Below are 230686 nucleotides of genomic sequence, written 5' to 3'. Positions count from 1 at the left end.
AGCGCGCAAGAAAAAACTTGCCAGATTGCAAGAGTTGACTGAAGGTACAATGGATCAGGAGCATCTGGCTGAGACTATTAACAAGCCAACATGGGTAGATACTTGTTCATCTATTTTTCCTGTGTTAGCCGTGGTTCTGATTCTGCGCTCTTTTGTTTATGAGCCTTTTCAGATTCCATCGGGTTCCATGATGCCAACTTTATTGATTGGTGATTTCATTCTGGTGGAGAAATATTCATACGGATTGAAAGATCCCATCACTCAAACAACACTGATTAAGACCGGCGAACCAAAGCGTGGTGATGTTGCCGTATTTAAATACCCGTTGGACCCCAGTTTTGACTACATTAAACGGGTGGTTGGTTTACCGGGCGATAAAATTATTTATGATCCGGCAAAGAAAGAGCTGCGTATTTTTTCTAATTGCAGCAAAACAGGGAATTGTCAGGAAGAATTACCGGTTTCTTACGGTTCACTATTCCCAAGTGAGTGGACAATGCAGCAGTATGGTGTTGATTCCAAAGGTGAAAGTCTGAAGAAAGTAGGTGTTTTCCAAATCCCGGTTGAAGAAACGCTGCCGCCTTACAGTATGCGGCAGGGTGAACGGATTGAGAATCTGGGCGCGGTAACCCACCATATTTTGGAGATTCCAGGTGTACTATCGGTGCCTAATTTCCGTCAACCTGGCTTGCCAGAGGGAATGTGGATTGTGCCCGAAGGCCACTATTTTATGATGGGTGATAACCGTGATAATAGCGCTGATAGCCGTGTATGGGGTTTTGTCCCTGAGAAGAATCTAGTTGGTCGAGCTTCCGCCATCTGGATGAGTTTTGAAAAACAGGAAGGGGAATGGCCTACCGGAGTTCGCTTCAGCCGTATTGGTGGAATTAATTAATATTTTTATATTAGCGAAGAATTAATTTTACTCGCAGTGTAGAATGTCCTTTCAAACTTAATGACTGGCTCCTGTAAGGGGCCAGTGCAAACGCAACAGTTTTGTCAGGGGTTTCTGTAACAGGTCTGTTGCGTGTGCGTTTTTATTTGACGAATTCTGACCGATATTGGTAGCACATGAATCCCATCGTAATTAACAGATTGCAGCGTAAGCTGGGGTACACTTTTGATCAGCATGATCTGCTGATACAAGCGTTAACTCATCGTAGTGCCAGCAGCAAACATAATGAGCGGCTGGAATTTCTTGGAGACTCAATCCTGAGTTTTGTTATTGCCAATGCGTTATATCATCGTTTTCCTCGTGTTGATGAGGGGGATATGAGCCGCATGCGCGCCACATTGGTGCGTGGTAATACACTGGCTGAATTAGCAAGGGAATTTGAATTAGGTGAATGCCTTCGTTTAGGTCCGGGGGAATTGAAAAGCGGCGGCTACCGTCGTGAATCAATACTGGCTGATACCGTTGAAGCATTGATTGGTGCGATTTTCCTTGATAGCGATATTCAGACTATTGAAAGAATTATCCTGAGATGGTACGAAACCCGTTTGAATGAAATTAGCCCTGGCGACAAACAGAAAGATCCGAAAACCCGTTTACAGGAATATTTGCAGGGGCATCATCTGCCTCTGCCGTCATATCTGGTTGTTATGGTTCGTGGTGAAGCTCACGACCAAGAATTTACTATTCACTGTCAAGTGAGTGGTATCGAACTGCCAGTTAAAGGAACAGGCTCTAGCCGTCGCAAAGCGGAACAGGCAGCGGCTGAGCAAGCATTAAAACAACTGGAGCTTGAATGAGCGAACAAGAAACCTATTGCGGATTTGTTGCAATAGTTGGACGGCCTAATGTGGGGAAATCCACGTTGCTGAATCAGCTTTTAGGTCAAAAAGTATCTATTACTTCTCGTAAGCCGCAAACGACCCGTCACCGTATTATGGGTATCCATACGGAAGGGGCTTATCAGACTATTTATGTGGATACGCCGGGATTACATATTGAAGAAAAACGGGCGATTAACCGGTTGATGAACCGGGCGGCCAGCAGTTCTATCGGTGATGTGGAGTTGGTTATTTTTGTTGTCGAAGGGACTCATTGGACCCCGGATGACGAAATGGTACTGAACAAACTGCGTAATCTGCGTTGTCCGGTTTTACTGGCTATCAATAAAGTGGATAACGTAACGGATAAAACCAGTTTGTTGCCACATATTGGTTTTATCAGTAAACAGATGAGTTTTCTTGATGTTGTCCCGATGAGCGCTGAAAAAGGCATGAATGTTGATACGATTGCCAAAATTGTGCGCGGATATATACCGAAAGCGACTCACCATTTCCCGGAAGATTATATTACTGACCGTTCTCAGCGGTTTATGGCTTCTGAAATCATTCGAGAAAAGCTTATGCGTTTTCTTGGTGATGAATTGCCATATTCTGTCACGGTTGAAATTGAGCAGTTCGTGGCGAATGAGCGTGGTGGTTACAATATCCACGGCTTAATTCTGGTTGAGCGTGAAGGCCAGAAGAAAATGGTTATTGGTAATAAAGGTAGTAAAATCAAGACCATTGGTATTGAAGCCCGTCAGGATATGGAAAGGCTGTTTGATGTAAAAATCCACTTAGAACTGTGGGTTAAAGTTAAAGCGGGTTGGGCTGATGATGAGCGAGCGTTACGTAGCTTGGGTTACGTCGATGATTTGAAATAAGGCATCCCTGTGGACGGTTGGCAACGTGTTTTTGTTCTTCATGGGCGTCCTTACAGTGAAACGAGTCTGTTACTGGATCTATTCACTGAAAATGAAGGGCGAATTAGCGTGTTGGCAAAAGGTGCGCGTAGCCGTCGTTCCAATTTAAAAGGCTGCTTGCAGCCCTTTACCCCATTGCTGGTTCGTTGGAGTGGGCGGGGGGCAATTAAAACGCTGCGTGATGCAGATCCTATCTCTCTGGCCCTTCCTCTTACCGGCAGTGTGTTGTACAGCGGTTTATATATCAATGAATTGTTGTCAAGAGTGCTTGAACAGGGAACGGCTTATCCCGCCTTATTCTTTGATTATCTCCAATGCTTGCAAGTTCTTGCCGCCAGTGAATATACACCGGAATATGCATTACGTCGGTTTGAACTAGCGTTGCTGGCAAATCTTGGTTATGGCGTTGATTATCTTCATTGTGCGGGCAGTGGTGAACCTGTTGCCGACACGATGACCTACCGTTATAGAGAAGAAAAAGGATTTATCGCTAGCTTGGTTGTTGATCATTACAGTTTTACCGGGCGCGAATTAAAATCACTGGCGACTCGTGAATTCCCTGATTCTGCGACATTAAAGGCAGCAAAGCGTTTCACGCGTATTGCATTGAAACCTTATCTAGGTGGCAAACCTTTAAAAAGTCGTGAATTATTTCGGCAGTTTGTACGTCAGAAGCCTGAAAAGAAAGAAAATTAATGAATTTGTTTCTCTTCAAGATGGAAAGTGTAAACTTGTCATATTCTAATATGACTACAGGAGATAAATATGGCTGAAGTATTATTAGGCGTTAATATCGATCATATTGCGACGGTGCGCAATGCCCGCGGTACCAATTATCCTGATCCGGTTCAAGCGGCTTTTGTTGCGGAACAAGCGGGAGCCGATGGTATTACCATTCATTTGCGTGAAGATCGCCGTCATATTACCGATCGGGATGTAGAATTGTTGAAGAAAACCATCCAGACTCGGATGAACCTTGAAATGGCCGTGACAGATGAAATGGTGGATATTGCCTGTCGTATTAAACCTGAATTTTGCTGTTTGGTGCCTGAAAAGCGGCAGGAAGTGACAACAGAAGGGGGCTTAGATGTTATTGGTCAGAAAGATAAGGTTGCTGCGGCGGTTAAGCGTCTATCTGATGCGGGTATTCTTGTCTCGTTATTTATTGATGCGGAACATCGACAAATTGATGCGGCTAGTGAAGTTGGCGCACCTTTCATTGAAATTCATACAGGTGCTTATGCCGATGCGGAAAATGAAGTAGAACAGGAAAAAGAGTTTCATCGTATTAAAGAAGCTGTGACTTATGCAGCGAGCAAAGGTCTAATGGTGAATGCGGGTCATGGGCTGACATATCATAATGTACAACGTATTGCTGCACTGCCAGAAATTTATGAGTTGAATATTGGTCATGCCATTATTGGACGTGCGGTATTCAGTGGTTTGACCGCTGCTGTGGCAGATATGAAAACCCAAATGCGGAAAGCTCGCCGTTAATGGCTATTATTGGGTTAGGTACAGATATTGTTGAAATTGCCCGTATTGAAGGGGTTGTCGAGCGCTCAGGCGAGCGCTTGGCAAAACGCATTCTCAGTGAATTAGAATGGGAACAATATCAGCAACATGAAAAACCGGTTCGTTTTTTGGCTAAACGCTTTGCGGTAAAAGAAGCCGCGGCAAAGGCACTGGGAACGGGTATCCGTAATGGGCTGGCATTTAACCAGTTTGAAGTGGTCAATGATGCACTGGGAAAACCGATTTTGCGGTTCTATGGCGCGGCCGCAGCGTTGGCTCAGCAATTGGGGGCGACCTCTTTGCATGTGACATTGGCTGATGAGCGCCGCTATGCCTGTGCGACCGTTATTCTTGAGCGTTGATTTCAGATTTTATCTGCATGATGAAGTAATACAAATTTATCCCACAGTTGTTCTTCTGTTTCTTGTCGGTCTGGATCGGTAATAATAGTATTATTTATCGGACAGACTGATTGACAGGTTGGAGCATCGTAATGACCGATGCATTCGGTGCAACGGTCGGCATCAATCTCATAAATTTCATCTCCCATCGATATAGCCTGATTGGGACATTCGGGTTCACACATATCACAATTGATACAGCTTTTTTTGATTAATAACGACATTTCAATAAATTAACTTTTTCTTTACTTTATATTCAGTGTGTTATCGCCGGTTCTTATTCCGTTCTATTACACACTGGTTGCATTGCTACGCAGTATAAATTACATGGAAAAACGAAGTCTAGCACGATATAAGTTTAGCACTACATAATAGCATCTTTTATTTTTCACATCGGCGATGATAGCCACTCTGTTACATTCGATGCAATGAGTCACAGGTTGTTTTATTCATAAAATAATTGAGGCCGGGTTCTGTCTTAATGCCGGCCTTTTATTAATTACGATAATGGGTTAATCGGTCATGCTTTATAAAATTAATACCCTATTGCTCTAAAAAATGCTATAACATCAGCATCTAAACCGGTAGGACTTCTAAAACATCGAAACTGGCTCTGATTTTCTATCATTACTGAGAATATCCCGGCTGCTTCAGGAGTATGGCCAGAGTGAGTTAATGTGATATTTAAACATTTATTCGGGAATGGTATTGGAAAATAATTTAAATACCCGGCGTTAGTAGATAGACTACCGTTAACTAGTGCAATTCCCCACATTTCAATTAAACCTGAAGGTAATTTTTGCCAGCCAGCCTGAGCTAAGTTTGCGGTGAAGAACGACATATCTGGAATCTGATTAATTCTAGTTCCCACTTCCCGTTTTGCAGCTTCATTTAAACCTAAATTTTTCACAAACGCATTTTTATCATAAATATCTGCGCCATTTTGTACTTTTTCCAATGCAGAGTTGGAAATTTTAGTGATAATTTTTCTTTCTAATGCTCTATTTAATTGAATGATTAATTTAGCGATATCACCATCATCCAGAACATCACTGCCAGATTCTGTCGCGATAAAATCAGCTACGACAGAGGATATAGTTGACGACTGACGTAATGCTTTATTTAATACATGACGGGAAATTCTATCACTTTCTGGAAACCCAGTTTTTAAACTTTGCTCTCCTTCATATATTGTTTGGCTAACTACATTAGCGTTATTACCAATAGAAAACGCTTTAAAATCATTTTTTGGATTCATATATATTTTCCTGAGGTTCAATGGTGAGTTTTATAGATAATATCTTAAATTACTGTGGAGATAATTTCTCAACGCTCATAGTATAGAGATGATAAGAAATAATTAAATATCTTTATATCTTATGATGTTAATTATTTTTCGTATATTTTAAGTAATAAATAATTTAATATATTTCAATTGAAAACATATCGAAATGATTAATTTTATCTTATGGAAACCATTTTAAATAATTTCTATATTGAAAGGTTTGTTATGGAAATTAAATTTCTATGATGGATAATGTAACTAATGTTGCATGAGTTAACAAATATTGACGGAGAATGAATTGTATGATGATAGAATATTTATCATTGTAGCATCAGCAATAATAAAATAATTAAGACCGGGTTCTGTTTGAATTCCGGTCTTTTTGTTAATTACGATAATGGAGCAATTGGCCAGTTAATTTCTGGGGTTTTATCAAAATAATTATAAAATTTGAGATAGATAACAACTATTAGCGTTGAAAGTTAGTTATTAGATATCCCTACTACAAATATGCGTACAGGCGGAAAGGTTGTATCACGAGACTGCCAGTGTGATATTATTACTAGGTTTTCTTTATTGATTTTTAATATTTCAGCTCCTTCACCATAGTTACCTCCACTGATATATCCTCCCATGCTGGAAAGTATAGCATGAGGTTCATAAGAGTATGCAATTGGGTATGTGATAGTGAATGTTCCCTCGTTACCTAAACTGGGAGCCTTTGCATATACAGATTGGAATAAGATATATTTTCTCTCTGATCCGATGAAAAATGGAATTTTAAAAGTCATGAAATTACCCCCTTGTGTAAACAGAGGAGTACCTGCTAATAATAAGTCCAATAAACCGAGATTTTTTACAAACTCATTTTTATTAGGAATATCTGCCCCATTTTTTGCTTTTTCCAATGCGAAATCGGGAATTTTAGTTATAATTTTTTGTTCTAACGCTTTATTTAATTGTGCAGTTAGTTTGGCTATATTACCATCATCCAAAACATCACTGCCAGATTCTGTCGCGATAAAATCAGCTACGACAGAGGATATAGTTGACGACTGACGTAATGCTTTATTTAATACATGACGGGAAATTCTATCATTTTCTGTAAACCCAGTTTTTAAACTTTGCTCTCCTTCATATATTGCTTGGCTCACTACATTAGCGTTATTATCAATAGAAAACGCTTTAAAATCATTTTTGGGATTCATATATATTTTCCTGAAGTTCAATGGTGAGTTTTATAGATAATATCTTAAGTTATTGTAGAGGTAATTTATCAATATTTATAGTATAGAGATGATAAGAAATAATTAAATATCTTTATATCTTATGAGGTTAATTATTTTTCGTATATTTTAGGTAATAAATAATTCAATATGTTTTAATTGAAAATATATCGAAATGATTAATTTCCTCTTATGGAAGCCATTTTAAGTAATTTTCAGATTGAAAGGTTCATTCTGGAAATTAAATTTCGATGATGGGTAATGTAACTAATGTCGCATGAGTTAATAAATATTGACGGAGAATGGGTTGTATGATGACAGAATATTTATCATTGTAGCATCAGCAATAATAAAATAATTAAGACCGGGTTCTGTTTGAATCCCGGTCTTTTTGTTAATTACGATAATGGCTTAATTGGCCAGTCAATTTCTGGTGCGTTTGAAGTGTCAACCCGGTTAAGCATCACTCGGTATTTTTTCCATTCTTTGAGTAATAGCATTTCTTCGTCTGTTGCTATATCAAGTTCTACTGCGTCAGAAAGTGGAGTTATTTTTTCATTTGCAAGAGATATAAATTGTGTTTTTTGGCTTTCCGCTATAAATATCAATTCCTCTTTTGTTGGTGGTGGGATATCTTCCCAGCAAGGAAGACCATCTTCACCAGAGGAAAGTATTTTTCCTATGGGTGGGATTCCTGAAAACTCATTGAATATGTTATCAGTTACAGGTAAAGGGTCATTTGGCCATGAGCCAGCTTCAATATAATTCTGTTGTAATAATAGTGGATAAAATGCTCTATTTAATGCACTGAATACATAGTTTTTATCGTTCATAATTCTCTGCCAAATTTAATTAAATAATCATCATAATGAATTAATTGTTTTTAATTAATATCCTATTGCCCTAAAATAGGTATAAACATCAAGTGCATAAGGGGTAGAACTTCTATAACATTTGAACTGACTTTGATTTAATACGGATGCCCCGAATATTCCTGCTGATCCGGGGTCCCAATCATTGTGAGTTAACGTGATGCTAAAACATTTATTTGGGAATGGTATTGGAAAGTTATTAATATATCCGCCATTAGGATTTCCACCGAGAGAAACTATTGCTATTCCCCACATTTCAATTAAACCTGAGGGTAATTTTTGCCAACCATTCTGAACCAAGTTTGAGGTGAAAAATGACATATCTGGAATTTGATTAACTCCGGTTCCCACTTCCCGTTTTGCCGCTTCATTTAAACCTAAGTTTTTCACAAACGCATTTTTATTTGGAATATCCGCGCCGTTTTGCGTTTTTTCTAGTCTTTTATTGGCGTTATCATTTACATCGGAAACAAGCTTCTGAGTTGCAGCCAGTGTATTGCTATTGCCAGCCACATTTGTAAGCTGAACAATACCTTTCTGTGTTAATGAGGCATCGGGAATTTTTGTTGTAATTTTTTTTTCTAACGCTTTATTTAATTGTGTAGTGAGTTTGGTTATATTACCATCATCTAAGACATCACTGCCAGATTCTGTCGCAATAAAATCAGCGACAACAGAGGCTATTGTGGACGACTGGCGTAATGTTTTGTTTAATATATGAGAGGTAATATTTTCTGGAGGAAATCCAGTTTGTAAATTCGGACTTTTTTCGTATATTTCTTGACTGGCTACATTAGCATTATTGCTAGTAGAAAACGCTTTAAAATCATTCTTAGGACTCATACATATATTCCTTAAGTAAATAATATTCTTTTATAATTAACATATTGAGTTATAGTACAGGTAATTTATCGAGATTGATTTCAATTATAGTCTACGCCAAAAAGAGGATAATAAGATTACATTATTAATCAATCGATTGATTGTTTGTATGTGGCTGACGGTAATAAATCGTTTAACGTCTTGTAATAGAAAGCATATTCAAAGTTTTTTTATTTTACATTTGGAAATTATTTTATCTTGTCTATTTTGTCAATTTTCAAACGGTTTTAACAAGTTTTATTAAAATAGATGGTGTCAGAATAGTGGTTACGAAAATAGTATTGTTTTGTCTGTTGATTGAATTATTATATTTTTTTGTTTGTTCGATAAATATAGATAAATATTTCTATCAAATAGGAGAATGAATTATCGTCTAAAAAATAAAATGGGAAAAGGGCTGCTATGCAGCCCATAATTTTAATCAGCAATATAAATTTCTGTAATATCAGGACAATCCTCTTGGTTTACTATAGATAACCTCAGCCCTGCATCTGACGAATGCACAACGAGCCATCCTTTTGAACCATACCCTGTACCAACCAAAATATTATCGATCGGAGGCATTTGTAAAGGTAAAAATATACCTTGGCTAACAGTACGTAAATATATACATCGTCCTCGTATATCCTGACTCAGTGATATGCTACTTCCGTTGTCTCCGCCAGCTCCTATTTTCCGCCACCACTGATTAGGGCCTTTCTTTTGATATCGCTCGTCAACTTCCGCACGTGAAAACGCCCCCACATCTCCGGCTACCAGATTGATGTCTTCAGTTAGCGCTTTGCCGTTAATTCTCCGGCTATTAGGAACCGCGTTTCTTGCCAATGTTACGGTGTCTGATAAACCAAGTTCATTTACGGTAGGTTTGTTTTTGGTTGTATAAATATTAGTCCAATCTTCTTCAAATCCATAATTATCGCGCGCCGAGCGATAAGCAATCCCCCCGTTTTTGTAATGCACTTTCAACTGAAAAGCTGGACAACTCCCAACTCCATTATAGAAGTGAACAACATGATCACTAAATTTCGAATTCAGTAAGTCATATGACCCTGAATCTACGTTCCACGGGACTTGGTTATCAACAGAATATTTTCCTGTTAATCCGAGCCTAAATGCCCCCACATCGCCAGCCCCTAAATTGATATCTCCAGTCAGCGCCTTACCGTTAATTTTCCTACTATTCGGCACAGCATTTTTCGCCAGATTGACGGTTTCCAATAAATCGAGATTTTTCACAAACTCATTTTTATTGGGAATATCTGCCCCATTTTGGTTTTTGGCTAATCTATTGTTAGCATTATTATTTATATCAGAAACAAGCTTCTGAGTTGCAGCGAGTGAATTACTATTACCAACCACATCTGTAAGCTGAACAATACCTTTCTGTGTTAATGAGGCGTCGGGAACCTTTGGTGTTACTTTCTGTTCCAGCGCCTTATTTAATTGAGCGGTGAGTTTCTCTATATTTCCATCATCCAGAACATCATTGCCAGATTGTGTCGCGATAAAATTAGCGACTACAGAGGATATTGTGGATGATTGACGTAATGCCTTATTTAATATATGTGTGGTAATGCCATCGGGTGCAAACCCAGTCTTCAAATTCTGACTTTCTTCATATTTTTCTTGGCTCATTACATTAGCATTATGACTAATAGAAAAAGCCTTAAAATCATTTTTAGGACTCATATTATACTCCTTAAGTTAAGTGATGAACTTTATAAATAACATATTGAATTATTGTAAAGTTAATTCCTTATTTAATGCGCTGAATACATGGTTTTATCGGTCATGATTTTTTGCCATATTAATTAAATGATCATGGCAAGTTGATTTTTATTAAATTAATATCCTATCGCCCTAAAATACGCGCCAACAGGCGTAGGATGATTAGTAGGGCTTCTATAACATCGGAATTGACTCCGATCTACTATGTGTACTGAACATATTCCAGAATCTTGAGGATTATAACCACCGTTAGCTAACACAATATTTAAACATGCGTTCGGAAATGGTATTGGGAAATTATTTAAATACCCGGCCTCCATAGAACCATAGCCGTGAACTAGTACAAACCCCCACATTTCAATTAAACCCGAAGGTAATTTTTGCCAGCCGGTAGAACTTAGATTTGCGTTGAAAAACGACATATCTGGCACCTGATTAACGCCAGTTCCTATTTCCCGTTTTGCAGCTTCATGTAAACCTAAGTTTTTCATAAATGCATTTTTATTAGGAATATCTGCGCCATTTTTTACTTTCTCTAAGGCGGAGCTGGAAATTTTAGTGATAATTTTTTGTTCTAACGCTCTATTTAATTGTGTGATGAGTTTAACAATATCTCCATCATCCAGAACATCATCGCCAGATTGTGTCGCGATAAAATCAGCCACGGCTGAGGCTATTGTTGATGATTGACGTAATGCTTTATTTAACACATGAGTAGTAATATCTTCTGGTGGAAACCCGGTTTGTAAATTCTGACTTTTTTCATATTCTTGTTGACTCACTATGTTGGCATTATTATTAATAGAAAAAGCTTTAAAATCATTCTTGGGACTCATATACACTTTCCTTAAATAAAATAATGTTCTGTTATAATTAGCATGTTGAGTTATAGTATAGGTAATTTTTTGAGATTGATTTCAATTATAGTCTACTCCAAAAAGAGGATAATAAGATTATATTATAACTTAAGCGATTGATTATTTATGTATGACTGATGACAATAAATTGTTTAACATATTGTAATCGAAAGCATATTCAAGATGTTTATGTTTTATATCTGAAAATTATTTTATCTTATTTCTTCCGGTAATTTTAATAATGGTTTTCACAAGTTTTATTAAAATACAGGGTGTAAAAATAGCAGCTACGAAAGTATTATTATTTTATCTATTGGTTAGGTTATTATATTTTTTTATGTTTTTTCCATAGATATAGATGTTATCTCCTGAAAAATAAAATAAAAAAAGGGCTGCCATGCAGCCCATAATTCTAATTATAAATCATATTTGACCGGATTGAGACGCCAAAAGCATAGGAAATCAGCCGGTCAAAATAGTCATTATTATCACTGAAAAAAGATTGGGGATAGAATAATGCCCGGTCTTGATAATTGTATTATTCTGGTATTTGTGGCCACTCAATATCTGAAACCATTGAGGTATCAACACGGCTCAGTAATACCACATACTTCTTCCAGGCAAGTAATAATGCTTTCTCTGCGTCTGAGGCCATCTCAGTCTCAATAGCATATTGTAATAAAATGATGGCTTCATTAGCTTGTTGGCGAAGAATGACACGTTGTTGTTCTGCCTGTTTCATCTGATTGGCTTTTTGAGCTTCAATATCTATTGCCCATTTTTCGCCATCCCACTTATCAAAATCGGTGCTTGGTTGTTTGAATGTCAGCGTTTTTGGTAATTCACCCGGTTCAATGATTTCCTTCTGTTCCCCAGTTTGGGTGTTGTAAGCTATTTTCCCTCGATAATCTGGTACTATTTGCCAGCCGGTTAAATCAGGTGAACGACAGGCGATATATCCCTCTTGGGTTTCAGGTGGTGCATCTGTGCAAGAGTTGGCAGGAAGGCCGATACCAACGGGAAGGTACTCATCAGAACTGTTTAAATATTCCAGCGTAATTGCATCGTAATTAAATACAACGATACTTCCGGCACTGATGGCAATATTATTTTTATCCAATACAGCCTTATTCATCATGCAATCCTCACAATGTAATTAAATGCCACGTTTCGTGGACGTGTTTCTATTCCCGTTGAGGCGGCAATCGCATTATCCATATAACCGTAACCACCAGATCCCATTCCGATAGCGATGCCTATTCCACGAGGATCAATGCCGTAGTTAACGTTCTGGTAGATACTATTGAGAATACGGCCTGCTGCACCCACTCCGTCGGTTCCACCATTTGAGTTGGACCACATCCGGACAACCCTGTGACTATGTGGAGCAATGTCTGCCAGTTGCCCGGATAATAGATATCGACCAATATCCACTCCACGCCCATCATCCCAGCCCCGGATAAATTCACCCCGTAAATCAGGTAATCTACCAGTAGGATAAGCTTGCGCTAATTTTGGATATAAAGTTTGATCAAAGATTGCTCCATTGCATTTCACCCACCCACTTGGTGGTATGTCAGCCGGCCAGGGAAGTGGTATTCCTACCGGGATTTCGTCAAGTACCAACGTGCTCATTATGCTGCCCTCATCATATAGTTAAACGCTAGGTTATGTGGCTTTGATGCCCCTATATCGGTCATCCGCCACTAAGATAAACTTCCGCTAATTTTAGATATAAAGTTTTATCGAAGATCGTTCCATTATATTTCACCCACCATTTGGTGGTATGTCAGTCGGCCAAAGAGGTGATATACCTACCGGAATTAACTTTTCCAATAAGCTTCGGTTTTTCACAAGTACATTTTTATTAGGAATATCTGCAATATTTTTTGATTTTTCCAATGCGTACTTGGAAATTTTAGTTATGATTTTTTGTTCTAACTCTCTATTTAATTGAGTGTTGAGTTTAGTGATATCGCGATTATCGAGAACACGATCACCAGATTGTGTCGTGATGAAATTAGCCATAACAGAGACTATTGTTGACGATCGACGTAATACCTTATTTAATAAATAAGTGGGGACATTATCTGGTAGAAACCCGGAATACAAACTCAGGATTTTTTCGTATTTTTCTTGATTTACTACATTAGCATTATTGCTAGTAGAAAAATCCTTAAAATCATTTTTGAGACTCATATACTTTCCTCAAATTAGGTTATGTATTTATAGACCATACCTTGAGTTGTTGTAAAGATAGTGTCCGTTAATTTATAATTTAAGATGTTAATTATTTATATGTAATTGGTAGTAATAAATAGTCAATATTTTTAATCGAAAATATACCTAAGGTATTAATGTTTTGTTTCTACTAACTATCTTTGATGGTTTATATATGGAAAGATTTATATTGGAGGTTGAGATAAAAGGTGTGGCAGGAAAAATAAAAAATTTATATGTATAATTTTTATCTCTGATTCTTATGATTTCGCTTTAATTATATTTTTCATTGCTGTTATAGTTGCTTGAGGGTTTTTATGACAGATGGTGGTGGGTGGGCACTTCCAATGGCTGCATTACCCAACGGAACATTGAATAGTTTTAAGACTTGGGTAGCTGGTAAAGCTTTCGATTATCTTGGAAATGAAATCAAATTATCTGCTGATGCTTATGTAGTTGGACAATATCTTGCAATCGGATTTTAATTGATTTAAAGTAAATATAAAAATGTCATAAGATAGAATTGCATTATATATTTGGTTGTTAATTTTCTGGGTGTTTTATCAGCAATAAATATATAAAATAATCTCGGGTGTATATTCCCAATGGATTAATAAGAAAATATATCTGGAAAACAAGTAAAATAAATCGTTATAATTGTCCCTGATGTAATCAAATGGGATACCGTAGTGACTGAAATATATAGTGATGAATATTGGATGCAGCAGGCCATTGAACGGGCAATAAAGGCGTGGGAGCAGGGGGAAATACCTGTTGGTGCTATATTGGTTGCTGATAATAAAATCATCTCGGAAGGTTGGAATCAGTCTATTATCGCGCATGATCCTACCGCTCATGCTGAAATTATTGCGTTACGCAAAGGGGGAGAACAGTTACACAATTATCGTTTAATAAATACCACCTTATACGTCACGCTTGAGCCTTGCACTATGTGCGCCGGCGCTATGATACATAGCCGAATACAGCGGTTGGTTTATGGCGCCAGTGATATGAAAACTGGCGCCGTAGGTTCTTTGGTTGATATATTGCGCCATCCTGGCATGAATCATCAAATTGATATTACCAGCGGCGTGCTTGCTGAGGAATGTTCGACGATGTTGAGCGCTTTTTTCAAACAACGTCGGCAACAACATAAAGCATTAAAAGCCGCCAGGAAACAGCAGGAAGACAATCAATAGGCATTCTTGATTCACTCTTTTAGTACCCATATATGGTACTCGCCGTTTATCATCTCTGCGCCTTCCAGAATTTTTTCAAAGCCTGGGAACTTGTTATTCCATTCACCTATCTGGCGAATATATTGTAACCGGGGGGCATGTTCATCACCGAAACGTTCTCCCGGTAGGATGATTGGTATACCTGGTGGATAAGGAATGACACTAACAGCCGATATGCGCCCTGCCAGTTCATTAAGTGGTAAATGTTCAGTACGGCCTCCCATATGATCAAGGTGTGCTTGTCGGGGGAGTTTAACTATCTCAGGTAGTTGGCTAAATGATTTCTTTTGCTCAATATCCATTTCATATTTTTTTATATACCCAAATATTTTATCCGAAATATCTTTTAGCCCCATATTTTCATAATATTCAGGGTATTGCTTCGCGAGTTTTGGTAAACATTGTTTCAGTGAAGTATTTGCGTCATAGTGTTTCTTGAAATTCAATAATACATTGATCAATGTTCCCCATTTACCTTTGGTAACTCCGATAGAGAACAGGCAAAGAACAATAAAATCGGTGGTACGTGCTGGCACAATATCATGCTGACTGAGATAAGCGGAAAGAATTTCGGCTGGAATGCCATTTTCCAGCAATTCATCATTGTCATTCATTCCTGGGCATAAAATACCAACTTTCGTTGGATCTAGCAGGCACCATTCTTCTGATAGATTGGTAAACCCATGCCATTTGTCTCCCTCTTTTAATACCCAACAAGAAGGGTCCGTTGCCAATTGTTCTCTGTTTGCTTCATGGAAGGGAATTAATTTACCGCTGTCTGCGCTGATAATTTCTCTGGCATTCCAGGGTAAGAAGAACCAATCATCTTTTTGTTTAAATTGATGATGGATTTTTGCTAATGTCAGACGGAAGTCTACGGCTTCATTGATAGCGTTTTGTATCAATCTTTGCCCCTGCGGACCATCCATCATGGCCGCTGCAATTTCATTAGTGGCGATAAGCGAATATAGCGGTGAAGTTGTGGCGTGCATCATATAAGACTCGTTGAAACGGGAATGTTCAACGGGTTTTTTACCATTGCGGATATGGATATATGATGATTGTGATAGCGCCGCCAACATCTTATGCGTGGATTGAGTGGCAAATATTGTCGGGCTATTATTGTCAAAATCATTTGGGTCATCACGCATTGAGTAACGATGTTTATACATAGGATTAAAACGAGCATAAGCAAACCAAGCTTCATCAAAGTGAATTTGATCAACACTTTTTGCGAGTAAATCTTGTGCTTGTTCTGCGTGATAACATATTCCATCGTAAGTACAGTTGGTGATGACCGCATAAACAGGCTTATTGTCTACTGCGCACTCTTTTAGTGGGTGTTTATTAATGAGTTGTTGGATATATTCTGGTTGAAATTGATCTCTGGGAATGGGACCAATAATACCATAGCGGTTGCGTTGGGGAATAAGATATACGGGCAAAGCTCCGGTCATGATTAAACCTTGTCCAATAGATTTATGGCAATTGCGATCGCATATAACAATCTCTTTCTCACCAATAATGGCGCCCATGATAATACGGTTAGAACCCGAAGTACCGTTAAGAACGCAATAGCTTTGATGGGCGCCAAAAATCGTTGCGGCATATTCTTCTGACTCTTTAATAGCACCGGTATGATCTAGCAGTGAGCCAAGTATTTTTCTTTCTATTCCAATATCACTTCGGAATAGATTTTCCCCAAAGAAATTAATTAATTCTCTTCCTGCCGCCGTCTTAGTCAGTGCGACACCGCCTTGATGTCCGGGGGCAGTCCAGGAATATTCTGGTGATTCTTGGGTATATTGCAGTAATGCACGAGTGAAAGGAGGTAATAATTGAGCGTGATATTTCTTAATTAGCGAACCGGCGCGAGAAGCGATAAATCCAGCCGTATCTTCAAGCATCCAGACAAATTCATCTGCCAATCCCATGACTTCAAGTGTCAGCGTGTCGATGCTGGAATATTCCGCGGTCAACAATACCGGAATGGTTGTATTGTGTTTGCGTATTTCTTTCAGTAATTCTAAGACTTGCTTATGAGATTCGTAGTTATTATCTCCTGAAGTCCAATCAACAAAAATACAGCATAGTGAAGAATCAGAAGAAACTGTGGCTATGCCATCTTGGAATGTAGCAGCCAGGATAACAGCGAAATTGTTCTTTTTTAATGCTTCGATTAACTCTGTAAAAGCACGACCATTCGCAGTCGTCGGACTAAATACATGGCTGCTGACAACCATAATTTTGTTTTGTTCGTTAATATCTAAATTAATCATGATTTATCCTTTGGGAGAGATAGTGTCTTGACGAATTTAGTATGGTTAGTTGGATTAGTTGTCAAACATAATATAACTGAGGATATATAATGGCTGTAATTGACTCCTTAGAGCCTTATATTTGTTTACTTTTATTTTGGTTGGTTTTCTTGGGAAATTAGTTTTTTTCGATTTTCTTTGGCTTGTAAATATCCGACTAAACTAAGCTGATAACGGCGAATATTTTCAATATAGCGATATGCTTCATGTCCACGGGCATAACCATAGGCGGTATTTGTATAATATTTTTTCTGACTTAATAGCGGGAGCCGTTTTTTGACATCAAGCCAGCTATCAGGATTTCCTTTTTGTGATGCCGTCAGTTTACGGGCATCTAACATATGTCCATAACCCATATTGTAAGCAGCCAGTGCAAACCAGATACGCTCATCTTTAGGAATATTTTCAGGTAATCGTTTCATTAGATTTTGCAGATAGATTGCGCCGCCCTTAATACTCTCCTCTGGATCAAGGCGATCAACGACGCCTAACCCTTTAGCGGTCTGGCTGGTTAACATCATCAGGCCACGCACACCCGTGGGTGAGGTTGCCAGTGGGTCCCAATGTGACTCTTGCCAGGCAATGGCAGCGAGTAATTGCCAACTGATATCACCGGAATATTTTTCAAATAGTGGCCGATAGATGGGCAGGATATTATCAATGGCGCTGAGAAAAGAGAGTGTATCGAAATAGTCAAATGAGTGGACGTGACCAAAATATTTCTCCTCCAATCGGGGCATGACATTTTTTTCCGTTAGCTGGCTAAAAAAATCCAGCATGGCAGCGTAAAGGCTGTAGTCGTCAATGCGTTTTAAATACCATGTCAGCGGGTTATCTTCGCTCACATCAAAAGCGACGGCCAGATTAGGGTGAGTACGTTGTTGTAACGCGACATTAATCGAGTCACCTAATGTATAATCCAGTTTACCTTCTGATACCTGTTCCAGTAGTTCGCGAGTGTTATATTGCTGTGTCTCCTTCCATTCGAGTTCAGGAAATAAATCTGTTTTTAGCTTTTTCAATGTGCTGACATGAGCAGAACCAGAAGCGACCAGCAGTTTACCTTTTAACTCTTTAAAAGAGCGAGGGCGTGGAGTTCCTTTGCGATAAATCAGTTGTTGGGATACAGAATAGTAAGCCGGACCTGCGCGGGTTTGAGCCAGCCTTTCTTGATGATAGGTCAAGCCGGCGGCCAGAAAATCAGCGTCGCCATTTTCTAGGTCGTCGAATAACTGATTGATATTTTTTCTGAATTTGATTTCCAATTTGACGCCAAGATAATCAGCAAAGCGTTGTGCCAGTTCGTAATCGAATCCATTTGGTTCTTTCTTACTGGTAAGGTGGATCAGAGGTGAGCTAATGGTGCTGATCCGTAGCTCTCCTCTGGTCATGATCCTGTTAATCTGCTCCTGCTGTTTATTCGGCCAACTGATGTTCAGACTGATGATGGCGGCAGAAAAAAGAGCGATAACAATGATAACGAAATAATTTATTTTTATATTATTCAATATGTTATCTCGGTGTAACGCGGTGTGGTGCTATGCGGAAACGCGCTATTTTATTATGGTTAAATTTCCAGTGACTGAGCATTTTGCGGAACAAAAACCGGCTGTGCAACCTAATTGATACTATTTACATGACTTGGACAAAGGATAATTGGCGGTAATAATCGTCACGCAAACGGTTTCGTCATGGATGACAATCCTCTATAATGCACTCATTTCCCCTTAGGCATCTATTAAGCTTTGCTTCTAAGATGAGAGAATTGATTACTATGAAAATTCTACGTGGTTCACCTGCTTTATCTGCATTTCGTATCACTAAACTCCTTTCTGTGTGTCAAGAACAGCAACTTCCGGTCAATGATATTTATGCGGAATATGTTCATTTTGCAGAGATTAATGCACCTTTGAGTGATGTTGATTCAGCAAAGTTACAACAGTTACTGAAATATGGACCTTCGCTGGCTGAACATGAACCCCAAGGTACGTTACTGTTAGTGACGCCTCGTCCAGGAACGATTTCCCCGTGGTCTTCCAAAGCAACCGATATTGCTCACAATTGTGGTCTGTCCCAGGTTGTGCGTCTGGAGCGTGGCCTGGCTTATTACATCCAAAGTGGTGAAATGAGTGATGCACAGTGGCAAATATTGTCATCACTGTTGCATGATCGGATGATGGAAACGGTCTTTACTCAATTGGAACAGGCGGAAAAATTGTTTTCTCGTCAACAACCTGTTCCGTTAAAACGCATTGATATTCTGCAAGCAGGACGCGGCGCGTTGGAGCAAGCCAATACGGAGCTTGGATTGGCGTTGGCTTCGGATGAAATTGATTATCTGATGGAGGCTTTCCAGAAATTAGGGCGCAATCCAACAGATGTTGAACTTTATATGTTTGCTCAGGCTAACTCTGAACATTGCCGCCATAAAATCTTTAATGCTGACTGGATTATTGATGGTGAGGCACAGTCAAAATCATTGTTCAAAATGATTAAAAACACCTATGAGCAGACACCTGATTATGTTCTGTCAGCCTATAAAGATAACGCTGCTGTGATGGAGGGATCTTCTGTCGGCCGTTTCTTTGCCAGTGCGGAAAACGGTTCATATGATTACCATCAGGAGCAGGCCCATATTCTGATGAAAGTGGAAACGCATAATCACCCGACTGCGATTTCTCCTTGGCCGGGCGCATCGACAGGTTCTGGCGGCGAAATCCGCGATGAAGGGGCGACCGGGCGTGGCGCTAAGCCAAAAGCGGGTCTGGTGGGATTCTCGGTATCTAATCTGCGGATACCGGGTTTTGAACAGCCGTGGGAAGAGGATTTCGGTAAACCGGAACGCATTGTTAGCGCCTTGGATATTATGATGGAAGGCCCTTTAGGGGGCGCGGCATTTAATAATGAATTTGGTCGCCCGGCGTTGTTGGGTTATTTCCGTACCTATGAAGAAAAAGTCAACAGTCATAACGGCAGAGAATTACGTGGTTATCACAAACCCATCATGCTGGCCGGTGGGATCGGTAATATCCGAGATGAACATGTCAAAAAAGGTGAAATTTCTGTTGGCGCAAAACTAATTGTGCTCGGTGGCCCGTCCATGAACATTGGTTTAGGTGGGGGGGCTGCATCTTCTATGGCGTCGGGGCAATCCGATGCTGATCTGGATTTTGCTTCTGTTCAACGGGATAACCCGGAAATGGAGCGCCGTTGTCAGGAAGTGATCGATCGCTGTTGGCAGTTAGGTGAAAACAACCCGATTCTGTTCATTCATGATGTTGGTGCTGGTGGGCTTTCCAATGCCATGCCTGAGCTGGTCAGTGACGGTGGTCGCGGTGGACGGTTTGAGCTGCGCAAAATTCTTAATGATGAGCCGGGGATGAGTCCGCTGGAAGTCTGGTGTAACGAATCACAAGAGCGTTACGTACTGGCGGTCGCGCCGGAACAACTTCCGCTGTTTGAAGAGATTTGTCGGCGTGAGCGTGCGCCTTATGCCATTATCGGCGAGGCAACAGAAGAACGTCATTTACTGCTTAATGATGAACACTTTGATAACCAGCCAATCGATATGCCTCTGGATGTACTGCTAGGTAAAACGCCAAAAATGTTGCGTAATGTCAGTACATTAAAAGCCGGAGGCAAAAGCCTTGAACGCCGGGATATCGATCTGGCAGAAGCCGTTAAGCGCATTATGCATTTGCCGGCGGTGGCGGAAAAAACCTTCCTGATAACGATAGGCGATCGCTCTGTCACTGGCATGGTTTCCCGTGATCAAATGGTGGGTCCGTGGCAGATCCCGGTTGCGGACTGCGCTGTCACCACCGCCAGCCTTGATAGTTACTATGGCGAAGCGATGTCTATGGGGGAACGTGCGCCGGTCGCTTTGTTGGATTTTGCTGCTTCTGCCCGTATGGCTGTCGGTGAAGCTTTGACCAATATCGCTTCTGCTTATGTTCAGGATTTAAAGCGCATTAAACTTTCAGCGAACTGGATGTCCGCTGCGGGTCATCCTGGCGAGGATGCCGGTTTGTATGCGGCGGTTAAAGCAGTGGGTGAGGAGTTATGTCCTGTGCTAGGGCTGACTATTCCGGTGGGTAAAGATTCCATGTCGATGAAAACCCGCTGGCATGAACAAGGTGAAGAGCGTGAGATAACGGCGCCTTTGTCGCTGGTGATTACCGCTTTTGCCAGAGTGGAAGATGTACGTCGTACAGTAACGCCGGAGCTTTCCACCGATGAAGATAATGCATTGTTATTAATCGATCTGGGGCAAGGAAAAAACACACTGGGCGGTACCGCATTAGCACAAGTTTACCGTCAACTGGGTAATAAAACCGCGGATGTACGTAGTGCTGAGCAATTGGCTGGTTTCTTCAATGCGATTCAGCAACTGATTGCGGAACAAAAATTACTGGCTTATCACGATCGCTCTGATGGTGGTTTATTGGTCACGTTGGCTGAAATGGCTTTTGCCGGGCATTGTGGTATTGAAGCTGATATCAGTGTGTTTGATGAAGATATTCTGGCTGCGCTCTTTACAGAAGAGTTGGGCGCTGTAGTTCAGATTCGAGCATCGGATAGAGGATTTGTTGAAAGCGTTTTGGCAGAACAGGGTCTGGCCGATTGCGTACATTATCTGGGGAAAGCCAAAGCAGGTGATGATTTTGTTATTTTTAGTGGCAACACTGAAGTATATCGCCAGAATCGCAGTACTTTGCGTTTATGGTGGGCAGAAACCACATGGCAAATGCAGCGTCTGCGCGATAACCCGGAGTGTGCAGATCAGGAACATCAGGCTAAACAGGATAATCAAGACCCTGGACTGAATGTAAAACTGACCTTTGATATTTCAGAAGATATTGCAGCGCCTTACATTTTGCAGCAGGTAAGGCCGAAAGTGGCTGTACTGCGTGAACAGGGCGTTAACTCCCATGTTGAAATGGCCGCGGCGTTCCACCGAGCAGGCTTTGAGGCGATTGATGTTCATATGAGTGATTTGTTGTCTGGACGTATTGGATTGAGCCAATTCCAGACACTGGTTGCTTGTGGCGGCTTCTCATATGGTGACGTATTGGGGGCAGGTGAAGGCTGGGCGAAATCAATTCTGTTTAATGAGCTTGTTCGTGATGAATTTGCCGCTTTCTTTGCACGGCCTGATACGTTGTCGTTGGGTGTTTGCAATGGTTGCCAGATGATGTCTAACTTGCGGGAGTTAATCCCAGGCGCTGAACATTGGCCGCGTTTTGTACGTAATCGTTCAGAGCGCTTTGAAGCGCGATTCAGTTTAGTGGAAGTGGCTGACAGCCCGTCACTGTTTTTGCAAGATATGGCAGGTTCTCGTATGCCGATTGTGGTTTCTCATGGGGAAGGGCAAGTGGAATTCCGTGATAGACAGCATCTTGAGATGCTTGAAAGTAACCGGTTAGTGGCTTTACGTTATGTAAACAACTATGGTCAGGTTACGGAAAACTATCCGGCTAACCCAAATGGTTCAGTGAATGGCATTACCGCAGTTACCAGCATTGATGGTCGGGCAACTGTGATGATGCCGCATCCAGAAAGGGTATCTCGCACGGTAAATAACTCCTGGCATCCGAATGAGTGGAGCGAAGATGGCCCGTGGATGCGACTTTTCCGTAATGCTCGTAAGCAGTTAGGATAAGTACTGCGGTGTAAGTAAATTGTGTCAGCCGGTTTTTTCCGGCTGATAGCGTTCATTGGCTTCATTGTGATTCTTTGTTTCGTAACTGACGTGAGATCGCAATTGAAGCCATTTTTTTATTTGTTTTAGCATTCCATACATAGGGTATATATTGAGCGTATGGAAATGCGCTGGTTTTGTCGAATGCGAAGTTGATAGATAAACCGATTTCGATTTCAGTCGTGTTGTTTGAGGATAGACCTATTAATAAGAAGTTGGAGTCCAATAGAACGAATAGGAAGAATCACATCATCCTGACCTCAGAGAGTAAATCGGGGTGACGATCCAACACTTTAAGCAACTTCACCAAAGCTAGAGATGGCTTGGTCTTGCCGTTTTTATAGCGCGAGAAAGCATTGATACCACCGCCGAAAATTTCAGAAGCTTCCCGCTGATCAAGCGCGAGCTTCTTACGTACTCTGGCAATGAACTTAGGATCGACTATGGCCGCATTGACTTGCTTCGAGAATGTCTGCATTTCGCACATGACGCGTTCTGATTCCACTGCATCCAAAATAGATTCGGCGCAGGCAGGGCAGAGGTCGCCTGTTACCGCAGAAATGATTATGGTTTCGCTCTTGTAAGTATAGGGCAGATCGCGGGTGTCATGGATAAGTTCCGCTGCACCGCAAACAGGGCATTTCATGTTCATAGCTCCTATTCATAACTCTTTGAAGGACACGATCAGCACGTCATCAATATTTTAGGTTTATATATTTGTGTTATTTTCTCTGAATTAATAAACTTCGTAGTTTTGGCCGGTTTGAGCGCCATCGACACTTTTTCTAAAAGCAAGTGCTACACGGCTAGCAGGAACAGCGTTAAATCCTGGGAAAAATTCACCATATTTATCCAATGATTCCTGTAAGACATTAGGGCTAACACTGTTTATACGAATTCCCCTTGGCATTTCAATTGCCGCAGATTTTACAAATGCCTTAATACCGCCATTTGCCATCGCTGCTGATGCTCCTTGAATAATAGGGTCATCCATCATAATTCCAGTTGTTAAAGTAAAACTTCCGCCATCGTTAATATAGTCCATCCCTAACAGTACTAAGTTAATTTGGCCTTTGAGTTTACTGTTTATTCCTATCTCATTTAACTCTGGAGTTAATTCTGAGATTGGTCCAAAATGTGCGCTACCTGTTGCACAGACTACAGCATCAACCTTTCCAGTTTTTTCATACATACTCTTAATACTATCAACGGAAGTGATATCAACTACAACGTCTAAGCCATTCCTTCCGGCACGAATGACTTCGTGATTTTTTTCTAATTCTTCCGAGATTGCTTTTCCTATTGTACCGCTTGCTCCAATAACAATTACTTTCATTTCTATTACCTTTTTCTACATTAATGAAATTTTTGTGACTACATCGTTGCATGATGGATATTACTTTTAACTCGATTATGCTGAACTGATACAAAAAAGAGTGAGCAGAAATTGCATACCATTTTGTTAGTCATTGTTGATCGAATTCCAATAGGCTATTTTGTAGTTCATCAGGTGATATTAAAGGCCATTTGTTCTTGCTGCATCTCAAATTGAGTAGGATATTGAACCATATATAGCGATTCCCTGTTTTGGGTTTGGTGCATAATTTTCTCTCGAATAGAGACTTTTTACTTCTATCTACGATGGTACATTATTGGCTGATAAAGGCCAGATATTAGGCAAATAAATATACCCGTCATCTTTCAAGTTGCCTCTTTGTTGGCTGCACTCACTCACCCCGGTCACATAGTTACCTATGCTCCCGGGGATTCGCTCCCTTGCCGTCGCGATCCATCTTGAAATCCATAGGGTATATATAGGCCATTGACATGATAGCAATGCTGGTAATTCAAATGTGAAAGCCTTATATCGGTGAATTCCCAGGCGTTTAGATGCCCAATTGTTCTATTGTCTCAATTACCCGACAAACATGCGTTATGAATGTCTCAAAAAGGAGACATTTAATTATTTGATTTTAATCTATTTTTATTTGCATGATTTTGAGTGTCTTTAATTGGCGACAGAAAATAAATTTTGCTCATATCGGAAAAGAAGCTGTTTAGTTGCTGAAACGTAACATTTAATTTTTTCTAAAGTAAAAACAGTTGGTTATGATTATTTTTTTAATGTTGGCATGGAATCTGCATTAAGCTGGCACAGTTGCTCATTCAACTTCTTATGTCGGCCCACATTAGGTGGAGAGATGCCACATAAACCATCGAATGATGCCAAAGTAAGGTGCCTACCGTCCAACTCAGTGATATCGCTTTCGGGCCTTATCAAGCATCGGGCGACACGTGGAGTGAGGCACCAACCTATGTCTGACTGTTGTAGATAAACAGCGGGCATGCGTTATCCTCACTGGCGGGATAGTAGCGAAAACTATTATCCCGCCGTCATCGCTCAGGTGTTTACCTGCCCCTTTGTACTGTTTGCGCCTTACACTGATTTTCAGTCACAGCAGAATTTATCAGCCGATGGGTTTTTCTATCCGCCCTTTGTCGGTTAGCATTGGTGTACTGACAGGTTACGAGATGATTTCCTTGAAAAAATGGCGTTTATTTCCGCGCTCATTGCGCCAATTAGTTGTCATGGCCTTCTGGCTGGTGTTATTGCCGCTGTTGGTTCTGGCTTATCAGGCTTACCAGAGTCTTGATCAACTCAGTGAGCAAGCGGCTGATATAAATCGTACCACGCTAGCGGATGCACGCCGCAGTGAGGCTATGACAGGTATTGCGTTGGAGATGGAGCGCAGTTATCGCCAATATTGTGTGTTAGGGGATAAGACGCTGGAAAACCTCTACCAAAGGCAATATCAGCAATACTTTAAGATGCTGAAAGATCAGATGGCGATACTTGATGATCAACAGCATATTAAGACGCTTAACAGCTTATTATCGCAATTGACAAAAATCAGTTGCTTCAATAGCGAACCTACCCAACCTGCCGCTCAATTACTTGAGCAATTCTCCAATGCTAATAGTCAAATGGTACAGGCTACCCGTGATATTATTTTCAGCCGGGGAGAACAGCTACAGAGAGATATTGCTGAAAAAGGACAATTTTTTGGCTGGCAGAGTCTTATTTTATTTCTACTGAGTGCGTTATTGGTCGCGTTATTTACTCGCATGATTATCGGGCCGGTTAAAGGGATTGAACGCATGATTAACCGATTGGGAGAAGGGCAATCATTAGGCGTTCGCATAGATTCTTTTCAGGGGCCGCGAGAACTCCGTTCTCTGGCGCAACGGATTGTCTGGCTCAGTGAACGCCTGGCTTGGTTAGAATCACAACGCCATGAGTTTTTACGTCATATTTCTCATGAACTGAAAACACCGCTGGCAAGTATGCGGGAAGGGACAGAATTACTGGCTGATGAAGTGGCAGGGCCATTAACGGCTGATCAGCAAGAAGTGGTTGCTATTCTTGATAATAGTAGTAAACATTTACAACAATTGATCGAGCAATTACTGGATTATAACCGTAAGCTGGCAGATGGCCCGACGGAGCAACAGCAGGTTTCTCTGCGGGAAATTGTTAATGAAGTGGTTTTATCACACAGTTTACCTGCGAGATCGAAGAATATTCAGACGGAAATTCAGCTTGATGCTGATATTTTATGGGCAGAGCCTACGCTATTAATGCGGGTTATTGATAATCTCTACTCTAATGCGGTGCACTATGGCGCTGAATCCGGTAACATCTGGGTTTCAAGTCGTCAGATTGGCAAATATGTTCAAATTAATGTTGCTAATACCGGCACGCCCATTCCTGAATCAGAACGTAGTATGATTTTTGAACCGTTCTATCAGGGAACGCTCCAGCGCAAAGGTGCAGTGAAAGGCAGCGGTCTTGGGTTAAGTATTGCGCAGGATTGTATTAAGCGTATGGGGGGCGAACTGATATTGATTCAGAGCGAATTTGCTGACGTCTGTTTTCGTATTAAATTGCCATTAACTGCTGAGAATGAATAAATAATGCATAACAGGTCTACTTACCGTTTTGTACAAAAGACGGATCGGCAGAATATTGCAGTACAACCTGGGAAAAACATGTTGGTTGCCAGATTGTTATTACCACGAGTTTCAATTTGGGGTTTTAGCATGATTTTGCTGATCTTCATCGTTTTTTTATTGGCGGGTTGCGTCAAAAATCCGGTTAATAATAATTTAACGGCAGTGACGCAAATGGTAATACCAGAGCAACGGGTAACGGATTACCGTATTGTAGAATGTGAGTTAATGTGGGATTTAGAGACGCCGCCATCGATTGAGAATGCGCTTTACTGGCTGAGATTGATGGGCTGTTCAGATCGCCTGACATCAGCTAAAGCGCGTAATATGGCGAAATACACTCTTCCGGTCACTTGGGATATGGCTTTTAAACAAAGTATTTTACTTAATAGCGCCGGGCCTACGTTGTCTGAACGTCGGAAAATGGTTGAAAATTTCAACAAATACAGGTTGAAATTCCCAGACTCGTTGCGACCGTTATTACAGTTATGGCGCGAACAGCAGGTTCAGCAAATTGCAGTGGCTGAGGAGCGGGCAAGATTCCAAAAATTACAGGCCGATACGGATAATAAACTTGATCGTCTGCGAGAAAGTCGCGCACGGTTGGAATTTGAGCTACAAGAAACTTCTCGTAAACTGGAAAACCTGACAGATATTGAGCGTCAGCTCTCTTCCCGTAAGCAAAATCAAGGGAGTGTTGGATCAGGCAATTCGGATAAACATGCTGAAACGCCAGCGACGACATTACCTGGCAAAAACAGTACGCCAAATAATACCTCTGAATCAGATAAAGGAGCCGCACCATGACAGCGCGTAAGCCAGCCCATCTTCTTCTGGTTGATGACGATCCTGGTTTGTTGAAATTGTTGGGAATGCGTCTTACTAGTGAAGGTTTTCGTGTCACAACCGCGGAAAGTGGCGCTGAAGCGTTGAGACTGTTAACTAAAGAAAAAGTTGATTTGGTGATCAGTGACCTGCGTATGGATGAAATGGATGGTATGGCGCTGTTCGCTGAAATCCAGAAGCAACAACCGGGCATGCCGGTGATTATTCTGACAGCTCATGGCTCAATTCCAGAGGCAGTGGCGGCCACTCAACAGGGGGTCTTTAGTTTTCTGACTAAACCGGTTGATCGGGATGCGCTTTATAAAGCGATTGATGGCGCATTGGCGTTGTCTACGCCCGCTAGTGATGAGCAGTGGCGGGAGCAGATAGTTACCCGCAGTCCTGTGATGTTGCGCTTGTTGGAGCAGGCGCGAATGGTCGCTCAATCTGATGTCAGTGTACTGATAAACGGTCAGAGTGGCACCGGGAAGGAAGTGTTAGCCCTGGCAATTCACCGCGCCAGTCCGCGAGCGAAAAAACCATTTATCGCGATTAATTGTGGCGCTTTGCCAGAACAACTCCTTGAGTCAGAACTGTTTGGTCATGCTAAAGGCGCATTTACCGGTGCGGTCAGTAGCCGTGAAGGGCTATTCCTTACTGCGCAGGGAGGAACGCTGTTTCTTGATGAAATCGGTGATATGCCGCTGGCTTTGCAGGTTAAATTATTGCGGGTATTGCAGGAACGTAAGATACGCCCGCTCGGAAGTAATCGTGATCTGGATATTGATGTACGGATTATCTCCGCGACGCACCGTGATTTACCGAAGGCAATGGCAAAAAATGAATTTCGCGAAGATCTCTATTACCGTCTAAATGTTGTGAACTTGAAAATTCCAGCTTTGAATGGTCGGGTTGAAGATATTCCTTTATTGGCGAATCATCTGTTGCGTGAATCAGCGAAACGCCATAAACCTTTTGTTCGTAGTTTCTCCGTTGATGCAATGAAATGTCTGATGGCGGCGAGTTGGCCTGGCAATGTGCGTCAGCTTGTTAATGTGATCGAACAGTGTGTTGCGCTAACTACTGCGCCGGTTATTAGTGAAGCCTTAGTTATGCAGGCACTGGAAGGGGAAAATACAGCGTTGCCCACTTTTGTGGAAGCCAGAAATCAGTTTGAACTGAATTATCTGCGTAAATTGCTACAAATGACCAAAGGGAATGTGACTCATGCGGCGCGTATGGCGGGACGTAACCGGACTGAATTCTACAAATTACTGGCGCGCCATGAATTGGATGCGAATGATTTTAAAGAATAACTTTTCTGCTGCTCAGGAAGTTTTTACACTGATATAAATATTGGTGGCTTGGGAGAGCTAAATTATATGAGCCGTACTCTTAATATTGCCCTTGCACAGCTTAATTGGATGATTGGCGACATTGAAGGCAACTGTGAACGTATGTTGCAGACAGTACAGGAACAACAGCAACAAAGTGCTGATTTGGTCATGTTTTCTGAACTGGCGATATCCGGTTATTCTCCAGAAGATCTATTATTCCGGGCTGATTTTCATCAGCGTTGCCGTGAGCAATTGGCACGTTTACAAGCTGCCAGTTGCCAAACTGCTATTTTAGTTGGTCATCCTTGGGAACAGGACGGAGAGATTTACAACGCACTTTCCTTATTCTGGCAAGGGAAAGTTTTGGCCCGTTATTTCAAACAACGGTTACCAAATTATGGTGTTTTTGATGAAAAACGCTATTTTAAAGCGGGCGATCAAAGCTGTGTTGTACCATTTAAGGGCTACAATCTCGGCTTATTGATTTGTGAAGATTTATGGTTTGATGAACCGATTGATGCCTTGAAACAGGCCGGTGCAAACTTAATTCTTTCTATCAACGCTTCTCCATATAATCGTGAAAAACCTTATATTCGTTATGAACTGATTAGAGAACATTGCCAACGTACAGATCTACCCATGATTTATCTTAATCAAGTTGGTGGCCAGGATGAGCTGATTTTCGATGGCTGTTCTAAAGTTTTTAATGCAAATGGTGAAGTGACTCATCGGTTAGCCGCATTTAATGAACAGATCCAGCAATGCCGCTTTAATGAATTAACGATTGAACCTATGGTTAATCCGGCGCCTGAATTACCGCCATTGCAGCAGGTATATCAGGCATTAGTCCTTTCAGTGCATGATTACGTTCGCAAAAATGGCTTTCAAGGCGTGTTATTAGGCTTATCTGGGGGAATTGACTCTGGTTTAACGCTGGCAATCGCTGTTGATGCATTGGGTAAAGATCATGTTCAGGCTGTTATGATGCCATTCCGCTATACATCTGAAATGAGTATAGAAGATGCTAAAGAACAAGCTGATATGTTGGGTGTTGAGTTTAATGTGGTATCGATCGAACCGATGTTTGATGCATTTATGGCACAATTTGAACCTCTGTTTGCGGGTACGGCCAAAGATACCACCGAAGAGAATTTACAGGCGCGTTGCCGTGCCGTTATTCTGATGGCGATGTCTAATAAACGCCATCGTCTCGTGCTGACGACCAGCAATAAGAGTGAATCAGCGGTGGGATATTCCACATTATATGGCGATATGGCGGGTGGTTTTAATGCGCTGAAAGATGTACCGAAAACATTGGTATTTGAATTAGCAAAATATCGTAATACCGTTTCGCCGGCGATACCTCAAAGAGTGATTGATCGTCCGCCATCGGCGGAATTGGCGCCTGGGCAGCTTGATCAGGACAGTTTACCGCCTTATGACATTCTGGATAATATTCTGGAAGGTTATGTGGAACAGGATAAATCGGTTGATGAGCTGGTGGCGGCGGGGTTTGATGAACAGATTGTGCGTAAAGTTGTTCGTTTAATCGATATTAACGAATATAAACGTCGTCAGGCGCCAGTGGGGCCGCGTATTACGCCTCGCAATTTTGGTAAAGACAGACGCTACCCGATTACCTCTGGTTTCGGCCGTAAAAACTGGTAACAACAGGAAAACTTCATGAAAAAGATTGATGCGATTATCAAACCTTTCAAGCTGGATGATGTGCGTGAAGCGCTGGCGGAAGTGGGTATCACCGGAATGACGGTAACAGAGGTGAAAGGTTTTGGGCGCCAGAAAGGACACACTGAGCTATATCGTGGTGCGGAATATATGGTGGATTTTCTGCCAAAAGTGAAAATAGAAATTGTCGTGCCAGATGATATTGTCGATACCTGTGTTGAAACCATTATGCAGACCGCACAAACTGGGAAAATCGGTGATGGTAAAATATTTGTATTTGACGTGGCGCGTGTTGTACGTATTCGCACTGGTGAGCAGGACGAAGAGGCGATTTAACTTAATTTAGATTTTTAGGGGGTGGTGACAGGTAGATATAAGGCACCACTCTCAATAAAAGTAGCCGGAATTCTTCGGTGACCGTTTAGACGGTCACCGATAATAGGTACATGGGATCATTTATAATCTTATATACTCAATTAAGGCGATGAACTACCTTACAAGTAAAGGTTCTATCACATACCCATTTTCTGTAACTCGATTTTCTCCGACAATAATCTTAGTGTCAGGTAAAATGAAATATGAATATATGATTTTAAGTCTTCTGACTGACATGATATAACCACGCCAATCGTCGACAACCCAAGAATCTCTATAACCTCCAGAAACTATAGTAAAATAATCGTCGGATACTTGGTACTGTGCTTGATCGGTGCTCCAGTAGTTAATTGCAACTTCAATTGTGTCACATTTCGTATTGTTGGTAACGTGAATCATGCCCATATTACAACTCCCTTACTATTTCAATCTGATTTCATTAAGATTTGACTTTATTAGGATGCCGTTTCGGGCTAGCAACATTAAATATAAATGAGCTAGCTTACAAATAAAGGTTTTATCACATACTCATTTTCTGTAACTCGATTTTCTCCGACAATAATCTTGGTGTCAGGTAAAATGAAATATGAAAATGTAATTCCTAGCCTTTTGACTGACATGATATAACCGCGCCAATCGTCAACAAACCAGGAAGCCCTAAAATATCCAGGACTGATATTAAAATAATCGTCGGACACTGTGAATCTTGCGTAATCAGTGCTCCAGTAGTTAATTGCAACTTCAATCGTATCATTTTTCATATTGTTGGTAACGTGAATAATGCCCATATTACAACCCCTCACTATTTTAATCTGATTTTATTAAGATTAGACTTATTAGGATGTTGTTTTGGACTAACAACATTAAGTATAGATGAGGAATTCTTATCTAATTTAATATTCTTTATCGTTTTTATTTCATAAAATAACTGATCACTATAATTAATGTTTGGAATAAATTATCAAAACAGTTTTTAATTTAAACTATCGGATGATTTATTACGGCTTGAAACTAGTTAAATCTTCTCAAACCGTAAATAGTGGTAAATAAGAATTGCGGGAAAACCTCTTGCCTGCTGAAAATATGTTTGATCATTTTTGCCTTGGCTTTCTGGACAGGTCATCATAAATATCATTACTATAAATTAAATACTGTTTCTATTCACTTCACTTTATTGGTTATTATCACCGTAATATTAAGTTGAAAATTTAAATCACCTTATGTGGGCCAAACATTCATAGTGAATAAATTGTTTATCATTACTTCTGTCCTCTGTCCTCTGCCTTCTGCCTTCTGCCTTCTGCCTTCTGCCTTCTGCTATTTCATCATATTTTCTTATGAATTCATTGCATGATTGATTAAAAAACATCATAATTGCTTCTTTTGTGATCATTTCGTTTAGGGATATATTGTGAGCTGACGATTCAACAGAGGTAATCATCGTTATGGTTAATAATTTTGATGTAGAACGAACAGGACTGGTTTTTACTCTCGTGGTTGGTAATCTTCCTGTGAAAACTTTTGCTGTGGTTGATTTTATGCTGGATGAAGCGTTGTCAACGCTATTCAGTTTGCACGTCACACTGACTTGTATCAAGCCGGACATTGATTTTGCGGAAGTTCTGGATAAATACGCCACATTGACCGTTTATCGTGACGGACAACCTGAGCGTTATATCACCGGGATTGTGACTCATTTTGTGCAGGAAACCGCGAACCGTTATCGTAGTGGTTATTCCTTGACTCTCCATCCTTCCTTGTGGCGTGCCGGATTGCGGGTTAACTCCCGTATTTTTCAGCATCAATCCGTCACCGATATTATTGATAGGCTATTGAAAGAAAATGGCGTTCGTCAATTCTCTTGTTGCTTGCGTTATGAACATCCCGTACGGGAGTTCTGTGTTCAGTACGATGAGAGTGATTTGGCTTTTTTACAGCGTCTGTTAGCTGATGAAGGGATCTTTTATTACTATTACTTTAATCAGGATAAGGGTGAGTCGACAATGGTTTTTGTCGACTCTTACGCTGAGAATGGCTCTCTTACACTGCCCTACAACCCAGAACTTGACGCCACAGGCAGTCAGTGTTGCGTCAGCCGGTTTCGTTGGGAAGAAAAAGTGGGCATCGCTGAAGTTTCGGTGAGAGATTACACATTTAAACATCCCCGGTGGTTTGCTGATTTTCAATTCCACGAAAATTACAGGTACATCGGCAATCAGCGTTCGGATTTACCTAGTTACTATTACTATGACTTTCCCGGACGTTATAAAGATAAGAATGGGCAGCGGATAAGTCAGTACCGGCTGGAGGCGTTGCGTAATGATGTTTTGCTCGGTAATGGGCATAGTGATAGTTTTGCTCTCTTACCGGGCAGGTGGTTTAAGCTTACCGATCATCCGAAAGAAAAATTTAATACTTCGTGGCAAATAATCCAAATTATTCACCAAGGCCATCAGCCTCAAGCGGATGAATCTCGTTTTGGCGGCAGAGGGACGACTTTGACGAACCATTTCACCTTTGGTAGCCCCAACCGGGTATGGCGTCCTTCGCCTTATCCCAAGCCACGTATTGATGGCTTGCAAATTGCCACAGTGGTGGGGCCGGAGGGAGAAGAAATATTTTGTGATGAATATGGACGAGTACGGGTGCAATTTGACTGGGACCGGTATGGCGAACTTAATGATCAGAGTTCTTGCTGGATAAGAGTTAGCCAATCTTGGGCTGGACACTGTTGGGGGATGATGACCATTCCGCGTGTTGGTCAGGAAGTCTTGGTTGATTTTCTGCATGGTGATCCTGACCAGCCGATTATTATTGGTCGTACCTATAATGCCATTAATCTCCCACCGAACCGTTTGCCGATGGCAAAAACGCAGATGGTAATCCGATCAAAAACCCATAAAGGGGAAGGGTTTAATGAACTGCGTTTTGATGATGATAAAGGCGGTGAGGAAATCTATATTCATGCTCAGAAGAACATGAAAACGGAGATTTTAAACGATGAAATGGTCAATATTGCACATAATCAGACTCATCATATTAGACATGACGCCCATTTACGTGTTGATAATGAATATCGTGTTCTGGCGCAGCATGATATTTCCGTTTCAACCGGACAAAAACTTCATATTAAAGCTGACGATGCGTTGTTGGTACAAAGTGGAAATGAAATTCACCTCAGTTCCGGGGCGAAGATAGTCATTGATGCTGGAAGTGAGCTCACCTTACAGGCTGCGGGGCATTTTATTAAAATTGACGTCGGCGGCATCAGCAGTAGTGCCGGGATCAATTTTGCCAGTGGAACACCGGGTACAGGTTCGGGGTGGGGAGGAAAACTGCCGGATATGCTGGATAAATTGGAACAGGTCAGTGCTGAAATATCCACTCCTGTTTCTCAAGAACCACTCAAAGAAATTTGTCTCAGTTGTTTGATGAAAGCTGAACTTGAAGAAGCAATAACCGTTATCCGGGGGTAATTATGACACTTGAATTAAGCGAAAAATTGGTTAATTACCAGAAAAAACATCCCGGCATTCGGCTTTACGCGCTGGTGAATGGTTTGCAGTATGAACGCTGTTTTGGTGAGGAGATTAATTATATCTTGGGTGTCAACAACCCACTATTCCGGCACTATCCAGATTCAAAACTTGCATTTGCAGGCCCGTGGCTGTTTGATATGGAATATGCGCATCAATGGCAAGAGAAATTGTCAATACTTGAAGAAACGTATCCGGCAGTATCATGGTTATTAACCTCTCTGTCATTAGATAAGCTGACCCGCCATCTTGTGTCATATTTAAATATTCAACTTCCGACAAAACAGACCGCACTGCTACGTTTTTATGATCCTCGTATTTTGCATCGCATCAGTGACATTTTTAGTCATGAACAATTGTTTGCATTCACGCATGATATTAATAAATGGGTTTATCAATACAATGCCACTTATTATTCGGTGTCAGGAGCTCCATTATGATTGAATTGACTCAGGAACAATTTGATATTATCACCAAACTGGAAAAACAGACGGTGATTGATCGTATACAGGCCGAACTTCTCACTAAACATGCGGATTTAATTCCTTCCCCATCTTCGCTGAACGAACGGCTAATGGCTGCTTATGACTATTTGCTGTCATTAAACTTTCAGGATAAATACTTGATTCAATCCTATTTATCTCTGGTCGCGTTTAATCCTGATTTTCAGCATGCCTTGCCAATCAAGACAGCCTTAGAGTCCCCTGATCAAAAACCCGAGCAGCAATTTAAAGATATTCTTTTTATTGCAAAAAATAAGATAAATAGGAGACGTTAATATGCCAATACCCTTATTAGCTCCGGTCGCAGTGGGTGCGGCTGAATATGTCGCCAGCGCCTGTGCCGGAGTATTAATTGCAGTCGGTATCATGGAAACCGGTAAAGATAAATCCGTTATAGAGGATGACGACATTCACCATAAGAAAACGGATTTTGTGATAAGCCCTGAAATCACAGATGAAGATCGAAATATCGTCTGGAGCGCCGAAGCCCATGCAGATTTTTGGGAGGACGATGATTTAGGAGATGAATCTGTTGATGCCAGTGCGGTTCAAACTAAAGCCCAGTCTGAAACGGAAGAGTGTGAAAAAACGGAAACTAAAAAAGCGTGCGAGGCTTGCCTTGCTATTCCGGTGACAAGTGAAAAATATCGCAAGGTGAGTCGTTGGAGCGCTATCACGATTAACTATCAGTGATTTATTGCGAAAACTCAATATAACCCGCTCACACAAATGATCCAGGAATTTCAATGCCTGAAAGTGACCTTTGATGGCTGGCGGCCGGCATATTGCCTGTTTCTGGAGGCTAAAGCGCGGTATGACCAGTTTTTTAATAGTAAAGGAAATCCTAAAAATTGGTGGAAGGGAATTTATTCCGCTAAAGAGCAGGCACGCAGACATCAAGTAGTCTGTGATGCACTGGATAATACTCCGCGTGTGGAATGGCATTTTTTACAGCCTGTCAGTTCTGGCTATTTTAAGATATTGTTCGGTGAATATAGAAATATCAGTGTTCACTATACCCCTGCGACGCTTTAGTTTAATACGAGGTCAACATGGCAATAATTCATATAAAATTTAATATACGTTATGAGCAACAAGAAAACATTACTCCTAATATTGCATTGATAGATTTGTTTCATATTACTCAGAAAATAGATATCTTTTTGGGGCAGAAAAAAAGCTGGTTCTTAAAGGGATATTCCCGTAAAGATGCCTTGAAACATATTGTATTTGATGAGCAGGGGCCAACTGAAGTTGCCATAAAAAGTTTCGAAAAAGATTATAAGAAAAATTTCCCTGCTATTATTAATGGAATATGGGATGGTGAAAAGGATGAATTAGATAGTGGAATTGATTATTTTAAATCATCAACTTCTCGCCCGAATTGGGTGTGGTTAGTATTAAATTTAGCGGCTGATACTAGTCAGCTAAGTCTATCTCGGTTAATTAACTTAGTTAAATACTTAGCGACCAGCCGTGATTTTCCTTATATTCAGGTGGAAACTAACGGCTATACCTTAAAAGGCAGGCAGGTTTTTCCTGATCGCCTTAGTGTCGGCTGGATGCTTTACCAGCCCCGTATTATTGATAAGTTCTATCTGCCTATGGCGGAAGATGTGCTGCCTGTGTACCAAAATAATGAACAGATCGGCACTCTGATTATCACCAAGAAAGGGATTTTTGATGGAAGAAATCAGGAGGATATTGATAAATCCAATGATATTGAAATTCAGTTGGTAAATCTGGGATTACTGCCATTAATTACCGAAGTGTAATGGAGGATGATATTTTTTACCAATTGAAAAACGATGGAGAATTTTCATGTCAAAAGCGGTTATTCTGCTGGGCGATACGACAGATCATGGCGGTAAGATTATTACCGCTATTGATGAATATACTCACAATGGTGTTCCTATTATTGCAAAAAATAAGATAAACAGGAGACGTTAATATGCCAATACCCTTATTAGCCCCGGTCGCAGTGGGTGCGGCTGAATATGTCGCCAGCGCCTGTGCCGGAGTATTAATTGCGGTTGGGCTGATGGAAGCCGGTAAAGATAAATCCGTTATAGAGGATGACGACATTCACCATAAGAAAACGGATTTTGTGATAAGCCCTGAAATCACGGATGAAGATCGAAATATCGTCTGGAGTGCCGAAACCCATGCGGATTTTTGGGAGGACGATGATTTAGGGGATGAATCCGTTGATACCAGTGCGGTGCAGACTAAAGCCCGGTCTGAAACGGAAGAGTGTGAAAAAACGGAAACTAAAAAAGCGTGCAAGGCTTGCCTTGCTATTCCGGTGACAAGTGAAAAATATCGCAAGGTGAGTCGCTGGAGCGCTATCACGATTAACTATCAGCGATTTATTGCTAAAACTAAATATAACCCGCTCACACAAATGATCCAGGAATTTCAATGCCTGAAAGTGACGTTTGATGGCTGGCGACCAGCGTATTGCTTATTTCTGGAAGCCAAAGCGCGGTATGACCAGTTTTTTGATAGTGATAGTAAACCTAAAAGGTGGTGGAAAGGTCAGATTTCTGCGCGAAATCAGGCAAAAAGACATCAAGTAGTCTGTGATGTACTGGAGGGAACTCCTTATGTGGAATGGCATTTTTTACAGCCTGTCAGCTATGGGTATTTTAAAATACTATTTATTGAACATAAAAATATCAATGTTTATTATACTCCTTGTAAAGATTTAACTTAATTTGAGGTCAACGATGGCAATAATTAATTTGGAAATCAATGCACGTTATGAACAACAGGAAACTATTACCTTAAATACGGTGTTAATGGATTTATTTTACATTACAAGGCAGATTGATATTTTTTTCGGGCAGAAAAAGACCTGGTATTTAACTGGATATTCTAGAAAACAGGCTTTACAACATATTGTGTTTGATGAGCAAGGACCAACTGAAGTTGCGATTAGAGACTTTGAAAAAGAGTATAGGAAAAATTTTCCTTCACTTATCAATGGAATGTGGGATGGACAAAAAGATGAATTATCTTGTGGCATTATTTATGATAAATCAAAATCTGGGCATCCTAACTGGGTTAAGTTAGAACTCAATTTAAAAATTGACAGTAGCCAACTGAATGCATCCCGATTAATTGATTTAGTTAAATACTTAGCGACCAGCCGTGATTTTCCTTATATTCAGGTGGAAACTAACGGCTATACCTTAAAAGGCAGGCAGGTTTTTCCTGATCGCCTTAGTGTCGGCTGGATGCTTTACCAGCCCCGTATTATTGATAAGTTCTATCTGCCTATGGCGGAAGATGTGCTGCCTGTGTACCAAAATAATGAACAGATCGGCACTCTGATTATCACCAAGAAAGGGATTTTTGATGGAAGAAATCAGGAGGATATTGATAAATCCAATGATATTGAAATTCAGTTGGTGAACCTGGGATTACTGCCATTAATTACCGAAGTTTAATGAGGGATGATGTTATTTCCAATTGAAAAACGATGGAGAACTTTAATGTCAAAGGCGGTTATTCTGCTGAGTGATATGACAGATCATGGCGGTAAGATTATTACCGCTATTGATAAATATACTCACAATGGTGTTCCTATTATTGCAAAAAATAAGATAAACAGGAGACGTTAATATGCCAATATCCTTATTAGCTCCGGTCGCAGTGGGTGCGGCTGAATATGTCGCCAGCGCCTGTGCCGGGGTATTAATTGCGGTTGGGTTGATGGAAGCCGGTAAGGATAAATCCGTTATAGAGGATGACGACATTCACCATAAGAAAACGGATTTTGTGATAAGCCCTGAAATCACAGATGAAGATCGAAATATCGTCTGGAGTGCCGAAACCCATGCGGATTTTTGGGAGGACGATGATTTAGGGGATGAATCCGTTGATACCAGTGCGGTTCAGACTAAAGCCCAGTCTGAAACGGAAGAGTGTGAAAAAACGGAAACTAAAAAAGCGTGCAAGGCTTGCCTTGCTATTCCGGTGACAAGTGAAAAATATCGCAAGGTGAGTCGCTGGAGCACTATCACGATTAACTATCAGCGATTTATTGCGAAAACTAAATATAACCCGCTCACACAAATGATCCAGGAATTTCAATGCCTGAAAGTGACGTTTGATGGCTGGCGGCCAGCATATTGCCTGTTTCTGGAGGCTAAGGCGCGGTATGACCAGTTTTTTGATACTGAAGGTGAACCCAAAATTTGGTGGAAAGGGAGTAAATCAGGTAAAAAACAGGCGGAAAGGCATCAAACTGTTTGTGATGTACTAGAGGGGACTCCGCATGTGGAATGGCATTTTTTACAACCAATCAGTTATGCTTATTTTAAAGGAATATTTAGTCAATTTAAAAATATCAGTGTCCACTATACTCCCTGTGCCGATTTAATGGCGAGAATTTAATTCGAGGTTCAAATGACAATAATCCGTATAAAAATCAATGTGTATTATGAACAACAGGAAACCATTACTGTAGATACAGCATTAATGGATTTATTTCATATTACACGGCAAATCGATATCTTTTTCAGACAGGAAAAGACATGGTATTTAACTGGTTATTCACGAAAAGAGGCCCTAAAACACATTGTGTTTGATAAACAAGGGCCAACAGAAAAGACAGTGAGCTATTTTGACAAATCTTATAAAAAAGATTTTCCTTCACTTATTGAAGATATGTGGGATGGTGAGCGGGATGAGATAGCCAATAGTATTAGTTATAATAAACTGTCTACAAGAGGTCCAAACTGGGTTTGGCTAGAATTCAATTTAAAAATTGATAGCAGCCAACTGAATGTATCCCGATTGATTGATTTAGTTAAATATTTAGCGACCAGTCGTGATTTTCCTTATATTCAAGTAGAAACCAACGGCTATACCTTAAAAGGTAAACAAGTTTTCCCTGATCGCTTAAGTGTTGGCTGGATGCTTTACCAACCCCGCATTATTGATAAGTCTTACCTGCCTATGGCGGAAGATATGCTCCCTGTGTATCAAAATAATGAACAGGTCGGCACTCTGATTATTACCAAAAAAGGGATTTTTGATGGAAGAAATCAGGAGGATATTGATAAATCCAATGATGTTGAAATACAGTTGGTGAATCTGGGATTACTGCCATTAATTACCGAAGTTTAATGAGGGATGATGTTATTTCCAATTGAAAAACGATGGAGAACTTTAATGTCAAAGGCGGTTATTCTGCTGGGTGATATGACAGATCATGGCGGTAAGATTATTACCGCTATTGATAAATATACTCACAATGGTGTTCCTATTATTGCAAAAAATAAGATAAACAGGAGACGTTAATATGCCAATACCCTTATTAGATCCGGTCGCAGTGGGTGCGGCTGAATATGTCGCCAGCTCCTGTGCCGGGGTATTAATTGCGGTTGGGTTGATGGAAGCCGGTAAGGATAAATCCGTTATAGAGGATGATGACATTCACCATAAGAAAACGGATTTTGTGATAAGCCCTGAAATCACAGATGAAGATCGAAATATCGTCTGGAGTGCCGAAACCCATGCGGATTTTTGGGAGGACGATGATTTAGGGGATGAATCCGTTGATACCAGTGCGGTTCAGACTAAAGCCCAGTCTGAAACGGAAGAGTGTGAAAAAACGGAAACTAAAAAAGCGTGCAAGGCTTGCCTTGCTATTCCGGTGACAAGTGAAAAATATCGCAAGGTGAGTCGCTGGAGCACTATCACGATTAACTATCAGCGATTTATTGCGAAAACTAAATATAACCCGCTCACACAAATGATCCAGGAATTTCAATGCCTGAAAGTGACGTTTGATGGCTGGCGGCCAGCATATTGCCTGTTTCTGGAGGCTAAGGCGCGGTATGACCAGTTTTTTGATACTGAAGGTGAACCCAAAATTTGGTGGAAAGGGAGTAAATCAGGTAAAAAACAGGCGGAAAGGCATCAAACTGTTTGTGATGTACTAGAGGGGACTCCGCATGTGGAATGGCATTTTTTACAACCAATCAGTTATGCTTATTTTAAGGGAATATTTAGTCAATTTAAAAATATCAGTGTCCACTATACTCCCTGTGCCGATTTAATGGCGAGAATTTAATTCGAGGTTCAAATGACAATAATCCGTATAAAAATCAATGTGTATTATGAACAACAGGAAACCATTACTGTAGATACAGCATTAATGGATTTATTTCATATTACACGGCAAATCGATATCTTTTTCAGACAGGAAAAGACATGGTATTTAACTGGTTATTCACGAAAAGAGGCCCTAAAACACATTGTGTTTGATAAACAAGGGCCAACAGAAAAGACAGTGAGCTATTTTGACAAATCTTATAAAAAAGATTTTCCTTCACTTATTGAAGATATGTGGGATGGTGAGCGGGATGAGATAGCCAATAGTATTAGTTATAATAAACTGTCTACAAGAGGTCCAAACTGGGTTTGGCTAGAATTCAATTTAAAAATTGATAGCAGCCAACTGAATGTATCCCGATTGATTGATTTAGTTAAATATTTAGCGACCAGTCGTGATTTTCCTTATATTCAAGTAGAAACCAACGGCTATACCTTAAAAGGTAAACAAGTTTTCCCTGATCGCTTAAGTGTTGGCTGGATGCTTTACCAACCCCGCATTATTGATAAGTCTTACCTGCCTATGGCGGAAGATATGCTCCCTGTGTATCAAAATAATGAACAGGTCGGCACTCTGATTATTACCAAAAAAGGGATTTTTGATGGAAGAAATCAGGAGGATATTGATAAATCCAATGATATTGAAATTCAGTTGGTAAATCTGGGATTACTGCCGTTAATTACCGAGGTTTAATGAGATGTGATGTTATTTACCAATCGGAAAACGATGGAGAACTTTAATGTCAAAGGCGGTTATTCTGCTGGGTGATATGACAGATCATGGCGGTAAGATTATTACCGCTATTGATGAATATACTCACAATGGTGTTCCTATTATTGCAAAAAATAAGATAAATAGGAGACGTTAATATGCCAATACCCTTATTATCTCCGGTCGCAGTGGGTGCGGCTGAATATGTCGCCAGCGCCTGTGCCGGAGTATTAATTGCGGTTGGGTTGATGGAAGCCAGTAAAGATAAATCCATTATAGAGGATGACGACATTCACCATAAGAAAACGGATTTTGTGATAAGCCCTGAAATCACGGATGAAGATCGAAATATCGTCTGGAGTGCCGAAGTCCATGCGGATTTTTGGGAGGACGATGATTTAGGGGATGAATCTGTTGATGCCAGTGCGGTTCAGACTAAAGCCCAGTCTGAAACGGAAGAATGTGAAAAAACGGAAACTAAAAAAGCGTGCGAGGCTTGCCTTGCTATTCCGGTGACAAGTGAAAAATATCGCAAGGTGAGTCGCTGGAGCGCTATCACGATTAACTATCAGCGATTTATTGCGAAAACTAAATATAACCCGCTCACACAAATGATCCAGGAATTTCAATGTCTGAAAGTGACGTTTGATGGTTGGCGACCAGCGTATTGCTTATTTCTGGAAGCCAAAGCGCGGTATGACCAGTTTTTTAATAGTGAGGGGAAACCCAAAAGTTGGTGGAAAGGTGATGAATCAGGCAAAAAACAGGCTGAAAGGCATCAAAAAGTCTGTGATGTTCTAGAAGGCACACCTTATGTAGAATGGCATTTTTTACAACCAATCAGTTATGCTTATTTTAAGGTACAGTTTAGCGAGTATAAAAATATCAGAGTTCATTATACCCCCTACGACAGTTTATTTTAATCTGAGGTCAACATGACAATAGTTCGTATAGAAATAAATGTACGTTATGAACAGCAAAAAACTATTACTGCTAATACGGCATTGATGGATTTGTTTCATATCACACAGCAAATCGATATATTTTTCGGGAAGAAAAAAACATGGTTTTTAAAAGGATATTCCCGAAAAGAGGCATTAAAACATATTGTGTTTGATGAACAAGGGCCTACAGACGAAGCAGTAAGTTATTTTGAAAAATCTTATAAAAAAGACTTTCCTTCACTTATTGAAGGTATATGGGATGGTGAAAAGGATGAGTTATCTAGTAGTGTTAGTTATAATAAATTGTCAACAAAAGGTCCTAACTGGGTTAGGTTAGAACTCAATTTGAAAATTGACAGTAGTCAGCTTGGTATTTCCCAATTAATTGATTTAGTTAAATATCTAGTCACCAGTCGTGACTTCCCTTATATTCAGGTCGAAACCAACGAATATACATTACGGAATAAACAGGTTTTCCCTGATCGCTTAAGTGTTGGCTGGATGCTTTACCAGCCTCGTATTATTGATAAATCCTATTTGCCTATGGCGGAAGATGTGCTCCCTGTGTATCAAAATAATGAACAGGTAGGCACTCTGATTATTACCAAAAAAGGCATTTTTGATGGAAGAAATCAGGATGATATTGATAAATCCAATGATGTTGAAATACAGTTGGTGAACCTGGGATTACTGCCATTAATTACAGAAATTTAATGAAAGGTGATGTTATTTACCAATCGGAAAACGATGGAGAACTTTAATGTCAAAGGCGGTTATTCTGCTGGGTGATACGACAGATCATGGCGGTAAGGTGATTACCGCTATTGATGAATATACTCACAATGGCATTCCTATAGCAGGTAAAGAAGATTTGGTGGAGTGCCCTCAATGCAAAGGTATTTTTCCTATTATTCAGGGTGCTAGCTCTCTAAAATATAAAGGAAAACCTATTGCGCTTGAAGGAATGCAAACAGCCTGTGAGGTAAACTTGATTGCCAGTCAGAGTAACGGCCTATTCCAATAGGACTATTTTATTTGCCCTTCTTTGCCATAAAGAGCGAACCTAGGTAGTGATCAGACAAAAGCATGAGCTTTTGAACGCACTTTTAGTGCGGCCCGTAGGGTGAGCGAAGCGAATCATCCTCACGTATTACATTCTCCATTCATGCTCTCACTATGATTGCGTTTTATGCTTCGACATTAAATGATGTTTTAAATAAGGGGTTAATTGTTCCAATAGATTACTATTAGATTGGGCTATAGTAAGTTCTTCCCAGCCATCAGTGGACAGTATAAAAACCGTTGAGAGAATTATGGTCATCTCATCCGTGGGAGTTGACGAGTTATACCCGTTAGCTTTGAATACACCTAGTTCAGTATGTATTCTGCTGATTTTGAATGGCAGAAGTGACGTTGGTAATTTCATCAAAAATCATCCTTCAATGGTATGAAGTAGAAAGAAATTGTAAGAAAAAGCGTAAATGCTAATGTTATATAGAAGAGATAACCGTAGCCAATCACTTGATAAATAGCGCCTCCCATAAGACCTCCCAAGCATAACGCACCCCAAGAGAAAAGTCTGTAAACAGCATTAGTCCTCGAAAATATACCCTCCGGTATTAATTTCTGTCTGTAAGTTACAGCAATACAATCCCAAAAACCCATACCACAGCCGAGTAAAAAAACGGATAAAAGCATTGCATAGATAGTATGATTCAGCGCTATAACAAGGGTAGATAAAAATGCCAAGCTCAGTGAAATGGATACGTCAGAAACCGGGACGACAGAAAACACCATTTTGAAATCATCGCCGGAAAATCATTCATGGCTAATGTCCCGACCAAACGTTTTGGTTTTGTGCAATGTCTGGAAGATCACTCAGAAGAAAACTCATAGCCCAGCTATCTTCACAGGGTATTGTTCACTGTTCATTTATAAGAACGGTCTGCAACAATTACGCCTATTGGGATAGGCGCTAAATTTACCCATGACTCTTGAAATCAATGGAGCTGACGTCCGATAAGGCGGGCTCCATGATAAACAAACTCTATAAAGTCTCTAAGATAGTGATGAATTGGTTTTTCAGTCACATTAAGTATATTCAATATACATGAATATTGAATATCAGAGCCTATAAATTAAAGATAGTTTATGTTCAGTTCACTTTATTGGCTATTATCACCGTAATATTAAGCTGAAAATTTAAATCACTTTATGTGGGCCAAAACATTCATAGTGAATAAATTGTTTATCAATTCCTATATCCAATAACTGCTTCGCTACATATTGCATAAAGGGGACAGGACCACAGAAATAGAAGTGCATTCCTTCTGTTTTCAACTCTTCATTCAGAACCGTCAGATCCATAAAACCTTTGTGTTGATAATGAATACCTTGTTGATCTTCATCCCTTGGTTCACGGTACCAAATTGTGCTAGCAAAATTTGGCATCGCCTGCGCCATTGTTGCGACTTCATTGCTAAATGCGTGATGGCCGCCGTGTTCAGCCGCATGTAACCAATTAATCTGGCTGTTGTGATTTTGTTGGTGGAGGTGATGCAACATACTCATCATGGGTGTCAGGCCAACGCCCGCAGAAATTAAAGTAACCGGTGTTTCTGGTTTAATATCAAGGAAAAAATCACCGCGTGGGGCGGCCAGCCAGACGGTATCGCCTTCTTGCATCTTATCGTGCATATGGTTGGAAACGATTCCTTGTGGCTCACGTTTGATTGCAATCCGATAGCTGGAACCATTCGGTGCTGCCGTCAGTGAATACTGGCGAATTTCTCGGTTGTCAAAACTATCATCTGCCAGATAAATACTCAGATACTGGCCAGGTTTGTAATCCATCACTTTCCCGCCATCTTGAGGCACAAATTCAAAGCTGCAAATCACTTCACTTTTTACCTCTTTCCGGCTGATACGGAATGGACGCAAACCACGCCAGCCGCCATCTGTTGATTCACCGCTATGATAGATTTGCTCTTCACGATTGATAAAAACATCAGCCAGCACGCCATAAGCTTTCCCCCAGGCGTTCAGAATTTCATTTCCCGGCTGGAACATTTCATCCAACGTTGCCAACAGGTGAGTACCGACAATCTGATAATGCTTTGGTTGAATATTCAGACTAGCGTGTTTATGCGCGATTTTTTCCACTGCCGGTAGTAGTACCTCTAAGTTATCAATGTTGGCTGCGTAGGCACAGATCGCATTGAACAGGGCTTCACGCTGATCGCCATTAAGTTGATGGCTCATATTAAAAATGTTTTTTAACTCAGGATTATGTTTAAACATCCGCTCATAGAAGTGGGCTGTCAGTCTTGGTCCGGTAGCAGAAAGTAATGGAATAGTTGATTTGACAGTTGCAATAGTTTGGCTATCCAGCATGGTGAAACTCCTGAATTTCTTTCAAGTGATAATGAAAGTTATAACATGTATTTTAAATGCAACTTATACCCTTTTGGGGATTTTGTAAATATAGAATGTGGTCTTTATGGTGAAAAAAATATTCGTAAAAGATATTTGCACTAAGGAAAGGACTACTTTAGGTCATAAATTCTGACAAAATAGGAAAAATGCAGCGTAATTTTCATTCTTCTATTTAAAACAGATATCTTGCTTGTGACAGGCTATGCAATCGTTTGCGTAAAATATTTTGTCAAGACTATCTCATTCGGTGAAAAGGGTTTACACTGTGTGCCATTCGGCCCTTTAGGGTGTTGTTTGAAGAGAAGTTAGCTGAGTCAGGAGAACCCAATGTTAAAGCGTGAAATGAATATTGCTAGTTATGATCCCGAACTATGGCAGGCGATGGAGCAGGAAGTTGTTCGTCAGGAAGAGCATATCGAGTTAATTGCTTCTGAAAACTATACCAGCCCAAGAGTTATGCAGGCACAGGGCTCTCAACTCACTAACAAATATGCTGAAGGTTATCCGGGTAAACGCTACTACGGCGGCTGTGAATATGTAGATGTTGTTGAACAATTAGCTATCGATCGCGCTAAGGCGCTGTTTGGTGCTGATTATGCCAACGTTCAGCCACACTCTGGTTCTCAAGCGAACGCGGCAGTTTATATGGCTTTGCTGCAACCGGGCGATACGGTTTTGGGGATGAATTTAGCACATGGCGGTCATTTGACTCACGGCTCTCCGGTTAACTTCTCTGGTAAGTTATATAACGTTGTGCCTTATGGCATCGATGAGAGCGGTAAAATCGATTATGACGATATCGCGGTACAAGCTCAAAAACATCAGCCAAAAATGATTATCGGTGGTTTCTCCGCTTACTCCGGTGTGGTTGACTGGGCAAAGATGCGTGAAATTGCAGACAGCATTGGTGCTTATCTGTTCGTTGATATGGCGCATGTTGCTGGCCTAATCGCCGCAGGAGTATATCCTAACCCGGTTCCTCATGCTCATATCGTCACTACCACGACGCATAAAACACTGGCTGGTCCACGTGGTGGTTTGATCCTGGCGAAAGGTGGCGATGAAGAGTTATATAAAAAACTGAACTCTTCTGTATTCCCTGGTTGTCAGGGTGGGCCTCTGATGCATGTTATTGCAGGTAAAGCGGTGGCATTGAAAGAGGCAATGGAACCAGAGTTCAAAGCGTATCAACATCAGGTTGCAGATAACGCAAAAGCTATGGTTGAAGTGTTTTTGGCACGTGGTTACAAAGTGGTTTCTGGCGGTACAGAAAACCACTTGTTCCTGCTGGATCTGGTTGATAAAGAGATCACGGGTAAAGATGCCGATGCTGCGTTGGGCCGTGCAAATATCACGGTAAACAAAAATAGCGTGCCTAATGATCCGAAGAGTCCATTTGTGACTTCTGGTGTGCGTATTGGTACGCCTGCGATTACTCGTCGTGGTTTTAAACAAACAGAAGCGCGTGAATTGGCTGGCTGGATGTGTGATGTATTGGACAACATCAATGATGAAGCGACCATTGAAGCAACTAAGCAGAAAGTTCTGGCTATTTGCGCGAAATATCCGGTTTACGCATAAATTAAAATTTCAATAAATCATTACAAAACCTGCTCCGGCTAACATTGTTTGCTTAAGTGAGATATTTGAGGCGTAATGCGTGGATTTTCCCCTTGGGGAATATCCACTTCAAGATAACTCTCAATATCTAGTTTCTTGAGCTAACTAAGTTAGTTAGGGGTGGGTTTTTTGCATTTTTTACCAGGGGGATTAATGGTTATTCGATCGACGCGCTGGCTGGCGTTAGATTACTTCACATATTTCTTTTCTTACGGGATATTTTTACCTTTCTGGGCAACCTGGCTCCAGGGTGAAGGTATAGAGTACGATATGATAGGGGTTATATTAGGTGTAGGCTTGATTTCCCGTTTTTTGGGCAGTTTATTGATCGCGCCTACAGTTAAAGATCCCGCAAAACTTATTTTTGCGCTGCGTATATCGGCATTGATAACTTTTATTTTCATTATTGGCTTTACATTAGGAAATCATTGGGCATGGCTCCTGTTTGTCATGGTTGGCTTCAACCTATTTTTTGCGCCGATGATGCCATTGAGTGATGCGCTGGCAGGAACATGGCAAAAACAATTTCCTTTTGATTACGGCAAAATACGGGTTTGGGGTTCAATTGCCTTTATTATCAGTTCAGCATTAACCGGGGAATTAATTTCTGTCTGGGGACATCATGCCATCCTCATCACGATATTGTTTAGCGTCTTCTCTACCTTATTGGTGACATTACTTAGGCCCTCTATCATGCCGGTTGGGGAAACTAAATCTGCCAAAGTGGATGTTGTGTCATTTAAACAGTTGTTATCTGAAAAATCAGTACGTAGGTTCCTATTATGTGTGGCTTTATTACAGGGCGCCCACGCGGGATATTACAGCTTCAGTGCAATTTACTGGAAAAATGCGGGTTATTCTGCCTCGGTAGTCGGTTATCTCTGGTCATTGGGCGTAGTGGCTGAAGTGATTATTTTTACTCTGAGTAATAAATTATTTCGGCGCTGGAGTGCCCGTAATCTTCTGTTGCTTTCTGGTATATGTGGTGTCATTCGCTGGGGATTAATGGGAACATTCATTGCATTACCGGTGTTGATTATTATTCAAATCTTGCATTGTGGCACATTCACTGTCTGCCATTTGGCGGCGATGCGTTTTATCAGTGCGAGAAAAGAAGGGGAAATTGTGCGTTTGCAAGCGGCTTATTCCGCGTTGGCAATGGGAGGCGGTATCGCTGTCATGACGGTAATTGCCGGATTTATGTATGATTATCTGCACGGTGGGATTTTCTGGATGATGGCTTTAATTGCTTTTCCTGCTATCTTTCTGCGGCCGCAGGTTAAAGCTTATAATTATTAACAATATAAATTTAGTGTCTTGCAATATTTTTGCAAGACACTAACTGCCTCTTAATAATGTTTTTATGAGATATCATGTCGAATAAATTAACAATAAAAGATATCGCTCGTTTGGCTAATGTCGGCAAATCAACAGTTTCGCGGGTATTAAACAATGAAAATAGTGTAAGTCCACAAGTACGTGAAAGAGTTGAGGCGATTATCCAACAAAATAATTTTGTTCCATCTAAATCAGCAAGAGCGATGAGAGTGAAAAGTGACAAAATCATTGCTTTAATTGTGTCGCGTCTGGGATCTTTTTCAGAGAATTTATCGATAAGTACCATGTTACCTCTGTTTTACCAGCGTGGTTACGATCCGATTATTATGGAAAGTAATTTTGATCTACAGCTTTTACAGGAACATCTACGTCAATTGGCATTGCGTCATGCGGATGGCATTATTTTATTCGGTTTCACTGGATTGTCAGAAGAGCTCCTCTGCCCTTGGCGTGACAAAATAGTGGTATTTGCCCGCGAATATACGGGTTTTTCTTCTGTATGTTATGACGATATCGGTGCTGTGCGTTTATTGATGAATGAATTCTATCGGCGGGGGCACAGAAATATCAGTTTTCTCGGCGTAGATGATTGTGATACCACGACAGGTTTTCTTCGCCATCAATCTTATCTGAATTATTGTCAACAGAAGGGGTTGCGTTCGCTTTCCGTCCAATGTGATTTAAGCTATCAGAGTGGGTTTCAGTATGTTAATAAGGTATTGAGAGAGAAGACAACAGCTTTAATCTGTGCAACCGATAGTTTGGCTTTAGGTGCATATAAATATTTGCAGCAAAATAATCGGGAAGATATACAAATAGGTAGCATTGGTAATACACCTTTGTTGAACTTTTTATACCCTAACACGCTTTCTATTGATCTGGGTTATAGTGAGGCAGGTAAATATGCGGCTGGTCAATTAATTGCTCAGATAAACCGGCAATACCCTAAAAAACAAGTAATCATTCCGAGTAAGTTGGCTTAAAAATAAGAAATATTGCCGTTTCAATGTGATCTTCAACCCATTTTTGGGAACGTTCCCATGACAAGCATAACCAAATGATATTAGGATGAAATTAGTTTACTAAGCATGCTAATTAGTAATTGATATTCACTTATGATGACTGGCTGTTATGAAAAACAAAATAAATTCTAAAGATATAGAAAAACTAATTACATTAATCGGTGGTTGTGAAAATATAGCCAGTGTAAGTCATTGTATTACCCGATTGAGGTTTGTATTAGTTGAACCAGTTAAAGCCAAGCCGGATGAGATAAAGAATTTACCGATGGTTAAGGGCTGTTTTACCAATGCAGGGCAATTCCAGGTAGTGATAGGCACTAATGTTGGCGATTATTATAAGGTTTTAAATAGTTATCTTGGTCAATCTGAATTGAACAAAAAAGATAAACAACAGGTTGAGAAGAAAAATATGAAATGGCAAGAGCGCTTCATTTCTAAGTTTGCGGAGATATTTTTTCCTCTCTTACCAGCATTAATTAGTGGCGGACTCATTCTAGGTTTCCGTAACATTATTGGTGATATTCCTTTTAGTGAAGGTAAAACTTTAGCTCAAACATATCCTATTTGGAAAACAATATATGATTTTCTGTGGCTGTTAGGAGAGGCGATATTCTTCTATCTGCCAGTGGGTATTTGTTGGTCGGCGGTTAGGATGATGGGTGGAACACCAATATTAGGCATTATATTGGGAGTAACACTGGTCTCGCCGCAATTAATGAATGCTTATCATTTAGGGCAACAAATCCCTGATATATGGAATTTTGGCCTGTTCACGATTGGAAAAGTGGGTTATCAGGCGCAGGTTATTCCGTCACTTTTGGCGGGCGTTACTTTGGGGTGGATTGAAGTTCAGTTAAAACGGGTGGTTCCTAGTTATCTCTATTTAGTCATTGTTCCGGTAGTTTCGTTAATATTGGCGACTTTTTTAGCACATAGCCTTATTGGGCCATTTGGTCGGTTAATGGGTGATGGAGTTGCTTGGGTTGTTAAGGCATTGATGACGGGAAGTTTTGCGCCTATTGGTGCAGCTTTATTTGGATTCTTTTACGCGCCGTTGGTGATTACAGGTATCCATCAAACCACATTAGCCATAGATATGCAGATGGTGCAGAGTATAGGAGGAACACCGATATGGCCTATTATTGCATTATCCAATATTGCTCAGGGCTCCGCAGTTGTTGGTATTATTTTAATCAGTAAAAAGCGTAATGAACGTGAAGTATCCGTACCTGCGGCTATTTCCGCCTATTTGGGCGTCACTGAGCCGGCAATGTACGGTATTAATATCAAATATCGATTTCCTATGCTCTGTGCCATGATTGGTTCTAGTTTAGCCGGGTTGATTTGTGGGTTGGGTGGTGTATTGGCAAACGGTATTGGTGTGGGTGGCTTGCCAGGTATTCTTTCGATCAAACCGCAATTTTGGCTAATTTACGCATTAGCTATGCTTGTCGCCATTATTGTTCCGTTGATTCTCACTACCGTTGTGTATCGGAAGAAGAATATGACCGGTATGTTAGCTGTTGAATAATGCGGTTAAATCTTCACAAATAACAGATATAAAAATATACCCTATGGATTTCAAGATGGATCGCGACGGCAAGGGAGCGAATCCCCGGGAGCATAGAGAACTATGTGACCGGGGTGAGTGAGTGCAGCCAACAAAGAGGCAACTTGAAAGATGACGGGTATAACCATGTGGTTATTCAATTCAGGAAATATATTGATAAGGTGTTTTTGATGGACAAAATCATTCCGTGGTGGTTACAAGGCGTCATCTATCAGATATATCCTAAGAGTTTCCAGGATACTACGGGTAGCGGAACGGGCGATCTTAACGGCATTACTTACCGGCTTGATTATTTGAAGAAATTGGGCGTGGACGCTATTTGGGTGACGCCTTTTTACCGCTCGCCACAGGTAGATAACGGCTATGATGTCGCTGATTATTGTGCGATTGATCTGGCTTACGGCTCAATGGATGATTTTAAGCGTTTGGTTGATGAGGCGCATCAACGTGATATCCGTGTCATCGTAGATATTGTTTTCAACCATACATCGACTCAACACCCTTGGTTTAAACAAGCACAGGATATTGATAGCCCTTATCGGCAATATTACATTTGGCGGGATGGGGAACCTGGGACGCCGCCCAATAATTGGGCGTCAAAATTTGGCGGCAATGCTTGGGCGTGGCATGAAGCAAGCCAACAGTATTATTTGCACTTGTTTGCTGTTGAGCAGGCCGATCTAAACTGGGAGCATGAACCTGTACGGGCTGAACTGAAAAAGATTTGCGAATTCTGGGCTGGCCTTGGTGTTGATGGTTTCCGTCTGGATGTCATTAACTTGGTTTCTAAGCAGCAAGACTTCCCTGAATCAACTCAGGGAGATGGGCGTCAGTTCTACACTGATGGCCCGCGTATTCATGAATTTCTGCAAGAAATGAACAGAGAAGTATTCCAGCCAGCCGGAGTGATGACGGTCGGGGAGATGTCTTCTACCTCACTGGAACATTGTCAACGCTACTCTTCACTGGATGGTGAAGAGTTGTCGATGGTTTTTGCTTTCCATCACTTAAAAGTCGATTACCCTAATGGTGAAAAATGGGTTGCGGCGCCGCCTGATTTTATTGAATTGAAGAAAATTTTTGCCAAGTGGCAGCAAGGCATGCACGAACGGGCATGGAATGCGCTTTTCTGGTGTAATCACGATCAGCCGCGTATTGTTTCACGCTTTGGCGGTGAAGGTGTTTGGCGGGTGCCGTCCGCCAAAATGTTGGCAATGGTACTGCATGGCATGCAGGGAACCCCTTATATCTATCAAGGGGAAGAACTGGGAATGACTAACCCTCATTTTTCGCATATTGAAGAGTATCGGGATATAGAAAGTTTAAATATTTATCAAGAGAAGATTGAGCAGGGCAGTGATAAACAGCAAATCTTATCGGTCTTAGCGAAGAAATCTCGTGATAATGGGCGAACGCCGATGCAATGGGATGCGACGGCCAATGCCGGGTTTACTCAAGGGAAGCCGTGGATAGCGTTGAATAGTGATTACCAAGCTGTGAACGCTGAAAATGCCATCCAGGATGAGGATTCAGTTTTCCATTGTTATGCCCGCTTGATAAAACTGCGTAAAACGTATCCGGTATTGACTTATGGCAGCTATGAAGATTTGTTGCCGTCTCACCCTTGGCTATGGTGTTATGTTCGCCGTTGGGAAAACCAAACGTTGCTGGTTATTGCTAACCTCAGCGCAGAAGTGCAAGAGTGGTCGTTGGATGCTTCTTTATCCCACTGTTCATGGGTGAAATTGATGGGGAACTATCCTGAAAACCAGTTACCTGTAGAAAATATGCAGCTACAGCCTTATGAAGCTGTTTATTGGTTAGCGGAGTAACAACGGTCTTTATTGCTAGTTAAATCAATCGCAGAGTAGACCGCATTTTTTGCGGTCTACCTAAAATACCGTCTTGCAATTCTATTTAGAATTCACTTGAATTAACGTTTCAATGCTTCTGATAATTCATCACGCATTTCGGCCAGAATGTCTTTAACAACGCGTGGATTACCTGCGACAAGGTTGCCGGAATGAATGTAATTATGACCGCCAACGAAATCAGTTACGATACCGCCAGATTCACGAACTAACAGCTCGCCGCCCATAAAATCCCACGGTTTTAGGCCAATTTCAAAGTAACCATCTACCCGACCAGCCGCAACATAAGCCAGGTCCAGAGCAGCGGAGCCTGTACGACGGAAATCAGCACAACGAACAAATAATTTACCCAAAGTATTAATAAAAACAGTGGAATGATGTTTTGCTTTGAATGGGAAACCTGTTGCCAGAATAGTGCCATCCAGATCGCGGGCATTGGTGCCACGCAGACGGTAGCCATTCAACTGTGCCCCTTGACCGCGGGTTGCGGTGAAAAGCTCATTACGCATTGGGTCATAAACAACCGCAACTTCAGTACGGCCTTTAATGCGTACCGCAATAGAAACGGCGAAGTGAGGGAGGCGTTTGATAAAATTGGTCGTGCCATCCAGTGGATCGATTACCCATTGAATATCAGCCTCTTCGCCTGGCAGTTCGCCACTCTCTTCGGTAATAATCGAGTGTTTGGGATAAGATTTGCGAATAACGTCGATAATGAGCGCTTCTGCGGCTTTGTCAACATTGGTAACAAAGTCGTTACTGCCTTTTTGGCTAGCTTCAACCGCATCGGGAGTTTCATAGTTTTTAGCAATTAGGTTGCCAGCTTTACGCGCAGCGCGTATGGCGATGGTCAGCATCGGATGCATGGGATATCTTCCACCAGGATGTTAAAGAACGGGTAATTAATCGGCGCATAGTATAGCAGTAATTCGGAAAAATACTAATGTTGTGTTAAGATATTTGGTTCTTATAACCATCCAGACTATTCAGAAGTTGCCATGTTAGAAAATATCCGCATTATCCTGGTTGAAACTTCCCACACCGGGAATATGGGGTCAACCGCCCGGGCAATGAAAACAATGGGATTAACTAATCTTTATTTGGTTAATCCACTGGTTCAGCCAGATTCTCACGCGATTGCGCTTTCTGCTGGCGCCAGCGATGTTATTGGTAATGCGACGATGGTCGATAGTTTGGATAAAGCGCTGGCCGGTTGTGGATTGGTGATTGGCACCAGCGCCCGTTCAAGAACGTTATCATGGCCGATGGTTGAACCTCGTGAATGTGGTGAACGCAGTGTTCAAGAGGCTGAACACGCGTCGGTTGCCATTGTTTTTGGCCGTGAGCGGGTAGGGTTGACCAATGAAGAATTACAGAAGTGCCATTATCATCTGAATATCCCAACTAATCCGGATTACGGTTCGTTAAATCTGGCGATGGCGGTTCAGCTTGTCAGTTATGAAATCCGTATGGCTTATTTAGCGCGTCAGGATAAAAATGAGCAAAAAACCGATGAAGTGGAATATCCATTAGCTGATGATATGGAACGCTTTTATCATCATCTTGAACGTGTATTAAATGATTCCGGTTTTATTAGAAAAGCGCATCCCGGCCAGATAATGAATAGATTAAGGCGGCTTTTTACCCGTGCCCGGCCTGAGATGCAGGAACTGAATATTCTGCGTGGTATCTTGTCCTCCGTTGAAAAATGGGCGAAGAAATAGTTGAGTAAATTACTAGGTTAAATAGTTGACTAAAATACTCAGGAATGACACAATTTCGCTCATATTTCACCACGGGGTAATTCATTTATGAGATTGACATCTAAAGGGCGTTATGCAGTAACTGCCATGCTTGATGTGGCGTTGCACTCACAAGAAGGCCCGGTACCACTGGCCGACATTTCTGAACGTCAGGGTATTTCCCTCTCCTATCTTGAACAGTTATTTTCTCGCTTGCGCAAAAATGGTCTGGTTTCAAGTGTCCGTGGTCCGGGTGGTGGTTACTTATTGGGCAAAGATGCCAGTGAAATTGTTGTTGCCGAAGTGATTTTCGCAGTTGATGAATCGGTAGATGCTACCCGTTGTCAGGGTAGAGAAGGGTGTCAGGGCGGTGACCGTTGCCTGACTCATGCTTTGTGGCGAGATTTAAGTGATCGTATTACCGGTTTCCTGAGCAGTATCAGTTTAGAAGAATTAGTCAATAACCAAGAAGTATTGGACGTTGCTGGTCGCCAGGATAACGATAAACGCCGTGCACCTAACGGTAGACCACAAGAAACAATTAATGTCAATCTGCGCCCATAAGCAGAGCTTGTGATGAATTGAAGTATTAGAAGTAGGGAGCATGTGAGCAATGAAATTACCAATTTATTTAGACTACTCAGCAACGACGCCGGTTGATCCGCGTGTTGCTGAAAAAATGATGAACTATCTGACCAGGGACGGGATATTTGGTAATCCCGCTTCTCGTTCACACCGTTTTGGCTGGCAGGCTGAAGAAGCGGTTGATATTGCCCGTAATCAGATTGCTGATTTGGTGGGTGCGGACCCGCGAGAAATTGTTTTTACTTCTGGCGCAACGGAGTCTGACAATCTTGCCATCAAAGGCGCGGCTAATTTTTACCAGAAAAAGGGCAAGCACATCATCACCAGCAAAACCGAACATAAAGCGGTTCTGGATACTTGCCGTCAATTGGAACGTGAAGGGTTTGAAGTCACTTATTTGGCGCCTCAGAGCAACGGGTTGATTGATTTAAACGATCTGGAAGCCGCAGTGCGTGATGACACCATTCTGATTTCTATCATGCATGTTAACAATGAAATTGGCGTGGTGCAGGATATTGCCGCCATCGGTGAAATGTGTCGCAGCCGCGGTATCATTTTCCATGTTGATGCCACTCAGAGCGTAGGCAAACTGCCAATTGACTTAACCAAACTGAAAGTCGATTTGATGTCTTTCTCCGCCCATAAAATTTACGGGCCGATGGGAATTGGCGCACTGTACGTTCGCCGTAAACCACGTATTCGTATTGAAGCACAGCAACATGGCGGCGGCCATGAACGTGGTATGCGCTCTGGTACTTTGCCTGTTCATCAGATTGTGGGTATGGGTGAAGCTTATCGTATTGCCAAGCAGGAAATGGAGAGTGAATCTCAGCGTCTGCGTGGCCTACGGTTGCGTCTGTGGCACGGTATCAAAGATATCGAAGAGGTCTTCCTTAACGGAGATTTGGAACACGGCGCGCCGCATATTCTGAATGTCAGCTTCAACTATGTTGAAGGTGAATCACTGATGATGTCATTAAAAGATCTGGCGGTTTCTTCGGGTTCTGCATGTACTTCTGCCAGCCTGGAGCCCTCCTACGTACTGCGTGCGTTGGGGATGAATGACGAACTGGCTCACAGCTCTATCCGTTTCTCTTTAGGGCGTTTTACGACAGAAGAAGAGATCGACTACGCCATTGAACTGATTCACAAATCTATTGGCCGCCTGCGTGAACTTTCTCCACTGTGGGAAATGTTTAAACAAGGTGTGGATCTAAACAGTATCGAATGGTCTCATCATTAATCAGACGGTTTCAGGAGTAACAACATGGCTTACAGCGAAAAAGTAATTGATCACTATGAAAATCCACGTAATGTCGGCTCTTTCGATAATGAAGATCCAACGGTTGGCAGCGGCATGGTCGGCGCCCCTGCGTGTGGCGACGTGATGAAACTGCAAATCAAAGTCAATGATGAAGGCATTATTGAAGATGCGCGTTTCAAAACTTACGGTTGCGGTTCTGCGATTGCTTCCAGCTCTTTAGTGACTGAATGGATGAAGGGCAAATCTCTGGAACAGGCAGAAGCGATTAAAAATACTGAAATCGCAGATGAATTAGAACTGCCGCCGGTGAAAATCCACTGTTCCATTCTGGCAGAAGATGCGATTAAAGCAGCAATTGCGGATTACAAAAGTAAACGTCAGGGCAGATAACGGCCCTTAATAATAAGAAGAAATTTGGTGGATACTGGCTGCTACATACCATCCGGTATCCGCCTTTGCTGGTTTTAATAAGTGAGGTTGTTGTATGTCAATTTCCCTTACAGAAAGTGCTGCACAACGCGTTTCGTCATTCCTGAGTAACCGTGGAAAAGGTGTTGGTTTGCGTCTGGGCGTCAGAACATCAGGCTGTTCAGGTATGGCTTACCTGCTTGAATTTGCCGATATGATTAACGAAGACGACACAGTGTTTGAAGATAAGGGTGTCAAAGTTATCGTAGATGGCAAGAGCATGGTCTATCTCGACGGTACAGAGCTGGATTTTGTTAAAGAGGGCCTTAACGAAGGCTTTAAATTCAACAACCCAAATGTTTCCAGTGAATGTGGTTGTGGAGAGAGTTTTAACGTTTAATTCCGTTTTTCGGCCAAATCCAGAGTAAGTTTAGATTATGGACTATTTCACTTTATTTGGGCTGCCGGCTCGTTATGCTGTTGATCGTGAACAACTGGCAAGCTGTTATCAAGAATTGCAACGTCAGTTTCATCCAGATCGCTTTGCTAGTCAGCCAGAGCGTGAAAAAACGCTGGCGTTGCAGCAAGCCGCGACTATCAATGACGGTTATCAAACGCTCAAACATCCACTGAAACGCGCTGAATATATGCTCTCTCTGCATGGTTTTGATTTAGCCAATGAACAGCACACCATGAGTGACAACGCTTTCCTGATGGAACAGCTCATGTTGCGGGAAGAGTTGGAATCTATTGCCAGCAAAGCTAATCCAGAAGCGGCATTGGCGGATTTTGCCGCTCGTCTGAGTGGGATGACTAAAACCCGCAGTCAGCAAATGGTGCGGCAATTGGATGAACAGCAGTGGGAACAAGCAGCCGATACGGTGCGTAAATTGCGTTTTCTGGATAAATTGCAACAGCAGGTTGAGCAACTGGAAGAACGTTTACTGGACGACTTTTAAGGAAAGCGTATATGGCTTTATTACAAATTAGCGAGCCGGGGTTATCCGCTGTACCACATCAACGTCGTTTAGCTGCCGGTATTGATTTAGGTACGACACATTCATTAGTTGCCACTGTTCGCAGTGGGCAAGCGGAAACATTGATGGATAGTGAAAATCGTTACCTGCTTCCCTCAGTTGTTCGCTACCATGAAAAGGGGCTTGAAATTGGCTGGCAGGCCCGTCGACAGGCGGTACATGATCCCGCTAATACCATCAGTTCAGTAAAACGTATGATGGGGCGCTCTCTGGCTGACATTCAGCAACGTTATCCAAATCTTCCTTATCAATTTCAAGCGAGTGAAAACGGGTTGCCGTTAATCAACACCGTAGTGGGTTTGGTCGATCCTATTCAGGTTTCTTCTGAGATTCTTAAATCGCTGGCGCAGCGTGCAGAAGAAACACTGGATGGTAAGCTTGACGGTGTTGTGATCACGGTTCCTGCCTACTTTGATGATGCACAGCGTCAGGGAACAAAAGATGCGGCGCGTTTAGCCGGATTGCACGTTCTGCGCTTGCTTAATGAACCGACTGCCGCTGCGATTGCCTACGGACTGGACTCCGGTCAAGAAGGTGTGATTGCGGTTTATGACTTAGGCGGCGGTACATTTGACGTTTCTATTCTTCGGCTAAGCCGTGGTGTCTTTGAAGTGCTGGCGACTGGTGGCGACACCGCGCTGGGCGGTGATGATTTCGATTTGATACTGGCTGATTGGATACGTGAACAGGCAGGGATTGGTAATCGAGATGACCATAGTCTGCAACGCCGGCTATTGGATACGGCTACTCAGGTAAAAATCGCCTTGAGTGATGCTGATATTGCAGAGATAAACATTGCCGGTTGGCAGGGTAAAATCACCCGTGGCGAATTTGAAGCCCTGATAACACCATTGATAAAACGGACTTTACTGGCAAGTCGCCGGGCATTGAAAGATGCAGAAGTCTCTGCGGATGAAGTGTTACAGGTGGTTATGGTGGGTGGTTCTACCCGAGTACCGCTGGTTCGTCATAGGGTTGGCGAGTTTTTTGGCCGCGAACCGCTGACTTCCATTGATCCTGATAAAGTGGTTGCGGTGGGGGCTTCGATTCAGGCGGATATTCTGGTGGGTAACAAGCCAGATAGCGACATGCTGTTGCTGGATGTGATTCCGCTTTCACTTGGGCTGGAAACGATGGGAGGCTTGGTTGAAAAAATTATCCCACGTAACACAACCATTCCGGTTGCCAAAGCGCAAGAGTTCACCACTTTCAAAGACGGCCAGAGTGCAATGAGTATTCATGTCGTGCAAGGGGAAAGAGAATTGGTAAGTGATTGCCGTTCACTGGCCCGTTTTACCCTACGTGGTATTCCGCCATTACCCGCTGGTGGGGCCCATATCCGGGTTACTTTCCAGGTCGATGCTGATGGCTTGTTGAGTGTCAGTGCGTTGGAGAAATCCACTGGCGTCGAAGCTTCTATTCAGGTGAAGCCTTCCTACGGCTTATCTGATGGAGAGATTGCTCGCATGATAAAAGATTCTATGGCGAATGCTCAGGAAGATCTCAGTGCGCGTAAATTGGCAGAACAAAAAGTTGAGGCGGCGCGAGTACTGGAAAGTGTCACCAGTGCGTTAGAAAAAGACGCTGATCTACTGAATGAACAAGAACAGGCGGCAATTGATGCGGCCGTGGAAATACTTATAACAAGCGTTCAGGGCAACGATCCTGAAATTATTGAAAACGCGATTAAACAACTGGATAAGCAAACGCAGGAATTCGCTGCGCGTCGGATGGATTCATCTATTCGCCGGGCGTTGGCGGGCCATTCTGTGGACGAGATTTAATTATGCCGAAAATTGTCTTTTTACCTCATAACGATCTTTGCCCTGATGGCGCGGTTCTGGAAGCCAAAGAAGGGGAATCCATTCTGAATGTTGCATTGCGCAATGGGATTGAAATTGAACATGCTTGTGAAAAATCCTGTGCTTGCACAACTTGCCATTGTATCGTTCGTGAAGGTTTCGATTCACTGGAAGAGAGTTCTGAACTGGAAGATGACATGCTGGATAAAGCTTGGGGGCTGGAACCGGAAAGTCGTCTAAGTTGTCAGGCTAGAGTTTCCGATGAAGATTTAGTGGTAGAAATTCCCAAATACACCATTAACCATGCCCGTGAGCACTGATTGGCAGGAGAAAAATAAATGAGCCTGAAATGGTCCAATAGCCGTGAAATTGGTGAAGCGCTATATGACAAATTTCCTGAGGTAGATCCAAAAACGGTTCGCTTTACTGATATGCACCAGTGGATTTGTGAACTGGAGGATTTTGATGATGCGCCTGAAAAATCCAATGAAAAGATTTTGGAGGCGATCCTACTTGTTTGGTTGGATGAGTTTGAATAGCAAATCGCATTAATTTGTTATTTATCCGTCATAATTTTGATGTAGGCTGAACTTCAATGAAAAACTGGCTCTGGCCGGTTTTTTTATAGGATGAATCTCTGGCAGACGAAGAATTATATCGGTAGAAGCTTGAATAAGCTCCTCACTGCCATTGAGTGGTAATAATAAGAGGTGAAAAAAGAATGAATAAACAAATCATGCCGATAACACTGTCTTATGAACCAGCAGCAGCTTGCTGGGGTGAAAAAGCGCTGATTAGTTCCAGTGATCAAGGGGTAATGATTCATCTGGTTGGTAAAGGTAAATTAGGGGCAGTGCAACGTGCCGGGCGTAAAATTGACGGGCAGGGAATTCGTCATGTGGCTCTGGTTGGCGAAGGTTGGGATTTAGAGAAAAGTTGGGCTTTCTGGCAAGGATTCCGGGCGCCAAAAGGTAATCGTTCGATTGAATGGCCTCAATTGCCTGCGGCTGAAAAACAGGAATTGGAAAGCAGAATTAAAATTATTGATTGGGTGCGTGACACCATCAATATGTCAGCGGAAGAGCTTGGGCCGGAACAATTGGCGAAGCGGGCGATTGACCTGATGTGTGGTATGGCTGGTGAGTCAGTAAGTTATCGTATTATTAAAGGCGAAGATTTACGTGAACAGGGTTATGCTGGCATTCACACCGTTGGCCGTGGCTCTTCTCGTGATCCGATTCTGTTGGCGTTGGATTACAACCCAACTAACGACCCGCAAGCGCCGGTGTTTGCCTGTCTGGTAGGGAAAGGCATCACATTTGATACTGGCGGCTACAGCCTGAAACAATCTTCCTTTATGGATTCCATGAAATCGGATATGGGTGGAGCCGCAACCCTGGCAGGCGCATTGGCGCTGGCAATCAGTCGTGGCTTGAAACATCGAATTAAATTGTTCCTCTGCATAGCGGATAACATGGTCAGTGGTAACGCCTTTAAACTGGGTGATGTTATTCATTACCGTAATGGCAAATCTGTTGAAGTGATGAATACGGATGCGGAAGGTCGTCTGGTTTTGGCTGATGGTCTAATTGACGCCAGCAGAGAGAAAGCGAAATTAATCATTGATGCGGCAACCTTGACTGGTGCGGCGAAAACGGCGGTGGGGAATGACTACCACTCTATATTCAGCTTCGATGACAAACTGGCGGCTGATCTATTGGCTGCGGCTGCATCCGAGAATGAACTGTTCTGGCGCCTGCCGCTAGCTGAATTCCATCGTAGCCAACTGCCATCGAATTTTGCTGACTTGAATAACATTGCTGGGTCATCGCATACTGCGGGTGCCAGTACCGCGGCAGCTTTCCTGTCTCACTTTGTGGAAGAATACCAAAAAGGTTGGATTCACATTGATTGCTCGGCAACTTATCGTAAATCTGCGGTAGAACATTGGTCTGCTGGCGCAACAGGTTATGGGGTTCGTTCGATTGCTAATTTGCTGTTGGCGAAGGCGAAATAAATTTATTTTATCTAAAAAACTGATTGGAGATTTTTATGGGTTCATTAAGTGAATTAATTTCGGTTGAGGTTGATGTTCCAAGTGGTAGTAAAATAACACTTAGCCAACCGGAAGAATATCCTTCGCAGCTCATTGAAGCTTTGGTCAGTTTATTTAGCCAACGTAAACCTGTTCGCCGTGCTTTTATCATTCAAGCGCATGATAAAAATGTGGATGAAAACCCCAATTTATTAATTGGACTGGAAATAAGTGGCGTGGCAGACGAAATTGATCAATTAATCCACGAAGCAGGCACTATTGCTTGTGAATACACCTCCGAAGAGGAGCCGATTGACTTCTGTTTAGTTGATGAAAAAGAGGGTGGTATTAGCCATTATTTGATTCAACATACGCAACCATTTTACCAGCGTAAATTAGGCAGTTGGCTACGTGGAAGTATTCCGGTGATGAATAAGTGACTATTTAACGGGTGATACTATAGTTGTCGGTAGAATTGAAATCTCCTGTTTATTACCACAACCATTACCGGATCAAGTAAAAATTAAAGCGTCTGAGCCCAGTAAAATACAGGACTCAGACCTTGATGAATTCGTGATTTAAATTGAACAATTCACAGAAATAGGGAGTCTTGGCTGCTATATTTTTTAAATAACTTAATTTTAATAATTGATGTATGAGTCTTATTTTTAACTAGAATAGATGAAATAAACTAGAAATCAGAAAGAGATAATTATAATCTGGTTTTATTTCATATGTATAATAAGTATATTTATTCTTCTTTATAAAGAAAATAATAATAAAATTAAATGTCAGAAAAAAATTATTAATTGAAGAAACTAAAACCCTAATGGTCTGTAAATAACTTAGTGATTCCATTATATATTAACCTCTTGTCTTTTAAATAAATAAAACTATTGTTGATTGGTATTTATATTTTACAATAAATCTAATTTAATTCTCTCAGAAAAAACTTACAGAATAGATAAAATATTCGTTACCGGTTAATACGAATTTTCTTTATTTTTATGGCCTGTTTAAATAGTTGCTTTATAAAATTATTAATAGTGGTTTTATAAGGTTTTTTAAGTTTACTATATTGATAATTAAATGAGAAATAATTTTAAAATAAAATGCTGATAAAAAATTAGCAATATTTTTTGCCTTAAATAGCTATGTTATATAAAACAATTATTTATTTGTTTTATGCTATTTTTATCACGTTTATATTAAAAAAATATGTTAATTGTTTTTTACGTAATTAACTTTAGTGTTACTTTTATGGGCAGGGATTTTAAATTGCGTAGCCGGGATAGCTCATCACTTCTAGGTTTTATTGACAGGTGTTTAATTAAATAAACAGGGTTTTATATCTAAGTTTTGAACTTATGGAGAACTATATGTCTTTAAAGAGGAAAATTTCATATTTGGAAGAAGTTAGTGGTTCAGCAAAGGCAAATGAGGTATTGACCTGGCTACAGGCTTATATTCCAGGCAAAGATCCTAATATTGTCGTTGGGCATGAGCCTAGTAAAGATGCGGCGAAAGAGTTAATCCGAAGTGATTACCGTTGGGGGCATCAGAGTAATGACAAATCTGAAACTTTCCAATTAACGTATAATTTCCTGGAGAGTGAACCGGATGACATGCCGTGGAGTATTTATGGATTTTCAGCATTTAATGAAGAGCAAAAAGCCGCTGCAAAACTGTCAATTCAATCTTGGACTGATGTCGCGAATATTAAATTCACGGAAACCTCTGATGCGAGTAAGGCGAATATCACTTTTGGTTTCTTTGATTTTAGTTTAACAGGGGATTATGCGTTTGCTGAGATGCCGAATCCAGGTTTGAAACAAGTCGGAACTTGGTATAATGCGGCAAGCCGTACTTTCTTAAAAAATGATATTGAATTGAATGGTTATGGTCGCCATACATTTACCCATGAGATCGGCCATACATTGGGGCTGGATCATCCGGCTGATTATGATGCGTCTGATGATGTAATACCGACTTATAAGAACAAAGCTACCTATTTTGAAGATAGCGGTGCTTATACCGTCATGGGTTATTTCAGTGAAAAAAATACCGGGCAGGACTTTAAAGGTATTGATTCTTCTGCGCCATTACTTAACGATATTTCAGCCATTCAGTCGTTGTATGGCGCGAATAATACTACCCGTACCGATGACACTGTATATGGTTTTAATTCCAACACAGATCGCGATTTCTTTACGGCAAAAGATGCCAAGAGCAAACTCGTATTCACTGCTTGGGATGCGGGTGGGAATGATACCTTTGATTTCTCTGGTTTTACTCAAGATCAACGTATTAACTTGAATGAAGCTTCTTTCTCGGATGTTGGCGGCCTGAAAGGAAACATCTCTATTGCCCGTGGCGTCACGATTGAAAATGCGATTGGCGGCAGTGGTAATGACATTCTGATAGGGAATGACTCCGCCAATACTTTAAAGGGTGGTGCTGGTGATGACATTATCTACGGTGGACTGGGAGCAGATAATCTTTGGGGTGGAGAAGGCAAAGATACATTTGTTTACCTGAACGCCAAGGAATCACCTTTTCTTGAGCGTGATTGGATTCATGACTTTGTTTCCGGTGAAGACAAGATTGATGTGTCATTGTTCGATCTGGGTGAAGCAGGAAAAGGCACTATTAAGTTTGTCGAAGAATTCACGGGCGCTATTGGGGAAGCGGTGATCAGCTATGATAGCGTTAATAAGGTAAATGATTTCGTGATTAATATGGGGGGAGAATTATCCCACGATGGTTTTGGAGTGAAGATCGTTGGAGAGCCGCTGACAGAGGCCGATTTCATCCTTGCATAACACAACAATACAATAATACAACAACACAACCGCATCTGACTGGATGCGGTTATTCGTTTAGTCACTTTGAGCGTCTGGACGTATAATTTTGCTGTCTTCTGTTTACTGTCTTCCGTCTTCTGTTTTCTGTTTCCTGTCCATGTGGTTGGAGTTCCTAATCTACCATTTTTCTATAATATAAGTAGTCAAGTATATTTGGATAAGTAATGAATGATGTGATATTTGGATTTAAAAACAATCGCAAAATAATTTATTTTTAAATTAAAATTATTTATTGTTGATATTAAACATAATTAATATATACATTGATCGTATTATTTCATGATAAAAAAACATATATAGGGAAGTTAGTTTTAGTTTGAAATTGTTTCATGTGGGTGTTAAATGTAATTAACGTTTACATTAGTTGTATAATTTGATTATTATAAAATAATATGTAATCAGGCAGGTTGATAATTTTTACGTGTATAAATATACATTAATTAATATAACCAAATGATAAATCATGCTTTTTATGGTGCAATCTGTTTCCCGTCGAAATACGGGGAGGTTAATCTTACAGAGAATTATCAAGGTAAATTCGGTGTTAATTGGGGATCAGGAGGGTTAATTTGTCTTCATAATTACTTGATTTTTTTATGAAATAATTTACATGTGATATTAATTCAAAATGGACAAAATACAACAGGGATTTAACACTCATGCCAGTAAATATATTCAATAAATCCATTTTTATTTAGTTATGGAATTCAGCGTCGGCCAATAAAAAATCGCACAAAATCAAAGGCGCTTATTAAAAAAATAGGAACAAAAATGGAATATCTTTTGCCGGTTCACTGGGTGAATCGTTTATTCCGTTATCAGGAAAATAATTGTCGCAGAATTGTTAATTATGCGGTTATCAACCGGGCTATTACCTCTAGCGTCCAAAAGAATGTGCTGTCTGAGGATCTTAATTGATGCCTGGTGCGTGCCCGTTTTTATTTCTTTGAGGAAAGAAATAAGGGCAAAACATTTGTGATGACTGTTGAGAATGACAGTTTTCAAATAACTAACAGATTCGTTGAGGTAGTAAGTAGATGAAAGATAGCATGGCTAAAAAGGAAATTATCTTTGACGCTGGATTAGAACAAGTACCGTCAGAAAAGGTTGGTGATGACATATCTGTTCAGAAACTTAATTTGTTGTCAGAAGCTGAACGCACACTGCTGTTGAAAACCTGGAACGCCACTGAAACCGTCTATCCTGACCAGTTAGGCATTCATCAGTTGTTTGAACGGCAAGTGGAGAAAACCCCGACAGCCACAGCGTTAATAGCAATGGATAAGACCCTGAGTTATGCGGAATTGAATGCTCGCGCTAACCGACTGACTCATCAACTGATTAAACAAGGGGTTGGCCCGAATGACCCTGTGGCAATTCTGTTAGAGCGATCTATCGAATTGGTGGTGGCTCAATTGGCTATTCTCAAGGCGGGCGCGGTTTATGTCCCTATCGATCCCGGAGCGCCGAACGAGAGAAAAAATTGGCTGATAAGCGATTGTTTAGCCAAATTGTTGCTCACCAGTGCAGAAGTGGATCTTCCGGTTGATCTGGATGTTCCGCTAATTCGTCTCTCTGATGAGACAGACGTGAGCAAGGAGGAAGAAAGTTTTAATCCTGACTTACTTTGTGCCAGTACCGCGCCAGCGTATATTATGTACACCTCCGGCTCGACTGGCACTCCCAAAGGGGTGATTGTGCCTCACCGCGCTGTGGTTCGACTGGTTATTAATAATAGCTATGTTGAAATTGAACCCAATGACCGAGTTGCCTTTGCGGCTAACCCGGCATTCGATGCCAGCACCTTTGAAGTCTGGGCCCCTTTGCTCAATGGTGGGGCACTAGTCGTTATTGACCACACGACTTTGTTGACGCCACAGGAGTTTGTACAGGCATTAGACCGTTATCAAATTAATATCTTATGGTTAAGCGTCGGCCTGTTTAACCGGCTGGCGGCGGAGTTGTCTCCAGTCCTTCCACAGATGAAAATCCTTATTGTCGGCGGCGATATCCTTGATCCCCATGTGATTGCCCAAGTTTTACGTAACAACCCGCCTCAGCAGTTATTGAATGCCTATGGACCGACCGAAGGCACTACCTTTACCACCACATACCGGATTGAAGCTTTAGCCACAGGAACAACCAATATCCCTATTGGTCGACCCATTGCCAACACGCGGGTTTACTTACTGGACGAGCAAGGCCAACCGGCGCCATTAGGAAGGGTGGGCGAGATTTATGTTGGAGGCGACGGGGTAGCCTGCGGTTATCTTAATCGCCCTGAATTGACCGCTGAACGCTTTTTGGTTGATCCATTTAGCGATGCACCGAATGCGCGGATGTACCGGACCGGCGATTTGGCTCGTTATCTGCCGGATGGCAATCTAGAATTCCTTGGTCGCAACGATCAGCAAGTGAAAATTCGGGGTTTTCGGATTGAACCGGGGGAAATTGAAGCCTGCCTGGTAGAGTATCCGACAGTACGGGAAGCGGTGGTATTGGCGTTAGGCACAGGGCAGAACAAGCAGTTAGTTGCTTATGTGCTGGCGGAGTCGGATAACGAATTGCCTACTCGTTTGCGTGAACATTTAAGTGCGCGGTTGCCTGATTATATGGTGCCGGTGGCCTTTGTGCGTCTGGATGAATTCCCGCTAACTCCCAATGGCAAACTGGATCGCCGGGCGTTGCCGGCACCGGGCGAAGACGCCTTTGCCCGTCAGGTTTACGCCGCACCGCAAGGGGAAAGGGAAATTGCGTTGGCGACTATCTGGCATGAGTTACTGGGTATTGAACAGATAAGTCGACATGATAGCTTCTTTGCCTTGGGTGGTCATTCACTGCTCGGCATACGTATGATTGAACAGCTACGTCATTTAGGGCTGACATTGGCTGCCCGCGATCTGTTTCAAGCGCCAATATTGGCGGAGTTGGCTCAAACATTGGAGCAACATCAGATTGTGGCAGTGCCGCCGAATATCATTACTGCGGCGACCACTGCATTGACGCCAGCGATGTTGCCGCTGATTGATTTGACTCAGCCTGAGATTGATCACATCGTCGAGCAGGTACCGGGCGGGGTGGTCAATATTCAGGATATTTATGCGTTGTCGCCGTTGCAGGACGGTATCTTGTTTCACCATCTGCTGGCGAAAGAGGGTGATCCTTACTTGCTGGCCTATCCAATGATCTTTGCTGACCGTGGTTTGCTAGACCGCTATTTATTTGCGGTACAACAGGTGGTTGACCGCCATGATATTTTGCGCACCGCGTTTATCTGGCAAGGATTATCCGTTCCGGCGCAGGTGGTTTGGCGTCAGGCGCCGTTGTCAGTGACTGAACTGAAGTTAAACCCGACTGATGGGCCGGTCAGTGACCAACTGGCGCAACGTTTTGATTCACGGCAACACCGTTTCGATCTAAATCAGGCGCCGTTGTTGCGCTTTGTGATAGCACAGGAAACCGATGGTCGCTGGTACGTATTGCAATTACAACATCACCTGATTGGCGACCATACCACGCTAGAAGTGATGAACCGCGAAGTTCGGGCCTGCCTTGACGGACAGGGTGATAATCTACCGGCGCCGGTACCGTTCCGCAATCTGGTGGCTCAGGCTCGGCAAGGGGTTGACCAGACAGAGCATCACCGATTTTTCACCGACATGTTGGCAGAAGTGGATGAACCGACGCTGCCGTTTGGGCTGACCGAGGTCCATCGTGATGGTTCTCAGGTCCTACAGGCGCACCGGATGCTGTCTCCCACGTTGAATGATCGTCTGCGTGCGCAGGCAAGACGTCTGGGCGTCAGTCTGGCGACCCTGTGTCATCTGGCTTGGGCGCAGGTGTTGTCGCGCACCAGCGGACAAGAGAAAGTGGTGTTCGGCACCGTGCTGTTTGGACGTATGGCGGCGGGGGAAGGGGCTGACAGCGGCATGGGGCTGTTTATCAATACCTTACCATTACGGTTGGATATCGATGATACTCCGGTACAGGATAGCGTCAGGGTGGCGCATACCCGATTAGCTGGATTGCTGGATTATGAACATGCTTCATTGGCGCTGGCTCAACGTTGCAGCGGGGTACAGGGAGGCACCCCGCTTTTTAGTGCCTTATTGAATTACCGACACAATGAGCAACCGATGATCCCGCATGAGGCAATGCCGGGAATCGAATTTCTGGGTGAACAGGAACGGACCAACTACCCGTTTGTCCTGTCAGTGGAGGATGGCGCCACCACACTGGGGCTGACAGCACAGGTGGTACAACCGTTTGATTCAGAACGGGTATGCGGTTATATGCAACAGGCGCTGGAAAGTCTGGTAGATGCCCTTGAACTAGCGCCGGAAACGCCGGTACGGGCGCTAAACATTTTGCCGGAATCGGAACGTACATTATTACTGGAAACCTGGAACGCGACAGAAACCCCCTATCCTGAACAACTCTGTATCCATCAGTTAATTGAACAACAGGTAGAGAAAACCCCAGAAGCCACTGCATTGATGTCTGAAAATCAGACACTCAGCTATGGACAACTGAATGCCTGCGCTAACCGGCTTGCCCATCAACTGCTTGCCTTGGGCGTCGTACCAGATCAACCGGTGGCGATTTGCATGATAAGTTCACCGGCGCGGGTGATAGCGGTGCTGGCGGTGCTGAAAGCGGGCGGGGCCTATGTGCCGTTGGACCCGGCTTATCCGGGAGAACGATTGTCGCATATCTTGACCGATGTAGCCCCGGCTAGGGGGTTGAAGGTAATGGGATTAAAGACTGTGGGGTTAAAAACAATAGCGCTGGTGGACAGTACTGGGCGGGCTGCATTGGGTGAGCAAACGCTTGCGGAGCTGACGGTACTAGACCCGCATATCTTGCCTGACCAGCCGGACAGCAATCCGCAGGTTCCTGCATTGACCTCCCGCCATCTGGCCTACGTGATTTACACTTCCGGCTCAACCGGGACGCCTAAAGGGGTGATGATTGAACATCGTGGGCTGGTCAATCTTATTCGGGATAAAATCAGCCGATTCGACATTCGCCCCGTTAGCCGGATGTTACAGTTTGCTTCATTTGGCTTTGATGCCGGTGTCTGGGAAATCATGATGGCATTAGGCAGTGGAGCCAGCCTGATTATTCCTGCCGAAACTATTCGTCAAGACCCGCGTCGCCTCTGGCATTATCTGGAAGAACAATCGGTGACGCATGCTTGTTTGACCCCTGCTTTGTTGCGAGAAGGGGGCGATTTGCCAACGATAACAATAAAACCGACATTGATATTGGGCGGTGAAGCGCCTAGCCCCGTGCTACTACGGGCGCTAAGTCGTCAGGCAACGCTATTTAATGCCTATGGCCCGACAGAAATTACCGTCTGTGCCGCCAGTTGGCGTTGTCCGCCAAACTATACCGAGGTGTTGGTTCCTATTGGGCGCCCGACGGCGAATACGCGTATTTATCTATTGGATAACCACGGCCAGCCAGTCCCATTAGGCGCGGTGGGGGAACTCTATATTGGCGGGGATGGTATCGCTCGTGGCTATCTCAATCGTCTTGATCTGACTGACGAGCGCTTTCTGGCTGACCCATTTAGTGATGCTGCCGATGCCCGGATGTACCGTACCGGCGATTTGGTGCGCTACTTGCCGGATAGCAATCTGGTGTTTGTTGGCCGTAACGACCAGCAGATTAAAATCCGCGGTTTCCGTATTGAGCCGGGTGAAATTGAAGCCCGATTGGCGGAACATCCTATGGTGCGCGAAGCGTGGGTCGTAGCTTTGGGGGATGGGCAGGATAAGCGTTTAGTCGCCTATATTGTAGCCGAAGCGGATAGCGGACTGGCGGCCAGTTTGCACACTCATTTGAGCGCTATGTTGCCTGATTATATGGTACCGGCGGCCTTTGTGCGTTTAGATGCCTTCCCGCTGACCCCAAATGGTAAGCTGGATCGTCAGGCATTACCGGCACCGGGGGAGGATGCCTTTGCCCATCAAATTTATGTCGCGCCACAAGGGGAAATGGAAATTGCAGTGGCGGCTATCTGGCGTGAATTACTGGGCATTGAGCAGATCGGCCGACATGATAATTTCTTTGCCCTAGGCGGACATTCCTTGTTGGCGGTACGGATGATGAACCGCATAGCTGTTTTCGGCGTCGACCTGCCGTTGGCTTCGTTGTTTATGTTTCCGTCACTGTCTGCGTTTACCGAGAAAATCTGCGCACAACGTCATGCGGGCAGTGATAAATTGCCTGCAATTAGGCCAATATCTCGTGATAGTGTCTTGCCCTTATCGTTTGGTCAACAGCGTCTGTGGTTTCTGGCGCAATTTGAGGGGGTGAGTGATACCTACCATGTTCCGACAGCCTTGCGTTTACGTGGCCAACTTAACCTCTCTGCCTGGCAGCAGGCCCTGAATCGCCTGTTTGCTCGCCACGAGGCGCTTCGTTCTGTTTTTATCACAGTTGATGGTCAGCCTCAGGTTGAACTGTTACCGGCGGAATTTGGTCTACCGGTGAAAAAATACGATTTGCGTAAAGCATCTAACGTGGACGAACAATTTAAGCGCTTGTGTGTACAGGAAGCTAAAACGCCGTTTGATCTTGCTCGTGGCCCCCTCATTCGTTGCGCATTGATCCAACTGGCCGATGAAGAGCATATATTCTTACTGACTCAGCATCATATTATCTCCGATGCTTGGTCTTTAAAGATACTTGAATCAGAACTGGTGGCGCTTTACGCTGCTGGTCTAAATCAACAGCCTGATCCGTTGCCGTTATTGACCATTCAATATCCTGATTATGCGGCCTGGCAGCGGCAGGTATTTTCTGGTGAAGGAGTACAGGCACAGAGTGATTACTGGCGCCGGACGTTGGCAGACGCACCGGTATTGCTTGAATTGCCGATAGACAGACCTCGACCCTTCCAACAATCATTTACCGGTGGCCGGGTAGCGGTGCACATTGATGCTCCGTTGGTACAGGCGCTAAAACATCTGGGACAACAGCATGGCGCCACACTGTTTATGACACTGTTAACCGCTTGGGCTGCATTGCTATCGCGCTTGTCTGGGCAGGATGATGTCGTCATTGGTATACCAAGCGCTAACCGCAATCTGCGGGAAATTGAACCACTGCTTGGCTTCTTTGTTAACACATTAGCGTTGCGTATCGATTTATCCGACATGCCGGATGTGGCCACACTACTGCGTCGTGTGCGGCAGACGACACTGGGAGCGCAGGAGCATCAAGATCTGCCTTTCGAACAGGTAGTGGAAATTGTTCAACCGCCGCGCAGACCGGAGCATACGCCACTGTTCCAGGTAATGTTTGCCTGGCAGGAGAATGAAACAGAGGAATGGCAATTACCGGAATTGGCGGTAACACCATTCGAGCTGGAATATGATATAGCGAAATTCGATCTGCAACTGGAATTAACGGAAAAATCGGGCGAAATTGTCGGAGAACTGAACTATTCTTCCGCCCTGTTCGACCATGAAACCATCGAAAGGAAGGTGGGTTATTTGCAGGCCATATTGCGGGCAATGGTGAACCAGCCTCAACAACCTGTCACGGCTATCGACATTTTGTCATCTGCGGAACGGGAGTTATTGCTGGAGAATTTGAATGCGACCGAAGAACCGTATCCTACTCAGGTATGTGTTCATCAGCTATTTGAACAACAGGCAGAAAAGACCCCGGACGCCATAGCGGTAATCTATGAAAACCAGACGCTCAGCTACGCGGAACTGAATGTCCGCGCCAACCGGCTAGCTCATCAGCTTATCGCCTTAGGCGTAACGCCGGATCAGCGGGTAGCGATTTGTGTGACGCGCTCACTTGCGAGAATAATCGGGTTGTTAGCGGTGCTGAAAGCGGGCGGAGCCTATGTGCCGTTAGATCCCGCCTATCCCGGTGAACGCCTGTCTTATATGCTCACTGATGCCGCACCGGCGATTGTACTGGCGGATAATGCAGGGCGGGCTGCGCTAAGTGAGGACATTCTGGCGATGCTGACGGTGCTCGATCCGAATACCTTGCCGGAGCAGCCAGACAATAACCCGCAAGTCTTTGGATTGACTCCACAGCATCTGGCTTATGTGATTTACACTTCTGGTTCAACTGGCAGGCCAAAAGGCGTGATGATTGAACATCGTAGCGTGGTTAATTTGACACTGACACAAATTACCCAGTTTGATTTTTGCTCTGCCAGCCGAATGTTGCAGTTTGCTTCATTTGGTTTCGATGCCAGTGTCTGGGAAATTATGATGGCGCTGAGTTGTGGGGCCATGCTGGTTATTCCTACCGAAACAGTGCGTCAAGATCCACAGCGCCTTTGGCATTACCTGGAAGGACAGGCGGTGACCCATGCCTGTTTGACGCCGGCTATGTTTCACGATGGCGCCGATTTACCGGCGATAGCGATAAAACCAACATTAATATTTGCAGGAGAAGCGCCGAGTCCCGCGTTATTTCAGGCACTGTGCCGCCGGGCTGATGTGTTTAACGCTTATGGGCCGACGGAAACCACTGTGTGCGCGACCACTTGGGATTGCCCGCCAGATTATACCGGGGGACTCATTCCCATCGGCAGCCCGACCGCCAACAAACGTCTCTATCTGCTGGATAAACACGGCCAGCCGGTCCCATTGGGCACAGTGGGAGAATTGTATATTGGCGGCGTTGGGGTAGCGCGTGGTTATCTCAATCGCCCTGAATTGACCGCTGAACGTTTCCTGAATGATCCGTTTAGTAATGAGACGGATGCCCGAATGTACCGGACCGGAGATTTAGCCCGTTACCTGCCGGATGGCAATCTGGTGTTTATTGGCCGTAATGACCAACAGGTTAAAATCCGTGGTTTCCGCATTGAGCCGGGAGAAATTGAAGCACGACTGATTGAACACCCTGCGGTAAGTGAAGCGCTGGTATTGGCGTTAGGTGACGGACAGGATAAGCGTCTGGTGGCTTATGTGGTGGCGCAAGTGGATGACGAGCTGGCAACCAAACTGCGTGAACATCTGAGTGATATTTTGCCTGACTATATGGTGCCGGCGGCTTTTGTGCGTTTGGATGCCTTTCCGTTGACTCCTAACGGTAAGCTGGATCGCCGAGCACTGCCCGCACCGGGGGAGGGCGCTTTTGCTCGTCAGGTCTATGAAGCGCCACAAGGAGAAATTGAGATAGCGTTAGCGGCTATCTGGCGCGAATTACTGAATCTTGAGCAGATCGGTCGGCATGACAGTTTCTTTGCCTTGGGCGGTCACTCGCTGCTGGCGGTCAGGATGATTGAACGTTTACGACGTATTGGTTTAAGCCTGTCGGTACAAACGCTATTCCAGCATCCGACATTAAGTGTATTGGCCCAATCTTTGGCGCAGCATCGTGAAATTAGCGTGCCTGATAACGGTATTACCGCGGATACGACGGTGCTGACGCCAGCCATGTTGCCGCTGATTGATCTGACTCAAGCTGAAATTGATCGCATTGTTGAGCAAGTACCGGGTGGAATTGCCAATATTCAGGATATCTATGCCTTGTCACCGTTACAGGATGGTATTTTATTTCACCATTTATTGGCAAATGAGGGTGATCCCTATCTACTGATCACTCAACAGGCTTTTGTCGATCGGCTTTTACTAGACCGTTATCTGGCGGCGGTTCAACAGGTGGTTGACCGCCATGATATCTTACGTACCGCTTTTATTTGGGAAGGGTTATCTGCGCCGGCTCAGGTAGTTTGCCGTCAGGCGCCTTTGTCAGTGACGGAATTGACGCTCGACCCGGCGGATGGGCCGATAAGTGACCAACTGGCCCAACGTTTTGACCCGCGTCGGCATCGTATTGACCTGAATCAGGCTCCGTTATTACGTTTCGTTGTGGCACAGGAGAGCGATGGCCGTTGGATTGTATTGCAATTGTTGCACCACCTAATTGGCGACCACACTACGTTAGAGGTGATGAACAGCGAAGTACAGGCTTGCCTCTTGGGGCAAATAGATAGCTTGCCTGAGCCGGTCCCGTTCCGCCATTTAGTGGCACAGGCTCGGCAGGGAATCAGTCAGGCAGAGCATACTCGCTTCTTTACCGACATGCTGGCTGAGGTGGAGGAGCCTACGTTGCCATTTGGGTTGGCGGAAGCACATCATGATGGCTCACAGGTGACGGAATCTCACCGAATGTTGCCGACAGGACTAAACGATCGCTTACGTGGTCAGGCGCGGCGGTTGGGCGTCAGTGTGGCGGCGTTGTGTCATTTGGCTTGGGCGCAGGTATTGTCGCGTACCAGTGGTCAGCAACAAGTGGTGTTCGGCACCGTGTTGTTTGGACGTATGCAGGCGGGTGAAGGATTTGATAGTGGCATGGGGCTATTTATTAACACCTTGCCGTTGCGGTTGGATATCGATCACACCCCGGTGCGGGATAGTGTACGTATAGCACATAGCCGATTGGCGGGATTGCTGGAACATGAACACGCTTCACTGGCGCTGGCGCAACGTTGCAGTAGCGTAGCCAGTGGAACGCCGCTTTTCAATGCGCTGTTGAACTATCGCCATAATACTCAGCCGGTAACACCGAATGAGATCATGAACGGTGTCGAATTTCTTGGCGCACAGGAGCGGACTAACTATCCGTTTGTCTTGTCGGTAGAAGATGAGGGTTCCGATCTGGGACTGACAGCTCAAGTAGTGCAACCGTTCGATCCAGAACAGATATGCGGCTATATGCAACAGGCATTGGAAAGTTTGGCGGATGCCCTTGAGCAGACGCCCGACATGCCGGTACAGCAGTTAGAAATTCTGCCGGCAACCGAACGCACATTGTTGTTAAAAACCTGGAACGCCACTGAAACAGCCTATCCTGAGCAGTTGTGCATTCATCAACTGTTTGAGCAGCAGGTGGAGAAAACCCCGGATGCCACGGCACTGGTGTGTGAAGAGCGATCCCTCAGTTATGCGGAATTGAATACTGATGCTAACCGATTGGCGAACCAACTTATTGCACTGGGTGTGACGCCGGATCAGCGAGTGGCGATTTGCGTAGCAAGTTCACCGGCGCGGATAGTGGCGTTGTTGGCGGTGTTAAAAGCGGGAGGCGCTTATGTGCCGCTGGACCCTGCCTATCCGGGAGAGCGTCTGGTCCATATTTTGGTTGATGCTGAACCGATTATTTTATTGGCCGATAGTGTTGGACGTTCAGCCTTAGGCGAGCAAATGCTTACGGGGCAGATTCTACTTGATCCGAATTCATTACCTGATCAACCGGATAACAACCCACAACTGCCTACATTGACCGCCCGCCATCTGGCGTATGTGATTTACACTTCCGGCTCGACCGGCACGCCAAAAGGGGTGATGGTTGAACATCGTGGGTTGGTTAACCTTATCCGGGATAAAATCGCCCGATTCGGCATTTTACCTGCTAGCCGAATGTTACAGTTTGCCTCATTTGGTTTTGATGCGAGTGTCTGGGAAATCATGATGACGCTATGCAGTGGCGCTACTTTGGATATTCCTGTCGACACTATCCGTCAGGACCCTAATCTTCTCTGGCATTATCTGGAAGCCCACTCGGTAACGCATGCCTGCCTGACACCGGCTCTGTTGCGGGATGGGGCCGATTTGCCGACGATAACAATAAAACCCACATTAATATTGGGAGGTGAAGCGCCCAGCGCGGCGTTGCTTAGGGCGCTGGGCGGCAAGGCAACGGTATTCAATGCTTATGGCCCGACAGAAATCACCGTTTGTGCCACGAGCTGGCGTTGCCCATCAAACTATTCAAGTTACTCAAACTGTGGGGATGAACTCATTCCTATTGGGCGCCCGACAGCCAACACTCGTATCTATCTGTTGGATGCTCTCGGCCAGCCGGTGCCGTTGGGAGGCGTAGGTGAACTCTATATTGGTGGCGTCGGTGTAGCGCGTGGCTATCTCAATCGTTCTGAATTGACTGATGAACGTTTCCTTGCAGACCCATTTAGTGAAATTGCTGATGCCCGAATGTATCGAACCGGCGATTTGGTGCGCTATCTGCCGGATGGCAATCTGGTGTTTGTTGGCCGTAATGACCAACAGATTAAGATCCGTGGTTTCCGAATTGAGCCGGGGGAAATCGAAACTCGACTGACAGAGCACCCCGCAGTCCGTGAAGCACTGGTACTGGCCTTGGGTGATGGTCAGGACAAACGGCTGGTGGCTTATGTGGCGGCGGCAGAGGATGACGGGTTGGTTAACTGCCTGCGCGAATATCTGAGCGGATTGTTGCCTGACTACATGGTACCGGCGGCCTTTGTGCGATTGGAGGCTTTTCCGTTGACGCCTAACGGCAAGCTGGATCGCCGGGCGTTACCTGCGCCGGGGGAGGAAGCCTTTGCCCGCCAGATTTACGCTGCGCCACAGGGAGAAACCGAAACCGTACTGGCTGATATCTGGCGTGAACTATTGGGCATTGAGCAGATCAGTCGGTACGACAGCTTCTTTGCTTTGGGCGGCCATTCGTTGCTTGCGGTACGCATGGTTGAGCGTCTGCGTAACTTGGGATTAATGTTGGCAGTACGTGATCTGTTCCAATCGCCGGTATTGGCTGAATTGGCGCAAACATTGAAGCTAAATCAGGCGGAAAGCGTACCGGCTAACGTCATTACACCAGCCACTACGGTATTAACACCGGCAATGTTACCGCTGATTGAACTCACTCAATCTGAAATTGATTACATCATTGAGCAGGTACCGGGCGGGATAGCCAATATTCAGGATATCTATGCGTTATCGCCGTTACAGGATGGGATCTTGTTCCACCATTTGCTGGCAGACGAAGGCGATCCTTATCTGTTGGCCGGTCAAATGGCCTTTGCTGATCGGAAGCTGTTAGATCGTTATCTGGCGGCGGTTCAACAGGTGATTAATCGTCATGACATCTTGCGGACTGCCTTTATCTGGCAAGGATTATCCGTGCCGGCACAGGTTGTCTGCCGTCAGGTGCGATTGTCGGTGACGGAACTGATATTAGATCCGGCTGACGGGCCGATCAGCGAACAATTAGCGCAACGTTTTAACCCACGCCAATATCGCCTTGATTTGGGGCAAGCGCCGCTGTTGCGCTTTGTGGTGGCACAGGAGAGTGATGGCCGCTGGATTGTGTTGCAACTGATGCACCATTTGATTGGCGACCATACCGCGTTGGATGTGATGAGTCACGAAGTTCAGGCATACCTTGACGGGCAGGAAAGCGACTTACCTGCCCCGGCGCCATTCCGCAATCTAGTGGCGCAGTCCCGGTTAGGGATGAGTCAGGTGGAACATACCCGTTTCTTTACTGAGATGTTGGCTGAGGTGGATGAACCGACACTACCGTTTGGATTGGCGGAAGTCCGCCATGATGGTTCTCAGATGACCGAATCACATCGGATGTTGACTACCGAGTTAAATGAGCGCTTGCGTGGTCAAGCTCGGCGGTTGAGTGTCAGTCTGGCGGCGCTGTGTCACTTGGCTTGGGCACAGGTGTTGTCGCGTACCAGCGGACAGCAGCGAGTGGTATTTGGCACCGTGTTGTTTGGACGCATGGCGGCGGGTGAAGGGGCTGAAAATGGCATGGGACTGTTTATCAATACCTTGCCGCTCCGCTTGGATATGGATGATACCCCGGTGCGAGACAGTGTACAGGTAGCACATCACCGGCTAGCGGGATTATTGGAACACGAATATGCATCACTGGCGCTGGCTCAACGTTGTAGCGGGGTGCAAGGGGGAACGCCGCTGTTTAGTACCTTGTTGAACTATCGACACAACGCGTCGTCGTCGACATCGAATGAAATCATGAGCGGCGTCGAATTTCTTGGTGCGCAAGAGCGGACTAACTATCCGTTTACACTGTCGGTGGAAGATTTTGGTGAGGCATTGGGGCTGACTGCGCAAATCGTCCAGCCGTTTGATGCCGAGCGGGTGTGTGGCTATATGCAACAGGCGCTGGAAAGTTTGGTCGACGCGCTTGAACATGCCCCGGAAACTCCGGTTCGGCAGTTGGAAGTATTACCGACAGACGAAAGGAAACTGCTGCTGAAAATCGGCAATGGCTTGCAAACGGCGCATTCCGCCCCGTTGTGTATTCATCACCTGTTTGAACAACAAGTGGCGAAAAATCCTGATGCGGCGGCGCTGATATACGAAGAGCAAACCCTCAGCTATGCGGCACTGAACGCGCGAGCTAACCGACTGGCTCATCAATTAATTGAACTCGGAGTGGAGCCTGATCAGCGGGTGGCGATTTGTGTCACGCGTTCACCGGCAAGAGTGGTCGCGCTACTGGCGGTATTGAAAGCGGGTGGGGCTTATGTTCCTTTGGACCCATCTTATCCGGGTGATCGGCTGGCTTATATGCTCACGGATGCGGCGCCGTCAGTGGTGCTGGCGGATAATGCGGGCCGCGCTGCGCTAGGCGAACAGGCGCTTGCTGGATTAACGGCGCTTGATCCAACGATCCTGTCTGATCAACCGGATAACAACCCGCAAGTTCCTGAACTCACTTCACGGCATCTGGCGTATGTGATTTACACATCCGGTTCCACCGGCACGCCGAAGGGGGTGATGGTGGAACACTGTGGCTTGGTCAACCTGATTGGGGAGAAAATCACCCAATTTGACATTCACGCGGATAGTCGGCTCTTGCAATTTGCCTCATTTGGTTTCGATGCCAGTGTCTGGGAAATCATGATGGCACTGTGTGGGGGAGCGACGCTGGACATTCCGGTTGATACGGTTCGTCAGGACCCGCTGCGCTTGTGGCGTTATCTGGAAGAACAGCGGGTAACACACGCCTGTTTAACTCCGGCTCTGCTACGGGATGGGGCCGATTTACCGGCGATAACGATAAAACCCACCTTGATACTGGGCGGAGAAGCACCCAGTGCGGCGTTGTTGCAAGCGCTGCGTGGTCGGGCAACGCTGTTTAACGCTTATGGCCCGACAGAAATTACCGTTTGTGCAACCTGTTGGCATTGTCCGCCAGATTATACGGATATGTTAATCCCTATCGGGCGCCCGACAGCGAATAGTCGTATTTATCTCTTGGATAATCACGGCCAGCCAGTGCCGTTTGGGGCAGTGGGAGAATTGTACATTGGTGGCGCTGGTGTCGCCCGTGGCTATCTCAACCAGCCTGATTTAACGGCTGAACGCTTTCTGGCAGATCCATTTAGTGATAAACCGGATGATCGCATGTACCGCACCGGGGATTTGGCCCGTTATTTGCCAGATGGCAATCTGGTGTTTGTAGGGCGTAACGATCAGCAGATTAAAATCCGCGGCTTCCGTATTGAACCGGGTGAAATCGAAGCGCGGTTGACGGAATATCCTGTGGTGCGCGAAGCGATAGTATTGGCACTAGGTGACGGTCAGGATAAACGTCTGGTGGCTTATGTGGTGGCGCCAGAGGATAACGGGCTGGCTAGCCAATTGCATCGTCATTTAAGAGTTTTATTGCCTGACTATATGGTACCGGCGGCGTTTGTGCGTTTGGACGCCTTTCCGTTGACTCCGAACGGCAAGTTGGATCACCGGGCATTGCCAGCGCCTGATCAGAATGCGTTTGCTCGTCAGATCTATGAAGCGCCGCAAGGAGAAACGGAGATCGCCTTGGCGGCCATCTGGCGTGAATTACTGGGGGTTGAGCGGATTGGTCGGCATGACAATTTCTTTACCCTCGGTGGACACTCGCTGCTCGCCATGCGGATGATCAATCTGGCCGCAGAACGGGGATTAATTTGCTCGCTAAATAATCTGTTCCAATTCCCGGTGCTAGCGGAACTGGTGGCGGAGATCACCTCAGATCCGCTGTCTCAGTGGCAAATCAGCGCCATACCGGTACGACCGGATGGCACCGAGCCGCCGCTCTTCTTCGTACCGAGCGGCATGGATGATTACTCATACGTTTTCGGTCTGGCGCAGCATATTCAGGCAGATTACCCGATTTATGCACTACCTTGGCCATCCATCAATGAGGAACCGGTATCCACCATTGAAGCGCTGGCGACCAGAATGATCACCTTTATGAAGGCGGTGCGACCAGAAGGCCCATACCGGATATACGGCTACTCTTCCGGCGGCATACTGGCTTATGCCATTGCTCAGCAACTGTTGCATGCCGGAGAGACAGTGAATTTCTTAGGGCTAATTGATACGCCTGCTCCTCACTGTTTCAAGACACGAGTCGATCAACCTAAACTCCAGTTCCTTGCTGAATTGGCAAGGCAGTCAGTGGATGAGCATCCTCAAGAGATTGAAGCATTGCATCAGAAAATGGATGAACTGAATTTAGTGCAATTTATTGCGGCCGCGCAGGAGCTGGAATTATACCCATCAAATCTGCACCCTGACTTAATTGCCAAACGTTGGGTACAGATGGGAAATTATGTCCAAATGGTCAAGGATTATCAGCCGAAAGCTCTGGCGATAACGCTGCATCAATTCTATGCGATGGAATCTTATCCGCAGATCCCGTTTGTTACCGATGTTGCGCTACAGTCCGTAACGATGGAGCCGTCGTTAGGTTGGGAACAGATAGTTCCTGACTCTTCGCTACAATTAACCTCGGTTCCGGGGGATCATTTTAGTCTGATGGAAGATAGTGAAAATAAAACTGTTTTGGCTAAGACCTTAAGCATGGCGTTGGCCATGAATTGTGAGGCGGAGGCGCTGTAATGCCGGTGATATTGTGTGATGAAAAGTTGTAATTAGTAAATAACTTGTCCGGTTAAAGGTTTTCATAATAGCCGGACAACCTTGCTGAATATAGGCGCCGAATGTTGATCACTTCGGTGCCTTATTTTTTTATGAAATCCTATACCTGACGCTGGCGGAGAAATCCTATTTTTCAGCATTGCCGATGCATGTAAACAATTCTTACACCATTAAATGCCTTAATCACTCTTACCGCTTCAATATCGAATATAATGGGGATTATTTGCTGTCATTTTCATATTTATAATCTTATTAGTTTGGAAATAAAATAGCATGTTTCTATCCTTATAAAGTAGAGATGCTCTGTGAAAGTGTGGATAATATCAGTTCTTATTAATTCATCGTGCCAGACTATTCTGGTCTGCGTGAATGAATTTATTCTCATTCGCATTAACTTAAGCGGGCGATCATGCTTTTTTTACTTTTTCCACTAAATGTTCTACCTGTTGTGCCGTGGGAGTGAAAATTGTCTCGGTTTCTGTATTTTTATTTAACTAATTGAAAATTAAATATAATTTAATTTTTTAATCATTTGTTTGACCTATGTAAATAATATAACTGACCTGGCGATTAATATTATTAAAATAAGTTCAATTTTTATGAAAATTAATTCAATTTCGTTTAGATTTCGTTGATATATTGTTTTTTTAATCTCTTGATTAAGATGTTTTATATCTGGCGGTGATGAAGCAAAAAATGCTTTACGATAAAAAATGACTTGATTTTATATAAATCTGTTTACAAAATCCCCTTACCCAGAAAATGGCCTGCCTGATAAATCCATTTGTCTATTGAGGCGGGGGTTGTCGGTTTTCTCTTATTTTCCGCTTGGTTAGTTCCTGCTTTGAAATATCTGAATCCGGTTTTGTTTCTGAAATGCGTTGTGGCATGAACATCATGCCACTCATTCTATTTTATTGTTGAGGAGTCACTTATGACACATAGTTTTCAAAACGAGATCCCTAAATCGCGTATTAATATCAAATTGGATTTGCATACAGGAGGCGCGCAGAAAAAAGTTGAGCTGCCGCTGAAATTATTGGTAATGGGAGATTACAGCAACGGGCAGGAACAGCGCCCTCTCGCGGAAAGAAAAAAGGTGGCTATCAACAAAAATAACTTTGATAGCGTACTGGCTGAATTTAGCCCCTCGGTTAATTTGACGGTTGAAAATACGCTGGCTGGAGATGGCAGCGAGGAGAATATCGCTCTTACTTTTCGGCAAATAAAAGACTTCGAGCCTGAACAAATCGCTCGCCAAATCCCGCAACTGCGGGCCTTGCTTTCGATGCGCCATCTATTGCGCGATTTGAGATCCAACCTGCTTGACAACGCCACCTTTCGCCGGGAGCTGGAACATATCCTCCAGGATCAAGCACTAAGCGATGAACTACGGGCTGAACTGGCTGCGCTGGCGCCAAAAACTATTTGATTATTAGGTATTTAAATCAGGAGATAGGATTAATGACTATACAAGAACAAACCACTGCGGCGGCAGTAACGACAACTCACGCCGAAGGCAGTGTTTATCAATCGTTATTTAAGAAAATCAATTTACAGCCGGTAGAGCAGTTAAGCGATATTGAATGCTTTCAGAGCAGTGATGCGCTGGCTGATGTGACAGCGGACGAGCGAGTCACGGCGGCGGTTAGCGTTTTTCTTTCTGTGCTGAAAGCCTCGGCGCAAAAGGTTAAACGGCTGGATAAAGCATTATTGGATAACCATATCCGCGAGTTGGACGAACAAATCAGCCGTCAATTGGATGTGGTCATGCATCACCCTGAGTTCCAGCAGGTGGAATCTGCCTGGCGTGGCCTGAAATTCTTGGTTGATCGCACTGATTTTCGTCAGAACGTCAGAATTGAAGTGCTGGATGTCGCCAAAGAGGATTTACGGCAAGATTTTGACGATGCGCCGGAAATTGTTCAAAGCGGTTTCTATCATCACGCTTACATTCAAGAATACGATACGCCGGGCGGCGAACCTATCGGATCGGTAATTGCCAATTATGAATTTGATGCCGGCACGCAGGATATTGCCCTGCTGCGTAATATTGCCAAAGTCTCAGCGGCGGCGCATATGCCATTCATTGCGGCTATCGGCCCGGCCTTTTTTGGCAAACAAACGATGAATGAAGTGGCTGCGATTAAAGATATCGGTAACTACTTTGACCGCGCAGAATACATCAAGTGGCAAGCATTCCGCGAAAGTGATGACGCTCGCTATATCGGCCTGACTTTCCCCCGGGTGCTAGGGCGTTTGCCCTATGGACCGGACACCGTACCGGTGCGGACTTTTAACTATGTTGAAGAGGTTTCCGGTCCGGATCACAATAAATATTTATGGACCAACGCCGCCTTTGCTTTTGCCGCAAACATGGTCAAGAGCTTTGTCAGTAATGGCTGGTGCGTCCAGATCCGTGGTCCAAATGCGGGGGGAGCGGTGACGGATTTGCCGATCCACCTCTACGATTTGGGAACCGGTAATCAGGTCAAAATTCCATCCGAAGTGATGATTCCAGAAACCCGCGAGTTTGAATTCGCGAATCTGGGCTTTATTCCGCTCTCTTACTACAAAAACCGGGATTACGCCTGCTTCTTTTCCGCCAACTCGGCGCAAAAACCGGAGTTGTATGACACCGATGAAGCGACGGCTAACAGCCGTATCAATGCGCGTCTGCCCTATATTTTCCTGCTGTCGCGCATTTCCCATTATTTGAAACTGATTCAGCGAGAAAACATCGGCACCACCAAAGATCGACGCCTGCTCGAAATTGAGCTGAACAACTGGATCAACAGTTTGGTGACTGAAATGACCGATCCTTCCGATGATTTGCAGGCTTCTCATCCGCTGCGTGAAGCGCGCGTCATTGTTGAAGATATCGACGACAACCCAGGTTTCTTCCGGGTCAAGTTGTATGCGGTGCCGCATTTTCAGGTAGAGGGACTCGACGTCAATCTCTCTTTGGTTTCTCAGATGCCGAAGACTAAAGGTTAACCATAGGGGGAACATCATGAAAATTGATCGTCCGCTATGGATGACAGGAACCATCTTGTCTCCCCAACAGTTTCAGCAGCAGGCTCGTTGGGAGGCATATGCCAATGAATCTATTGCTCGTCTGGGACTGGCGCATCCTTGGGGCGTGCTGACTGCGGTGTTTGATCAAGACACCTTAGCGTCGGGGCAATTGAAAGCGGATCACCTGTGTGTGCGTTTTGCCGATGGATCGCTGATTGACACCGATCGGGCGGATCGTTTACCGCCGGTGCTGGAATTGGCTGCCGTTTTGCCGACAGACGCACAGCAGGTCACGGTCTTGCTGGCATTGGCGCATACCTATGCCAATGGCGGTAACTGCCTTAAACCGGATGAACGCGCTGATCGTCCGGTGCGTTATCAGCAAGAGTGGGTGCCGGTACAGGATGAATTCAGTGATCGCGTTGAATCTATGGCGGTTGCCCGTTATGCGATATCGCTGCGTTTTGACAGCATGGACAACGGTCAGTATCTCACCTGCCCGGTGGCGCGTCTGTTGCGTGATGCTCAAGGGAAATGGACCCTTGATGAGCAATTTGTGCCGCCATTACTGAGCCTTAACGCGCATGCCGATTCGATAACTCGGCTCGATCGATTGTTGACGCAGTTACACGCTAAACAGGCTCGATTGATGACAATGCGCCGAGAGAGTAACGAACGGATGGCGGATTTCGCGGTGGCGGATGTGTCGTTGTTCTGGCTGCTTAACGCGCTTAACAGTTATGAACCGATATTGAGTGATTTTAAGGCTCACCCAAATGTGCATCCAGAACTGTTCTACCGTGAAGCGGTAAGGCTGGCGGGCAGTCTGTTGACCTTTTCACTGGACCATAACGCCGGGGTGATCCCGCGTTATCAGCACGATAATTTAACGGCGGTCTTCCCGCCGCTATTTGACTTGCTGAGTCAATTGCTGGAGATCAGCCTGCCGTCGCGGATGGTGACGATTGAATTGAAGAAACCATCGGAACAGCAGTGGATAGCCACTCTTCACGATGCCCGCTTATGTGAAGCGGCGGATTTTTATCTCTCGGTCCGCTCTTCCATACCGGCGCACCAGTTATACACCCGATTCCCGCTGTTATGTAAAGCCGGTGCGCCGGATGAGGTTGATCGAATGATTAGCCGGGCATTAACCGGTATCCCCTTAGTCGCGCTTAGCCATGTTCCGGCCGCGGTCCCGCTGCGGCTGGAGAACCAGTATTTTGCTCTTGATCTCACCCATCCGGCGGGCAAAGCGATGCTGGCGGCGGGGAGCTGTGCTTTCTACGTGCCCGGGGTACTGGGCGATATTCAGCTTGAACTGTTTGCGGTATTGAGAACATGAATAAATCACCTTTATTAACTAAAACATCGCCACCGGATATCGATGCTTTGTTACAGAACAGCTACTTATTGGTGGCACAGCTTTGTCAGAGCGCACCGGTGGAACAGGCGGATGTGGTGTGGCAGCACTGCACCCGCGAGATAGAACAGACACGGCAAGCGCTGCGTGACGCTGATGTCAGTGAATCCGCGATTAATCATATCAGCTACGCCCATTGCGCCCTGTTGGATGAAACCGTGCTGGAACGGGCGCCGGAACAGGGGCATGCCGCCTGGCGGGCAACATCATTACAGGAGCATTTCTTTAATACCGCCGAGGCCGGTGACCAGTTGTATGAACGGATGCGTACTGTACTGCATGAACCGGCCCCCGATCGGACAGTATTGACCTGTTTTCACCGCGTATTGCTGTTGGGATTTCAGGGAAAGTGTCAGGAGGATGCCTCATTGATACGTGAACAACTGGTAGACCGCTTACGTCAACAGGTTGTCCCTTTCGGCACGGCTCAACAATCACCGGCGTTAACCAATGCGTCATCGTCCCGTTGCTGGCTGCGTTCCACAGTCAGCCAATTGGTCGTGATGGTCTCCGTGGTGATCATCGTATTGTTCGGTGTCCGGTGGGGGATAGGTCACTATCTGGCAACGCTATTTCCGGGGTTGGCGAGATGAGCGTCATGTTGCAGCGGGTGTTATGGGGATGGGGTGCCGGGCTGGCGTTGCTGCTCTGTCTGGTCTGGTTGCCCTTATCGCCGGTGGAGCGGTGGGTGGGGGCAGTCATCATCCTGCTCTGCACGCTGGCGGGGCTGTTTTATAGCGGGCGTTCCCGACAGCGGGAGCGCCTTAACAGCCTGTCGGCAATGCTGCCGCCTGAAAATGATCGCCTCCCGGTAGTGTTGGTATATAGCGACATCCAGGACAGCCTGTTTGGCGATGAACTGCTGCGTCAGACGCCGCAAGGCTACTGGTTGTGCTTACCGTCAGGGACTTCTCTGTCTGACGGGGTAGCAAGCTTGCTGGCTGCCCGGCCCTCTTGGGGCGGCCAGTTAAGTGTGATGGCGGTAATAAACCCGCAGCAATACCGTGACGCCGCCGTGTTAGCGGGTTGGGTGCGAGAACTACGCTGGCAGCTATCTCAAGTGCGTCGACAACGCGCTATCTCGTTGCCTTTACTGTTAGCGGGCTACCTGGCCGGCTCATCCCGACAACCTGATGATTCACCGTGGTTTGAGTGGCGGTCAGGACGGGCCGCCGTAACGGCCTGGCGCGAAGGCGCCTCTTTTCAACCACTCGCGGATTGGTTGGAACAGGGCGCGTTAGCGCAACAGATGGCGCGTTTTCAGCGTGGGGTTGAGTTGACTGGCTGGGCTGATTGGATGAAAGCGCATGTACTGCCCGTCTGCCTGATCCCGGAAGATGGCTTATCGCCTTGTCCGCCGCTGGCGATGGTCTTGAAGTTTGTACCGGCGTTGCCGCATTGGTTAACCGGCCATGTCTGGCAACAGTGGTTACAAACCAAAACGGCGCTGAACCGGGCGGGCGATCCGATAGTCACATCGGGCGCCGGTGATGCTGCCGCGACATTGCCATTCCCGGACAGCGTATTACGCCTGCTGCCTACGGCTACGGCACAAGCACCCGTTCGACGGGCGATAGGTATCGCACTGGGGCTGTTTCTGCTGGCGGGCGTCACTGCGCTAGGTTGCTCGGCTTGGCATAACTGGCAGTTATTACGTCAGGTGGAGAGTGACCTGCTGCATTACCACTCCATTGCCATGACGGATGATAGCCGCAAGGCACAGGCGGCGGCAGTACTGAGTCGTGACGCTGATCGGCTTGAGAGCTATTACCGAGACGGCGTGCCGTGGCGTCTGGGATTGGGGCTATATCAAGGGGCGCGATTACGCCCGCCATTACAGGCGGCCATTGCCGATTATCAAGCTAAACCGAGGGAGAAAACGCCGGTAACGCCGGTGGAACCACAGACCATCAGCCTTAACAGCCTGGCGTTGTTTGATGTGGGACAGGCGAAACTGAAAGCGGATTCAACCAAAGTGTTAATCAACGCGCTAATAAACATCCGAGCCAAACCGGGCTGGATGATCCTCATCACCGGCTATACGGATGCCACCGGTGATGCCGCGAAAAATCAGGCGCTGTCACTGGCACGCGCCGAAGCAGTTCGCGATTGGCTATTACAAACCAGCGACCTATCGCCGGCTTGCTTCACTGTACAAGGCAAGGGAGCAACGAGTCCGATCGCGACTAACGCAACCGCTGCGGGGCGAGCAGCCAACCGCAGGGTTGAAATCCGTCTGATACCGCATGCGGCCGCCTGTGCGCGACCGCAGAAAGTACCGGACACATCAACAACGTCGCCGCTACAGGCGACATCACTTAAGTAACAATTAGGAGTAACCATTATGGCGATTCCCGCTTATTTATGGCTGAAAGATGACGGCGGCGCTGACATCAAAGGCTCTGTCGATGTACAGGGCCGGGAGGGCAGCATTGAGATTGTGGCGTTGGAACATATGTTGCACATTCCGACGGACAACAACACCGGCAAACTGACGGGTACCCGTGTGCATGCTCCATTGGTTTTCACCAAAGAGGTGGATGCATCAAGTCCCTATCTATATAAAGCGGTCACCACCGGCCAGACCCTGAAATCCGCTGAAATCAAGTGGTACAGCATTGATGACGCAGGTCAGGAGAAAGAGTACTTCATCACCCAACTGGACAACGTGAAAGTGGTGAAAGTGGCGCCGCTGATGCATGACATCAAAGACCCAACCAAAGAGAAGCACAACCATCTGGAACGTGTTGAGCTTCGTTACGAAAAAATCACCTGGACCTACAAAGACGGCAACATCATTCACGCTGATGCGTGGAATGAACGCACGACGGTGTAGCAAGTGCGGCAGACGGTTTAATCCGTCTGCTGTTTTTTCATTTTTTGTCTAATCGCGGGGGGCGGGAGGCCCCGCGATAAAAAACTGAAAACCAGATAAATCATGACCTTATGGGCCTCGGTATACGGCTATGGGCGGTAGCGTACCCAAACGACTGAGGAATAATCGGAAGAAAATATGACAAATCCAACACCGATGATCATCTTTGATCACAGCCGCTACAGACTAAAAGTGTGGGGCAATAAAGCCCCGCTGGACGTGCTGGCCTTTGCCGGGCAGGAAGCCTTAAGCCAGCCGTTTCGCTATGCCATTGAATTCACCAGTGTGGAGAAAGGGATTGAACCGGCACAGATGCTGATGCAGCAGGCTGCATTTACCCTGACTTCGCCTGAGATCAATCCGGGGATACGGGGCTGGCCGATCGAACCCCCGGCGCCATTGCGCTCGGTTTACGGAGTGATTAGCGGTTTTAAACTGCTCTCCACCTCGCGGGATGAAAGTCGTTACGAAGTGACATTGGAACCCCGGTTGGCGTTGCTGGCGAGAAGCCATCAATACGCCATCTACCAAAAATTGTCGGTGCCGGAGATTGTGGAGAAAATCCTGCGGGAGCGGCACGGATTTCGCGGGCAGGATTTCCTGTTCAGTCTGGCGTACAGCTACCCGAGGCGGGAACAGGTGATGCAGTATGGCGAAGATGACCTGCGCTTTATCCAGCGCCTGCTGGCGGAAGTGGGTATCTGGTACAAAGTGACCGCCGATGACCGATTAAAGATCGATGTGGTGGAGTTTTACGACGACCAGCGTGATTACCAGTTCAACGTCTACCTGCCTGCCCGCAATCCGTCAGGCATGCATGGCGAGGAGGACGCGGTGGTCTGGGGCATGGAAACCGCGTATCAGGTGGTGGAGGGAAAAGTCGCGACCCGCAATTATGACTACCACGATGCGCGGCCGTATCCCGGCTTGAACACCGAGGCGGATGTGACACGGGGCGACCGAACGACTTATGGCGAAGCGTACCATTACCGCGATCACTACCGGATACCCGGCGACCGTTACGCCTATCAACCGGAGGCGGAAAGCGGAGTATTTTATGCCCGCCTGCATCACGAGCGTTACCTGAATCAACGCATTCGCCTGCGGGGAATGACCACCTCCGCCACGCTGGTGCCGGGGCAGGAGCTGAAAGTGAAGGGAGACGCCCCGGAAGCGTTTCGTAAAGGGGCGATCATCACCCAGATCACCAACAGCGCCCGCCGGGACAGCAGTTTTGAAATGGCGTTCACTGCCATTCCCTATTCCGAAACCGTCTGCTTCCGCCCGGAACGGGTGCCGAAACCGGTGATGGCGGGCACGATACCCGCGCGGGTGAGCAGCACGAAAGTGAATGATACCTACGGCGACATCGACAAAAACGGCTTATATCGGGTGGCGTTTAACTTTGACCGGGAGAAATGGCCGCAAGGGGAAGAAAGCCTGTGGGTGCGTCTGGCGCGTCCGTATGCGGGGGAGAAGTATGGCTTTCACTGGCCGTTGCTGGAAGGCACCGAAGTGGCGATCGCCTTTGAAGGGGGCGACCCGGACCGGCCCTACATCGCCTATGCCCTGCATGACTCGGAGCACCCGGATCACGTCAATCTCTACAACTACAAACGCAACGTTCTGCGCACCCCGGCGAATAACAAACTGCGGATGGATGACGAACGCGGCAGAGAGCACATCAAACTGAGTACCGAATACGGCGGTAAAAGCCAGTTGAATCTCGGCCATCTCGTCGATAGCCAGCGCCCGCACCCGGATAAACGGGGAGAAGGCTTTGAGCTGCGAACCGACGACTGGGGCGCGATCCGGGCCGGTAAGGGGTTGTTTATCAGTACCGATGAACAGTTGAAAGCACAGGGCAAAACGCTGGAGATGCAGGAAGCGTTATCGGCACTGGCACAAGCCAACCAACAGATGCAAACACTCAGTGAAGCAGCGACACAGGCCGCGTCTCTTGCCGCCGACGTACAAACCCAACTGAGTTATGCCCAAGAGCGGGTTACGCAATTGCAGACAGCAGTACTGTTAGCCAGCTCACCGGCGGGTATTTCTTTGGTCAGTGGTGAACATATGCAAATGGCCGCTAAAGAAAACCTGATGGTCAATGTCGGCAAACACGCGGATATCGGGGTGATGAAACGTTTGTTTATCGGCGTAGGAGAAGCGTTTGGTTTATTTGTCCAAAAATTAGGCATCAAGCTGATTGCCAATCAGGGCAAGGTACAGCTACAGGCCCAGCATGATGAGATGGAATTGATGGCGCAACAGGAAATCACTCTCTCTAGTAGCGATAACAACATCACGATTACCACACCCAAGACACTGACGCTGAACGCAGGGGGAACCTATCTCAAGATGGATGGCAGTGGTATCGAGTTTGGGACATTGGGAGGCTATCAAGTGAAATGCCAGAGTTACAACGTAAAGCAAGGTGGGGCTTCAATCGACACAAAAGTATCTGCCTTTCCCAAAACAGAATTAAAAGAAACGACTCCCGATCACACGGGTTCAATTTCAGGATAAGGAGCCTGCACCAATGAAAATTTGTTTTCCTGTCAGCCGAGAAAATGATGGCCAGCCTTATCAGGCCACCGATGATAAAAGCCTGCAAGCCATGCTGGCGAAACTGCGTTCTGAGCCTAATGGCGCTTGGCTGGTTGGGGCGAATGGCCTGTGGCACGGCGGCGTGCATCTCAGTGACCGGGCCAGTGCGCCGTATTCCAAACTGACGCCGGATCTATTGCAACAGAACAAAGTGATGCCGCTGCGCTGTATGGCTGAGGGGGAAGTAGTGGCTTACCGGCTGAATAAAGCGTATTTACAAGCCCCTTATTTTCGTGATGAACAACTGAAATACTCCAGTACTTTTGCGTTGGTGAAGTCAGAGTACAAGGCACAGGATGAAACACTGCTGACATTCTACAGCCTGTATATGCATCTGGCGCCGGTGAGCGACTACCCGGCATACCCACGTTATAGAGCGATTGTGCAACACACACTGAATACCCACCGGTTTACCGCAAATAATGAGGAGCAATACGGTATACCATTCGATGTGACGGAACGGGGGGAACGGCGTGATTATGATATTCCGCCGACAAACGGCAGTCTGAAACACGGTGATGAGTTTTTGGTCTATCAGACTGCGGATTTCTTTATGACCACCATCATCTCGACCCGTTATGACAAAGTACGCTTTGGTCTGGCGCAGAAACTAGAGGGAGGCGTAGTAAAAGATAAGAAAAAATTTTGGGTGGAATTAGATCCTCAGTTTGTTGAGCAGACAGGTGAAGCCTGTCCCCAGATGCCGGTTTGGATGCAAACGGCAGTTAAAAAAGGGGCGTTTGATAGTGTACAAACTTTGATGGGTGATGAGGTTATCCGCATAAACGTCGGAGACCCGATAGGCCATCTGGGATTATTTGAATCGCCTGCGGCCCGGTTGCCTGACCGAATGTCTTACTATTTTACGCATATTGAAGTGTTGAGTGCTGACGATAACTTGCCGGATTTTGTCAATAACACAAAACGCTTGGCGGATGGCCGGAAATATGTTATTTGCGGTCTTAATCAGATGTTGCACAGTTATGACGCGACACACAAAACTTTTACCCCCTTGAAAGTCAGAACGCAGCAGGAAATCGTTCTGGCGAAAGCGCTGACCAGCCCGGTTAAGGATAAAAACGGGGTAAACTGGTACAAAGTGACGCAGACCGGCTGGGTAAAACAGAATGGGGAACTTGTAACGGAGGTAGATCAACATGACCTGAATAAACTGGGATTTCGTTTGTTGGAAGAGGAGGCGACCACGGATTTCAGCAAGTTAACGGCAGAAGAGTGTGTGAAAGTCTTATTGCGTCATTTACTGGCGGTGGCAAAACAGGACAGGCGGATAGATCATGCCTTGGTTCCGGTCCGTTATGAACGTATTTTACGGAAGCTGGATAAAGACGGCGATGGGCAGTTGAATGCGCAGGAGGTGCGCCTTGGGTTGTATAACCCGGAAATGATTAACGTGGTGACGAGGTTTATCGTGAAGCACAGCAGTGAATGGTATGAAGACAGTCAAGGGGGACCGTGGGAGAACTTTTTTACGAATGTGGTAAAAAACCGCACGGCGAATAAGTTCTGGCGGCAGTATTTGGATGATCAGGTATGGATGAAGGAAGTGGAACCATTCAGTAGCGGGAAGCCAGTGTGGCATATGCATCCTGTGGTGTTTTTGGATTATATCAGTGTGAATAAAGAAATTATTACGCTTGAAATGTTAATTGAAGCTAATTTAGGGAAGAATACTGAGCAGTGTCAATCTATTCATCAGTATATCAATAAATATGCTCAAGCGTATGATCTGTTAGATCGCAAAGAAATTGCTCATTTTCTATCACAAATAGGACATGAAAGCGGGTTCGTTATAATAGAAGAAGATTTGGGAAAATATTCAGCTAAAAGAATGAGAGAGATTTTTGGATGTAAAGGAGGGCAAAAAAATTATAATAGAACGACAGATACTTGTATTCTAGGACAATTGAGAGAGAAATTATGGACTCAAGAGGAACATTACGTCGGGAATGCTAGAAACTTAGGTAACTATGTCTATTCTCATCGGATGGGTAATGGTGATGAAGCAAGTGGTGATGGCTATAAGTATCGAGGAAGAGGAATGATTCAGATTACAGGGAGAAGCGCATACCGGAATTTTACATTCATACATAATAAGATGAATCCAGAAGATATTAAGGATTTTGAGAATAATCCAGACTTAGTTATTAATAATATTGAGTATGGTGTTGAATCGGCATTTGCATTTTGGATAAGCAAAACAGATAGACATGGTGTATATTTGAAAGATCTTGCTAAGCTATCTTCGGTCAGAGAAGTTACTCAAGTCGTAAATGGAGGGCAAAATGGATATGCAGATAGACTAAAAAGATATAATAAAGTGGCACTTCTTCTTGGGCTTGAAATTGAAAGAGAGTGATTGAAATTATGAAACGCATTATATTATTTTTTCTTTTTTTTGTGTCTTTTATATGTCAGGCACAAGATAATATTGTACAAGGGCCTTTTTCGCTAGATAAGAATATAACTATTTCTTTTGTTAAGGAAATAAATAAATCCATTTCACTTGTGGAGAAATATGGTAGAAATAGAAAGGTAATTGATAATTATAATGTTTATGATGGTGTCCCTGAAATTAAAACTGTTTTCTTCATCTTTGTTGATAAAGTTAAGAATGCTGCTGTTCTTGTATCATGGAATGAGGAAAATATCAGTGCAATTCGTTATAAAGTTTTTTTCTACAGATATGATAGAGGTGAATTGGTAATAAACAGGAGACTGACGAATGATGAAAATTTATCAGGATATGATGGTTATGGTTCATCTGGTTTAATATTTGATTATAAAGATGCAGATTCTATAAGAAAGTATATAAAGGAAAAATATGAATGAAAATTATATTATTTTACATTCATTAACTAGGTAAAATATTATGGCAAAAGCATTAATATATATTTTTTTGTTATCTTTTTATATGGTTTCATTACAAGCAAATGCTAGCAGTGAGATTGAGCAGAAAGCAAAAGAAAATTCTCCATATGCTTTTTTAAATGCGACAAAATGGGAATATTCACATGTGTCTTCTCCTATAAGATATTCAACAATGGAATTGGATGATAATTTCTATAATAAAATGTTTGCTGGAAAAAACATTCAATTTGAAAATGACATGGTAAGTATCTCTGGAAAATGTTCATATCAATACGCGATTCAAAAAAAATCTCCGTTAGAATATTGGCATAGTGAAAAAACAGTTAGTATTTATAAAAAACTTTTTTCTGATAATGATGTGAAAATACCTGGGTTTTTATATGTCATATCTCCTGTTTTTTCTACGGAAAAATGTGAATATCCATTTTCTGATTTTATTGTTTTGGATAGGGCTATTATATTTGTTTATAAACAAAGAGCTATCTTTTATTTTGAAGAGAAGGATAAAAGGTTACATCACATTGCTGAGAATACAAAATGTAAGTCATCAAAAAAAGATTTAGGATTTGTTTTCGAACATGGTGCTATTGACGAGTGTTTTTACGAAAAAGAAACATTAGTTGATGTTTATAATAAATATATAAATAAAAGTGATGTGGGTAAATATTTGACTAAGAGTTTGGAGGTGATGAAAAATACTCATGTTTTTCACCAAGAAGATGATGTCGATGTTCAATACTTCTGGGAGAATAAAAAGAAATTAAAAATTATATTAAATTTTATGGGCGGAATGACAGAGGTTTCATTTAAAGAAGATAGTGATGGAACAAAGGTTGTAACAAAATATTATCCAGATTGAAATTATTAGCTCAACGAGGATTAACTTTATCAATTAACTAATAGTACAAGCTTGCAAGCAATACTGGCGTATGCTCTTAGTCCATCATTGCTCAGATATGTATTACTAGGTACATATCTGAGTCAGGTAAAATATAGCATTGAAAAGGGATACTTCTTTTCAACAATTTTTTATGAGTTAATCACTTTAAGTCAGGAGGTATTTATTCGTAAGGATGATAAAACTTCATCCAGAGGAACTGTCTTAGAAGAATCTGAATTAGGTGATGGTTACTTATATAGGGGACGTGGAATTATAGAATTAACGGGAAAACATATCTATGCTGAAATAAACAGGATTTATTTAGCATATAATGTTAATAGTAGTGTTAACATTATCGAAGTCCGGAGTTAATTACAATGGATATAACTATACCTTATAGATTTCCAGATGGATCGCGGCGGTAAGGGAGCGAATCCCCGGGAGCATAGATAACTATGTTACCGGGGTGAGTGAGTGTGGCCAACAAAGAGGCAACTTGAAAGATGACGGGTATATAAAGTTAATCTTTATACAAAAGGGGATTACCGATAATGAGTATGTATAGAGAATTGATTAAAAGAGTAATTTTGGGTGGTTTACTTTTCAATGCGAGTTTTAGTTCATTTTCTGAGTCATTGACCCCAGTTTCCTTATATGGAAAGTGGCAAATTAGACAGGTTGAAATAAATAATAGTTCAACTAGGCGGCTTAATTATCAATTCAATGATCCTCGATTAGTTGGTAGAGTGTTAGATATTAGTGCTAATAGACTATCTTCTAATTTTCCTGAGGATGGGACATGTTTATCTTTATCAGTCTCATCAGGAACGGAAACAATAAATAGGTTAATATCGAAAATATCAGCGGGGGATAAAAATACAACAGCTAAAGATTACGAATTGAGTATTGATGGTAATAGAATAAATAGCGTTTCATAATTTTGCTACACATGGCCTTATTCAACCTATTGTTATATATGGAATTATGAGTGGTATAAGATGTAGCGCTATTTTAGAATCTTATTTATATCCCGTGGAGAAGTTCTCTTGTAAATCAGGTTATTTTGGCCCTGGCGTTGGTAATAATGACAATAGAACATGGTTTTTTATTATAGATAGAGATACTTTATTAACTAATTGGTTTGATTTGACTATTATCAAAATGAACCGACTGCCTCAAAAACCCACTCCAGTTGCGTCATTTAACTGTAAGAATGCTCAAAGTAAAACAGAAAGAGCTATCTGTCAAAATTTTGATTTGGCAGCATGGGATAATAGTGTTAATAAGACTTGGATATTAACGAAAGAGTTACAGCAATCTATAGGAGATCGAGATAATTTAAGAAATTTACACGCGGAGCAAGTGGAATGGTTAAAAAACAGAAACAAATGTGGTAGTGATGAAAGATGTTTAACTAAAATAATGAAAATTCGCATAGAGCAATTAATGTCAATGAATACTTCCGAGTGATTCTGGATGATCTAAAATTTAAGATTAGATTGTCATATGGAACATTAATTATCCTTATGAAGATCAAGATAGTTTTTTGTGAATGTCAGAAAGGGATATTTTGAATCATTAATATATATAAATGATAGTTGTAATAATTAAGTGAAATATCTTGCAGGATGATTAGATAGAGTTAATGATTGTTTAAAGGTGATTATATGAAAAAGATTTTGTTTCTATTATTGTTTTTTTGTTCCCAAGCATTTGCTTTTTCTGGCTATTGGATTTCACAGTATAATAATGACACTTATAAGCTTTATTTAAAGGAGAATAAAAATGTAATAGTAGGCAGGTATTGTTTTATAACAAATAATGGCAATAGGATAGATTGTGAGGATAATGATGTGTTAAATATAAAAGGTCATATAAATGGTAATGTTGCTGATGTTTATTTTATGAGTACTTTTGGTGGTAGTGGAACCGCGAGAATAACAAAAGAAAAGAATAAACTTATATGGGTTATTGAAGATTCAAAACCATTTGATGATGCTAATATGAATGTGAAAAGAAAAATAATATTTATACGGAGTAAATAAATTTTCAATGACTATTTTATTAACTTTATATTGAATTGATTAAGGCCCTAAGAGCGAAGGACTGACAGTTTTTTTCTCGAATATACAACGGGCATCGTCAGAATGGATATGATGTAAAAATGAGTAGGAATTATGATGCGATTATATCTCACAGGTAGTTTAGTACTTTTGCTTTCTTTACTTTCTTTTCACAACTCTTATGCTAAGAGTGAAAATAATTCAGATGTTTATTTTTCATGTAATACAAAGAAAGGTAATGTAAAACTGGAAATAAAAGATGGCGCGTTATCATACTCTTTGTCAAAAGAGGGAATAAACAGTTTTATATTTAATTCTTTTGGAGATAACTATTCTGGTTTTTTATATAATCATTATACGAGATATCAAACGGAGTATATTTATGTTTCTTTTGTCAATGAAAATTATAGATATACAGTATTTGATAATTATGAAAATAATGAAAAATCTAGCGGGGTAAGTGTTGTAAATAATGATAATAAAAAGAGTTTCTGCTGATGTGTAAGACGGTGAAAAAAAATAATCTTAGAAATCTCATTACGTTTTTAGCGTGTGATAAGGATAATGCTTTGGGGTGTTGAGAAACTATAAGAGGCTGTAATATAACAGTAAATACTATAAAGTACTTGGAAAGGATTTATTAATTTATTCTAATGATCGGATTTCTGATCTTTCAAAAAATTAAGGTGGTTGGTATGTTTAGAAAAATAATTTTCATTATCTTTTGTTTTTTCCCTTTTTTTTCTAATGCCAGTGTGAATTCTTATATTAACTGTTTTACTTCCAATGATCAGAAAGGGATTAATTTAAAGTTTGTTACTATAAATGATGGAGGGAGAGATAAATGGTTAGGTGGATATGTAAAATATGAGAAATCTAATTACCCTATAACTGTTGTTCCGATTAAAGAAAGTGCAGAGGAATTTACTGAAGGAAGGCCGTATGAATATACTACAACCTGGATAGAAATTATCAATGGTAAACCTGAAGGTAAATACATAACTGTAAGACAAGGCGCTATTTTCTCTTCTTTTGTATATATAAACACAAAGTCGAAAAAACGGTACGATTTCACACAGGTATTTGATGCTATGAATGATGGTTCTTGTCAATGGAAAAAGCGTTGACCATTCTGGTTAACGATAAAAACGGGTGAACTGGTACAAAGTGATGCAGACCGGCTGAGTAAAACAAAATGGGGAATTTACGGCGGAGGTAGATCAACATGACCTGAATAAACTGGGATTTCGTTTGTTGGAAGAGGAGACGACTACGGATTTCAACAAGTAAATGGCAGAGGAATGCGTGAAAATCCTATTACGCCATTTACTGGCGGTGGCAAAATAGGACCTGCGGATAGACCATGCCTTGGTTTTGGCCCATTATGAACGTATTTTGTGGAATTGAGGTAAGATTTATGAAGAGATTATTTCCCATTATGATTTTTTTTAGTTCAATGTCTTATGCAGGTCAGATAGATGATTCCTTAGATGCTTGTTTAGATAAATCATTTTCAACTCCTGAGATAAGTTTATGTTACAGCAATGCTACTGATGAATGGGATAAAGAGCTTAATATTGAGTATAAAAAACTCTTAAGTATTCTCGATAATAATCAAAGAAAGGCACTAGTTAAGGCTCAAAAATCTTGGTTAGAATATCGTGATAATTATTATTCTTTTCTGCGAGATTTTTATACCAGAGATGGAACTATGTGGGGAAACTTAGGTGCAGAAAAAAGAATGGAGTTAGTTAAAGAAAAAGTTAATAACTTAAAGAGTCTATTTGATAGTGTACAGCCTAAGTGAATCTTGTATCGTTCATATATAGAACGAGGTCAGGGAGCTGTGAAAATAAAGCGCTGGTTATCTTATAACCCGCATTGTTTGAACGTTAAAATAATTTCTTAATGGCGTTTGCATTTTTCAAATCGCATGTAAGTTTTCTTTTTTCTTCGTATGAGTATCCATCTATACATGAAAACTTACTACTTAACTTGATTTCTGGTATGCTTTTCTTTGAAGTATCATAAGAATGAACTTGATATAATGTACCATCAATAGCCGCATTTGAGTCAAATGTTGATGTAAGCACAAATATTTGTGGGTATTTGCTATTGGAAGTCTTTTTTAATACGACAGTAAGAACTTTAGGCATTTCTTTATAGAGGTCATAACAGTCGATTATAATCTCTTTTTTAGGAGTTATAACTTTAGCGATAATACCTGTTCCTTCTCCGCCACAATACTCAGGGCCTTCATTGTTGGATGCTTCATAAAACACTAACTGGCTTTTTCCCATAATTGTATTTATGTTAATAATTGGATGAACATAGCTTTGTACCGCAGCAGCGAAAGTCACTCCCGGCAATGAAAAAGTGAATAGGATGATTAGAGAAAGTAGCTTATTCATTGGTATCTCCTGTTGATAGATAAAATAGTTTGGTAGATTTACATAATAAGTGCAACATCGTTAATCCAGAAATAAATATGTTCGTATTCCCTTAAATAATTCATTCAGTGTTTTTCTACCACGAGTTTTTCTAGGGTGATGATTTAATCTATTTTGGACAAGAAAAACAGATACGTATGGTATGTATTTGAAAAATCTTGCTAAGCTATCTTCGGTCAGAGAAGTTACTCAAGTCGTAAATGGAGGGCAAAATGGATATGCAGATAGACTAAAAAATATAACAAAGTGGCACTTCTTCTTGGGCTTGAAATTGAAAGAGAGTGATTGAAATTATGAAACGCATTATATTATTTTTTCTTTTTTTTGTGTCTTTTATATGTCAGGCACAAGATAATATTGTACAAGGGCCTTTTTCGCTAGATAAGAATATAACTATTTCTTTTATTAAGGAAAGAAATAAATCCATTTCACTTGTGGAAAAATATGATAAAAATAGAAAGGTAATTGATAATTATAATGTTTATGATGGTGTCCCTGAAATTAAAACTGTTTTCTTCATCTTTGTTGATAAAGTTAAGAATGCTGCTGTTCTTGTATCATGGAATGAGGAAAATATCAGTGCAATTCGTTATAAAGTTTTTTTCTACAGATATGATAGAGGTGAATTGGTAATAAACAGAAGACTGACAAATGATGAAAATTTATCAGGATATGATGGTTATGGTTCATCTGGTCTAATATTTGATTATAAAGATTCGGATTCTATAAGAAAGTATATAAAGGAAAAATATAAATAAAAATATTTTATTCTAAATAGGGCGCGTGGAATTATACAATTAACAGGAAAGCATATAATGTTAATGGTAGTGCTAACCTTGTCGATAATCTGGGTTTAATTACAATGGATATAACTATAGGGTTAGAAACAGCATTCGCTTTTTGGATAAGTGTGAATATAAATATTGCTGCTGACAATGATGATATCAAAAGAGTAACAAAACTGGTAAATGGAGGTGAAAATGGTTTAGCTGATAGAACTGCAAGATTAAGTAATTTGAAAAATTTGATGAGGATATAATATGAAGAAATATTTACTATTAGGTGTGTTTTTTTTGAATGCCCCTTTATCGGCTACAACTTTATGTAAAAATAATGAGGTCGTTGTTTTTCATTGTGCTATGAAAGAGAGTAAATTTTCTGTATGTAAAAGAAACGATTATATTTATTATAAACATGAGAAAAATAACAAAGTAGACTTTACTTATCCAGAAACAAATAGAAAGGGAGATTTTTATTTTAGCTATACAGGGTATAGTGGTGGTGGAGAAAGTCATATTAGATTTGAGAACAGTAATTATCATTATATAATATATGATAGAATAATCAGGTCAGAAGATTATATGGGGAGATATCCTAATTTTGAGTCAGGGATCAGTATAATGAAAGATGGAAGTTTAATTAGCCATCAAAAATGTGAAATCAGTTCAGGGATAAATGAAAATGCTAGTCAATCCTTATTGAAGGAAAAGTTCGTTGATTTGATAAATTAAAGTATAAATAATTGTTTTCTGTATTTTGTGGTGTGTGGTACACGCTGTGATGTTTATTTTAGATTAGGTTAAATCTATTTAAAATTGTAGGTTAGGTGCTCTGAATGGCAAAATTAATGGTGTTTATTCTATCTTTTTTTTCCAATTTATTCTTTGGCATGTGAAGAAATTAATAGAGATATATTGAATCGGCATTTTCTTGATCGACATTATCAACAAACTATTAATTCTGGCAGGCTGGTTAATAATAGTGCATTACTATTCTTTTATAGTAATAAAAATGAAGATTATCCGGATGTTAAAGCGCTTTTCTTACCCGATCGTTGTAATATTAACAATGGTGTTCTTTTCGATTCTTATGGATATAATGCTGGAATTGCAGAGGTTATTTCTGTTTTCTGGGGTAAAGGAAAGTATGCAGACAGATTCTTTACTATAATTAAATGGGATGTTAATGCTGGAGGAGCACCGTCCTACGGACAGTATTATATGGTGAATGCCTACTTTTCTCCCAGTCAGGATAATTTAATTAAAAAAGACGAAAAGCTAACTTCATATTTTGGACAAGGTATAGAAGGAATTAGCAATGGTGAGATAAGTCATTTTAAATACAAAACAGCAAGTGATGTATGGAGAGCATTGGAGTGAGTAGATTAATTCTTTTTACCAAATGCCAGGTAGAACAGATCATGCCAAATGAATTAAAGAGTTTCTGAAAATTATCTAGCTAAGTTGAATAATGGAGAATTATTGTGAATAAATTATTTTTTATTTTAAGTGTGTTTTTCGTGCTTGATGTTGGTGCCAGTGAATTAAGGTGTGGTTGGTTAGCTAATCCATCACCATCCAATATCTGGTTATTGGACAGCGAGGGTGAATGGATCATATCAATTCAGGGAGGTTATAGTTCGGAGGGATTGGATAAGCTTAAAGATTTTCCTGCCAGCCAATATATCAAGACAGGTATAAATTATGGTTATGGTTGTTCTTGTTTGACTGTAGAAACCAACAAGAAAAAAATGATGATAACCAATATATTGAAATCAAAAAACCTTACTTTATTGGCGTGTAAAACAGATAGGAAATTACAAGAAATTCCGAATTTGAATTAATAAAAATAATATTGCCAAGAGTGAGAATGGTTTAGTTGGTAGGGAAAGAAGACATTTATAAGAAATAAATAAAATTTTTAATGACTAAAGGAGTTAGTAACCCTACTTCATTGGTTTAGAAGGGTTAATGGAATAACGTTAGGTTAAAACAGAATGAATTTGGCGCATTAAATATACGATCATAATCACTAATGATGAGGAGAGTAGATATGAAGAATAAACTTAATATGACTTTTGTTTTTTTATTTACTTTGTTATTTTTTCAATCATTTTCTTATGGAGAAGATAAAGAGGCTTCTGCAAGCACTATTAAAAGAGGTCTGAATAATTCTGAATGGGGATATTCTTATGTATCAGGGCCTATTGTTGCTATATCTGACGGAGTGAATAAAGGTGTTATTGAAAATACATTTAGGATGAGAAAAATGAATTTCAATAATAATATCCTGAATGTTACTGGATTGTGTTCGTATGAGTATCTCGCTGAGAAAAAAACGCCTATCAGTTATTGGTATAGCAACAAAACTGTCGAACTGTATAGGGAATTTTTCTCTAAATATAATATCAAGCTAAGTGACTATATTTATAATATTTCTCCGGTTGATCCTGATCAAACATGTGAATATCCATTCTCTGATTTTATTTATATAGATAATAAGATGGTTTTTATTTATGATGGATACGCTGTATTTTATTCCAGAGTAAACAACTCTAAATCATTATCCAATACTAAATTAGGAAATGATTTTTGTAAACATATTGAACAGCCCATAGAATTAGTTTATGAGAATGGAGATATAACGGAATGTGATTACAATGGAGTTAATATTATCGAGGCATATGCAGCATTTAGAAATAATGCTATTGAAGGAAGTGATGGGTTTTATCTTCCTGAAAAACTCAATGTGATGAAAAATATAACCGTTAAATGTAATAAAGATTGTATAGAGATTAAATATCTATGGATAAATAAAAACAAATTGAAAATTATTATCGGGTTCTCTGGAGGCACAACAGAAATTTATTTTAACGAAAACAAAAATGGTACCAAAGTAATAACAAAGTCTTATCCGGACTAAAATTATTACTGATATCTTATTTGTTGCAATGGAGCAAATCAGTCTTTGTATTGTTTTTATTATCAATATATATCAGGTTTTATTTTTGTTTATGGATATGTATTAATAAGAAAATGTCCGAGCCAAGTAAATATAGCATTGAAAAGAGATATTTCTTTTCAACGATCTTTTATCGATTAATCACTTTAAATTTGGAGGGCATTTATGCCGGCATTTATTCGCAAGGGTGATAAAACTTCATCCGGAGGAACTGTTTTAGAGGGATCTAACTTAATTGAATTTGATAATATTTCTGTTGCCCGAAAAGGCGATAAGGTTTCTTGTCCTAAACATGGTGAAACGACAATCGCTGAGGGCTGTCCTGATTATCTTGATGATGACCGGGAAGTTGCTTTGAATGGGCACTGTTGCGCCTGTGGTTGTACGTTAATCAGTTCATTTTCAGTGGGGACGGTAGATTAATATGTCCATCAATCTTGATGCTATTCCGGATAAAGCCCCACGTCCGGTACGTCCAGTCACCTTGCGCTGGCTAATATTTTTGATCGTTTGTCTGGTAACAGGCGCAATCACAACATTATGGTTTTGGCAAGATATGCGTTCAGGCAGTGTGTTTTGGTACTGCTTTTTCGTTTTCCCGTTTTCATTCTGGTTGCTTTGTTTTGGCATACGACGACTCGGCTATAAATGCCAACAAGTGTGGGCCGATGGTTGGGACAGGGAATGTCAGGCCATTCGTGAGCAGGAAATTCGTAGAGGACAGAGCGGTGCCCGATTGATTTTTACTCACGCGTCTGCGCCTGCGGGCAACGATGCCATGCAACTTCCGGGTACGTTGCAAGAGAAAAAGGTGTTGATGTCACCGGTAACATCAAAAGATCAAGACGCAGTGATCCAATATGCCCGGCTTTCTGATGAATTACTTGCTGCCAAACGTTTCATGACGGCGCGAGATCTGCTTTTGGCCGATGTGCTCCCGTTCTTAGAAGCGCTGCCTTCCCGCTGGCGCCGCTACTGTTCTATCCAGCTCAATGTGAGTGAATCCGATGTCATGATGCCGGAGATATTTCTCCCAAATACATTGACTTGTCCGGGACAAGGGCTGGCAGTTTTGGATAACTGGCTAGATATGAAACCAGCTTCACCTTCGGTTTTGATCGTTATCGCCGCAGAAGTACAGGATATCCCTCTAAATATTGCTGGAGAAGCTGTTGTGGCACTGATTTTTGCTAATCACCCCATCCCGGAGGAAATCTCAACTGAGTTGACGATAATCCACAGGCCACACTGTGAGCCGGTTGTGCGGACTTCTGTAGCGATAGAACGGGCATTGCTCTGGGCAAAACAGGGGACAGATAACATTGGTAATAGTTGGTTAACCGGTTGGGGAACATCGACTGACAGTGTGTGGAGTGCGGCAATAGAACAACAAGGGCTTTTACTTAAGGATGGGGAGACCTGTTGGTTGCTGGAGAAATCCTTTGGCTATACAGGATGCGCGGCGCCTTGGTTAGCTTTGATTTGTGCCAGTGAGCAAGCCAGACAAGAACAGACCGCACAATTGTATGCGCATAAAACCAGCGCTGATCAACTTTGGGTGGGTGTCACTACGCCCTTACTTTCAGATAAACAGGATCTTTCATGAAACTTCATTCTCTATTCGTCTCTATTCTTACGATCATTCTTGGCATCTTGCTTTGGTTCGGAGGAGCATTATTGATGCTTCCGGAGCAGGTTGCTCAGTGGTTTGGCTGGGACCCTCTGTTTTGTCACACGATGTTGATGGCTTGTGGTTTTCTAACCGCATTGTGTGTCATGGTGGGTTGGCTGATAAATATGTGGCTGACCGCCAGTGGCAAGGGAAATGCCCGGTTGAAGTGGGGTAAGTTTGATGCCGAAGGCAATGGCAATCACGAAAAAATTTCTGTAGCGACAGAACTCCCTGAATCAGTCTCTGCCATAGAAGACTTGCCTGACCGCATGCGCCTCCGTTACGGGCGGTTCTGGTGGTATAAAGTCCGCATTTTACTGGTGGTGGGCGAAGTGGAGCAGGTGGAAGCCATTGCGCCGGGGCTGACCACTGCGCACTGGCTGGAGGGTTATCGCGTGTTGTTGCTCTGGGGCGGCAGTTTGCAGGCTGAACCGAATACCGCTCAGTTGATGGCGCTGCGTCGCCTGCGCCGTTACCGGCCGCTCAATGGCATTGTCTGGGCGCTGACCGAAGACCAAAGCGCGCAGCCGGCGTGGATGGATAAAGCTTTGAGGATGTTGCAAAAACAGGCTCAACAGTTGCGCTGGCAGGCTCCGGTCTACCTGTGGCAGGTGTGTCACAGCGTCTGGTCTCAGGAAGAGCGCATCACTCAGGCCGTCGGCTGCTTTTTTCCTGAACGGTGTACCCCGGATATCGTGGCGACCCAGTTACAAGAATTGGTTGACCCGCTGCGTCGGCGCGGCATGCAGCAACTGCTGGAGAAGACGGCCCACGATTTTCTCTGTCGTCTGTCAGCGAACTTGAAACAACAGGGGATTGCTCACTGGAAACAGGTCCTGACGCCGTGGTTAGCGGAGTATGGCGATGTGGTCTTGCTGCGTGGTTTGATGTTCAGTTTGCCGCTTAAGGCGCTGACGACTCGCATCCCGCAGATCTGGCTGCCCGATACGGCCTGGCAGGGGGTGTTGGAGGGCAGTCGTCTTTTCCAGGGTCGGCGGGTGGGCATGCTCCGCAAACAGACGGTGTGTTATGGCTTGATGGCATTGGGCTTATTGTGGGGCGCCGGCATGGTGCTCTCCTTTTTCACCAACCGTGACCAGATAGTCGAGGTGCAGGCGGTGGTAACTGACCTCAAAACTCAGCCGGAGAATTCTGATGCCCAGTTGATAGCTTTAAAGGACCTGAGTAACGAGGTGGAACGGCTGCAATACCGGGCTGAACATGGCGTGCCGTGGTATGAGCGTTTTAGCTTGAGTCAGAATCAGAAACTGTTGACGACGGTGCTGCCCTATTATGCGCAGGTCAATAACCGCCTGATACGGGACAAAGCGGCGGCGGTGCTGCATGCGAAACTGAGCGCATTAGTGAATTTACCGCCGGGCAGCCCTTTGAGGGCCAAATGGGCGCAAGCCGGTCACGACCAGTTGAAAGCTTATTTGATGATGGCGCAGCCGGAAAAAGCGGATGCCGCGTTTTTAACCCGAATACTGAATGAAAATGAACCTGAGCGGGCCGGCATTGCCCCCGGTGTCTGGCTGGACGCGTCGTGGGGTTTGTGGAAGTTTTATGCGGAGAATCTGCCCGCGCATCCCGAATGGCGGATAACGCCGGATAAAGCGCTGGTTAAACAGGCGCGTCAGCTTTTGTTGCTCCAGCTGGGTAAACACAATGCCGAAGCGGCGCTCTACCAGCAGATGCTGCAATCGGTGGAGAAAAATTACGCGGACCTGACACTCAACCAAATGACCGGCGACACCGATGCTGAACGGCTGTTTGCCACCTCTCGCGTGATACCGGGGATGTTTACCCGTCAGGCGTGGGAAGGCGGGATACAAAAAGCGATAGCGGAAGCGGTGGCGTCACGTAAGGAAGCGATTGACTGGGTGCTGAGTGATAACCGTCAGACAGTCTCGGCTGCGGTGTCACCCGAAGAGCTGAAAGCCCGCTTGACCGCCCGTTACTTCACCGATTTTGCCGGCGTGTGGCAGGATTTTCTCAACAGTTTGCGCTGGCATAAAACCCGGAATTTGTCGGATGTTATCGACCAGCTAACCCTGATGGCGGACAGGCGTCAGTCGCCGCTGATTGCGTTGATGAACACACTGGCCTATCAGGGGGAGACCGGGCAACAGGGGCCGAGTTTATCGGATTCATTGGTGAAATCCGCCAAGACGTTGCTGAATAAAAAAACGCCGCGAATGATTGATCAACAGACGGTCGGTGTGCGCGGGCCAATGAACGAGACCTTTGGGCCGTTACTGGCGCTGATGGGAGAACATCAGGCGGCCGGGGGAATGAAGGCCGACAGCACGCTGAATTTACAAACCTTCCTCACGCGGCTAACCGAAGTGCGGCTGAAACTGCAACAGATGAACAACAGTGATGACCCGCCGGCAATGGCGAATGCGTTGGCTAAGACGGTCTTTGAAGGGAAAAGCACCGATTTGACCGATACACAGGGCTATGGGCGCTTGATAGCGGCCAGTCTGGGGGGACAATGGCGGGGTTTTGGTCAGGCAATGTTTGTGGAGCCGTTAACGCAGGCGTGGCAGGGCGTACTGAAACCGGCGGAAGCGAATCTGAACACCCAGTGGCAGAGGGCGATAGTGGACAACTGGAACCGGGCATTTGCGGGCCGTTACCCGTTTGCCAGAGGGGAAAGTGAAATCTCATTGCCGATGCTGGGTCAGTTTATCCGGTCGGATTCGGGGCGGATAGAGCAGTTTTTGACGCGTCAATTAGGCGGAATACTGCATAAAGCGGGTAACCAGTGGGTGGTGGATGAGGTAAATGGTCAGGGCGTGCAGGTTAACCCGGATTTTTTGAAAGCGATAAATCAGCTCAGTCAGCTATCGGACCTGTTATTTGCCGATGGCAGTCAGGGGCTGCGGTTTGAACTGCGGGCCAAACCGGTTCGGGATGTAGCGGAAACAGACCTGACGATAGATGGACAGCAATTGCGCTATTTTAACCAGATGGAAAGCTGGCAGAGTTTTCGCTGGCCGGGCGAGACCGATGAACCGGGGGTGACGCTGATGTGGACCAGTGTTAATACCGGGGCGCGGTTGTTCGGTGATTATCAGGGAAACTGGGGGCTGATCCGTTGGCTGGAGCGGGCGAAAGCGGAAAGGCTGGATGAAAGCCGTTACCGCCTGATCTTTACTGCCCCGGATGGATTACCGTTGACCTGGATTTTACGCACAGAATTAGGCGAAGGTCCGCTGGCATTATTAAAATTGCGCGGATTTAAATTGCCGAAAAATATCTTTGCGGTAAAACCGGGTAGTCACAAGACAATATCAGTGGTAAATGACGATGACCTGATAACGGAATAATACATGTTATTATAAGTAAATAAGTAAATAAGTAAATAAGTAAATAAGGAAATAACGTAATCGTTAACTATTTTCATTAATAGAATAGCCGGGCAGGATAGATATTGATACGGATATTCCGATAAAGATTTTTGGCTATATAATTGAAAAGCCTGATGATATTTTTCTCATTGAAGAAGGAATATTACTATGGGGTTTTCTTGATGTTATTGGCTATCTTATTATTCGTATGGCATGAATGAGAATGATTCTTCTTTATAGTGATGAGGTAAATGAAATTTAAAAAGGAGTGATAAGATTAAAGCGGATGTAATTTATTGAATAGGATGAAAATAGATATTGTTATCATAGGAATATGATTATAACAGCGTATTCAGGTCGCTTTCATTTTATGGCAATCAATGTCGGTTTAGTTTTGTCAATAAATGTCATTTTATTGTCATGAAGTTTAAATATTTTTTTCGGCATGCTGTTATATCGGTGATAAAAAGGGGTGTGCATTAAAAATCGTATTTTTTTGAAAAAAAAGAGTTGATTTTTATAAGCACCCGCCGGGAAGATAGGAAAATTCAGAAATCGCTCATCCTGTTTATGCATTGATGTATTGCAAAAATATGGGTGGCCTGTGTAAATATCTTTGATCCGAACGGATGATCATATGTACAGAATGGAAAGAGTCCCTTGCCAAAGCAAGTTGAGGTGGAAATTAGTCAATTGAAAATAAAAGATGAGGAGTAAATGATGAGTGAGCCGAAGGAAAATGAGATTTTTATTCACCCTGAATATGATGAACTGGGCCTCCCTTATTACAACGTGCCGAATGCCAGAATTGAAGAAAATCTGGTGGCGACTTGTTTGAAATACGCGACTAAAGTGATCCCGGTAATTTTCCTGCCGGGGGTGATGGGGAGTAATTTGAAATCGACAGAGGGGGAGTCAGTCTGGCGGCTAAACAGGATATTAAGTTTTGATGTTTTAGTTTGGACATGCTTGGGCGCGTCTTACAGGAAAAAAACCTTAGACCCGAATAAAACAAAGGTCGATGATTCCGGGGATATCACTCCTGATCACACTGAGAAGAATAAATTCCAGACTTGCAAGCAGCGCGGTTGGGGGGAGATAGCCCATATGAGCTATGGCACTTTCCTGCCCTGGCTTCAAGCGGTGTTGGATGATGAGCGTCTGGCCTTTGAGTACTGTCTGGCAGGGAAGGGGGAAAAAACCCTTCGGCAACGTATGGTTGATATGAACCTGAATGCGGAGTGGGGAGAAGAGCCGCTGACCGAGGCAGAGGTTGACCATAGTTATGATTTTCTCTACCCGGTTCATGTGATGGGCTATAACTGGTTGCAATCTAATAAAGATTCAGCCAAGAGGCTGGCGCAATATGTGGATAAGGTTTTAACTTTCTATGGTAAACGATGTGCAACCAAAAAGGTGATTTTAGTCACTCACTCAATGGGGGGGCTGGTTGCTCGTTATTATTCAGAATTGCTGAATGGCAGAGATAAAATTTTAGGCATTGTGCATGGGGTGATGCCTGCTACGGGTGCCCCGACCACCTATAAAAGGATGAAAACCGGTGAAGATGGTATGACTGGGCTGGTTGTCGGTCATGATGGTAAAGAGATGACGCCGGTGCTGGCGCAGTCTCCCGGCCCATTACAGCTTCTACCGGGAAAGGAGTATGGTCGAGGCTGGTTACATATCGCTGATGGTAAAATGACGCATAAACTGCCGAAATTAGATCCGTATGAGGAGATTTATCTGGAAAAGGATCGCTGGTGGGGATTATGTGAAACCCGGCTTTTAAACCCGGATAAAAAGGATAAATGGAAAGATAATGAAAGCTGGGAAAATTATACGTATTTTATAAGAAAAGAAGTTAGGCCATTTATTGAAGAGCTAACTGGTAAATACCACCCGAATACTTATGCCTTTTATGGCGCCAGTGAAAAACATCTATCCTATGGAATTATCTCTTGGCAAGAAGTCAGTAAAGATTATTACAATAAAACGGAGGATTATTCCGGCCTGACATTTGATCGGCCGATATACGATCCTTATAACTTAGAGACGGGCACAACTCGTATGGTGCAGTTTTCTGTTGGTCCTTCTTTTCAGGATGTTGCGGCGAAAACTTTTAAGCTAGCACCGCCAAAGGATAAAGGGGATGGTACCGTGCCGGAACGGGCTGGCTGTATTTCAGCCAGATATTTACGCAGCTTGCTGGCAACAGAAGTCGACCATGAAGGTGCGTATAAAGGAAATAACGAGACGGAAGAGACTTTTGCCCGGTTATTCACCTTACGTTCAATTGTGAAGATGGTGCAGGCGGTGAAAGGTGAAAATTGAATAGGAAAACGACCTTACTGACTTTAGCGGTTATTTATATCTTGTGGTGGCATATGCCCGTATCTTATTACCCGATTTTAACTGAAAAGGAAAAGAAAATGACAGACGAAATGTTAGCAAATATGCAGACCCGCTGTGTGGGCCGTTATTTGATAGATCTTCCTGCTGGATTTGACAATATTATTCATGATGGGATATTTATTGGTGATGCGCAAATAGAAACTGAGCGTTTATATCCACCTGCATTTGAACAGCGGATACAGTTAAGAGAACAGAAATTAAAGGAAGCTAAAACTATTTATCCTAAAGATATGCCATTTTTAAGAAAAGTTTATCGCCTTCAAGATAATTTGAAAGGTGTGATTTTCGAAAAAAACGAAGATATTGACATTCCGAGCTATGCTCGGGTATTAGAAGCTCACTTATATAACAATGGGGTTGCTTTTACTATAACAATGAAATTTATGGATTTGTCTGATGAAAAATATGCTCGTGATAGAGCCGGTTTTATCAAAGATGGTTTTTCTGAATATAAATTAAAGGCTACAGATAGAACGATGATGAAAATGAGGAATTTATTATCCAAAATCAGTGGCCGAAAGGATACAGAAATACCCACGGAAGCAGGTACTTGCATTCCTGATGGTTTTATTGCTGGCAGTCGTGATGAGAAAGAGAATATGACCTTTGTCTATAAGCGAAATGAAAGTGATCATTTTACTTTCAGTGTTGAAATATTGAATGATCTTCAAGAGAAAAACCATCTATTAGAGCGTTTGAGGGGAATGGAAGGTCTGTTTTTGGCCGTGCATGCTAAGATAATAAGGAAAGAGAAACGTGAAATTAATGGCACTTATACGGAGGAAGTTTTAACGACCGCCCCGACAGAAAAAAGTGATGAACTAGAAACCAAAATTCCGGGATATGCATTTATGTTAATTGCCAATGAAACAACCGGGGATTATAAGAACCCTTTTGTTAAAATTAATCTGAGAAATGATCGGTTATCCGCAACGCCGTACAGTGAAAATGAATTGATAACGTTTTGGGATGTGGTAACGAGTACTTTTCGTAAAAGAGCCGGTGCTTTTAAAGAGTAATAAAAGTAAGTTTTAAATTGAACTTCTTATAGAGATATAAGGTCTAAAAACTAAGGTTAGAAAATGAAAATGATGGTGATAAACACAAAAATATATTGTGGACTCAGTTATCAAGATAGTATAAGTGGTGATAGTTAGGTAAAAGAGAAGATGATTGGTTTTATTCACTATCGTAGCAATTTATGCCTTGTGGCAGTGATATTTCCCTGCCTTTTATTATCTCGTTTTAACCTGAAAAGGAAAATTAAATGAAAACTGAAATATTATCCAATATGCAGACTCGTTGTGTCGGGAATTATCTGATTGATATTCCCTTAGCATTTGAAAACATCATCAACAATGAGATATTTATTGGTGATGCGAAAATAGAAACCAAGCGTATGCATCTATCCGCATTTGAACAGCGGATAGAGATAAGAGAGCAAAAATTAAGGACGACTAAGACTGCCGATTTGAAAGATCTGCCCTTTTTAAAGAAGACTTATCATCTCCAGGGAAACTTATATGGTGTGATTTTTGATAGAAATAACAGTATCAGTGAGCCAGGTTTTACCCGAGTATTAGAAGCCCATTTATATGATAATGGGGTTGCTTTTATTATAGAAATGAAGTTTACAGAGATATCAGATGATAAATACAGTTATTCAAGGGACCGTTATATAAAATCTGGATTGACCGAAAGCCAATATAAAATGCTTTCTCAAACTCTGGACAAAATGCAAAAGCTAATTGCCAGAATCAGTGGCAGAAAGGATAGCGATATTCCGACAGAGGCAGGAATCTGTATCCCTGATGGTTTTATTGCCGACTATAATAATGAAAAAGAAAGTATAAAGTTTGTCTATCAAGGAAATCAGGATGATAATTTCACATTCAGTCTTGAAATCATTAATGACCTTAAAGGGGAAGGGATTTTACTTGAACATATTGGTGAAATTGAAAGGGATTGGTTCGTTAACTATGGCAGGATAATAAGAGAAGGAAAAAGAGAGATAAATGGGATACATGGCGAGGAGTTGTTAGCGGTAGGTCTGCAATCTTTTGATAATAATCCTCGTTATCAATTTGATTTTATTGCAAATGATATGGTGTTGGATGATAAAAAAGTTTGTATTGTCATTATGTTAATGAATTACCAGTTGCCTGCAACGCCATATACCGAAGATGAATTGATCACATTTTGGAATGCAATAACGAAAACTTTTCGTAGAAGGCCGGATGCTTTCGAATAGTAATAAAGTGAGAGAGATAGTGTTTTAAATAATTCACTAATGGGAGGTTAAAGGTGTTATGGATTATATCGCTAATGGTTTTTTTTCTTTATATGTTGGTTTTTAGTCCGGCAATATTGGTTGTTGATATACTTATCATTCGTCGGATAATTAAACGTGGAGGGTGGAAAAAATATAAAATTGTGTTCTTTTTGATTCCTGGCGTGTTATTGATGAGTATCTTGATTGCCGGTGCGGGCTTTTTCACTAATGTGTTGTTTGTTGATTTATGTGACTATTTATATAACTATTTTAGTTGAGGTAATAATTTAAAAATCAATGACAAGGTATTTCTGTATGAAACATTGCCTTTGAATATTAATTGCTTATTGCGTGATTGCTCTGGCAATAAAATAGAGAATGTCGTTATGTCTGGCATTGTTTTTAGGTGATATCAGACTACGGCTATTTTTCTCTAATATTTTATTTCCCTTCTTTTTATTTATTCTGAACGGGAAACGGTATTTTTTAATAACTCTTTTGGAGGACCATCCTATGGATGATTTAACCCTGCGCTATTATGAGGCAGAAATGCGCTATTTGCGTGAGGCAGGTAGAGAGTTTGCTAAGGCTCATCCTGACCGGGCGGCTGCGCTTAATCTGGATAAAATCGGTATGCGCGATCCTTTTGTGGAGCGTCTGTTTGAAGGCTTTGCTTTTATGATCGGGCGTCTGCGTGAGAAGCTGGATGATGACTTGCCGGAGTTGACGGAAGGGCTGGTCAGTTTACTGTGGCCGCATTACCTACGCACGATCCCCTCTCTTTCCATTGTTGAATTTGGGATGGATTGGGCACAGTTGAAAAATTCGGTACAGGTGAAAAAGGGTTTTGAGATCCTCTCGCAGCCGATCGGCCCACGCAAGACTCGCTGTCGTTATACCACGACTCAGGCGGTTCAGTTATTACTTCTGGCACTGACTGACGCTTCTTTGAAAGAGGAATCCAATGGACGTTCCGTTATTCGATTGCGTTTTGGCTGTGGAACACTGGTGGACTGGCGCCAAATTGATTTGAGCCGTTTACCGCTGTATCTCAGTGCGGACAGCCCGCTGGCCTGTGCGTTGCATCGGGCGTTTACGCTGCAAACCCAACAACTTTACCTGCGTTTACCCGGTCAACCTGACCGCCAGCCATTTGATGGCCGATTTTCACCAATGGGATTTGGCGAAGAGGAGAGGTTATGGCCGAAAGGGGAAAGTTCGTTTAGTGGTTATCAACTGCTGCTGGAATATTTCACTTTCCGTGAAAAGTTTATGTTTGTTGCGCTCTGTGGGCTGGAAAAGTTGACTCTCCCCGAGAGAACGCCGTGGTTTGAGCTGGATGTGGTTCTGCGTGAAAGTTGGCCCTGTGATTTGCCATTTGCTGCCGAGCATATCCGTTTGCACTGTACCCCGGTGATTAACCTGTTTCGATTGGAATCCGATCCGCTTCAACTGGAACCATTGCAAACCGAGTATTTGCTGTGTCCGATCCGTTTTCAAGACGGACATACCGAGGTTTATTCCGTGGATGAGGTCTCCTCTTCGAAACGCGAGGGCCACCGGTATGTGCCGTTCAGTAGTTTCCGTCATAAAGGCGGCATGTTGCGTCATGACGCACCGGAGTGCTACTACCATACCCGCGTGAAACGGGGGCCGTCAGGTCTGTGTGACACTTGGATTATTCTGGGGGGAGCGGATTTTGATGATAATGAACTGTATAAAGAAGAAATTTTGTCACTCAAGCTGACCGGCACCAATGGTCAACTGCCTCGTAGGGCATTGCAGGATACGTTGTTGGATACCGCCGTTAATCCTCTGCTGGCGGAATTTACGGTACGTAACCTGTGTGAACCGACATTGCCCTGCTATCCGCCAAACCGAGACCGTTTCCACTGGCGGGTACTTAGCCATCTTGGTTCTAACTTTCTTAGCATGATGGATAACCCGGAAGTGCTGCGCGGGACGTTGGCCCTGTATGACTGGACCGACAATGAGATGAATTATCGCCGTTTGGAGGCGATTGTCGCGGTGAAGCATTCGCTGATTGAGCGATTTGAGCAGGGATGTTTGCGGCGGGGCGTACACATTGAAGTGACACTGGATAGCAACGGCTTTGCAGGCAACGGCGATATCTGTTTGTTTGGCGAAATGCTCAACCGCTTCTTTGCTTTGTACACCGATATTCATCTGTTTAACCGACTTACGCTGATTTTACAACCTACGGGGGAGCGACTGTTATGGGAAGAACAACACTGTCAGAACATTCCCGGCTGATGGCGATGCTGGAAGCTGACATTTCAACACTCGATTTCTACCAATTCTGTCAGATCATTGAACGTGCAGTCCCTGATCAGCCGCCGTTGGGTAGTACGGAAAATCCGGCTGATGATGCGATACGTTTGCGGCCTCATCCAGGTTTGGGATTTCCCGCCAGTGAACTGAAAGCGATAGAAACTGACAGTGAACATCCGGAGCGTCCGCCGACGGCCAGAACAGCGTTTATGGGGTTATATGGGGTGGATTCTTTGTTGCCGACTGCTTACCTGAACGATATCGCTCAGCAAAGGGAAGGGAATGAAACAATCGAAGCCTTTCTGGATATTTTTAACCACCGGATGTTCACCCAGTTTTACCGTATCTGGCGTAAATACTCCTATCCGGCGACTTTTGCTACCGGAGGAACCGACATAACATCCCAATGTTTGCTTGGGCTGATTGGCTTAGGGATACCGGGTAGTCAGCAACAGATAGCCACGCCGATGTCTCGTTTTCTGGCGTTGCTCAGTGTTATGCGCCTGCCGACTCGAACCGCGGAAGGTGTATCAGCGCTGGCGGCATTATTGGCGCCGCAGACTCGGATAGTGGTGACGCCCTCCTGCCCGCGACAGATCTATCTCATGCAACCGGCGAATCTTTCAGAGATTCACCGAATTTCCCTGTCGCAGCGTACCGTGTTAGGCAGAATAGGCATTGATATCAATAGCCAGTTATTGCTGGCGCTGCATACGGATTGCCCGGAGGAAGCGCGGGGCTGGTTGCCGGGCGGGCAGCTATACAGCGATTTTTTGGTGTTGCTGCGGGTTTATCTGGGCTGGCGATACCAAGCCAGATTGCAACTGACTCTGCCGACCCGAATATTACCGCCGCCGATACTGGGTGGTCAGCCTGTTCAGTTAGGGCTGACGGGAGTATTAGGTCTAAAAGTTGAAGATCAGGCGGCAGTGCCTGACAACATTACGCTGAATCTGGGAGGTTATCAGGGGATATCTCCAGACAGTAATCAAGATAAAGGAGAAGACTATGTTAGTTATACTTTTTTATAAGGTTGCGTCGGTGATGACGGCGATAATATTACTATTGGCGGGGGGCGGTCTGACTCAGACCGTGACTGATGGCACGGCAGCGGCCACTCACTCCCCTTTTCATAAGCAGGTGAAAATGTCGCATCTGGGTTTTATTCCACAGGCAGCGGTCAATACCGACGCTGGAGAAAGTGTCGCTCTGTCCGCTCCGACATTGGTTCGGGTTTATCAGTTGCGGGATAACAAAGCTTTGACCTTGTTGCCTGAAAAGGAGTAAGTACATGAAAAAACCTTCTCTGTATGAAAGCCTTTTCGGCAATTTTAATTGTGGTCTGGAGTTGCATCAGGTGAGTGAAGAAGATCAGGTAATTTTGTCGGTATTAGACAATATGCAGCGTATTCTCAATAGTCGTGCCGGTTCGCTTACCCATCTGCCCGATTATGGTTTACCTGATCTCAACACCATTCTGCGAGGGTTGCCTGCGTCGTCACAGCGCTTGATTTCAACGATTGAGCACACGTTGCTGACTTATGAACCGCGTTTGAAGCAAGTCAATGTGACGTTATTGCCGGAGCTTGCTCCAGGGCACTTGCGTTATGTCATCAACGCTGAACTCAAAGGTGTGGGGCTGGTGCGTTTCAGCACTGAATTTGTTCCGGAAGGGAATGTGTTGATCCGCCATTTACGCCAGCAAGGGTATATGGATTAGGTATTTGTGTGTGTTTTGTTACTCGTGTCGTAAATGATCATTTGTAATACAAAGTGAAGGCTTGCCATTGTTGTGCAAGCCTTTGGTAGTTTAAGAGAGAATTCGCTCTAGAAAATCTAAAGCTGATTGAATACTAGATAATTCAGCATCAACACTGTCACCATTCATGTACTTAACATGGATTAAAAATGTATTGAATATTAGGTGATTAGGAATGAGAGTGCTGTTGTATGTAGCAATAAAGTCTTTAGCTTCCTTTAAAGTTTGAAATTTAAAGTCATGCCCATACAAAGGGGTTATAACTACATATTTGAGTGTTTTTTGTATTTTCCATTCCAATGCTTTTGTAAATCTTTCAATGTTCGCCTTATTTGAGTTAAAAATACTAGATTTAACTATTTCAAGTTGATCTTGTTTAAGTCGTTCAATAAGTGCAACTTTTTCAGCAAGGATTATTTCTGAGGTATCTTCATCAAAAGCCATATCAATCCCGGCTAAAGCGAATGCTGAAACAATATCTTTATAATGAATATACAGAACCTGAAAACCACAACTCTCAAGTTGTTTCAAGGAAGGTGCTGTAAATTCTCCGGCGAGTATTGCGCCTTTGAAAGGACATTCAAGTTGATATTTACTTACAATGTTGTTGCTGAACCAGAATACTCAAATACGAAATCTAAGTCATGAGTGTTTCCATAAGTATCTTCCCAAGTTATTTTTTTTCCTTTGCGTGCTTTTCTTGGTTGTCCAACAACATCGAGATATAAGCTTGTCTTATTTGCTATATCTTGTAATAAAGGAACGAATAAATTTTCAAGTATGCTCCCAATAAGTTGTCCAAGTTTGTGAGATGGAGATATAGCCATATTCTTATCCTTTAACCCATAAACGACCTTCATGTAAAGGTACTGTATGTGTTCTATTCTTCCATTTAACATTCCTATCTCTTAGCTTTTCAAAGCTGAAAGAGGAAAAACCGGCAGAAACAGCAAGTTCCCCAAGCCATTTTTCAGCAGGAACATGTATACCATATGGTGCGGAGTCACCAATAACAAAGCAGGCTTTTGAATCTTTCTCCATATTTTTACGAATATTTACCCATATTTTGGCGATGTCTAAAAAATAAGCCGCAATCATGGTGTGGTAGGATTTTTTACCGCCTTTACTATGCCTTATTATGTCTAACTTTTTGGTTACATCAGATATTTCATCTTTTATTGGATAGAGAAGTGGATTGCTAAGAACTTCATCCAAGTCGATTTTATCTGAAGACGAGTGCTGAGAACATGATCTCATCAGTGAAGGTCTGACAACATCTTTGAGGTCGCCCCAACCATTTATCTCTCCCCAAAACATCATCTCTAGTCTTGTTGCATCTGCATAATCATAGTTATTAGGATATGGCGGTGATGAAATTAGCAAGTTACACTTTTCTGCTTTAAACGGTTGCCTCACATCTTTGTGTTCAATATGTGAGTAGCTCTGCCAACCTGACGAAATTGCATGAAGCATATCGGCTCTCATCATTTCAAGCTTCCCAGAGAAAGCTTCGAAGGGATCTAGCACTTTAGATTTGGATTTATTAGGTAATACATATTGCCACTGAGCTGTGCCCACATGGCTACATGCTCTCAATATTGATGTTATGTTTAGCCTGATCAATTCCCAGATCGGTTCAGCATTAGATAATTTTTCATATGCAATTTTTAATCGTTCAAGTTTGTTAAATGAATCAACGGAGTAGCATTTCCCTAAAAGGTTATTTTCGTTGTAGTGAATAGGATCGGGCATTGTCTTTAAAGACGATGCGTATGCGATAAGCTCTTCTCCTGCATCATTTAGGTCATTCGTATCTAAATACCAAAGCTGTTTAGCTCTTGCGATCCTTGCTACAAAGGGATGTCCCTCAAATCCGAAAGAGCTAACATTAAAAAAATCGGCTGCAATGTTGGTTGTACCTGAACCAGCAAAAGGTTCAAGAATTATCGCTTTTTTACCCGTTTCGTCTTGAAATTTTAAAATCTCAGAATTCACCCACTCAGCCGAAAAACCAGCGGAATAGCGAAACCACCGGTGAACAGGGAGTTTCATGTTATCGGTAAAAGTTCCTGAGCGAGCTGTTTTTTGAGCATAAATCTTTTTGTCATTTCGTGTTGGTGTAGAAAGGGCTATTGTACTCGAAAACATCTTTTATTAAGACTGTTTTTTATTCGATTATTTTGTTTCCCCATATTCATCTAGAAATAAGGTAATAACAACGATTTGAACAACAATAGCGAGTAAAAGTTCTATTGTTAATAAAGTTGTAAAATTGTGACATAAATTAAATACAGTTTTCATATCAGATTGAATTTTAATAATAAATTTTGCGATAAGATAAATTTTTTAATGATTACAATGAATATTATCACTGGGTTTGTGGTAGGACATTTTCTGCCTATGAGGATTCGATATTTTATCGTTTACAATAACAATATTCCTGATGTTATCTTTACAATATCCAAGTAAATAAAGTCTTAAATATAAAAATAAAGATAAGGGGATTGTTTTAATTCGTTTTACCATAATGGAATTAATAATATTGTTTCAGCGGTAGCCTTATTAATAGACCAAGGCTACCGTTTTTTCTTCTGGTACGTCCAGATTGAATTTTATTGTCAGCAGCAGAGCGGTTTAATAATAAAATTGCTATGACAATAAGAATTTTTCTGGTACATAATGATGAAAATTATTCGCTAAACAGTATTCTTCCAGTTGTTGACTAGAATGAATACCTATCTTTCCATATATCCGAGACATATAAATTTCAACGGTATGGTGAGAAATATTTAATTTCTGTCCAATCTGTTTCCTGGTGTATTTCTGTAAAAAGAAGAAAATGATATCCCATTCACGCGGCGTAAAAATATCGCTTGGTGGTTGGAGCATAATCGACGCGGGTAGTTTTTTATAATATTGATGCAAGTAAGACAATGAATAGTCTTTGGCTTTCCAACAATGGTACATGATGCCGATACAATGTCCATTTTCATGATAAAAAGGTGATTTCTCACAGAAAAAAGATGATAAAGTTTGATTTTGTCCAAATATATGTGTCTCAATTGAACATATTCTTTGCTCTGTTGCCATGACTTTTTTATCTTGAATAATAAATTCCTCAGCAAATTCAGCGCCGTCCCAAGGGAGTTCATGATCGTAAAGCCCTTCATAATCAAATGATGCTTTAAAATTATGAATATATTTCTTGGTTGCTGAGTTTCCATAAATGAAATTTGAAGAGCTATCTTTTATTCCCCACGGCTCATTGCTGATTTCCAGCGTGTTGATGATTTGAGGTGATATCGTACAGTTCTTCATAAAAACTCCTTGATAGTTTTCAGCCTAAATAAACATTCTACTTTTGGATTTCCTGGTGCTTTCTGGGGTATAGCAATAAAATTAAATTTTTTCATAATAATTTTCTAGTTTTATATGTTATGGCAGACTGGATTATTGTTTTAATTTCTTATTTATTATATTTAAAACAATAGTTTACATAGTAATATCCAGAAATTTGTTAGCTCAAAAGTACATTTGTTAGTCGATTGATTATCTTACAAATTCAGAATAATTCTAAGGAGGTTTATGATTATAAGGTGTTCTGCAATCAAATAATTCCTCAATATTATGAGTAAATTCTTTTGTTGCTGAATTACCATAAATAAAATATGAAGAACTACTTTTTACGCCCCACGGTGTATGACTTATTGCCATTGTGTTAATAATTTGAGGTAATATTTCATAGTTCTTCTTCATAAAAACCCGGTTGTTATTTAGGGGTTAAGGAAATATTCTACTTTCTGGATGTACAAATCTTTCTGGTACGTAAAGATCATAATCATTTGTGCGGCAATAATCTTCCAATTGACGACTAGAATGAACACCAATTCTTTTATATATTCGCGAGAGATGGGTTTCAACCGTACGATAGGAAATATTTAACATCTTACCCATCTGCTTACTGGTATATTTTTGTAACAGAAGAAAAATAACATCCCATTCTCGCTGTGTAAATATGTCGGTTGGTGGTTGAAATAGTATAGATTGAGGAAGTTTTCCATGAAATAGACGGGTAAATGAGAAATCCTGAGCTTTCCATCCATGAAAAAGGGTACCGATACATTCGTTATCATCATTATAGAGAGGATATTTTTCTTGGAAATAAGATGATAGAAATGTATCTTTCCCATACATATGCGTTTCAAGCGAACAGACTCTTGTTTGTTTCTCCATTACACTTTGATCATGAATAATGAATTCTTTTGCAAACTCAGCTCCATCCCAAGGAATTTCATCATCATACCGTCCTTCATAATTAAATGAATCTGGAAGATTCTGGATATGCTTAAATGCTAAATTACCATAAACAAAACATGAGTCTTTATCTTTGATCCCCCAAGGTTCATTACTTTGCTGCATAGTGTTAATGACTTGAGGTGAAAGATTTAATTTGCCGATTTGATTCATAATGAAATCCTGTTGTAAAGTTAAGTTAGTAATTGTAGTTTATAACTCCCTGCTACCAATAGTGAGAAATCTCTCAGGAATATAGAGATGGTAGTTATTTTCCTTACAGAAATCTGCTAATTCTACATGAGGTGATAAGTCAAATTTCTGATAAATTGACTGAATGTGGTTAACGACATCTTCTGTGCTCATCATTAATTCTTTACTGATGTTCTCTTCATCTTGTGAGCGTAAAGTCAGAAAAAGGACTTCCCACTCGGTCTGTGTCAGAATATTATTCGGTGGCGTAAACTCCAGGTTTGTTGGCGATATTCTTTCATAATAGTAAGAAACAGAAAAATCTTGAGCCTTATACATATGAAAGAAGATCCCAATGCAATCATTATTCTCATCAAAAAGGGGAAATTTATCACAAATATAGCTTTGTTTAATGTTATTTTCTCCAAACTGGTGCGTTTCCAATGAAGTGACGCGCTGCATAGTTTGGATGGCTTTTTGATCCTGACGGTGGAATTCTTCTGCATATTCAGCAACAGGTGAAGGTAATTCACCCATAGAAAGCCCTATAATATCGAAATCTTCAGGAAGGTTGAGCAGTTGATAGAAAGCGGGGTTAGCGTAAATAAATCTTGATTGGTGATCTCTGGCGCCCCAAGGTTCATTGCTTTTATCCCACATCATGGTTAATTGTGGCGTAATAAGAGTGGATTTGTTTCTTATATTTGACATAGTAACTCCTAAATTTCGACTTAAATTGTTATCTGAGTAGTTGCGTTTTCGATTATGCCTTAAGCGGACTGCTATATAATAGGATATAATGCTTTTCTCGTCAAAAAGCGTATGTTTATTAATTGAATTTTTACTATTTTATAATGAAACTTTAAATAACAATGAATATAACCATATATACTATTTTAGATGTGGATTATTTTTGTGTTTATTGAAAGAGTGATTGGAGACTGTTGCTGTGCTCGCTGCGGTGCCTGATATCGGTCATTTTTAGCTGGAAAGTATCCATCATTAATAGTCAATAAGTGCAGATTATGCCCAAAATTATCAGCATCCTGGCTGTTGTCAATTGATAAATAATTATTTGTCCTAATGCTTAAGGGCTGTTTTTTTAAATTATTTTATTTACTCTTCTTTGTAATAAAGAAAAAATCTGAACAGTAGCGTGAAAAAAATGATAGCTTTTGAACACATTTTTGATGTGATCTAAAGATTGAACTCAATAAATTACGTCTGTTGTGTTAAGTATATATTCTTAGTTTTTCATATTGTTTGTGCTAGCTACCCTTTTTAAAGGGTAGCTAGCAGTAGTTACACTTATTGGGATTAAGTAGTAAATACTTAATGAATGATGCTAACATAAATTTGGTTTTTTCTATTTGAATTTAATTTTTTCTTAATGCGATCCGTTACTTCACATGTATAACACGCAAGTTTGATGGGATGTGGAAAGATCGGCAAAGATGAGCTTGATATGACAAAAGGCACGGATGATATTCATATTTTACCAATACTTGGAGCTGCGTTAATTGGTACTGCGATGTTAATGGAGTTCACGGGTCGGTAGTGTTCACCATTGTTAGTGTAATGAGGAACGCTCTTGTTATGCCTTTTAGGACGTGGAGGATTTAACAGTGGAAACGCAATCGTGGTTGTTGAACTTAGGGTTCAATATCGCTACCATCGATCTAAGGTACAGTTATCAATGTGATAACTATATCGTCCTTTTTAGATGATTAGCGGGGAATAGGAGGAGGTTATATGCCAACAAGATTGGTAAATCCTGAAAAGGTTAATGAGGTTTTCGCTCATTTGAATGGGAACTCAGATAATCATACCCTTTATACTGAATTAATGAATGGGGTTGATATTACTGACCAGATAAAAGGATTGTTACTTTCGCCAGGTTATCGCATGGTTCGTGTTGATGGTCGGTTTGGTAATCGTATCAGTCAATCCCACTTTGAGCTGGCGCTGGTTAACGATGTATCTCAAGAAGTCGTCTATTATAACAGAGTTATTATACAGCCTGATGTGGTATTAAATTGTCGTCCTGTAACACAAATTCTTGTTTGGCGTATTCTGAAACGTGAACATCGAACGGTTTTGCATGAACTGGCTGGTCAGGTGTTCTTCGGTTACTTGCTCGAATCTTATAATGTGATTGTATCGGATATGAACCAGACTCATGACGGTATTTCTTTTTGGCAGGCCCGTATGTATGACGCGCTGGCGTATAATATGCATGTTTATGCTTATGATATGATTACCTGTGAGTTGCGTAAGATTTTGACCCAGAATGATGTTAGTCGCCAAGAATCTTGGTTATGGGGAGATCCTGAACATCATCAGAATAGATTGGCAATTATTTCGAAAAGTGAATTACCCATCCAATAGACCCACTTTGCGCTGAGGGTCCCCACAAATCATCGCTAATAAACCAACACCATATTTCGGTAGGTTTTAGCGAGGTGTTTTAATACATTTTTAAGTGTTATCTCTATTAAAATGAACGGAGAGTGTTGTAAGACATTCTCTGCTAACGTTAAATATGAAATGACTCGCCTTGATTTAACGCTATTTGCCTGATATCTCAAGTGTATACCCTATGAATTTCAAGATGCATTGCGACGGTAAAGGAGCGAATCCCCGGGAGAATAGGTAACTATGTGACCGGGGTGAGTGAGCGCAGCTAACAAAGAGACAACTTGAAAGATAACGGGTATAAATAGTTATAGATATTTACATCTATAGTTAATTCATATAACAATTTGATTTAAATCAACAAAAAGGCTTTTATTTATTTTTTATTGTTAATAAGATGTGTTACATTTCAACCAGTGTTCTAAGAATTAAAAAGTGAGCAAGTTTATATGGTGAGTATATAAGGAATTATTGTTGTTTCCTTATATTGTCATTTCGATAGAAATGAAAAAAGAAAGGAAATATTAATATGCAGCTTGTAAATATAATAAAACCAACACATAGATGTAATTTGGCATGTAAATACTGTTATAACGAAGATGAAAGACAGCCTATTATGTCATTGGAAATATTGGAAAAAACAATTAAAGACACGTTTGAATATGCCAATAAAATAAAGGTTTTCACTTATGTCCATTTTATATGGCATGGTGGTGAACCGATGTTTCCAGGTATTAAGTTTTATGAAAATGTTATTGCATTTCAAAAAAAATATAGTAACAGCATAAAGTATTTAAATGCCTTACAAACAAATGGAACATTTATAACTCAAAGATGGTGTGATTTCATTAAGGAAAATAATTTCTTTATGTCCATATCCATTGATGGACCAAAAGAAATAAATGATAAAAATAGAGTAACTCACAAAAATGTTGGAAGTTTTGATAAGGTCTTTGAGGGTGTGAAAAAATTAAGAAGAAATAAAATTGAAGTTGGCTGCGCACTAGTAATTAGCAAATCAAGTCTAGGTTATATAGATGAAATATACAATTTCATGCTAAAAAATAATTTGCCATTTAATGTTATCCCATTAAATAAATCAGGAAACGCTGTAGATAATTATACAGATCTAGGATTAGATCCTGATGAATACTATATACCTTGGAGTAAATTATACGACAAATGGTTTTATGCAGCCCCTGAGAACTATATATTTATTTCTGATTTTGTAAGAAAAACTCAGGCAATATTAGCAGGAAGAGCAGCAGATTGTTTAGGAATGTCTCAATGCGGTAACACTACTTTCTCTGTTGATCCTATAGGCGATGTATATCCATGTGCAAGCCTTTCCGCTCAACCTGATATGAAATATGGCAATCTTCAGAATAACTCTATTCTAGAATTAATGACTGGGCCACGGGCTACTTTGTATAGAACGCGGGAGAGTTTCGATTCGTGTCAAAAATGTAAGTGGCAACATGTATGTCACGGTGGTTGCCCTGCAAGGGCATATAAATATAACGAGAATAATATATATAATAAAGACTATTATTGCCCAAGCTTATATAAGATATATGAGCACATAGAAAGAAGACTAAATGAAAAAGGTTTAACAGCAAGTAAGCCATATGATAAACACATGAGTGACGGTCTGCTTGGAACTGATGCTTTCTTAGAAGTCAAAAAGCATAAATCCAAGTTAATAGAAGTAGTAAACATTAACTAATTGATAATAAGGAACTAACTATGAAAGACTTAAAAAAGAGTAGCTCTTGGAATAAAGCATTGTTAGATTGCGTAGGGGGTTCAGGAAAGGATGTCGGAAAAACCGTAGAGCCTAAAGAAGTGAATAAACTTGTGAAAAAGGCTGCAAGTCCTGGTTGGGATGGTAATATATATAAATATAGTTTTTGATTAGTGAAAAGGAGGGGGTAATTCCCCTCCTACTGTTAAAGAGAGGATTGTATGGTAAATAAAGAGAAAAAATTAATATTTCTTATTATTCTAATCGTATCTATACTGACTTCTTGTGTAGGTTTTGTGATTCATGTTATCAACTCCGAGTGGGTAGTTCCTTATATAAGGCATGAAGTAAGCAATATAACTGTAGCCCCGTCTTGGGATGTTAGATATCTTGCTGCATTAACAAGTTTAGAGACAGGATTGGGTATAACATTTTTATATATTCTCATAAAAAAGAGTCTTCCTACATATACCCCTATCACAAGAGGTATCCTTATGTGGTTAATTGAATTAGCAATCATGGGACGGCTTGTTAGGCAACCATTGATGGACTATGCTATAGGAAATCCATTTACAATATCTGTTTTACAGAATTCAGTATCATGGATTAACTGGTTTTTTATTTGCCTTATAACCACATGTTTGTATGACTATCTAATTAAAATTTGGTGTCAAAATAATAATGGATGATAGTATTTTTAGAAATTTAAATAAAGAGAAAGATGAAAATAGGTGGGTTGCAAATACAATAATTAAAATTTACCCATCTTCTCTTTTCTTATATTCAATAGTGTTTTTTTTGATATTTTTTCTTTTTATTTTAATATTTGCACTAAAAATAAACAATAGGGTTTTGATTGAAGGTGAGATCCATTCATTTCCCTCCACTATAATCATAAGATCACCAATAAAAGGTTATATAGAATCTTCTACTTTTGATGTGCTAAAACCAGAAAAAGTATTGGAAGGAGATATTATTTTTAGAATAAAAAATATTGATGAGGATATTAATGGTGATCTTAAATTTCAAAAGATAAAACAATTAAACTCAATGGCTGACAAAGTAAATAGCAATATAATCAAAAAAAAAGAACTAAAAATTAAGGTCATGGAATTTTATGAGAGAAGCATAAAATTTACTGAGAAAGAAATACAAGAATTAAGTAAAGAATTAGAAGAATCAAACAGACTGATTCAGGATTATAATAAAACAAGAAAAAAATTCGAAGATTACTTGAAGAAAGGACATGTAACTATAGAACAGCTCAATTCAATAAACAACAATTATACTCAAAATAAGATTAGCTATATAAGCATGTATCAACAATTAAATTCTTTACAAGAAAAAAATAGTCAGCTTATTATAGATAAAGATAATAAATTAAGCGACATTGAAAATTCGATAGCATTGTTACAAGAAAAAGAAAATGATATTAATTTGAAGAAGATTGATATAAATTCTGATTCTACTCGTGTCATAACCTCACCTATTAATGGAATATTGGATTATCAATATAAAACTTTAGGTCAGGAAGTGACTAAAAATGATGTTTTAGTAAAAATCTCACCGAAAAAGGTAGATTCATATTTTGTTATATTTAATATTAGAAGCGAAAGCTATCCTTATATAAAAATAGGCAGTAAGGTAAATATAAGATTTAGTTCATACCCGTTTCAAAAATATGGTTCATTTGAAGGAATAATAGAAACGATTTCACAATCAACAGTGAGTAATGAAAACAGTATGCTGCAAAATCCAGAAAAAAACATTAAAATAGATTACGATAACTTTTATTCTATAAAGGTTAGGTTAACAGACAAAAATATAAATCAACTAAGATTGGTAGCAGGCATGAAGGCAGAAACTTCTTTAATAGTTGAAAGTAAGAGCATTTATAATTTAATGGTAGATAAAGCTAAGCATTATTTGAAAAAACACATGGAGTAAATCATGAAGGATAATAATTCTCTGTTTGATTTTATCCCTGATTTATTTTTTAGAAAAAAAATAAATATTATTTATCAAGAGAGTATTGCCGATTGCGGACTAGCATGTATATCCATGATACTTTGCTATTATGGGTGTGACACAACTCTGAAAGAACTAAAAGGGAACAATAATTTTCACTCTAGAGGGTTACGGTTAAAAGATTTATTAGAAATTTCAGAAAACAATAAGTTAAATACAAATGTATATTCTTTGGATATTGATGAAATTAACCTTTTAAAAAAACCTTGCATACTCCATTGGGATATGAATCACTTCGTTATTTTAGAAAAAGTCAATAAAAACAAATTTTTTATATTAGATCCAGAGAAAGGGGAAAGGATCTTATCTATTAATGAAATATCAAAACATTTCACTGGAGTCGCAATAGAACTAACGCCAGCATCGGAGTTTAAGAAAAGGTCTTCTTTCAATAAAAAAACAATTAAATTAATAGATCTTTTCAAAAGTTCCAAAGGACTGTCGAGTGCTCTTTTAAAAATATTTGCAATATCTATACTAATAGAGAGCATTACTCTTACTATACCAATAGGAATCCAATTAATAATGGACCATGTTATAGTAACAAAAGATACGCTATTATTGTCATCAATATGTATTTTTCTTATTTTTTTTACTTTAGTAAAAACTTTTTCCGATATCATAAGATCCTATATGTCTCTTTCTATAAATATTCTTTTGGATATACAATGGAAAAACAGTCTTTTTAGTCATTTATTAAGAATACCAATTCACTATTTTTCTAGTAGAAAACTAGGTGATATCCAATCTAGGTTTAACTCAATTGAAAACATAAGGGAAACATTTTGCAATAACATTGTTGATTTAATCATTGATTTCTTAATGATAATTGGACTGTTGAGCATGATGATTGTTTATGGTGGTAGCCTAACGATTGTTGTCATCTTATTTTCGGTATTGTATTTTTTAGTTAAAATAATTGTTTACAAAATTTATAAGAATGCTTCTGATAAAAAAATTCAAGATGAAGCTAATATAAACTCTTTTTTTATGGAAAGTCTTTATAGCATGCCAACAATTAAGATTCTCGGCATTCTTAACAATAGACAAAGGATCTATAGTGATAAAGTAAAAGCTTTAAATAAATCTGAAATAAAGAAAAAGAAAATAGAAATTATTACAATCGCTCTCAGTTCAATAATTATTGCACTTGATCAAATAGTTATACTTTGGGTTGGTTCATTCTTAGTAATAAACAGTACAATTACTATAGGAATGTTTATCGCTTTCAATACCTACCGAGGTCAATTCTCGGATCGTATCACGAATATAATCAATAAATCAGTAGAGCTGAAATTATTATCATTGCATAACGAAAGATTATCTGGGATTGCTTTGCAAGAAAAAGAAATATTTAAAAAACATATTAATTCTGAAAGTTATGATATAGCATCTTTAGAGTTATCACATGTTTCTTATACATATGATGAATCAAACTATACAATATCAGACTTCTCAGTAAGAATTGAGGGCGGTGAATCTGTTGCAATAGTAGGACCTTCAGGCGCGGGAAAATCTACTCTTATTAAAATAATGAGTGGTCTCATTAAGCCTCAATCAGGTGAAGTTTTATTTAATAATCTTGATATTTATAATTTAGGTGTAAATAATTATAGAAAAAATATTTCTTGTATTTTACAGGAAGATAAACTTTTTTCTGGTACAATTGCTGAAAATATTTCAGGATTTGATGATGATATTGATATGGAGTATGTTACTGAATGTGCAATTAAGGCTAACATACATAATGAAATAATTAGTTTTCCAATGGGGTATTATACCCAGTTGAGTGAACTGGGTGGAAGTATCTCAGGAGGGCAGAAACAGAGAATAATGATTGCCAGAGCGCTCTATAAAAAACCAAAAATTATATTTATGGATGAAGCAACAAGTCATCTTGATACAAATAATGAATCTATTGTTAACAAATCTATTGCAAATTTAAACGTGACTAGAATCATTGTTGCTCATAGAGAATCCACTATTCAAAGTGCTGATAGAGTTATTCATTTAAATTCTGAACCTAAATGATAAATGCAGAACTAAAGGCTGCATAATATTAATCTGGTGGCGCTTTCGATCTGGTATAAATTCAGTAATCTTACTCCCTTAGGAGTTATATTAACAGATATAAACTATCGCCGGATTAATAACTAAAAGATGTAACATTTGGTAAAGACATTTGGGTAGTAAGTATAATGGGTAAAATGAAATTACAGCTATCAAGTGTTACAAACGGGATTTTCTAATATGGGTAATATTTGAGCATTCATGCGGTTGCCCTGGTGAATTACCCATCCAATAGACCCACTTTGTGGGTTTTTTCATAATCGATCTGAATGATTCCATTATAATTAACTTGCGATATATCAATCCTCACTCAAAGCGCTATCCCTCATTGTAAAGTCTATAAATTTCCAGAACAGTGTTTGAAGTTTAATCTCGCTATTAATTTAACTCATTATAGTTAGTAATATTGTATTTATTGTTCGCCTTTATTTGGATCAGAGTAATGGAAGTGAGCGGTTATTTTTTCACTATAGATATTTTGTTGCAAAGAAATAAGTTAAATTTACCTACATTTCTGATGCAACAATGTTAATAATTTAACCTTAGTAATTTGATTTGTGAAAATCTTTTAATAATTTTAATAAAAACAACAAGTTAATCTATGTTTTAATATTATTTTTTACTATCTTATTTGTATTGTTAACATCAGTGTGGGGATATAGGGCAATATGTGGGGGGTAAACAGACTTTCTTGTGTATTAATATTGATTTTGATTTTTGGCTCTATATTATTTTATTCTGCTTATTCATTTAACACTATTTGTATATATAAGCTCATTATGTCTCTGAGCTTAGGTTTTTTATTTCACTATATATTCTACAATCTTTGTGAATAAATTTCTTGTTAAGGGCGAAATATGTTTAAAAAATTCGAACAATCATCTTTGATATCAATCATGACAAAGGTGTTTTCTCTCATTATTGCATTGAACATAAAGTAAATAATCAATGAAATAGTAACTTAATAGAGTTAGGGTAATCTGACTAATTAGACCAAATAATGCCATCATTGATGGCTGTCATTATATTTTTACCGTGGTAAGAACGGTGGATTCGCACTGTCCACGGAAAACTCGATTCTCAAAACCGTTGCTGTATCTGTCAGATGCAGTGGTTTTCTATTTAACCTAAACTTAAATTAAGGGATTATTTATGGGAAAATCATCAAACCGTAGTACAGAATATTTCTTTACTGGAAAATACTACGATGATGATGATGGTAATAATATTGTTGCCATCGGCGTGGGAGGAGTTATTTATGCCAAAGGAGGCGATGATCGTATTACCCTCGGATCGATTGGGGCGACGGTCTATGCTGATTCTGGTAATAAGGTTGTCAATGGCGGCGCCGGATATTTAAAAATAGTGGATAAGGAAGGTAATCTGTCAGTACATGGCGCTGCCGGTTATTCGGGTATTGATAAGAGCGGCAATGGTGATATTTCATTTGCTGGCGCGGCGGGAGGGGTTGCTATCGATCACCGGGGAAGCCACGGTAATCTCAATTTCTCTGGGGCGGCTGCTTATAATGGCCTGAGTCGTAAAGGGCAATCTGGTGAGGTGATTTTTGAAGGTGTCGGTGGTTATAACGAATTATGGCATGAAACCAATCAGGGCAATTTAAGTTTCTTTGGCGCCGGCGCTGGTAATAAAATTGATCGTACCTGGTATGATCACTATGAGAAAAGTCACGGCGATGTGAAATTTGAAGGCGGGGGAGCCGCAAATAGTATTAGTTCGCGGGTTGAAAACGGCAATATTAATTTCACAGGCGCCGGGGTGGATAATCACATTATACGTAAAGGTAAAGAAGGTAATATTATTTTGCATGGCGCCGGGGCATCAAACCGTATTGAGCGTTTGCGCCAAAGCCAAGATCAATATGGTCGGACCCACGGTAATATCGAATTTGCAGGGGCTGGGGGTTATAACCGGATTTATTCTGATGTCGCACATGGTGATATTACTTTCGATGGTGCCGGTGCTTACAATGAAATATCAAGAATCGGCGCAGATAGCGGCTCTCGTGATGGCGCTCTGGAATACGCTAAAGCCGAAGAGATTGTGTTAGCGACAGCGACAATAGGGGGAAAGTGGCTCCAACAATCCCAACACCAACAGGTGATTGGGATTAAATCAACTGTCGAGCCTAATACTTATCTCTTTGCGCTGGCCGATGAAATGTACACTAAGCTGGTCAAGGTTCAACTTCAAAATGATCCTGAAACCGGTAAGCTCGGTTATTACGCTACTTCTTGGTACAAAGAGGGCAATCATCTCAATAATCTTGCTGCGGAGAATATCTCTTCAAGTAATGGATTTTTCGATATACGTTCCAATGGTGGTTACCGCCTCTTTAATTTAATCTTTGAGCATCATCAACCCGTTACTATTCAGCATACTGTTGAAGAAGATTTGCAGGAAAACCAGTGGGTGACTTATGCCGGTGGAACCAATGCCAGAGCAGGAGATGTCACGTTGATTGATGCCAAAATGCATGGGCATGCAATCCATTCCGGTGGTTTGATATTGGGTGTGTCAGCAGTGAAATCAAACCGTCAACCGAACACTTATATCTATGCCAGGTATGTTGAGTCATATACCAAAGTGGTGATGGTTGAATTGGCGAATAATCCTGAAACCGGTGCGCTGCAATATTATGCCAGTGCTTGGTATAAAGAAGGTGATCATACCGGCAATCTGGCTGCCGAAGATTTTTCCCCTAAAAATGGTTATCGCTCAATGGATGTGGGCGGATATTCCCTAACCCATCTGCAATACAAAGTGAATTCAGTATGTCGTGTTTCTGAGCATTTAGCGCATACCGAAGAGTATAGCCATCAGGAGTTGGTGAAATTATCCACGGGTATTGGTGACAGTTCCGGTGACATTAATTTTAAAGGCATGGGGGGCGGCAATGTCATTACCTCCAGTGTCACACGCGGTAATGTTAATTTTGCAGGCGCTGGTGCTGCCAATGTGATTGTGAAGCGTGGGGAACAGGGCAATCTGACATTCCGTGGCGCAGGTCTGGCAAACGTGCTGGTGCATCAAAGCCAGTATGGAGAAATGGATGTTTACGCTGGCGGTGCGGCAAACGTATTGGTCCGAATCGGTGATGGGCGGTATCTGGCTCATCTCCTGGCGATAGGTAATATCTCGATCCACCAAGGTAGTGGCGATAGCCGAGTTATCATGTTTGGCGGGTACAACACTCATAGTCAAATCGGTAATGGCAATGCCAATTGGTTAGGCGCCGGTGGTTTTAATGTGATGACCCAAACAGGTGAGGGGAAGGTCTCCTCGGTACTGGTGGGTGGCGCTAATGTGCTGACTAAGCTTGGTGCCGGTGATTTGGTTGCCGGTATGCTTGGTGGCGCGAATATTATCACCCATCTCCACGATGATGAAATATCGGGTACCACGGCGGTTGCGTTAGGCGGCGCCAATATTTTGACGAAAAAGGGCAGAGGTAGTGCTATTGCGCTGATGGGCGGCGGAGCCAATGTGTTTACGCACATTGGCAATGGGAGTACGACGGGGATGATGTTAGGCGGCGCTAATATTTTGACCAAGGTCGGAAACGATAACACCACGGGTATCATGCTCGGCATAGGTAATGTGCTGACTCATGTCGGTGGCGGTCAGACTCTGGGAGTGATGGGAGCCGCAGGCAATGTTTTTACTAAAGTGGGTGATGGAACTGCGATTGCGGCCATGATTGGCGCGGGCAATATCTTTACCCATGCTGGCAACGGTGATGCATGGGGGTTGATGGGAGGTTTGGGGAATGTTTTTACCAAAGTGGGGGATGGTAAGGCGCTGGCATTGATGATCGCTGCCGGCAATGTGTTTACTCACATTGGTGATGAAATGAGCGTTGCCTTGATGTTGGCTAAAGGCAATATCGCCACCAAAGTGGGTAACGGCATGACGCTGGCGGCAATGATCGGTGAGGCCAATGTGATGACCCATATTGGTAATGGCTCAACTTTTGCCGCGATGATCGGACAGGGCAATATCCTGACGAAAGCGGGTAATGATTTGACGTTTGGTTTGATGGTTGGTGAGGCCAATATCTATTCGCATCTAGGTAATGGCGCCAGTCTTGGCTTGTTTGCCGGTGAGCTGAATGTAATGACCAAAGTAGGTGATGGTACAACATTGGCGGCAATGTTTGGTCAAGCCAATATCATGACTCATTCCGGTAATGGCTTAACCGGTGTTTTAGCGTTAGGAGAGGCGAATATTGTCACCAAAGTGGGCGATGATTTTATGGGAGTGGTTGCGGCGGCGGAGGCTAACGTCATCACTCATAAGGGATCATCAACCACTGCTGGCGTGCTATTCGGTAAGGGCAATATTCTAACGAAGGTCGGTGACGGGATAACCGTCGGTTTACTTATTTCCGATGTGGGTAACATTATGACCCATGTCGGTGATGGCACGACGGTGGGTTTCGCCAAAGGTAAAGCGAATATCATTACCAAAGTGGGGAACGGTACCGGCGTTAATGCTGTTTGGGGGGAGGCTAATATCCTGACTCAGGTTGGTGATGGCGACCGTTATAACTTTGCCAAAGGCAAAGCGAACATCATTACCAAAGTGGGTAATAAGCAGGAAGTCACGGTTGTTCAAGGGGATGCCAATATCATCACCCATGTGGGGCAAGGTGATGATTATACCGGCGCTTGGGGCAAAGCTAATGTGATTACTAAGGTTGGTGATGGGCGCAATGTCATACTTGCCACAGCTGATGCCAACATTGTGACTCAGGTAGGTAACGGTGACAGCTTGAATGCTTTGTGGAGTAAAGGGAATATTGTCACCAAAGTAGGTGATGGTGTGCAGGTTACTGCGGCAAAAGGCAAAGCGAATATTACTACCACAGTAGGGAATGGTTTAAGTGTTACCGCGACGCACGGCGATTTTAATATTAATACCAAAGTGGGGGATGGTATTTCCGTTAACGCGGTGTGGGGTGAATATAACGTTAATACTAAAGTCGGGCATGGCCTTAATGTTGCGATCATGAAAGGCAAGGGTAATGCCAATATTCATGTTGGTGATGGTCTGGGGATTAATGCCTCTTATGCGCGTAATAATGTGGCTATTAAGGTTGGTAACGGCGATTTCTACACGCTTTCTATTGCGGAAAGTAATACGCAAAGTAATAACCTTTCCTTTCTGTTTAAAACGATTAGACAAACTGTGTTAGGTGTGGAAGGTAGTCAGGCGATTAACTATCTGATTCACGGTAATGAGGCGAATAGTTCTGGTACGTATAGAGGCCGAGGGGCGATTAATTTAACTGAAGTTTCTGCCATTGATGGTTTCCAGATGAATGCCATTGATGATGTTGGTTCGGATCTGCGTGATAAATTAAGCGGCTCGGTAACTCAGGTGGAGACGCCTGATACTAAGGCTATTCAGAATGCCTTGCATATTGGAGACAAGGTTGATTCGACTCAGAGTGAATCATCATCACAAGCTGATGCTGTTATTAAACATGCAAAACAGGACAGCGCTGCGCAAAATGCGTTAAGTGATAAAGAGAAAGCGGAGGAAAATCGCCGCATTCTGGAACAAGAAAGGGATGACCAACTTAAAACAATTTCAAAATCACAACTTCAATTAGAATCAACAAATCAAAATGCGCTGAATACTAATGGACAAGTACAGCGTGATGCAATAAGTGGAGAATCCAGAGCGGTAACGAAAGAGTTGCTCTCCATGACTCAACGTCTGAATGCGCTTAATGGCTATGTCAATTACACAGGTCAATCGGGTGATGAGTGGCGTAACCGGTTTGCTATGGGATATTTGAACCGTACTCAGGAAAAATTAGATGACACCAAATTTATTTCACAGAAAAAATTAGCTGATTTACAGCCGGGCCTTATTAATAACCAACAACAAGTAAAAAAGGCAATTGGCAAATCAGAAGCAGGTTTAGAGCAAAGTTATCAGAATATAAAGAACACAGACGACAATATTGAGGATGCGCGTACAGAAGCGAGATCAAGACAGAAAGAAGCGGATTCACAACGTCTGCGAGCAACAAAAGCGGAAAGCGATGCCTATGCCGTATATGAAGAAGCGAAACAACGCGGTGAATATGATAGCGCGGTAGCGAAAAATAAAGCCGCTCAGGTACAGGCTGATGCGAAAGGAACGAAACAGGCTGGTGGTGCAAAACCCGATCGTCGCGGGGCGATCGGCAGTGGCTTGTCTGGAAAAGCTTATACACCAATCGACGTAGCGAAACCGAAAAGTCATATCAATCCTGAATCCAAAACGGAAGCTAATGGCTGGAACAGTGAAGATCTAACACTCACAGCCGCAGATTTGGCGGCATTGAATAGTGCGCGACGGGCGGTTAATCGACTACAGATCAACAGGGGTATTCGTGCTGAACATGTCGGTGCTTCGGTCATTTCGCGGCTTACCGGAACGTCATCCGATAGAGTTATGGAGCCTGCTTCAAATCAACCGAGAAAGTTAACCACAAAAGCACCTGTAATTTCGGGTATCAATTTGCAAGGGTTAGGGCAAGTTGTTGGTGGAGATAGCCTTAAATCCCATTCTTCCATCCTGAGAGAGTTTGAGCCTTTCTTGCTGAGTCAGGGTGACAAACGGTTTATTGATTCGACGAAAAGATATCTTGGTCAGATAAATACCGATCGGCCCAGTAAGGCGCTGGTGGCAGTACGTGAGGCTTTTAATAATACGGTCGAACAACCTGATGAGCAGAATGTGTTGCAGCTTGAGCAAGCCCTTGCTCATTGGCAACAGCATGATCCCAATGAATTTGCCAGGCGTGGCCGATTAGTTAAAAGCCTGCGTTTTGAAATGGGGGAACGAGTTGCCTACCTTCAAGCAAAAAGAGCTGAATCAGCCGGGATTTTAGGGGTTAGCCTAGCGCCTGACCATGTTGCACAGTTTGATCAACAGGTATCGTTTGATGGGTTTGGGCGTATAGTGGGCTTGAAAGGTGATATCGCACAGAGTGAAATTAATCATCTCACTGATTTACAAATTAAACCATTGACTCAAATTAACTCTGTTGCGGAACGCGAGGCACCGAGAATTGAAAGTGAAAGCCTGATTGTTTTCGTTAGCCGATTGCAGCAGGAAATGACTCCCGAAGGTATGCCGCTAATTGAACGAGCCAAAAATCTTTGGCTTAGCGGACAAGTGACACAACAGGAAACCATCAAGCTATTTGAAGATGCCGTTACTCAATTGCAGGCGCATCCTGAACTGCATTCTCTGGCTCAACAATTACTGACTGATGCCCGCAAAGAGAAGATGACCGGGCAGTATATTGACAACCTGTTTGGCCGCCATTTTGATTCTGAATTGGCTTATGAACTGGTGAAAACCGCATCGCCGGAGGCCAGAGATGCCGCACAGCGAACGGGCAATTTCTTGGTGCAGGAATTTGAGCAGTGGATAAGCGGTTATTACCCGGATCAGGTTGTACGTGACAAGCATATTGCGGCTAAGATGCGCCTTTTTGCCAGAGCCATCAATCAGGATTTTCGCCCTTGGTTTAGTCGGGTCCCTGAGGTAACGACATTTCTAGACGAGCCAACTTTTGTCCATTTCAAGGCTATGATGACCACGGTGAATAACGGTTTTGATGTGGTCAAAGTGCCGTTTCTGTCGGTAAAAATGGCGATTACTTCTGGGATGGGGATGGATCGGGCGGAGTGGAAGGTTAAAGGGGATCGTTTCTATGAGGATGCGATCACCAAAGCCCGTTCGACCAGTTCTGAACTGACTGCCGGGGCGGATGTTAGATACAGAGTAGAAGTTGTGGGCAAGCTGACCAACGATTATGGCACGGCGTTGCCTTATCAGCCTGCGAATGGCAAGCATGATGATTTCCTGTTTGGTCGGAAGGTCGCGGCGGGGCGGATTCTAGTTCCTGGATGGGAGACGGAATTTGAGCGTAATGCGTTAGCACAAGGCCACTCTGTGGTGACGGGAGCTTCTGGCTCGACCAATATCATGGTTCACCTTAATAACCACATTGCCAGAGAGCAACCTGACTTTTCCTCTGGGCAGGGTTATCTCAACACGCTGGCGTTTCTGGTATTTGATGGTGGTCATTCTGTCAACGAAAGTCTGGCGGTTTATCAGGCACTACAGGCAACGGGTGACGAACGTCAACAGGTATTGAACAGCTACACTGCCAATTATCGGGATCTGGTGGATATTGCCGGTGAAGAAGGCAAAGTGTGGGTAAGTCAGGCGCTGGATAACGCTTTTCAGGAGACTGGGGAGTTCTATCAGAAGCATGCCAGAGTGAAGCCACAAAGTCGTCCAGCGGTGGAAGAGTTAGACGGGTTATCGGGTAAAAATAAGAGGCCAGAACCGACTATCATCGACGATCCTCATCAGGATAAGAAAATGAGCAGACCACTCGGTGACTGGCAAGTAGAGAAGGTGACGCCACAGGCTGATGGCCGTGAAACTCGCTTTGATGGTCAGATTATTATCCAAATGGAGGATGATCCGGTCGTCGCGAAAGCCGCGGCTAATCTGGCGGGTAAACACTCAGATTCTAGCGTAGTGATTCAACTTGACTCCAGGGGCAAATATCGTGTGGTTTATGGCGATCTTGTCCGATTATCCGGGAAGTTACGTTGGCAGATTGTCGGTCATGGTCGCGATACGTCGGAGCAAAATAACATTCGCCTGAGTGGTTACGCGGCTGATGAACTGGCGACCAGATTAACGCGGTTTTATCAGGAGTTTAATCTGGGTAAAAGCCTAACTCGTAAACCTGATCACATCAGTATTGTGGGTTGTTCTCTGATAAGTGATGACCAGCGGGATGGCTTTGCTCGTCGCTTTATCACCGTATTGGATAAGCAAGGCATTCGCAGCGATGTTTCCGCTCGCAGTAGTGAAGTGGCGGTTGATGCCGGTGGACGCAAATTTACCCGTGATCAACATAACCAATGGGTTAACAATCTGGCTGATAACAAAGTTGTATTAAGTTGGAATGATAAAAATGCGCTGATCACGCATAGCGAACCGGTTCGTCGTGGTATTGCTGAAAGTGATATCAACCTCTCCAGGGTAGGACACACCGAAGCGGATACCGTTATTAAAGGCGCGATTACCGGCCACAATGAAGTGTTAGTTCAACCTAAGAAACGTGAAAATACGATTCAGGTTGCCCCTGACGATCAATCGAATAATCAGCTCAGTTACTCCGGTAATATCCAGGTGAATGTGGGAGATGGCGAGTTTACCGCCCTCAACTGGGGAACCTCGAACGTCGGTATTAAAGTGGGTAGCGGTGGTTTTAAATCACTGGCCTTCGGTGATAACAATGTGATGGCGCACATCGGTAATGGCGACAGTAAACACAGCTTCGATGTTGCAGGTTATCAAGCGCTTGAAGGGGCGCAAATGTTTATTGGTAATCGTAATGTCAGTTTTAATCAGGGCCGCAGTAATGATCTGATTGTGATGATGGATAAATCCATTCCAACGCCGCCGTTGGTTAATCCGTTTGATGGCGCTGCGCGTATTGCTCATGTATTACAAGGGGTTGCCGGTTTCAGTGCGGATCAAGATTGGTTGGCGGCGCAAGATCAGCAGTGGACCATCGCCGGTGCGAAGAGGTTTGTGGAGGATATGTCCGGTTTGGACCAAACCAGCAGCGTGGACTACAACACATTGACTGATCTGGATTCGCAACATGAGCGCAGCAGCCGTGGTTTGAAGCATGACGCTGAATTGACATTGAACAAGAAGTTTAATCAGTGGCTAGGCGAACATGGCAACGGAACTGGTATGGGCAAAATAAGTCGTATAGCGCAATTCCGTCAGGTCAATCAGAAGCTGGCTTTCAACTTTGCTGTAGGCGGGCGTGGCGCCGATATTCAGGTGACAACCGGTAACTGGAACCTAATGTTCGGTGACCATATCCAGTCGATTCTGGATACTAACTTGGGTTCGCTGTTTGGCCTGATGACGCAGCAATATTCGGCGACGGGCATGGCGAAGACCACCTTTACCTATAATCCAAAGGACTTGCCGCGTCAGCTTAAGAATAAACTGATTGGTCGATTAGCGAGTGTAAATGCGGATACCACCTTAGCGGATATTTTGGGCGTGAACTACACCGCGGAGGGGAAAATTCTTTCCCGCACCGGCGAATCGGTTGATGGTGAGGCGATTCTGCAAGAGATGCTGGAAGTGATTGGGGAATTTAGTGGTGATCAATTGCAAGCTTTCACCAATCCAGAAAAGTTACTTGATAATCTGGAGGCGGGCATTGATATGGGAGAGGATGGCGTCAGGTCATTTGCGGAGAGTCATGGCCTGAAAGAGAAAGCGCCCGATGAGCGTCAGGAATCAGGATCTGCGGTGAGTATCAATGGAGAAAATGCTCAGACCAATAATAAATCCAAGCCTGCATTTGGTTTTAATTCACTTAACTTACCTAATCTGTTTGCCACGATGTTTAGCGAAGAGAAGCAGCGAGAGATGAAATCGTTAGTGGTTAACCTGAAAGAAAACCTGACGACCGATCTACTTAATATGGAAGAAAAAACGTTTGATTTCCTGCGTAACAGCGGGCATTTGCACGGTGATGGCGATATCCATGTATCGTTGGGAAACTATAACTTCAACTGGGGAGGCGACGGTAAAGATCTTGGCGCTTATTTGGGAGATAACAACAACTTCTGGGGTGGACGTGGTGATGATGTTTATTACTCACTAGGGACCTCCAATATTTTTTCAGGTGGTGAAGGTAATGACTTGGGTGTCCTGATGGGACGTGAAAACTGGATGTTTGGCGGTAAGGGGGATGATACCGCAGTAGTGGCCGGGCGTATTAACCATCTATTTATGGGGGAGGGCAATGACCAGATATTTGTCTTTGGTGAAAGCGGTTTTATTGATGCCGGTAACGGACAAGATTACGTTGTCATTTCCGGCAACTATAACCGGGTGGATAGTGGGGAAGGTCAGGATTATGCGGTAATCATCGGCAATAATAATCAGGCCGAACTGGGTGGAGGCGACGACTTTGCCAGAGTATTTGGCAATGACAACCGGATCGATGGTTATTCCGGCAATGATGCGATTAAGCTGATGGGCTACCATGCGGTGATCAATGGTGGCGAAGGTGATGATCATATGATAGCCGCGGCGATTTCGAAGTTCAGCCAATTTGATGGCGGTGAAGGTCAGGATCTACTGGTGTTAGGCGGGTATCAGAACCATTTCCGGGGCGGCGCAGGTGTGGATAGCTTTGTGGTCGGCGCAGAGGTGATTGATAACCGAGTGAGCGATATTAACGCAGAAGATATGATCCTGTTTAACGGTGTTGACTGGCAAAATCTGTGGTTCCAGCGTAGCGGGTATGATCTGGTGCTGTCAGTGAATCGCCATACTCAGGACAATACCGCTCAGGGGAGATTTGAATCGGTAGGTTCAGTCACCTTTAATGATTACTTTAATGGCAATCGCGCCAAATTGGTGACTCGGATGAGTGATAAGAACGTGTCAGGGGAGCGTGAATTTACGGCACTGTCAGATAATGCGGTGGATTCTTTGATTCAGGCCATGAGTGGTTTTTCCCCGACAGTGGGTGATAATGGTTTTATTGCGGGTCTGGACAGTCAGGCGAAAACGGCTATCGCCACGGCGTGGACCGATGTGACGATTGGTAAGGGGAAATTTGCTTAATTAACTCTTTATTAGCTCTTTCTATAAGTCAGTAAAAAAGTTGTTATAAAAATGGCTCACAGAAAGGTGGGCCATTTTTTGTTTTATATTTTGATTAAGTTTTTCGATTTTGTTTAAAAACAGGGTTATTATTATCGAATTGATTGTAATAATTTATTATTTTTTCATAGTGATTCTGTAATAGATAAGTTAAATATCTGTGGTGTTTTTATGTTTTAAATATTAATAAATTACTCTATAAATATTTTATTTTTCAAATTTAAATAAAAATTGTCTATGATTAATTTAATGCTATTTTATTAACTGAGTTAGCACTAATAGTCATGATGGTGAGTATTAGGAAGTGTCAGGGGGGATAAAAAGACTTTTTGTGTGTGGATATTGCTTTTGCATTTCTACTCTATATTATCTCGCAAAATTTATTCAGCTCATTAATCACAAATTTACTCAAAGAACTCGTAGATACATAAACTCAGGATTCATCTGAGTTTAATTTTTTATTTATTTTGAATTACTTTATTAATAAGTTTTTATTAGGTAAAAAATGGCTGGAGAATTTATGTAAAATTCCTTTAATATCAATAAACACCAATGTGTTATTTCTTTATTCCGCTAAACTGTAATGAAAATAATCTAAAGGATTTCTTATGGGTAAATCATCAAATCGTGGTACGCAATACTTTTTCACCGGGAAGTATCTTGCTGATGACGATAATAATAATATTAATGCTATTGGATTTGGTGGTCATATTTATGCGCATGGCGGGGATGATCATATCACCCTCGGTTCGATTGCGGCGAAGGTGTATACCGATGTTGGGCATGATACGGTGGTCGGTGGTGCTGCCTATCTAGAAATAGAGGATTCTAAGGGTGATCTGTCTGTCAAAGGTGGTACCGGTTATGCACATATTAATAAGCATGGTGATGGTAGCATTGCATTTTCTGGCGCTGCCGGGAGTATTGCTGTAGAGCACTCAGGTAACTATGGTAACTTGAATTTTTCTGGTGCGGCGGCTTATAACAGTTTGAACCGTAAAGGCTTGATGGGTGATGTTGATTTTACCGGTGTGGGGGGGTACAACAAATTATGGCATGAAACCAATCAGGGTAATTTGTATTTTGCCGGAGCTGGTGCGAATAATAAAATCGACCGTACCTGGTTGAAACGTTATCAGGGTTCTCAAGGTAATGTAACGTTTAATGGCGCAGGGGCGGCAAATCGTGTCAGTTCGCGGGTAGAGCGTGGTGATATTACGTTTACCGGTATAGGTGCTAATAATCACATCATACGTAAGGGTAAAGAAGGGAATATTATCTTACATGGCGCAGGTGCATCAAACCGAATTGAACGTTTGCGTCAACGTCAGGATCAATACCCGCAAACCCGTGGCGATATTATTTTCTCGGGCGTTGGTGGTTACAATAAGATTTATTCTGATGTTGCTCATGGCAATATCAATTTTTCTGGTGTGGGTGCTTACAATGAAATCACCAGATCAAGTACCCATGATATTTATCATGGTGAAGCAATTGGTGGGGTATTGGAATATGCCAAGGCCGAAGAGGTTGTATTAACAACCGCGATGATGGGAGGAAGTTTTCTTCGGGAACCTCAGCAAGTGACGGGTATTAAATCCACAACAGAGTTAAATACTTATCTCTTTGCATATACCGATAATCGGTATACTCATATTAGCAAAATTCAACTTCTAAATGATCCTGTCACCGGTAAGCTCAATTATTACCCTACGTCTTGGTATAAAATAGGTAATCATCTTAAGGATCTCGCGTCGCAAAATATCTATTCATCTAATGGGTTTATCGATATAAATGTTAATAATGCTTATCGTCTTTTCAATTTAGTGGTTGAATATCAGAAACTCATCACTGTTCATAGCGTAGAAGAAAACTTACTGGAGAATGAGTGGGTAACTTATATTGTTGGGGCGGACGTTAAGGCAGAAGATATTACTCTCTCTGATGCGAAAATGGGGGGGCATTTTGTCTTTTCTAATCGCCAGAAAGTGGATGTTTCCGCAGTGAAGTGGAACCGTCAACCGAATACTTATGTGTATGCCAAATATATAGAATCGTATACCAAAGTGGTGCAGGTTGAATTAGCAAATGATTCTGAAACAGATTCACTGAAATATCTGACCAGAGCGTGGTACAAAGCGGGTGATCATACCGGTGATTTGCCTAATGAAGATTTTTCTTTGGCAAATGGTTACCGCCCCATAGAAGCTGGTGGTTGTACTCTCAGCCAACTCCAATATCAGTTCGATACGATATACAGTACCTCTGAGCAATTAGGACATACGGAAGAATTTGATAAACAGAATATCGGTGAGAGTTCGGGGGACGTTAATTTTAACGGTGCGGGTGGTGGAAACGTTATTCAATCCAGTGTTACGCGCGGCAATATCAATTTTGTCGGCGCAGGGGCTGCTAACGTCATTGTAAGAGGTGGAGAAGAGGGAGATCTGTCATTTCATGGGGGAGGTTTAGCAAACGTTATTGTTCACCAAAGTCGGCGTGGAAGCATGAATGTTAACGCTGGCGGCGCGGCTAACCTACTCGTGCGGATCGGTAATGGTCGATATCTGGCCCATCTTCTGGCGGTTGGCAATATTTCGATCCACAAAGGTAATGGCGAAAGCCGGGTTACTATGTTGGGTGGCTACAACACCCATACCCAAATAGGTAATGGCAGAGCGAATTGGTCCGCAACGGGTGGTTTTAATGTCATGACCCAGGCAGGTCACGGGGATGTGTATTCCGTACTTTTCGGCGGCGCTAATGTATTGACTAAGCTTGGTGCTGGTGATCTGGTATCCGGTATGTTCGGTGGCGCGAATATTATCACCCACATTAGCGATGAGACTAGAACGTCAGATACCACGGTTATTGCGTTGGGCGGCGCCAATGTTCTGACCAAGAAAGGGGCGGGTAATGCACTAACGCTGATGGGGGGAGGCGCCAACGTATTGACGCACATTGGTGACGGCAACACAACAGGGGTGATGCTAGGCGGCGCTAATATCCTGACCAAAGTCGGCAACGGTGATCTGGTTGGCATCATGTTTGGTATAGGTAACTTGCTTACCCAGGTTGGTGACGGTCAAACATTGGGGGTGATGGGGGCTGCCGGCAACATTTTTACTAAGGTCGGCGGTGGGGACGCGCTTGCTGTCATGATGGGGAAAGGCAATCTTTTTACTCATGTTGGCAACGATGATGTTTGGGGACTGATGGGCGGGATGGCTAATGTCTTGACTAAAGTGGGAGATGGTAATGCATTAGCTTTGATGGTTGCCTCCGGTAATGCGTTTACCCACATTGGTGACGGGAGAAGTGTCGCCTTGATGCTGGCGAAAGGCAATATCGCGACTAAAGTGGGTAACGGCATAACCTTGGCCGCGATGATAGGTGATGCGAATGTGATGACTCACATCGGTGATGGCAATACCTTTGCCACCCAGATCGGCAGTGCCAATGTGTTGACCAAGGTTGGTAATAATCTGACAACCGTCTTGATGATGGGTAAAGCTAATATCTATTCCCATGTGGGTAATGGCCCCAGTATTGGTTTGTTTTCCGGTGAACTGAACGCGATGACTAAAGTCGGTGATGGTACAACGTTGGCTGTCATGTCAGGTAAAGCCAATATCATGACTCATTCTGGTAATGGCTTAACCGGTGCGTTAGCGTTGGGGGAAAAGAATATTGTCACCAAAATCGGTGATGATTTTATGGGGGGTATTGCCGCAAAGAAAGCAAACGTTATCACTCATGTGGGCAACGGGATAACCGCTGGCGTACTGCTTGGCGAAGGCAATATTCTGACTAAAGTGGGGGAAGGGACGACTGTTGGCTTACTGGTGTCGGATGTGGGGAATGTGATGACCCATGTTGGTCATGGTACAACCGTGGGATTCGCTAAAGGCAAAGCCAATATCATGACTAAAATGGGGAACGGCACCGGTATTAACGCGGTTTGGGGGGAGGACAATGTTCTAACCCAAGTGGGTGATGGTGATCGTTATAACTTCGCGAAAGGTAAAGTGAACATCGTGACCAAAGTGGGGGATGGACAAGAAGTGACGGTTGTCCAGGGGGAAGCCAATATTATCACTCATGTTGGTCACGGTAATGATTACACCGGCGCTTGGGGGGCAGCGAATGTCATCACTAAAGTAGGTGCCGGGCGTAATGTTCTCCTTGCCAAAGGTGAGGCCAACATTGCGATTCAGGTGGGTAACGGTGACAGTTTTAATGCCCTGTGGAGTGACAGAAATATTGTCACCAAAGTGGGTGATGGCATTCAGGTTACCGTGGCAAAAGGCAAAGCAAATATCACGACTACGGTGGGCAAGGGGTTAAGTGTCACAGCGGCTCATGGCGACCTTAATATCAGTACAAAAGTGGGTGAGGGGATTTCGGTTAATCTGGCGTGGGGCAACGGTAATATCGAGACTAAAGTTGGGGATGGCCTCAATGTTGCAGTCATGAAAGGCGAAAGCAATGCCAATATTCATCTTGGCGATGGTCTGACCGTCAATGCCGCTTACGCCCGTAATAACGTGGCGATTAAAGTGGGTAATGGGGATTTTTACAGCCTGGCGGTCAGTAACCTTGAAACTGATAAACTTTCCCTCTTTTTTGACAATATCAAACAGACTGCATTAGGTGTGGGGGGCAGTCAGGCAATTAGCTATTTGGTTCGCGGTGATGAAGCGAATACCTCCGGCATACTTAAAAGTCGTAGTGCAATTAATGTAGCGGAAATTTCTGCCATTAATGGTTTTGACATGGAGCAGGTCGAACAAATAGGTTCAGGCTTAAATCACCAGCTTAGTGGTTCTGTGTCAGATATCGCGATGCCTGATATTGACTCGGTTGAAGGCACGTTGAATCGGAGAATCAAATCGGTATCAAGTCGGGATGGAGATCTGATCATCAACGGTGATTTTGAACAAGGTGATCAAGGTTGGCAGTCAACTAAGGGGATTGAGGCTTACAGTCCAGCGAGCGCTTATGGTTTTGATAATGCCGGACATGGCGAGCGGATCACTGAACTTGACGCTGAAGTTAACACCACCCTCTATCAAGATCTACAAAACCTGTATCAGGGAGAAGTGGTTGTATTGAGCTTCGATTTTACCGCGCGCCCAAAAATTTCCGCGGATAATGGTATGGACGTTTTCTGGAACGGTGAACGGGTATTCTCCGCGTCTGGTGAGCGAGCGGCATGGCAAAACAAGACGTTGAGGCTAATGGCAAAAGAGGGGAGTAACCGAATCGAATTTAAAGGTATCGGCCAGAATGATGGGGTAGGTTACCTTCTGGATAACGTTATTGTGAAATCCGAAGAATCATTGATTATCAATGGTGATTTTGAACAAGATGATCAAGGTTGGCAATCAACTCATGATATTGAGGCATATCAATCGGCAAGTGCCTATGGTTTTGATGATGTAGAACATGGAACACGGGTCAGTGAACTTGATGTTGAAACTAACACCACGATTTATCAGGACCTGCAAAATTTATACGCAGGGGAAGTGATTTTACTGAGTTTTGATTTTGCCAATCGCCATAATGCCCTTTTCGCCGACAATGGCATGGAGGTTTTCTGGAATAGTGAACGGGTATTCTCAACATCTGGAGATGTCACGGAATGGCAAAACGAAACGCTGCAATTAACAGCGAAAGCGGGCAGTAATCGAATTGAGTTTAAAGGGACAGGCTTGAATGATGGTATAGGCTATCTGCTGGATAATGTTGTGGCGAAATCTGGGGGGATATTACCAACCGAGGCCATTCCTGAATATGTAAAACAAGATAAAGCGGCGCAAAATGCGTTAAACGATAAAGCAAAAGCGGAAAAAAATCGCCTGCTGCTGGAACAGGAAAAAGATAAACAGCTGGCAGTAGTGACAAAATTACAATCTCAATTGGAATCAACAGATCAGAATGCGCTGAATACTCAGGGGCAGGAGCAGAGCAGTGCGGTGAAAGAGGAGGCGCAGTCGGTAACGGATGAATTGATTGCCATGACTCAAGGTTTGGATCAGCTTGATAGTGATGTAAACCATCATCTGCCATCAGGTGAACAGTGGCGTAATCGTTTTTCCGGTGGGTTGCTAAACCGCGTTCAGGATAAATTAAATGCAGTAAATTCTGCTACTCAACGGCAGTTTGGTGATGTACAGAAAATCATCGTCGCTAACCAACAAGAAGTCGAAAAAGCGGTTGCCAAGTCAGAAGCCGGAGCGGCAAAAAGTGAACAGCATCGTGTCGCTGTAAGTCAAGATGTGATGGATGCGCAAACAGATACAGCGCGGAGAAAAGAAGAGGCGCTTTCGCAGCAACAGTTGGCCGAAAAAGTGAAAAATAACGCTAATACTGTTTATCAGCGTGCTGAGAGTCGTGGCAAACGTGACATTGTTGAGGCTGAAAATAAAGTCACTCAGGTGCAAGCTGATGCTAAAGGCGCGAAGCAGAGTGATCATGCTAAGCCAGAACGTCAGGGGGCAGAGGGCAGTGGTTTGTCAGGAGAGGCTTATAAGCCAAAGCGTAATATAGAAATCGGCAGCCAGATTAATCCCGAAGCGGTTGTCTATGCGGATGGCCGGTTTAGTCAAGGGTTAGGGAAGGGAGAACAGCAAGGGCTGAATCGTATTGAACAAGCGGTTAACTATTTACAGGATAAGATCGGATTACAGGATAAGATCGAGCTACAGGACAATATCGGGCGCCAATATTCGGTGAAGGCTCCCGATGTCACGACGACGGGTCACTCTTCCGGGCAAAATCATGATGTTGTCAAAGGCGATATACTGCAAAAAATTGATAACAAGATCTTTGATTTAAAAGCACATGGAAAAGAGTTGGAAGCTTATTCATTTCATTTTAGCCAGGATAGCCATTTTCTGGAAAAACTGCGGGGAATTATTCCAGAAATTGGCAGTGTACTCCTGACTCATGGCGATAAGGTTGAGTCAAAAGAGTTCCTTAAGGGATTGTGTTTCGCTTTGTCGGCCCGCTATTTGATTGAAGAGCGGGTACAGGGTTTAGGGGGCGGCAAAGCTTATATGATGTGGTTGAAAGATGCGGTTAAAGCTTACAACGATAAATCAGTTAATAAGAAAACCGATATCAATGCGATTGAAACGGCTTTGCTCAACCAATATCGTCGGCAAAATATTGGCCCGGCGATTGAAGATCTATTATCAATGCAGTACAGCCAGTCGATGGATAGCTCTACCGTTGCTGCGCGTCGAAAAGCCAATGCCGCTTATGGTGGTAAGTTAAAAGCTAATGGATTGACAGGACCGAACATCAATAACGCGTTGAATTATGAGGCTGAAGGCTATGAAGCGATCATGGATAAGCTGCGTAATGTAAGAAAGTCGACTTATATGACATTTATGTCTGAAGAACATGCCATGTCCGTTGTGGTACACAAAGAGCGTGCTCAGACAGTTTGGTCGTTCTATGATCCTAACTTTGGCGCCAAATCGTTTGCTAATTATGATGATTTCCGCCGTTTTATGGATGATTTCCATAAAGGATACCTGACGCATTATCACTTTCAGGTGAGCGAGCGACCGGATCAGAGCTTCTATGTTCAATTCAATCAGTTTGAAGAAGGTCTCATTACCAAATATGACGGTATCTGGCAAAAGGCGCGTGATGGTGAACAGAGCTATGTACTACGTGCATTAAAAGAACAAGGTAAAGTTTTTACTTTGAGTTCAGGGGTTACTGGGCGTGTAGTTGATTACCGTGAAGGTCATGTAACGTTAGAAGTGGCAACTAAACAAAGCAAGAAAGTGTTGGTTGAAGTTGAAGGTAACAACTTTAAGCAAGTAGCCAGCTTTGTGCAGTTGAATATCAGTAGGGTATTAACTTATTCGGCGGTAAGTAAATTGACATTTAAAACGTCGGTTGATAAGGAAGCGTCGCTTCCTGCATTAGAAAGATTGTCATCAAATGACGTTATTAAAAACAAAAATGCCGATTCTTGGGAACGCGTGACTGTCACACCTCAAACTGATGGCCGCGAAACGCGTTTTAATGGTCAGATTATTATTCAGATGGAAAATGATCCGGTCGTTGCCAAAGCTGCGGCTAATCTTGCGGGTAAACACCCCGATTCCAGTGTGATTGTTCAGCTTGATGCTGATGGCGAATATCGCGTTGTCTATGGAGATCCTGCTCAATTATCGGGCAATTTACGTTGGCAGATTGTGGGCCACGGCCGTGATGAATCAGAACAGAATAACAGTCGTTTGAGTGGTTACTGTGCCGATGAGCTGGCAGTAAAACTAAAACAGTTTAGCCAGCATTTTGGTCAGACGAGTAAACCGAGTCACATCAGTATCGTCGGTTGTGCGTTGATAAGTGATGATAAGCGAGATGGCTTTGCCCGCCGTTTTATCACGGCATTAGATAAGCAGGGTATCCGTAGTGATGTTTCCGCTCGTCGTAGTGAAGTTGCAGTTGATGCAACCGGCCATAAATTTACACGTGACAAAAATAACCAATGGGTGAATAACCTGCCTGATAACAAAATCATATTCAGGTGGGATGAACAGGGTGAATTGAAAATCAGTACAGAAAGAGTTTTGCACGGTATTGCTGAAAGTGAAATCAACCTCTCTCACGTGGGGGTAGCTAACTTAGATGAATCAATCAAAGGGGCGATTGCGAATAATTCGCATATTTTTACTACACCGGAGAAGCGTCGGGCCAGGATTAATACTCATTCAGGTAGTACATCGAATACTCATCACTGGGAATATTCCGGCAATATTCAAGTTAAAGTGGGAGAGGGGGAATTTACCGCGATCAACTGGGGAACTTCGAACGTGGGCATCAAAGTGGGTGTTGGTGGTTTTAAATCACTGGCCTTTGGTGACAATAACCTGATGGTTCATCTCGGTGATGGTGATAGTAAACACAGTTTCAATATCGGTGGCTATCAGGCGCTTGAAGGGGCGCAAATGTTTATCGGCAATCGTAATGTGAGTTTCAACATGGGTCGCAGTAACGATCTGATTGTGATGATGGATAAATCCATTCCGGTACCGCCACTGGTTAATCCGTTTGATGGCGCTGCCCATATTGCTGGTGTACTGCAAGGTATTGCGCGTTTTGATGAAGGACAAATGTGGTTAGTCTCTAGAGATGAACAGTGGACATTAGCTGGCGCGAAGAAATTTATCCAGGATATGTCTGGTTTAGATCAAACTAGCAGCGTGGATTATCACACCCTGATAGATCTAGATTCTCGCAATGAACGTAGCAGCCGAGCACTGAAAGACGATATCGAATTAACACTGAATAAGAGATATAACGAGTGGTTAAGTAGCAGTGGTAACCATGCTGACATCGGCAATATGAGTCGAGCAGAACGATTCCGTTTGGCTAATGAAAAACTGGCGTTCAACTTTGCGGTGGGTGGTCAGGGCTCGGATATTCAGGTGACAACAGGTAGCTGGAACTTGATGTTTGGCGACAATATCCAGTCAATTCTGGATACCAACTTGGGTTCATTGTTTGGTCTGATGACGCAGCAGGTTACGGCAACAGGTTTGACGAAGACGACTTTCACCTATAATCCGCACGACTTACCACGTCAGCTTAAGAACAGACTGCTTGGTCGGTTGTCGGGGGTTGGCGCGGAGACAACCTTTGCCGATATCTTTGGCGTAGATTACACCGAGGGGGGACGTATTGTCTCTCGCACGGGTGAGCCGGTTGATGGTGCCGCTATTCTGCAAGAGATGATTAATATCATTGGGGAATTTAGTGGTGAACAACTGAAAGCTTTTGCTGACCCGGATAAATGGCTTGATGATTTGCGAGCTGGCATCAGTATGGGTGCGGAGGGGGTGAAATCATTTGTGGAAAGTCACGGCTTAAAAAAGAGAGAAGTTGAGGAAAAAAGCCAGGTTTCGACAGGTAATCACAATATTGAAAAGGCGCAAATCAACTTATCAACAACAGACAATCGCACCCCGGAACGGGCATTTGGTTTTAATGCGTTAAACGTGCCTAACCTGTTTGCGACGATATTCAGTAAAGATAAGCAAACAGAAATGACATCATTAGTCACCCATCTGAAAGAGAATCTAACGGCAGATTTACTTAATATGGAAGAGAAAACGTTGGATTTTCTGCGTCACAGTGGTCATTTGCAAGGAGATGGCGATATTCACGTGTCGTTGGGCAACAGTAACTTTAACTGGGGTGGTGACGGTAAAGATCTTGGTGCTTATCTGGGAGATAACAATAACTTCTGGGGCGGTCGTGGTGATGACATTTTCTATGCAATGGGGATATCCAATATCTATACCGCAGGTGAAGGTAGCGATCTCGGTATCTTGATGGGGCGAGAAAATATGATGTTTGGTGGTATGGGTAATGATACTGCGGTGATGGCCGGGCGCATTAACCATTTATTTATGGGAGAGGGCAATGACCAAGCGTTCGTCTTTGGTGAAGCCGGTTTTATTGACGCAGGCAGCGGGCAGGATTACGTAATAACCTCGGGTAATGATAATCGGGTGGATGTTGGGGAAGATCAGGACTATGCGGTAATCATCGGCAATAACAACCAGATTAACCTAGGTAAAGGCGATGATTCGGCCAGAGTGTTTGGCAACAACAACTGGATTGATGGTAACGTTGGTGACGATGTGATTAAGCTGATGGGCTATCACGCGGTGTTTGATGGTGGAGAAGGTGATGATCGCCTGATAGCCACGGCTATTTCGAAATTTAGTCAGTTTAATGGCGGTGAAGGGCAGGATTTACTGGTGTTAGGCGGGTATCGAAATCGCTTCCGGGGAGGTACCGGCGTGGATAGCTTTGTGGTCAGCGGGGAGGTGATTGATACATTGGTTAATGATATCAGCGCAGAAGATGTGATCCTGTTTAATGGTGATATTGATTGGCAAAACTTGTGGTTCCAGCGCAGTGGGTATGATTTGGTGCTGTCAGTGGATCGTCAAACTCAGGACACTACCGCTCAGGGGATCTTTGAATCGGTAGGTTCGGTCACCTTTAATGATTACTTTAATGGCAATCGCGCTAAGTTGGTGATACAGATGGGCAATGAGGATGCGTCAGGTGAGCGTGAATTTACGGCGCTATCAGAGAATGCGGTGGATTCCTTGATTCAGGCCATGAGTAGTTTCTCCCCGACAGTGGGTGATAATGGTTTTATTGAAAGCCTGGAGAGTCAAACGAAAGCGGCTATAACAATGGCGTGGGTAGATACCACAATGGGTAAGGGGAAGTTTGCCTGATTAATTAAGCAGTCATATAGCGTTGTTATAGAAATAAAAATGGCTCACAGAAAGATGGGCCATTTTTTTGAATTTTTATTTAGAGACTATTTTTGAGTTTTATTTGTTAATGATCTTATTAATTCTTCGTCACTGTTTTAATATTAAATTTAGGGTTTTGTTATTAAATGGAATAGATCACAAATAAGGTTGGAAGATTTGCTGGTTTCTAAGGGGCCTGTCCGCCCCGATTTTAGGATTCAGGTTAATATTCACTTCATATTGAGATATTGTGTTCTACTTCTTGCATAGATTGCCTTATGAACTCCGCAAATGGCTTTACATTTTTTCCTACCGAGGCTGATTCTAGCGCTGATAGATACTGAGTTCTATTTTTGAGTTTAATCACTGTCCAAGGGTATCCTCCGATTACCAGCAAGAAATTCATTAAGAATCTGGCGGTGCGGCCATTACCATCGGGAAACGGATGAATGTAACCCAGAAAAAGATGTCCCAAGATAGCCTTTACCACAAAGTACTTCTCATTAGCGATCAACTCTTTCAGTGCTTCCATACAGTCCATCAATTGCTCGCTGGAGGGCGGTACATGCATTGAAGTGCGGATATAGATTGGTCCTTTGCGAAATCCCGCCAAATCCAGTCTGTTGATAATTCCGGCATCTACACAGGGATTGAACAGCGCAGTGAACCAGTCAGTCAAGCCAACGTCGATCAAATAGTGGATATCCAAGCCTTCTTTATCTTCATGTGCCTCACGCAGTAGCTCTTTCACCTTGTTGAAGGCATCGTAATAGCCTCTGGCAGCCATTGCATCCTTCTGCTCCTTGTCCCTTTGGATGGTATCCGGCGACCAGCCACCTTTAGACAGACGCTCGATTAATTCTGGCGTAACCTTGTAACCCTCGATGGATAGTGAGTTGTAGGCATCGCTTATGTAGAGGCTGCTCATCATGGCGTGTGTTTTTTCGATTGAGCGCTCAAAGAAGTCAAAAGGTGGTGGAAAGTCATTAAATACCTCGACGACTTCTTGTCTCATCTCCTGCCACAAGAGCCTCACACGAACTGCGCTTGGGGATTCTCCCCGACTACTGCCTACTATCATCGGAATATGGTCAAATGGGTTAACCTGCTTAATACCTTCAAAACCGGCTCCTTCCATGATGGTTTGTAGTTTACGGCTTTCGGCTCTCATCTTTAGCTGCTGATAGGCGCCAATTAATCTGTTTCCTGAGGCAACATTCTTGGTTGTCAGTACTGCTTCTGAAAGCAGACTCAGATCAGCATTCCTGAGCGCTAGCTGAATGCTTATAGGGTTGGCTCTGAAAGTTTGTGGGCCAGTTTCAACGAGTGCGCTTTCTAACGAATGAACATTTATACCGTTTACTCTGACAGTCTTACAGGGAACCCTTCCCTTGATGATCACCATACTCATGTTGTTAGGTAGGTTAAGTGTGCGAGGCGTCGTGTCTGAGGTGTAGACAATTATCTGGTTTGGTAAGGCATTGTTTGCTGTATGTAAATCAAGAGAGGATTCGGGACTTAGCCAGTAATCATCTCCGAAGATACTTTCGACGTACTGCCCAACGAAAGACCAGATGGATTCATACCAAAGTACTGAATCACCCGCTTTTTCAGTCGTGAGATCTGCATCCAGGAGATACCATCCCCTGATGATTTGCTTGAAATAGCCTTTATTGACCAGAAGTGTGCGTTGTTTATCAGTGATTGACTTAGAACTCAACACGTTGCCCACGGCCGCATCGCTTGCAGCTCTCAGCGCTTCTGCCAACCTTTCGTTTCCAGTTTTTGCCATGTCTTTCTTCCAGCAGATGTTCAAGTATTAGCTAATACGGGAATACAATATTAGCTATTACGATATTGAATTACTAGCTTTTACGAGCTTGTATTATTAGCTATTACGCACTTGCATTATTAGCTGTTACACTCAAATGCAGTGAATCTGAGTCCTACTAACTGATTGTTGATGGTCAATATGAGGTAAAGGCCAAACAGATTGTTGGGGATTTTTTATAACTCCTTAGATCGCTCGAACCGGATTGAGTTCCTTCAAAGTGTTTGACTTTTGCAAAGTCATTTAGGACAAATTAACCCTAATATTAATAAAGGTATTGTTTACTACAAAGTTATTAATTTTTTTATTTAATGTTACAGATCGCATTTTTGTGAATAAAAGAGACGCTATTATGCATTAGTGAAATCGCTTAACGACGGGTAAAGATAATGCTCTCTTTGTCTGCATAACGATGAAACTTGTCATTCAATTCTAATAATTACTATTCATTCAGAGGTCTTTATGGGCAGTACCGGAAGTGTCAGTGCGTGGGACGAAGCGTTATTAATTGCCGCTATTCAATATCCTGTTCCTATTATTAAGGGGCCTGAAGATATTCAGGTTCAAGTGCGGCAGATTTGTAAAACAATCGATTCAACTAAAGCCGGTTATCCTGACTTGGATTTTATTGTATTTCCTGAATATTCCGCTCAGGGATTAAATACCAAGATCTGGACTTACGATGAAATGTTGTTATCGCTGGACAGTCCAGAAGTGGATTGTTTTCGCCAGGCTTGTATCCGCAATGATATTTGGGGCGTGTTTTCAGTCATGGAACGTAATGAAGATCCGTCTCAGCCACCTTATAACTCTGCAATTATTATTAACAATAATGGTGAGATTGCATTGCATTACCGAAAATTGCAGCCTTGGGTGCCGATTGAGCCTTGGATGCCGGGTAATTTGGGCATGCCGGTTTGTGAAGGGCCTAAAGGTACAAAGCTGGCGGTGTGTATTTGTCATGATGGTATGTTTCCTGAGTTAGCGCGCGAAGCAGCCTATAAAGGTTGTAACGTTTTTATTCGTATTTCTGGTTATTCTACCCAAGTCAACGACCAATGGATATGGACTAATCGCACTAATGCCTGGCAGAACTTAATGTATACCGTATCGGTTAATCTGGCAGGCTATGATGAGGTTTTTTATTATTTCGGTGAAGGTACGATTTGTAATTATGACGGTAACGTTATCCAGCAAGGTCAGCGTAATCCGTGGGAAATTGTTACCGCTGAACTGTTCCCGCGTCTGGCGGATAAGGCTCGTGAGAATTGGGCGCTTGAGAACAGTATTTTTAATCTCGGTTGCCGAGGTTATGTTGGTAAACCTGGCGGAGAGAGAGCTAATTATTTGACTTGGGTGCGCGATTTGGCAAACGGTGAATATAAATTGCCTTGGGATGAAAACATCCGTATTCGTGATGGCTGGAAATATTACCCAGAAGGTGTGAAATTGGGGCCATTACCGAAAATTGATAAGTAAACTGAGAGGCTAATAATATGGCAACCACAGGAGTGCTGCGATGCGGCTATTCTTTCCATCCTATGTCAACTTAAAGCGTAGTGGAAAAGTGGTGAATCTGGCATTCTTCTGGTATGAAAGGTATTGTGTGAAATTTTAATTATTTTTTTTGAAATTGAAAATAGTATAAATATTTTATTGGATAACTATTGTAGCAAGGTGATTTTTTTATTATCTTTTAATTAATTCCATTGTGTTTATTAATTGGTTGCATTACTAGTTTAGTATTAATTTATTGAATGAATTAATCATCTATATGATGATTGAGAATGGTTTTAATTTTTGTGTAAATTGGATATATAAAATCTAAATTTAATTTAATTGAGATATATAGGGTGAATTGAAATGATTTTTTAAAAACGATTAAAGCAGAAATATATTTTAGGCTGGATGATTCACCGTGATAGGCCATAGTGTAATTCTATTCATCAAACATCTAAGCATCATGATGTTTGATGAATATTCCTATTTTCTATTGAAAAGGTAATTACTTATGGCAAATAAAATAGAATCACGAATTAGCTATAAAACGCTATTTAACGATAACCAAGATCTCTATTGTTTTCCCGGTTTACCTGAAGCCAACGATGGCCCTTTGGCTTATTTGGTCGATCTGTATCAACAATCCTGCTTGTTTGAAGAAGATGCGGATAAGAAGAGTGCCCGGCTTCTTAGCCAACGACGGCCAGATATTGAAAAATTACTGCTTGATGGCGCAAATCTCAATCAAACCAGTCAATCATTACCCCTTGTTGTTGAAATTCTTGCCGAAAAAATCAAAACATATCTTAATAACGACCAACCTTTGACGGGTTCACTGGCCGATATTTATTACCCACTTTCGTTGCCATTTCATTTTCCACTCCAGCAAACGATAACCGTACTGGCCGAAAAGCAGATCTCATTACTGGATCTTATTCAACAAGCCGACAGAAAATACCCCAATTTTATAGATGACAACCTGAGCGTGGATTCGCTGCAAACGGCCATGATGGTTAGCAGTACTTTGGCGCCAAAACTGCAAGCTTTGCTGTTGGAAAAATCAAAAAAAGACCAAAAAGATTTCTTCGATAACTACTACGGTCTCAAAGGCGATGCAGCGGAGGCGGCGCTCTCTTTGTCTCGCCTCACGGTGTTTACTCAACAAACCGGGCTAAGTTCCCAAGAAGCTGAACGCCTGTTTGCCGTTAATGGCATATCAAAAGAGGAAGAAGACGAGATATACAGTACCGTCACTTATTCCGCGAATGTCATCAAACCCGACAATGTGGATAAACGGTTTCCTTCCGGTGCTAACTATGCCGCTTCCTATATCAATGCGGGTCAAGCTCCCGCTCTCTATCTGGAAAAATTCGAGAATAAAGACACCGCTAAAAGCGTAATCCTAATCTCAGACGTCAGTACTGATAACTTTGACCGTATCCAACGTTTCCTGCATCTACAAAAAGCACTGAAACTCTCTTATGAGCAACTGGATCTGTTACTGGCAACCGCACGACAGGCAGAAAAACAGACTGGTTTTGTTATCACAGAAGCAACTATCCGTACATTGGGCGTCTTTCTGCATTTCCGGCAAGAGTACAATACGACCGCAGAACAGTTTGCTGCCTTTATCGGTCAGATAACGCCTTATGCGCTCGGCAATCAACTCTCCTTCTTTGACAGGATTTTCAATGCCCAAGGGCTGTCAAAACAGGCATCCTCTTCCTCTGTGCTTGTGCTGGATAATCGTGAATTTGACCCGATGATGACCGAAGGCCCAGACGCTTTAGTCGTTAATCAGCTATGTAAAGGACTGAATATTGATGATGAAACATGCCAAATTCTGCTAACGCTCGTGATGTATGTTCAGGGGCTGAAGAAACCCCAGTGTTCACTGAATGTCGTTTCCGCCCTGTATCGCTTGGTAGCATTGCCTCGTCAGTTACGCATGTCAGTTAAAGAGGGTTTGGGGCTACTCGTCATATTGAGCCGTGATAATAACAATTATCTGCAACAGCTAGCGGGTGTTCCAACATTGGCGCAAGATGCCAAGGCCATTGATATCCTTGATGTACTTATCGCGGTCATGAATGCGGCACAGTGGATTCAGCGCCATAATTTATCTCCCCTGTCGCTGAACACGTTACTCACCCCTTATCGAACTGACGGCAATGAGACTGTTGATATTGAAAATATTGATTGGATTAACAAAGTCAGAACTGTCATCCCCGATGCTAGCGATGCGCTGCTGAGCGAAGATAAAATTGCCGCTGTTATGCAAGACTTTCAGGCGAAGAAGACGCCGATCCAGTGGATGAATGAGCTTAATCAACTGATAGGAGAATTAGGTGTTGTTTTGGTTCAAGTCGTTTCAAACGATGATCAAAAAGCCTTAAGCGGCAAAGTCAGCGAAATTCTTAAAAAATTAGCGCAAGATGATAAATGGCAACAACAAGGGGATACCTGGACACAAAAGTTAACGACCTTGATAGGCAACGCCTTTATTGCCCAACAGGATCTGATAATTAATGCTATCGCCCATGTCTTTGATATTGAGGATTCACTTGCGCTGCCACTATTGCGATGGACGGGAAATAGCAACGTTAACTTTTTGAGGAAGACCATTGTATTGGCTCGTCGTTCCGGTTCTCAACAACAAACAGAGCAAGCGCTGACTACATGGTACGATCTCAACCGTTATGCTGAGATTTGCAAGCTATTCAAGCTGAAAGATACAAGCGTTATAGCATTAGTGAATTACCCTGCTTGGTTCAATCTCCAGAAAGATAACCAACTTCGCCCCCTTGATTTGACTTTCCTCCATCGCCTGAGCCGTTATAGTGATTGGCTGAATTTGTTACCCGCCAATAAAACGGAAGTTGATGTAATCTACTATCTGTATCAAGTCGGTCAAATTGGGCAACAACCGTCTGACGCCACGGTTTGGAGTGCTGAACAAGCAGCCAAAAATCTGGCCGAATTAATTGGCTGGTCAAGTCAAGAAATTCTGAGAATAACCAGCGATTTTAACCTGAAAGTGGCACAGAATGTCGTTGACGTTAGTACCGTCATGCGTCTAAAAGCACTAGCCGAAAAGAGTGAAATATCTGCCCAGCCATTACTGGATATCGCCAAATTGACCACAACATCCAGCTATGATCATTGGTATCAAGTCAGCAGCGCCTTATTTGCCGCCACCTCTTCCGAAGTACAATCCAAGCTAGGCGGTTCACTCAATGAACGTTGGCGCGATGCAATGGCTGAATATCTGCTACGGCGCTGGGCGCCTTCCAGCGATGCTTCATCGGATATCACGACCGTTGAAGATCTTTCAAACTATTTCCTGACCGATATATTGGTGGCTAAAGAAGTCGATACCAGTAGAGTGGCTTTTTGCATTGCCAGCTTACAACGCTATCTGTTTCGTCTCTTTTCCCGGATGGAAACCGGCTATGAGGGACAAATCATCAGTGATGAACGAACCCAGTTCTGGGAGAACTTTCTGAATCAATATAACCGTTGGCAAGCTTGGCAAAGGCAAAGAAACTTCCCGGAAAACTTTATCTCCCCCGCCAGCAGGCTGCGTAAAACCAGCGCCTTTACCACGCTGGAAAACGATTTGGGTCAATCACGTTTGAACAACAATATGATTCAAACAGCCATTCTGCGTTATCTGGCCGAATTTGAACGGATCAGCAATCTGCAATTGATGTGCGGCTATATCGACGGTACTGACCCCAAAAACGATCGCTATCACTTTATCGGTAAAAGTAATGCCGAACCTATAGAGTATTACTGGCGCACACTGGATATTAAGCTGCGTGATAACACCGATGTCATTAGCCCACTGGCGTGGAGTGAATGGGAAAAAATCACGCTGTCTTTATCCGGGACCATGCTGGCAATGCGGCCAATCGTGATTTCTGGCCGCCAATATGCAATCTGGGTTGAGCGTGAAGCAACGCCATTGATGGGTGTAGATCAGAAACCCACCGATTATCGCGCTATCAATGTGAAATTTACCTTCAAACAAAGCAGTGGTGAATGGAGCGCGCCCAATCTATTACTCCGCTTGGATGGTAAAGATGCCAACGGTGAATATCCGACAAAAGATAATAAGCGCGTTCCCGATGGAGATAACCCTTACTTGAAGGATGAAAAATATAAACCTGGGTTGATCGCTATGGTGGATGTACAACTACAAGTGGACGGAGACCAATGGATGGGGGTTTTATTGTACGACTCCGAAAATAAAGACAGCGGCAAATGGGAGAAAAACAAAGATTATTACTTTGAATTGCGTGATTTATTATTGGTGGATAAGAAGTCCTTGACTCAGGAGAATGAAAAAACACTTGTTACGATGTGGTATAAGTTTTTCAGCAATCCAGACACATTACAACATCACTATGCAGGTACCGCGAAGTTTCTCACCATAAAAGAAGCCGAGGAGGAAACGAAGAATAGTTATGATGGTATTAAACCGCATAAATCTTCTTTTTTGCAATTAGAGGGCAAAGTAGGAAGTGGCGGGACCAATCTTCTGCTAACTGGCAGAAACACATTGGTTAAACGCTATCAGTTAGCATCATCAAGCCCTAACAAGTTCCCCTCCAAAGAACTTTTTTGGGGAATCAATACTAAGAACATTCAAATGCAAGTCGAAATTCCTGCCAGTGATACGGCAATAAAAACGTTTAATTTTGAGTGGGCCAGAGGAGATGCGCCAACGGATGTTTTTATTATCAGCTATGATGAAACACAACTTTTCAAGTTATTACCTTCTGAATGGAAAGATAATAAAATTACCAAAAGCCACGATTTTTCATGGATCAGTAGTGCTGCGTTTCAGGCCAGTACACAATGGAATCTCAGTGATAAAAACCTGTCCCTCTCCATTGAGGGAGAGAATATTTCCTTACGTAAAGAGATATACAAGATCCAAGATGGTTGGGAATATTTATCATCTGAGCTGATCTTCAAAACATATCCACAAGGTGAACAATACGCCAACCAAAAATTACCACTAGATGGTCATGCGGTAATACAAGATATCATTTTTAATCTTAAGCCAAATATCAATACTTATTCTTTTAGTTTAACCGCAAAATTAATTGAGCCAGGAAATAAACCACAAATTGTTGAGAATATATATGAACTTACTATCGAAGAAAGTGATAAAATTCCTGCCATTACGTTGAAAAGAAATACAAAGCAAGTTCAATATCTGGATATAATCAACCTGAAATTCAAATCCACCGCCATTAGATTGAACACATTATTTGGCAAACAACTGGTCGCACGGGCTACGCAATCCATTGACAAGGTACTGGCTTGGGAAACACAATCCTTGCTGGAGCCTGCGTTGGATAACGAAACTTCACCGACAAAAGTCGATTTTAATGGCGCTAACGGGCAATATTTCTGGGAACTGTTTTTCCATCTTCCTTTCCTAATCTCTTCCCGACTTTGTGAAGAGCAGCGTTTTTATGATGCACGCCGATGGTTTATCAATCACCTGTTTAACCCTTATAACAACATTCGAATGTGGAATTCCCGCTCCATTGTCGAAAATGGCAATGATCTTCCTCCAACAATGAGAGCGGCCGATCCTGATACTATTGCCTACAGCCAGCCCGTCTATTATCAGAAAGCTCTGTTCCATTTCTTAATCAGTTTGTGGATACAAGAAGGCGATAACCTCTACAGACAGCTAACCAGAGATAGCTTGAATGAGGCTGGTTTATGTTATCAACAGGCTTTGCAATTGCTCGGCATATTACCGGAGGGTTTAGATGCCAGTCATTGGCGCCCGGAGACCTTGGAAAAGGTCAAAGCAAAATTGAAACCCAAGGTACGTGCGGCTGAAAATTTATTTAAATCCCCGTTCAATGAAAAACTGATTGAATTTCAAAAAACGTTGAACACTCGGCTCTATAACTTGCGTCATGGCCTAACACTGGATGGCAAAGTACAACCGTTGCCACTTTATGCTAGTGCCGCGAGTGCAGAGAGCTTGACGCAAAGAAACGCAGGCTATCTCACCAGCGGGCTGAACAATATGCAGCAGCAGATCCCCCCTTATCGCTTCCCATTGATGTTAAAAAGCGCAAATAGCGCGGTAAAACAATTAATTGAAATGGGACATCGGTTACTTCATATCATGGAAACTGAAGTTGATGCCGAAAAGGACGTGCTGGTACAATCGCAAGCGCTCCGGTTATCTGCTTTTACAGTGGAACTGCAACAACAAGCCTTGCAACTTGCGCAAATGGGGAAAGCCACACTAGAAGTCAGCAAAAAAATGGCAGAGGAGCGCTACCAACATTATCACGCGCTATATGAAGAAAATCTTTCTGCTTTGGAGATAGCAGCCCTCGGCGTGAAAGTGGCATCAGGAATATACAAAATGTCGGCCGCTCCTTTCCTTGTCGCCAGCGCGGTACTGGAAACCATACCCAATATTTATGGTCTGGCAGTTGGGGGAGCAAAGCTCGAAGCGTCTGTCAAAAACGCAGCTATCGTTGCCGACCTTTTTTCTGATGCATTAGGCAATGTTGCTGACAGGTTGCAAGACGGAGCAGAATATCAACGCCGTCGCCAGGAATGGGAAATTGAGTACAAACAAGCCCAAAGTGAAATCAATATCATTGAGATGCAATTAAAAGAGCAGGAATTGCTCATCAAAAGCTCTCAAACCGCCCTGCAAGAAGCTCAGGCGCAACAATCCGCTGCCCGTGATCTGTATGAGTTTATAACATCCGGCTTTCTGGTTGTCCCAACCTATAAGTGGCTGATGGGGCGTCTCGCAGCACTGTATGCGCCAGCCTATGACGCCGCCCTTTCCATGTGTTTGATGGCGGAAAGAAGCTGGCGGTATGAAGTCGGGGATTATCAGCGGCAAGGTTTTATCAAAACCTCGGCGTGGAATGATTCTTACCAGGGTTTGCTGGCAGGGGAATCTTTGCAGCTTGATCTATTACAAATGGAAAGCGCTTGGTTACAACGCAATGAACGCCGTTTGAATATCAATAAAACCATCTCGCTCAGTAAATTGCTGTCAGACAATGGGTTAAAAACTCAAATCATTAATAAAAAGGCGGTGAGTTTTACGCTGGATTCTAAATTATTCGACACGAATTATCCCGGACATTATCTACGCCAGGTTAAGCGCATTTCCGTTTCGATATTACTAAACATATCCAGTCCTTACCCTGCGTTACCGACGGAGATTAGCGCCACCCTGACACAAACCAGCAGTTATACTTTAACCAATACCGATATTGATGGGGTAACCTGGCTTTATAACCCAGCCAGAAATAGCGGAAGCGATAAAAATATTGTGAAGAATCTGCGTGCTCAACAGCAAATTGCCCTCTCTTCTTTAAATGAAAAAGATGATGGTGGTGTCGCTAAAGAGAACTGGTTATGCACCCTGATGTTTGATGATGATCGCTATCTGCCTTTCGAAGGAACAGGCGCCGTTTCAACCTGGACATTGGAATTCCCCGATCAGTCTGTGATTGATGTCTTGGTTCCCAACCTCTACACATCGCAGTTGAAAGATATTCAGATTCATCTCCACTACACTGCGTTAGATGGTGGTAAACCGTTTGCCACAGCAGTAAAAGGTAAAATGAATCATGGATAAATCGGCGCCTGAGAGAGTGAATTATATGATGGTCGAGTATCAATAGCTTACTGGATAAGATCGGATTGTTGATAACGTACCGTTTTATCCAAAACCTCGTTAACAGTCAGAGCCGGGAGTTTTCCCGGCTCTGTACTGAACATCAATAAGTTGAGCTGGTTCATCAGCTTAAATCCAATTCCTTGTCCTTCCCTTTGTTGGTTCTTAATTGAGAGATAGATTCCATAAGGCGATTCGCGTTGGTTGGCGATCTCATCAAATAAGCTGTTTCTTGCAAAGATTCGAAATCAGTTAATGACATAAGTACGCGATTTTCGCCATTTTCACGAGTGATAATCACTGGGCTACAATCGTTCACAGCATTTATCATCGTTTTAGAAAGATTTTTTTTGCTTCTGAGTAAGTTAACTCTTTCATTTATCCTACCTATGCCAAGAAATAACCTGAAAAATACAACGAAACACCCATTGATCGTACAACATACTGTACGATTGTTTCTATATCTTGCAAGCTTCCAAGTTCGTAATTTGTGGTATCTGAGCTATAGCGGTCATTATTATCAGATTAACTAAGGTGTCATATGTACAACTTTGACAAATACAAATATAAAGAGCGAAACGTTGCCTGCCGAAAAAATGCAGGTTGTGTTCTTTCTGCCGAAGAGAGTGAGCGTGTTGCACGATTGATTCGTGTGTTTGATGCCGCAGTACAACTTTTTGGCGGAAATAAGAATGAAGCATGGACATGGTTAAAAAGTCCTGTGAAAGGGCTTGGTGGAGTTACTCCAATATCTCTTATTGCAACTGAAAGTGGCGCACTTGAAGTGTTAGACCTTATCGAACGTCTGGAGCATGGAGTATTCTCATGATTTTTCTATAGAATTAAGAAAAATCATTCTCCTTCTTTAATCTCTTTTTTCTAGATTAATGCCCAGTCAAATGTGAACTGGGCATTTTTTAACGTCATGGTAGGTGGCAGGTTTACATTAAATAGAATCTATATTAATTATTTCAAATTGTTATTATATTAATAATATATTATATGTATGTAATTAATGTTATTCGTAAAAATATATTTTTGGTATTTTAATAAAGAAAAAATAAATAATTGATCATAATTAGTGAAACGTTATATCTTATGTGAAAGAAAGAGGTTTTCTGGGTTAAATATTGTTTTTTAATTTTGGCTTTTTTATTTGAAAGTATTTGTCTATACATCAGTTTAGGTATTTTTTGGTTTTAAAGTTTTATGGTGCGTTTTTTATGAATAAATTGTCTTTTGAGTAAAACTATGTATAAAGGATTTGTACAAATTCTCTCTAATCTGCATATCAGCAGGAGAGCTGCTTACCTTATATTCCGTGTGCTAAGAACGAAATTGCCGGATGAGTGAAATAATGGTGGAGTAGCATTTTCCTGCATTCAGTATTTTAAATAAAGCTTAATCGTTGAGCCGGAATATCTGTTTTTTTCGAAATGATCATATCCCGTGATCACCGCTTTAACGTTGCTAACAATCTGTTATTTGGTCTCTTTTTATCATGAAGAGGCTAAAGGATTTGTATTGCCAAAAAAATGAGACATTCAACCTAACCATTATATCCGTCGAGTACGGTTTTAACTTCTATTAAACTAAGGGATTGTTTATGGGGAAATCATCAAGCAGGAGTGCGGAATATTTCTTTACCGGGAATTATTTCGCTGATGACAATGATAATGACATTGATGCCATTGGATTTGGTGGCTATATCTATGCCCGCGGAGGAAATGACCATATTGCTCTGGGGTCGATTGCCGCCAAAGTTTATACCGGTACAGGTAATGACACGGTAGTCGGTGGTGCGGCATATTTATCCATTGTGGATTCCACAGGTGATTTGATAGTAAGAGGTGGTGCGGGTTACACCGATATTGATAAAGATGGTGATGGTGATATTTCATTTTCTGGCGCTGCGGGTGGCGTTGTTATGGATCACACCGGTCATCACGGTGATCTGGATTTTACCGGTGCGGCCATTTATAACGAAATGAACCGTGACGGTCTAACGGGTGATATGAGCTTCAATGGTTCTGGCGGCTACAATAAATTATGGCACGGAACCAATCAGGGCGATTTATTCTTTGATGGCGCTGGAGCGGGTAACAAAATTGACCGCACTTGGTACGATAATTACCACGGAAGCCGTGGCGATGTCACATTTAATGGCGCAGGTGCGGCAAATAGTATTAGCTCGCGGACAGAGTTCGGTAATATTGTTTTCGAAGGTGCCGGGGTTGATAATCACATTGTACGTAAAGGTAAAGAAGGTGATATTACCCTGAGTGGTGCAGGGGCATTGAACCGAATTAAGCGTATTCGCCAAAAGGAAGATGTTTACGTACAGACCCGTGGTGATATTTCTTTCGAGGGGGCAGGTGGTTATAACAAGATTTATTCTAATATTGCGCATGGCAATATTAATTTCTCCGGTGTTGGAGCCTACAACCAAATATCAAGAATAGGTGTCAATAATAGTCTCCGTGATGAGGCGCTGGAATATGCTAAGGCTAAAGATATTGTATTAACTACAGCGACGATGGGCGGAACTTGGATTCAAGAAGCCCGGCAAGTGACAGGTATTAAATCAACCACTGAACCTGATACTTATCTCTTTGCCTTTGCTGACGAAATGTATACGAAAATCAGCAAAATTCAGCTCCAAAATGATCCCGAAACCGGCAAGCTCAATTATTACGCTACCTCCTGGTATAAAGAGGGTAATCACCTCAATGGCCTCGCTTCAACGGAGATTTCTTCCGGTAATGGATTTGTCAATATCAACATCAATGATGCTTACCGACTTTTCAATTTAATGGTTGAACATCATCAACCGGTAACTATCCATGCCGTTGAAGAAGGTTTGTCTGAAAATGAATGGGTTATTTATGCGGGTGGGACAGCGGTCAAAGCGGAAGATATCACCCTCTCTGATGCAAAGATGGGAGGGCATGCGATCTCTGCCAATTGTCAGAAGTTTGATGTTTCCGCGGTGAGATCGAACCGTCAACCGAATACTTATGTATATGCTAAATATCTAGAATCATACACGAGAGTGGTGGTGGTTGAACTGGGAAATGATCCTATCACGCAGGAACTCAAATACCTTGTCAACGCGTGGTTCAAAGCGGGTGATCATACCGGCAATCTGGCTGATGAAGATATTTCATCCGCAAACGGTTATCACTCGATAAGTGCAGGTAGTTGTGTGTTAAGTCAGCTTCAATATAGCCTTAATGCAACGATGCGGTATGGTTCTGATCGGTTGGCACATACCGAAGAATACCGTCAGCAAGCACTGGTGAACTCATCTACTAACAGTGGTGACAGCTCCGGTGATATTCAATTCAATGGCGCTGGCGGCGGAAATGTTATTACATCCAGCGTCACCTATGGCAATGTCAATTTTGAAGGAGCGGGTGCTGCGAACGTCGTTGTAAAAAAGGGGGAAGAGGGTAAGTTGACATTCCGTGGCACAGGTCTGGCAAATGTCGTTGTTCATCAAAGTCAGCGTGGAGATATGGATGTTTATGCTGGTGGTGCGGCAAATGTTTTCGTCCGTGTCGGAGATGGACGATATTTGGCACATCTTCTGGCGGTCGGCAATATTTCAATCCACAACGGCAATGGCAACAGCCAGATTTTCATGTTAGGTGGCTACAACACGCACACGCAGATAGGCAATGGTAGAGCGAGCTGGTTAGGTGCGGGCGGTTTTAATGTCATGACCCAAAAAGGAAATGGCAGTCTCTCCTCGGTATTGGTGGGCGGCGCCAATGTGCTGACTAAGCTCGGTACCGGTGATTTGGTTTCCGGTATGCTCGGCGGGGCTAACATTATCACGCATATCAGTGATGATGCTGAAGTGTCGAATACTAGGGCAATTGCCTTGGGTGGCGCTAATGTTCTTACCAAGAAAGGGCCGGGTAATGTGTTGGCAGTGATGGGCGGTGGTGCAAACGTTCTGACTCACATTGGTAACGGAAATACGACAGGTGTGATGCTCGGTGGCGCCAACATCCTGACAAAAATAGGAGACGGCGATACTACCGGCACTCTGTTTGGGATAGGTAATGTACTTACCCATGTCGGTGGCGGTCAGACTGTGGGGGTGATGGGAGCGGCAGGCAATATCTTTACCAGAGTCGGGGATGGCGCTGTGATTGCAGCCATGATTGGCGCAGGCAACCTCTTTACTCATGTCGGTAAGGGTGATGTATGGGCGTTGATGGGAGGCGCGGTAAACATCTTTACTAAAGTGGGTGATGGTGATGCGTTGGCGCTGATGATAGCCGCAGGCAACGTATTTACCCACATTGGTGATGGGAATAGTGTCGCCCTGATGCTGGCAAAAGGTAATGTCGCGACTAAGGCGGGTAATGGTATGACGTTAGCCGCAATGGTGGGTGGCGCCAATATTTTTACCCATATGGGAGATGGTAATACCTTTGCCGCCATGATCGGTGGCGCCAATGTGTTGACTAAGATCGGTAATGATCTGACAACTGCTTTGATGATAGGTAAAGCTAATATCTATTCCCATGTGGGTAATGGTTCCAGTATTGGCTTGTTTGCCGGTGAACTGAACGTAATGACTAAAATCGGTGATGGCACAACGTTGGCGGCAATGTTTGGTCAGGTCAATATCATGACCCATGTCGGCAATGGTTTAACCGGTGTTTTGGCGTTAGGAGAAGCGAATGTTGTCACCAAAACCGGTAATGATTTTATGGGGGTTGTCGCAGGGGCGAAAGCTAATGTTATTACTCATGTAGGCAACGCGGTGACTGCTGGCGTACTGCTTGGCGAAGGTAATATTCTGACCAAAGTGGGAGAGGGGACGACTGTCGGCTTGCTTGTGTCGAATGTGGGGAATGTCATGACCCATGTTGGTGATGGCACAACAGTGGGATTTGCTAAAGGTAAAGCCAATATCATTACCAAAGTGGGGAATGGCGCCGGTATCAATGCGGTTTGGGGTGAAGCTAATATCTTGACGCAAAAGGGGCATGGTGATCGTTATAACTTCGCGAAAGGTAAAGCGAACATCATAACCAAAGTGGGTGATGGACAAGAAGTGACGATCGTTCAGGGTGATGTCAATATTATCACTCATGTTGGTCACGGTGATGATTACACCGGCGCCTGGGGTAAAGCCAACGTCATTACCAAGGTCGGTGATGGGCGCAATGTGGTGCTTGCCAAAGGTGAGGCTAACATTGTGACTCAGGTGGGTAACGGTGACAGTTTTAATGCCTTGTGGAGTAAAGGGAATATTGTCACCAAAGCGGGTGATGGCATGCAGGTTACCGCGGCGAAAGGCAAAGCGAATATCACCACCACCGTGGGGAATGGCTTAAATGTAACGGCGACGCATGGCGACCTGAATGTGAATACCAAAGTGGGTGAGGGTGTTTCCGTTAACGTGGCATGGGGTAATTTCAATGTTAATACTAAAGTTGGAAATGGCCTGAATGTTGCGGTGATGAAAGGTAAAAATAATGCCAATATTCATATTGGTGATGGTCTGGGGGTGAATGCCTCGTATGCACGTAATAACGTGGCGATTAAGATCGGTAACGGTGATTTCTATAGTTTCTCTGTTGCAGAAAGCAATACGCAAAGCAACAAACTCTCTTCCTTCTTTGAACATATCAAACAGACAGCATTAGGTGTGGGGGGCAGTCAGGCGATCAACTATCTGGTTGAGGGCGGTGAGGCTAGTACATCTGGGACGCATAAAGGCAGAGGGGCGATTAATTTAGCCGAAGTTTCTGCGATTGATGGTTTTAAGATGAATGAAATTGCGCCGGTAAGTTCAGATTTAAGCAGTCGTCTGAATAGTTCTGTAACAGCGATAGAAACGCCCGAGCTAGAAAATATCCATCATTCATTGAATATTGATGAAAGCGATGATCGGAAACAGGAAGCCGATCTGATCATCAATGGTAATTTTGAGCAAGGTAATTACGGCTGGCTGGCAACTAATGGTATTGAGGCATATCTCTCAGCCGGTGCTTACGGTCTTGATAATGAGGGGCATGGAGAGCGGGTTAGTGAACTTGATGCGGATAAAAACACCGCGATTTATCAGGATCTACAAGACTTGTTCGAGGGAGAAGTTATTTCATTGAGCTTTGATTTTGCCAATCGTCACAATGCTTATCTTACCAACAATGGCATGGAGGTTTTCTGGAATGGGGAACGGGTATTCTCAACTTCTGGAGATGTTGCTGGATGGCAAAACAAAACGCTGGAGTTGACAGCGAAAACCGGTAGTAACCAAATTGCATTTAAAGGTACAGGTTTAAATGATGGCGTAGGTTATGTTCTCGATAATATTGTTGCGAAATCTGAAAGTTCACGACCAGCTAAGGCTGTTATTGAACAGGTAAGACAGGATAAAGCGGCGCAAAACGCGTTAAGTGATAAAGATAAGGCTGGAGAAGATCGCCGCGTCTTGGAACAAGAGAAAGAGAAACAACTGGCAGCAATTGCAGAAACACAATCTCGATTGGAGTCAACGGATCAGGCGGTGCTAAACACCAATGGGCAAGCGCAGCGTGATGCGATAAAAGAAGAATCACAAGCAGTGACAGATGAGCTGTTCTCCATGACTCAAGGTCTGGATGCATTGAATGACTTTGATAATTACCACGGTAAATCTGGTGATCAATGGCGTAATCAATTTGCTGCCGGATTCTTAAACAATGTTCAGAGTAAATTGGATAACACCAAAACTAATGCACAGAGAGCATTGGTTAATGTACAGCAAAATATTAGCGATAACCGACAGAGTGTGAAAAAAGCGATTGCACAATCGGAGGCAGGTATAGCGAAAAGTGAGCAGCATCGTATTGGCGTGCGACAAGATATGATAGACGTTCATAAAAAAGTGGAATTGAGAGAAAAAGAGGCCCTGTTACAACAACGGCAAGCAGAAAAAGCAAAAAGTAATGCCAGTATTGCTTATCTAGAGGCAGAAAATCGAGGCAAACGCGATATTGCTGTGGCTGAGGAGAAAGTGATTCAGGCACAAACCGATGCGAAGAGCGCGAAGCAGAGTGACAATGCTAAGCCACAGCGTATGGGGGCGCTTGGCAGTAGTTTGTCTGGAAAAGCTTATCAGTCCACGGCTATGGTTGAAACCAGCAGCCATGTTAACCCTGAGTTTGTCGTACAGGCAAATGGGCGATTTAGTGCAGGATTGATAGAAGAAGATCTGACCATACTGAAAGATGCAGAAAACATGATTAATCGATTGCAGGTTAATAATCAATCCTTGTTGGATAAAAATCTGCTAACAACATCTTCTCAACATCGTGGGGCAATAAAAGGGGATGTTTTTCAAAAAATTGATAATAAAATTTTCGATTTTATCGCGCATGGAAAAGAGCTGGAGGCTTATTCATTCCATTTTAGCCAAGATGGTAATGTGTTGGAAAAAGTTAGCAGAATCATCCCAGAAATTGGCAGTGTGCTCTTGACTAAAGGAGATACCGCTGAATCTAAAAAGCTCATGAAAGGATTGTGTTTTGCTTTATCTGCCCGTTACTTAATGGAAGAGCGAGTACATGGCTCCGGGGGTGGTAAAGCTTATATGTTGTGGTTGAAGGACACTGTTAAAGCCTATAACGACAAATCAGTCAATAAGAAAACCGATATCAACGCCATTGAATCCGCTTTGCTGACTCAATATCGCCGTCAAAATATTGGGGTGGTTATTGAAGATTTATTATCGATGCAGTACAGCCAATTTATGGATGACTCTACTCTTGAAGCCTATAAAAAAGCGAATGCTGCTTATGGCGGCAAATTGAAAGCTAATGGATTGGCCGGGCCGAACATTAATAATGCACTGAATTACTCTGCGGAAGGCTATGAATCCGTCATGGATAAGCTGCGTCATGTAAGAAAATCGACTTATATGACATTCATGTCTGAAGAACATGCTATGTCCGTTGTGGTACATAAAAAAATCAATCAAACAGTTTGGTCATTTTATGATCCTAACTATGGCGGCAAATCGTTTGCTAACTATAACGATTTTCGCCGCTTTATGGATACGTTTCATAAAGGGTTTATAACGAGTTATAAATTTCAGGCAAGTAAAGAACCCGGCCAAAGCTTTTATGTTCAATTTAATAAGTTTGAAGAGGGAACCATTGCGAAATATGACGGCGTTTGGAAAACGTCACGTGATGGTGAACAAAACTACGTATTGCGCGCATTGAAAGAGCAAGGCAAGGTATTTAACTTAGGTTCAAACGTCACTGGGCGTGTAGTTGATTACCGAGAAGGTGATATCACCTTGGAAGTGACAGCTAAGCAAGGTAAACAAACTAAGAAGGTTCTGGTTGACGTTGAGAGCAACAACTTTAAACAAGCGGCCAGCTTTGTGCAGTCGAATATCGATAAAGTCCTCTCTTATCCAGCAGCAAATCGGCTGATACTTAAAGTGCCGGTTGATAGTGATGCGGCGAGCTCTTCACTGGAAAAATTGTCATCAAGTGGCATCATCAAAAACAAAGATGCGGGAACTTGGGAACAGGTGGTTGTCATACCACAAGCCGATGAGCTTACGACTCGTTTTAGTCATCAGGTCATTATTCAAATGGAAGATGATCCGGTCGTTGCTAAAGCAGCAGCCAATCTGGCCGGTAAACACCCAGATTCCAGTGTGGTGGTGCAACTTGATGCTGACGGTAAATATCGTGTCGTTTATGGCGACCCAGCCAGATTATCCGGTAAGTTACGTTGGCAAATTGTCGGTCATGGCCGTAATACGTCGGAGCAAAATAACATTCGCCTGAGTGGTTACACTGCCGATCAACTGGTTGTGAGACTAAAGCAGTTCAGTCACGACCTTAAACCAGCGGGTAAACCTAGCCATATCAGCATCGTGGGTTGTTCTTTGATAAGTGATGACAAGCGGGATGGTTTTGCCCATCGCTTTATCACAGAGTTAGATAAACAAGGTATTCGCAGTAATGTTTCCGCCCGCCGTAGCGAAGTAGCGATTGATACAACAGGCCGTAAATTTACCCGTGATGCTAATAACCAATGGGTTAATAACTTGCCTGATAACAAAGTTGTATTCGAATGGAATAAACAGGGTGAATTGACGACCAGTACAGAAAGGGTTATTCGCGGTGTTACTGAAAGTGATATCACCCTTTCCAAGGTGGGATACACCGGGGATGATGCAGTGACGAGAGGGGCAGTTGCAGATTATCGTCGTCCTTTTACTACGCCAAAGAAACGTGAAAATACTATTCAGATTGACTCCAACGATAAATCGAATAATCAGTTTAGCTACTCCGGCAACATTCAGGTTAATGTGGGTGAAGGGGAGTTTACTGCGCTCAATTGGGGAACATCAAATGTCGGTATTAAAGTGGGTAGCGGTGGCTTTAAATCACTGGCCTTCGGTGACAATAATGTGATGGTCCATATCGGTGATGGAGACAGCAAACATAGCTTCGATATCAGTGGTTACCAAGCGTTTGAAGGGGCGCAGATGTTTATCGGTAATCGTAACGTGAGCTTCAATCAGGGCAGCAGTAATGACTTGATTGTGATGATGGATAAATCCATTCCAACGCCGCCACTGGTTAACCCGTTTGATGGTGTGGCGCATGTTGCCGGCGTACTACAAGATATTGCTTACTCTGGCAAAGAACAGGATTGGTTAATCGCGCAAGATCAGCAGTGGACAATCGCCGGTGCGAACAAGTTTGTGCAAGATATGTCCCGTTTGGATCAAACCAGCAGTGTGAACTACAAGACGTTGGTTGAGCTGGATTCACAGCATGAACGCAGTAGCCGCGGTTTGAATCGAGATATTGAAGCGACGTTGAATAAAAAATATCACCAATGGTTAACCAGCAACGTTACAGATATGGGCACAATGAGCCGAGCAAATAAATTCCGTCAGGCTAATGAGAAGCTGGCTTTTAACTTTGCTGTCGGTGGTCAAGGAGCAGATATCCAGGTAACAGCCGGTAACTGGAATTTTATGTTTGGTGATCATATCCAGTCGATTATGGATACCAACCTGGGTTCGTTGTTTGGTCTGATGACTCAGCAATATTCGACAACGGGTATGGCGAAGACCACTTTTACCTATCATCCGCAAGACTTGCCGCGTCAGCTTAAGAATAAGCTGCTTGGCCGATTAGCAAGTGTAAATGCAGAGACTACCCTGGCGGACATTTTTGGCGTGAATTACACCGCAGAGGGGCAAATTGTTTCCCGTACAGGAGAACCGGTTGATAGCGAAGCGATTCTGCAAGAGATGCTGGCAGTGATTGGAGAATTTAGCGGGGATCAACTGAAAGCTTTTACAAATCTAGAGAAGTTGCTTGATGGTTTGAAAGCGGGCATTGATATGGGCGAGGATGGCATTAGATCGTTTGCGGAAAATCATGGCTTGCAAGAGAAAGTTCCTGACGAAAACCGTAAACCGGAATCTCCAGTGAGCGTTGATGGAAAGCGTGCTCAGACCGAGGATGATAAAGCTAAATCTGCATTTGGCTTTAACTCACTGAATCTGCCTAATCTGTTTGCGACGATATTCAGTAAAGATAAGCAAACAGAAATGAAGTCCTTAGCCACGCATTTGAAAGAAAACCTGACGGTTGATTTGCTTAATATGGAGGAAAAAACGTTTGATTTCCTGCGTAACAGTGGTCATTTGCATGATGATGGCGATATCCATATATCGTTGGGAAACTATAACTTCAATTGGGGTGGCGACGGTAAAGATCTCGGCGCTTATCTGGGAGATAACAACAACTTCTGGGGTGGTCGCGGTGATGATGTTTATTATTCAATTGGTACTTCCAACATCTTTACCGGCGGTGAAGGAGATGATTTGGGCGTCCTGATGGGACGTGAAAACTGGATGTTTGGCGGTAATGGCGATGATACCGCGGTAATGGTTGGGCGCATTAACCATGTGTTTATGGGTGAAGGCAATGATCAGGCGTTTGTCTTTGGTGAAGGCGGTTTTATTGATGCTGGTAACGGACAGGATTACGTCACTATCTCCGGCAACTATAACCGGGTAGATAGCGGAGAAGGTCAGGATTACGTTGTCGCCATCGGCAATAATAACCAGGTTGAATTGGGTGGAGGCAATGATTTTGCCCGAGTATTTGGCAATGACAACCGGATCGACGGCTATTCCGGCAACGATGCGATAAAACTGATGGGCTACCATGCGGTAATCAACGGTGGGAAAGGTGATGATCACTTAGTAGCCGCGGCGATTTCGAAGTTCAGTGAATTTGATGGCGGTGAAGGTCAGGATTTGCTGGTGCTTGGCGGGTACCAGAACCGCTTCCGGGGTGGTTTGGGTGCGGACAGTTTTGTGGTTAGCGGAGAGGTGATTGATACATCAGTCAATGATATCAGCGCAGAAGACATGATATTGCTTAATGGTGTTGACTGGAGAAACCTGTGGTTGCAGCGTAGTGGGTATGATCTGGTGCTGTCAGTGAAGCGCCAAACTCGGGACAACACCGCTCAGGGGCTATTTGAATCAGTAGGTTCGGTGACATTTGATGATTACTTTAATGGCAATCGTGCCAAATTGGTGACTCGGATAGGTGATAAGAACTCATTAGGGGAGCGTGAATTTACGGCACTGTCAGATAATGTGGTGGATTCTTTGATTCAGGCAATGAGTAGTTTTGCGCCGACAGTCGGTGATAATGGTTTTATTGAGGGGCTGGAGAGTCAAGCGAAAGTGGCTATCGCAACAGCGTGGGCAGATGTCACGATTGGCAAGGGGACATTTGCCTAATTAATGTTAGCGTTGCTTAAGAGCAGCAATTCCAGAATCACGTAAATTGTATTAGTCGCGACTAATACAATTTATCCTATGTTAAAGATGATGATATTCAAGGTAACTTCATGAGATTCACCTTCATCTAATAAAATCATGGCTATACCCTTTTAGTCGACGCATCCTAGTCAGATATTAAGTAAATGTTAAGTTAAGGCAGGCAAGAAGATGATTTAAAAAAGCATCTATTTTAGGAGAGAGTGAACTGCGACTTGCATAAATGGCCCTTAATTCAAGGGGGGCTGGCTGCTCAGCGAAGGTAATTGTTTGCAGTTTGCCTTGCCGAATCTCTTCTAAGCATGTATCCAGAGACAATATTGCAAACCCTACACCTTTCTCTGCTGCTATCTTCGCTAAATTTCCGCTGTTGACCCGGAAATGGCTATTAATATTCATTTTCTTTTGATGACCATTCTGATCAATAAATACCCACGGCTGCCCTTTAATGGCACTCAAGCTCGAAATACAAGGCATGTGAGTAAGTTGAGCCAGAGTATCCGGTCTTCCTGTTTGTTCAAGTAACTTTGGAGATGCGACAACCACACTCTTCCACGACTTAATTAAACGTGAATGATAACTACTATTTTCGAGTTCACCACGATGAAAGGTCAATAACAGATCGATACCATCACTAATGACATCCAATGGCATTAATTGCGTATCGCAATGAATGGATATTTTGGGATGTTGTAAAGCAAATTGTGCTATAACATCTGCCAATAATTCGCTACCCACCTCACTGGGTATTGTCATACGCAAAGTCCCTGACAATAAATCAGAATGAGTAATCTGATTTATTGTTTCATCTAATTCTGCATACAGTTTTGTGCTTCGTTGTAATAGGATTAGTCCTTGTTCTGTCAAACGCATGCGTCTGGTTGTACGTTCAATCAAGCGACAATTAGTCTGTTCTTCTAACTGTTTAATTCCACGGCTAACATTGGATGTCGGCATAGAGAGCTGCTCTGCCGCGCGTGCAAAATTTCCCTGTGTTGCAACCATTATAAAAACCTTTAATAAATTAAGGTCAATACTCATACACTCTCCACGATAAAACTTTTTTCTATGAATTAGTTGTGTAACATCCATATTAACAATAACCGATCGCCATAATTTTTTGGTATCTGGCTTCAACCAATTTCTCGATATTTAACAAACTTAACTCTGACAAATCTTTAATAAGTTGCTGTTTAAGGTTTTCGGCAGCCTGCTGATAATTGCGATGAGCACCGCCTAAAGGCTCCGGAATTATTCTATCAATAATACTTAAATTCTTAAGGCGAGTGGCTGTCATACTCATGGCTTCTGCGGCAAATTGGGCTTTTTGTACATCTTTCCATAGAATGGATGCACAGCCTTCCGGCGATATTGCAGCATAGGTACTGTATTCCAACATATTAATACGATCACCGACTCCGATAGCTAAGGCACCACCGGAGCATCCCTCTCCGGTGATGACACAGACAATTGGAGTCTTCACTCGAGACATTTCCATAATATTACGCGCTATCGCTTCTGATTGTCCTCGTTCTTCCGCGCCAACTCCAGGATGCGCTCCGGCAGAATCAATAAAAATAATGATAGGCAAATGAAAGCGTTCTGCCATTTTTATCAGACGTAATGCTTTACGATAGCCTTCCGGTGAAGGCATCCCGAAATTACGCATGACTTTTTCTTTTGTGCTGCGGCCTTTTTGTTGCCCGATTAACATGACTGGGCGATTATCTAACCGTGCTAATCCTCCCACTATTGCTTTATCATCCGCAAACATCCTATCGCCTGCCAGTTCCTGAAATTCAGTAAATATCAAGTCAACATAATCTAATGTATAAGGCCTCATGGGATGCCTTGCTAACTGTACAATTTCCCAAGCACTAAGGGAGGAAAAAATAGATTGCGTTAACGACTGGCATTTTTTCTCCAGTAGACTGATTTCTTCCTCTATTTCAATCTGTATAGGATGACATTTTTGTCTATACGCTATTAACGCATCAATTTTTTCATACAATTCAAAGATTGGTTTTTCAAATGCAAGATAAGTTTTTGACATAACACTCTTAGTTCAATGATATTCCAAAAGAACCAGTGTAATGAGAAGATTTACACCTATCTATGCCTTAATCTGGGATAATTTATTATCAAAATGGGAATAAAAATGGGGAAAGGAGATGATTGAATAGATATTCAGCACTCTTCGATTCATAAAGTGGTAATCAAAAAATGATGAATTTATCATCTTAAAATGACGATTTTTAGCCGGTACATGGATCAGTTTTTCAATGACCTTGCAGGTTCTACATTGAATTTTATTAAAATCATCATGATGTATCTTGTGGGGATCATGGGCTGAATTTCATATCAACATAAATTAACACTGTATACTAATACATGTTTTGTGTAATGGCATCTTTAATCTCCCCCTCTTAAACCTGTTGGAGCATAAAATAATCCAGAGAAGAGGAGATCTCCCTGGATTATTGCAAAGGTGCAGAGTTGTTCAAGGTTTTAACCGAACAGCATTACCTCCTAGGGAGGTGGTTTTTACTGCTAATCAACCGGTTTCCTACATTAATTCCGTATCGGTATTAAGAAAACGATGAATTGCCTTTAAAACCGCGTCTGGTTTTTCTGCATGAACCCAGTGGCCGCAACCGGCGACTACCCAAGCTTTAGCCTGTGGAAATTGTCTGGCGATATCGTTCCGATATTCTTCCTGAATATAAGGGGAGAGGCCGCCACGAATAAACAGAGCTGGACTAGGCCATGTAGGGATCTCTTGCCAGCCACTGATCTTTTCATACTGATCAATTAATATCGGTAAATTGAATTTCCATTCCCCCTGATGGAATGATTTCAGTAAAAACTGAATGACACCTTCTTCCTGAATATTTTCTCGCATAATTTTAGCGGCGTCTTGACGGGTTTTAACTCCGGCTTCTGTCACTTTATTCAGTGCGGTAAAAATTTGGTCATGACGGCGAACTTGATAGGCAATGGGTGCTATGTCAATAAGGACAATTTTTTCTATTCGTTCTGGTGCTAGTGCCGTTATTGCCATCGCGATCTTACCGCCCATTGAATGACCGATAATAATGGCAGACTGAATTTGCAGATGATCCAGCAGGGAAATAACATCTTGTGCCATATCGTGGTAATCCATATTATTTGCCCGTGGGGATAAACCGTGATTGCGCACGTCGACTTGAATGACGGGGTAGTATTGCTGCAAGTCACGGGCTAAAACCCCAAGATTATTGAGATCGCCGAATAACCCGTGGATGAATACCACAGGGGTGGAAGAGAGCGGATTTTCCGGTACCTGCATATGGTAATTTAACAGGTTGTCTAATTTCATGATGAGAATTGTTTTCTTTCAAGTATTGATATCATACCGTGTATATTGTTGCTTAAATTATAAAAAAGCAACCAGGTTATACAATTATAGTTAATAATATCTTATGATTAAGTTGTTCTCAAAACGCTCATGTATCAAAAACTTGTTAATTTTTTCAATGTAATACTTAATGGATTGAAAAATAAATGTTCTTCAAGTAAATAATATTATTAAATGGAAAGTTTTAAATAACTTATGAGATGATTATCGGTTCAATCATCTTAGTGAGGTTATTGATTGTGTGTTTATGTGATCTATATCTTGAAAAATTGTGTGTTAATTTTAATTTTTTGTGAAAAAATGATGAAAATTTACTTTATGTGTTATATGAATGAAGACATAAGGTACATTTAACAATAACTACACCGTTCTAATAAGAATAAATAGAATCTGATTTTACACTATGGATTAGGGAATTAAGAAGTGAAGAAAAATTTACTAAAAAGCCTTTATTTTCAAGTTTTGGTTGCAATAACTATCGGCATACTTTTGGGGCATTTCTACCCACAGCTTGGGGCAGAAATGAAGCCATTAGGTGATGGATTTGTCAAATTAATCAAAATGGTTATTGCTCCTGTTATTTTCTGTACCGTTGTGACCGGTATCGCAGGTATGGAAAGTATGAAAGCTGTTGGTAAAACAGGCGCTATTGCATTGGTATATTTTGAAATAGTTAGCACAATTGCTTTGATTATTGGGCTAATTGTTGTCAATGTTGTACAGCCTGGTGCGGGGATGAACATTGATCCCTCTACATTAGATGTTAAAGCGGTATCCCTATATGCGGAAAAGGCGGCTGAACAAGGGATAATCGCATTTTTACTTGACGTTATTCCGGCTAGTGTCATCGGAGCGTTTGCTAGTGGCAATATTTTGCAGGTCCTACTATTTGCTGTGTTATTTGGTTTTGCACTTCATCGTTTAGGAGAGAAAGGGAAACCAATCTTTAATATTATTGATGGTTTTTCTCATGTTATTTTCGGCATTATCAATATGATAATGCGATTAGCTCCTTTGGGGGCTTTTGGCGCAATGGCATTTACCATCGGGAAATATGGTATTGGTACATTGGTACAATTAGGGCAATTAATAGTTTGCTTTTATATCACCTGTATTCTTTTTGTGGTATTTGTTTTAGGAACAATTGCTAAAGCCACAGGGTTTAGCATATTCCGATTCATTAATTACATTAAAGAAGAACTATTAATCGTATTGGGAACATCGTCTTCTGAATCTGCATTGCCGCGTATGTTAGATAAAATGGAGAAAGTGGGATGCCAGAAATCTGTTGTTGGTTTGGTGATACCAACGGGATATTCATTTAATCTGGATGGAACCTCTATTTACCTGACAATGGCCGCGGTATTTATTGCTCAAGCGACGAATACTCATATGGATATAGTGCATCAAATAACGCTATTAGTTGTATTGCTTTTATCCTCCAAAGGTGCCGCTGGTGTAACAGGTAGTGGGTTTATTGTATTAGCTGCGACAATTTCCGCTGTTGGGCATTTACCATTAGCGGGGCTGGCATTAATATTGGGAATAGATCGTTTCATGTCAGAAGCAAGAGCTTTAACAAATCTGATTGGCAATGGTGTTGCAACGATTGTGGTAGCGAAGCGTTGTCGTCAGCTTGATGAAAGCAAATTAAACGAAGTGTTAAATGCCAAATAAGCAAATCTTTGGGTTTTTATCTATTCGATGATTAATAAAATAATGCCGGCTTTTAACCGGCATTATTTTCAATTAATGAAGGCCAGTCAGCAATTAATATTATTCTCCTGCTAAAATGAATATGTAACTTACTTTCAATTGATTGATAATAGTGAGTTGCAATGTAATTCAAAAAAATATTCTATATAAATTATTTCATATTATTCATGATGAAACATATCGAGTTATTTCAGGATAATGTTTTACTTTTATTATTTGACATTTTTAAGAAATAGAGAATTACTTGTTTATTGGTAATTATGCCAAGATAAATGCAGTATATACTGTTGACAACATGCAAAGATGCGCATATCTTTACTTTTTACATTTAGTAAAGAGGTGTTTGTATGCCAATAGTTAGCCAAAAAAGGCAGGTGACGTTACCGCTTGAGCAATGTTTGATAGCAGGCATTCAGCCAGGTGATGAGTATGAGAGTTTCGTCAGCCGAAAAGGGGTCATTTCAATTGTCACAAAGCGCAAAGGTGCCGCGAAGGGGATATTGAAGGGTATCTTGGCCGATCACCAGGTGAGTGAAGAAGAATCACTTGAGAGTGGCATGCACTGATGATTGCGGTAGATACAAACGTCTTACTCAGGTATCTGCTACAAGATGATGCGAACCAATCTCACAAGGCCAATGCACTCTTTGAAGGTAATCAAAAAATCTTGATCACAGATGTAGTCTTAGTTGAGACAATTTGGACATTGAGAGGCAAGCGTTACTTGCTGCCTAAAGAGTCGCTGGTAAAAGTGTTGCATAGGCTCATTGAAGAGCCTAATGTTGTCTTCGAAGATGGTCATGCGCTCTGGTGTGCATTGGATGACTATATCAATGCAAAACCGATTAAATGCGGCGGCAAGACTAAGCAGGCCGACTTTGCGGACGCATTGATAGTGAATAAGTCTCAGCGGTATGGAATAAAAACAAAGAATCGGTTTCACCGCTTTATACATTTGATAAAGCTGCATTGGAGATTGACGGTACAGAAGAGCCTTAGAAGAAAAGAGTTATGGTGGCGTTACGATCTTTAAATCATCTTGAAACCGTCGTCTACAGGTTCATCTAAATAATCGATTGACAGCTCCAGAGATATAAAAATAAGCCTCATCAACTATCTGGTGGGGTTTTTTATGCTTAATGTGACTCGACAAACATACAAACATCTTCTACGACAAAGGTGGGGAAGGGCTGTTTTAAAGAAATTCCGTTAGCGAAAGGTTATGTTTATTAGCATTAGAGTGGCGTCCCCTGCTGGAATCGAACCAGCAATTAGCCCTTAGGAGGGGCTTGTTATATCCATTTAACTAAGGGGACATAGCTTTATTATAACGGCTTTTCATTCATAATATAAGGCGTTATAAACTGTTTGCCTATTTAGTGATCGCTTGAATTGAGTACCATTCAAGTTGGATTGTCAGTAATATTGACATTATTGATGATCATCGGCGAGTCGTGCAACAAACTAATTTGCCGGATCTAGAAGGTTATTACTTGGAGAGATGTATGAAGTATCGTTTGGGCGGAATCGCTCTTACCGCCGCATTATTAGTGGGATGCGCTAATTCATCTGATACTGTTGAACAAGGGCGTTCAGACCCATTGGAAGGTTTTAACCGTACAATGTTCAACTTTAATTATGATGTTCTTGACCCTTATGTTTTACGTCCAGTCGCGGTAGCGTGGCGTGATTATGTGCCGATGCCTGCTCGAAATGGTTTGGGTAATTTTCTGAGTAATCTCGAAGAGCCGGCTAGTATGGTAAACAGTTTCTTGCGTGGTAATCCATATCAGGGAATGAAACATTTTAATCGTTTTTTCCTGAACACCATTTTGGGTATGGGGGGGCTGATTGATGTTGCAACGATGGCAAACCCCAAATTGGCAAAAGAAGAGCCAAAACGCTTTGGGAGTACTCTGGGCTATCATAAGGTGGGGTATGGCCCTTATGTTGTATTACCGGGCTATGGCAATTTCACCCTACGTGATGAAGGGGGAAACTGGGCGGATATGACTTATCCAATGCTGAGTTATCTGACTATTTGGATGTCAGCCGGCAAGTGGGCATTTGAAGGGATTGAAAACCGTGCTCGTTTACTGGATTCTGATGGCTTGTTGAAGAACTCGTCAGATCCTTATTTGATGATGCGTGAAGCTTATTTCCAGAGCCATGATTTTATGGCAAGCGGCGGTAAACTGGAAGCTACGAAAAATCCAAATGCTGAAGCAATACAGGATGATTTAGATAGTATTGATGATTGATAACTCCTTATTTGGTTTTTAACCGCGTAGATAAAAAAGGATAGCAATGTCGCTATCCTTTTTGAGAGTGGCATATTATTAGAATGCGTAGTTGAAGTTCACACCATATAGCCAAGCAGTGCCTTTAGCGTCGAATTCATATGCGTTAGGCAACGCTTCGGACAATTTCTCTTTAACAGTGACTTTCTGACCATGCATATATGAAATACCTACATCAACAGAAGCATCTTTGTTAAATGCGTAGGTTGCGCCTGCACTCAGCCAGAAACGATCTTGATCCGGAATGGAGATAGAACGGTTTTCAGCAGGAATCGGGCTGTCGTCAAAGGCGATACCTGTACGGAATGTCCAGTTGTCATCGTGATAATACGTTGTACCTAAAGCAATACGGTAGGCATCTTTAAAGCCTTCATGTTTACTAAACAGGACAGAGCCATCTTTATTTCTGGTCCCTTTCAGTTCATTAAACTCACTCCAGCCTGTGTATGCCAAGCTATAGTGGATAGCCCATTTAGGTGCTACACGGTTATAACCAGAAACTTCCCAGATATCAGGCAAATTGAGATCCAATCTACCGCCAATGGTTTGGCCTCCAGTACCCGGTAAATTTATTCCCATTTTTTGCGCCATTTGACCTAGCTTAACAGGTATGTCGTTTTTATAGTCACCGTCTTTAAACTTAATTTTAACTTTAGAACGATAAGTCAAGCTGTAGCGGTTATTTTCATCCACTTCATACATGATACCTGCGTTCCAGCCATAGCCCCAATCTTTACCTGACAGATTAGCAACTTCATCTGTTGGTTTTATGAGACCTTTTGGCAATTTAGGGTGATACGACAGAGCGCCCGCATGACGGACGATTTCTGCATCCGCATAAACAGCGTTCAGCCCTAAACCAAAGCTAAAGTGATCATTCAGCTTATAAGCACCGCTTAAGTTGAAGTTTAATGTTGTCAGGTCAGTTTTACCGCCGATAGGGCCTGCTTCATAGTTATTGCTAAAATCGGTTGCCAGGCCGAAGTTGGTAGTGACCGAAGTACCAACAAACCATTGATCATCGATTGGCATAATGAAATGTAGGTTAGGTATCCAAGCGGTAGGCGCAATATTTTTAGCGTTAGTGCTTTTGCCCGTTATTGGGGATTTACCGGTAATATCAACATCAGGGTTGATATAGATGGCGCCAATAGAAAATGATGGGCGATCAAACAGCGTCATTGCTGCTGGGTTACGGCTTCCTACCGTTGCGTTATCAGCGACAACGCCTTCCCCGGAAAAAGCGCGGCCCAAAGCCGAAGTAGAAAATTCATTTAACTGGAAACCAGCAGCGCCAGCATTCGATGAAATTATTGCCACTGCAACCGCTAATGCTGAACGGGTGAACAGGTTTTTCTGGTTCATAACCAAAACCCTCTTGTTTATTATTTAACTATGCCACTTATCTTAGCAAGGAGCGCAGGATTGTAGGGTCGGTTTGTCTTGTTGACAAATCAGACCAGTCGTGAAGTATAGGTCTGATAACAGTTGGTGTTGCAAGAATGTTTTCAAAATATTACCAAGTTGATATCAAAAACGCGACTCAGTTAACAAAAAAATGATTTTTGATATTAATAAAAACGTTTAAAAATGATTTTTTAAGATCAAATTTCGGCAAATAAATATTCTTTAGGGGGTAGGGTGAGTTTCCCGGTAGTTAAAGGGAGATAGAATATTAAAATTCATTATGAATATTTTAGTAATGAAATTGTGACTGGTGTAATAGGCTAATTTCGCATAAAAGCTTGCGAACATGTTCGAATAAGTATTGAAACCATTTAGCCATTAAAAAAATTAAAGTTGCGCTTCCTCTCATTTTTGATTTATTCAGGTTTGCTATTTATAAACATTACGCTAACAATGATCTATCAGGTCAGACCTGTCCAGATTGGTTGAAAAGTTTTTTCAGTAATTTGATTCAGTTAACGATAATCTTTCAGGAGCCGTTATGAGTCGTCCTTTAACAAAAGTGACACAGCAAGGTGATCGTATCGCCATTGTCAGTGGGCTGCGCATTCCATTTGCTAAACAGGCAACATCGTATCACGGCATCCCGGCTGTGGATTTGGGTAAATCAGTCGTCAGCGAACTTGTGACTAGGAGTGGTTTACTCCCTGAAAAGATTGACCAACTGGTGTTTGGGCAAGTAGTGCAGATGCCGGAAGCGCCAAATATTGCCCGTGAAATCGTTCTTGGTGCTGGGTTAAGTGTGAGTACTGATGCTTATAGTGTATCCCGTGCGTGTGCCACTAGTTTCCAGGCGATTGCCAATGTGGCTGAAAGCATTATGGCTGGCACGGTGAATATCGGGGTTGCCGGCGGAGCGGATTCCTCGTCTGTATTGCCGATTGGTGTGACTAAATCCCTGGCTCGTACTCTGGTGGATATGAATAAGGCTAAAACGCTATCGCAACGCCTTAAACTACTTAGTCGCCTTAAATTTCGCGATTTATTGCCTGTATCTCCGGCGGTAGCGGAATATTCGACAGGTCTGCGCATGGGAGATACCGCAGAACAGATGGCGAAAACTTACCGTATTAGTCGAGAAGATCAGGATGCGTTAGCACACCGCTCCCATATTCTGGCAGCGAAAGCTTGGGAACAGGGATTGTTAGCTGATGAAGTCATGACAGCTCACTTCCCACCGTACCGTGAAGCACTGCTTGAAGATAATAATATTCGTAAAAATTCTGTACTGACCTCTTATGCGAAGCTGCGTCCGGCATTTGATCGTAAGTACGGCACGGTCACTGCTGCAAACAGTACACTGCTGACAGATGGTGCAGCGGCGGTCATATTGATGCGTGAATCAGTGGCTAAGGCGTTGGGAACAAAACCGCTCGGTTATCTGCGTAGCTATGCATTCTCAGCCATTGATGTCTGGCAGGATATGTTATTAGGGCCGTCATACGCCACGCCAATAGCGCTTGATCGGGCCGGTATTACACTGAAAGATCTGACTTTAATCGATATGCATGAAGCTTTTGCGGCTCAGACACTGGCAAACTTGAAAATGTTTGCCAGTGATGAATTTGCTCGTAATAAATTAGGGCGTGTTCAGGCAATTGGTGAAGTCGATATGGACAAATTTAATGTTTTAGGTGGTTCAATCGCTTATGGGCACCCATTCGCAGCGACAGGAGCTCGTATGGTGACGCAAGTATTGAATGAGTTGCGCCGTCGGGGCGGTGGGCTTGGGTTGACAACCGCTTGTGCTGCTGGCGGGTTGGGCACAGCTATGGTATTGGAGGTGGAATAATGACTCAGGCTCAGCATGATGCGGCACCCATCACTACGGGTACAAATCAAACTGCTTCCGTTTTCAGTTTTGATATCAGGCCAGATAAGATCGGCGTTATCACCATTAATGTGCCGGGAGAAAAGGTAAATACGCTGAAAGCAGAATTTGTTGATCAGTTTCTGAATGTTTTCAAACAAGCTCAGCAATCTTCGGGTCTTAAAGGATTAATATTAATTTCCGGTAAGCCGGATACGTTTATTGCCGGTGCCGATATTTCTATGATTGCCGGATGTAAGACTAAAGAAGATGCGCGAGATTTGGCTGAAAAGGGTCAGAAACTATTTTCTCAGATAGCTAATTATCCCTTGCCTGTCGTAGCAGCAATTCATGGCGCTTGTTTGGGCGGCGGTTTGGAATTAGCGCTTGCATGTCATTGGCGCGTCTGTTCACTGGACGATAAAACTCGTCTTGGATTACCGGAAGTTCAACTTGGGTTATTACCCGGTTCTGGCGGTACTCAGCGGTTGCCGAGACTTATTGGCGTCAGTTCAGCGTTGGATATCATTCTGACAGGTAAACAGCTACGGGCGAAACAGGCATTACGGCTCGGGTTGGTGGATGATGCTGTGCCGTTGGATATTCTGCTGGACATTGCTATTGAAAAAGTCAAAAAGGGTATTCCTGTGCGTAAGCCTTTGCCGTGGCAACAGCGGTTATTAGTTGGCCCCTTGGGAAGATACTTTTTGTTTAATATCGTTCGTAAAAAGACGCTGGCGAAAACTCGTGGGCATTATCCTGCGCCTGAACGAATTATTGATGTTGTCAAAGAAGGTCTTGAGAAAGGCATGAGTCAGGGTTTACGGGCTGAGGCGGTAGCATTTGGTGAACTGGCAATGACACGGGAATCTGCTGCGTTACGTAATCTGTTTTTTGCTGCAACTTCGTTGAAGAATGAAACGGGTTCATCAGAGAGGCCGGCGGAAATCAAGCGAGTTGGTATATTAGGTGGTGGTTTGATGGGCGGAGGCGTTGCGAATGTAACAGCCACTCGTGGCAAACTACCGGTGCGGATTAAAGATATTAATGAAAAGGGCATTAGTCAGGTATTGAAATATACTTGGGATTTGTTGTCCAAGCGGGTGAAGCAAAAACGACTACGCCCGGCAGAGCGTGCTCAGCAAATGATGCTGATTTCAGGAGCGACGGATTATCGTGGTTTCGCACAAACCGATATTGTTGTTGAAGCAGTGTTTGAGGATTTGTCACTAAAGCAGCAAATGGTGGCAGAAATTGAAACGAATGCTAAACCAGAGACCATATTTGCATCTAATACATCTTCACTACCTATCCATCAGATTGCTGAAAAAGCCCAACGACCAGAACAGGTTATTGGTCTGCATTATTTTAGTCCAGTGGATAAGATGCCGCTGGTGGAAGTTATTCCACATCAAGGGACTAGTGAGAAAACGATTGCTACAGCCGTTGCTTTGGCGAAGAAACAGGGTAAAACCGCTATTGTGGTGGGTGATAAAGCCGGGTTTTATGTAAACCGGATTCTTGTCCCTTATATTAGTGAAGCCGCTCATTGTCTGGTAGCAGGAGAACCTATTGACCATATCGATGGAGCACTGGTTAATTTTGGTTTTCCGGTAGGGCCGATTAATTTATTGGATGAAGTAGGTATTGATGTTGGCACCAAAATCATGCCGATTCTGGTAGAGCAACTAGGTCCGCGTTTTGCTGCGCCTGAATCTCTCGATGCTGTACTGCAAGATGGTCGCAAGGGTAGGAAAAATGGCCGTGGTTTCTATTTGTATGCATCAGAGGCCAGAAAATTCTGGCAGTTTGGTAAGAAAGGCAAAAAAGTTGATAGCTCGATTTATACCTTACTGAATATAACACCTGAGTCGCATATGCTCTCGTCAGAAATCGCTCAGCGTTGTGTGATGCTAATGCTTAATGAAGCTGTTCGTTGTCTGGATGAAGGTATTATCAGAAGTCCGCGTGATGGTGATATTGGGGCGGTATTTGGCATAGGTTTTCCGCCATTCTTTGGTGGTCCATTCCGTTATATTGATAGCCTTGGTTGTGCCAGAGTGGTGGAGATTCTGCGTAGGCTGGAAAGCCAGTATGGAGACAGATTTGTACCTTGTGAATGTTTAGTGAAAATGGCTGAACAGAATAAAAGTTTTTATCCATAGTGGCCTGTGCTGCATTGATGAAAAAATGATTTCCGGTGCCGTTGAGGCACCGGAATTGTATTGAGTATTTTTGAATGAAAAAGATCTCTTTATAGATTTAAGCAACATCCATTGAGTTGTCGTTCAACCATTTTATTTATTTTGAGTAGAATGCTTGTTCACTATCTTTGAAATGTTTTTGTAGTAACAATTTTTATTGTATAACTCAGGTCGGGATTGCTGATATTTGTTAGCGGTAGAATAACTGCACTTACTCATTCATACGGTGGACTATGCAAATTTTTATTATGCGTCATGGTGACGCGGCTTTAGATGCAATGAGCGATGCCGCCCGGCAACTGACTCCTCGCGGTTGTGATGAATCGCAAAAAATGGCTTGTTGGTTAGCACAGCAAAAGCATCAAATTGATCTTGTATTGGTGAGTCCTTATATTCGCGCTGAACAAACGTTACAGATTGTTCGTAAATCTTTATCTTTACCAGACAGTGAAGAAGTATTGCTGGGGTTAACGCCATCAGGTGATGCTGCTACAGCGAGTAGTTATCTCCAGTTTCTTGCTGAGCAAGGTCATAACGCTGTTTTAGTTGTCTCTCATTTACCATTAGTCAGCTACTTAGTTGCTGAGCTATGTCCGGCAGAAACACCACCGATGTTTGCAACTTCTGCAATGATATGTGTAGATTTAAACAGCCAGACTGGCAAAGGGACTCTTGTCTGGCAGGTCAGTCCGTCACAATTAGCAGAAAAAGCCTAATAATTCAGCAATGTATATACCTTATGGAAAGATAACGGGTATAGGCTTAAGGCTCATCAAGTTCGATAAGCATCAATAGTGCGGCGTTGCCGCCCCATTCCTTTGGCGCTTGATGGAAGGCTATGATATCTGGGTGTTGAGCTAACCACAGAGGTGTTTGCTGTTTGAGAATGTGTTTTCCGTGACCGTGCATGATGCAGGCACAATAGACATGTTCACGACGGCAAGCAGCGATCAATGCCCCAATTTCCTGTTTGGCCTGAATTTGAGTTAGTCCGTGTAAATCAAGAAACAGCTCTGGCGAATAGTCACCTCGACGTAATTTCTTCAATTCGTAATGGTTTGTATCTCCCCTTACATAACGGGTAGGACCCTCGGTATCAAGGTTAGGCTGAAATTCATCAGAAAAATAGTAGCTGGCATCAATTTGTTCTTGCTGGACTCGTTCAGGGGCAATATAGCTGATTTTTTTTCTTCTGGGAGAATGTAAGACGGTATCCTGGTTAATGCGTTTGGTGCCTGCTACCGATTGTTGAAATAAGTGAATTTCTTCCTCATTCAGGGAGTATTTATTTTTCATCATTGCTCAGTTAATTAAACCATTTTGTGACAAGTGTACTGCATCTTTTTAACTATTAAACCTAATTATGCTTAATAAAACCTGATTTTACCGAGTTTGTGGTTTAAAAATGCTGATAAGAAGGCATATCTCGGTAGTTAACAAAATAATTTGACAATGACAGTTGGTTGGAAATTAAATGTATATACAACTAGAAACCTGATTTATCAGATATAGACCAATAACAGGATGCTAATCATGGCGATAGAACTGCGTGATACTGATATCATCTGGCGCAATGCAAGACTGGCAACAATGGACCCTGCTGTCAATGCAGCTTACGGATTATTAAAAGAATATGATCTTCTGGTACGTGATGACAAAATTTTAGCTATTTTACCCACCGCAACATTACAGACGAATTGCTGTCAGGTTATTGATGTCCAACAACGCCTAATTACCCCTGGTTTAATCGATTGTCACACCCATTTAGTGTTTAGTGGTAACCGGGCTTATGAGTGGGAACAGCGTTTAAATGGTATGTCTTATGCTGAGCTTAGTGCTCAAGGAGGGGGGATTAACGCGACAGTTTCTGCGACTCGGGCCAGTTCTCATGAGCAACTTGAACGTTCTGCGCAACAGCGTCTTGCTGCATTTATGGCCGAAGGTGTAACCACTATTGAGATTAAATCGGGTTATGGATTAAATCTGGAAAATGAAGAAAAGTTGCTACAAGTTACGCAAAACTTGGCGCGACATAATCCGATAGAAATCAGCCCCACATTGCTCGCTGCTCATACTTGTCCACCTGAATATAAGCATAATCCTGACGTTTATATAGATCTGATTTGCAAAGATATCCTGCCACAACTCTGGCGAAAAGGGCTGTTTGAGGCAGTAGATGTTTTTTGTGAAAGTGTGGGATTCAATCTGGCGCAGACTGAACGGCTTTTTCAGGCAGCACAACGTTGGAATATTCCGGTAAAAGGTCATGTGGAGCAGTTATCTCATTTAGGCGGAAGTGAATTGGTCGCTCGCTATCATGGTCTTTCTGTGGATCATATTGAATATTTAGATCAGGCAGGAGTTGAGGCGCTCAGTCGCAGTGGTACGGTAGCGGTTTTGCTTCCTGGCGCGTTCTACTTTTTGCAGGAAACACAGCGTCCGCCTATCAATTTATTGCGGCAATTTAATGTGCCGATAGCCGTATCTACCGATTTTAATCCTGGAACCAGCCCATTTGCCTCTTTGCGAATGGCTATGAATATGGCATGTGTCCAATTTGGATTGACTCCAGAAGAGGTATGGCTAGGTGTCACCCGACATGCGGCTCGTGCATTGGGCAGAGAACAGAGTCACGGGCAGTTGCGTGCAGGAGCTTACGCCGATTTTGTTGTTTGGGATGTAGAAAATCCCGTTGATATTTTCTATGAGTTGGGTCATAACCCTTTGAATACCAGAGTGTTTCGTGGCGTTATGACTCATTCCAACATATAAACAGATAAGGAGCGGTAAATGAATTTATGGCATGCTACTTCGCCGACTATTTGGCAAGGACGAAATGATTTGGCAGAAGCGGATAATGCACTTCGGCTTTTTCAAACAGTTAAACTATCTCCGTATTTTGCGCCGGAAGAATTCTCTCACTATATTGCTCTATTAGGGTTTGAATGTGATGAAGGTGTAAAACGTAATCAGGGGAGGCCAGGCGCCAATCAAGGCCCTGATTATTTGCGGCAGTCGTTGGCAAATATGGCGAGTCATAAAGGGCATGATCGATTGGTGGACTTGGGAAGTATTCGCGCTAATCCCAATCAATTATGTGAGGCACAACAAGCCTTATCTGATGCCGTTACCCAATGCCAACGTCAGAATGTACGTACTTTGGTATTGGGCGGTGGACATGAAACAGCTTTTGCTCATGGTGTTGGCATTTATGATGCTTTTCCACATCAACGTGTTGGTATTATTAACTTTGATGCTCATCTCGATTTACGGCGGTCGCCGCAGCCTACTTCCGGCACACCATTTCGTCAACTTGCTGAATATTGTCAGCAACATCAACGCCAGTTTCACTATACTTGCATTGGCGCAAGTTTGGCGTCTAATACTCAGGCATTGGTGGATGAGGCAAACCGTTTGAATGCCACGATTATCTGGGATGAACAATGTCGTGAAACTATGCTGGACAAGGTGCGACAGCAAATACAAGATATACTCCAGCAAGTTGATTTGATTTATATGACGATCGATTTGGATGTATTACCTGCTTATCAGATGCCAGCCGTCTCTGCGCCAGCCGCATTGGGGATGCCATTAGAGCGCCTTTTGCAATTAGTTCAGCCAATTTGTCAGAGCGGTAAACTACAGGCGGCTGATTTGGTTGAACTCAATCCAATATTTGATATGCAAGGCATAGGTGGAAAAGCAGCGGCGCGTATTGCCTGGCAATTAGCACATTGGTGGTATTGATTATCTAGAATAACAGTACTATTGTGTTTTTTATTTTGGCAAAGATAGCCTGATAAAGTGAATGTAATTAATCACTTAACATTTTTACAGCATAAGGAATTTATTGTGACGACGCACTTATCAGGATCATTTGCCAAACCTGCGCCTCTGTATGCCAGAGTGAAACAATCTATCATTGAAAAAATTTATACTGGTGAATGGAAATCAAATGATCGTGTTCCCTCTGAAGCTGAATTGGTCAAACAATTTAACTGTAGCCGTATGACCGCCAACCGCGCGTTGCGTGAGTTGACCGCTGAAGGACTATTAGTACGGCTGCAAGGCGTGGGATCGTTTGTTGCTGAACCGAAGGGGCAATCTGCGCTGTTCGAAATTCACAGCATTGCTGATGAGATTTCAGCTCGTTCTCATCAGCATCGCTGTAAAATCTTAAAATTATCCGAGCTGAATGCGGATGTGAAACAGGCCGCGGAATTGGATATTATCGTCGGTACGCCGATTTACCATTCGATTATTATCCACTATGAAAACGATGTTCCTGTTCAGATAGAAGATCGTTATGTTAATGCTCAAGCGGCTCCTGGCTATTTGCAACAGGATTTTACTAAGCTTACGCCACACGATTATTTGTCAATGATTGCCCCATTAACGGAAGGTGAACACATTGTGGAAGCTATTGCTGGCGATCCTCGATCCTGTAAGTTGTTGCAAATTGAGTCGGAAGCTCCCTGTTTATTAATTAGTCGTCGAACTTGGTCGACTCATTACACTGTTTCCAGTGCCAGGCTGCTATTTCCCGGTAACCGCTATAAATTGAAAGGGCGTTTCAGCTCATAGCGATATCCTTATTATTCACAACTGATTTTTTTCCGTATGAGCTGATAGGGTTGCCATAGATCATTACCTTCGTAATGAATTAATGCGATTTCACGTATTTTATCCGTCCCATTTATGGCAACCGTATTAGTAAGGGCATTAAATAAAGGGAGGTCAGAGTCAGAATCACCATAAGCAACGCACTTTTCCAAATTCAGCTCATATTCCTGTACATATTTTTTTACTATCTGTAATTTACTTTCAGGCGTTAATATCTGTTCTGGATCAACCGGTTCACGAAAAGGTAAAGCAGGGAAATTTGATGCAACAACGATATCAGCCCCAAATTTTCTTAAGTGTTGGGCGAAGAAATCGGGTGAGAGGGTAATAACCATAGATACTTCACCTTTGGCTCTGATATCGTCAAAAACCTCTTTTATTCCCCCAATCCACGGTGAGGCATAAAAAACTTCGGCAACGTCAACGTATTGCAAGTTTGACCATAAAAACTGTAATTCAGCGGCAAACTCTTTGGTATTGATATCTCCTTGAGAAAATTGTTTTTCCAGCAGATGAAGCTCTGTCAGGCAATTCATTGTACGGGCAATTTCCAGACTTGCCGTGGTTCCTGTGAGAAGAGTGCCATCCATATCAAAAACATGTAATACTTTCATAATAAACCTAGGTAATTTTTTCGTTATAGGGATAGGTAGGTCTGTTTGTGATGGTAAACATATAGGGATTACCTATCTTAGTAATCCCCCGCTTATTTCAGCTAGCTCACGGATTAGGCGGCTTTTACTGCCAAGGTCTTAAGAACCGCTGAGGCGGCATAGTGACCACTAATCATTGCAGCAACAATACCTCTGAAAATTCCACAAGCATCTCCTGCAACCCATACAGGATAAGGGGAAGTTTCCAGGCTTAAATCGCCGTCAAGACTGGGATACCAACCGACGCCTTCTAGTGTAGGACCAACGATATGCGTATTCTCGTGATCGATTTCAGGAAATTTTTTAATGATATTACGTAATCCTTGCAACATTTTATCGAATAGCTCTTCGCCATAAATAGATACAAGTTGTGTAATGATGTGGGCATTTCCTGCTAATACATCTTGTACTTTGATTCTAAAGTAAGAATCCTTTTGCTTCATGGCGGAGACAACATTATTGAGTGTTCGGTCCGCGATATCTTCATCGAGAATACGAGTATTAAACCCAACATTAGATCGTCCTGTAGAAGGGCCGTCAGAATGACCGGAAACGGTCCATAAATCTTGGGTTTTTGTTAATACTGTTTCTCCATCCCGGCAAGCACAGAAAGTACGCCATTCAATAACGCCATCATCCGACCGAAATTTTAACTTCGGGTCGAGTTGCTTCATATTTTTAAAGAATGCTAAATCTTCTTGCTGTTCAATGCGGAATCCAACTTCTAGCCGATTGAAAGATTGTTTTTCAACTAGATTAGCAATCTCTAATGGACCAAATCTTCCACTAGCCAAAATGATTCGTCGGCATTCAATTTGATAAGTATTAGCATTATTGTCTCTTAAATTCATAATCAGAGAATCTTTTCCTCTGACGTATTTATAAGACAGGAATTTAGTTTGTGTGATGATATCTGCATCTGCCGTTTGCACCATATCTTCAACAAGATTAATTCTATCTTCAAGAGACATATAATTGGAGGGATAATCTTTTAATACCCATTCTCCGGAACCCACTGTAAAGTCTTTAGGATTTGTTGGAAATGGCGGTGTGTCCAGGCCATATGTATTCAGTGTGGCGCACGTCCATTCATAGGCTTGCCGTAATTCCGGTTCGTTTGGTAATTCCCAAAGTGCACTGGCAGAAGGAAAAAATGAGAATTTTCCGTCAGAAAACAGCCCAGCGCCGCCGTGTCCTTCGGTTATCTCAACGAGATTATCTTTATCGCGTTCATGAATAGCTTTGCCATTATCGATTAGTACGACTCGTAAACCTTTTCCTTTCAATTTCTGTACCGCAGCTAAACCTGCTGGGCCAGCGCCAATAATAGCGATATCATATACAGACATTTCTCTCCTCCATTCTTTAGTCAGAATTAATGTTCCTAGGAACATTTTCTATGAGTTGAGCATTGAATTGTTTGTTCGGTTTTACGGAGTACATCCCGTTTTTTACTAGAAATAGCACTCTATTCCGATTACCCTTATTAAATACGAAACTATTGGTATCGAAATTAGAGCGTCTAAACTTGCTTTTCTGGTATTATTTGTCAATACCTAAATATAGGTACTTTTTGCAATAGACGGAGGGAGTTATGAGTGAGCATGAGCGGCTATCCTCATTAAGACGTGGGCGCCCGCGCGATAGTGACACGACAAAAACTGTGTTGAGTGCCGCACTTGCTCTCGCTGAAAGTGGACGGATTGCAGATATCACTATTAATCATATTGCTTTGTATTCAGGCGTTGCGAAATCGACTATTTATCGTAGATGGCCGAATGTATCAGCGGTTTTAATGGATGCTTTCTTTGATGATATTGAGCTTCTGATTATTTATGACAAACAGATGCCGGTGATAGAATCCATGCGGGTTACCATTAAGAAACTTATTGAAGTGTTGCAAAGTAAGCGCGGGTTGCTGTTCAGATATCTGTTGGGAGCAGCGCAGTATGATACTGAGGTGAGGGAGGTTTTTATTCAGCGCTGGCTTGAACCACGACGACAGTTAGGAAAGCAGAGCATTTTACATGCTATCAAGCAGGGAGAAATTTCTTCTAATACTGATCATGATTTATTGTTAGACTGCATTTTCGGTGCTATTTACTACAAATATATGGTTTCTTTTTCTCCTATTACACCTGAATTTGTTGATAAGGTTATTGATTGTGCGTTTGGTGGTTTGGCTAGGGATTGAATGTTCATTTCGACTAGAAATCTGACGGGGCCAGCAATGCCGGCCCCGTAAACCATAATCAAGTTATATTGATATTATCCTTAATTGACCGAGTGTTAATTATTTTTTCGCTGATAATGGAAACAGCTTCAATAATATTTTCATGATAATAATCATTAAGCAATGTAATCACTAATGGATTGACTGTCCATTGGGAGATATTATTATCCGATATTTTTGTTATCAATTTACCCATAGCTAATTGAATTTCATCTATGCAATATGGTGTCATTTGGCCTGCTTTAAATAGGATAATATTGGTATAAGATAATTTCCCGCTTAAATTGCAGTTAGTCATTCTATGTTCAAATGGTATTGCTGCCAAAACTTTATTAATATAGGTATCACTTGCCCCCATTTTTCGCAATTTTACAATGATGGGACCATGTTCACTTGATATAGCTAAGTTATCTCTGAACTCTTTTATCTCATCATTATTGATTATAGTATCTAACAAGAACAATTGAATTTCTTTTGCGCCTAGCTGTTCTAATTGAAATGCAATCTCCATCGCTAATTGCCCACCTAATGACCATCCTAAGATGCGAATAGGTTGATCAATAGCAGTTTCAGTCAGAATTAACTCCCTATAAATTTGAGCTATTTGGTGTAGTGAATCTATCTGATTATCTGTACAGAGATTATAATTATCGATGCCTATACAGTTATACGTGCTAGATAAATTATTTGCCAGAAATTCATAGACTTCACTACCGGCATTAGCAGGATGAACCATAAACAGCTTATTTGTTGCCGTTGATTTTGGTGTTAATAAATTAAGCAAGCTGGATTTTGTATTGCCTGTTTCCAACCATTGGGATAACAGAGAAATGCATTTGTAGTTAAATAAAATATTTAAAGGAATATCAATCCCCATTTCATGGCGTATCGCTGTGGTCAGCTTAATTGCCATCAGTGAGTTCCCCCCGACGCGGAAGAAGTTATCATCAATGCTCACCCGCTCCAGCCCCAAGATGGCCTGCCAAATGGTACAGAGCTGAGTTTCCAACGCATTGCGGGGCGCGACATAGCTGTCACGATTCCCCCAAACTGGCTCGGGCAGGGCGCGGCGATCCAGTTTGCCATTCAGGGTCAGTGGCACGGATTCAATACGGGTAAAGCTGGCAGGCAGCATATAGTCCGGTAAGCGGGAAGAGAGATGCTCAGTCAGGCTGTCATCAGACAGTTCCTCTGCCGTCACCAGATATGCCGCCAGTACTTTATGGCCGTTGTGCTCATGATCAATCACCACCGCCTGTTTTACCTGCGGGTGCAAAGTGAGTGCAGTTTTAATTTCTTCCAATTCTATGCGGTAACCGCGGATTTTGACCTGAAAATCATTGCGGCCCAGATATTCCAGATTGCCATCCGACCGCCAGCGGACTAAATCGCCAGTTCTGTACAGACGGGTGTAACCGAGAGCCTTGTCTTTTGCGGTGGCAAAGGGATTCGCCACAAAACATTCGGCCGTCAGTTCCGGTTGGTTCAAATATCCTCGTGCTAGCCCGGCACCGCCAATATACAGTTCTCCCGGTGCGCCGACAGGAGACAGATGACCGTGACTATCAAGAACGTAAAGGCGGGCGTTATTAATGGCTTTGCCGATATTGGTTGGAATGACCCCATGTTGATATATTTTTTCGGTCGCACAAACGGTCACTTCGGTTGGACCATAAGAATTGAGGACAGAGCTATGACGGTTGAAATGGTCAAGAAAATCCAGCGAGGGGGATTCTCCGGCGGTCACTAATAACTGCAAGGAAGGTAAGTGCGAGCCGATTAACAGTTTGAGTATGGCTGGCGGTAAGGCAGCGATTTCAATGCCTTCTCGTTGAATAAGTTTTTCAATTGCCTGGGCATGACGTTCAGTTTCGCTGCAAAGGTAAAGCGTCAGGCCATTAAATAAGCTGGGGAAGAGCTCGAAAACAGAGCCATCAAACACATAGGCGGCAAACATTAAGGATTTTTTTCTCTTGGCGGCATCAAAAATTTCTGCCTGTGCCGCCGCCAGATGAGCTACATTTTTGTGCTCAATCATGACGCCTTTCGGCTGGCCGGTGGTGCCTGAGGTATAGATGATATAGGCCAAATCTGAGGGTTTGTTTACCGATGCCGGATTGTCCACGGGTTGGTCTGCGGTGATTGTCGGGTCATCCGTTGCTATCAGTACCGGTTGTCCTGCGCATGTTTGCGTATCTGTCGCCAGCGTTGCCAGATACCTTTGCTGAGTGACGACGCAGGGGGATTGGGTATCGTCTAAAATAAACCGAACCCGCTCTAATGGATATTCAGGGGAAATAGGCACATAAGCGCCTCCGGCTTTCAGTACCGCCAAGATACTGATCACCATGTCCAGACTGCGGTCGAGGTAGAGGGCGATGGGGGTATCCGCTTGCATAGGAACATGATGGTGTGGCTGACAGCGTTCACGGATGACATAAGCCAGTTGGTTGACTCGTTCGTTAAGCTGGCGGTAGGTCAGGGATTCGCCTCCAAACACCAGCGCTATATTATCCGGTGTACTTTCCACTTGGGCTTCAAACAGTTGTTGCAGGGTTTTATCCCGCGGGTAAGGCGCGTCGGTCTGATTCCAGCAGTGCAGCAGGGTATAACGCTCCTGGGCAGACAGGATGTCAATTTCGGACAGCGATTGTGTCTGGTCTGCCACGAAGGCTGCCAGCACCCGTTGATAAATCCCCGCCAGTCTCTCTATGCTGGCCTCAGCAAACAGGCTGACGGCGTAATTCAGACACCCGGTAATATCGGTTTGCCCATCGGATAAAAGCAGGCTCAGGTCAAACTTGGCAGGGTTGTATAACGATTCATCCAGTGTCACTGGTCTGAACGGCAGACGGCTGTCTGGCGGATTTTCTCCAAAGTTCTGCAACCCGAACATCACCTGAAAAATCGGATGGCGGGCGGTGTCACGCTCAATATCCAGCGCCTCAACCAGCTGTTCAAACGGCATGTCCTGATGGACCTTGGCCTCAGTCACCCGCTGATGGGTCTGTTGAATCAGTGCTTCCACACTGGCGGTTTGTTGAAGTTGTATCCTTAAGGCCAGTGAGTTGACAAACATTCCAATCAGGGACTGGGTTTGGGCGTGGTGGCGGTTATCAGTCGGCGTCCCCAGGACGATATCATTTTGCCCGGATAATTTTGCCAGCGTGAGATAAAAGGCGCTGAGCAGCACGGTATACAGGGTGGTTTCCTGCGCTTTTGCCAGCGTCCTTAACTGTTCAGACAGCCGGGTGTTTAGCACAAACTTGAAATCCCGTCCCTGATAATTCACCCGTGTGGGTCTGGGATAATCGGTGGGCAAGGCCAGTGATTCATAACCGGCCAGGGCCTGCCGCCAGTAAGCGAGCTGGCGTTCACCGATGTCGCCCTGTAAATAGTCCCGTTGCCAGACGGCGTAATCGCCGTAGGTAATCTCCAGCGGGGGAAGCTGGCTGTCACGGCCTTCCCGTAAGGAGTGGTAAATCTCTGCCAGTTCAGCCATAAAGATATCGACCGACCAGCCATCAATGGCGATATGGTGCCATAGCATTAATAAGTAGTGTCGGCCAGACACCGAATAATGGCACAGGCGCAGGCTGGGTTCCGCAGCCAAATTAAACGGGGTGGCTATTTCAGCGCGAACCGTGCTCCGCAGCATGTCAGTGTTTTCACAGGGCTGGGATTGGATAACCAAACTGCTGTCCAGCACCTGAGGAGCAATCTGCCCTTCATCATTGCTGCGGTACGCCATCTTCATTACAGCATGGCGTTCAGCCAGCCGGTTAATGGCGGTTTCCAACAGGGGCAGACAGGCATCATTATCCAGTTGAACCAGATAAGGGATATGGTAGGTATCGGAGCCTTGTTCAAATTGCTCGATAAATAGCATCCGCTCCTGAGCGAACGATAAGGGATAACGCTCCCGTGCCAGATGAGGGATAACCGTATAAATCTGCTGTTCCATCTGGGTTGTCAGGCCCGCGATGGTTTTCAGCGCAAACAACTGCGCCAGTGAGACCTCGGTTGCCAGTATGCGGTGGATGGCGGCGGTCAGCTTAATTGCCGTCAGGGAGTTGCCCCCGATACGGAAGAAATTATCCTCGATGCCCACCCGCTCCAGCCCCAATACGTCCTGCCAAATGGCACACAGTTGGGTTTCCAGCGCATTGCGGGGCGCGACATAGTTGTTACGATCCCCCCAGACTGGCTCAGGCAAGGCGCGGCGATCCAGTTTGCCGTTCAAAGTCAGGGGGACTGTTTCAATACGGGTAAAGCTGGCAGGCAGCATATAGTCCGGTAAGCGGGAAGAGAGATGCTCAGTCAGGCTGTCATCAGACAATTCCCCCGTCGTCACCAGATATGCCGCCAGGACTTTATGGCTGTTATGCTCATGGTCAATCACCACCGCCTGTTTTACCTGTGGGTGGGCAGTCAGGGCAATTTCTATTTCACCCAATTCAACGCGGTAGCCACGGATTTTGACCTGAAAATCATTGCGGCCCAGATATTCCAGATTGCCATCCGGCTGCCAGCGGACTAAATCGCCAGTTCTGTACAGGCGGGTGTAACCGAGTGCCTTATCTTCTGCGGTGGCAAAGGGATTCGCCACAAAACATGCGGCCGTCAGTTCCGGTTGGTTCAAATATCCCCGCGCCAGCCCGGCACCGCCGATATAGAGTTCTCCCGGTGCGCCGACAGGGGACAGATTGCCGTGATTATCAAGAACGTAAAGGCGGACGTTATTAATCGCTTTACCAATGTTTGTTGCAATATCCCCCTGTTGATACTGCTTCCCTGTCGCACAAACGGTCACTTCTGTCGGGCCGTAAGCATTCAGTATGCTGTTGTGTTGGCTGAAATAGTCAAGAAAATCTGGAGAAGGCGATTCTCCGGCGGTCACTAATAATTGCAGGGAAGGCAACTGAGTCCCAGTTAATAATTTCAGTATGGCCGGGGGTAAGGTGGCTATTTCGATGTTTTCTCGCTGGATAAGCTTTTCAACGGCGGGGATGTTACGTTCGGTTTCGCTGCAAAGGTAAATGGTATGACCATGAAGCAGGCTGAGGAATAACTCGGAAACTGAGGCGTCAAAGACATAAGCAGCAAACATTAAGGCTTTTTTTCTCTTTGTCGCATGAAAAAGCGCTGCCTGTGCCGCCACCAGATGCGCCACATTTTTGTGCTCAATCATGACCCCTTTCGGCTGGCCGGTGGTGCCTGAGGTATAGATGATATAGGCCAAATCTGAGGATTTGTTTACCGATGCCGGATTGTTTACCGGCTGGTCTGCGGTGATTGTCGGGTCATCCGTTGCTATCAGTACCGGTTGTCCTGCGCATGTTTGCGTATCTGTCGCCAGCGTTGCCAGATACTTTTGCTGAGTGACGACGCAGGGGGATTGGGTATCGCCTAAAATAAACCGAACCCGCTCTAGTGGATATTCAGGGGAAATGGGCACATAAGCGCCCCCGGCTTTCAGTGCCGCCAGAATACTGATCACCATGTCCAGACTACGGTCGAGGTAGAGAGCGATGGGGGTATCCGCTTGCACAGGGACATGATGGTGTGGCTGACAGCGTTCACGGATCACATAGGCCAGTTGATTTGCCCGTTCGTTAAGCTGGCGATAGGTCAGGGATTCGCCTTCAAACACCAGCGCCACGTTATCCGGTGTGCTTTCCACTTGAGCTTCAAACAGTTGTTGCAGGGTTTTATCCTGCGGGTAAGGGGCATCAGTCTGATTCCAGCGGTGCAACAGAGTATGATGCTCTGTTTCGCTGAGGAAGGTGATTGACGTATGTAACTGGTCTGGGTTGCATGCCGCCGCGTGCAGGATACGCTCAAGCTGACCCAGTAGGCGCTGTGTCTGTGCTGCTGTCAGCCAGTCTTTGCCATAACTAAATTTGATGATGAGACTGTTATCGTGCTCATAGGCTGCCAGCGATACCGGATAATCCACTTTTTCGACGGACTGACGGAATGTCAGGGTATGTTCTATACCGGCAGGGTTTTGGCTTACCACGGGGGCCGGGTAGTTTTCAAATACCAGCAGGCTGTGGAATAAGCGTTCTCCGTCGGATTGTAAACTGGCCAGCGAGACGGCACTGTGGCTGTTGAGGGCTGCAATAGCCGTCTGAATATCTTGTAAAACTGCGGCTATACTGTCTGTTGGACGCCATTGCACCCTCAGTGGCAAGGTATTGATATACAGGCCAACACTGGATTCAATCCCCGCCACCGGAACATCGCGGCCGGAGACGGTGGTGCCGACAATGGTCTGTGCATCGCCTGTGTAGCTGTGAAGTAGCTTATGCCAGGCAAATTGCAAGGCCACATTCAGCGTCACCCCTTGTGTCCGGCACATATCCTTAAGCTGCGCATAAGTGTTGCTCTGTATAGTGAATAGTTGCTCAGCGGGTTTTTCAACGGTTTTTATCTGCGTTAAATCAACGCAATGACTTAGCAAGGGCGAAAAATCATTCATTCCGTGGAGTTGTGATTTATGTTCAGCCCAATAAGCCTCGGATTCTGCTTTATGATCCAGATAATATTGCTGGGTTGCCAGATAGGCTTTATCTACCACTATTTGGGGGACACGTTCTTGTGTGAGTTCGTTGTAATATTCATGCACAGCCTGCAATAAAATCGGGCTGCTCCAGCCATCGGTAATACAATGATGTTGCGTGATTAGCACCGTTACCAGATGCTCACTCTGTTTAATTAAGGTGAAGCGAATTAAGCCTGGCTGACTTAGATCAAACGGCAGGGTACGGTCATGTTGTTGAATTGCGTCAATGGCGCTGTTCCATTCTTCTTTTGGTAATTGACTGATATCTTTGATCTCGAAATTCACCGAATGAATACTTGCGCCTTTCGTCACAACTTGTAACACCTCGTCTTCCCAGTTAAATGCTGTTCTGAGGATGGGGAAGCGTAGCGAGGCCAGCGCCCAGGCCCGTTGGTAGGCGGCAAGATCGAGTTGTGTGTGATAATCCAGCAACAGTTGTACGCGATAGGCATCATCTTGTGGCTGGGTCAGATGATGATAAATAAATCCTTGTTGTAAACTGGTAGCGGGGTACAGGGCTTCAAGCGGGTAGCGCTGTTGTAGCTGGCGTAGGCGAGAGATTGACAGCCCGTCAATACCATAATCACTAGGGGTTTTTATCCCGCCGGCTTGCGCCTGTTGTTGACCAGCCATAATGACAACCTGGAGAGTCTGCTCAAATGCGGTGATAAATACTTGTGTCTGAGTCGGTGTTAAGCGCGAACTGACACTGAATTGCAGCCTGCCAGCTTGAATTAGTCCGTTAATATTTAGCAGTAAATGACTATAGTTATTGTTTGCTATTACATTTCCACAATAGTCGTTGGTCAGTGACCAGTTTTGCCCGATTGCTCCTCCCAATTGACCGAGGTAATTGAAGCTTATCGCCGGTAAATCCCCATTCAAATAGCCTGCCTGATGTAATGCCCCATAACCAATGCCTTTATTGGGCACAGTACGAAGCATCTCTTTGGTGTGAATGATGGTGTCTGCAATATTCGTCTTCATTTCCAGACGAACGGGATACAGCGTGGTAAACCAGCCGATAGTTTCAGAAACATCCAGTTTGTTGTCGATGCTCTCTCGACCGTGGCCTTCAAGTGTGATGTGATTAACCGGTTGAGAAAAAACAGCTTGTAATGCCAGCGTGAGAGCGCTGAGAAGTAAGTCATTTATTTCGGTCTCATAGCCGGCATTGGCTTCATGCAGCAGAGTGTTGGTCAATTCGGCGGAGATGCTCAGCATGTGATGACTGATTTCATCTGAAGCTGTGTGAGTAGGGTTCCCTGCTATGACTTGCTGCCAGTAGGAAACTTCCTGTTGATTGAGTTTTGCATAGTGATGGACGGCACTCACCCATTGACGATAACTACTGGTTTTTTCTGGCAGTGTTTCGCCATGCAACAATCTGCGTATATCTTCAGCAATAATTCGCCAGGAAACCACATCAATAATCAGATGGTGGAATGCGAAAAATAGCCGGGCGCTGCCATCCGTATATCCGGTCAGATGACCTGCCTGCCATAATGGCCCGCGGCAATAATCAAAGTTACTTTGCCATTGGGTTAGTTGTTGATGTAATGCTTCCTTATTTAATCCCCTGATATCACAGTGATGTAAGAGGGAATATGGAGATGGCATTTCCGTGGAATAGTACTGACGGTAGCCGTTTTCGGTATCTATAAAACGGACACGCAGCATATCGTGCTGTTTAGTCAGCATTATCAGGGCCTGTTCAATCTGTACGGATTTGATATCCCCGGGGATCTGGATCATAAATGCCTGATTCCAATGGTGTGGATTTGGCCAATTCCAGTCGAAGAAGGTCTGTTGGATAGGCAACAGGCTAAATTCCCCGCTTAACAGTCCCTGCTCTGCGAGCATATTAACGGTAGATGATGAGAGAGCTAGCAGTTGGGCTAACCGGGCCACCGTTGGTGCTTCAAAAATTGATTTAACCTGGAGGGAAAAGCCCGCTTGCCGCAGTTTTGACACCAGTTGAATACTGACAATGGAATCCCCTCCGATGCGGAAAAAGTTATCTTCAATGCCAATGCGCTCCAGTCCTAACACGTCCTGCCAAATGGCACACAGTTGGGTTTCCAGCGCATTGCGGGGAGCCACATATCCCTCTTTATTTCCCCAGACTGGCTCAGGCAGAGCGTGGCGATCCAGTTTGCCGTTCAGAGTCAGGGGGACTGTTTCAATACGGGTAAAGCTGGCCGGCAGCATGTATTCCGGTAAACGGGAAGAGAGATGCTCAATCAGGCTGTCATCAGACAGTCCCCCTGTCGTCACCAGATATGCCGCCAGTACTTTATGGCTGTTATGCTCACGGTCAATCACCACTGCTTGTTTTACCTGTGGGTGGGCAGTCAGGGCAATTTCTATTTCACCCAATTCAACGCGGTAGCCACGGATTTTGACCTGAAAATCATTGCGGCCCAGATATTCCAGATTGCCATCCGGCTGCCAGCGGACTAAATCGCCAGTTCTGTACAGGCGGGTGTAACCGAGAGCCTTGTCTTCTGCGGTGGCAAAGGGATTCGCCACAAAACATGCGGCCGTTAGTTCAGGACGGTTCAAATATCCCCGCGCCAGCCCGGCACCGCCGATATACAGTTCTCCCGGTGCGCCGACAGGGGCCAGATTGCCGTGATTATCAAGAACGTAAAGGCGGACGTTATTAATCGCTTTACCAATGTTTGTTGCAATATCCCCCTGTTGATACTGCTTTCCTGTCGCACAAACGGTCACTTCTGTCGGGCCGTAAGCATTCAGTATGCCGTTGTATTGGCTGAAATAGTCAAGAAAATCTGGAGAAGGTGACTCTCCGGCGGTGACTAATAATTGCAGGGAAGGCAACTGAGCCCCAGTTAATAATTTCAGTATGGCCGGGGGTAAGGTGGCTATTTCAATATTTTCCCGCTGGATAAGCTTTTCAACGGCGGGGACATTACGTTCGGTTTCGCTGCAAAGGTAAATGGTATGACCATGAAGCAGGCTGAGGAATAACTCGGAAACTGAGGCGTCAAAGACATAAGCGGCAAACATTAAGGCTTTTTTTCTCTTTGTCGCATGAAAAAGCGCTGCCTGTGCCGCCACCAGATGAGCCACATTTTTGTGCTCAATCATGACCCCTTTCGGCTGGCCGGTGGTGCCTGAGGTGTAGATGATATAAGCCAAATCCGAGGGTTTGTTTACCGATGCCGGATTGTTTACCGGCTGGTCTGCGGTGATTGTCGGGTCATCCGTTGCTATCAGTACCGGCTGTCCTGCGCATGTTTGCGTCTCTGTCGCCAGCGTTGCCAGATACCTTTGCTGAGTGACGACGCAGGGGGATTGGGTATCGTCCAAAATAAACCGAACCCGCTCTAATGGATATTCAGGAGAAATAGGCACATAAGCGCCACCGGCTTTCAGTACCGCCAGAATACTGATCACCATGTCCAGACTGCGGTCGAGGTAGAGAGCGATGGGGGTATCCGCTTGCATAGGAACATGATGGTGTGGCTGACAGCGTTCACGGATGACATAAGCCAGTTGGTTGACTCGTTCGTTAAGCTGGCGGTAGGTCAGGGATTCGCCTTCAAACACCAGCGCGACGTTATCCGGTGTGCTTTCCACCTGGGCTTCAAACAGTTGTTGCAGGGTTTTATCCTGCGGGTAAGGCGCATCGGTCTGATTCCAGCGGTGCAACAGGGTATGACGCTCTGTTTCGCTGAGGAAGGTGATTGACGTATGTAACTGGTCTGGGTTGCATGCCGCCGCGTGCAGGATACGTTCAAGCTGACCCAGTAGGCGCTGTGTCTGTGCTTCTGTCAGCCAGTCTTTGCCATAACTAAATTTGATGATGAGACTGTTATCGTGCTCATAGGCTGCCAGCGATACCGGATAATCCACTTTTTCGACGGACTGACGGAATGTCAGGGTATGTTCTATACCGGCAGGGTTTTGGCTTACCACGGGGGCCGGGTAGTTTTCAAATACCAGCAGGCTGTGGAATAAGCGTTCTCCGTCGGATTGTAAACTGGCCAGCGAGACGGCACTGTGGCTGTTGAGGGCTGCGATAGCCGTCTGAATATCTTGTAAAACCGCCGCAATACTGTCTGTTGGACGCCATTGCACCCTCAGTGGCAAGGTATTGATATATAGGCCAACACTGGACTCAATCCCCGCCACCGGAACATCGCGGCCGGAGACGGTGGTGCCGACAATGGTCTGTGTATCGCCTGTGTAGCTGTGAAGTAGCTTATGCCAGGCAAATTGCAAGGCCACATTCAGCGTCACCCCTTGTGTCCGGCACATATCCTTAAGCTGCGCATAAGCGCTGCCCTGAATAATGAGTTCTTGTTCAGCCGGGTTTTCAATGCTTTTTATTTGCGCTAAATCGACACGGTGACTTAACAACGCAGAAAAATCATTGGAACCCTGAAATTGGGCTTTGTATGCCGCCCAATAGGTGTCTGATTCAGCTTGATGATCCAGATGATATTGCTGGGTTGCCAGATAAGTTTGTTCCACCGTAATCTGGGGCTTCTGCCCTCTTATCAATTGGTTGTAATACTCATGCACAGCTTGCAATAAAATCGGATGGCTCCAGCCATCAGCAATGCAGTGATGTTGCGTAAGCAGTATGGTGACTAACTGTTCATCCTGCCTGATGAGCGTGAAGCGGATTAACCCGGGCTGACTTAAATCAAAAGGTAGGGTACGGTCATATTGTTGAATTTCGTCAATTGCCTTGTTGCGGTCTTCTTTGGGTAATTGACTGATATCTTTGAACTTGAAGTTCAATGGTCCAATACTGGCGCCTGTTGTTACGATCTGTAATATTTTTCCTTCCCAATCAAATGCGGTTCTGAGAATGGGGAAACGCAGTGAAGCCAGTGACCAAGCTTGTTGATAGACGGGAAAGTTGATATTGGTGTGATAATCCAACAGCAATTGCACACGATAAGCATCATCCTGTGGCTGAGTCAGATGATGATAAACAAACCCCTGTTGTAAGCTGGTAGCAGGAAATATCGCTTCAATTTTTTTTCTGGGGGAGATAACTGAATCATTCGAACCAGAATGATTTTCATTAAAAATAAAACTTTTAAAATCTTTTTCAGAGAAAATACTTTTTTTATTTAAAAAATCTAATATATTTTCTTTTCTCTGTTTAACCTTATCAATAAGTTGGGAGGGAGGAGTTTCTCCGGTGAACGCCAGTTTCAACTTATCTTCATAGACCCATACTGACATATGATTTTTATTAAGTTCTTTAAATAGCATCAACATTTTTTACACGTCCAAAATAGTTTTCTTTTCTGAGTGATAGTCTGAATTTTCATGATTCATATGATCAAAACGATGAGTGAGCTGGTTTAGCTGTTCCATTGAAATGTCTTTGAACCCGTAATCACTGGGGGTTTTTATTCCGCCCAATTGAGCCTGCTTTTGACCAGCAGCAATGACGTTATTGAGTGCTTGCTCAAATGCCGTGATAAATATCTCTGTCCGGGCTTGTGGCAAGCGGGAATCCACGCTGAATTGCAGTTTTCCCGCCTGAACTGCGCCGTTAATGCCCAGTAGTAAATGACTGATATTTTTGCTGGCTAACACAGACCCACAATCATCGTTGGTTATGGACCAATCTTGATGGCTGGCTCCTCCTAACTGACCAAGGTAGTTGAAACTGATGGTTGGTAAATCGCTGGTCAGGTATCCCGCTTGATGTAACGCACTATAACCAATACCTTTATTCGGTATGGCACGAAGCATTTCTTTGGTGTGAATGATGGTTTTTGCAATATCAGTCTGCATTTCCAGGCGGACAGGGTACGTGGTTGTAAACCAGCCAACGGTTTCGGAAAGATCTAATGTGTCGTCAATGGATTCTCGGCCATGTGCTTCCAGAATGATGTAGTTTGCTGCTTGGTAGAAAGTCTCCTGCAAAGCCAGTGTCAATGCGCTTAACAGTAAGTCGTTAATTTCAGTGTGGTAACCGGTGTTGGCTTCATGTAGTAGCATGTCCGTCATTTCGGCAGGAATGCTTAACAGGTGTTGGGTGATGTCGCCCAGCGCGGGTTTGGTGCCGTTTCCTGCTATCACCTGTTGCCAGTAGGGTACTTCATCCTGATGCTGCTGTGCATAATGATGGACGGCTGTTACCCATTGTCGATAACTGCTGGTCTTCAATGGTAAGGTCATCCCCTGTAATAACAGACGCATATGTTCAGCAATAATTCGCCAGGAAACCACATCAATAATCAGATGGTGGAATGCGAAAAATAGCCGGGCGCTGCCATCCGTATATCCGGTCAGATGACCTGCCTGCCATAATGGCCCGCGGCAATAATCAAAGCCACTTTGCCATTGGGTTAGTTGTTGATGTAATGCTTCCTTATTTAATCCCCTGATATCACAGTGATGTAAAAGGGAATATGAAGATGGCATTTCCGTGGAATAGTGCTGACGGTAGCCGTTTTCGGTATCTATAAAACGGACACGCAGCATATCATGCCGTTTAGCCAGCATTATCAGGGCCTGTTCAATCTGTGCGGATTTGATATCCCCGGGGATCTGGATCATAAATGCCTGATTCCAATGGTGTGGATTTGGCCAATTCCAGTCGAAGAAGGTCTGCTGGATAGGCAACAGGCTAAATTCCCCGCTTAACAGTCCCTGCTCTGCGAGCATATTAACGGTAGATGATGAGAGAGCTAGCAGTTGGGCTAACCGGGCCACCGTTGGTGCTTCAAAAATTGATTTAACCTGGAGGGAAAAGCCCGCTTGCCGCAGTTTTGACACCAGTTGGATACTGACAATGGAATCCCCCCCGATGCGGAAAAAGTTATCTTCAATGCCAATGCGATCCAGCCCCAAGACCGCCTGCCAGATGGCACACAGTTGTTTTTCCAGCGCATTGCGGGGAGCCACATATCCCTCTTTATTTCCCCAGACTGGCTCAGGCAGGGCGCGGCGATCCAGTTTGCCGTTCAGAGTCAGGGGGACTGTTTCAATACGGGTAAAGCTGGCCGGCAGCATGTATTCCGGTAAGCGGGAAGAGAGATGCTCAGTCAGGCTGTCATCAGACAGTCCCCCCGTCGTCACCAGATATGCCGCCAGTACTTTATGGCTGTTATGCTCATGGTCAATCACCACTGCCTGTTTTACCTGTGGGTGGGCAGTCAGGGCAATTTCTATTTCACCCAATTCAACGCGGTAGCCACGGATTTTGACCTGAAAATCATTGCGGCCCAGATATTCCAGATTGCCATCCGGCTGCCAGCGGACTAAATCGCCGGTTTTATACAGACGGGTGTAACCGAGAGCCTTGTCTTCTGCGGTGGCAAAGGGATTCGCTACAAAACATGCGGCCGTTAGTTCAGGACGGTTTAAATATCCCCGCGCCAGCCCGGCACCGCCGATATAGAGTTCTCCCGGTGCGCCGACAGGGGCCAGATTGCCGTGATTATCAAGAACGTAAAGGCGGACGTTATTAATCGCTTTACCAATGTTTGTTGCAATATCCCCCTGTTGATACTGCTTTCCTGCCGCACAAACGGTCACTTCTGTCGGGCCGTAAGCATTCAGTATGCCGTTGTATTGGCTGAAATAGTCAAGAAAATCTGGAGAAGGTGACTCTCCGGCGGTGACTAATAATTGCAGGGAAGGCAACTGAGCCCCAGTTAATAATTTCAGTATGGCCGGGGGTAAGGTGGCTATTTCAATATTTTCCCGCTGGATAAGCTTTTCAACGGCGGGGATGTTACGTTCGGTTTCGCTGCAAAGGTAAATGGTATGACCATGAAGCAGGCTGAGGAATAACTCGGAAACCGAGGCGTCAAAGACATAAGCGGCAAACATTAAGGCTTTTTTTCTCTTTGTCGCATGAAAAAGCGCTGCCTGTGCCGCCACCAGATGAGCCACATTTTTGTGCTCAATCATGACGCCTTTCGGCTGGCCGGTGGTGCCTGAGGTATAGATGATATAGGCCAAATCCGAGGGTTTGTTTACCGATGTCGGATTATTTACCGGCTGGCCTGCGGTGATTGTCGGGTCATCCGTTGCTATCAGTACCGGTTGTCCTGCGCATGTTTGCGTATCTGTCGCCAGCGTTGCCAGATACTTTTGCTGAGTGACGACGCAGGGTGATTGGGTATCGCCTAAAATAAACCGAACCCGCTCTAATGGATATTCAGGGGAAATGGGGACATAAGCGCCCCCGGCTTTGAGTGCCGCCAGAATACTGATGACCATGTCCAGACTACGGTCGAGGTAGAGGGCGATGGGGGTATCCGCTTGCATAGGAACATGATGGTGTGGCTGACAGCGTTCACGGATGACATAAGCCAGTTGGTTGACTCGTTCGTTAAGTTGGCGGTAGGTCAGGGATTCGCCTTCAAACACCAGCGCGACGTTATCCGGTGTGCTTTCCACCTGGGCTTCAAACAGTTGTTGCAGGGTTTTATCCTGCGGGTAAGGCGCATCAGTCTGATTCCATCGGTGCAACAGAGTATGGCGCTCCTGGGCAGACAGGATGTCAATTTCGGACAGCGATTGTGTCTGGTCTGCCACGAAGGCGGCCAGCACCCGCTGATAAATCCCCGCCAGTCTCTCGATGGCAGCCTCAGCAAACAGGCTGACGGCGTAGTTCAGACACCCGGTAATATCAGTTTGCCCATCGGATAGAAACAGGCTCAGGTCAAACTTAGCAGGGCTGTATAACGATTCATCCAGTGTCACCGGCCTGAACGGCAGACGACTGTCTGGCGGATTTTCTTCAAAGTTCTGCAACCCGAACATCACCTGAAAAATCGGATGGCGGGCGGTGTCACGCTCAATATCCAGTGCCTCAACCAGTTGTTCAAACGGCATATCCTGATGGGTCTTGGCCTCAGTCACTCGTTGATGGGTCTGTTGAATCAGTGCTTCCACACTGGCGGTTTGTTGAAGTGGTATCCTTAAGGCCAGTGAGTTGACAAACATCCCAATCAGGGATTGGGTTTGGGCGTGGTGGCGGTTATCGGTCGGCGTCCCCAGGACGATATCATTTTGCCCGGACAATTTTGCCAGCGTGAGATAAAAGGCGCTGAGCAGCACGGTATACAGGGTGGTTTCCTGCGTTTTTGCCAGCGTCCTTAACTGTTCAGACAACCGGGTGTCCAGTACAAAATTAAAATCCCGTCCCTGATAATTCACCTGTGTGGGTCTGGGATAATCGGTGGGCAGGGCCAGTGATTCGTAGCCGGACAGGGCCTGTTGCCAGTAGGCGAGCTGGCGTTCACCGATGTCGCCCTGTAAATAGTCCCGTTGCCAGGCGGCGTAATCGCCGTAGGTAATCTCCAGCGGGGGAAGCTGACTGTCGCGTCCTTCCTGCAAGGAGTGGTAAATCTCCGCCAGTTCAGCCATAAAGATATCGACCGACCAGCCATCAATGGCGATATGGTGCCATAGCATTAGTAAGTAGTGCCGACCAGACACCGAATAGTGGCGCAGGCGCAGGCTGGGTTCTGCGGTTAAATCAAACGGGGTGGCTATTTCTGCCCGAACCGTGTTCCGCAGCATGTCAGTGTTTTCACAGGGCTGGGATTGGATAACCAAATTTCCGTCCAGTCTCTGTGGGTAAACCTGTCCATCATCATCGCTGCGGTACACCATCTTCATTACAGCATGGCGTTCAGCCAGCCGGTTAATGGCGGCCTCCAACAGAGGCAGACAGGCATCATTATCCAGTTGAACCAGATAAGGGATATGGTAGGTATCGGAGCCTTGTTCAAATTGCTCGATAAATAGCATCCGCTCCTGAGCGAACGATAAGGGGTAGCACTCTCGTGCCAGATGAGGAATAACCGTATAAATCTGCTGTTCCATCTGGGTTGTCAGGCCCGCGATGGTTTTCAGCGCAAACAACTGCGCCAGTGAAACCTCGGTTGCCAGTATGCGGTGGATGGCGGCGGTCAGCTTAATTGCCGTCAGGGAGTTGCCCCCGATACGGAAGAAATTATCCTCGATGCCTACCCGTTCCACACCTAACACGTCCTGCCAAATGGCACACAGTTGGGTTTCCAGCGTATTGCGGGGAGCCACGTATCCCTCTTTATTTCCCCAGACAGGTTCCGGCAATGCCCGCCGATCCAGTTTGCCGTTCAGGGTCAGAGGAACGGACTCAATAAGGGTAAAGCTGGCAGGCACCATATGTTCTGGCAGGTGGGAAGATAAGTGCCTGACGAGCTCATCGTCTGAGAGTTTCTCTTCCGTCACCAGATACGCGACCAGTACTTTATGACCGTTATGATCACGGTCAATCACCACTGCCTGTTTGACTTGAGGATGAGTCGCAAGGGCAGTCTCAATTTCGCCCAGTTCTATGCGGTATCCGCGGATTTTGACTTGGAAATCATCGCGTCCGAGATATTCCAGATTGCCATCCGGCCGCCAGCGGACTAAATCACCGGTTTTATACAGACGGGTATAACCTTTGGCTTTATCTGCTGCGGTAGCAAAGGGGTTTGTTATAAACTTCTCGGTGGTGAGTTCAGGCTGGTTCCAGTAACCTCGCGCGACTCCGGCCCCACCGATATGCAGTTCTCCCGGCGCTCCGACAGGAGACAGATGACCATGACTATCAAGAACATAAAGGCGGGCGTTATTAATGGCTTTGCCGATATTGGTTGGGATGACCCCAGGCTGATATATTTTTTCGGTCGCACAAACGGTCACTTCAGTTGGACCATAAGAATTGAGGACAGAGCTATGACGGCTGAAATGGTCAAGAAAATCCAGCGAGGGGGATTCTCCGGCGGTCACTAATAACTGCAAGGAAGGTAAGTGCGAGCCAATTAACAGCTTGAGTATGGCTGGCGGTAAGGCGGCGATTTCAATGCCTTCTCGTTGAATGAGTTTTTCAATTGCCTGGGCATGACGTTCTGTTTCGCTGCAAAGGTAAAGCGTCAGGCCATTAAATAAACTGGGGAAGAGCTCGAAAACAGAGCCATCAAACACATAGGCGGCAAACATTAAGGCTTTTTTTCTCTTGGCGGCATTAAAAATTTCTGCCTGTGCCGCCGCCATATGCGCCACATTCTTGTGCTCAATCATGACGCCTTTCGGCTGGCCGGTGGTGCCTGAGGTATAAATGATATAAGCCAAATCTGAGGGTTTGTTTACCGATATCGGATTGTCCTCGGGCTGGCCTGCGGTGATTATCGGGTCATCCGTTGCTATCAGTATCGGCTGTTCCACGAGTGTCTGACTGTATGCCGTCAGCGTTATCAAGTGTCGCTGTTGGGCCAATATGCAGGAAGCTGCCGTGTCAGTCAGGATAAACTGGACTCGTTCTGGTGGGTATTCCGGCGAAATGGGCACATAGGCGCCACCGGCTTTCAGTACCGCCAAAATACTGATCACCATTTCCAGACTGCGGTCGAGGTAGAGGGCGATGGGGGTATCCGCTTGCATAGGAACATGATGGTGTGGCTGACACCGTTCACGGATCACATAGGCCAGTTGGTTTGCCCGTTCGTTAAGCTGGCGGTAGGTCAGGGATTCGCCTTCAAACACCAACGCTATGTTATCTGGTGTGCTTTCCACTTGGGTTTCAAACAGTTGTTGCAGGGTTTTATCCCGCGGGTAAGGCGCGTCGGTCTGATTCCAGCAGTGCAGCAGGGTATAACGTTCCTGGGCAGACAGGATGTCAATTTCGGACAGCGATTGTGTCTGGTCTGCCACGAAGGCTGCCAGCACCCGTTGATAAATCCCCGCCAGTCTCTCGATGGCAGCCTCAGCAAACAGGCTGACGGCGTAGTTCAGACACCCGGTAATATCGGTTTGCCCATCGGATAAAAGCAGGCTCAGGTCAAACTTAGCAGGGCTGTATAACGGCTCATCCAGTGTCACCGGCCTGAACGGCAGACGACTGTCTGGCGGATTTTCTCCAAAGTTCTGCAACCCGAACATCACCTGAAAAATCGGATGGCGGGCGGTGTCACGCTCAATATCCAGCGCCTCAACCAGTTGTTCAAACGGCATGTCCTGATGGACCTTGGCCTCAGTCACCCGCTGATGGGTCTGTTGAATCAGTGCTTCCACACTGGCGGTTTGTTGAAGTTGTATTCTTAAGGCCAGTGAGTTGACAAACATCCCAATCAGGGGCTGGGTTTGGGCGTGGTGACGGTTATCCGTCGGCGTCCCCAGGACGATATCATTTTGCCCGGATAATTTTGCCAGCGTGAGATAAAAGGCGCTGAGCAGCACGGTATACAGGGTGGTTTCCTGCGCTTTTGCCAGCGTCCTTAACTGTTCAGACAACCGGGTGTTTAGCACAAACTTGAAATCCCGTCCCTGATAATTCACCCGTGTGGGTCTGGGATAATCGGTGGGCAAGGCCAGTGATTCATAACCGGCCAGGGCCTGCCGCCAGTAAGCGAGCTGGCGTTCACCGATGTCGCCCTGTAAATAGTCCCGTTGCCAGACGGCGTAATCGCCGTAGGTAATCTCCAACGGGGGAAGCTGGCTGTCGCGGCCTTCCCGTAAGGAGTGGTAAATCTCTGCCAGTTCAGCCATAAAGATATCGACCGACCAGCCATCAATGGCGATATGGTGCCATAGCATTAATAAGTAGTGTCGGCCAGACACCGAATAATGGCACAGGCGCAGGCTGGGTTCTGCGGTTAAATCAAACGGGGTGGCTATTTCTGCCCGAACCGTGTCCAAAAGTGTGCCAGCATTTTCACAGAGTTGGGATTGGATAACCAAACTGCTGTCCAGCACCTGAGGAGCAATCTGCCCTTCATCATTGCTGCGGTACGCCATCTTCATTACAGCATGGCGTTCAGCCAGCCGGTTAATGGCGGTTTCCAACAGGGGCAGACAGGCATCATTATCCAGTTGAACCAGATAAGGGATATGGTAGGTATCGGAGCCTTGTTCAAATTGCTCGATAAATAGCATCCGCTCCTGAGCGAACGATAAGGGATAACGCTCCCGTGCCAGATGAGGGATAACCGTATAAATCTGCTGTTCCATCTGGGTTGTCAGGCCCGCGATGGTTTTCAGCGCAAACAACTGCGCCAGTGAGACCTCGGTTGCCAGTATGCGGCGGATGGCGGCGGTCAACCTAATTGCCGTCAGGGAGTTGCCCCCGATACGGAAGAAATTATCCTCGATGCCTACCCGTTCCATACCTAACATGTCCTGCCAAATGGCACACAGTTGGGTTTCCAGCGTATTGCGGGGCGCCACGTATCCCTCTTTATTTCCCCAGACAGGTTCCGGCAATGCCCGCCGATCCACTTTGCCGTTTAGGGTCAGAGGAATGGATTCAATACGGGTAAAGCTGGCCGGTAGCATGTAGTCCGGCAGACGGGAAGATAAGTGTCTTATAAGCTCATTGTCTGAGAGTTTCCCCGCCGTCACCAGATATGCCGCCAGTGCTTTATTACCCTCATATTCGCGATCGATCACCACGGCCTGTTTTACCTGTGGGTGCAAAGCGAGTGCAGTCTCAATTTCGCCCAGTTCAATGCGATAACCGCGGATTGTGACTTGAAAATCGTTGCGCCCGAGATATTCCAGATTGCCATCCGGCTGCCAGCGGACTAAATCGCCGGTTTTATACAGGCGGGTGTAACCGCGTTCCTTATCTTTATTGGTGGCGAATGGGTTCTCTACAAAACGTTCGGCTGTCAGTTCAGGCCGGTTTAAATATCCCCGAGCCAGTCCAGCACCGCCGATGTATAACTCTCCGGGTGCGCCAATGGGGACAAGGTTCCCGGAATGATTTAAGACATAGGCGTACATGTCATTTAATGGCCGTCCAATGCAAGATACTGTTGTGGCGTCGCCTTGGGTTAATTTCTTGTAGGTAACATGTACGGTTGTTTCGGTTATCCCATACATATTGATGAGAGCAGGAGATTGATCGCCGTAATGGTTCCACCAGGGTTTCAATTGAACCGGATTCAGTTTATCTCCACCAAAAATCACGTAGCGAAGGTGGGGAAATTCAGCGCCAATATTCAATGATGCATCAATAAAGGCATAAAATGCCCCGGGTGTCTGGTTTAATACGGTAACTTTCTGATCTGAACAGAGATGACTGAATCTGCCGAAATCCTTCGTACATTCTACGGTCGGAATAATTAAACGCCCGCCATAGAGCAATGCGCCCCATAATTCCCAGACACTGAAATCAAATGTGTAAGCATGGTACAGCACCCAGGTATCATTTTGATCAAATTGATAATCCTCCTGAGTAGTTGCGAATAAACGCACGACATTATGATGTGTCTGCAACACGCCTTTCGGTTGTCCGGTTGTGCCTGAAGTATAGATAACGTACGCCAGATCTGCGGCTCCGCTGACGGATACCGGATTCTCTGTCGAGAGGTTTTCTGTCACTGTTCGATCATCCGCAGCTATCAATGCAGGCTGTTTAGTCTGTGTCTGCGTATATTTCCCTAGCGTCGTCAGATATCGCTGTTGAGTCACCACACAGGGGGATGCGGTATCTTCTAAAATAAACCGGACCCGCTCCGGCGGATATTCCGGGGAGATTGGTACATAGGCTCCCCCGGCTTTCAGCACCGCCAGAATGCTGATGACCATTTCCAGACTACGATCCAGATATAAAGCCACCAGCGTATCGGCTGGCATAGGTTTATTGTACTGCTGTTGATACTGTTCGCGAATCACTGTGGCTAACTGGTTAGCCCGTTCGTTTAGTTGGCGATAAGTCAGTGTTTTCCCTTCGAACACTAACGCTATGTTGTCTGGTCTGGCTGTTGCCTGAGCCTCAAATTTCTGCTGGAGAGTGCGGTCTTGCGGATAGGATATATCGGGTTGTTTCCAGGTATGCAGTAATGTATGACGCTCCTGCTCTAATAAAATAGGTAATTCACTGACTAATGATGCAGGGTTGTTGAGTAAGGTAATAAACAGGTTTTGCAATCGTTTAAGTATTCTGTTGACATCCTGCTTATTAAAGTATTTCCGCAGATAATCTATCGTTATTTTTAATTTCTGGGCATACCCATAGTTTTTTAATCTAAAGACGATAGGATAAATATTAAATACCCCATTTATGTGATGGTGCTGATTTTCGGTGACTTCGAAGTCTGACTCAGAAAAACGTTCATAGAAAATAGATATATTAGGTAAAGAAAGCTTATGTTTATGAGCAATTCGAGCAAGGTGAGATTGAGGAAATTTACAGTGATAATAACTATTTTTGAGTTCAGATTCGGTTAATTTAATCTGTTCAATCACACTAGCCGCATGAGAAATATGACAATGCACCGGATACATATTTGCATGCATCCCAACAACATCTTTTTCTGATTTTCCTTTTCTTCCATGTGTAATCGTGTTAAAAACCAGCTCTTGTTGCCCTGTAAGTTCAGTCATAATAATGCTGACCAGACTCGAAAAGATGAAAAGCAGATTGGTTTTGTATTCTCTACAAAAAGTACGCAAATCTTCTTTAATTGGAAGAGGTAGTATTAACGTACAATTATCACTACCTGTATTTTGGTAGCAAGGTGTTAATTGATGTATTTCTTTTTGTTTCAGAAAATCAAACCAATAACTCTTATCTTTTTCATATTGAGTGTTATTAAAATATTTTCTCGACTTGATTATTGTAGTTAAATATTGTGGAATTTCTGACAACCATGCGGTAGATGTTTCATTTTCAAGACATTTGTATAATTTATGGACATATTCATGAAGTCGATATACCCCGACACCATCAATCATAATATGATGGAATTTAGTGAAAAAGTAATGTTTTTCATTATTTAAGCGAATTAGTGTAACCTGATATGGAGTTTCTTTTAAATAATCGATAGGAATACCTACTTGTTGCTTCATCCAGAGATAGGCTTTCTTTTCAGGATCAAGCTGCATCGAAACATCGTAGCACTTGATTAATTCTGGCGTACTCTGATTTTGAATATATTGAATAGCTTCATTATTCGAATTAATTGATATACGTAAACGTAACATATCAATGTGTTGATATAGTAAATTCCACACTTTTTGCAGAATAACGATATCAACATTTTTCTCTATCAATGTATACCAGCCGAGGCTGTGTATTGGACTATTCTCATAAAGCACTTGTTCGTAAAACACATCTTCCTGAGAAGGATGAAGACTATATAAGTTCGAATCCAACGAACCCTCAGATGTTCTCATAATCAGTTATACGAATGTATTCCGCTTGTAAGTTATTTGTAGTTTATGGTGCGAATGAGTAGATTTCATTACTTTCCTGACTTTAAATTATTATATTGAGCATTAATTTAATAGACATGGGCATAATCTATCATAGCGTCATTACAGATAATCTCGCAATCTTTCAACACTCTTCCTCATGAAAAAATAGTTAATATAGTATTTATTGGCTAATGATTCACTTTCTATTAATTTCCTATACACTTAAGCACACATATTTGTCACCAACCTTATTTTTATTAAATTTACTTTCGGAATTATTATTATCTTTGTTTATCATATTATAATCATGATTTTTTGTGGCGTAATAATGATTGTCATTGAAATTGATGTCTATATTGTATAACAAGCTTTTTAATCAGAGCAAGGCCGCGAATATTTTTTAATTACGAATAAAGAATAAATCAGTTGATTCGGAGAAATAGCCGTGATCTTATACTCTCTTTTTGGGAGCAGATACTATGTACTTTGAGCGGGAACTCTTAAAAATTTTCTCAATAGCCAAATTGAAGAAAATACAGACAATGTAATTCTTGACAAGGTAATGCCGTCATTTTCTCCTGTATCTGTAGAACCGCATGCACCACAGTGATAAGGCAATATGTCGATATCAGCTTTTCCACTGCTGAACCTCGTTATGGGTTACGACTGTCGTACCAGGAAAAACATTTTCTCCCTTAAATTATATTTTTGTAAAATTAATGTAAATAATTTGTGATTATAAACACAAAAATAAGAAAAACATTATTCCTTGATAATTAGAAAGAAATAATATTAACAAATTGATTTATAAGAAAATAAAAATAATAACTCTGTAAATATGTTATTTTCGTTAATGATTTGGCCTATTGAATATACATGTATATACAACTATACATTTAACAAATATCTAAAGACCAGAAGGAGCCAGATCGTGAACGCCCAGAATAGTAAATTTCGTAATGCCGATATCCGGGCCTCCAGAGGAACACAATTAACAGCCAAAAGTTGGCTAACCGAAGCTCCTCTGCGCATGTTAATGAATAATCTTGATCCGGAAGTTGCTGAAAACCCTCATGAACTGGTGGTGTATGGCGGTATTGGCCGGGCTGCTAGAGATTGGGAATGTTATGACAAGATTATTGAAACACTGAAAAAGTTGGAAGACGATGAAACGTTGTTAATCCAATCGGGTAAGCCAGTTGGGGTATTTAAAACCCACCGTAATGCCCCACGGGTACTCATTGCGAATTCGAATTTGGTGCCGCACTGGGCGACTTGGGAACATTTCAATGAGCTGGATGCTAAAGGGCTGGCTATGTATGGCCAAATGACGGCGGGTAGCTGGATTTACATTGGCAGTCAGGGAATTGTTCAAGGCACCTATGAAACGTTTGTGGAAGCTGGCCGCCAACATTATAACGGTAGTTTACAGGGTCGTTGGGTGTTAACGGCTGGTTTAGGGGGGATGGGGGGAGCGCAACCGCTGGCTGCGACATTGGCTGGAGCGTGTTCGCTAAATATTGAATGTCAGCAAAGCAGGATTGATTTCCGTCTGCGTACGGGTTATGTCGATGAACAAGCGAAAGATCTGGATGACGCTCTGGCTCGGATCGAAAAATACACTCAGGAAGGCAAAGCCATCTCTATCGCTCTGTGTGGCAATGCCGCTGAAATCTTGCCGGAATTAGTTCGTCGTGGTGTGCGCCCGGATTTGGTCACTGACCAGACAAGCTCACACGATCCTCTCAACGGCTATTTGCCAAAAGAGTGGAGTTGGGAAGAATATCGCCAACGTGCTATTTCAGCACCGGCAGAGGTCATCAAAGCAGCAAAAGCTTCAATGGTGGAACATGTTGAGGCGATGTTGACTTTCCATAAGCAGGGCATTCCTGTTTTTGATTACGGCAACAATATTCGCCAAATGGCATATGAAGTCGGCGTAGAAAATGCTTTCGATTTCCCTGGTTTTGTTCCTGCTTATATTCGCCCGTTATTTTGCCGTGGTATCGGGCCTTTCCGTTGGGTAGCGCTTTCCGGCGATCCACAGGATATCTATAAAACCGACGCCAAAGTTAAAGAATTACTCCCCGATGATCAACATTTGCATCACTGGCTAGATATGGCGAGGGAACGCATTAGCTTTCAGGGATTACCTGCTCGTATCTGCTGGGTTGGTTTAGGGCAACGCGCCAAACTGGGGCTGGCTTTTAACGAAATGGTACGCAGTGGCGAACTTTCTGCACCGATTGTTATTGGTCGTGACCATCTGGATTCCGGCTCTGTCGCCAGTCCGAACCGCGAAACCGAATCTATGTGTGATGGCTCTGACGCCGTATCGGACTGGCCGTTGTTAAACGCCTTACTTAACACCGCCAGCGGCGCTACTTGGGTTTCTCTGCATCATGGCGGTGGTGTCGGCATGGGTTTCTCACAACATGCCGGTATGGTGATTGTTTGTGATGGAACCGATGAAGCCGCAGAACGTATAGCACGGGTGCTGCATAACGATCCCGCCACTGGGGTTATGCGTCATGCTGATGCAGGTTATGAAATCGCCATTCATTGTGCCAAAGAGCAAGGATTAGACTTGCCGATGCTTAATACAAAATAAGGAACATTATGAAGCAACTAACTATTTATCCAGGTAAATTGACCCTTGATGAACTGCGTCAGGTTTATCTACAACCGGTGAAAGTCACGCTGGATAGTCAGATTTTTCCTGCTATTGAACACAGCGTGGAGTGTGTTAATGCGATTCTTGCTGAAAATCGCACTGCCTACGGAATTAATACTGGGTTCGGGCTATTAGCCAGTACACGGATTGAAAAAGATGATTTAGAAAAACTACAGCGTTCGCTGGTTGTCTCTCATGCTGCCGGGATCGGCGAAGCGTTGGACGATAATATGACCCGGTTGATCATGGTATTGAAAATTAACAGCCTTTCCCGTGGTTACTCAGGTATTCGTCTTGCTGTTATTCAGGCATTAATCGCGTTAGTCAATGCGGAAATTTATCCACATATTCCCAGTAAAGGATCGGTGGGGGCTTCTGGTGATTTGGCGCCGTTGGCACATATGAGCCTGCTATTACTTGGAGAAGGGCAAGCGCGTTATCAGGGTGAATGGCTGCCAGCCAAAGAAGCGCTGGCAAAGGCCAATTTACAACCCATTACATTAGCGGCTAAAGAAGGTTTGGCGTTACTCAATGGAACCCAAGTCTCTACCGCTTTTGCGTTACGTGGGTTATTTGAAGCAGAAGATCTACTGGCGGCAGCGATAGTTTGTGGTTCTTTATCCATAGAGGCGGCATTGGGTTCACGCAAACCATTTGATGCCCGTGTACATGAAGTGCGGGGGCAACAGGGGCAGATCGATGTTGCCGCATTGTATCGTTATGTATTGGAAGAGAGCAGCGAACTATCAGATTCTCATATTAATTGTCCCAAGGTACAGGACCCTTATTCATTACGTTGTCAGCCGCAAGTTATGGGAGCCTGCTTGACTCAATTGCGTCATGCGGCTGATGTTATTCTGACCGAAGCTAATGCCGTATCTGATAACCCATTGGTGTTTGCTGAGCAGGGCGAGGTGATTTCCGGCGGTAACTTCCATGCTGAACCTGTTGCAATGGCGTCTGATAATTTAGCGCTGGTATTAGCAGAGATAGGTGCATTGTCAGAACGGCGTATTGCGTTGTTGATGGATTCACATATGTCACAGCTTCCACCTTTTTTGGTTGAGAATGGTGGGGTGAATTCAGGTTTTATGATTGCACAGGTGACGGCAGCGGCGCTTGCCAGTGAAAATAAAGCGTTGGCACACCCGGCGAGTGTTGACAGTTTACCGACTTCGGCCAATCAGGAAGATCATGTATCAATGGCGCCGGCTGCGGGGCGTCGTTTATGGGAAATGGCAGAAAATACCCGAGGTATTCTGGCAGTGGAATGGCTATCTGCCTGTCAGGGAATCGATTTCCGCAATGGCCTGAAAAGCAGCCCGATTTTGGAAGAAGCGCGTAATATCCTGCGAGCGAAAGTAGATTATTACGATCAGGATCGTTTTTTTGCGCCTGATATTGATGCTGCTGTGAAATTATTAGCCGAGCAACATCTCTCCTCATTACTTCCTTCTGGACAGATATTACAGAGTAAAAATAACCATTAAATAAACCAATGGCCGGTACCTGACCGGCCTGATTGTCACATTTATCTTTCTGATAAAACCCAATAATAAAAGATAAGAGGGTAAATCATGCAAGCCTCATTACAACTAGAGCGAGGACTCAACGCACGTCATATCCGGTTTATGGCGTTGGGTTCTGCGATTGGTACAGGTCTTTTTTATGGTTCTGCTGAAGCAATAAGCATGGCAGGTCCGGCGGTATTGTTAGCTTATTTAGTGGGTGGTGCCGCTGTCTTTATGGTTATGCGCGCTTTAGGCGAAATGGCGGTCCACAGGCCGGATGCCGGTTCTTTCGCCAGTTACGCTCATCAATATTTAGGCCCATTGCCCGGATTTATTACCGGCTGGACTTATACTTTCGAAATGATCATCGTTTGCCTGGCGGATGTGACTGCTTTTGGCATTTATATGGGGCTATGGTACCCGGAAGTGCCGCGTTGGATATGGGTACTTAGCATTATTTTCATTATTGGCGCACTCAATCTTTGCAAAGTTAAAGTGTTTGGCGAAATGGAGTTCTGGTTATCGATTCTGAAAGTTGCTGCAATCAGCGCCATGATTATTGCCGGAACAGGTATCATTCTGTTTGGTTTTAGCGGCCATTTTCAGGCGACGGGAGTTCAAAATCTGTGGCAACACGGTGGGTTTATGCCTAATGGGGTGGGGGGCATTATTGAGTCTCTGGCTGTTGTGATGTTCGCTTTCGGCGGTATTGAAATCATCGGTATTACATCCAGTGAAGCTAAAAATCCGGCGAAAATGATCCCGCAAGCGATTAACTCTATCCCGTTTCGTATTCTTCTGTTTTATATATTCACTATTTTTGTATTAATGGCGATTTACCCTTGGAATAGCATCGGCCAAGAAGGTAGTCCATTTGTCGCAATATTTCAGGGGTTAGGCATTGGTTCGGCGGCGAATATTCTGAATATTATCGTCATTACGGCGGCAATTTCGGCCATTAACAGCGATATCTTTGGCGCTGGTCGTATGATGTACGGTATGGCTGAGAAAGGATTAGCCCATAAAAAATTTATGCATTTAAGCCGTAATGGGGTGCCTTGGGTGACAATCATGGTTATGACGCTGGCATTATTGTGTGCTGTGGTTCTCAATTACTTGCTCCCTAAACAGGTATTCGTCATTGTTGCTTCGATTGCGACTTTCGCCACCGTGTGGGTCTGGTTAATGATTTTGCTATCTCAATTTGCTATGCGCAAAAAGATGTCACCGGAAGAGGTACAAAAATTACAATTTCCAGTACCGATGTGGCCTGTTGCGCCGATTCTGACCATCGTGTTTATGATATTTATTATTGCTGTTCTCAGTTACTTCCCTGCGACACGAATTGCCTTCTATGTGGGAGGAGTATGGATCGTGCTGTTAACATCCGCCTATTATTTATGGATACGAAAAAATGTCATTATTGTGAGTGCTCAATCAGTCAGAGAAACACGTTGTTAAATATCTAGAAACCAAACCGTCTTGTTGTTGAATAAGACGGTTTGTGCTGAAAATTAATTAAAAATCTGCAATAAAACATCCGGGCTGCTTTTTTAATTGTCATTTCTTAATTCATTGCTCGTTGAACATTAGCACTGAAAATTCTATGTCATTAACCTGATATAAAGCTGATTTGTTTTAATGATCGTGGCAAACTAGCAGGCTAATGAATTTGCAGGGCTGGAGGCGCTTTTGGACAAGATTTTTATCGATGAGGCAGTAGCTGAGTTATATACCATTCAGGATATGTTGCGCTGGTCTGTTAGCCGGTTTAATGCGGCGAATATTTATTACGGGCACGGTACAGACAATCCTTGGGATGAGGCGCTGCAACTGGTTCTTCCATCACTGTTTTTGCCGCTGGATATCCCACAAGAGATGCTAACCACGCGACTGACATCAACTGAGCGTCATCGTATTGTCGAACGGGTACTGCGCCGTATTAATGATCGTATTCCGGTTGCTTATTTGACTAACAGAGCCTGGTTTTGTGGTCATGAATTTTATGTTGATGAGCGGGTTTTGATTCCACGTTCACCGATTGGTGAATTAATTAATAATGAATTTGCAGGATTGATTCCTGACCAACCCGCCAATATCCTCGATCTCTGCACGGGTAGTGGTTGTATTGCTATTGCCTGTGCATATGCTTTCCCGGAAGCAGAAATAGATGCCGTGGATATTTCCGCAGATGTGCTGGCCGTGACTGAACAGAATATTCAGAATCACAGCCTTGACCATCGGGTCATTCCGATTCGTTCTGATCTGTTCCGCGATATGCCGCCGGTTAAATACGATCTTATTGTCACAAATCCGCCTTATGTCGATGCCGAGGATATGAGCGACTTGCCGGAAGAGTTTCGCCGTGAGCCTGAGTTGGGTTTGGCAGCGGGTTCAGATGGTTTGAAACTGGCACGCCGTATTCTGGCGACTGCTCCAGATTTTCTCACTGAACGAGGTGTGTTGATTTGCGAGGTTGGCAACAGTATGGTGCATTTGATTGAACAATATCCTGATGTGCCATTTATTTGGTTGGAATTTGAATATGGTGGCGATGGCGTATTTATGTTGACACGTCAACAGTTAGTTGAACATCACGAACATTTTCGTTTATTCAAAGATTGAATAATTGAACAGGTTGTAGCTGCGGTAATAATGCAAAACAGGCAGAGTCAAATAGAAGAACGATTAACAAGAAGGAGTTGGGATGGCGGGAAATAGTATCGGGCAATTTTTCCGGGTCACCACTTTTGGCGAATCTCACGGTTTGGCGTTGGGATGTATTGTCGATGGTGTGCCACCGGGCATTGCAATCACAGAAGCCGATTTGCAAATTGATTTAGACAGGCGTCGTCCGGGAACTTCCCGTTATACAACACAACGCCGTGAGCCGGATCAGGTTCGCATTCTTTCGGGTGTATTTGAAGGGGTAACAACCGGTACCAGTATCGGTTTACTCATTGAAAATACTGACCAGCGTTCTCAGGATTACAGCGCTATTAAAGATGTGTTTCGTCCGGGCCATGCCGATTACACTTATGAACAGAAATACGGTATCCGCGATTATCGTGGCGGGGGCCGCTCCTCTGCGCGTGAAACGGCGATGCGTGTTGCCGCAGGTGCAATAGCGAAAAAATATTTGTTGGATAGATATGGTATTCGTGTCCGTGCCTGTTTGACTCAAATGGGCAATATCCATTGCCAATTGAAAGATTGGGAACAGGTGGAACAAAACCCATTTTTCAGTCCTGATGAGACTAAACTTGAACAACTTGATGCCTTGATGCGTGAACTGAAAAAAGCGGGGGACTCTGTTGGCGCGAAAGTGACGGTTGTCGCGGAAAATGTTCCGGCTGGTTTGGGAGAGCCGGTTTTTGACCGTCTTGATGCCGATATTGCTCATGCGCTGATGAGTATTAACGCAGTAAAAGGCGTCGAAATTGGCGATGGTTTCGGTGTTATCAATTTACGCGGCAGCGAAAACAGAGATGAAATAACTGCTCTGGGATTCACCAGTAATCATGCGGGAGGAATTCTGGGTGGTATTAGCAGCAGCCAGCCAATTATTGCTCATATTGCGTTGAAACCGACATCCAGCATTATGGTGCCGGGTAAAACGATTAATCGTCAGGGTGAAGAGGTGGAAATGGTCACTCGTGGCCGCCATGATCCCTGTGTTGGTATCCGCGCCGTACCGATTGCGGAAGCAATGATGGCTATTGTGTTGATGGATCACCTATTACGCCAGAGGGCACAGTGTGCTGATGTCGAATCCAGCCTTCCTCGCTGGTGAACTTGAGAATGAAGCTAGCCTTGAAAATCCCAGAGACTGAAATGGGTAGCTTGAATATTGATAAGCGGTTGCTGTTGATGGGATGAAATATGGACTGGTTATTGTCGTCAGGTGCGGAAGTTTACATTTTGCTCTTTCTGGTTGCAATGATGGCTGGATTTATTGACTCGATTTCTGGCGGTGGCGGTTTACTAACCATCCCGGCGCTGTTATCCGTTGGAGTCTCTCCGGTACAGGCGCTGGCGACAAACAAGTTGCAGGCAGTGGGCGGTTCCTTCTCTGCCAGCCTCTATTTTGTTCGTTATGGTGCGGTTGATCTCAAATCTCAACGCTTTGCCATATTGATGACATTACTTGGCTCAATGGCCGGTGCGATTATTGTCCAGTTTATAAAGCCAGATTTTCTCTGTCAGCTATTACCGGTTCTGGTCATTATCATTGGTCTTTATTTCCTTTTGACGCCAGCCATCGGCATAGAAGAGCGCCATCGTCGCTTGACGCCTGTGGCATTCGCCTTGCTTGTCGGGAGTGGACTGGGTTTATATGACGGCATATTTGGCCCCGGTGTTGGCTCATTTTATGCGTTAGCTTATGTCGTGTTATGTGGCTATAACCTGGCGAAATCCACCGCTCATGCTAAAGTACTGAACTTTGCTTCTAATGTAGGTTCACTGGCGCTTTTTATCCTTGGCGGTCAAGTTTTGTGGGTATTGGGCCTTGTGATGTTGGCAGGACAGGTAATTGGGGCGCGGTTGGGTGCAAGTTTAGTTTTGACTCATGGACAAAAACTGATTCGCCCAATGATTGTCATCATCTCCTTTTTGATGAGTATTAAATTACTGAATGATAATCACGGCGATACGATCCGTAGCTGGTTGGCATTTTATTTCTGATTCAGGGTTTTGTTTTTAATTCATGATAATGCATAACTATCAACAACTTATTGATATTTTTAATCGCTGTTTTGGTGATGAATACAACACACGTTTGGTCAAAGGTGATAATGAACCTATTTATCTGCCGGCAGATGAAGAGATCTCCTATAACCGGATTGTATTTGCTCATGGTTTTTATGCCAGTGCATTACATGAAATTGCGCATTGGTGCATTGCGGGTCAAGAGCGCCGGAAATTGGTGGATTTTGGTTACTGGTATTGCCCGGATGGTCGTGACGCACAGACGCAAAGTGAATTTGAAAAAGTAGAAATTAAACCACAGGCACTTGATTGGTTGTTTTGTACTGCGGCAGGTTTTCCGTTTAATGTCAGTTGTGACAACCTTGAAGGGGATTTTGAACCTGATAGATTAGCTTTTCAGCGTAAAGTTCATGAGCAGATCATGGACTATTTAGCGCAGGGAATACCGGCAAGAGCAGAGTGCTTTATTCAGGGGCTGCAATCGTTTTACAATACGCCTCCGTTAAAAGCGGAACATTTTCCTTACCCGGAAGATATATTCGCAGAATGAAACTGAATTTGAGGAAAAATGATGCTCGCTGAGTTTGAAACGCGTATTTTAGCGCAAATTGATGGCATGGTAGATCACGCCAGTGATGATGAATTGTTTGCTGGTGGTTATCTCCGCGGGCATCTCACCTTAGCGGTAGCAGAATTGGAGCAGGAAGGCGCCCATACGGCTGAACAGCTTCATGACCGTGTTGAAGAAAGTATCCAAAATGCGATTAAAGCGGGAGAATTGGCGCCGCCGGATCAGATTCTGGTGCTTAATACCTGGCAGCGCCTGCTGGATAATGCTAAAACTCAATAATTTTATTCAGAGGCAGAAAACGAACTGTGCTACCAAAATTCATATGAATATCTGATAGTTGGTGGTGCGGTTCTTTATGGCTTTTCAGTTTTCACTATACTTTTCGAGGGAAGCCCCTTCCTTTTAGATCATAGGTATTTACACAATTTTTGTCAAAAATGGTTAATTGATATTCAGTATGCCGTCATTTAATTGCAAGTATAGCCTGTGTACTGATTCTGACGCTTACAGAGAGAAAAGAGGAACTGACTTGGCTAGCCGCCAGTGTATTGGAGCAGTTCGGCATGTGTAGATACCTATGCCTTTTAGGCGAAGGCTGACATTGCCCTAAATTTTGATAAAACTACTGTATTCTCCCGCTGGTAAATTACCCCCTTTAAGGGGTAATTTACCAGCGGGGAAAGAAAGCGGGCTGACTGCTGTACTATTATTTTAATTCACTATAGCTATCTCTATTAACCCACGATTTTAAATCTAAATTATATATTCGATCTGCTGATTTAATCATTTCAGGGCGATGTGCAATAAAAACACGTGTAATAGAGAGAGTATTTATTGCTTTCGTTATTTTTTTCTCGTTATTAATGTCTAAATTGCTAGTTGCTTCATCAAGTAGCAATATAGAAGGACGCCGATATAATGCTCTAGCTATAGCTACTCTTTGCCTTTGGCCTCCAGAAAGAGTACTGCCTATATCACCAATTTTAGTCTCATATCCTAAAGGTAATTTCATTATTTCATCATCAATTGCGGCATAAGATGCGCATTCCTCCATTCTTTCGTGGTTAGGAGCTTCGGAGAAGCTAGTGATATTTTTCTCTATTGTCCCTGACAGTAACTTATCATCCTGCATTACAAAAGAAATCTTCTGCCGAAGAGATTTTTTATCCATTGATGATATATTTTTCCCGTTTATAAGTATTTCACCATTAGTCGGTTCATAAAGACCAGCTAAAACATTCAACAAAGTTGACTTTCCACATCCAGATGCACCAACAATAGCTACACTTTCGCCAGGTAATATTTCAAGGTTAATTCCATCAAAAATATACGGTTGATTTTGCGAGTAACGGTAGGCTAGATTTTTA

General features: G+C 43.2%; 147 protein-coding genes, 1 tRNA gene and 7 pseudogenes (2 of these 155 only partly in view). 116 read left to right on the top strand and 39 right to left on the bottom strand.

Translation table 11 applies throughout. The features are described from left to right. The 6 genes from lepB to acpS all read left to right on the top strand — a co-directional run. Positions 1 to 895, top strand: the 3' portion of a protein-coding gene (gene lepB / locus B0X70_RS17025; protein WP_217469912.1) for a signal peptidase I. The gene continues 86 nt to the left of window position 1, outside the view; 895 of the gene's 981 nt are visible here — the last part of the coding sequence; its start codon lies beyond the left edge, outside the window; the stop codon is at positions 893 to 895. Positions 896 to 1071: 176 nt separating this feature from the next. Next, on the top strand, positions 1072 to 1752 hold the full coding sequence (gene rnc, locus B0X70_RS17020) for a ribonuclease III (protein WP_046396035.1): 681 nt from the start codon (positions 1072 to 1074) through the stop codon (positions 1750 to 1752). Then, entirely contained in the window at positions 1749 to 2657 is a 909-nt protein-coding gene (gene era, locus B0X70_RS17015; protein WP_036777798.1) for a GTPase Era, read from the top strand. Before rnc ends, era begins: the two co-directional genes overlap by 4 nt. A 9-nt stretch (positions 2658 to 2666) precedes the next feature. After that, complete coding sequence (gene recO / locus B0X70_RS17010; RefSeq protein WP_040149406.1) at positions 2667 to 3392, top strand: DNA repair protein RecO; 726 nt, start codon at positions 2667 to 2669, stop codon at positions 3390 to 3392. Between the two features lie 69 nt (positions 3393 to 3461). Beyond that, the gene (pdxJ, locus tag B0X70_RS17005) at positions 3462 to 4193 is read left to right on the top strand and encodes a pyridoxine 5'-phosphate synthase (protein ID WP_105397992.1); all 732 of its coding nucleotides are present in this window, start codon (positions 3462 to 3464) and stop codon (positions 4191 to 4193) included. After that, entirely contained in the window at positions 4193 to 4573 is a 381-nt protein-coding gene (gene acpS, locus B0X70_RS17000) for a holo-ACP synthase (RefSeq protein WP_110086328.1), read from the top strand. The genes pdxJ and acpS overlap by 1 nt, the downstream gene beginning before the upstream one ends. Before the next feature lie 2 nt (positions 4574 to 4575). Here acpS and B0X70_RS16995 read toward each other — a convergent pair whose 3' ends face one another. The 10 genes from B0X70_RS16995 to B0X70_RS16945 form a co-directional block, all read right to left on the bottom strand. Beyond that, the gene (locus B0X70_RS16995; protein ID WP_036777793.1) at positions 4576 to 4836 is read right to left on the bottom strand and encodes a YfhL family 4Fe-4S dicluster ferredoxin; all 261 of its coding nucleotides are present in this window, start codon (positions 4834 to 4836) and stop codon (positions 4576 to 4578) included. 311 nt (positions 4837 to 5147) lie between these two features. Next, positions 5148 to 5870, bottom strand: coding sequence for a gp53-like domain-containing protein (locus tag B0X70_RS16990; RefSeq protein WP_217469911.1), 723 nt, complete (start codon positions 5868 to 5870; stop codon positions 5148 to 5150). 509 nt (positions 5871 to 6379) lie between these two features. Then, the gene (locus B0X70_RS25325; protein ID WP_246593328.1) at positions 6380 to 7105 is read right to left on the bottom strand and encodes a hypothetical protein; all 726 of its coding nucleotides are present in this window, start codon (positions 7103 to 7105) and stop codon (positions 6380 to 6382) included. Positions 7106 to 7521: 416 nt separating this feature from the next. Beyond that, positions 7522 to 7956, bottom strand: coding sequence for a tail fiber assembly protein (locus B0X70_RS16980; RefSeq protein ID WP_217469910.1), 435 nt, complete (start codon positions 7954 to 7956; stop codon positions 7522 to 7524). Positions 7957 to 8010: 54 nt separating this feature from the next. Next, on the bottom strand, positions 8011 to 8838 hold the full coding sequence (locus B0X70_RS16975; protein WP_217469909.1) for a phage tail protein: 828 nt from the start codon (positions 8836 to 8838) through the stop codon (positions 8011 to 8013). 456 nt (positions 8839 to 9294) lie between these two features. After that, on the bottom strand, positions 9295 to 10566 hold the full coding sequence (locus B0X70_RS25320) for a phage tail protein (RefSeq protein ID WP_246593327.1): 1272 nt from the start codon (positions 10564 to 10566) through the stop codon (positions 9295 to 9297). Positions 10567 to 10721: 155 nt separating this feature from the next. Further along, complete coding sequence (locus B0X70_RS16960; RefSeq protein ID WP_217469908.1) at positions 10722 to 11441, bottom strand: gp53-like domain-containing protein; 720 nt, start codon at positions 11439 to 11441, stop codon at positions 10722 to 10724. Between the two features lie 559 nt (positions 11442 to 12000). Beyond that, positions 12001 to 12600: a tail fiber assembly protein gene (locus B0X70_RS16955; RefSeq protein WP_217469907.1), complete on the bottom strand. Its 600-nt coding sequence runs from the start codon at positions 12598 to 12600 to the stop codon at positions 12001 to 12003. Beyond that, positions 12597 to 13097, bottom strand: coding sequence for a phage tail protein (locus B0X70_RS16950; RefSeq protein WP_036777777.1), 501 nt, complete (start codon positions 13095 to 13097; stop codon positions 12597 to 12599). Before B0X70_RS16950 ends, B0X70_RS16955 begins: the two co-directional genes overlap by 4 nt. A 132-nt stretch (positions 13098 to 13229) precedes the next feature. Then, a complete protein-coding gene (locus B0X70_RS16945) occupies positions 13230 to 13661 on the bottom strand; it encodes a hypothetical protein (RefSeq protein ID WP_052105804.1) in 432 nt (143 codons plus the stop codon). A 338-nt stretch (positions 13662 to 13999) separates the two neighbouring features. On the opposite strand from B0X70_RS16945, the gene B0X70_RS16940 reads away from it, so the two are divergent. Together B0X70_RS16940 and tadA are read left to right on the top strand one after the other, a co-directional pair. Then, on the top strand, positions 14000 to 14167 hold the full coding sequence (locus tag B0X70_RS16940) for a hypothetical protein (RefSeq protein ID WP_157297578.1): 168 nt from the start codon (positions 14000 to 14002) through the stop codon (positions 14165 to 14167). 204 nt (positions 14168 to 14371) lie between these two features. Then, positions 14372 to 14881, top strand: a complete 510-nt coding sequence (gene tadA / locus B0X70_RS16935; protein WP_036777775.1) for a tRNA adenosine(34) deaminase TadA — start codon at positions 14372 to 14374, stop codon at positions 14879 to 14881. A gap of 11 nt (positions 14882 to 14892) precedes the next feature. Here tadA and B0X70_RS16930 read toward each other — a convergent pair whose 3' ends face one another. Further along, on the bottom strand, positions 14893 to 17199 hold the full coding sequence (locus B0X70_RS16930; RefSeq protein WP_217469906.1) for an Orn/Lys/Arg family decarboxylase: 2307 nt from the start codon (positions 17197 to 17199) through the stop codon (positions 14893 to 14895). A 131-nt stretch (positions 17200 to 17330) separates the two neighbouring features. Then, complete coding sequence (gene mltF, locus B0X70_RS16925) at positions 17331 to 18746, bottom strand: membrane-bound lytic murein transglycosylase MltF (protein WP_217469905.1); 1416 nt, start codon at positions 18744 to 18746, stop codon at positions 17331 to 17333. Between the two features lie 266 nt (positions 18747 to 19012). On the opposite strand from mltF, the gene purL reads away from it, so the two are divergent. Next, a complete protein-coding gene (gene purL, locus B0X70_RS16920) occupies positions 19013 to 22900 on the top strand; it encodes a phosphoribosylformylglycinamidine synthase (RefSeq protein WP_217469904.1) in 3888 nt (1295 codons plus the stop codon). Between the two features lie 283 nt (positions 22901 to 23183). Here purL and B0X70_RS16915 read toward each other — a convergent pair whose 3' ends face one another. The 3 genes from B0X70_RS16915 to B0X70_RS16905 all read right to left on the bottom strand — a co-directional run bounded on the left by B0X70_RS16915 (position 23184) and on the right by B0X70_RS16905 (position 25286). Next, positions 23184 to 23585, bottom strand: a complete 402-nt coding sequence (locus B0X70_RS16915; protein WP_217469903.1) for a type II TA system antitoxin MqsA family protein — start codon at positions 23583 to 23585, stop codon at positions 23184 to 23186. 90 nt (positions 23586 to 23675) lie between these two features. After that, positions 23676 to 24275, bottom strand: coding sequence for a short chain dehydrogenase (locus tag B0X70_RS16910; protein ID WP_110091887.1), 600 nt, complete (start codon positions 24273 to 24275; stop codon positions 23676 to 23678). A 777-nt stretch (positions 24276 to 25052) separates the two neighbouring features. After that, complete coding sequence (locus B0X70_RS16905; RefSeq protein WP_036810443.1) at positions 25053 to 25286, bottom strand: hypothetical protein; 234 nt, start codon at positions 25284 to 25286, stop codon at positions 25053 to 25055. Positions 25287 to 25471: 185 nt separating this feature from the next. Between B0X70_RS16905 and B0X70_RS16900 the strand changes: the two genes are divergently transcribed. The 5 genes from B0X70_RS16900 to glnB all read left to right on the top strand — a co-directional run bounded on the left by B0X70_RS16900 (position 25472) and on the right by glnB (position 31134). Beyond that, positions 25472 to 26911 carry a sensor histidine kinase gene (locus B0X70_RS16900; protein ID WP_036810439.1) on the top strand — a complete coding sequence of 480 codons (1440 nt, stop codon included), beginning with the start codon at positions 25472 to 25474 and terminating at the stop codon, positions 26909 to 26911. A 3-nt stretch (positions 26912 to 26914) separates the two neighbouring features. Next, the gene (gene qseG / locus B0X70_RS16895) at positions 26915 to 27757 is read left to right on the top strand and encodes a two-component system QseEF-associated lipoprotein QseG (RefSeq protein ID WP_036810437.1); all 843 of its coding nucleotides are present in this window, start codon (positions 26915 to 26917) and stop codon (positions 27755 to 27757) included. Beyond that, on the top strand, positions 27754 to 29091 hold the full coding sequence (gene glrR / locus B0X70_RS16890; protein WP_217469902.1) for a two-component system response regulator GlrR: 1338 nt from the start codon (positions 27754 to 27756) through the stop codon (positions 29089 to 29091). The genes qseG and glrR overlap by 4 nt, the downstream gene beginning before the upstream one ends. A 66-nt stretch (positions 29092 to 29157) precedes the next feature. Then, the gene (locus tag B0X70_RS16885; protein ID WP_217469901.1) at positions 29158 to 30780 is read left to right on the top strand and encodes an NAD+ synthase; all 1623 of its coding nucleotides are present in this window, start codon (positions 29158 to 29160) and stop codon (positions 30778 to 30780) included. A gap of 15 nt (positions 30781 to 30795) precedes the next feature. Continuing rightward, positions 30796 to 31134 carry a nitrogen regulatory protein P-II gene (gene glnB / locus B0X70_RS16880; protein WP_011147501.1) on the top strand — a complete coding sequence of 113 codons (339 nt, stop codon included), beginning with the start codon at positions 30796 to 30798 and terminating at the stop codon, positions 31132 to 31134. A gap of 536 nt (positions 31135 to 31670) precedes the next feature. Here glnB and B0X70_RS16875 read toward each other — a convergent pair. Further along, the gene (locus tag B0X70_RS16875; RefSeq protein ID WP_036777751.1) at positions 31671 to 31961 is read right to left on the bottom strand and encodes a hypothetical protein; all 291 of its coding nucleotides are present in this window, start codon (positions 31959 to 31961) and stop codon (positions 31671 to 31673) included. Positions 31962 to 32618: 657 nt separating this feature from the next. Between B0X70_RS16875 and B0X70_RS16870 the strand changes: the two genes are divergently transcribed. The 20 genes and pseudogenes from B0X70_RS16870 to B0X70_RS16800 form a co-directional block, all read left to right on the top strand. Next, positions 32619 to 34649 (top strand): type VI secretion system Vgr family protein, encoded by a 2031-nt coding sequence (locus B0X70_RS16870; RefSeq protein WP_217469900.1) that lies wholly within the window; start codon positions 32619 to 32621, stop codon positions 34647 to 34649. A 2-nt stretch (positions 34650 to 34651) separates the two neighbouring features. Then, positions 34652 to 35149, top strand: a complete 498-nt coding sequence (locus tag B0X70_RS16865) for a DUF4123 domain-containing protein (RefSeq protein WP_046394450.1) — start codon at positions 34652 to 34654, stop codon at positions 35147 to 35149. Then, the gene (locus B0X70_RS16860) at positions 35146 to 35487 is read left to right on the top strand and encodes a hypothetical protein (protein WP_046394449.1); all 342 of its coding nucleotides are present in this window, start codon (positions 35146 to 35148) and stop codon (positions 35485 to 35487) included. Before B0X70_RS16865 ends, B0X70_RS16860 begins: the two co-directional genes overlap by 4 nt. 1 nt (position 35488) lies before the next feature. Further along, positions 35489 to 35905, top strand: coding sequence for a hypothetical protein (locus B0X70_RS25315; RefSeq protein ID WP_246593326.1), 417 nt, complete (start codon positions 35489 to 35491; stop codon positions 35903 to 35905). A 36-nt stretch (positions 35906 to 35941) separates the two neighbouring features. Then, on the top strand, positions 35942 to 36247 hold the full coding sequence (locus B0X70_RS25310) for a Tox-REase-5 domain-containing protein (RefSeq protein ID WP_246593325.1): 306 nt from the start codon (positions 35942 to 35944) through the stop codon (positions 36245 to 36247). Between the two features lie 17 nt (positions 36248 to 36264). Continuing rightward, positions 36265 to 36987 carry an Imm52 family immunity protein gene (locus B0X70_RS16850; RefSeq protein ID WP_217469899.1) on the top strand — a complete coding sequence of 241 codons (723 nt, stop codon included), beginning with the start codon at positions 36265 to 36267 and terminating at the stop codon, positions 36985 to 36987. Between the two features lie 46 nt (positions 36988 to 37033). After that, positions 37034 to 37162, top strand: coding sequence for a PAAR domain-containing protein (locus tag B0X70_RS25610; protein WP_256448131.1), 129 nt, complete (start codon positions 37034 to 37036; stop codon positions 37160 to 37162). 1 nt (position 37163) lies between these two features. After that, the gene (locus B0X70_RS16845; protein WP_217469898.1) at positions 37164 to 37928 is read left to right on the top strand and encodes a Tox-REase-5 domain-containing protein; all 765 of its coding nucleotides are present in this window, start codon (positions 37164 to 37166) and stop codon (positions 37926 to 37928) included. Between the two features lie 13 nt (positions 37929 to 37941). Continuing rightward, positions 37942 to 38664 carry an Imm52 family immunity protein gene (locus tag B0X70_RS16840; RefSeq protein ID WP_036777741.1) on the top strand — a complete coding sequence of 241 codons (723 nt, stop codon included), beginning with the start codon at positions 37942 to 37944 and terminating at the stop codon, positions 38662 to 38664. A gap of 45 nt (positions 38665 to 38709) precedes the next feature. Next, positions 38710 to 38838, top strand: coding sequence for a PAAR domain-containing protein (locus B0X70_RS25605; protein WP_256448130.1), 129 nt, complete (start codon positions 38710 to 38712; stop codon positions 38836 to 38838). Position 38839: 1 nt separating this feature from the next. Beyond that, positions 38840 to 39613 carry a Tox-REase-5 domain-containing protein gene (locus B0X70_RS16835; protein WP_217469897.1) on the top strand — a complete coding sequence of 258 codons (774 nt, stop codon included), beginning with the start codon at positions 38840 to 38842 and terminating at the stop codon, positions 39611 to 39613. Between the two features lie 12 nt (positions 39614 to 39625). Next, complete coding sequence (locus tag B0X70_RS16830; RefSeq protein ID WP_105395685.1) at positions 39626 to 40348, top strand: Imm52 family immunity protein; 723 nt, start codon at positions 39626 to 39628, stop codon at positions 40346 to 40348. Positions 40349 to 40393: 45 nt separating this feature from the next. Further along, positions 40394 to 40522, top strand: a complete 129-nt coding sequence (locus B0X70_RS25600; RefSeq protein WP_256448129.1) for a PAAR domain-containing protein — start codon at positions 40394 to 40396, stop codon at positions 40520 to 40522. 1 nt (position 40523) lies between these two features. After that, complete coding sequence (locus B0X70_RS16825; protein WP_217469896.1) at positions 40524 to 41297, top strand: restriction endonuclease fold toxin 5 domain-containing protein; 774 nt, start codon at positions 40524 to 40526, stop codon at positions 41295 to 41297. 12 nt (positions 41298 to 41309) lie between these two features. Beyond that, positions 41310 to 42032: an Imm52 family immunity protein gene (locus B0X70_RS16820; RefSeq protein WP_217469895.1), complete on the top strand. Its 723-nt coding sequence runs from the start codon at positions 41310 to 41312 to the stop codon at positions 42030 to 42032. 46 nt (positions 42033 to 42078) lie between these two features. Next, the gene (locus B0X70_RS25595; RefSeq protein ID WP_256448127.1) at positions 42079 to 42207 is read left to right on the top strand and encodes a PAAR domain-containing protein; all 129 of its coding nucleotides are present in this window, start codon (positions 42079 to 42081) and stop codon (positions 42205 to 42207) included. A gap of 1 nt (position 42208) precedes the next feature. Further along, complete coding sequence (locus tag B0X70_RS16815; RefSeq protein WP_217469894.1) at positions 42209 to 42973, top strand: restriction endonuclease fold toxin 5 domain-containing protein; 765 nt, start codon at positions 42209 to 42211, stop codon at positions 42971 to 42973. 12 nt (positions 42974 to 42985) lie between these two features. Beyond that, positions 42986 to 43708 (top strand): Imm52 family immunity protein, encoded by a 723-nt coding sequence (locus B0X70_RS16810; RefSeq protein ID WP_217469893.1) that lies wholly within the window; start codon positions 42986 to 42988, stop codon positions 43706 to 43708. A 46-nt stretch (positions 43709 to 43754) separates the two neighbouring features. After that, on the top strand, positions 43755 to 44018 hold the full coding sequence (locus B0X70_RS16805; RefSeq protein WP_217469892.1) for a PAAR domain-containing protein: 264 nt from the start codon (positions 43755 to 43757) through the stop codon (positions 44016 to 44018). A 737-nt stretch (positions 44019 to 44755) separates the two neighbouring features. Beyond that, positions 44756 to 44913: pseudogene (locus B0X70_RS16800) on the top strand (ISKra4 family transposase); the annotation flags it as partial. A gap of 283 nt (positions 44914 to 45196) precedes the next feature. Here the strand turns inward: B0X70_RS16800 and hmpA are convergent. Then, positions 45197 to 46390 (bottom strand): annotated as a pseudogene (gene hmpA, locus B0X70_RS16795) (NO-inducible flavohemoprotein); the annotation flags it as partial. A 366-nt stretch (positions 46391 to 46756) separates the two neighbouring features. On the opposite strand from hmpA, the gene glyA reads away from it, so the two are divergent. The 5 genes from glyA (at position 46757) to treC (ending at position 53811) form a co-directional block, all read left to right on the top strand. Beyond that, entirely contained in the window at positions 46757 to 48010 is a 1254-nt protein-coding gene (glyA, locus tag B0X70_RS16790) for a serine hydroxymethyltransferase (RefSeq protein ID WP_217469890.1), read from the top strand. Positions 48011 to 48202: 192 nt separating this feature from the next. After that, entirely contained in the window at positions 48203 to 49348 is a 1146-nt protein-coding gene (locus B0X70_RS16785) for a 3-phenylpropionate MFS transporter (protein ID WP_217469889.1), read from the top strand. A 74-nt stretch (positions 49349 to 49422) separates the two neighbouring features. Continuing rightward, entirely contained in the window at positions 49423 to 50370 is a 948-nt protein-coding gene (treR, locus tag B0X70_RS16780) for a trehalose operon repressor TreR (protein WP_105399116.1), read from the top strand. A gap of 148 nt (positions 50371 to 50518) precedes the next feature. After that, a complete protein-coding gene (gene treB / locus B0X70_RS16775; RefSeq protein WP_036812492.1) occupies positions 50519 to 51940 on the top strand; it encodes a PTS trehalose transporter subunit IIBC in 1422 nt (473 codons plus the stop codon). Positions 51941 to 52149: 209 nt separating this feature from the next. Next, on the top strand, positions 52150 to 53811 hold the full coding sequence (gene treC / locus B0X70_RS16770; RefSeq protein ID WP_217469888.1) for an alpha,alpha-phosphotrehalase: 1662 nt from the start codon (positions 52150 to 52152) through the stop codon (positions 53809 to 53811). A 101-nt stretch (positions 53812 to 53912) separates the two neighbouring features. Here the strand turns inward: treC and suhB are convergent, their stop codons facing one another. Continuing rightward, on the bottom strand, positions 53913 to 54716 hold the full coding sequence (gene suhB, locus B0X70_RS16765; RefSeq protein WP_217469887.1) for an inositol-1-monophosphatase: 804 nt from the start codon (positions 54714 to 54716) through the stop codon (positions 53913 to 53915). 132 nt (positions 54717 to 54848) lie between these two features. Between suhB and trmJ the strand changes: the two genes are divergently transcribed. The 30 genes and pseudogenes from trmJ (at position 54849) to B0X70_RS16615 (ending at position 99870) form a co-directional block, all read left to right on the top strand. Further along, a complete protein-coding gene (gene trmJ, locus B0X70_RS16760) occupies positions 54849 to 55574 on the top strand; it encodes a tRNA (cytosine(32)/uridine(32)-2'-O)-methyltransferase TrmJ (RefSeq protein ID WP_046395937.1) in 726 nt (241 codons plus the stop codon). A gap of 87 nt (positions 55575 to 55661) precedes the next feature. Beyond that, positions 55662 to 56156 carry a Fe-S cluster assembly transcriptional regulator IscR gene (gene iscR / locus B0X70_RS16755; RefSeq protein ID WP_217469886.1) on the top strand — a complete coding sequence of 165 codons (495 nt, stop codon included), beginning with the start codon at positions 55662 to 55664 and terminating at the stop codon, positions 56154 to 56156. Positions 56157 to 56205: 49 nt separating this feature from the next. Further along, positions 56206 to 57420 carry an IscS subfamily cysteine desulfurase gene (locus tag B0X70_RS16750; RefSeq protein ID WP_214069106.1) on the top strand — a complete coding sequence of 405 codons (1215 nt, stop codon included), beginning with the start codon at positions 56206 to 56208 and terminating at the stop codon, positions 57418 to 57420. Positions 57421 to 57444: 24 nt separating this feature from the next. Further along, positions 57445 to 57831: a Fe-S cluster assembly scaffold IscU gene (iscU, locus tag B0X70_RS16745; RefSeq protein WP_036812482.1), complete on the top strand. Its 387-nt coding sequence runs from the start codon at positions 57445 to 57447 to the stop codon at positions 57829 to 57831. 94 nt (positions 57832 to 57925) lie between these two features. Beyond that, positions 57926 to 58249 carry an iron-sulfur cluster assembly protein IscA gene (gene iscA / locus B0X70_RS16740; RefSeq protein WP_036779216.1) on the top strand — a complete coding sequence of 108 codons (324 nt, stop codon included), beginning with the start codon at positions 57926 to 57928 and terminating at the stop codon, positions 58247 to 58249. A 37-nt stretch (positions 58250 to 58286) separates the two neighbouring features. Beyond that, the gene (hscB, locus tag B0X70_RS16735) at positions 58287 to 58808 is read left to right on the top strand and encodes a co-chaperone HscB (protein ID WP_217469885.1); all 522 of its coding nucleotides are present in this window, start codon (positions 58287 to 58289) and stop codon (positions 58806 to 58808) included. A gap of 11 nt (positions 58809 to 58819) precedes the next feature. After that, positions 58820 to 60670 (top strand): Fe-S protein assembly chaperone HscA, encoded by a 1851-nt coding sequence (gene hscA, locus B0X70_RS16730; RefSeq protein WP_217469884.1) that lies wholly within the window; start codon positions 58820 to 58822, stop codon positions 60668 to 60670. 2 nt (positions 60671 to 60672) lie between these two features. Then, complete coding sequence (gene fdx, locus B0X70_RS16725) at positions 60673 to 61008, top strand: ISC system 2Fe-2S type ferredoxin (protein WP_036779209.1); 336 nt, start codon at positions 60673 to 60675, stop codon at positions 61006 to 61008. 18 nt (positions 61009 to 61026) lie between these two features. Next, a complete protein-coding gene (iscX, locus tag B0X70_RS16720) occupies positions 61027 to 61227 on the top strand; it encodes a Fe-S cluster assembly protein IscX (RefSeq protein ID WP_036812475.1) in 201 nt (66 codons plus the stop codon). Positions 61228 to 61409: 182 nt separating this feature from the next. Continuing rightward, positions 61410 to 62705, top strand: a complete 1296-nt coding sequence (pepB, locus tag B0X70_RS16715) for an aminopeptidase PepB (protein ID WP_036812473.1) — start codon at positions 61410 to 61412, stop codon at positions 62703 to 62705. Positions 62706 to 62770: 65 nt separating this feature from the next. Continuing rightward, positions 62771 to 63163, top strand: a pseudogene (locus tag B0X70_RS16710) (enhanced serine sensitivity protein SseB C-terminal domain-containing protein); the annotation flags it as partial. 939 nt (positions 63164 to 64102) lie between these two features. Beyond that, the gene (gene prtA / locus B0X70_RS16705) at positions 64103 to 65545 is read left to right on the top strand and encodes a serralysin (protein ID WP_036812469.1); all 1443 of its coding nucleotides are present in this window, start codon (positions 64103 to 64105) and stop codon (positions 65543 to 65545) included. Positions 65546 to 66358: 813 nt separating this feature from the next. Then, on the top strand, positions 66359 to 66505 hold the full coding sequence (locus B0X70_RS16700; RefSeq protein WP_161786695.1) for a hypothetical protein: 147 nt from the start codon (positions 66359 to 66361) through the stop codon (positions 66503 to 66505). 119 nt (positions 66506 to 66624) lie between these two features. Beyond that, positions 66625 to 82266 (top strand): annotated as a pseudogene (locus B0X70_RS16695) (non-ribosomal peptide synthetase); the annotation flags it as partial. 973 nt (positions 82267 to 83239) lie between these two features. After that, complete coding sequence (gene tssB / locus B0X70_RS16690; RefSeq protein ID WP_040149457.1) at positions 83240 to 83737, top strand: type VI secretion system contractile sheath small subunit; 498 nt, start codon at positions 83240 to 83242, stop codon at positions 83735 to 83737. Between the two features lie 32 nt (positions 83738 to 83769). Further along, positions 83770 to 85302: a type VI secretion system contractile sheath large subunit gene (tssC, locus tag B0X70_RS16685; RefSeq protein WP_214039318.1), complete on the top strand. Its 1533-nt coding sequence runs from the start codon at positions 83770 to 83772 to the stop codon at positions 85300 to 85302. A gap of 16 nt (positions 85303 to 85318) precedes the next feature. Beyond that, entirely contained in the window at positions 85319 to 86668 is a 1350-nt protein-coding gene (gene tssK / locus B0X70_RS16680) for a type VI secretion system baseplate subunit TssK (RefSeq protein ID WP_217469881.1), read from the top strand. After that, the gene (gene tssL, locus B0X70_RS16675) at positions 86665 to 87339 is read left to right on the top strand and encodes a type VI secretion system protein TssL, short form (protein ID WP_217469880.1); all 675 of its coding nucleotides are present in this window, start codon (positions 86665 to 86667) and stop codon (positions 87337 to 87339) included. The genes tssK and tssL overlap by 4 nt, the downstream gene beginning before the upstream one ends. After that, the gene (locus tag B0X70_RS16670) at positions 87336 to 89072 is read left to right on the top strand and encodes an OmpA family protein (RefSeq protein WP_217469879.1); all 1737 of its coding nucleotides are present in this window, start codon (positions 87336 to 87338) and stop codon (positions 89070 to 89072) included. Before tssL ends, B0X70_RS16670 begins: the two co-directional genes overlap by 4 nt. Positions 89073 to 89090: 18 nt before the next feature. Then, positions 89091 to 89582: an Hcp family type VI secretion system effector gene (locus tag B0X70_RS16665; protein ID WP_217469878.1), complete on the top strand. Its 492-nt coding sequence runs from the start codon at positions 89091 to 89093 to the stop codon at positions 89580 to 89582. 177 nt (positions 89583 to 89759) lie between these two features. After that, entirely contained in the window at positions 89760 to 92150 is a 2391-nt protein-coding gene (locus B0X70_RS16660) for a type VI secretion system Vgr family protein (RefSeq protein WP_217469877.1), read from the top strand. A gap of 13 nt (positions 92151 to 92163) precedes the next feature. Further along, positions 92164 to 94608: a glycoside hydrolase family 19 protein gene (locus B0X70_RS16655; protein ID WP_217469876.1), complete on the top strand. Its 2445-nt coding sequence runs from the start codon at positions 92164 to 92166 to the stop codon at positions 94606 to 94608. Between the two features lie 8 nt (positions 94609 to 94616). Further along, complete coding sequence (locus tag B0X70_RS16650) at positions 94617 to 95081, top strand: hypothetical protein (protein ID WP_217469875.1); 465 nt, start codon at positions 94617 to 94619, stop codon at positions 95079 to 95081. A 40-nt stretch (positions 95082 to 95121) separates the two neighbouring features. Continuing rightward, a complete protein-coding gene (locus tag B0X70_RS16645; RefSeq protein ID WP_217469874.1) occupies positions 95122 to 95979 on the top strand; it encodes a hypothetical protein in 858 nt (285 codons plus the stop codon). Between the two features lie 572 nt (positions 95980 to 96551). Then, entirely contained in the window at positions 96552 to 96938 is a 387-nt protein-coding gene (locus tag B0X70_RS16640) for a hypothetical protein (RefSeq protein WP_217469873.1), read from the top strand. A gap of 46 nt (positions 96939 to 96984) precedes the next feature. Continuing rightward, positions 96985 to 97470, top strand: a complete 486-nt coding sequence (locus B0X70_RS16635) for a lysozyme inhibitor LprI family protein (RefSeq protein WP_217469872.1) — start codon at positions 96985 to 96987, stop codon at positions 97468 to 97470. A gap of 197 nt (positions 97471 to 97667) precedes the next feature. Continuing rightward, complete coding sequence (locus tag B0X70_RS16630; RefSeq protein WP_036812445.1) at positions 97668 to 98045, top strand: hypothetical protein; 378 nt, start codon at positions 97668 to 97670, stop codon at positions 98043 to 98045. 132 nt (positions 98046 to 98177) lie between these two features. Then, entirely contained in the window at positions 98178 to 98561 is a 384-nt protein-coding gene (locus tag B0X70_RS16625; RefSeq protein WP_246593324.1) for a hypothetical protein, read from the top strand. Between the two features lie 197 nt (positions 98562 to 98758). Continuing rightward, on the top strand, positions 98759 to 99190 hold the full coding sequence (locus B0X70_RS16620) for a hypothetical protein (RefSeq protein ID WP_052105858.1): 432 nt from the start codon (positions 98759 to 98761) through the stop codon (positions 99188 to 99190). A 290-nt stretch (positions 99191 to 99480) separates the two neighbouring features. Beyond that, positions 99481 to 99870, top strand: a complete 390-nt coding sequence (locus B0X70_RS16615) for a lysozyme inhibitor LprI family protein (RefSeq protein ID WP_217469871.1) — start codon at positions 99481 to 99483, stop codon at positions 99868 to 99870. An 85-nt stretch (positions 99871 to 99955) separates the two neighbouring features. Here the strand turns inward: B0X70_RS16615 and B0X70_RS16610 are convergent, their stop codons facing one another. Beyond that, entirely contained in the window at positions 99956 to 100474 is a 519-nt protein-coding gene (locus B0X70_RS16610) for a hypothetical protein (protein ID WP_217469870.1), read from the bottom strand. A gap of 332 nt (positions 100475 to 100806) precedes the next feature. On the opposite strand from B0X70_RS16610, the gene B0X70_RS16605 reads away from it, so the two are divergent. The 16 genes from B0X70_RS16605 to tssE all read left to right on the top strand — a co-directional run bounded on the left by B0X70_RS16605 (position 100807) and on the right by tssE (position 117981). Beyond that, complete coding sequence (locus tag B0X70_RS16605; RefSeq protein WP_217469869.1) at positions 100807 to 101271, top strand: hypothetical protein; 465 nt, start codon at positions 100807 to 100809, stop codon at positions 101269 to 101271. A gap of 104 nt (positions 101272 to 101375) precedes the next feature. Next, positions 101376 to 101552 (top strand): hypothetical protein, encoded by a 177-nt coding sequence (locus B0X70_RS16600; protein WP_217469868.1) that lies wholly within the window; start codon positions 101376 to 101378, stop codon positions 101550 to 101552. Between the two features lies 1 nt (position 101553). Next, positions 101554 to 102024 carry a hypothetical protein gene (locus B0X70_RS16595; protein ID WP_217469867.1) on the top strand — a complete coding sequence of 157 codons (471 nt, stop codon included), beginning with the start codon at positions 101554 to 101556 and terminating at the stop codon, positions 102022 to 102024. Positions 102025 to 102207: 183 nt separating this feature from the next. Then, a complete protein-coding gene (locus tag B0X70_RS16590) occupies positions 102208 to 102672 on the top strand; it encodes a hypothetical protein (RefSeq protein WP_217469866.1) in 465 nt (154 codons plus the stop codon). Between the two features lie 104 nt (positions 102673 to 102776). Next, a complete protein-coding gene (locus B0X70_RS16585) occupies positions 102777 to 103136 on the top strand; it encodes a DUF4087 domain-containing protein (RefSeq protein ID WP_217469865.1) in 360 nt (119 codons plus the stop codon). Positions 103137 to 103345: 209 nt separating this feature from the next. Next, entirely contained in the window at positions 103346 to 104215 is an 870-nt protein-coding gene (locus B0X70_RS16580; protein ID WP_217469864.1) for a hypothetical protein, read from the top strand. A gap of 204 nt (positions 104216 to 104419) precedes the next feature. After that, positions 104420 to 104677: a PAAR domain-containing protein gene (locus B0X70_RS16575; RefSeq protein ID WP_217469863.1), complete on the top strand. Its 258-nt coding sequence runs from the start codon at positions 104420 to 104422 to the stop codon at positions 104675 to 104677. 1 nt (position 104678) lies between these two features. After that, positions 104679 to 105860: a KPHS_23130 family T6SS system protein gene (locus tag B0X70_RS16570; RefSeq protein ID WP_217469862.1), complete on the top strand. Its 1182-nt coding sequence runs from the start codon at positions 104679 to 104681 to the stop codon at positions 105858 to 105860. Continuing rightward, positions 105857 to 109261: an ImcF-related family protein gene (locus B0X70_RS16565; protein WP_217469861.1), complete on the top strand. Its 3405-nt coding sequence runs from the start codon at positions 105857 to 105859 to the stop codon at positions 109259 to 109261. Before B0X70_RS16570 ends, B0X70_RS16565 begins: the two co-directional genes overlap by 4 nt. Before the next feature lie 741 nt (positions 109262 to 110002). Continuing rightward, positions 110003 to 111616, top strand: coding sequence for a Tle4 family T6SS lipase effector (locus B0X70_RS16560; RefSeq protein WP_217469860.1), 1614 nt, complete (start codon positions 110003 to 110005; stop codon positions 111614 to 111616). A gap of 137 nt (positions 111617 to 111753) precedes the next feature. Then, positions 111754 to 112716: a Tli4 family immunity protein gene (locus tag B0X70_RS16555; protein WP_246593323.1), complete on the top strand. Its 963-nt coding sequence runs from the start codon at positions 111754 to 111756 to the stop codon at positions 112714 to 112716. Between the two features lie 248 nt (positions 112717 to 112964). Continuing rightward, positions 112965 to 113948: a Tli4 family immunity protein gene (locus B0X70_RS16550; RefSeq protein WP_217469859.1), complete on the top strand. Its 984-nt coding sequence runs from the start codon at positions 112965 to 112967 to the stop codon at positions 113946 to 113948. Positions 113949 to 114482: 534 nt separating this feature from the next. Then, on the top strand, positions 114483 to 116243 hold the full coding sequence (gene tssF, locus B0X70_RS16545) for a type VI secretion system baseplate subunit TssF (protein WP_217469858.1): 1761 nt from the start codon (positions 114483 to 114485) through the stop codon (positions 116241 to 116243). Next, positions 116207 to 117292: a type VI secretion system baseplate subunit TssG gene (tssG, locus tag B0X70_RS16540; protein ID WP_214068844.1), complete on the top strand. Its 1086-nt coding sequence runs from the start codon at positions 116207 to 116209 to the stop codon at positions 117290 to 117292. Before tssF ends, tssG begins: the two co-directional genes overlap by 37 nt. Next, positions 117270 to 117548 (top strand): type VI secretion lipoprotein TssJ, encoded by a 279-nt coding sequence (locus tag B0X70_RS16535; RefSeq protein ID WP_217469857.1) that lies wholly within the window; start codon positions 117270 to 117272, stop codon positions 117546 to 117548. The genes tssG and B0X70_RS16535 overlap by 23 nt, the downstream gene beginning before the upstream one ends. A 4-nt stretch (positions 117549 to 117552) precedes the next feature. Beyond that, positions 117553 to 117981, top strand: a complete 429-nt coding sequence (tssE, locus tag B0X70_RS16530; RefSeq protein ID WP_046394646.1) for a type VI secretion system baseplate subunit TssE — start codon at positions 117553 to 117555, stop codon at positions 117979 to 117981. A gap of 90 nt (positions 117982 to 118071) precedes the next feature. On the opposite strand, the gene B0X70_RS16525 is transcribed toward tssE, so the two are convergent. The 6 genes from B0X70_RS16525 to B0X70_RS16500 form a co-directional block, all read right to left on the bottom strand. Continuing rightward, a complete protein-coding gene (locus tag B0X70_RS16525) occupies positions 118072 to 118551 on the bottom strand; it encodes a hypothetical protein (protein ID WP_217469856.1) in 480 nt (159 codons plus the stop codon). A 65-nt stretch (positions 118552 to 118616) separates the two neighbouring features. Continuing rightward, on the bottom strand, positions 118617 to 118847 hold the full coding sequence (locus B0X70_RS16520) for a hypothetical protein (protein ID WP_217469855.1): 231 nt from the start codon (positions 118845 to 118847) through the stop codon (positions 118617 to 118619). Between the two features lie 4 nt (positions 118848 to 118851). Next, positions 118852 to 120168: a hypothetical protein gene (locus B0X70_RS16515; protein WP_217469854.1), complete on the bottom strand. Its 1317-nt coding sequence runs from the start codon at positions 120166 to 120168 to the stop codon at positions 118852 to 118854. A gap of 501 nt (positions 120169 to 120669) precedes the next feature. After that, positions 120670 to 121338, bottom strand: a complete 669-nt coding sequence (locus tag B0X70_RS16510) for a helix-turn-helix transcriptional regulator (protein ID WP_217469853.1) — start codon at positions 121336 to 121338, stop codon at positions 120670 to 120672. 462 nt (positions 121339 to 121800) lie between these two features. Continuing rightward, the gene (locus B0X70_RS16505; protein ID WP_217469852.1) at positions 121801 to 122487 is read right to left on the bottom strand and encodes a helix-turn-helix transcriptional regulator; all 687 of its coding nucleotides are present in this window, start codon (positions 122485 to 122487) and stop codon (positions 121801 to 121803) included. 39 nt (positions 122488 to 122526) lie between these two features. Further along, the gene (locus tag B0X70_RS16500) at positions 122527 to 123216 is read right to left on the bottom strand and encodes a PAS domain-containing protein (RefSeq protein ID WP_217469851.1); all 690 of its coding nucleotides are present in this window, start codon (positions 123214 to 123216) and stop codon (positions 122527 to 122529) included. Positions 123217 to 124257: 1041 nt separating this feature from the next. On the opposite strand from B0X70_RS16500, the gene B0X70_RS16495 reads away from it, so the two are divergent. Continuing rightward, positions 124258 to 124893, top strand: a complete 636-nt coding sequence (locus B0X70_RS16495; protein WP_217469850.1) for a hypothetical protein — start codon at positions 124258 to 124260, stop codon at positions 124891 to 124893. A 35-nt stretch (positions 124894 to 124928) separates the two neighbouring features. Here the strand turns inward: B0X70_RS16495 and B0X70_RS16490 are convergent. Continuing rightward, positions 124929 to 125102: pseudogene (locus B0X70_RS16490) on the bottom strand (IS4 family transposase); the annotation flags it as partial. A gap of 347 nt (positions 125103 to 125449) precedes the next feature. Between B0X70_RS16490 and dynA the strand changes: the two are divergent. The 7 genes from dynA (at position 125450) to rtxA (B0X70_RS16455) (ending at position 153807) form a co-directional block, all read left to right on the top strand. Continuing rightward, complete coding sequence (gene dynA, locus B0X70_RS16485; protein WP_217469849.1) at positions 125450 to 126646, top strand: dynobactin maturation radical SAM/SPASM protein DynA; 1197 nt, start codon at positions 125450 to 125452, stop codon at positions 126644 to 126646. Between the two features lie 20 nt (positions 126647 to 126666). Then, positions 126667 to 126834 carry a dynobactin A family peptide antibiotic gene (dynB, locus tag B0X70_RS16480; protein ID WP_217469848.1) on the top strand — a complete coding sequence of 56 codons (168 nt, stop codon included), beginning with the start codon at positions 126667 to 126669 and terminating at the stop codon, positions 126832 to 126834. A 51-nt stretch (positions 126835 to 126885) separates the two neighbouring features. Beyond that, entirely contained in the window at positions 126886 to 127353 is a 468-nt protein-coding gene (locus B0X70_RS16475; RefSeq protein WP_217469847.1) for a hypothetical protein, read from the top strand. After that, positions 127346 to 128611, top strand: coding sequence for an HlyD family secretion protein (locus B0X70_RS16470; RefSeq protein ID WP_217469846.1), 1266 nt, complete (start codon positions 127346 to 127348; stop codon positions 128609 to 128611). Before B0X70_RS16475 ends, B0X70_RS16470 begins: the two co-directional genes overlap by 8 nt. Positions 128612 to 128614: 3 nt before the next feature. After that, positions 128615 to 130723, top strand: coding sequence for a peptidase domain-containing ABC transporter (locus B0X70_RS16465; protein WP_217469845.1), 2109 nt, complete (start codon positions 128615 to 128617; stop codon positions 130721 to 130723). A gap of 1191 nt (positions 130724 to 131914) precedes the next feature. Further along, complete coding sequence (gene rtxA / locus B0X70_RS16460) at positions 131915 to 142483, top strand: MARTX multifunctional-autoprocessing repeats-in-toxin holotoxin RtxA (protein ID WP_217469844.1); 10569 nt, start codon at positions 131915 to 131917, stop codon at positions 142481 to 142483. Positions 142484 to 143130: 647 nt separating this feature from the next. Beyond that, positions 143131 to 153807, top strand: a complete 10677-nt coding sequence (rtxA, locus tag B0X70_RS16455; RefSeq protein WP_217469843.1) for an MARTX multifunctional-autoprocessing repeats-in-toxin holotoxin RtxA — start codon at positions 143131 to 143133, stop codon at positions 153805 to 153807. 256 nt (positions 153808 to 154063) lie between these two features. On the opposite strand, the gene B0X70_RS16450 is transcribed toward rtxA (B0X70_RS16455), so the two are convergent. Then, the gene (locus B0X70_RS16450) at positions 154064 to 155620 is read right to left on the bottom strand and encodes a Fic family protein (protein WP_217469842.1); all 1557 of its coding nucleotides are present in this window, start codon (positions 155618 to 155620) and stop codon (positions 154064 to 154066) included. Positions 155621 to 156121: 501 nt separating this feature from the next. Here B0X70_RS16450 and B0X70_RS16445 point away from each other — a divergent pair. Together B0X70_RS16445 and B0X70_RS16440 are read left to right on the top strand one after the other, a co-directional pair. Further along, positions 156122 to 157138, top strand: coding sequence for a formamidase (locus B0X70_RS16445; RefSeq protein ID WP_046394637.1), 1017 nt, complete (start codon positions 156122 to 156124; stop codon positions 157136 to 157138). A gap of 532 nt (positions 157139 to 157670) precedes the next feature. Then, entirely contained in the window at positions 157671 to 164810 is a 7140-nt protein-coding gene (locus tag B0X70_RS16440; protein ID WP_217469841.1) for a Tc toxin subunit A-related protein, read from the top strand. 163 nt (positions 164811 to 164973) lie between these two features. On the opposite strand, the pseudogene B0X70_RS16435 reads toward B0X70_RS16440, so the two are convergent. Continuing rightward, positions 164974 to 165227 (bottom strand): annotated as a pseudogene (locus B0X70_RS16435) (type II toxin-antitoxin system prevent-host-death family antitoxin). Positions 165228 to 165420: 193 nt separating this feature from the next. Here B0X70_RS16435 and B0X70_RS16430 point away from each other — a divergent pair. Both B0X70_RS16430 and rtxA (B0X70_RS16425) read left to right on the top strand, forming a co-directional pair. Beyond that, positions 165421 to 165678, top strand: a pseudogene (locus B0X70_RS16430) (antitoxin Xre/MbcA/ParS toxin-binding domain-containing protein); the annotation flags it as partial. Positions 165679 to 166455: 777 nt separating this feature from the next. Beyond that, the gene (rtxA, locus tag B0X70_RS16425; protein WP_217469838.1) at positions 166456 to 176655 is read left to right on the top strand and encodes an MARTX multifunctional-autoprocessing repeats-in-toxin holotoxin RtxA; all 10200 of its coding nucleotides are present in this window, start codon (positions 166456 to 166458) and stop codon (positions 176653 to 176655) included. A gap of 177 nt (positions 176656 to 176832) precedes the next feature. On the opposite strand, the gene B0X70_RS16420 is transcribed toward rtxA (B0X70_RS16425), so the two are convergent. The 3 genes from B0X70_RS16420 to ybfF all read right to left on the bottom strand — a co-directional run bounded on the left by B0X70_RS16420 (position 176833) and on the right by ybfF (position 180022). After that, the gene (locus B0X70_RS16420; RefSeq protein ID WP_105398842.1) at positions 176833 to 177735 is read right to left on the bottom strand and encodes a LysR family transcriptional regulator; all 903 of its coding nucleotides are present in this window, start codon (positions 177733 to 177735) and stop codon (positions 176833 to 176835) included. A 52-nt stretch (positions 177736 to 177787) separates the two neighbouring features. Next, on the bottom strand, positions 177788 to 178747 hold the full coding sequence (accA, locus tag B0X70_RS16415; RefSeq protein WP_217469837.1) for an acetyl-CoA carboxylase carboxyl transferase subunit alpha: 960 nt from the start codon (positions 178745 to 178747) through the stop codon (positions 177788 to 177790). A 513-nt stretch (positions 178748 to 179260) separates the two neighbouring features. After that, complete coding sequence (gene ybfF, locus B0X70_RS16410; RefSeq protein ID WP_418889074.1) at positions 179261 to 180022, bottom strand: esterase; 762 nt, start codon at positions 180020 to 180022, stop codon at positions 179261 to 179263. Positions 180023 to 180514: 492 nt separating this feature from the next. Here ybfF and B0X70_RS16405 point away from each other — a divergent pair, with 492 nt between their 5' ends. From B0X70_RS16405 to B0X70_RS16395, 3 genes are all read left to right on the top strand, one after another. After that, complete coding sequence (locus B0X70_RS16405) at positions 180515 to 181768, top strand: dicarboxylate/amino acid:cation symporter (protein WP_217469835.1); 1254 nt, start codon at positions 180515 to 180517, stop codon at positions 181766 to 181768. Positions 181769 to 182154: 386 nt separating this feature from the next. After that, positions 182155 to 182373: a hypothetical protein gene (locus B0X70_RS16400; RefSeq protein WP_040149197.1), complete on the top strand. Its 219-nt coding sequence runs from the start codon at positions 182155 to 182157 to the stop codon at positions 182371 to 182373. Continuing rightward, complete coding sequence (locus B0X70_RS16395) at positions 182373 to 182840, top strand: type II toxin-antitoxin system VapC family toxin (RefSeq protein WP_217469834.1); 468 nt, start codon at positions 182373 to 182375, stop codon at positions 182838 to 182840. The genes B0X70_RS16400 and B0X70_RS16395 overlap by 1 nt, the downstream gene beginning before the upstream one ends. Positions 182841 to 183048: 208 nt before the next feature. Here the strand turns inward: B0X70_RS16395 and B0X70_RS16390 are convergent. Continuing rightward, positions 183049 to 183123, bottom strand: a tRNA-Arg gene (locus B0X70_RS16390). A 189-nt stretch (positions 183124 to 183312) separates the two neighbouring features. Between B0X70_RS16390 and mlaA the strand changes: the two genes are divergently transcribed. Then, a complete protein-coding gene (gene mlaA / locus B0X70_RS16385; RefSeq protein WP_036812382.1) occupies positions 183313 to 184068 on the top strand; it encodes a phospholipid-binding lipoprotein MlaA in 756 nt (251 codons plus the stop codon). Between the two features lie 78 nt (positions 184069 to 184146). Here the strand turns inward: mlaA and fadL are convergent, their stop codons facing one another. Then, positions 184147 to 185472 carry a long-chain fatty acid transporter FadL gene (gene fadL / locus B0X70_RS16380; RefSeq protein WP_217469833.1) on the bottom strand — a complete coding sequence of 442 codons (1326 nt, stop codon included), beginning with the start codon at positions 185470 to 185472 and terminating at the stop codon, positions 184147 to 184149. Positions 185473 to 186055: 583 nt separating this feature from the next. Here fadL and fadI point away from each other — a divergent pair. The 3 genes from fadI (at position 186056) to sixA (ending at position 190304) form a co-directional block, all read left to right on the top strand. Then, positions 186056 to 187366: an acetyl-CoA C-acyltransferase FadI gene (fadI, locus tag B0X70_RS16375; protein WP_217469832.1), complete on the top strand. Its 1311-nt coding sequence runs from the start codon at positions 186056 to 186058 to the stop codon at positions 187364 to 187366. Then, a complete protein-coding gene (gene fadJ / locus B0X70_RS16370) occupies positions 187366 to 189549 on the top strand; it encodes a fatty acid oxidation complex subunit alpha FadJ (RefSeq protein ID WP_217469831.1) in 2184 nt (727 codons plus the stop codon). Before fadI ends, fadJ begins: the two co-directional genes overlap by 1 nt. Positions 189550 to 189821: 272 nt before the next feature. Next, complete coding sequence (gene sixA / locus B0X70_RS16365; RefSeq protein WP_036777700.1) at positions 189822 to 190304, top strand: phosphohistidine phosphatase SixA; 483 nt, start codon at positions 189822 to 189824, stop codon at positions 190302 to 190304. 46 nt (positions 190305 to 190350) lie between these two features. Here the strand turns inward: sixA and smrB are convergent, their stop codons facing one another. Then, entirely contained in the window at positions 190351 to 190884 is a 534-nt protein-coding gene (gene smrB / locus B0X70_RS16360; RefSeq protein WP_036777702.1) for an endonuclease SmrB, read from the bottom strand. 237 nt (positions 190885 to 191121) lie between these two features. On the opposite strand from smrB, the gene hutI reads away from it, so the two are divergent. The 3 genes from hutI to hutC all read left to right on the top strand — a co-directional run bounded on the left by hutI (position 191122) and on the right by hutC (position 194172). Then, positions 191122 to 192360, top strand: a complete 1239-nt coding sequence (gene hutI / locus B0X70_RS16355; RefSeq protein WP_217469830.1) for an imidazolonepropionase — start codon at positions 191122 to 191124, stop codon at positions 192358 to 192360. A gap of 18 nt (positions 192361 to 192378) precedes the next feature. Continuing rightward, entirely contained in the window at positions 192379 to 193335 is a 957-nt protein-coding gene (gene hutG, locus B0X70_RS16350) for a formimidoylglutamase (protein WP_217469829.1), read from the top strand. A 105-nt stretch (positions 193336 to 193440) separates the two neighbouring features. Beyond that, on the top strand, positions 193441 to 194172 hold the full coding sequence (gene hutC, locus B0X70_RS16345; RefSeq protein WP_217469828.1) for a histidine utilization transcriptional repressor HutC: 732 nt from the start codon (positions 193441 to 193443) through the stop codon (positions 194170 to 194172). An 11-nt stretch (positions 194173 to 194183) separates the two neighbouring features. Here the strand turns inward: hutC and B0X70_RS16340 are convergent, their stop codons facing one another. Both B0X70_RS16340 and B0X70_RS16335 read right to left on the bottom strand, forming a co-directional pair. Continuing rightward, positions 194184 to 194825, bottom strand: coding sequence for an HAD family hydrolase (locus B0X70_RS16340; protein ID WP_217469827.1), 642 nt, complete (start codon positions 194823 to 194825; stop codon positions 194184 to 194186). Positions 194826 to 194938: 113 nt separating this feature from the next. After that, a complete protein-coding gene (locus tag B0X70_RS16335) occupies positions 194939 to 196213 on the bottom strand; it encodes an FAD-dependent oxidoreductase (protein ID WP_040149209.1) in 1275 nt (424 codons plus the stop codon). A gap of 245 nt (positions 196214 to 196458) precedes the next feature. Between B0X70_RS16335 and B0X70_RS16330 the strand changes: the two genes are divergently transcribed. Then, positions 196459 to 197058 carry a TetR/AcrR family transcriptional regulator gene (locus B0X70_RS16330; protein ID WP_217469826.1) on the top strand — a complete coding sequence of 200 codons (600 nt, stop codon included), beginning with the start codon at positions 196459 to 196461 and terminating at the stop codon, positions 197056 to 197058. Positions 197059 to 197116: 58 nt separating this feature from the next. On the opposite strand, the gene B0X70_RS16325 is transcribed toward B0X70_RS16330, so the two are convergent. Next, on the bottom strand, positions 197117 to 208930 hold the full coding sequence (locus B0X70_RS16325) for a non-ribosomal peptide synthetase (RefSeq protein WP_217469825.1): 11814 nt from the start codon (positions 208928 to 208930) through the stop codon (positions 197117 to 197119). A gap of 3 nt (positions 208931 to 208933) precedes the next feature. Beyond that, the gene (locus tag B0X70_RS16320; protein ID WP_246593322.1) at positions 208934 to 219811 is read right to left on the bottom strand and encodes a non-ribosomal peptide synthetase; all 10878 of its coding nucleotides are present in this window, start codon (positions 219809 to 219811) and stop codon (positions 208934 to 208936) included. A gap of 973 nt (positions 219812 to 220784) precedes the next feature. Here B0X70_RS16320 and hutU point away from each other — a divergent pair. From hutU to B0X70_RS16280, 8 genes are all read left to right on the top strand, one after another. Beyond that, on the top strand, positions 220785 to 222464 hold the full coding sequence (gene hutU, locus B0X70_RS16315) for a urocanate hydratase (RefSeq protein WP_110086639.1): 1680 nt from the start codon (positions 220785 to 220787) through the stop codon (positions 222462 to 222464). A gap of 8 nt (positions 222465 to 222472) precedes the next feature. Next, on the top strand, positions 222473 to 224017 hold the full coding sequence (gene hutH / locus B0X70_RS16310; RefSeq protein ID WP_217469823.1) for a histidine ammonia-lyase: 1545 nt from the start codon (positions 222473 to 222475) through the stop codon (positions 224015 to 224017). 84 nt (positions 224018 to 224101) lie between these two features. Continuing rightward, on the top strand, positions 224102 to 225499 hold the full coding sequence (locus tag B0X70_RS16305; RefSeq protein ID WP_418889073.1) for an L-histidine transporter HutT: 1398 nt from the start codon (positions 224102 to 224104) through the stop codon (positions 225497 to 225499). Between the two features lie 231 nt (positions 225500 to 225730). Continuing rightward, on the top strand, positions 225731 to 226663 hold the full coding sequence (prmB, locus tag B0X70_RS16300; protein ID WP_217469821.1) for a 50S ribosomal protein L3 N(5)-glutamine methyltransferase: 933 nt from the start codon (positions 225731 to 225733) through the stop codon (positions 226661 to 226663). Between the two features lie 82 nt (positions 226664 to 226745). Further along, entirely contained in the window at positions 226746 to 227831 is a 1086-nt protein-coding gene (gene aroC, locus B0X70_RS16295) for a chorismate synthase (protein WP_036814028.1), read from the top strand. Between the two features lie 89 nt (positions 227832 to 227920). After that, complete coding sequence (locus B0X70_RS16290) at positions 227921 to 228724, top strand: sulfite exporter TauE/SafE family protein (protein WP_105399083.1); 804 nt, start codon at positions 227921 to 227923, stop codon at positions 228722 to 228724. A gap of 22 nt (positions 228725 to 228746) precedes the next feature. After that, positions 228747 to 229298, top strand: a complete 552-nt coding sequence (locus tag B0X70_RS16285) for an elongation factor P hydroxylase (RefSeq protein ID WP_217469820.1) — start codon at positions 228747 to 228749, stop codon at positions 229296 to 229298. Between the two features lie 21 nt (positions 229299 to 229319). Next, the gene (locus tag B0X70_RS16280; RefSeq protein WP_036778735.1) at positions 229320 to 229598 is read left to right on the top strand and encodes a YfcL family protein; all 279 of its coding nucleotides are present in this window, start codon (positions 229320 to 229322) and stop codon (positions 229596 to 229598) included. 427 nt (positions 229599 to 230025) lie between these two features. Here the strand turns inward: B0X70_RS16280 and B0X70_RS16275 are convergent, their stop codons facing one another. After that, positions 230026 to 230686, bottom strand: partial view of a peptidase domain-containing ABC transporter gene (locus tag B0X70_RS16275; protein WP_105399084.1) — the end only. It continues 1433 nt past the right edge of the window; only the last 661 of its 2094 coding nucleotides appear in the window; the start codon falls outside the window, past its right edge; it ends in the stop codon at positions 230026 to 230028.

The sequence above is a fragment of the Photorhabdus akhurstii genome, assembly GCF_019090985.1.
In the GTDB taxonomy this organism is placed as follows: Bacteria; Pseudomonadota; Gammaproteobacteria; order Enterobacterales; family Enterobacteriaceae; genus Photorhabdus; species Photorhabdus akhurstii.
Note: the sequence above shows the minus strand (reverse complement) of the source record. Positions and strands in the feature narration are given on the sequence as shown.

Bases quoted from the DNA above. Each gene is read 5' to 3' on its own strand.
- B0X70_RS16665 (WP_217469878.1), top strand. From the start codon at position 89,091: ATGGCGATTCCCGCTTATTTATGGCTGAAAGATGACGGCGGCGCTGAC.
- B0X70_RS16445 (WP_046394637.1), top strand. From the start codon at position 156,122: ATGGGCAGTACCGGAAGTGTCAGTGCGTGGGACGAAGCGTTATTAATT.
- tssF (WP_217469858.1), top strand. From the start codon at position 114,483: ATGGATGATTTAACCCTGCGCTATTATGAGGCAGAAATGCGCTATTTG.
- B0X70_RS16650 (WP_217469875.1), top strand. From the start codon at position 94,617: ATGAAACGCATTATATTATTTTTTCTTTTTTTTGTGTCTTTTATATGT.
- B0X70_RS16285 (WP_217469820.1), top strand. From the start codon at position 228,747: ATGATAATGCATAACTATCAACAACTTATTGATATTTTTAATCGCTGT.
- B0X70_RS16805 (WP_217469892.1), top strand. From the start codon at position 43,755: ATGTCAAAGGCGGTTATTCTGCTGGGTGATACGACAGATCATGGCGGT.
- qseG (WP_036810437.1), top strand. From the start codon at position 26,915: ATGCATAACAGGTCTACTTACCGTTTTGTACAAAAGACGGATCGGCAG.
- B0X70_RS16885 (WP_217469901.1), top strand. From the start codon at position 29,158: ATGAGCCGTACTCTTAATATTGCCCTTGCACAGCTTAATTGGATGATT.
- treB (WP_036812492.1), top strand. From the start codon at position 50,519: ATGAAAAACAAAATAAATTCTAAAGATATAGAAAAACTAATTACATTA.
- B0X70_RS16930 (WP_217469906.1), bottom strand. From the start codon at position 17,199: ATGATTAATTTAGATATTAACGAACAAAACAAAATTATGGTTGTCAGC.
- B0X70_RS16945 (WP_052105804.1), bottom strand. From the start codon at position 13,661: ATGAGTCTCAAAAATGATTTTAAGGATTTTTCTACTAGCAATAATGCT.
- B0X70_RS16400 (WP_040149197.1), top strand. From the start codon at position 182,155: ATGCCAATAGTTAGCCAAAAAAGGCAGGTGACGTTACCGCTTGAGCAA.
- B0X70_RS16565 (WP_217469861.1), top strand. From the start codon at position 105,857: ATGAAACTTCATTCTCTATTCGTCTCTATTCTTACGATCATTCTTGGC.
- B0X70_RS16470 (WP_217469846.1), top strand. From the start codon at position 127,346: ATGGATGATAGTATTTTTAGAAATTTAAATAAAGAGAAAGATGAAAAT.
- tssB (WP_040149457.1), top strand. From the start codon at position 83,240: ATGACACATAGTTTTCAAAACGAGATCCCTAAATCGCGTATTAATATC.
- B0X70_RS25320 (WP_246593327.1), bottom strand. From the start codon at position 10,566: ATGAGTCCTAAAAATGATTTTAAGGCTTTTTCTATTAGTCATAATGCT.
- B0X70_RS25600 (WP_256448129.1), top strand. From the start codon at position 40,394: ATGTCAAAGGCGGTTATTCTGCTGGGTGATATGACAGATCATGGCGGT.
- B0X70_RS16610 (WP_217469870.1), bottom strand. From the start codon at position 100,474: ATGAATAAGCTACTTTCTCTAATCATCCTATTCACTTTTTCATTGCCG.
- B0X70_RS16670 (WP_217469879.1), top strand. From the start codon at position 87,336: ATGAGCGTCATGTTGCAGCGGGTGTTATGGGGATGGGGTGCCGGGCTG.
- hutG (WP_217469829.1), top strand. From the start codon at position 192,379: ATGAATTTATGGCATGCTACTTCGCCGACTATTTGGCAAGGACGAAAT.
- B0X70_RS16560 (WP_217469860.1), top strand. From the start codon at position 110,003: ATGAGTGAGCCGAAGGAAAATGAGATTTTTATTCACCCTGAATATGAT.
- B0X70_RS16520 (WP_217469855.1), bottom strand. From the start codon at position 118,847: ATGGCTATATCTCCATCTCACAAACTTGGACAACTTATTGGGAGCATA.
- fadI (WP_217469832.1), top strand. From the start codon at position 186,056: ATGAGTCGTCCTTTAACAAAAGTGACACAGCAAGGTGATCGTATCGCC.
- smrB (WP_036777702.1), bottom strand. From the start codon at position 190,884: ATGAAAAATAAATACTCCCTGAATGAGGAAGAAATTCACTTATTTCAA.
- B0X70_RS16580 (WP_217469864.1), top strand. From the start codon at position 103,346: ATGAAGAATAAACTTAATATGACTTTTGTTTTTTTATTTACTTTGTTA.
- glrR (WP_217469902.1), top strand. From the start codon at position 27,754: ATGACAGCGCGTAAGCCAGCCCATCTTCTTCTGGTTGATGACGATCCT.
- B0X70_RS16395 (WP_217469834.1), top strand. From the start codon at position 182,373: ATGATTGCGGTAGATACAAACGTCTTACTCAGGTATCTGCTACAAGAT.
- B0X70_RS16515 (WP_217469854.1), bottom strand. From the start codon at position 120,168: ATGTTTTCGAGTACAATAGCCCTTTCTACACCAACACGAAATGACAAA.
- ybfF (WP_418889074.1), bottom strand. From the start codon at position 180,022: ATGCAGGTACCGGAAAATCCGCTCTCTTCCACCCCTGTGGTATTCATC.
- B0X70_RS16575 (WP_217469863.1), top strand. From the start codon at position 104,420: ATGCCGGCATTTATTCGCAAGGGTGATAAAACTTCATCCGGAGGAACT.
- B0X70_RS16505 (WP_217469852.1), bottom strand. From the start codon at position 122,487: ATGAATCAAATCGGCAAATTAAATCTTTCACCTCAAGTCATTAACACT.
- B0X70_RS16860 (WP_046394449.1), top strand. From the start codon at position 35,146: ATGATTGAATTGACTCAGGAACAATTTGATATTATCACCAAACTGGAA.
- B0X70_RS16595 (WP_217469867.1), top strand. From the start codon at position 101,554: ATGAAGAAATATTTACTATTAGGTGTGTTTTTTTTGAATGCCCCTTTA.
- hutH (WP_217469823.1), top strand. From the start codon at position 222,473: ATGAAGCAACTAACTATTTATCCAGGTAAATTGACCCTTGATGAACTG.
- fadJ (WP_217469831.1), top strand. From the start codon at position 187,366: ATGACTCAGGCTCAGCATGATGCGGCACCCATCACTACGGGTACAAAT.
- B0X70_RS16825 (WP_217469896.1), top strand. From the start codon at position 40,524: ATGCCAATACCCTTATTAGATCCGGTCGCAGTGGGTGCGGCTGAATAT.
- B0X70_RS16635 (WP_217469872.1), top strand. From the start codon at position 96,985: ATGAGTGGTATAAGATGTAGCGCTATTTTAGAATCTTATTTATATCCC.
- B0X70_RS16870 (WP_217469900.1), top strand. From the start codon at position 32,619: ATGGTTAATAATTTTGATGTAGAACGAACAGGACTGGTTTTTACTCTC.
- B0X70_RS16750 (WP_214069106.1), top strand. From the start codon at position 56,206: ATGAAATTACCAATTTATTTAGACTACTCAGCAACGACGCCGGTTGAT.
- fdx (WP_036779209.1), top strand. From the start codon at position 60,673: ATGCCGAAAATTGTCTTTTTACCTCATAACGATCTTTGCCCTGATGGC.
- aroC (WP_036814028.1), top strand. From the start codon at position 226,746: ATGGCGGGAAATAGTATCGGGCAATTTTTCCGGGTCACCACTTTTGGC.
- treR (WP_105399116.1), top strand. From the start codon at position 49,423: ATGTCGAATAAATTAACAATAAAAGATATCGCTCGTTTGGCTAATGTC.
- B0X70_RS16980 (WP_217469910.1), bottom strand. From the start codon at position 7,956: ATGAACGATAAAAACTATGTATTCAGTGCATTAAATAGAGCATTTTAT.
- B0X70_RS16960 (WP_217469908.1), bottom strand. From the start codon at position 11,441: ATGAGTCCCAAGAATGATTTTAAAGCTTTTTCTATTAATAATAATGCC.
- tssL (WP_217469880.1), top strand. From the start codon at position 86,665: ATGAATAAATCACCTTTATTAACTAAAACATCGCCACCGGATATCGAT.
- B0X70_RS16995 (WP_036777793.1), bottom strand. From the start codon at position 4,836: ATGTCGTTATTAATCAAAAAAAGCTGTATCAATTGTGATATGTGTGAA.
- B0X70_RS16280 (WP_036778735.1), top strand. From the start codon at position 229,320: ATGCTCGCTGAGTTTGAAACGCGTATTTTAGCGCAAATTGATGGCATG.
- B0X70_RS16785 (WP_217469889.1), top strand. From the start codon at position 48,203: ATGGTTATTCGATCGACGCGCTGGCTGGCGTTAGATTACTTCACATAT.
- B0X70_RS16655 (WP_217469876.1), top strand. From the start codon at position 92,164: ATGAAAATTTGTTTTCCTGTCAGCCGAGAAAATGATGGCCAGCCTTAT.
- B0X70_RS16910 (WP_110091887.1), bottom strand. From the start codon at position 24,275: ATGAAAGTAATTGTTATTGGAGCAAGCGGTACAATAGGAAAAGCAATC.
- B0X70_RS16500 (WP_217469851.1), bottom strand. From the start codon at position 123,216: ATGTCAAATATAAGAAACAAATCCACTCTTATTACGCCACAATTAACC.
- rtxA (WP_217469844.1), top strand. From the start codon at position 131,915: ATGGGAAAATCATCAAACCGTAGTACAGAATATTTCTTTACTGGAAAA.
- B0X70_RS25605 (WP_256448130.1), top strand. From the start codon at position 38,710: ATGTCAAAGGCGGTTATTCTGCTGAGTGATATGACAGATCATGGCGGT.
- B0X70_RS16335 (WP_040149209.1), bottom strand. From the start codon at position 196,213: ATGTCTGTATATGATATCGCTATTATTGGCGCTGGCCCAGCAGGTTTA.
- B0X70_RS25595 (WP_256448127.1), top strand. From the start codon at position 42,079: ATGTCAAAGGCGGTTATTCTGCTGGGTGATATGACAGATCATGGCGGT.
- B0X70_RS16625 (WP_246593324.1), top strand. From the start codon at position 98,178: ATGATGCGATTATATCTCACAGGTAGTTTAGTACTTTTGCTTTCTTTA.
- dynB (WP_217469848.1), top strand. From the start codon at position 126,667: ATGAAAGACTTAAAAAAGAGTAGCTCTTGGAATAAAGCATTGTTAGAT.
- B0X70_RS16475 (WP_217469847.1), top strand. From the start codon at position 126,886: ATGGTAAATAAAGAGAAAAAATTAATATTTCTTATTATTCTAATCGTA.
- B0X70_RS16700 (WP_161786695.1), top strand. From the start codon at position 66,359: ATGGAATATCTTTTGCCGGTTCACTGGGTGAATCGTTTATTCCGTTAT.
- tssE (WP_046394646.1), top strand. From the start codon at position 117,553: ATGAAAAAACCTTCTCTGTATGAAAGCCTTTTCGGCAATTTTAATTGT.
- B0X70_RS16600 (WP_217469868.1), top strand. From the start codon at position 101,376: ATGGATATAACTATAGGGTTAGAAACAGCATTCGCTTTTTGGATAAGT.
- B0X70_RS16495 (WP_217469850.1), top strand. From the start codon at position 124,258: ATGCCAACAAGATTGGTAAATCCTGAAAAGGTTAATGAGGTTTTCGCT.
- suhB (WP_217469887.1), bottom strand. From the start codon at position 54,716: ATGCATCCGATGCTGACCATCGCCATACGCGCTGCGCGTAAAGCTGGC.
- purL (WP_217469904.1), top strand. From the start codon at position 19,013: ATGAAAATTCTACGTGGTTCACCTGCTTTATCTGCATTTCGTATCACT.
- B0X70_RS16620 (WP_052105858.1), top strand. From the start codon at position 98,759: ATGTTTAGAAAAATAATTTTCATTATCTTTTGTTTTTTCCCTTTTTTT.
- fadL (WP_217469833.1), bottom strand. From the start codon at position 185,472: ATGAACCAGAAAAACCTGTTCACCCGTTCAGCATTAGCGGTTGCAGTG.
- B0X70_RS16845 (WP_217469898.1), top strand. From the start codon at position 37,164: ATGCCAATACCCTTATTAGCCCCGGTCGCAGTGGGTGCGGCTGAATAT.
- glnB (WP_011147501.1), top strand. From the start codon at position 30,796: ATGAAAAAGATTGATGCGATTATCAAACCTTTCAAGCTGGATGATGTG.
- dynA (WP_217469849.1), top strand. From the start codon at position 125,450: ATGCAGCTTGTAAATATAATAAAACCAACACATAGATGTAATTTGGCA.
- B0X70_RS16630 (WP_036812445.1), top strand. From the start codon at position 97,668: ATGAAAAAGATTTTGTTTCTATTATTGTTTTTTTGTTCCCAAGCATTT.
- B0X70_RS16820 (WP_217469895.1), top strand. From the start codon at position 41,310: ATGACAATAATCCGTATAAAAATCAATGTGTATTATGAACAACAGGAA.
- B0X70_RS16940 (WP_157297578.1), top strand. From the start codon at position 14,000: ATGACAGATGGTGGTGGGTGGGCACTTCCAATGGCTGCATTACCCAAC.
- pepB (WP_036812473.1), top strand. From the start codon at position 61,410: ATGAATAAACAAATCATGCCGATAACACTGTCTTATGAACCAGCAGCA.
- acpS (WP_110086328.1), top strand. From the start codon at position 4,193: ATGGCTATTATTGGGTTAGGTACAGATATTGTTGAAATTGCCCGTATT.
- B0X70_RS16510 (WP_217469853.1), bottom strand. From the start codon at position 121,338: ATGAAGAACTGTACGATATCACCTCAAATCATCAACACGCTGGAAATC.
- B0X70_RS16645 (WP_217469874.1), top strand. From the start codon at position 95,122: ATGGCAAAAGCATTAATATATATTTTTTTGTTATCTTTTTATATGGTT.
- glyA (WP_217469890.1), top strand. From the start codon at position 46,757: ATGTTAAAGCGTGAAATGAATATTGCTAGTTATGATCCCGAACTATGG.
- pdxJ (WP_105397992.1), top strand. From the start codon at position 3,462: ATGGCTGAAGTATTATTAGGCGTTAATATCGATCATATTGCGACGGTG.
- prtA (WP_036812469.1), top strand. From the start codon at position 64,103: ATGTCTTTAAAGAGGAAAATTTCATATTTGGAAGAAGTTAGTGGTTCA.
- B0X70_RS16330 (WP_217469826.1), top strand. From the start codon at position 196,459: ATGAGTGAGCATGAGCGGCTATCCTCATTAAGACGTGGGCGCCCGCGC.
- tssK (WP_217469881.1), top strand. From the start codon at position 85,319: ATGAAAATTGATCGTCCGCTATGGATGACAGGAACCATCTTGTCTCCC.
- B0X70_RS16535 (WP_217469857.1), top strand. From the start codon at position 117,270: ATGTTAGTTATACTTTTTTATAAGGTTGCGTCGGTGATGACGGCGATA.
- B0X70_RS16865 (WP_046394450.1), top strand. From the start codon at position 34,652: ATGACACTTGAATTAAGCGAAAAATTGGTTAATTACCAGAAAAAACAT.
- iscA (WP_036779216.1), top strand. From the start codon at position 57,926: ATGTCAATTTCCCTTACAGAAAGTGCTGCACAACGCGTTTCGTCATTC.
- B0X70_RS16340 (WP_217469827.1), bottom strand. From the start codon at position 194,825: ATGAAAGTATTACATGTTTTTGATATGGATGGCACTCTTCTCACAGGA.
- B0X70_RS16570 (WP_217469862.1), top strand. From the start codon at position 104,679: ATGTCCATCAATCTTGATGCTATTCCGGATAAAGCCCCACGTCCGGTA.
- trmJ (WP_046395937.1), top strand. From the start codon at position 54,849: ATGTTAGAAAATATCCGCATTATCCTGGTTGAAACTTCCCACACCGGG.
- B0X70_RS16975 (WP_217469909.1), bottom strand. From the start codon at position 8,838: ATGAGTCCTAAGAATGATTTTAAAGCGTTTTCTACTAGCAATAATGCT.
- B0X70_RS16955 (WP_217469907.1), bottom strand. From the start codon at position 12,600: ATGATGAATAAGGCTGTATTGGATAAAAATAATATTGCCATCAGTGCC.
- B0X70_RS16950 (WP_036777777.1), bottom strand. From the start codon at position 13,097: ATGAGCACGTTGGTACTTGACGAAATCCCGGTAGGAATACCACTTCCC.
- B0X70_RS16835 (WP_217469897.1), top strand. From the start codon at position 38,840: ATGCCAATATCCTTATTAGCTCCGGTCGCAGTGGGTGCGGCTGAATAT.
- B0X70_RS16850 (WP_217469899.1), top strand. From the start codon at position 36,265: ATGGCAATAATTCATATAAAATTTAATATACGTTATGAGCAACAAGAA.
- iscR (WP_217469886.1), top strand. From the start codon at position 55,662: ATGAGATTGACATCTAAAGGGCGTTATGCAGTAACTGCCATGCTTGAT.
- tssG (WP_214068844.1), top strand. From the start codon at position 116,207: ATGGGAAGAACAACACTGTCAGAACATTCCCGGCTGATGGCGATGCTG.
- sixA (WP_036777700.1), top strand. From the start codon at position 189,822: ATGCAAATTTTTATTATGCGTCATGGTGACGCGGCTTTAGATGCAATG.
- hutI (WP_217469830.1), top strand. From the start codon at position 191,122: ATGGCGATAGAACTGCGTGATACTGATATCATCTGGCGCAATGCAAGA.
- B0X70_RS16830 (WP_105395685.1), top strand. From the start codon at position 39,626: ATGACAATAATCCGTATAAAAATCAATGTGTATTATGAACAACAGGAA.
- rnc (WP_046396035.1), top strand. From the start codon at position 1,072: ATGAATCCCATCGTAATTAACAGATTGCAGCGTAAGCTGGGGTACACT.
- B0X70_RS25310 (WP_246593325.1), top strand. From the start codon at position 35,942: ATGATCCAGGAATTTCAATGCCTGAAAGTGACCTTTGATGGCTGGCGG.
- B0X70_RS16640 (WP_217469873.1), top strand. From the start codon at position 96,552: ATGAGTATGTATAGAGAATTGATTAAAAGAGTAATTTTGGGTGGTTTA.
- mlaA (WP_036812382.1), top strand. From the start codon at position 183,313: ATGAAGTATCGTTTGGGCGGAATCGCTCTTACCGCCGCATTATTAGTG.
- hscB (WP_217469885.1), top strand. From the start codon at position 58,287: ATGGACTATTTCACTTTATTTGGGCTGCCGGCTCGTTATGCTGTTGAT.
- B0X70_RS16660 (WP_217469877.1), top strand. From the start codon at position 89,760: ATGACAAATCCAACACCGATGATCATCTTTGATCACAGCCGCTACAGA.
- era (WP_036777798.1), top strand. From the start codon at position 1,749: ATGAGCGAACAAGAAACCTATTGCGGATTTGTTGCAATAGTTGGACGG.
- hscA (WP_217469884.1), top strand. From the start codon at position 58,820: ATGGCTTTATTACAAATTAGCGAGCCGGGGTTATCCGCTGTACCACAT.
- B0X70_RS16900 (WP_036810439.1), top strand. From the start codon at position 25,472: ATGATTTCCTTGAAAAAATGGCGTTTATTTCCGCGCTCATTGCGCCAA.
- B0X70_RS16325 (WP_217469825.1), bottom strand. From the start codon at position 208,930: ATGTTGATGCTATTTAAAGAACTTAATAAAAATCATATGTCAGTATGG.
- tssC (WP_214039318.1), top strand. From the start codon at position 83,770: ATGACTATACAAGAACAAACCACTGCGGCGGCAGTAACGACAACTCAC.
- B0X70_RS25315 (WP_246593326.1), top strand. From the start codon at position 35,489: ATGCCAATACCCTTATTAGCTCCGGTCGCAGTGGGTGCGGCTGAATAT.
- rtxA (WP_217469843.1), top strand. From the start codon at position 143,131: ATGGGTAAATCATCAAATCGTGGTACGCAATACTTTTTCACCGGGAAG.
- B0X70_RS16905 (WP_036810443.1), bottom strand. From the start codon at position 25,286: ATGCCCGCTGTTTATCTACAACAGTCAGACATAGGTTGGTGCCTCACT.
- B0X70_RS25325 (WP_246593328.1), bottom strand. From the start codon at position 7,105: ATGAATCCCAAAAATGATTTTAAAGCGTTTTCTATTGATAATAACGCT.
- accA (WP_217469837.1), bottom strand. From the start codon at position 178,747: ATGTCAAAAACTTATCTTGCATTTGAAAAACCAATCTTTGAATTGTAT.
- B0X70_RS16840 (WP_036777741.1), top strand. From the start codon at position 37,942: ATGGCAATAATTAATTTGGAAATCAATGCACGTTATGAACAACAGGAA.
- B0X70_RS16550 (WP_217469859.1), top strand. From the start codon at position 112,965: ATGAAAACTGAAATATTATCCAATATGCAGACTCGTTGTGTCGGGAAT.
- B0X70_RS16440 (WP_217469841.1), top strand. From the start codon at position 157,671: ATGGCAAATAAAATAGAATCACGAATTAGCTATAAAACGCTATTTAAC.
- iscU (WP_036812482.1), top strand. From the start codon at position 57,445: ATGGCTTACAGCGAAAAAGTAATTGATCACTATGAAAATCCACGTAAT.
- iscX (WP_036812475.1), top strand. From the start codon at position 61,027: ATGAGCCTGAAATGGTCCAATAGCCGTGAAATTGGTGAAGCGCTATAT.
- rtxA (WP_217469838.1), top strand. From the start codon at position 166,456: ATGGGGAAATCATCAAGCAGGAGTGCGGAATATTTCTTTACCGGGAAT.
- B0X70_RS16915 (WP_217469903.1), bottom strand. From the start codon at position 23,585: ATGAAATGCCCTGTTTGCGGTGCAGCGGAACTTATCCATGACACCCGC.
- B0X70_RS16875 (WP_036777751.1), bottom strand. From the start codon at position 31,961: ATGGGCATTATTCACGTTACCAACAATATGAAAAATGATACGATTGAA.
- treC (WP_217469888.1), top strand. From the start codon at position 52,150: ATGGACAAAATCATTCCGTGGTGGTTACAAGGCGTCATCTATCAGATA.
- B0X70_RS16810 (WP_217469893.1), top strand. From the start codon at position 42,986: ATGACAATAGTTCGTATAGAAATAAATGTACGTTATGAACAGCAAAAA.
- B0X70_RS16450 (WP_217469842.1), bottom strand. From the start codon at position 155,620: ATGGCAAAAACTGGAAACGAAAGGTTGGCAGAAGCGCTGAGAGCTGCA.
- B0X70_RS16815 (WP_217469894.1), top strand. From the start codon at position 42,209: ATGCCAATACCCTTATTATCTCCGGTCGCAGTGGGTGCGGCTGAATAT.
- B0X70_RS16420 (WP_105398842.1), bottom strand. From the start codon at position 177,735: ATGAGTATTGACCTTAATTTATTAAAGGTTTTTATAATGGTTGCAACA.
- B0X70_RS25610 (WP_256448131.1), top strand. From the start codon at position 37,034: ATGTCAAAAGCGGTTATTCTGCTGGGCGATACGACAGATCATGGCGGT.
- B0X70_RS16465 (WP_217469845.1), top strand. From the start codon at position 128,615: ATGAAGGATAATAATTCTCTGTTTGATTTTATCCCTGATTTATTTTTT.
- B0X70_RS16990 (WP_217469911.1), bottom strand. From the start codon at position 5,870: ATGAATCCAAAAAATGATTTTAAAGCGTTTTCTATTGGTAATAACGCT.
- B0X70_RS16615 (WP_217469871.1), top strand. From the start codon at position 99,481: ATGAAGAGATTATTTCCCATTATGATTTTTTTTAGTTCAATGTCTTAT.
- B0X70_RS16290 (WP_105399083.1), top strand. From the start codon at position 227,921: ATGGACTGGTTATTGTCGTCAGGTGCGGAAGTTTACATTTTGCTCTTT.
- B0X70_RS16605 (WP_217469869.1), top strand. From the start codon at position 100,807: ATGAAACGCATTATATTATTTTTTCTTTTTTTTGTGTCTTTTATATGT.